The 230,686-nt window shown below is 37.3% G+C and carries 206 protein-coding genes and 7 pseudogenes (2 of these 213 only partly in view); 118 read left to right on the forward strand and 95 right to left on the reverse strand.

Annotation, left to right across the window (positions count from 1 at the left end; all coding sequences use genetic code 11):
- From ABLB96_RS10690 to ABLB96_RS10745, 12 genes are all read left to right on the forward strand, one after another.
- Nucleotides 1-150, forward strand: the 3' portion of a protein-coding gene (locus ABLB96_RS10690) for a hypothetical protein (RefSeq protein ID WP_000387554.1). It extends 210 nt beyond the left edge of the window; the window shows 150 of its 360 coding nt (coding positions 211-360); its start codon lies off the left edge, out of view; its stop codon occupies nt 148-150.
- 10 nt (nt 151-160) lie between these two features.
- On the forward strand, nt 161-688 hold the full coding sequence (locus ABLB96_RS10695; protein WP_348896606.1) for a nuclear transport factor 2 family protein: 528 nt from the start codon (nt 161-163) through the stop codon (nt 686-688).
- Nucleotides 689-717: 29 nt separating this feature from the next.
- On the forward strand, nt 718-1,995 hold the full coding sequence (locus ABLB96_RS10700) for an aromatic ring-hydroxylating dioxygenase subunit alpha (RefSeq protein WP_348896607.1): 1,278 nt from the start codon (nt 718-720) through the stop codon (nt 1,993-1,995).
- 10 nt (nt 1,996-2,005) lie between these two features.
- Nucleotides 2,006-2,491 carry an aromatic-ring-hydroxylating dioxygenase subunit beta gene (locus ABLB96_RS10705; RefSeq protein ID WP_348896608.1) on the forward strand — a complete coding sequence of 162 codons (486 nt, stop codon included), beginning with the start codon at nt 2,006-2,008 and terminating at the stop codon, nt 2,489-2,491.
- Between the two features lie 10 nt (nt 2,492-2,501).
- Entirely contained in the window at nt 2,502-3,239 is a 738-nt protein-coding gene (locus ABLB96_RS10710; protein ID WP_348896609.1) for an SDR family oxidoreductase, read from the forward strand.
- 34 nt (nt 3,240-3,273) lie between these two features.
- Nucleotides 3,274-4,227, forward strand: a complete 954-nt coding sequence (locus ABLB96_RS10715; protein WP_348896610.1) for a PDR/VanB family oxidoreductase — start codon at nt 3,274-3,276, stop codon at nt 4,225-4,227.
- 45 nt (nt 4,228-4,272) lie between these two features.
- A complete protein-coding gene (locus tag ABLB96_RS10720; RefSeq protein WP_348896611.1) occupies nt 4,273-5,229 on the forward strand; it encodes a p-hydroxyphenylacetate 3-hydroxylase reductase component in 957 nt (318 codons plus the stop codon).
- A gap of 198 nt (nt 5,230-5,427) precedes the next feature.
- Nucleotides 5,428-6,342, forward strand: a complete 915-nt coding sequence (gene feaR / locus ABLB96_RS10725) for a transcriptional regulator FeaR (RefSeq protein ID WP_348896612.1) — start codon at nt 5,428-5,430, stop codon at nt 6,340-6,342.
- Nucleotides 6,343-6,551: 209 nt separating this feature from the next.
- Complete coding sequence (tynA, locus tag ABLB96_RS10730; protein ID WP_348896613.1) at nt 6,552-8,867, forward strand: primary-amine oxidase; 2,316 nt, start codon at nt 6,552-6,554, stop codon at nt 8,865-8,867.
- Nucleotides 8,868-8,974: 107 nt separating this feature from the next.
- The gene (locus tag ABLB96_RS10735) at nt 8,975-10,228 is read left to right on the forward strand and encodes a hypothetical protein (protein ID WP_348896668.1); all 1,254 of its coding nucleotides are present in this window, start codon (nt 8,975-8,977) and stop codon (nt 10,226-10,228) included.
- A 66-nt stretch (nt 10,229-10,294) separates the two neighbouring features.
- On the forward strand, nt 10,295-11,902 hold the full coding sequence (locus ABLB96_RS10740; protein WP_348896614.1) for a GMC family oxidoreductase N-terminal domain-containing protein: 1,608 nt from the start codon (nt 10,295-10,297) through the stop codon (nt 11,900-11,902).
- A gap of 43 nt (nt 11,903-11,945) precedes the next feature.
- Entirely contained in the window at nt 11,946-13,433 is a 1,488-nt protein-coding gene (locus ABLB96_RS10745; RefSeq protein WP_348896615.1) for an NAD-dependent phenylacetaldehyde dehydrogenase, read from the forward strand.
- A gap of 58 nt (nt 13,434-13,491) precedes the next feature.
- Here the strand turns inward: ABLB96_RS10745 and pcaD are convergent, their stop codons facing one another.
- The 7 genes from pcaD to ABLB96_RS10780 form a co-directional block, all read right to left on the reverse strand.
- Nucleotides 13,492-14,271, reverse strand: a complete 780-nt coding sequence (gene pcaD / locus ABLB96_RS10750) for a 3-oxoadipate enol-lactonase (protein WP_348896616.1) — start codon at nt 14,269-14,271, stop codon at nt 13,492-13,494.
- A 10-nt stretch (nt 14,272-14,281) separates the two neighbouring features.
- Nucleotides 14,282-15,496, reverse strand: coding sequence for a 3-oxoadipyl-CoA thiolase (pcaF, locus tag ABLB96_RS10755; RefSeq protein ID WP_348896617.1), 1,215 nt, complete (start codon nt 15,494-15,496; stop codon nt 14,282-14,284).
- Between the two features lie 502 nt (nt 15,497-15,998).
- Nucleotides 15,999-16,652 (reverse strand): 3-oxoacid CoA-transferase subunit B, encoded by a 654-nt coding sequence (locus ABLB96_RS10760; protein ID WP_348896618.1) that lies wholly within the window; start codon nt 16,650-16,652, stop codon nt 15,999-16,001.
- Nucleotides 16,653-16,670: 18 nt separating this feature from the next.
- The gene (locus tag ABLB96_RS10765) at nt 16,671-17,342 is read right to left on the reverse strand and encodes a 3-oxoacid CoA-transferase subunit A (protein ID WP_017386040.1); all 672 of its coding nucleotides are present in this window, start codon (nt 17,340-17,342) and stop codon (nt 16,671-16,673) included.
- Between the two features lie 134 nt (nt 17,343-17,476).
- Complete coding sequence (catA, locus tag ABLB96_RS10770) at nt 17,477-18,397, reverse strand: catechol 1,2-dioxygenase (RefSeq protein ID WP_348896619.1); 921 nt, start codon at nt 18,395-18,397, stop codon at nt 17,477-17,479.
- Between the two features lie 160 nt (nt 18,398-18,557).
- Nucleotides 18,558-18,848 carry a muconolactone Delta-isomerase gene (gene catC, locus ABLB96_RS10775; RefSeq protein ID WP_000897236.1) on the reverse strand — a complete coding sequence of 97 codons (291 nt, stop codon included), beginning with the start codon at nt 18,846-18,848 and terminating at the stop codon, nt 18,558-18,560.
- 23 nt (nt 18,849-18,871) lie between these two features.
- Entirely contained in the window at nt 18,872-19,978 is a 1,107-nt protein-coding gene (locus tag ABLB96_RS10780) for a muconate/chloromuconate family cycloisomerase (RefSeq protein ID WP_348896620.1), read from the reverse strand.
- Nucleotides 19,979-20,078: 100 nt separating this feature from the next.
- Between ABLB96_RS10780 and ABLB96_RS10785 the strand changes: the two genes are divergently transcribed.
- Nucleotides 20,079-20,993: a LysR family transcriptional regulator gene (locus ABLB96_RS10785; protein WP_348896621.1), complete on the forward strand. Its 915-nt coding sequence runs from the start codon at nt 20,079-20,081 to the stop codon at nt 20,991-20,993.
- Nucleotides 20,994-21,074: 81 nt separating this feature from the next.
- Entirely contained in the window at nt 21,075-21,869 is a 795-nt protein-coding gene (locus ABLB96_RS10790; protein ID WP_348896622.1) for a TorF family putative porin, read from the forward strand.
- Between the two features lie 62 nt (nt 21,870-21,931).
- Here the strand turns inward: ABLB96_RS10790 and ABLB96_RS10795 are convergent, their stop codons facing one another.
- The 3 genes from ABLB96_RS10795 to ABLB96_RS10805 form a co-directional block, all read right to left on the reverse strand.
- Nucleotides 21,932-22,918 carry an NAD(P)H-quinone oxidoreductase gene (locus ABLB96_RS10795; protein WP_348896623.1) on the reverse strand — a complete coding sequence of 329 codons (987 nt, stop codon included), beginning with the start codon at nt 22,916-22,918 and terminating at the stop codon, nt 21,932-21,934.
- A gap of 83 nt (nt 22,919-23,001) precedes the next feature.
- Complete coding sequence (locus ABLB96_RS10800; protein WP_348896624.1) at nt 23,002-24,447, reverse strand: coniferyl aldehyde dehydrogenase; 1,446 nt, start codon at nt 24,445-24,447, stop codon at nt 23,002-23,004.
- Nucleotides 24,448-24,496: 49 nt separating this feature from the next.
- Nucleotides 24,497-25,390 (reverse strand): acetoacetate decarboxylase family protein, encoded by an 894-nt coding sequence (locus ABLB96_RS10805; RefSeq protein ID WP_348896626.1) that lies wholly within the window; start codon nt 25,388-25,390, stop codon nt 24,497-24,499.
- Nucleotides 25,391-25,810: 420 nt separating this feature from the next.
- Here ABLB96_RS10805 and ABLB96_RS10810 point away from each other — a divergent pair, with 420 nt between their 5' ends.
- The 3 genes and pseudogenes from ABLB96_RS10810 to ABLB96_RS10820 all read left to right on the forward strand — a co-directional run bounded on the left by ABLB96_RS10810 (nt 25,811) and on the right by ABLB96_RS10820 (nt 27,347).
- Nucleotides 25,811-26,641: an alpha/beta hydrolase gene (locus tag ABLB96_RS10810; RefSeq protein ID WP_272377295.1), complete on the forward strand. Its 831-nt coding sequence runs from the start codon at nt 25,811-25,813 to the stop codon at nt 26,639-26,641.
- Between the two features lie 35 nt (nt 26,642-26,676).
- Nucleotides 26,677-26,763: pseudogene (locus ABLB96_RS10815) on the forward strand (catalase); the annotation flags it as partial.
- Between the two features lie 86 nt (nt 26,764-26,849).
- On the forward strand, nt 26,850-27,347 hold the full coding sequence (locus ABLB96_RS10820; protein WP_348896628.1) for a hypothetical protein: 498 nt from the start codon (nt 26,850-26,852) through the stop codon (nt 27,345-27,347).
- A gap of 158 nt (nt 27,348-27,505) precedes the next feature.
- Here the strand turns inward: ABLB96_RS10820 and ABLB96_RS10825 are convergent, their stop codons facing one another.
- Nucleotides 27,506-28,549, reverse strand: coding sequence for an acetoacetate decarboxylase (locus tag ABLB96_RS10825; protein ID WP_348896629.1), 1,044 nt, complete (start codon nt 28,547-28,549; stop codon nt 27,506-27,508).
- Nucleotides 28,550-28,748: 199 nt separating this feature from the next.
- On the reverse strand, nt 28,749-29,555 hold the full coding sequence (locus ABLB96_RS10830; RefSeq protein ID WP_348896630.1) for a type 1 glutamine amidotransferase domain-containing protein: 807 nt from the start codon (nt 29,553-29,555) through the stop codon (nt 28,749-28,751).
- A 235-nt stretch (nt 29,556-29,790) separates the two neighbouring features.
- Between ABLB96_RS10830 and ABLB96_RS10835 the strand changes: the two genes are divergently transcribed.
- From ABLB96_RS10835 to actP, 9 genes are all read left to right on the forward strand, one after another.
- Nucleotides 29,791-30,780 (forward strand): phosphotransferase family protein, encoded by a 990-nt coding sequence (locus tag ABLB96_RS10835; RefSeq protein WP_348896631.1) that lies wholly within the window; start codon nt 29,791-29,793, stop codon nt 30,778-30,780.
- Nucleotides 30,777-31,121: a hypothetical protein gene (locus ABLB96_RS10840; protein WP_348896632.1), complete on the forward strand. Its 345-nt coding sequence runs from the start codon at nt 30,777-30,779 to the stop codon at nt 31,119-31,121. Before ABLB96_RS10835 ends, ABLB96_RS10840 begins: the two co-directional genes overlap by 4 nt.
- Nucleotides 31,114-31,842 carry a histidine phosphatase family protein gene (locus ABLB96_RS10845; RefSeq protein ID WP_348896633.1) on the forward strand — a complete coding sequence of 243 codons (729 nt, stop codon included), beginning with the start codon at nt 31,114-31,116 and terminating at the stop codon, nt 31,840-31,842. Before ABLB96_RS10840 ends, ABLB96_RS10845 begins: the two co-directional genes overlap by 8 nt.
- Entirely contained in the window at nt 31,839-32,999 is a 1,161-nt protein-coding gene (locus ABLB96_RS10850) for an acyl-CoA dehydrogenase (RefSeq protein WP_348896634.1), read from the forward strand. Before ABLB96_RS10845 ends, ABLB96_RS10850 begins: the two co-directional genes overlap by 4 nt.
- 18 nt (nt 33,000-33,017) lie before the next feature.
- Nucleotides 33,018-33,785: an SDR family oxidoreductase gene (locus tag ABLB96_RS10855; RefSeq protein WP_348896635.1), complete on the forward strand. Its 768-nt coding sequence runs from the start codon at nt 33,018-33,020 to the stop codon at nt 33,783-33,785.
- A 23-nt stretch (nt 33,786-33,808) separates the two neighbouring features.
- On the forward strand, nt 33,809-35,692 hold the full coding sequence (locus ABLB96_RS10860) for a sigma 54-interacting transcriptional regulator (protein ID WP_348896636.1): 1,884 nt from the start codon (nt 33,809-33,811) through the stop codon (nt 35,690-35,692).
- A gap of 144 nt (nt 35,693-35,836) precedes the next feature.
- Nucleotides 35,837-37,471: a long-chain-fatty-acid--CoA ligase gene (locus ABLB96_RS10865; protein WP_348896637.1), complete on the forward strand. Its 1,635-nt coding sequence runs from the start codon at nt 35,837-35,839 to the stop codon at nt 37,469-37,471.
- A 27-nt stretch (nt 37,472-37,498) separates the two neighbouring features.
- Nucleotides 37,499-37,810: a DUF485 domain-containing protein gene (locus ABLB96_RS10870; RefSeq protein WP_348896638.1), complete on the forward strand. Its 312-nt coding sequence runs from the start codon at nt 37,499-37,501 to the stop codon at nt 37,808-37,810.
- On the forward strand, nt 37,803-39,455 hold the full coding sequence (actP, locus tag ABLB96_RS10875; RefSeq protein ID WP_348896639.1) for a cation/acetate symporter ActP: 1,653 nt from the start codon (nt 37,803-37,805) through the stop codon (nt 39,453-39,455). The genes ABLB96_RS10870 and actP overlap by 8 nt, the downstream gene beginning before the upstream one ends.
- 89 nt (nt 39,456-39,544) lie before the next feature.
- Here the strand turns inward: actP and ABLB96_RS10880 are convergent, their stop codons facing one another.
- The gene (locus ABLB96_RS10880; RefSeq protein WP_049836771.1) at nt 39,545-40,555 is read right to left on the reverse strand and encodes an alpha/beta hydrolase; all 1,011 of its coding nucleotides are present in this window, start codon (nt 40,553-40,555) and stop codon (nt 39,545-39,547) included.
- 191 nt (nt 40,556-40,746) lie between these two features.
- Here ABLB96_RS10880 and ABLB96_RS10885 point away from each other — a divergent pair, with 191 nt between their 5' ends.
- The 4 genes from ABLB96_RS10885 (at nt 40,747) to ABLB96_RS10900 (ending at nt 44,447) form a co-directional block, all read left to right on the forward strand.
- On the forward strand, nt 40,747-41,169 hold the full coding sequence (locus tag ABLB96_RS10885; RefSeq protein WP_348896640.1) for a MarR family transcriptional regulator: 423 nt from the start codon (nt 40,747-40,749) through the stop codon (nt 41,167-41,169).
- Nucleotides 41,170-41,366: 197 nt separating this feature from the next.
- The gene (locus ABLB96_RS10890; protein WP_348896641.1) at nt 41,367-42,605 is read left to right on the forward strand and encodes an NADH:flavin oxidoreductase/NADH oxidase family protein; all 1,239 of its coding nucleotides are present in this window, start codon (nt 41,367-41,369) and stop codon (nt 42,603-42,605) included.
- 15 nt (nt 42,606-42,620) lie between these two features.
- Nucleotides 42,621-43,688: a saccharopine dehydrogenase NADP-binding domain-containing protein gene (locus tag ABLB96_RS10895; RefSeq protein WP_348896642.1), complete on the forward strand. Its 1,068-nt coding sequence runs from the start codon at nt 42,621-42,623 to the stop codon at nt 43,686-43,688.
- Nucleotides 43,689-43,871: 183 nt separating this feature from the next.
- Nucleotides 43,872-44,447 (forward strand): dihydrofolate reductase family protein, encoded by a 576-nt coding sequence (locus ABLB96_RS10900; protein WP_348896643.1) that lies wholly within the window; start codon nt 43,872-43,874, stop codon nt 44,445-44,447.
- 156 nt (nt 44,448-44,603) lie between these two features.
- On the opposite strand, the gene ABLB96_RS10905 is transcribed toward ABLB96_RS10900, so the two are convergent.
- Entirely contained in the window at nt 44,604-45,020 is a 417-nt protein-coding gene (locus tag ABLB96_RS10905; RefSeq protein WP_348896644.1) for a MerR family transcriptional regulator, read from the reverse strand.
- A gap of 156 nt (nt 45,021-45,176) precedes the next feature.
- On the opposite strand from ABLB96_RS10905, the gene ABLB96_RS10910 reads away from it, so the two are divergent.
- A complete protein-coding gene (locus ABLB96_RS10910; RefSeq protein WP_348896645.1) occupies nt 45,177-45,869 on the forward strand; it encodes a type 1 glutamine amidotransferase domain-containing protein in 693 nt (230 codons plus the stop codon).
- A gap of 91 nt (nt 45,870-45,960) precedes the next feature.
- Here the strand turns inward: ABLB96_RS10910 and ABLB96_RS10915 are convergent, their stop codons facing one another.
- The 13 genes and pseudogenes from ABLB96_RS10915 to ABLB96_RS10975 all read right to left on the reverse strand — a co-directional run bounded on the left by ABLB96_RS10915 (nt 45,961) and on the right by ABLB96_RS10975 (nt 57,838).
- Entirely contained in the window at nt 45,961-47,166 is a 1,206-nt protein-coding gene (locus ABLB96_RS10915) for an FAD-dependent oxidoreductase (protein ID WP_348896646.1), read from the reverse strand.
- Nucleotides 47,167-47,322: 156 nt separating this feature from the next.
- Complete coding sequence (locus ABLB96_RS10920; RefSeq protein WP_348896647.1) at nt 47,323-47,871, reverse strand: Rrf2 family transcriptional regulator; 549 nt, start codon at nt 47,869-47,871, stop codon at nt 47,323-47,325.
- A gap of 199 nt (nt 47,872-48,070) precedes the next feature.
- Entirely contained in the window at nt 48,071-49,090 is a 1,020-nt protein-coding gene (locus ABLB96_RS10925) for an MBL fold metallo-hydrolase (RefSeq protein WP_348896648.1), read from the reverse strand.
- 142 nt (nt 49,091-49,232) lie between these two features.
- Nucleotides 49,233-49,802 (reverse strand): TetR/AcrR family transcriptional regulator, encoded by a 570-nt coding sequence (locus tag ABLB96_RS10930; RefSeq protein ID WP_348896649.1) that lies wholly within the window; start codon nt 49,800-49,802, stop codon nt 49,233-49,235.
- A gap of 163 nt (nt 49,803-49,965) precedes the next feature.
- Nucleotides 49,966-50,223: an Arc family DNA-binding protein gene (locus ABLB96_RS10935; RefSeq protein ID WP_348896650.1), complete on the reverse strand. Its 258-nt coding sequence runs from the start codon at nt 50,221-50,223 to the stop codon at nt 49,966-49,968.
- 348 nt (nt 50,224-50,571) lie between these two features.
- Nucleotides 50,572-51,879: a sorbosone dehydrogenase family protein gene (locus tag ABLB96_RS10940; RefSeq protein WP_348896651.1), complete on the reverse strand. Its 1,308-nt coding sequence runs from the start codon at nt 51,877-51,879 to the stop codon at nt 50,572-50,574.
- 12 nt (nt 51,880-51,891) lie between these two features.
- A complete protein-coding gene (locus tag ABLB96_RS10945) occupies nt 51,892-52,317 on the reverse strand; it encodes a DUF2231 domain-containing protein (RefSeq protein ID WP_348896652.1) in 426 nt (141 codons plus the stop codon).
- A 568-nt stretch (nt 52,318-52,885) separates the two neighbouring features.
- Nucleotides 52,886-53,098 (reverse strand): annotated as a pseudogene (locus tag ABLB96_RS10950) (TetR/AcrR family transcriptional regulator); the annotation flags it as partial.
- Nucleotides 53,099-53,250: 152 nt separating this feature from the next.
- Nucleotides 53,251-53,679, reverse strand: a complete 429-nt coding sequence (locus tag ABLB96_RS10955) for a hypothetical protein (RefSeq protein WP_348896653.1) — start codon at nt 53,677-53,679, stop codon at nt 53,251-53,253.
- Between the two features lie 24 nt (nt 53,680-53,703).
- A complete protein-coding gene (locus ABLB96_RS10960; RefSeq protein WP_348896654.1) occupies nt 53,704-54,135 on the reverse strand; it encodes a hypothetical protein in 432 nt (143 codons plus the stop codon).
- A 1,094-nt stretch (nt 54,136-55,229) separates the two neighbouring features.
- Nucleotides 55,230-55,568: pseudogene (locus ABLB96_RS10965) on the reverse strand (PAAR domain-containing protein); the annotation flags it as partial.
- Nucleotides 55,569-55,979: 411 nt separating this feature from the next.
- Nucleotides 55,980-56,981: an NADP-dependent oxidoreductase gene (locus tag ABLB96_RS10970; protein WP_348896655.1), complete on the reverse strand. Its 1,002-nt coding sequence runs from the start codon at nt 56,979-56,981 to the stop codon at nt 55,980-55,982.
- Between the two features lie 53 nt (nt 56,982-57,034).
- Nucleotides 57,035-57,838, reverse strand: a complete 804-nt coding sequence (locus ABLB96_RS10975; protein WP_348896656.1) for an oxidoreductase — start codon at nt 57,836-57,838, stop codon at nt 57,035-57,037.
- 237 nt (nt 57,839-58,075) lie between these two features.
- Here ABLB96_RS10975 and ABLB96_RS10980 point away from each other — a divergent pair, with 237 nt between their 5' ends.
- The 3 genes from ABLB96_RS10980 to ABLB96_RS10990 are packed head-to-tail and all read left to right on the forward strand — an operon-like array spanning nt 58,076 to nt 61,251.
- A complete protein-coding gene (locus ABLB96_RS10980) occupies nt 58,076-59,089 on the forward strand; it encodes an alpha/beta hydrolase (protein WP_348896657.1) in 1,014 nt (337 codons plus the stop codon).
- Nucleotides 59,090-59,113: 24 nt separating this feature from the next.
- On the forward strand, nt 59,114-59,977 hold the full coding sequence (locus ABLB96_RS10985) for an alpha/beta hydrolase (RefSeq protein WP_348896658.1): 864 nt from the start codon (nt 59,114-59,116) through the stop codon (nt 59,975-59,977).
- Nucleotides 59,978-60,000: 23 nt separating this feature from the next.
- Entirely contained in the window at nt 60,001-61,251 is a 1,251-nt protein-coding gene (locus ABLB96_RS10990) for an NADH:flavin oxidoreductase/NADH oxidase family protein (protein WP_348896660.1), read from the forward strand.
- A 69-nt stretch (nt 61,252-61,320) separates the two neighbouring features.
- Here ABLB96_RS10990 and ABLB96_RS10995 read toward each other — a convergent pair whose 3' ends face one another.
- Both ABLB96_RS10995 and ABLB96_RS11000 read right to left on the reverse strand, forming a co-directional pair.
- On the reverse strand, nt 61,321-61,755 hold the full coding sequence (locus tag ABLB96_RS10995) for a helix-turn-helix domain-containing protein (RefSeq protein ID WP_348896661.1): 435 nt from the start codon (nt 61,753-61,755) through the stop codon (nt 61,321-61,323).
- Between the two features lie 106 nt (nt 61,756-61,861).
- Nucleotides 61,862-62,221 (reverse strand): helix-turn-helix domain-containing protein, encoded by a 360-nt coding sequence (locus tag ABLB96_RS11000; protein WP_039247668.1) that lies wholly within the window; start codon nt 62,219-62,221, stop codon nt 61,862-61,864.
- A gap of 127 nt (nt 62,222-62,348) precedes the next feature.
- Here ABLB96_RS11000 and ABLB96_RS11005 point away from each other — a divergent pair, with 127 nt between their 5' ends.
- Entirely contained in the window at nt 62,349-63,206 is an 858-nt protein-coding gene (locus ABLB96_RS11005) for an SDR family oxidoreductase (protein ID WP_348896662.1), read from the forward strand.
- Between the two features lie 188 nt (nt 63,207-63,394).
- On the opposite strand, the gene ABLB96_RS11010 is transcribed toward ABLB96_RS11005, so the two are convergent.
- The gene (locus ABLB96_RS11010; RefSeq protein WP_348896663.1) at nt 63,395-64,327 is read right to left on the reverse strand and encodes a LysR substrate-binding domain-containing protein; all 933 of its coding nucleotides are present in this window, start codon (nt 64,325-64,327) and stop codon (nt 63,395-63,397) included.
- Nucleotides 64,328-64,426: 99 nt separating this feature from the next.
- On the opposite strand from ABLB96_RS11010, the gene ABLB96_RS11015 reads away from it, so the two are divergent.
- Together ABLB96_RS11015 and ABLB96_RS11020 are read left to right on the forward strand one after the other, a co-directional pair.
- The gene (locus ABLB96_RS11015; protein WP_151962919.1) at nt 64,427-64,861 is read left to right on the forward strand and encodes a DMT family transporter; all 435 of its coding nucleotides are present in this window, start codon (nt 64,427-64,429) and stop codon (nt 64,859-64,861) included.
- A 9-nt stretch (nt 64,862-64,870) separates the two neighbouring features.
- Complete coding sequence (locus tag ABLB96_RS11020) at nt 64,871-65,329, forward strand: DMT family transporter (RefSeq protein ID WP_348896664.1); 459 nt, start codon at nt 64,871-64,873, stop codon at nt 65,327-65,329.
- 61 nt (nt 65,330-65,390) lie between these two features.
- Here the strand turns inward: ABLB96_RS11020 and ABLB96_RS11025 are convergent, their stop codons facing one another.
- Nucleotides 65,391-66,773 carry an amidohydrolase gene (locus tag ABLB96_RS11025; protein ID WP_348896665.1) on the reverse strand — a complete coding sequence of 461 codons (1,383 nt, stop codon included), beginning with the start codon at nt 66,771-66,773 and terminating at the stop codon, nt 65,391-65,393.
- A gap of 439 nt (nt 66,774-67,212) precedes the next feature.
- On the opposite strand from ABLB96_RS11025, the gene ABLB96_RS11030 reads away from it, so the two are divergent.
- The 6 genes from ABLB96_RS11030 to ABLB96_RS11055 all read left to right on the forward strand — a co-directional run bounded on the left by ABLB96_RS11030 (nt 67,213) and on the right by ABLB96_RS11055 (nt 72,202).
- Complete coding sequence (locus ABLB96_RS11030; RefSeq protein ID WP_348896666.1) at nt 67,213-67,551, forward strand: hypothetical protein; 339 nt, start codon at nt 67,213-67,215, stop codon at nt 67,549-67,551.
- A 49-nt stretch (nt 67,552-67,600) separates the two neighbouring features.
- Nucleotides 67,601-68,733, forward strand: a protein-coding gene (locus ABLB96_RS11035) for an IS3 family transposase (protein ID WP_225367773.1) whose coding sequence is annotated in 2 segments (ribosomal slippage) — nt 67,601-67,853 and nt 67,853-68,733 — 1,134 coding nt in all. Because the reading frame shifts where the segments join, the coding sequence is not laid out codon by codon here.
- A gap of 100 nt (nt 68,734-68,833) precedes the next feature.
- Nucleotides 68,834-69,025: a hypothetical protein gene (locus ABLB96_RS11040; protein WP_348911727.1), complete on the forward strand. Its 192-nt coding sequence runs from the start codon at nt 68,834-68,836 to the stop codon at nt 69,023-69,025.
- A gap of 681 nt (nt 69,026-69,706) precedes the next feature.
- A complete protein-coding gene (locus ABLB96_RS11045; protein ID WP_348897914.1) occupies nt 69,707-70,249 on the forward strand; it encodes a TetR/AcrR family transcriptional regulator in 543 nt (180 codons plus the stop codon).
- Nucleotides 70,250-70,409: 160 nt separating this feature from the next.
- Nucleotides 70,410-71,759 carry an AAA family ATPase gene (locus ABLB96_RS11050; protein WP_348897915.1) on the forward strand — a complete coding sequence of 450 codons (1,350 nt, stop codon included), beginning with the start codon at nt 70,410-70,412 and terminating at the stop codon, nt 71,757-71,759.
- Entirely contained in the window at nt 71,756-72,202 is a 447-nt protein-coding gene (locus ABLB96_RS11055; RefSeq protein ID WP_348897916.1) for a hypothetical protein, read from the forward strand. The genes ABLB96_RS11050 and ABLB96_RS11055 overlap by 4 nt, the downstream gene beginning before the upstream one ends.
- Nucleotides 72,203-72,363: 161 nt before the next feature.
- Here ABLB96_RS11055 and ABLB96_RS11060 read toward each other — a convergent pair whose 3' ends face one another.
- From ABLB96_RS11060 to ABLB96_RS11075, 4 genes are read right to left on the reverse strand one after another with little or no spacing between them, the layout of a single operon-like run.
- Complete coding sequence (locus tag ABLB96_RS11060) at nt 72,364-72,816, reverse strand: hypothetical protein (protein WP_348897917.1); 453 nt, start codon at nt 72,814-72,816, stop codon at nt 72,364-72,366.
- A gap of 1 nt (nt 72,817) precedes the next feature.
- A complete protein-coding gene (locus ABLB96_RS11065) occupies nt 72,818-73,429 on the reverse strand; it encodes a hypothetical protein (protein ID WP_348897918.1) in 612 nt (203 codons plus the stop codon).
- 5 nt (nt 73,430-73,434) lie between these two features.
- Nucleotides 73,435-73,968, reverse strand: coding sequence for a PAAR domain-containing protein (locus ABLB96_RS11070; protein WP_348897919.1), 534 nt, complete (start codon nt 73,966-73,968; stop codon nt 73,435-73,437).
- 42 nt (nt 73,969-74,010) lie between these two features.
- The gene (locus ABLB96_RS11075; protein ID WP_348897920.1) at nt 74,011-74,715 is read right to left on the reverse strand and encodes a hypothetical protein; all 705 of its coding nucleotides are present in this window, start codon (nt 74,713-74,715) and stop codon (nt 74,011-74,013) included.
- Nucleotides 74,716-75,057: 342 nt separating this feature from the next.
- On the opposite strand from ABLB96_RS11075, the gene ABLB96_RS11080 reads away from it, so the two are divergent.
- Together ABLB96_RS11080 and ABLB96_RS11085 are read left to right on the forward strand one after the other, a co-directional pair.
- Complete coding sequence (locus ABLB96_RS11080; protein WP_348897921.1) at nt 75,058-75,198, forward strand: hypothetical protein; 141 nt, start codon at nt 75,058-75,060, stop codon at nt 75,196-75,198.
- A 98-nt stretch (nt 75,199-75,296) separates the two neighbouring features.
- Nucleotides 75,297-75,527, forward strand: coding sequence for a hypothetical protein (locus ABLB96_RS11085; protein ID WP_348897922.1), 231 nt, complete (start codon nt 75,297-75,299; stop codon nt 75,525-75,527).
- Nucleotides 75,528-75,804: 277 nt separating this feature from the next.
- Here the strand turns inward: ABLB96_RS11085 and ABLB96_RS11090 are convergent, their stop codons facing one another.
- On the reverse strand, nt 75,805-75,981 hold the full coding sequence (locus tag ABLB96_RS11090) for a hypothetical protein (protein WP_348897923.1): 177 nt from the start codon (nt 75,979-75,981) through the stop codon (nt 75,805-75,807).
- Nucleotides 75,982-76,333: 352 nt separating this feature from the next.
- On the opposite strand from ABLB96_RS11090, the gene ABLB96_RS11095 reads away from it, so the two are divergent.
- Nucleotides 76,334-76,549: a hypothetical protein gene (locus ABLB96_RS11095; RefSeq protein WP_348897924.1), complete on the forward strand. Its 216-nt coding sequence runs from the start codon at nt 76,334-76,336 to the stop codon at nt 76,547-76,549.
- Between the two features lie 106 nt (nt 76,550-76,655).
- Here the strand turns inward: ABLB96_RS11095 and ABLB96_RS11100 are convergent, their stop codons facing one another.
- From ABLB96_RS11100 to ABLB96_RS11110, 3 genes are read right to left on the reverse strand one after another with little or no spacing between them, the layout of a single operon-like run.
- A complete protein-coding gene (locus ABLB96_RS11100; RefSeq protein ID WP_348897925.1) occupies nt 76,656-77,996 on the reverse strand; it encodes an MFS transporter in 1,341 nt (446 codons plus the stop codon).
- Nucleotides 77,997-78,005: 9 nt separating this feature from the next.
- Nucleotides 78,006-78,818 (reverse strand): amidohydrolase family protein, encoded by an 813-nt coding sequence (locus ABLB96_RS11105; RefSeq protein ID WP_348897926.1) that lies wholly within the window; start codon nt 78,816-78,818, stop codon nt 78,006-78,008.
- 7 nt (nt 78,819-78,825) lie between these two features.
- Nucleotides 78,826-80,115, reverse strand: a complete 1,290-nt coding sequence (locus tag ABLB96_RS11110; RefSeq protein WP_348897927.1) for an SLC13 family permease — start codon at nt 80,113-80,115, stop codon at nt 78,826-78,828.
- A gap of 111 nt (nt 80,116-80,226) precedes the next feature.
- Between ABLB96_RS11110 and ABLB96_RS11115 the strand changes: the two genes are divergently transcribed.
- Together ABLB96_RS11115 and ABLB96_RS11120 are read left to right on the forward strand one after the other, a co-directional pair.
- On the forward strand, nt 80,227-80,958 hold the full coding sequence (locus tag ABLB96_RS11115; RefSeq protein ID WP_348897928.1) for a GntR family transcriptional regulator: 732 nt from the start codon (nt 80,227-80,229) through the stop codon (nt 80,956-80,958).
- Nucleotides 80,959-81,270: 312 nt separating this feature from the next.
- Complete coding sequence (locus ABLB96_RS11120) at nt 81,271-81,507, forward strand: hypothetical protein (RefSeq protein ID WP_045431740.1); 237 nt, start codon at nt 81,271-81,273, stop codon at nt 81,505-81,507.
- 233 nt (nt 81,508-81,740) lie between these two features.
- Here ABLB96_RS11120 and ABLB96_RS11125 read toward each other — a convergent pair whose 3' ends face one another.
- Nucleotides 81,741-82,865 carry an NADH-dependent flavin oxidoreductase gene (locus ABLB96_RS11125; RefSeq protein ID WP_348897929.1) on the reverse strand — a complete coding sequence of 375 codons (1,125 nt, stop codon included), beginning with the start codon at nt 82,863-82,865 and terminating at the stop codon, nt 81,741-81,743.
- 261 nt (nt 82,866-83,126) lie between these two features.
- Here ABLB96_RS11125 and ABLB96_RS11130 point away from each other — a divergent pair, with 261 nt between their 5' ends.
- Nucleotides 83,127-83,507, forward strand: coding sequence for a helix-turn-helix domain-containing protein (locus tag ABLB96_RS11130; RefSeq protein ID WP_348897930.1), 381 nt, complete (start codon nt 83,127-83,129; stop codon nt 83,505-83,507).
- A gap of 110 nt (nt 83,508-83,617) precedes the next feature.
- On the opposite strand, the gene ABLB96_RS11135 is transcribed toward ABLB96_RS11130, so the two are convergent.
- Complete coding sequence (locus tag ABLB96_RS11135; protein WP_348897931.1) at nt 83,618-84,706, reverse strand: HlyD family secretion protein; 1,089 nt, start codon at nt 84,704-84,706, stop codon at nt 83,618-83,620.
- Nucleotides 84,703-86,280 carry an MFS transporter gene (locus tag ABLB96_RS11140; RefSeq protein WP_348897932.1) on the reverse strand — a complete coding sequence of 526 codons (1,578 nt, stop codon included), beginning with the start codon at nt 86,278-86,280 and terminating at the stop codon, nt 84,703-84,705. The genes ABLB96_RS11135 and ABLB96_RS11140 overlap by 4 nt, the downstream gene beginning before the upstream one ends.
- A 166-nt stretch (nt 86,281-86,446) precedes the next feature.
- Between ABLB96_RS11140 and ABLB96_RS11145 the strand changes: the two genes are divergently transcribed.
- Entirely contained in the window at nt 86,447-87,067 is a 621-nt protein-coding gene (locus tag ABLB96_RS11145) for a TetR/AcrR family transcriptional regulator (RefSeq protein WP_348897933.1), read from the forward strand.
- Between the two features lie 76 nt (nt 87,068-87,143).
- Here ABLB96_RS11145 and ABLB96_RS11150 read toward each other — a convergent pair whose 3' ends face one another.
- The 3 genes from ABLB96_RS11150 to ABLB96_RS11160 all read right to left on the reverse strand — a co-directional run bounded on the left by ABLB96_RS11150 (nt 87,144) and on the right by ABLB96_RS11160 (nt 91,791).
- Nucleotides 87,144-88,718, reverse strand: coding sequence for an aldehyde dehydrogenase (NADP(+)) (locus ABLB96_RS11150; protein ID WP_348897934.1), 1,575 nt, complete (start codon nt 88,716-88,718; stop codon nt 87,144-87,146).
- A 22-nt stretch (nt 88,719-88,740) separates the two neighbouring features.
- Complete coding sequence (locus ABLB96_RS11155; protein WP_348897935.1) at nt 88,741-90,528, reverse strand: IlvD/Edd family dehydratase; 1,788 nt, start codon at nt 90,526-90,528, stop codon at nt 88,741-88,743.
- A gap of 87 nt (nt 90,529-90,615) precedes the next feature.
- A complete protein-coding gene (locus tag ABLB96_RS11160) occupies nt 90,616-91,791 on the reverse strand; it encodes a fumarylacetoacetate hydrolase family protein (RefSeq protein WP_348897936.1) in 1,176 nt (391 codons plus the stop codon).
- A 110-nt stretch (nt 91,792-91,901) separates the two neighbouring features.
- On the opposite strand from ABLB96_RS11160, the gene ABLB96_RS11165 reads away from it, so the two are divergent.
- The 8 genes from ABLB96_RS11165 (at nt 91,902) to ABLB96_RS11200 (ending at nt 99,863) form a co-directional block, all read left to right on the forward strand.
- The gene (locus tag ABLB96_RS11165; RefSeq protein ID WP_348897937.1) at nt 91,902-92,837 is read left to right on the forward strand and encodes a LysR family transcriptional regulator; all 936 of its coding nucleotides are present in this window, start codon (nt 91,902-91,904) and stop codon (nt 92,835-92,837) included.
- Nucleotides 92,838-93,065: 228 nt separating this feature from the next.
- The gene (gene denD / locus ABLB96_RS11170; RefSeq protein WP_348897938.1) at nt 93,066-94,037 is read left to right on the forward strand and encodes a D-erythronate dehydrogenase; all 972 of its coding nucleotides are present in this window, start codon (nt 93,066-93,068) and stop codon (nt 94,035-94,037) included.
- A gap of 33 nt (nt 94,038-94,070) precedes the next feature.
- The gene (locus ABLB96_RS11175) at nt 94,071-95,447 is read left to right on the forward strand and encodes an MFS transporter (RefSeq protein WP_348897939.1); all 1,377 of its coding nucleotides are present in this window, start codon (nt 94,071-94,073) and stop codon (nt 95,445-95,447) included.
- Nucleotides 95,447-96,319, forward strand: coding sequence for an NAD(P)-dependent oxidoreductase (locus ABLB96_RS11180; protein WP_348897940.1), 873 nt, complete (start codon nt 95,447-95,449; stop codon nt 96,317-96,319). Before ABLB96_RS11175 ends, ABLB96_RS11180 begins: the two co-directional genes overlap by 1 nt.
- Before the next feature lie 262 nt (nt 96,320-96,581).
- Entirely contained in the window at nt 96,582-97,601 is a 1,020-nt protein-coding gene (locus ABLB96_RS11185; RefSeq protein ID WP_348897941.1) for an ABC transporter substrate-binding protein, read from the forward strand.
- A 2-nt stretch (nt 97,602-97,603) separates the two neighbouring features.
- Complete coding sequence (locus ABLB96_RS11190; RefSeq protein ID WP_348897943.1) at nt 97,604-98,614, forward strand: iron ABC transporter permease; 1,011 nt, start codon at nt 97,604-97,606, stop codon at nt 98,612-98,614.
- Nucleotides 98,611-99,375 (forward strand): ABC transporter ATP-binding protein, encoded by a 765-nt coding sequence (locus ABLB96_RS11195; protein ID WP_348897944.1) that lies wholly within the window; start codon nt 98,611-98,613, stop codon nt 99,373-99,375. Before ABLB96_RS11190 ends, ABLB96_RS11195 begins: the two co-directional genes overlap by 4 nt.
- The gene (locus tag ABLB96_RS11200; RefSeq protein WP_348897945.1) at nt 99,372-99,863 is read left to right on the forward strand and encodes a GNAT family N-acetyltransferase; all 492 of its coding nucleotides are present in this window, start codon (nt 99,372-99,374) and stop codon (nt 99,861-99,863) included. Before ABLB96_RS11195 ends, ABLB96_RS11200 begins: the two co-directional genes overlap by 4 nt.
- Here the strand turns inward: ABLB96_RS11200 and ABLB96_RS11205 are convergent.
- The gene (locus ABLB96_RS11205) at nt 99,858-100,646 is read right to left on the reverse strand and encodes a helix-turn-helix transcriptional regulator (protein WP_348897946.1); all 789 of its coding nucleotides are present in this window, start codon (nt 100,644-100,646) and stop codon (nt 99,858-99,860) included. The genes ABLB96_RS11200 and ABLB96_RS11205 overlap by 6 nt on opposite strands.
- 98 nt (nt 100,647-100,744) lie before the next feature.
- Between ABLB96_RS11205 and ABLB96_RS11210 the strand changes: the two genes are divergently transcribed.
- Nucleotides 100,745-101,554 carry a sulfite exporter TauE/SafE family protein gene (locus ABLB96_RS11210; RefSeq protein WP_348897947.1) on the forward strand — a complete coding sequence of 270 codons (810 nt, stop codon included), beginning with the start codon at nt 100,745-100,747 and terminating at the stop codon, nt 101,552-101,554.
- A gap of 78 nt (nt 101,555-101,632) precedes the next feature.
- On the opposite strand, the gene ABLB96_RS11215 is transcribed toward ABLB96_RS11210, so the two are convergent.
- From ABLB96_RS11215 to ABLB96_RS11225, 3 genes are read right to left on the reverse strand one after another with little or no spacing between them, the layout of a single operon-like run.
- Nucleotides 101,633-102,544 carry an alpha/beta hydrolase gene (locus ABLB96_RS11215; protein WP_348897948.1) on the reverse strand — a complete coding sequence of 304 codons (912 nt, stop codon included), beginning with the start codon at nt 102,542-102,544 and terminating at the stop codon, nt 101,633-101,635.
- Nucleotides 102,528-103,427: an alpha/beta hydrolase gene (locus ABLB96_RS11220; RefSeq protein WP_348897949.1), complete on the reverse strand. Its 900-nt coding sequence runs from the start codon at nt 103,425-103,427 to the stop codon at nt 102,528-102,530. The genes ABLB96_RS11215 and ABLB96_RS11220 overlap by 17 nt, the downstream gene beginning before the upstream one ends.
- A gap of 19 nt (nt 103,428-103,446) precedes the next feature.
- A complete protein-coding gene (locus ABLB96_RS11225; protein ID WP_348897950.1) occupies nt 103,447-104,499 on the reverse strand; it encodes a sugar phosphate isomerase/epimerase in 1,053 nt (350 codons plus the stop codon).
- 180 nt (nt 104,500-104,679) lie between these two features.
- Between ABLB96_RS11225 and ABLB96_RS11230 the strand changes: the two genes are divergently transcribed.
- The 21 genes and pseudogenes from ABLB96_RS11230 (at nt 104,680) to ABLB96_RS11330 (ending at nt 126,591) form a co-directional block, all read left to right on the forward strand.
- Entirely contained in the window at nt 104,680-105,276 is a 597-nt protein-coding gene (locus ABLB96_RS11230; protein WP_348897951.1) for a TetR/AcrR family transcriptional regulator, read from the forward strand.
- 77 nt (nt 105,277-105,353) lie between these two features.
- Nucleotides 105,354-105,458 (forward strand): annotated as a pseudogene (locus tag ABLB96_RS11235) (sulfite exporter TauE/SafE family protein); the annotation flags it as partial.
- 183 nt (nt 105,459-105,641) lie between these two features.
- Nucleotides 105,642-106,526, forward strand: a complete 885-nt coding sequence (locus tag ABLB96_RS11240) for a phosphoribosyltransferase family protein (RefSeq protein WP_348897952.1) — start codon at nt 105,642-105,644, stop codon at nt 106,524-106,526.
- 11 nt (nt 106,527-106,537) lie between these two features.
- Nucleotides 106,538-108,031: a nicotinate phosphoribosyltransferase gene (locus tag ABLB96_RS11245; RefSeq protein ID WP_348897953.1), complete on the forward strand. Its 1,494-nt coding sequence runs from the start codon at nt 106,538-106,540 to the stop codon at nt 108,029-108,031.
- 58 nt (nt 108,032-108,089) lie between these two features.
- Entirely contained in the window at nt 108,090-108,857 is a 768-nt protein-coding gene (locus ABLB96_RS11250; RefSeq protein ID WP_348897954.1) for an NUDIX domain-containing protein, read from the forward strand.
- A gap of 73 nt (nt 108,858-108,930) precedes the next feature.
- Complete coding sequence (locus ABLB96_RS11255; RefSeq protein ID WP_348897955.1) at nt 108,931-110,325, forward strand: methylenetetrahydrofolate reductase C-terminal domain-containing protein; 1,395 nt, start codon at nt 108,931-108,933, stop codon at nt 110,323-110,325.
- A 42-nt stretch (nt 110,326-110,367) separates the two neighbouring features.
- Complete coding sequence (locus ABLB96_RS11260) at nt 110,368-110,601, forward strand: hypothetical protein (protein WP_348897956.1); 234 nt, start codon at nt 110,368-110,370, stop codon at nt 110,599-110,601.
- Nucleotides 110,602-110,719: 118 nt separating this feature from the next.
- Complete coding sequence (acpA, locus tag ABLB96_RS11265) at nt 110,720-112,306, forward strand: acid phosphatase (RefSeq protein WP_348897957.1); 1,587 nt, start codon at nt 110,720-110,722, stop codon at nt 112,304-112,306.
- A 360-nt stretch (nt 112,307-112,666) separates the two neighbouring features.
- Nucleotides 112,667-112,798: a hypothetical protein gene (locus ABLB96_RS11270; RefSeq protein WP_348897958.1), complete on the forward strand. Its 132-nt coding sequence runs from the start codon at nt 112,667-112,669 to the stop codon at nt 112,796-112,798.
- Nucleotides 112,799-112,904: 106 nt separating this feature from the next.
- Entirely contained in the window at nt 112,905-113,273 is a 369-nt protein-coding gene (locus ABLB96_RS11275) for a hypothetical protein (protein ID WP_348897959.1), read from the forward strand.
- A gap of 198 nt (nt 113,274-113,471) precedes the next feature.
- Nucleotides 113,472-113,900 carry a hypothetical protein gene (locus tag ABLB96_RS11280; RefSeq protein WP_348897960.1) on the forward strand — a complete coding sequence of 143 codons (429 nt, stop codon included), beginning with the start codon at nt 113,472-113,474 and terminating at the stop codon, nt 113,898-113,900.
- A gap of 200 nt (nt 113,901-114,100) precedes the next feature.
- Nucleotides 114,101-114,820, forward strand: a complete 720-nt coding sequence (locus ABLB96_RS11285) for a helix-turn-helix transcriptional regulator (RefSeq protein WP_348897961.1) — start codon at nt 114,101-114,103, stop codon at nt 114,818-114,820.
- A gap of 92 nt (nt 114,821-114,912) precedes the next feature.
- Nucleotides 114,913-116,373: an indoleacetamide hydrolase gene (gene iaaH, locus ABLB96_RS11290; RefSeq protein ID WP_348897962.1), complete on the forward strand. Its 1,461-nt coding sequence runs from the start codon at nt 114,913-114,915 to the stop codon at nt 116,371-116,373.
- A gap of 683 nt (nt 116,374-117,056) precedes the next feature.
- Nucleotides 117,057-118,118 carry an HlyD family secretion protein gene (locus tag ABLB96_RS11295; RefSeq protein ID WP_348898485.1) on the forward strand — a complete coding sequence of 354 codons (1,062 nt, stop codon included), beginning with the start codon at nt 117,057-117,059 and terminating at the stop codon, nt 118,116-118,118.
- A 25-nt stretch (nt 118,119-118,143) separates the two neighbouring features.
- On the forward strand, nt 118,144-119,691 hold the full coding sequence (locus ABLB96_RS11300; RefSeq protein WP_348898486.1) for a DHA2 family efflux MFS transporter permease subunit: 1,548 nt from the start codon (nt 118,144-118,146) through the stop codon (nt 119,689-119,691).
- Nucleotides 119,692-119,878: 187 nt separating this feature from the next.
- Nucleotides 119,879-120,667: a hypothetical protein gene (locus ABLB96_RS11305; RefSeq protein WP_348898498.1), complete on the forward strand. Its 789-nt coding sequence runs from the start codon at nt 119,879-119,881 to the stop codon at nt 120,665-120,667.
- Nucleotides 120,664-122,250 (forward strand): GH3 auxin-responsive promoter family protein, encoded by a 1,587-nt coding sequence (locus ABLB96_RS11310; RefSeq protein WP_348898487.1) that lies wholly within the window; start codon nt 120,664-120,666, stop codon nt 122,248-122,250. Before ABLB96_RS11305 ends, ABLB96_RS11310 begins: the two co-directional genes overlap by 4 nt.
- On the forward strand, nt 122,247-123,575 hold the full coding sequence (locus ABLB96_RS11315; RefSeq protein WP_348898488.1) for a TolC family protein: 1,329 nt from the start codon (nt 122,247-122,249) through the stop codon (nt 123,573-123,575). The genes ABLB96_RS11310 and ABLB96_RS11315 overlap by 4 nt, the downstream gene beginning before the upstream one ends.
- On the forward strand, nt 123,568-124,731 hold the full coding sequence (locus tag ABLB96_RS11320; protein ID WP_348898489.1) for a hypothetical protein: 1,164 nt from the start codon (nt 123,568-123,570) through the stop codon (nt 124,729-124,731). The genes ABLB96_RS11315 and ABLB96_RS11320 overlap by 8 nt, the downstream gene beginning before the upstream one ends.
- 232 nt (nt 124,732-124,963) lie before the next feature.
- Nucleotides 124,964-125,935 (forward strand): 5'/3'-nucleotidase SurE, encoded by a 972-nt coding sequence (gene surE, locus ABLB96_RS11325; RefSeq protein ID WP_348898490.1) that lies wholly within the window; start codon nt 124,964-124,966, stop codon nt 125,933-125,935.
- Between the two features lie 11 nt (nt 125,936-125,946).
- Nucleotides 125,947-126,591, forward strand: coding sequence for a hypothetical protein (locus ABLB96_RS11330; protein ID WP_348898491.1), 645 nt, complete (start codon nt 125,947-125,949; stop codon nt 126,589-126,591).
- A 35-nt stretch (nt 126,592-126,626) separates the two neighbouring features.
- Here the strand turns inward: ABLB96_RS11330 and ABLB96_RS11335 are convergent, their stop codons facing one another.
- Complete coding sequence (locus tag ABLB96_RS11335) at nt 126,627-127,067, reverse strand: HD domain-containing protein (protein ID WP_348898492.1); 441 nt, start codon at nt 127,065-127,067, stop codon at nt 126,627-126,629.
- Between the two features lie 810 nt (nt 127,068-127,877).
- Here ABLB96_RS11335 and ABLB96_RS11340 point away from each other — a divergent pair.
- Both ABLB96_RS11340 and ABLB96_RS11345 read left to right on the forward strand, forming a co-directional pair.
- Nucleotides 127,878-128,448, forward strand: a pseudogene (locus ABLB96_RS11340) (TetR/AcrR family transcriptional regulator).
- Nucleotides 128,449-128,532: 84 nt separating this feature from the next.
- Nucleotides 128,533-128,742 carry a hypothetical protein gene (locus tag ABLB96_RS11345; RefSeq protein WP_348898493.1) on the forward strand — a complete coding sequence of 70 codons (210 nt, stop codon included), beginning with the start codon at nt 128,533-128,535 and terminating at the stop codon, nt 128,740-128,742.
- Nucleotides 128,743-128,961: 219 nt separating this feature from the next.
- Here ABLB96_RS11345 and ABLB96_RS11350 read toward each other — a convergent pair whose 3' ends face one another.
- Complete coding sequence (locus ABLB96_RS11350; RefSeq protein WP_348898494.1) at nt 128,962-129,225, reverse strand: hypothetical protein; 264 nt, start codon at nt 129,223-129,225, stop codon at nt 128,962-128,964.
- A 26-nt stretch (nt 129,226-129,251) separates the two neighbouring features.
- A complete protein-coding gene (locus tag ABLB96_RS11355; protein ID WP_348898495.1) occupies nt 129,252-129,749 on the reverse strand; it encodes a hypothetical protein in 498 nt (165 codons plus the stop codon).
- A gap of 278 nt (nt 129,750-130,027) precedes the next feature.
- On the opposite strand from ABLB96_RS11355, the gene ABLB96_RS11360 reads away from it, so the two are divergent.
- Entirely contained in the window at nt 130,028-130,546 is a 519-nt protein-coding gene (locus ABLB96_RS11360; protein WP_348898496.1) for a GNAT family N-acetyltransferase, read from the forward strand.
- Nucleotides 130,547-130,777: 231 nt separating this feature from the next.
- Nucleotides 130,778-132,016, forward strand: coding sequence for a hypothetical protein (locus tag ABLB96_RS11365; RefSeq protein WP_348911734.1), 1,239 nt, complete (start codon nt 130,778-130,780; stop codon nt 132,014-132,016).
- A 6-nt stretch (nt 132,017-132,022) separates the two neighbouring features.
- Here ABLB96_RS11365 and ABLB96_RS11370 read toward each other — a convergent pair whose 3' ends face one another.
- The 6 genes from ABLB96_RS11370 to ABLB96_RS11395 form a co-directional block, all read right to left on the reverse strand.
- Nucleotides 132,023-132,889, reverse strand: coding sequence for a hypothetical protein (locus ABLB96_RS11370; protein ID WP_348898558.1), 867 nt, complete (start codon nt 132,887-132,889; stop codon nt 132,023-132,025).
- A gap of 78 nt (nt 132,890-132,967) precedes the next feature.
- Nucleotides 132,968-134,089: an acyl-CoA dehydrogenase family protein gene (locus tag ABLB96_RS11375; protein WP_348911736.1), complete on the reverse strand. Its 1,122-nt coding sequence runs from the start codon at nt 134,087-134,089 to the stop codon at nt 132,968-132,970.
- A gap of 3 nt (nt 134,090-134,092) precedes the next feature.
- Complete coding sequence (locus ABLB96_RS11380; RefSeq protein ID WP_348897539.1) at nt 134,093-134,869, reverse strand: glycosyltransferase family A protein; 777 nt, start codon at nt 134,867-134,869, stop codon at nt 134,093-134,095.
- A 268-nt stretch (nt 134,870-135,137) separates the two neighbouring features.
- Nucleotides 135,138-135,803, reverse strand: a complete 666-nt coding sequence (locus ABLB96_RS11385; RefSeq protein WP_348897537.1) for a hypothetical protein — start codon at nt 135,801-135,803, stop codon at nt 135,138-135,140.
- A gap of 173 nt (nt 135,804-135,976) precedes the next feature.
- A complete protein-coding gene (locus tag ABLB96_RS11390; RefSeq protein WP_348897536.1) occupies nt 135,977-136,705 on the reverse strand; it encodes a hypothetical protein in 729 nt (242 codons plus the stop codon).
- Between the two features lies 1 nt (nt 136,706).
- Nucleotides 136,707-137,663 (reverse strand): D-alanine--D-alanine ligase, encoded by a 957-nt coding sequence (locus ABLB96_RS11395; RefSeq protein ID WP_348897534.1) that lies wholly within the window; start codon nt 137,661-137,663, stop codon nt 136,707-136,709.
- A 698-nt stretch (nt 137,664-138,361) separates the two neighbouring features.
- On the opposite strand from ABLB96_RS11395, the gene ABLB96_RS11400 reads away from it, so the two are divergent.
- From ABLB96_RS11400 to ABLB96_RS11445, 10 genes are all read left to right on the forward strand, one after another.
- On the forward strand, nt 138,362-139,384 hold the full coding sequence (locus tag ABLB96_RS11400; RefSeq protein WP_348897532.1) for a D-alanine--D-alanine ligase: 1,023 nt from the start codon (nt 138,362-138,364) through the stop codon (nt 139,382-139,384).
- A 162-nt stretch (nt 139,385-139,546) separates the two neighbouring features.
- Nucleotides 139,547-140,866, forward strand: a complete 1,320-nt coding sequence (locus tag ABLB96_RS11405; protein WP_348897531.1) for a nucleoside-diphosphate kinase — start codon at nt 139,547-139,549, stop codon at nt 140,864-140,866.
- Nucleotides 140,851-142,101, forward strand: a complete 1,251-nt coding sequence (locus ABLB96_RS11410) for a DegT/DnrJ/EryC1/StrS family aminotransferase (RefSeq protein WP_348897529.1) — start codon at nt 140,851-140,853, stop codon at nt 142,099-142,101. The genes ABLB96_RS11405 and ABLB96_RS11410 overlap by 16 nt, the downstream gene beginning before the upstream one ends.
- Nucleotides 142,091-143,785, forward strand: a complete 1,695-nt coding sequence (locus tag ABLB96_RS11415) for a 1-deoxy-D-xylulose-5-phosphate synthase N-terminal domain-containing protein (protein WP_348897527.1) — start codon at nt 142,091-142,093, stop codon at nt 143,783-143,785. Before ABLB96_RS11410 ends, ABLB96_RS11415 begins: the two co-directional genes overlap by 11 nt.
- A gap of 55 nt (nt 143,786-143,840) precedes the next feature.
- Nucleotides 143,841-145,118 (forward strand): condensation domain-containing protein, encoded by a 1,278-nt coding sequence (locus ABLB96_RS11420; RefSeq protein ID WP_348897525.1) that lies wholly within the window; start codon nt 143,841-143,843, stop codon nt 145,116-145,118.
- Nucleotides 145,111-146,535 carry an AMP-binding protein gene (locus tag ABLB96_RS11425; RefSeq protein ID WP_348897523.1) on the forward strand — a complete coding sequence of 475 codons (1,425 nt, stop codon included), beginning with the start codon at nt 145,111-145,113 and terminating at the stop codon, nt 146,533-146,535. The genes ABLB96_RS11420 and ABLB96_RS11425 overlap by 8 nt, the downstream gene beginning before the upstream one ends.
- Before the next feature lie 14 nt (nt 146,536-146,549).
- Complete coding sequence (locus ABLB96_RS11430; protein WP_348897520.1) at nt 146,550-147,425, forward strand: hypothetical protein; 876 nt, start codon at nt 146,550-146,552, stop codon at nt 147,423-147,425.
- Nucleotides 147,415-147,642, forward strand: coding sequence for an acyl carrier protein (locus ABLB96_RS11435; RefSeq protein WP_348897518.1), 228 nt, complete (start codon nt 147,415-147,417; stop codon nt 147,640-147,642). Before ABLB96_RS11430 ends, ABLB96_RS11435 begins: the two co-directional genes overlap by 11 nt.
- 180 nt (nt 147,643-147,822) lie before the next feature.
- A complete protein-coding gene (locus ABLB96_RS11440; protein ID WP_348897516.1) occupies nt 147,823-148,611 on the forward strand; it encodes a PIG-L family deacetylase in 789 nt (262 codons plus the stop codon).
- 26 nt (nt 148,612-148,637) lie between these two features.
- The gene (locus tag ABLB96_RS11445; protein WP_369029382.1) at nt 148,638-149,474 is read left to right on the forward strand and encodes a formyltransferase family protein; all 837 of its coding nucleotides are present in this window, start codon (nt 148,638-148,640) and stop codon (nt 149,472-149,474) included.
- 231 nt (nt 149,475-149,705) lie between these two features.
- On the opposite strand, the gene ABLB96_RS11450 is transcribed toward ABLB96_RS11445, so the two are convergent.
- From ABLB96_RS11450 to ABLB96_RS11460, 3 genes are all read right to left on the reverse strand, one after another.
- Nucleotides 149,706-150,746 carry an NAD(P)-dependent alcohol dehydrogenase gene (locus ABLB96_RS11450; RefSeq protein WP_348897512.1) on the reverse strand — a complete coding sequence of 347 codons (1,041 nt, stop codon included), beginning with the start codon at nt 150,744-150,746 and terminating at the stop codon, nt 149,706-149,708.
- Nucleotides 150,747-150,768: 22 nt separating this feature from the next.
- Nucleotides 150,769-151,527: an SDR family NAD(P)-dependent oxidoreductase gene (locus ABLB96_RS11455; protein WP_348897510.1), complete on the reverse strand. Its 759-nt coding sequence runs from the start codon at nt 151,525-151,527 to the stop codon at nt 150,769-150,771.
- Nucleotides 151,528-151,615: 88 nt separating this feature from the next.
- Nucleotides 151,616-152,539: an alpha/beta hydrolase gene (locus ABLB96_RS11460; protein WP_348897546.1), complete on the reverse strand. Its 924-nt coding sequence runs from the start codon at nt 152,537-152,539 to the stop codon at nt 151,616-151,618.
- A gap of 110 nt (nt 152,540-152,649) precedes the next feature.
- Here ABLB96_RS11460 and ABLB96_RS11465 point away from each other — a divergent pair, with 110 nt between their 5' ends.
- Nucleotides 152,650-153,549: a LysR family transcriptional regulator gene (locus ABLB96_RS11465; protein ID WP_348897509.1), complete on the forward strand. Its 900-nt coding sequence runs from the start codon at nt 152,650-152,652 to the stop codon at nt 153,547-153,549.
- A gap of 78 nt (nt 153,550-153,627) precedes the next feature.
- Here ABLB96_RS11465 and ABLB96_RS11470 read toward each other — a convergent pair whose 3' ends face one another.
- Both ABLB96_RS11470 and ABLB96_RS11475 read right to left on the reverse strand, forming a co-directional pair.
- Nucleotides 153,628-155,001 carry an FAD-binding oxidoreductase gene (locus tag ABLB96_RS11470; protein WP_348897508.1) on the reverse strand — a complete coding sequence of 458 codons (1,374 nt, stop codon included), beginning with the start codon at nt 154,999-155,001 and terminating at the stop codon, nt 153,628-153,630.
- 78 nt (nt 155,002-155,079) lie between these two features.
- Nucleotides 155,080-155,835 (reverse strand): hypothetical protein, encoded by a 756-nt coding sequence (locus tag ABLB96_RS11475; RefSeq protein WP_348897506.1) that lies wholly within the window; start codon nt 155,833-155,835, stop codon nt 155,080-155,082.
- Between the two features lie 81 nt (nt 155,836-155,916).
- Between ABLB96_RS11475 and ABLB96_RS11480 the strand changes: the two genes are divergently transcribed.
- Nucleotides 155,917-156,513: a TetR/AcrR family transcriptional regulator gene (locus ABLB96_RS11480; protein WP_348897504.1), complete on the forward strand. Its 597-nt coding sequence runs from the start codon at nt 155,917-155,919 to the stop codon at nt 156,511-156,513.
- 189 nt (nt 156,514-156,702) lie between these two features.
- Nucleotides 156,703-157,110 (forward strand): hypothetical protein, encoded by a 408-nt coding sequence (locus tag ABLB96_RS11485; protein WP_348897503.1) that lies wholly within the window; start codon nt 156,703-156,705, stop codon nt 157,108-157,110.
- A gap of 44 nt (nt 157,111-157,154) precedes the next feature.
- Here ABLB96_RS11485 and ABLB96_RS11490 read toward each other — a convergent pair whose 3' ends face one another.
- The 4 genes from ABLB96_RS11490 to ABLB96_RS11505 form a co-directional block, all read right to left on the reverse strand.
- A complete protein-coding gene (locus ABLB96_RS11490) occupies nt 157,155-159,128 on the reverse strand; it encodes an alpha/beta hydrolase (RefSeq protein WP_348897502.1) in 1,974 nt (657 codons plus the stop codon).
- A 147-nt stretch (nt 159,129-159,275) separates the two neighbouring features.
- A complete protein-coding gene (adeC, locus tag ABLB96_RS11495) occupies nt 159,276-160,670 on the reverse strand; it encodes an AdeC/AdeK/OprM family multidrug efflux complex outer membrane factor (protein WP_348897501.1) in 1,395 nt (464 codons plus the stop codon).
- 74 nt (nt 160,671-160,744) lie between these two features.
- A complete protein-coding gene (locus ABLB96_RS11500) occupies nt 160,745-163,855 on the reverse strand; it encodes an efflux RND transporter permease subunit (RefSeq protein ID WP_348897500.1) in 3,111 nt (1,036 codons plus the stop codon).
- Nucleotides 163,855-165,000: an AdeA/AdeI family multidrug efflux RND transporter periplasmic adaptor subunit gene (locus tag ABLB96_RS11505; protein WP_348897498.1), complete on the reverse strand. Its 1,146-nt coding sequence runs from the start codon at nt 164,998-165,000 to the stop codon at nt 163,855-163,857. Before ABLB96_RS11505 ends, ABLB96_RS11500 begins: the two co-directional genes overlap by 1 nt.
- A gap of 146 nt (nt 165,001-165,146) precedes the next feature.
- On the opposite strand from ABLB96_RS11505, the gene adeR reads away from it, so the two are divergent.
- Nucleotides 165,147-165,875 (forward strand): efflux system response regulator transcription factor AdeR, encoded by a 729-nt coding sequence (gene adeR / locus ABLB96_RS11510; RefSeq protein WP_100193430.1) that lies wholly within the window; start codon nt 165,147-165,149, stop codon nt 165,873-165,875.
- Nucleotides 165,876-165,923: 48 nt separating this feature from the next.
- Entirely contained in the window at nt 165,924-166,994 is a 1,071-nt protein-coding gene (gene adeS, locus ABLB96_RS11515) for a two-component sensor histidine kinase AdeS (protein WP_348897496.1), read from the forward strand.
- A gap of 84 nt (nt 166,995-167,078) precedes the next feature.
- Here adeS and ABLB96_RS11520 read toward each other — a convergent pair whose 3' ends face one another.
- From ABLB96_RS11520 to ABLB96_RS11530, 3 genes are all read right to left on the reverse strand, one after another.
- A complete protein-coding gene (locus ABLB96_RS11520; protein WP_348897495.1) occupies nt 167,079-167,954 on the reverse strand; it encodes a phytanoyl-CoA dioxygenase family protein in 876 nt (291 codons plus the stop codon).
- Between the two features lie 194 nt (nt 167,955-168,148).
- Nucleotides 168,149-169,075 carry an alpha/beta hydrolase gene (locus ABLB96_RS11525; RefSeq protein WP_348897494.1) on the reverse strand — a complete coding sequence of 309 codons (927 nt, stop codon included), beginning with the start codon at nt 169,073-169,075 and terminating at the stop codon, nt 168,149-168,151.
- Between the two features lie 72 nt (nt 169,076-169,147).
- On the reverse strand, nt 169,148-170,683 hold the full coding sequence (locus ABLB96_RS11530; RefSeq protein ID WP_348897493.1) for an NAD(P)/FAD-dependent oxidoreductase: 1,536 nt from the start codon (nt 170,681-170,683) through the stop codon (nt 169,148-169,150).
- Between the two features lie 418 nt (nt 170,684-171,101).
- On the opposite strand from ABLB96_RS11530, the gene ABLB96_RS11535 reads away from it, so the two are divergent.
- From ABLB96_RS11535 to ABLB96_RS11550, 4 genes are all read left to right on the forward strand, one after another.
- Nucleotides 171,102-171,707 (forward strand): TetR/AcrR family transcriptional regulator, encoded by a 606-nt coding sequence (locus tag ABLB96_RS11535; RefSeq protein ID WP_348897492.1) that lies wholly within the window; start codon nt 171,102-171,104, stop codon nt 171,705-171,707.
- Nucleotides 171,708-171,947: 240 nt separating this feature from the next.
- Complete coding sequence (locus ABLB96_RS11540) at nt 171,948-173,297, forward strand: outer membrane protein transport protein (protein ID WP_348897490.1); 1,350 nt, start codon at nt 171,948-171,950, stop codon at nt 173,295-173,297.
- Nucleotides 173,298-173,936: 639 nt separating this feature from the next.
- The gene (locus tag ABLB96_RS11545; protein WP_348897488.1) at nt 173,937-174,491 is read left to right on the forward strand and encodes a TetR/AcrR family transcriptional regulator; all 555 of its coding nucleotides are present in this window, start codon (nt 173,937-173,939) and stop codon (nt 174,489-174,491) included.
- A gap of 186 nt (nt 174,492-174,677) precedes the next feature.
- Nucleotides 174,678-175,982, forward strand: coding sequence for an MFS transporter (locus ABLB96_RS11550; protein ID WP_348897544.1), 1,305 nt, complete (start codon nt 174,678-174,680; stop codon nt 175,980-175,982).
- A gap of 126 nt (nt 175,983-176,108) precedes the next feature.
- Here the strand turns inward: ABLB96_RS11550 and ABLB96_RS11555 are convergent.
- Both ABLB96_RS11555 and ABLB96_RS11560 read right to left on the reverse strand, forming a co-directional pair.
- Nucleotides 176,109-178,357 (reverse strand): annotated as a pseudogene (locus ABLB96_RS11555) (ATP-binding cassette domain-containing protein).
- A gap of 215 nt (nt 178,358-178,572) precedes the next feature.
- Entirely contained in the window at nt 178,573-178,809 is a 237-nt protein-coding gene (locus ABLB96_RS11560; protein WP_086176896.1) for a VF530 family DNA-binding protein, read from the reverse strand.
- A gap of 1,665 nt (nt 178,810-180,474) precedes the next feature.
- Here ABLB96_RS11560 and ABLB96_RS11565 point away from each other — a divergent pair.
- The 6 genes from ABLB96_RS11565 to ABLB96_RS11590 all read left to right on the forward strand — a co-directional run bounded on the left by ABLB96_RS11565 (nt 180,475) and on the right by ABLB96_RS11590 (nt 187,271).
- Nucleotides 180,475-180,765 carry a hypothetical protein gene (locus tag ABLB96_RS11565; RefSeq protein ID WP_348897486.1) on the forward strand — a complete coding sequence of 97 codons (291 nt, stop codon included), beginning with the start codon at nt 180,475-180,477 and terminating at the stop codon, nt 180,763-180,765.
- A 464-nt stretch (nt 180,766-181,229) separates the two neighbouring features.
- Nucleotides 181,230-181,763 (forward strand): fimbrial protein, encoded by a 534-nt coding sequence (locus ABLB96_RS11570; RefSeq protein ID WP_348897484.1) that lies wholly within the window; start codon nt 181,230-181,232, stop codon nt 181,761-181,763.
- An 87-nt stretch (nt 181,764-181,850) separates the two neighbouring features.
- On the forward strand, nt 181,851-182,585 hold the full coding sequence (locus ABLB96_RS11575) for a fimbria/pilus periplasmic chaperone (protein WP_348897482.1): 735 nt from the start codon (nt 181,851-181,853) through the stop codon (nt 182,583-182,585).
- 58 nt (nt 182,586-182,643) lie between these two features.
- Entirely contained in the window at nt 182,644-185,202 is a 2,559-nt protein-coding gene (locus ABLB96_RS11580) for a fimbria/pilus outer membrane usher protein (protein ID WP_348897480.1), read from the forward strand.
- The gene (locus ABLB96_RS11585; protein WP_348897477.1) at nt 185,199-186,209 is read left to right on the forward strand and encodes a fimbrial protein; all 1,011 of its coding nucleotides are present in this window, start codon (nt 185,199-185,201) and stop codon (nt 186,207-186,209) included. The genes ABLB96_RS11580 and ABLB96_RS11585 overlap by 4 nt, the downstream gene beginning before the upstream one ends.
- Before the next feature lie 108 nt (nt 186,210-186,317).
- Nucleotides 186,318-187,271, forward strand: a complete 954-nt coding sequence (locus ABLB96_RS11590) for a DUF4882 domain-containing protein (protein ID WP_348897475.1) — start codon at nt 186,318-186,320, stop codon at nt 187,269-187,271.
- Between the two features lie 56 nt (nt 187,272-187,327).
- Here the strand turns inward: ABLB96_RS11590 and ABLB96_RS11595 are convergent, their stop codons facing one another.
- Together ABLB96_RS11595 and ABLB96_RS11600 are read right to left on the reverse strand one after the other, a co-directional pair.
- Nucleotides 187,328-188,437: an S-(hydroxymethyl)glutathione dehydrogenase/class III alcohol dehydrogenase gene (locus ABLB96_RS11595; RefSeq protein ID WP_348897473.1), complete on the reverse strand. Its 1,110-nt coding sequence runs from the start codon at nt 188,435-188,437 to the stop codon at nt 187,328-187,330.
- 228 nt (nt 188,438-188,665) lie between these two features.
- A complete protein-coding gene (locus ABLB96_RS11600) occupies nt 188,666-190,537 on the reverse strand; it encodes a phage capsid protein (protein WP_348897471.1) in 1,872 nt (623 codons plus the stop codon).
- Nucleotides 190,538-190,720: 183 nt separating this feature from the next.
- Between ABLB96_RS11600 and ABLB96_RS11605 the strand changes: the two genes are divergently transcribed.
- On the forward strand, nt 190,721-191,881 hold the full coding sequence (locus tag ABLB96_RS11605; protein ID WP_348897470.1) for a catalase family protein: 1,161 nt from the start codon (nt 190,721-190,723) through the stop codon (nt 191,879-191,881).
- Nucleotides 191,882-191,978: 97 nt separating this feature from the next.
- Here the strand turns inward: ABLB96_RS11605 and ABLB96_RS11610 are convergent, their stop codons facing one another.
- The 3 genes from ABLB96_RS11610 to ABLB96_RS11620 all read right to left on the reverse strand — a co-directional run bounded on the left by ABLB96_RS11610 (nt 191,979) and on the right by ABLB96_RS11620 (nt 195,967).
- Nucleotides 191,979-192,338, reverse strand: coding sequence for a hypothetical protein (locus ABLB96_RS11610; RefSeq protein WP_348897468.1), 360 nt, complete (start codon nt 192,336-192,338; stop codon nt 191,979-191,981).
- 507 nt (nt 192,339-192,845) lie between these two features.
- Complete coding sequence (locus tag ABLB96_RS11615) at nt 192,846-193,313, reverse strand: hypothetical protein (protein ID WP_348897466.1); 468 nt, start codon at nt 193,311-193,313, stop codon at nt 192,846-192,848.
- Between the two features lie 335 nt (nt 193,314-193,648).
- Nucleotides 193,649-195,967, reverse strand: coding sequence for a TonB-dependent receptor (locus tag ABLB96_RS11620; RefSeq protein ID WP_348897464.1), 2,319 nt, complete (start codon nt 195,965-195,967; stop codon nt 193,649-193,651).
- Between the two features lie 358 nt (nt 195,968-196,325).
- Between ABLB96_RS11620 and ABLB96_RS11625 the strand changes: the two genes are divergently transcribed.
- Nucleotides 196,326-197,852, forward strand: a complete 1,527-nt coding sequence (locus tag ABLB96_RS11625) for a phospholipase D family protein (RefSeq protein WP_348897542.1) — start codon at nt 196,326-196,328, stop codon at nt 197,850-197,852.
- 9 nt (nt 197,853-197,861) lie between these two features.
- Here ABLB96_RS11625 and ABLB96_RS11630 read toward each other — a convergent pair whose 3' ends face one another.
- From ABLB96_RS11630 to ppk1, 10 genes are all read right to left on the reverse strand, one after another.
- Entirely contained in the window at nt 197,862-198,449 is a 588-nt protein-coding gene (locus tag ABLB96_RS11630; protein ID WP_348897462.1) for a uracil-DNA glycosylase family protein, read from the reverse strand.
- 143 nt (nt 198,450-198,592) lie between these two features.
- Entirely contained in the window at nt 198,593-198,829 is a 237-nt protein-coding gene (locus ABLB96_RS11635) for a hypothetical protein (protein ID WP_348897460.1), read from the reverse strand.
- 253 nt (nt 198,830-199,082) lie between these two features.
- Nucleotides 199,083-199,259, reverse strand: coding sequence for a hypothetical protein (locus ABLB96_RS11640; protein WP_348897684.1), 177 nt, complete (start codon nt 199,257-199,259; stop codon nt 199,083-199,085).
- 577 nt (nt 199,260-199,836) lie between these two features.
- Nucleotides 199,837-200,889: a dipeptidase gene (locus ABLB96_RS11645; protein ID WP_348897686.1), complete on the reverse strand. Its 1,053-nt coding sequence runs from the start codon at nt 200,887-200,889 to the stop codon at nt 199,837-199,839.
- A 16-nt stretch (nt 200,890-200,905) separates the two neighbouring features.
- Nucleotides 200,906-202,060 (reverse strand): pyrroloquinoline quinone biosynthesis protein PqqE, encoded by a 1,155-nt coding sequence (gene pqqE / locus ABLB96_RS11650; RefSeq protein WP_348897683.1) that lies wholly within the window; start codon nt 202,058-202,060, stop codon nt 200,906-200,908.
- Nucleotides 202,057-202,341 (reverse strand): pyrroloquinoline quinone biosynthesis peptide chaperone PqqD, encoded by a 285-nt coding sequence (pqqD, locus tag ABLB96_RS11655; protein WP_348897682.1) that lies wholly within the window; start codon nt 202,339-202,341, stop codon nt 202,057-202,059. The genes pqqE and pqqD overlap by 4 nt, the downstream gene beginning before the upstream one ends.
- Nucleotides 202,338-203,096 (reverse strand): pyrroloquinoline-quinone synthase PqqC, encoded by a 759-nt coding sequence (pqqC, locus tag ABLB96_RS11660; RefSeq protein WP_348897681.1) that lies wholly within the window; start codon nt 203,094-203,096, stop codon nt 202,338-202,340. The genes pqqD and pqqC overlap by 4 nt, the downstream gene beginning before the upstream one ends.
- 8 nt (nt 203,097-203,104) lie before the next feature.
- Entirely contained in the window at nt 203,105-204,016 is a 912-nt protein-coding gene (pqqB, locus tag ABLB96_RS11665; RefSeq protein ID WP_348897680.1) for a pyrroloquinoline quinone biosynthesis protein PqqB, read from the reverse strand.
- A gap of 75 nt (nt 204,017-204,091) precedes the next feature.
- Nucleotides 204,092-204,166: a pyrroloquinoline quinone precursor peptide PqqA gene (gene pqqA / locus ABLB96_RS11670; protein ID WP_001982218.1), complete on the reverse strand. Its 75-nt coding sequence runs from the start codon at nt 204,164-204,166 to the stop codon at nt 204,092-204,094.
- A 224-nt stretch (nt 204,167-204,390) separates the two neighbouring features.
- Nucleotides 204,391-206,466 (reverse strand): polyphosphate kinase 1, encoded by a 2,076-nt coding sequence (gene ppk1 / locus ABLB96_RS11675; protein ID WP_348897679.1) that lies wholly within the window; start codon nt 206,464-206,466, stop codon nt 204,391-204,393.
- Nucleotides 206,467-206,771: 305 nt separating this feature from the next.
- On the opposite strand from ppk1, the gene ABLB96_RS11680 reads away from it, so the two are divergent.
- Nucleotides 206,772-208,553 carry a bifunctional metallophosphatase/5'-nucleotidase gene (locus tag ABLB96_RS11680; protein ID WP_348897677.1) on the forward strand — a complete coding sequence of 594 codons (1,782 nt, stop codon included), beginning with the start codon at nt 206,772-206,774 and terminating at the stop codon, nt 208,551-208,553.
- Nucleotides 208,554-208,623: 70 nt separating this feature from the next.
- Here ABLB96_RS11680 and ABLB96_RS11685 read toward each other — a convergent pair whose 3' ends face one another.
- Together ABLB96_RS11685 and ABLB96_RS11690 are read right to left on the reverse strand one after the other, a co-directional pair.
- Nucleotides 208,624-209,019, reverse strand: a complete 396-nt coding sequence (locus ABLB96_RS11685) for a transcriptional repressor (RefSeq protein WP_348897676.1) — start codon at nt 209,017-209,019, stop codon at nt 208,624-208,626.
- A gap of 140 nt (nt 209,020-209,159) precedes the next feature.
- Nucleotides 209,160-211,121, reverse strand: coding sequence for a TonB-dependent receptor (locus ABLB96_RS11690; RefSeq protein WP_348897675.1), 1,962 nt, complete (start codon nt 211,119-211,121; stop codon nt 209,160-209,162).
- Nucleotides 211,122-211,338: 217 nt separating this feature from the next.
- Here ABLB96_RS11690 and ABLB96_RS11695 point away from each other — a divergent pair, with 217 nt between their 5' ends.
- Nucleotides 211,339-214,488 carry a multidrug efflux RND transporter permease subunit gene (locus tag ABLB96_RS11695; protein WP_348897674.1) on the forward strand — a complete coding sequence of 1,050 codons (3,150 nt, stop codon included), beginning with the start codon at nt 211,339-211,341 and terminating at the stop codon, nt 214,486-214,488.
- 44 nt (nt 214,489-214,532) lie between these two features.
- On the opposite strand, the gene ABLB96_RS11700 is transcribed toward ABLB96_RS11695, so the two are convergent.
- From ABLB96_RS11700 to ABLB96_RS11720, 5 genes and pseudogenes are all read right to left on the reverse strand, one after another.
- Nucleotides 214,533-214,802, reverse strand: coding sequence for a phosphopantetheine-binding protein (locus ABLB96_RS11700; RefSeq protein ID WP_348897685.1), 270 nt, complete (start codon nt 214,800-214,802; stop codon nt 214,533-214,535).
- A pseudogene (locus tag ABLB96_RS11705) lies at nt 214,785-215,402 on the reverse strand (isochorismatase family protein); the annotation flags it as partial. The pseudogene ABLB96_RS11705 and the gene ABLB96_RS11700, both read right to left, overlap by 18 nt.
- A gap of 21 nt (nt 215,403-215,423) precedes the next feature.
- The gene (locus ABLB96_RS11710; RefSeq protein WP_348897673.1) at nt 215,424-217,088 is read right to left on the reverse strand and encodes an AMP-binding protein; all 1,665 of its coding nucleotides are present in this window, start codon (nt 217,086-217,088) and stop codon (nt 215,424-215,426) included.
- An 11-nt stretch (nt 217,089-217,099) separates the two neighbouring features.
- Entirely contained in the window at nt 217,100-218,323 is a 1,224-nt protein-coding gene (locus ABLB96_RS11715) for an isochorismate synthase (protein ID WP_348897672.1), read from the reverse strand.
- Nucleotides 218,324-218,367: 44 nt separating this feature from the next.
- On the reverse strand, nt 218,368-219,138 hold the full coding sequence (locus tag ABLB96_RS11720) for an SDR family oxidoreductase (RefSeq protein ID WP_348897671.1): 771 nt from the start codon (nt 219,136-219,138) through the stop codon (nt 218,368-218,370).
- A gap of 266 nt (nt 219,139-219,404) precedes the next feature.
- Between ABLB96_RS11720 and fes the strand changes: the two genes are divergently transcribed.
- Genes fes through entS form a run of 4 tightly spaced genes read left to right on the forward strand, consistent with a single transcriptional unit; the run spans nt 219,405 to nt 229,260 of the window.
- Entirely contained in the window at nt 219,405-220,604 is a 1,200-nt protein-coding gene (fes, locus tag ABLB96_RS11725) for an enterochelin esterase (RefSeq protein ID WP_348897670.1), read from the forward strand.
- Nucleotides 220,605-220,633: 29 nt separating this feature from the next.
- On the forward strand, nt 220,634-220,849 hold the full coding sequence (locus ABLB96_RS11730; RefSeq protein WP_348897669.1) for an MbtH family protein: 216 nt from the start codon (nt 220,634-220,636) through the stop codon (nt 220,847-220,849).
- Nucleotides 220,850-220,861: 12 nt separating this feature from the next.
- Nucleotides 220,862-228,013, forward strand: coding sequence for an amino acid adenylation domain-containing protein (locus ABLB96_RS11735; RefSeq protein WP_348897668.1), 7,152 nt, complete (start codon nt 220,862-220,864; stop codon nt 228,011-228,013).
- Nucleotides 228,010-229,260, forward strand: coding sequence for an enterobactin transporter EntS (gene entS, locus ABLB96_RS11740; protein WP_348897667.1), 1,251 nt, complete (start codon nt 228,010-228,012; stop codon nt 229,258-229,260). Before ABLB96_RS11735 ends, entS begins: the two co-directional genes overlap by 4 nt.
- A gap of 37 nt (nt 229,261-229,297) precedes the next feature.
- Here the strand turns inward: entS and ABLB96_RS11745 are convergent, their stop codons facing one another.
- Entirely contained in the window at nt 229,298-230,032 is a 735-nt protein-coding gene (locus tag ABLB96_RS11745) for a 4'-phosphopantetheinyl transferase superfamily protein (RefSeq protein ID WP_348897666.1), read from the reverse strand.
- Between the two features lie 412 nt (nt 230,033-230,444).
- On the opposite strand from ABLB96_RS11745, the gene ABLB96_RS11750 reads away from it, so the two are divergent.
- Nucleotides 230,445-230,686, forward strand: the 5' portion of a protein-coding gene (locus ABLB96_RS11750; RefSeq protein ID WP_348897665.1) for a hypothetical protein. 55 nt of this gene lie beyond the right edge of the window; 242 of the gene's 297 nt are visible here — the first part of the coding sequence; its start codon is at nt 230,445-230,447; its stop codon lies off the right edge, out of view.

Consider the following 230,686-nt stretch of genomic DNA (forward strand, 5'->3'; position numbering starts at 1 on the left):
TATTTGCTTGCAGATGTTCCGGATATTGAAACCGTACATGCCGCTTGTAACTTGTTTAGAACAACGGTGGTGGGTGAAGGTCCATACAAACTTTGGAAATATTGCAAAGTTGAAGCTCGTGTTGGGCGCGAATTGATTATCCAACGTTAAGGCGACCGTAATGACTGACAAAGTGAATATGGCAGAAATTATAGAGCGGCTAGAGCAGTTAGAAGCGCATAACGCCATTCGCAACTGCCTGAACCGTTATATGGAAATCTGCGACGAGCTTAATGCAAATACAGACCTTGATGAGCTGATGAATCTTTTTGATCGAGACTGTATTTGGGAAGGTGTTGGTGAGAAATATGCCAAATCCTTTGGTCGTTATGATTCTTGGCAGTCGATTTACGACATGTTTAAAAGCTATACCCAAAAAGAATCTCACTTTGTCATGAATGCACACTTTGTAAATTCAGAACAAATTTATGTAAACCAAGGCTATGCAAATGCTTCATGGCTGATGTTGCAGACTTCAACCTTTAAAGATGGTCGTAGTCATTTAAATACAGCAAAACTCAATGTGAAGTTTCAAAAGCAAGCAGATGGAACATGGAAAATTAAACATTTCCAAACACAGAATATTTTCAGTCGTCCCGTATCGCATTGGCACAGTGAAGCCGAATTGCCGGTACCTTCCCAGGAATGACCCAGGACATATTTAAAAGGACTATTGATATGAACAGTATTATCCCAACGCATAACATTGGCATTGATTACGATGCTTTGGTTCAAAGTGACCGTGCTCATACTTCTCTTTATAAAGATGAACGCATTTTTGATGAAGAAATGGAAAAAATCTTTTATAGCACTTGGGTGTGGGTTGCACATGCGAGCGAAATTCCGGAAGGCGGAAGCTATAAAACGATTAATATTGGTAAACAGCCTGTGGTTGTGGTGCGTGACCGTAAAAAGAAAGTCCATGTACTTTTAAACCGTTGCCGTCATCGTGCAGCAACTGTATGTGAACATAAAAAAGGAAAAACCAACAGTTTTGTATGTCCGTATCATGGTTGGAGTTATGCACTTGATGGTAGTTTACGTGGTGTACCATCTCCGGAAAGTTATGGTGATTGTTTAGATAAGTCTGAATTACCGTTGGTGAGCCTACGCGTAGAAGAATATAACGGCATGATCTTCGCTTCATTTAAAGAAGACATTCAACCGCTTGAAGAGTTCCTTGGGCCAGCAAAAAAATGGATTGACCTGTTTATGAAACAAGGTGCGGGTTATCCAATTAAGGTATTGGGTGAACACCGTTTCCGTTTTCCGGGTAACTGGAAAATCCAGCTTGAAAATACCACCGATGCATATCACTTCCCGTTGGTACACAAGTCATTCTTAAGTTCTGTCGATGAAAAGACAGAAGAACTCTTTAACTTCGAAAACCAACCGGGTTTTGTTGAAGATTTAGGAAATGGTCACAGTGTGATGGTGATGATTCCTGATCTAGTCGATTTAGAAGAAGACTTAATGGAGCGACCAATTCAAGAGCGTTTTGAAGACTTGGCTCAAGCACTGCGTGATGAAGGTCATGAAGAATTAGAAGTACGCCGTATTGTTCGTGCAGTCGGTGGTTCTGGCTTTAACTTAAATTTATTCCCGAATATTGCATGTTCGATGGCGTTCTTTCGTGTGTTACAGCCAATTTCAGTTGCTGAAACAGAAATTCATCACTCGGTAATTACGATGGATGGTGGTCCGCAAATTGCCAACCAATATCGCTTACGTTTGCATGAACATTTCCAAGGCCCATTTGGCTTTGGTACGCCAGATGACTCAGAAGCTTGGGAGCGCGTACAACACGGCGCCAATGCTGGTAATAATTTATGGATCATGTTGAACCGTGGTTTACCAGGTGAAGTCAAAACCGAAGATGGTTTAAAAAGTGATGTCAGTGCTGAAACAGGTATGCGTGCTGCCTATCAGCAGTGGAAAAAGATGATGACGGCTTAAGGAGAGAGCAATGAATATGAATCTGCAATTATTAAATGAAGTCACTGCTTTCATCTGGGCTGAAGCTGACATGTTAGACCACAGCGAATACCGTGAATGGCTCAATTTATGGAATGAAAAGGGTGTTTATATTATTCCTATTGACCCAAATCTTACGGACTACGAAAACAACTTAAATTATGCCTATGACGATAATCATATGCGTACTTTACGTGTAGAACGTCTAGAAAATGGTGAAGCGATTTCTACAGCACCGAAAGCAAATACTGTGCGTAGTGTCTCTCGTGTACGCATTGTTCAAGACCAAGATGATGAAATCATTTTACGTTGTGCTCAAAACTTACGTGAATTCCGTAAAGAAAACCTCAAGCATTACACCGCAGATATTACTTACCATTTGACTCGTGATGCGACTACAGGTTTTAAGATTAACCGTAAAATCATTAATTTGGTTAATTCGACCGATACCTTAGCCGGTATTAGCTACATTCTTTAGGAGCAGTAACATGATACAGGTTGTTTTAGTGACAGGGGCTGCTTCTGGACTCGGTAATGTCATTGCAGAATATTTTGCGAGCCAAGGCCATCAAGTGATTTTGTCAGCCAGTACGCTGGAAAAAGCCGAAAATGCCAAGGCACAAAGTCAGTATGCCCAAAATATGTTTCCCTTGAAATTAGATATTTCTGTCGAAGCAGATTTTCATGCGGCGGTGCAGTGGATTGAAGAGAAGTTTTCTAAACTTGATGTGTTGATTAACAATGCCACCGTCACCAAAGCAACGCCAGTATTAGAAATTACCGCAGCGGACTTTGATTGGGTGACCCAAGTCAACCAACGCGGTACCTTTCAAGCTTGTCAAATTATTGGCCAATATATGGCTAAAAAGGGCTATGGACGCATCATTAATATGGCGTCTTTAGCGGGACAAAATGGTGGTACTGCAACGGGTGCGCACTATGCAGCAACCAAAGGTGCCATTGTGACGTTAACCAAAATCTTTGCCAAAGAGTTTGCGGCAAAAGGGGTAACGGTCAATGCGGTTGCACCGGGACCGATGGAGTCACCGATTGTTCATAGTGTAGTGCCAGACGAAAAAATGGAACAGTTCATCCAAAATATTCCGGTTAAAGCCTTAGGAAGTATGCATTTTATTGCCGAAACGTGTGGCTTACTTGCGAGTCCAAATGCGGGGTTTGTGACTGGTGCAACATGGGATATTAACGGTGGTTTATTCATGCGTTAAGCCATGAGCTTACGCATGAAAAGGGAGTTAAATCATGACTACACTTTATGATGTTGTCGTTAAAAATCGCCATGTGGAAGGTGGAAATATTGCAGTCATGGAATTTGAATCTGCAACTTCTGCTGCATTGCCAAAGGTTGAAGCGGGTGCGCATATTGATGTGCACCTACCAAATGGTATGGTGCGCCAATACTCACTTTGCCAAAATCCAAATGACGAAGGTAAGTTTCGGCTGGGAATTTTGCGTGACCCTGAATCACGTGGTGGCTCAGTCTCGGCTTTTGATGAAATTAAAGATGGCATGCAAATTCAGGTCAGTGAACCAAAAAACTTATTTCCACTTTTAAAAGCCAAGCACAGTGTGTTGATTGGCGGTGGAATCGGGATTACGCCATTAATCACGATGGCCTATCAACTTGCACATGAAGGGTCATCATTTGAGCTTCATTACTGCGGCGCTAGCCCTGAACACTGTGCTTTTGTTGATGAAATTAAAAATGGTGAGTTAGCAAAATATACAACTTTCCATTTTAAATCTGAAGGTGCAAGCCACAGAGCGTTTTTTGAATCTGCCATTAAAAATATTGATCTTGAAAGCCATATTTACACGTGTGGACCTATCGGTTTTATGGACTGGGTGATTAATCTTGCCACGACTCACAATTTTCCTGAGCAGCAAATCCACAAAGAATATTTCCAAGTTGAAACTGATACTTCTGGAGATTCATTTGAGGTGGTGGCTGAGCGTAGCGGAAAAATTATTCTGGTTGAAGCAGGCGAAACCATTTTGCAGGCTTTGGCTAAAGAAGGCATCGACATTGAAATGTCTTGTGAGCAAGGCGTATGCGGAACTTGCATGTGCGATGTGATTGAAGGTGAACCTGATCATCGAGATGTTTATTTTACTGATGAAGAAAAAGCCAGCAATGAACAAATATTGGTGTGCTGTTCGCGTTCTAAAACACCGAGATTAGTTTTAGATATCTAATGTTCTCGCGATTTATATGGATGTAAGAGAAGGTTTAGGAGAAAGATGATGAATGTATTACAACAAATAGATGAGTTTACGGTCGATCCACTACAGTTCCGACGAGCATTAGGAAATTTTGCAACAGGCGTTACCATTGTTACTGCACAAAATGCACAAGGTGAGAAAGTCGGTGTAACCGCAAATAGTTTTAACTCGGTGTCGCTCGACCCACCGCTTATTTTGTGGAGTATTGATAAAAAATCTTCAAGTTTTTCAGTATTTGAGCAAGCAACACATTTTGCAGTCAATATTTTATCAGGCACGCAAATTGAGCTATCTAATAAGTTCTCTAGACGCAATATTGATAAATTTGCAGACACCAATTTTCAACTTGGTGCAGGAAGCACGCCCATTTTAGAAAATTGTTCTGCGGTGTTTGAGTGCGAACGTTATCAAGTGATTGAAGGTGGTGACCACTGGATTATTATTGGTAAAGTGGTTCGTTTCCATGACCAAGGTCGAAGCCCGTTGGTTTATCATCAAGGTGCATATTCTTGTGTCATGCCGCATCCAAGTCTTCAAGTTAAACAAACTGAAGAAAACGGCGTAGACCAAACACATTATGGGCATTTATATAACAATGTCTGCTACTTGATGAGCCGTGCTTTTAAAGCTTATCAAACCGACTATATTCCTAAACAAATGGCTTCTGGGTTCCGTACCAGTGAATCACGTCTCTTGCTCGTTTTGGCCAGTGGTACCGCTTCAAGTAAAGAAGATTTACCTCGAGATATTGCGATGCCAATGCAGGAAGTTGAAAGATCGGCTGAAATTTTAAAATTTGAAGGCTTATTGGTCGATCACGATAATTTGTATGCACTGACCGAAAAAGGTAAACAAACGGCGCAGTATTTATTTGATATTGCCGACAGCCACCAAAATGAAGTCTTTAAAAAATATTCTGATGAGCAAAAGGATATTTTTATTACCATGCTGCGAGACTTTGCTGGTGTAGCATAAGCCCCATTAAGCTGATAAATTAAATTGATTTATCAGCTTTTTTACATCTAGCTGACTATCATCAAAAGAATTCCATGGACAAGGGATTTTTGGCACACAATTTGTTTATCAATAAAACATGATTGCAAATAAGCCAAGACAGTGAACCACAGCAAAAGAGAAGTCTTGAGCAGTGGGACGCGTATAGAGAGGTAAGGGATGAACCAATATGTAAGTGATGCATTACTCACATGGACGCACCATATTAAAAGTGTGTGTGGCAATTTTGAAACCGATTTTGACGGAACCCGTAATTTATTCATTGGTGAAGTTCAGTGCTTTTTATTGGGTGATACCGAAATTGCTTTTATCAAAAACAATGCCAATAAAATTGTCCGAAAAGCCGATGAAATCGACCGAGTGAATAATCGTTTTTGTTTTTTGATTTTGCAGTATTCGGGGAAAATGCTGCTTGAGTATAAAAATGAAACTCTAAGCTTGAATGAAGGTGATATTGTTTTGGTCGATCCGGTCGAAACCATTTCGATGTATCCGCAAGGCTTAGTCAGCCAGATTTCAGTACATCTATCGCGTGAAAAATTACTGAAAGAAAATATCAGTACCGAATACTTTGGAAAACTTATTACGCAAAATATGAGTGGTTTTTTACTTAAAAATATTTTGAAAAATATGTCTCCTGAAAACATCAAACTTTGGTATGCCACCGAAGATGGTAATGCTTTTGAAGATGCACTAATTGCCTTAATCAAACCGACTATTAATTATAAAAATATTAATAGCTCAAATAACCTAATGGAAAAGGCTGAGCGATATATTATTGAAAACTTAGCAAAACCAGATTTAACCCCTAAATTAATTGCAGAGCATATTGGTGTATCACTACGACATCTCTACCGGTTATTTCTGCAAGAAAACTTATCAATTAACAAATATATCCAGCTCAAACGTTTAGAAAAAGTCAAAGCAGATTTACTCGATAAAAGAAACAAACAAAGCTCAATTACCCAGATTGCCTTGAAGTGGGGTTTTTGGGACGGCGCTCATTTTTCAAAAATCTTCAAAAAGACTTACGGTATTTCTCCTAAAGAATTTAGAGAGGGTATATCGGTGTAAATCTTTATTCTTTTGATGTCATTTTTAGACAAGTTCTAGGTCATTCTTGAACAAGCTAGCCCCATGCAAGTGTGTTGAAATTAAATTAATTAGAACAGGTTAGATAAGCTTAATAATCACAAAATAATTAAGTTGATCTAAGAAATTTCACACATCGGAAAGTGCATTTTAACTGTCTGATTCAGATAGTTCAGGGATAGATGAAAAGGATGAAAACCATGCGTAAACAACGATTATTGAATGATATACAAAAAATATTGGCGCTTAATTTATCAATCGCTGCGAGCTTTTGGGGGCTCAATACTCAAGCTTATGCGCATGGTGGACATGCCGAAATGGTATCGCTTTATCAAAACATGAATGAGCAGGGTGCCAAAGTTGTCAAAGATGATTTTACCAACACTTATATGATTACCAAGGGTTCTATGGTGGTACGAGCCAAACCTAATTCAGGTCAGGTTTTAGTGAATGGCAAACCTTTCAAGCTCAGCGTGCCTTTATTAATGAAAGACGGTAAACCTGTTATTGGAAAAGATTTTTTTAATGAAGTATTCCAGTCCGGTTTAGATCAAACTTTTAAAGTTGAAAATACGTTTCATCCACTCAACAGTTTAAATTCTGACGAAATCAAAAAGACATTTGATGTGATTAATCGCTCAAAATACGCTTATAAAAATATGCGTTTTGCCGAGTTAAAACTTAAAGAACCAGAAAAAGCCAAGGTTTGGGATTTCTTTATTAACCATAAAGAATTTAAAGAAGACCGCATCGCCTCTTTTATTTTGTTAAAAGGCAATCAGGCGATTGAAGGTGAAGTGAATCTTAACACTCAACAAGTCACAAAATGGAATGTACTTAAAGATACCCATGGAATGGTACTGCTAGATAACTTCGAAACCGTACAACGTGTAGTTGAGACGAGTAAAGAATATCAAGATGCATTACGCAAACGTGGCATTACTGACGTGAAAAAAGTGATTGCGACACCACTAACTGTTGGATATTTTGGCGGTAAAGATGGTTTAGATAAACAACTCAATATACTAAAAGTTGTAGCGTATCTCGATGTTGGGGATGGTAACTACTGGGCACATCCTATTGAAAACTTGGTGGCTGTAGTCGATTTAGATAAAGAAAAAATTATTAAGATTGAAGAAGGCGCGCTCATTCCTGTACCAATGGCAAATCGACCTTATATGTCGGATAAGCCAGTAGCAAACAAGACAAAACCACTCAATATTACTGAACCCGAAGGTAAGAACTTTACCATTACAGGTCAAACCGTACACTGGGGTAATTGGTGTTTCCATGTCGCGTTAGACTCTCGTGTTGGTCTACAGCTTTCAACCGTGACTTATAAAGACAAAGGTGTGAAACGCAAAGTCATGTATGAGGGTAACCTAGGTGGAATGGTGGTGCCATATGGCGACCCTGACATTGGTTGGTACTTTAAGTCTTATTTAGATTCTGGCGAATATGGTATGGGTACGCTGACCTCATCCATTCAATCAGGCACCGATGCACCTGAAAATGCAGTTTTACTTGATGCCGTGATCGCAGATTATAAAGGCCAACCACAAGTCATTCCAAATGCGATTGCCATTTTTGAGCGGTATGCTGGACCTGAATATAAACATCACGAAATTTTTGGCAATCAAGATGCCAGTGAAGCCCGCCGTGAACTTGTGGTGCGCTGGATTAGTACAGTCGGTAACTATGATTATATGTTTGACTGGGTATTTGCCCAAAATGGTGTAATTGGAATTAATGCCGGTGCAACGGGTATTGAAGCTGTTAAAGGCGTTAAATCACGCACCATGCATGACAGTACCGCCAAAGAAGACACCAAATATGGAACTTTAATTGACCATAATATTGTTGGGACAACCCATCAACACATTTATAACTTCCGCCTAGATATGGATATAGATGGGGAAAACAACAGCTTTATGCATATGGACCCTGTGGTGAAAACCAGTGATAAAGGCGGTGTGCGTACAAGCTCGATGCAGATTGACAATAAAGTCATTACCAATGAGCAAAATGCAGCTGAAAAATTCGATCCTTCCACCATTCGGTTACTCACTAACTTTAACAAGGAAAATAAACTAGGTAATCCGGTTTCTTATCAAATTATTCCGTTTGCTGGTGGAACACACCCAGTGGCGAAGGGTGCCAATTTTGCAAAAGATGAATGGTTATTTAAACGTTTGAACTTTATGGATAAGCAAATTTGGGTGACGCAGTACAATCCAGATGAGCGCTATCCTGAAGGGAAGTATTCAAACCGTTCGACTCATGATACAGGCTTGGGTCAGTTCATTAGCAATAATGAAAATATTGAAAATAAAGACCTTGTGGTCTGGATGACAACAGGCACAACGCATGTGGCACGTGCTGAAGAATGGCCAATCATGCCAACAGAATGGGTCTACACCTTAATCAAACCGTGGAACTTCTTTGACAACACTCCGACTTTAAACTTGGGTGAAGAAGAGCAAAAACCGCAGCATGACCATCACTAAAGACGCACATTAACTAGAATGGGTAACGAGCAAGTTCCCCATTCTTGAGCGCCTGGTAGACCATTCACAAAAAAGGATTTTGTATGAAAACTCTACTTTCTCAAGTTATGAGAGGGACTCTCTTTGTCTCATTTTTTTCAACTGGACATGCAGGCGAGTTTGAAATTAACCCAACTCTTGAAGCAACTTTTGGAGCTTTTAGTAGCGGTAAAAGCTATAACGGTGAAAACCTAGCTAATGAAAGAGTCAATTGGCAAGAAGGTCATCTTAAATATGGTGCTAAAGGGCAATACACCTTTCAAAACAGTCAACTATATGCAAGCTTGAGCGGTATTAGCTCGGCAACATTTGGCGATGGTGATGCTGGCCAAAATACTAATGGCAAAGAACATAAAACCGATGTGAATGAATGGATCATTGGCTTTAAAGACGGTACCCATAAAGATGAGTTAACGACTTATGATTTAAGTATTGGTCGACAAAATATCATGATTGGCGATGGTTTTTTTATTGCAGGTGATGCACTAAATCTTGGTAAAGCTCCTGTGGATGGCACACTCGATCGCGGCGGGGCATATTATCTGGCAGCGCGTCGAAGCTTTGATTTTACTAGTCTGCTTCAATACAAACTTCAAAAAAATACAACGCTAAAACTGGCTTATTTAAAGTCAGACAATAAAGCACAATTTTCACCTGAGCTTTTTGTGACTGATCTGATGTATCAGCTTAAAGATAAGGGCGTTGGGTTTACCTATTTAAATGTATTAGACCTTGAAGATTCTGAACATATTTCAGGACGACAAGATCTTAAAAATTATGCTTTACGTTTGAACTATCAACCCTTACCGGAACTACAAATAAAGTCTGAGTTTGTTGTTCAAGACAAAAAAGATAGTCAAGAAAATGCGGGCTATTTAGGGCTGAACTATAACTTTTTATCTTCAAAATATACGCCTTCATTAGGCTACCGCTTTAGTCACTTTTCAGACCAATATGACCCGATGTTTTATGGAAATACGGTCGGGTTTGGCACATGGTTTCAAGGAGAAGTCGCCGGAAACTATGCTGGTCCATTCAATAAAAATGCAGATATTCATCAAGTCTCTTACAGTATGAACTTGAAGGAAAATTTTATGTTGGGCGCTTTGGCCTATAAGTTTAAAACAGTCAATAAGTCTTTAGCTAATCTAGATGGACATGAGCTGGACGTTTTTTCGGTTTGGTCGCTCAATAAAAAGCTCAACATTATTCCCTTAGTCGGACTCTATAAACCGAAACACGATATCCATAGTGACGGTACTCAAAACTACGATGACAAAACCAATGTGTATGGGCAGTTGATTCTGCAATACATCTATTAAATTGGCGCGAAGGAGACCGTATTTATTGGCGGTGCATTCACAAAAATAAAGTGAGGATAAAATCAGATGGATAAACAATATGACTATATCGTGATTGGCGCAGGCTCTGCGGGTTGTGTAGTTGCAACTCGGCTGTTACAGGCCAAGGCAGGACGAGTTCTTGTATTAGAAGCAGGAAGCCGAGATAGCAGTATGTTTCATACCATACCTGCAACGGTGGTTAAAGTATTCCAGCAAAAATCATGGCAATACATGACCGTTCCGCAAAAATATTGTAATCATCGTGAAATGATCCTTGCACAAGGAAAAGTGTTGGGTGGTGGCAGCTCGGTTAACGGGATGATCTATTGCCGAGGTCAACGTCAGGATTATGATTTATGGGCTTCAGAATGGGGATGCAATCAGTGGTCTTATCAACATGTACTGCCATTTTTTAAAAAGTCAGAAAAAAATGAAAGCCTTGCTGGTGAGTATCACGGACAAGATGGCATTTTACCTGTCAGTGAAAATCGCTATCGCCATCCTTTAACCCTAGCTTGTATTCAGGCGGGTCAGCAAATGGGGATGAACTATGTTAACGATATTAATGGTTGGGATCAGGCAGGCGTAGGGTTTTATCAAACTACCACTCAAAATGGTTCACGTGCCAGTACATCAAAAACCTATTTAAAGTCAGTCGAAAACCATCCAGATCTCACAGTGATTACTGATGCATTGGTTCATAAAATTGAAACCCAAGGTGATCAAGTCACTGGGGTGACTTATAGCGTTGGCGAAAAATCACCGATTACTGTACAGGTTCAAAAAGAAGTCATTCTCAGTGCTGGTGCAATTGGTAGCCCTAAGGTTTTATTACTTTCGGGAATTGGGCCAAAACAGCATTTAGATGAACTCGGCATTGAATGTATTCGTGATTTACCTGTAGGGGAAAACTTTCATGATCATTTGCACATGTCAGTCAATGCAACAGTAACAACCAATAATAGCTTGCTCGGTGAAGACCAAGGTTTAAAAGCAGTAAGGCACTTTTTACAATGGCGTTTTACTCGTTCAGGGTTGCTAACCACCAATATTTTAGAGGGTGGTGGTTTTATTGACACCAACAACAATGGTCGCCCCGATGTTCAGTTTCATTTTTTACCTGTACTGGATAATTTTGATAATACGCCAGGTGAAAAAGCAGTGGCTCAGGCACATGGACTTACCATTAAAGTTGGACATGTACAGCCAAAAGCACGCGGAACTTTACGTTTAAGTAGTAAAGATCCAAAAGCTTTACCTATCATTGACCCTAATTATTTAGGTCATCAAGAAGATATTGACGCCAATATCCGTGCAGTACAAGCCGGACTTCGCCTATTACAACAACCGGCATTGAAAGCAATTGTTAAAGAAGTGATTGAACCTGCAAATACTGCCCCCGATGACATTGAAGCGATTGATAAATGGATGCGTCAGAACATTAAAACGGTCTATCACCCCGCAGGTAGCTGCAAAATGGGCAATGCTCCGCAAGATTCGGTCACAGATCAGACCCTAAAAGTCCATGGTTTTAAAAACTTGCGTGTGGTGGATTGTTCTATTTGCCCACAAGTTCCAAGCGGGAACACCAACGCAATTGCCATCATGATTGGTGAACGTGGTGCAGACTTTATTTTGAATCAGGTTGCCTAGTTGCTGTCATATCAATATTTAGAAATGAAAAGAGGAAAAGAAAATGAGTGAAGTTCAGATTTTAGAAAGCGTACAGCAATTTATGGCGCGTCAACATGGACATTTTATTGATGGAAAGTTAGTTGCTGCCGAGCATTTAGATAAAGTCGATATTGTAAATCCATCCACTGAACAAGTTGTTGCTCAAATTAGTATGGGCAATCAACAAGATGTCGAAAATGCGGTGAAAAGTGCTGAATATGCTTTTCAAAATGCTTGGGCTGAAACGACGCCGTATGAACGTGGCGTTAAACTGAACAAGCTAGCAGACCTAATTGAGCAATATGGTGAAGAACTTGCACAGCTTGAGTCGTTGTCTACCGGAAAACTCATTAATATTTCTCGTCATCTTGAAGTCGCACAATCTGTTATTTTCTTAAGATATTTTGCTGGTTGGGCAACCAAAATTAATGGTCAAACCATGCAACCCTCTATTCCTTCTATGCAAGGTGAAAAATATACGGCCTTTACTTTAAGACAACCGATTGGTGTGGTTGCAGGGATTGTGCCTTGGAATTTTTCACTCATGATTGGAGTTTGGAAAATCGGCTCAGCTTTAACAACTGGCTGTACCATTGTGCTTAAACCAAGTGAGTTTGCCAGCTTATCTTTATTACGTTTAGCTGAACTTGCCATTGAGGCAGGTATCCCAGCCGGTGTAATTAATGTCGTTACGGGTAAGGGCGATACAGGACAATATTTAATTGAGTCGCCACACGTTAAGAAAGTCTCGTTTACAGGTTCCGTACCAACAGGTATTGCGATTGGTAAACTCGCGATGAACAGCAATTTAACCCGTGTAAGTCTGGAGCTCGGTGGTAAAAATGCCATAGCTGTTTTGGCTGATGCAAATATTGATGAGATATTACCGACTTTACTACAAGCAACTTTTGTGCATCAAGGTCAAGTTTGCGCATCGCCAGAACGGTTTTTTGTACACCACACAAAATACGATGAATTAGTCGAGAAACTTTCTAAAGCACTTTCGCAGTTCAAAATTGGATCGGCTATGGATGAGGGAAGTATGTTCGGACCACTTTCTAATCAACCACATTTTCATAAAGTAAAACATTATTTAGATATGGCAAAAGCCAATAACCAGATTATTGCTGGTGGTGAGGCTTTAGATCAGACTGGGTATTTTGTACAGCCGACTTTAATTTCCTTTAAAAATACGGATGATCCTTTATTTTCAGAAGAAACCTTTGGTCCAGTGGTGGGGGTAATGTCATTTGAAACTGATGAAGAGTTTATTCAGCTTATGAACCAGTCACGCTTTGGTTTAACCGCAAGTATTTGGACAAATGACTTGTCTAAAGCCTTGCGGTTAATTCCTAAAATTGAAGCAGGAACCTTGTGGGTCAATATGCATACATTCTTGGACCCATCTGTTCCTTTTGGTGGTGTGAAAGCTTCGGGAATTGGCAGAGAATTTTCAGATGCATTTATTGAAGATTACACCGAATTAAAATCAGTCATGATTCGGTATTAACTTTAAAATCCAGATATAAAAAATGGCCTTTATAGGCCATTTCTTTTGAATTATTAAATTAACCTAATAAAAAATCTTTTAAAATTTTATTAAAAGCTTCTGGTTGCTCTACATTTGAAATATGAGATGCATCTATTTCTGCAAGTTTTGATTGCGGAATACGTTGCTGCATAAACTCACCATCTGCAATCGTGGTTACAGGGTCTTGGGTTCCAGCAATCACTAATACAGAAATTTTGATGTCTTTTAACTGCTCACGAACATCCGCTTTAGCCAAAGCCTCACAACAATTGGCATAACCCATTGCGCTGCCAGCACTTAAGTCGTTACACAGGTTGTTGACAATTGAAGCATGACTTTGGATAAAGGGATCTGTAAACCATCGCGAAGCTGCTGTAGCTGCGATCGGTTGTAAACCTTGCTCACGTACTAATTTTGCACGGTCAAGCCATGCTTGTTCTTGTCCGATTTTAGCGGCAGTATTTGCCACAACCACATGACTAAAACGGTCTGGGTAGTGAATCGCCAGCCATTGGCCTGTTAAACCTCCCATGGAAATTCCACAAAAAGCAGCTTTGCTAATATGCAGGTGGTCGAGTAAACGGACAACATCTTCACCTAGTTGCTCTACCGTATATGGGCCGTCAGGCGTAGAGGATGAACCGTGACCACGGGTGTCATAGCAGATCACAAAAAATTGATCTTTTAACTCATTAAACTGTTTTTGCCACATGCCATAATTGGTGCCCAAAGAATTGGAAAACACCAGAGCAGGGGAAGATGGCTCGCCAAAGGTTTGATAGTTAATTTGTGCATCGGCAGATTGAAAAGATGGCATTTGTTTTTCCTTAAAGTGCTTCAACACGTTCAATAATCAGTGCAATTCCTTGACCTACACCAATACACATCGAACATAAGGCATAACGACCACCTATTTGTTCAAGCTGGTTTAAGGCTGTGGTGACTAGGCGTGCACCTGATGCACCAAGTGGATGACCCAAAGCAATCGCACCACCATTTGGATTTACCTTGTTGCTATCGTCTGGCAACCCTAAATCACGAGTCACGGCCAAAGCCTGTGCAGCAAATGCTTCATTGAGCTCAATTACATCCATCTGATCTAAAGTCAGATTGGCTTGTTTAAATAATTTTTTAATGGCTGGTGCCGGAGCAAAGCCCATAATGCGCGGTTCTACACCCACAGCTGTTGAAGCAATGATCTTGGCACGTGGTTTTAAGTTGTAGCTTTGCACGGCTTCATCAGAAGCAATAAGCAATGCTGCTGCACCATCGTTAATACCTGAAGCATTACCCGCAGTGACTGTTCCCTCTGCTTTTACAACTGGTTTCAGTTTGCTTAAACCTTCGAGGGTCGTTGATGCACGTGGATGCTCATCAGTATCAATTACAACAGCGTCACCCTTACGCTGAGGGATTTCAACTGCCACAATTTCTTTAGAAAAAAAGCCTTTGGCTTGCGCGCTTGCGGTGCGTTGTTGGCTCACCAAGGCAAACTGGTCCTGATCTGCACGATTAACGTTAAACTGTTCAGCCACGTTTTCGGCAGTCTGGGGCATGGTGTCTACACCATACAATTCTTTAAGTTTAGGGTTAATGAAACGCCATCCCATGGTGGTGTCTTCAATCTTCTGGCTACGACCAAAAGCGGTGTCTGACTTACCCATTACATAAGGTGCACGGCTCATACTTTCCACACCGCCTGCAATTACCAAATTGGCTTCACCGGCTTTAATAGCACGGGCAGCAATGGCAATGGCATCGAGTGAAGAACCACACAAACGGTTAATGGTGGTTGCCGGCACCTGATACGGTAAACCTGCAAGCAGTGCCGACATACGACCGACATTGCGGTTGTCTTCACCGGCTTGGTTGGCACAGCCATAGATCACATCATCGACCTGTTCCCAATCTACACTCGGATTACGCTGCATAAGTGCTTTAATCGGCACAGCACCAAGGTCATCGGCACGGACAGGAGCAAGGCCACCGGCATAACGGCCGAATGGGGTACGGATGGCATCGATGATATAAGCGTTTTTCATTCTTACATTTCCATTTTGAGATCTGTTGCTGTCATTGCTACATCGTTAGACTTTTCAGCATTTGCTAGTGCTGATCATGGTTACTAAATTCAAAGTAGTCATGACGGAGTCTTATCGTGTTGAGTCAAATGCCAGTAGCTAATTCTTGTCACTTTTTTAAAAAAGTAACCAAAAACCTTTGTTGAACAGAGGAGGCTTCCATGCCTCCCTGTCCAACGGGCGACATCCATGTCGCCTGTCACGATAGTAAATTACGGTAAAATCTAAATTAATAAGCAAGAACCGTATTCAAAGAGTTCCATTCAGTGTTTCGCGTTGGCGACATGGATGTCGCCTCATTGCTCAGCACAACAGGGAAGTTGTGTCTGAGTAACAAAGGTTTTTGTTACTTTTGACCTTTCAAAAGTAAGGTATTGCCTATACAAAGGGCTTTCGAAGATCACTATCATTTACAGGCAATGATGGTAGTAGCACTGGCTATTAGGGCTTTGCTATTCAAACCTTACCCTTGAGTCGCATCAATCAAAGTTGCACCCGTTAAAGCCTGTAACTCATCAAAACTAAGACCTTCAACTTTCTCAATCACCTTTAAACCATCTTTAGTCACGTCAATCACACAAAGGTCGGTGTAAATACGATCAACACAGTGTTTACCTGTAACCGGATAAGTGAGCTCAGCCACAATCTTCGGTTCACCTTGTTTGGTCACATGATCGGTAGTGATAAATACTTTTTTAGCACCTACAGCTAAATCCATTGCACCACCAACAGCAGGAATCGCATCCGGTGCACCTGTGTGCCAGTTCGCCAAGTCACCATTTGAAGCAACCTGAAATGCGCCAAGCACGGCAATGTCGAGGTGACCACCACGCATCATCGCAAATGAATCACCATGGTGGAAAAAGCTGCCGCCTTTGAGCATGGTCACAAACTCTTTACCTGCATTAATCAGTTCAGGGTCTTCTTCACCTGCCGCTGGCGGTGGGCCGAAAGCCAACAGGCCATTTTCAGAATGAAGAAAAATATCTTTGTCATTCGGTAAATAGCTTGCAATCTTGGTCGGTAAACCGATGCCCAAATTCACATAGGCACCATCTGGAATATCTTGTGCCACACGTTTTGCAATCTGGTCACGGCTGAGTTTCTGGTAGCTCATGTTATTTCTCCTTATTGCTTACTGTGCAGGCGCTACTTGTACAACGTGCTGTACAAAGATACCTGGGGTGATGATGTGCTCTGGGTCTAATCCACCTAGCTCCACAACTTCTGAAACCTGAGCAATCGTGACATCAGCAGCCATCGCCATAATCGGACCAAAGTTACGTGCAGATTTACGGTAAACCAGATTGCCCCAGCGGTCGCCCTTGTAGGCTTTAATCAAGGCAAAGTCAGCCTTGATTGGATATTCAAGTACGTAGTCTTTACCATCAATCTCGCGGGTTTCCTTACCTTCAGCTAGAAGTGTTCCAAAGCCTGTTGGGGTAAATACAGCACCTAATCCCATACCAGCAGCTTGGATACGGCAAGCCAGATTGCCTTGTGGCACGACTTCAAGCTCAACCTTTCCGGCACGGTACAATTCATCAAACACGTAAGAGTCGGACTGACGTGGGAAAGAACAAATCACTTTTTTAACCGAACCGGCTTTAAGCAGTTTCGCCAGACCGTAATCGCCATTACCGGCATTGTTGCTGACAATAGTTAAATCTTTAACACCGAGTTCAATTAGTCCATCAATGAGTTCAGCGGGTTGTCCTGCGGTACCAAAACCACCAATCAGAATGGTTGCACCATCTTTAATCTGCGATAGAACCTCGCTTAGTGAGGACTTACTTTTGTCAATCATGTGAGAAACCTTAGAGCATGAGGTAACGTGATGTATTACTACCGCTAAAAATTTATTTAAATTCTTAAGGGTAGTAATAAATAGAATAAATTTTGTGAGTCAAAAGCGAACTTTTAACTCACATACACTTTCAATTAAGCGCTAGCGCGACGGCGTTCAACTTCAGTTGACGGTGCAGCAGCAGCATCTTTAACAAGTTCGATGTTAAATGTGATGTGTTTGAAAGCGTGATCTAAACCACGGCGTTGAATTTCAGCTGGGTCAGTCACATCAACTGCTGTTGCAACTAAACCATCACGAGTAGCGAAGGCAAAGTCATCCCATAGGTACTCATCACCCTCAATGTTGAATTGAGTAGTCAGCTTGCGATAACCCGGTGCTGATACAAAGTAGTGAACGTGAGATGGACGGTTACCATGACGGCCTAATTTGTTAAGAAGAGCCTGAGTTGTGCCTTCTGGTGGGCAACCATAGCCTACTGGCATAGTCGTTAATGCAACATATTTACCATCTGCATCAGTCAAAATACTACGGCGTAAGTTAAAGTCAGATTGAGACTTATCAAAGAAAGAGTAGTTCCCCAAACTGTTAGCATGCCATACTTCAACTTTAGCGTTTTCAATGATATTGCCATCAGTATCAGTTACTTTACCTTCAATAATTAAGGTATCGATTTTGCCAGATTCAGTGCCATCATCCATACGGGCAAAACCAACAGATTCAGGCGCACCAGCGACATAAAGTGGACCTTCAATGGTACGAGGTGTGCCACCAGTAACACCAGCTTTGGCATCAGCTTCATCTGCACGTAAATCAAGATAGTGCTCTAAACCTAAACCAGCAGCCAAAAGTCCAAGTTCGTTTGCTTGACCTGCATCTGTGAAATATTCGAGACCCTTCCATACTTCTGACGGTTGGATATCTAAATCTTCGATCGCTTGAAATAAATCCCCGAGAAGGCGCACCACAATTTGTTGAACACGTGCATCGACTTGACCTTTTGCAGTGTCGACATTCATTTGTTTTACAAGCGCATCAATTTGTTGACGGTTCATACTAAAACTCCTTAAGTATGCAATACGGTTTTGGGTGGCAGCGCTGCGGGCATTTTGTTTTGCTAGCGAATAGTTGCTACCACGTTCCTTGTTACCTTCTGAATAAATATGCTTAGTTTTAAATGGACTTCAGAAATCACATTTAAAAAATTATTTTGGTTTACGAATCATCATCACGAACAGAAGAAGGGTGGCGATTGAGTGCCATCACTTCGATGTTCATGTAAGGATAAAGTGGTAAACCCTGTAAAATGTTGTGCAATTCTTCATTGCTCTCGACATCAAAAATACTGATGTTTGAGTACTGGCCTGTAATACGCCAGATGTGGCGCCATTTACCTTGACGCTGTAAGTCTTGCGAATAGGCTTTTTCAACAGCCTTAATTTCATTTGCTTTGTCTGCTGGCATATCAAGTGGAATATGCACATCCATACGTACATGAAATAACATGGGAAACTCCTTATCCTGTTGCCTTAACGACGTAACTTTTCAACTTTATCTTCATCAATTTCAATGCCTAAGCCCGGAGCCGTTGGCAAGTGCAATTCAAAGTTTTCATAACGCAGCGGTTCTTTTAAAATTTCTTCGGTAAGTAATAACGGACCAAATAATTCTGTGCCAAACGCTAATGTTTCAAAGGTCGCAAACGCATGAGCAGAAGCGATACTACCTACAGGGCCTTCAAGCATGGTGCCACCATAAAGATCGATACCCGCTAAACCTGCAATCTTGGCAACTTCACATGCTTCGATCAGACCACCTGATTGTTCAATTTTCACCGCAAATACATCTGCACCATGATTTTTTGCAATACGGTATGCGCTGTCAGGGCCTGTTAAAGCTTCATCTGCCATAATTGCAACATCAAAACGGCGTGTTAAACGAGCAAGTGCTTCGGTATTTTGAATAGCACAAGGCTGTTCAATTAAATCAATTCCACCATCTTGGAGTTGCTGAATACCTTGAATACATTCAAGCTCTGACCATGCACGATTTACATCAACACGTACACTAATATCTGCACCGAGTGCTTTTTTAATTGCAATCACATGGTCAACATCGTGTTGCAATGGGCGTGAGCCGATTTTGAGTTTGAACGTGTTATGACGTTTTAACTCAATCATTTTTCGAGCTTCAGCAATATCTTTTTCTGTGTCGCCAGACGCGAGTGTCCAAAGTACAGGTAAACTATTACGCAGACGTCCACCTAAAACTTCGCTTAATGGCACGCCGAGTCGTTTTGCCTGAATATCAAGTAGGGCAGTCTGAATGGCACATTTCGCAAAACGGTTACCATTAATATTCTTACGGATCAATTTGAGTGTTTGTGCAACGTTTAAATCTTTAACTGATGTGAGTAATGGTGCAAAGTAAGTATCAATATTAGTTTTGACACTTTCAGGACTTTCTTCACCATAGTTCAGTCCACCAATGGTGGTGGCTTCACCCCAACCGACAATACCATCCATGGTCGTAATTTTAACGAGCACCAAAGTCTGAGTACGCATGGTCGTTACAGACAACTGGTGAGGACGGATAGTTGGAATATCCACAAGTATGGTTTCTATGGTTCTATACATGAAGTTTCAACTATTTCAAACTTGTTTACATACCATAGAAGAATGTAATAGCCTAAAATAGATATAGAACGGTATTTTAAGATACTAAAAAGGTATATTAATGGAATTAAGACATCTACGTTATTTTGTTACCGTTGTTGAAGAACAAAGCCTGACGAAAGCTGCGGAAAAGCTTTTTATTGCTCAGCCACCTTTAACACGTCAAATCAAAAAACTAGAAGAAGAGCTAGGCATTGATTTGTTTGTGAAAGGCTCACGTCCATTAAAAGTGACCGAAGCAGGTTTGTTTTTTTACCAACATGCCGTTCAAATTTTAACGCATACCGCTCAAGCTGCTTCGATGGCTAAAAAAATGAAGCTAGTCGAGAACGTGGTTAAAGTGGGTTATGTAAGTTCACTTCTTTATGGGCGATTACCGCAGGTCATTTATCTATTTAGACAAAAAAATCCTGACATTCATGTCGAGCTTATTGAATGTGGCACACGAGATCAGGTCGAAGCTTTAAAGTTAGGAAAAATCGATTTAGGTTTTGGCCGATTGCCAATTAGTGACCCAGCAATCAAACGACTTTTACTCAGAAAAGAAAAGTTAAAACTCGCGATTCATAAGAAGCACCCATTAAGTGAATTCCAAGAGTCAGGAATCTATTTATCCCAAATTATTAATGAGACTATTTTTTCTTATCCAACCACACCTAAACCAAATTTTTCGACCACTATTCAAGCTTTATTTACCAAGTTAGGGCTTGTTCCCGCTAAGTTTACTGAAGTGCGAGAAATTCATATGGCACTGGGGTTAGTGGCATCCGGCGAAGGTATTTGTATTATTCCAGAAAGCGCCTGTGATATCGGCATGAAAAATTTAACTTACTTAAATATCTTAGATTTAGAAGCCTATAGTCCAATCTCTCTATCCATGCGCAACATGGATCAAAGTTCTTATATTCCCAAAATTTTAGATTGTATTGAAGAGATCTATAGCGAAGAAGATGTGTCTAGAAATTTGAATTTATAACTTTTTAATACGACTTAAATTGACATATCATGTTATTTTTAAACTTTAAACCTATAGGTAATATTTAAAAGGAATTATTGGATGAGAAAAATTTTAGGTTTAGCTTCACTTATTATTTCTACTAGCGTTGTACATGCAGAACAATTAAAAGAACAAGAAAAAACCTCTCCTTATAGCGCGAATGTTACTTTTGCTAGTCAATATATTTCACGTGGTTTCCAACAAACTTGGGGCAAACCTGCCTTGCAAGGTGGCCTAGATTATATTAATCCGAATGGCTTTTTTGTTGGGACTTGGGCATCGAGTGTGAGTTCTAACTATCTTCGGGATGCTTCTGTTGAGTGGGATGTTTATACAGGCTATTTAAAAACAATCGATAAATTTTCATTAGGAATGTCGGTTTTTTACTATTACTATCCAGGCGCAAAAAGTATGCCTGAAACGGGCAGTACATCTTATAACTATGGTGAAATCGTACCTCAAATTGGTTATGGTCCTTTAAGTCTTAAATATTTTATTACCTATACGCCAGATTATGCCGGTTATAACTCTAAAACCATGGGTGGACCCGCTGGTAAGCGTTCTAGAGGTTCAAGTTATTTAGATCTTAACTTCACCCAACCTATTAATGACACTTGGACTTTTGGGGCTCATTATGGCTATGAGCGAATCAAAAATTTTTCAGAGTCTAATTTTCAGGATGTTAAAGCCGAACTCATTAAAGATTTAGGCGATGGTTGGAGTACAGGACTGGCTTATACAAAAGCATGGGATAAAAATAGCTACTATAAAAAGTATAGTAATGGTGAGGCAGGTGCACCTGTTTCAAATCCGATTGATTCGACTTTTACAGTGTCTGTAAAAAAGGTCTTTTAATTTAAATTGATTAAGCAAAAATAAGACCAGTTAATACTAGTCTTATTTTTTATTTTCAGTTGTTATTTCTTGATGATTAAAGCTAACTTACCTACATGTTGCCCTTGATCTAGGAACTCATGAGCTTGGCGAGCTTCTTCAAGATCGAATGTTTTGTATAATAAGGGTTTTATCTGTCCTTTTGAAATTAAAGGCCATACCTTTTCTTGAAGTGCTGCCATCACTTCAGCTTTAGCTTCTGCAGATTGAGAGCGTAGGGTAGCGCCTGTATGAGTTAGGCGTTTAGCTAACATTGGAAAAATATTGACTTTATCCGCTAACCCTTTAAGCACACCTATTTGCAATATTGTCCCGTTCATTGCAGCGACTTCATAATTTCGCTGGATGTAATCTCCGGCAATAATATCCAAGACAAAATCCACACCTTTACCATCAGTATGTTTTTTTACAACTTCAACAAAGTCATCTTCATTATAATTTATGGCTACATCAGCACCAATTTTTAAACTCGCCTCTTGATGTTCTTTACTTGATACGGTTGTAAAAATTTGGGTTGCTCCAAAAGCTCGAGTTAACATCGTTGCGGTAGTACCAATTCCTGAAGTACCACCATGTATTAAAATTGAACTGTTTGGGCGGAATTTGGCATGTTGGAAAAGGTGTGACCAAACTGTCATGAAGGTTTCTAGTAAAATTCCACCTTCAATTAATGTTAGACCTTCAGGAATAAAGAGTACGTTGTCTTGATGGGCAACAACATATTCAGCATAGCCACCACCCGGAACTAATGCACAGACTTCATCTCCAGCTTTAAACTTAGTGACTTGCTTGCCCACTTGTTTAACAATTCCGGAAACTTCTAGACCAGGAATGTCAGTCACACCCGGCGGTGGTGCATACAAACCTTTGCGTTGCATTACATCTGGACCGTTAATACCTGCTGCAATAACTTCAATTAATATCCCATCATCTGTTAATTCAGGCATAGGTCTTTCACTAACTGTAATAACTTCAGGGCCGCCAGCACCGTTAAAAGTGATACATTTCATAAAGTTGTTTCCTTATTAGATATTGTTTGTTAAATAAGCGGAATTTAGACTTAATGCTCAATGCCGCTTAGGATGAAAAATAATTAAGATTGAGCTTTTTTCTTACCCAAGGTGATGGCAAGTGCTAACTCCATGAATTTTCCAAAAGGAGCATGTAAGAAGCTTGGTAAATTCCAGCGGCCCTGATCAAAGATACCTTTTGCATGGCTCATAGAAAGAAAACCTTCAATTCCATGATAAGCCCCCATACCACTTGGGCCGATGCCTCCAAACGGTAGATCGTCTTGTGCCACATGAATTATGGTGTTGTTAATACCAACGTTACCTGAAGTCGTACGTCGTAGCAGTTTTTTGCAATCCGCATCTTTTTCGCCAAAATAATAAAGAGCAAGCGGTCGGTCTCGTTCATTGATGTAGTTAATCACTTCATCAATATCACGGTAGGTACGCACGGGTAGAATTGGGCCAAAGATTTCTTCTCTCATAATTGCATCATCATCTTTTGCTCCCACAACAAGTGTTGGAACAAGCGTACGAGCGCGATTCTTTGCCGATTCAGGTTTGATTCCTAGTTCAATGATTCGTGCGCCATTTTGTTTTGCACTATCAAGTAAGCCTTGTAAACGAGCATAATGATGTTCATTAACAATTGAAGTGTAATCATCACAGTCTGGCCCGTTTGGATAGAACCGAGAGACTGTCGCGTTGTATTCTTCAATAAATGCTTCTAAATCATCTTCATGAACAAGAGCATAATCTGGAGCAACACATGTTTGTCCACCATTAGATAATTTTCCATAGGCAATACTGGTCATGGTTCTCGAGTTTACGTGGCCTCGACCTACAATAGCTGGACTTTTACCACCTAATTCAAGAGTGAGCGGAACGAGGTTATCACTTGCTGCTTTCATGACTTTACGGCCTACAGGTGTGCTTCCTGTAAACAATAGATGATCGAAAGGTAGTGCACTAAATTCAGCACCAACTTCAGGTCCACCTAAAACAACCGCAACTTCTTCTATAGAAAAGTTCGCCGCAAGCATGCGTGAGATCACTTCACTTGTTCGAGGGGTGAGTTCCGATGGTTTAAGCATTGCTCTGTTACCGGCAGCAATCGCTGTAGCAAGAGGAATAAGCGTAAGAGAAATAGGGTAGTTCCAAGGAGCCATGACCCCAATAACCCCTTTAGGCTGATATTCTATATGAGCACTAGCCGAGCGATAAAATAAGCTGACATGACGCTTTTCTGGCTTCATGAAACGGCGTAAATTACGCGTTAAATAATCGATGGACTGAACAATACCCACAAGTTCCATGACATCTGTTTCATGATATGAACGGTGTCCAAAATCTTCACTTGCAGCAACTTGTAATTCACTACGATATTCAATGACAGCAGCACGAAGCTTTGCAAGATTTGCTTTACGCTGTTGAAGTGTTGGTGGTTCAGCTTTCAAAAAAGCTTTGCGTTGTCGAGAGAGTATCTCTGATGCATTTAAAGTGCTGCTTACTTCATTGAGAGTATTCATCTTAAACCTCAAAACATAGCTTAACGATCCTAAGCTAACTGACTGATGATTAAAGTTTAGTCGGTAGATTTAATACGACCTGAGCATCTTCAATAACATCGAGACGAAGAATAGTAGATGCGCCCAACTGATCTAGAAGCTGGCTCACATGGCCGCCATGGCGTGTCACTTTTACCTTGCGCGGGAAAAGTTTTTCACCAAACGAGAGAACATTGGTTTGCACTAGAGTTTGATGCCATTCACCATCGACTGAATGCAACATCGTGGCTTTACCCATGCGGGATTCAGACTTAACTCTTTTTAATGACGGAGTTGCGGTTGTTAGGCTGATATCTAATTTGTTGTAAGTTGAAAGTGTTGCTTCAACTTTTTTCTTATCAATCTTTACATCAATTTCAGCTAGCCATTTTGGAAGTTGATAACCATATACGCCACGTACACGTGCTATTTCAGTGTCGACAGGTAAAGCTAATACGTGCGCATAAAAATGACGTTTACGAATCGAGTTAATCAGCTCTAAAGCATGCGGACCATGAGCTTTAGGTTTACGCACGACAATAGCGACAGACGCTTCATTGTATGGATCATTATCACAAACTGAATAAGTGAAGAAGGTGAGCGCAACTAGTCCATAACCTGGAAAAGCTTCCAAGGGTACTAGAGGCGAAGGTAATTTTTTCTTTAACAGCTTAATTGGAGCAAGCATCAAAACTTGCACATTGCCGCTACGATAATAAAAGTTGGGAGCCCACACAGGTCCCACTCTTGATTCAACTAATTTTTTAGGAATGCTACGGAAAAAATCTATATTTCCAGCTGCAGGATCTTTTGCAACTTCATCTAAATCAGGATTCATTCTAAAGCGGTCATAGTAACCACCTTTTGGAACTTTAACTTTCTGTTGACCAAATTCAACTTCAGTGAACGCTTTATTTGTATTCATAATTGGTTAACCTTTAAATTGATCGGCTGAGTAGCTGATAATCTTTAAAAGCAGATATCAACTTTCTACCTGTAGGTTTACTATAAGTTTAAAGCTCACTTGAATGTCAATATGCTATTTTCTAAGAATTAAAAACTGGTTGTAACGAATTTAAAATAACTTTTGATAAGAATAGATAGAGCTGATTATTTTCAAGATTGTCTAAAGAAAATCCTTAGTTTTTAGTATTGTAGAAATTATTTTTTTACACTTTTTAAACGTTGTTTTTACTAAAATCTATTGACCTTAAAGTGAACTTTAACCTTACTATGTTATGACTATCCATGAGGGTAGGATTGAAAATTTACATGTACTTATTACGAATTAATTAGAGCATACATAGTAAATCGATAGTGTAACTTTTACACAGGAGAAACAAAAATGGGATATGTCACAACAAAAGACGGCGTAGATATTTTTTATAAAGATTGGGGCCCGCGCGATGCTCCTGTAATTTTCTTCCACCATGGTTGGCCGCTCAGTTCAGATGACTGGGATGCGCAAATGCTTTTTTTCCTTAAAGAAGGTTTTCGTGTAGTTGCTCATGACCGCCGTGGTCATGGTCGTTCAACTCAAGTCTGGGATGGTCATGATATGGACCATTATGCAGATGACGTTGCTGCTGTTGTTGAGCATTTAGGTGTGCAAGGCGCGGTGCATGTAGGGCATTCAACAGGTGGTGGTGAAGTAGCGCATTATGTTGCTCGTTATCCTAATGACCCTGTAGCTAAAGCCGTTTTAATTAGTGCTGTTCCTCCACTCATGGTAAAAACTGAAAGTAATCCAGATGGTTTACCAAAAGAAGTTTTTGATGACCTTCAAAATCAACTTTTTAAAAATCGTTCACAATTTTATCATGACGTACCAGCTGGTCCATTCTATGGATATAACCGACCAGGAGCGAAAGTATCAGAGCCTGTGGTGTTAAATTGGTGGCGTCAGGGCATGATGGGCGGAGCAAAAGCTCATTACGATGGAATTGTTGCCTTCTCTCAAACAGATTTTACTGAAGATCTCAAAAAGATCGAAGTTCCAGTTCTTATCTTACATGGTGAAGATGATCAGGTGGTTCCTTTTGAAATTTCTGGTAAAAAATCTGCAGAACTCGTTAAAAACGGTAAATTAATTAGTTACCCAGGATTCCCTCATGGAATGCCAACTACAGAAGCAGAAACAATTAACAAAGATCTTTTAGCATTTATTAGAAGTTAAGTTTAAAAAAAAGGGCAGCCAAAATTGACTGTCCTTTTTTTGCACCAAGTAATCTGGTTCCAGGCATTAGCGCTTCACCAGACCGTATGCTACAGGCCCGTTTATTTAACTATGCGGATGCTGATTTCTGGAACTATCGTGAAGATGATAACGATTATTTCAATTAACCTCTCCAGAAGCGTTAAGACGAGATTTTTGAGAGCGATTGATGATTAAAGCTGAGGCCAAAGGTACCGCTACACCAATTGATGAGCCGAATATTGGTGGAAACCCAACTAAATTTAACTATCCTGTGAGCAGTATTGTGATTGGCTCCAAGATGAAAATTTTACTGGGACGAGCAAAAGGTACAGTGATGGTATATTCACGTATTGCAGAAGATGGAAGTTTGAAGAGTTTAACGCTTTCTAATTTTTCAATTGATTATGTTCATCAATATGTTTTAGCAGATGCAACATATGGTAAAGATAAAAGTAACTTACAATTACCAATTTTTACTTTTAATATTGAAAAACCTTTGAAATTTCATTATCAATTTCCAATTGGTTTTAAAAGCGATGAAAAGCTTAATCATTTATATTTAACACCTCAAGCAAGGACCGCTTATAAAGAGGCTTTAGCTTTACCTGAAGCAGTCATACCTTTATTAGATTTAGATTTTGGTACATTAACTCAAAATTCATCTTCAAAGATTCGGTTTAACTAATATTATTTAAAAGAGAATAGAACTTTATTGTTTTCAGATAATATATTTAAAGTAACCAGAATTTTTATAAATAAATTAAAATATAAAAATATTATTGTATATAAAAGAAATAATCGTAGCCCTTTCTTCTCATAATAAGTAGAAAGGGCTCTTTAAAATTATTTTTTAGCTGTCGATTTATCGAGTGATGGATATGGAACAGGCATATTTAATGCCAATTGTGCATCTTTCACTACATCAAAACGTAGAACTTTATTGGCTCCTAATTCATCAAGTAATTTACTCAGTGGTCCACCGCTTTTTACAATTTGAACATTCTTTGGAAAAAGCTTTTGTCCAAATGCCAAAGTATTAGACTCTACAGAAGTGCTGTGCCATTTCCCATCTACCAATTGATACATAGTTTTTGTTTCAATACGAGATTGTGGTTTCACGGTTTTAATTTCTGGCAACGGTGCAGCTATACTTAAATCAGGTTTACCATCAGTATTATAAATATGAGCTTGAACTGATTTATCATCAATTTTCATATCAATAGGTGTTAACCATTTTGGTAATTGGTAACCATACACACCACGAACACGAGCAATTTCTGTATTTACTGGTAATGCGAGTACATGGCCATAATATTTATGATTACGCATTGAACTTAATAATTCTGTGGTATTGAAGTGATGAGCACCAGGTTGGCGCACGACCACAGCAACAGAAACTTCATCATATGGGTCGACATCACCCACTGCATAAGAGAAGAATGTTAATGAAACCAAACCATAGCCTGGAATAGGTTGTAATGGTTCAAGTGGAGCAGGGAGTTTTGCCTTTACTTTAGAAATCGGAGCAAGTATCAAGAGTTGGATATTACTCGTACGGTAATAAAAATTCGGAGACCATACTTTACCAACTCTGGTATCTACAAGTTTTTTGGGAATAGTACGGAAATAGTCAATATTTCCAGCGGCAGGATCTTTTGCAACTTCGTCTAGATTTGGGTTCATACGAAAACGATCGTAATAGCCACCTTTTGGAACATTAACTTTATAGGGCCCAAACTCTACAACTGTTGTTTCCTGTGAAGTGCTTGAGTTTGAGGGTTGTTGTACAGAACTTGAATTAGTCTCAACCGCTTGAGCTGAGAAACTCAATAATAAACTTACGGATAATGCAGTAACTGTTTGAGGTAGATTAAGCTTGTTGAACATTGATATGTTCCTCCTATAGACCATATATTAATGCTAAGATTAAAGTAAGGTTGAAGGTCAAGCATTTTTATCGATATTTTAAACTTTATTTAAAAAGAAAATTAGAATATTAAAAAATAAAAGATATGATTTTTTATGAATTAAAAAAGAGAACCAGAATATAAAATTCTGGTTCTCTTTTTTTAACTATTTTAATAAATTACTTAAGGGTACTTAAGCGTTTAACAACGGCTTCGGCAATTTCTTTACTAGATTGAGGGTTTTGTCCAGTAATGATTCTGTCATCCGATACTACATATGACGTAAATGGAAGAAAGCCTTGTTTATATTTAGCACCATGGTTAATTAAGCTATTTTGTAAGGAAAATGGAACTTGAGATTTAATTCCAGATAAAGTTTCTTCTTTATTAGCAAAACCAGTAACAGTTCTACCTGAAATGAGTGGTTTCCCATCTTCACCTACCAGAGGTAATAAGCCTCCCACACCATGACAAACCGCTGAAACGATACCGCCTTGGCGATAAATGCTTTCACTAATATTTTTTAGTTCTTTATTATCTGGGAAGTCCCACATTGTTCCATGTCCACCCGTATAATAAATTGCTTTATAGCGTGTTGGATTGATATTGCTTGGTGCCAAAGTGTGGTTTAAGCGATACATAAACTGGCGGTCAGCTAAAAGTTTTCGAGCTGATTTATCAACGTAAATAGGTTTCATACTACGTTCATCAAGTGGTACGACTCCACCTTGAGGGCTGACAAAATCCATGTCATAGCCAGCAGCTTTAGCGACATCATAAAAATGAGTTAATTCAGTAAGCCATAAGCCAGTTTTATCTGAACGAGTCGGATAGGCTGAATGATTTGTCATGACGACTAAAATTTTACCTTTGCTTTTAGCCGTTTCTTGATTTTGTACTTGATCAGATGCATTTGCATAGCTTACTGATAGAAAAGCCATAAAAATGGCAATGAACCAACGCTGAAAACTCCAAACTTTAGGCATTGTAGGCTCCTCATGTTTACCTATTGAGCATCCTATGCTTAAAGTAAGGTTTAAGGTCAAGGTTTTTTCAAAAACCGCCGATGAATGGCAAGATAATGAGTTCTAGAATAAGAAATTTCAAATATGAAATAGATTTCATATTTGAAACAATGGTTGGTTTTCAAGTTATTGAATTTAAATGTAAAAATAGTGGCATGTAATTTGCTCCAGTAGGATTAGCTACAAGGAGTAAATAATGAATGCAAATCATATCCTGCAATTGAGTGCAATATTGCAGCAGAATCTAGGGCTAATCCCTCATGAAATTCAGTTAAAAAAAATGAGTGGTGGAGCTATCCAAGAAAATTGGCTAGTTCAATTTGAAGATTTTGCATTAGTACTGCGTAAAAACGCTGAATCTAGTGTAGAGGCTAGTTCAGATCGGGAGCAGGAATTTTTACTTTTAGATCGGTTATATCACTTTGGCATTAAAGTACCAGAGCCACTTTATTTTGAGAAGTCACCTAACTTTTTAAATAGTGATTTCTTCATTATGAAAAAAATCGACGGCGTAACAGAAGGCCATAAATTAGTTCGAATTACAGAAGAAGAAAAACGTAAAAAGATTACTCAAGACATTGGCAAGCAACTTGCCTTAATTCATACCATTCAATCAGATGAAGTATTAGAGAAACTACTTCCTAAGCCAGATAAAGATCAGTATTTAGAAAAAAAGCTTACAGGTTTTCTAGAGCAACTGGATCACTTAAAAAGACAGCGTCCTATCCTTGAGTACGCTATTCAATGGATGTTTAACAATCTTCCAAAAGTCGATGATTTGGTCTTAGTCCATGGTGATTACCGCATTGGTAACATCATGGTTAATGACGATCAGATTTCAGGAATCCTAGATTGGGAATTTACTCAATGGGGCGATCGGAGAGAAGACCTAGGGTGGTTTACTTCTAAATGTTGGCGTTTTGGTCAAGATGAAAATATAGCTGGGGGAATAGGTTCATATAAAGACTTTGCGAAAGCTTACGCTGAAATTTCCGATATTTATATCCCTGAATTTGAAATGAAGTTTTGGCATGTACTGTCTCATGTTCGATGGGCAATTATTGCGATGCAGCAGTCTGACCGAAACAACGAGATGGATACTCCATCACTGGAACTCGCCTTAACAGAATTTTTAGTTCCCCGCCTTGAAAAAAATATTCTGGAAATATTGGGAGAAAAAGAATGAACGAGCAAAAAATAATTGACCTGATTAAAGCCAGTCAGGCTGTCATTAAGAATGAGCTTTTACCGCAATCGGACAGTCAGAAATATAACTTGTTAATGCTCATGAGAAGTTTAGAAATTTTGCAGGCTTATATTTTGCAAAAGGATATTTCTACATTGCATCGTTCAGGCATTGTGCAAGATTATTTTTCTTTTCCAATCAAAGATGTTGATGAGGCAATTCAATTGTTTATTAGCGATATCCGTGAAGGTAAACAATTGGATCAAACATTTGAGATATTAAAAGCACTTAATTCGGAAGAGTTAAAAATTACTGAACCAAAGGCAGCTCAACATGGATAAATATCGGCTACGAATTTATTTGGTTCGACATGGGCACGTTTCATATTTTGATGCAGATAAGAACCCGATTAATCCTAAGTTTGCGCAGTTATCCGAACGAGGAATAGAGCAAATACAACAGCTTGCTCATCAACTACAAGATGTTAGTTTTGAAAAAATTTACTCATCTACCATGCCTCGTTCCATACAGACCGCAGAGATTTTGAATAGCTATCAAAACGAGCCTAAAGACATTCAGTCATTTGATGACATTCGGGAAATTAAAGCGGGGCGTTTAAGAGAAATTTCGTTGGATCGCGCTGAGCTTGAAATCAAAAAGGCCTATCAGTTCCATAAAAATAACCTTGAATTATTTGTACAAGGCGAAAGTTGGTCGCTCTTTATTACTCGTGTACTGACATGGTTTGAAAACATGATTTTAACAGCAGAAAAAGACCAAAATATCCTGATTTCTTCACACGATATTGTAAATCGAATACTCATTAATTGGGTATATGGACATGACTTCAAAGATGTTTATTCGCAGGAACAAGATTATGGCTGCTTAAATATTCTTGATCTAACGATTGAAAATCAAAAGGTAATAAGCAAACGAATCAAGCTTCAAAATTTCACGCCGTACAATCTGATTAAAAATGAGCTATTTAATAGCGCTATGGATGATGTGTATGAAACTTATATCGCGACGCAAGGTTTTAAATTAAAGGAGCTCAGCTCATGATCACATTATCTAGTGAATTATTAGAACTACAGCAGAAAGTTAGAGAATTTATTCAACAAGAGGTGATTCCATTAGAAAGTGATCCTCGTCAAGATAGCCATGGCCCTAGTGAAGCTTTACGCCAAGAATTGGTGAGTCGCGCGCGTCGTCGGGGACTGCTCACTCCCCATGCAACTCAAGAAATGGGAGGGCTTGGATGGTCGCATCTGCAAAAGGCTGTAGCTTTCGAAGAAGCAGGATATTCTGCTTTAGGTCCAATCGCTTTAAATATTCATGCGCCAGATGAAGGAAATATTCATCTATTAGATGCTGTCGCAAACGATGCACAAAAAGAAAGATGGTTAAGAAAACTGGTAGCTGGAGAAATTAGATCTTGCTTTGCCATGACGGAACCGGCGCCGGGAGCTGGCTCGGATCCATCCATGCTTCAAACAACAGCAATTGAAGATGGCGATGATTATATTATTAATGGTCGTAAATGGTTAATTACAGGAGCTGATGGAGCGAGCGTTGCAATTATTATGGCAAAAATGGAAGATGGCTCCGCTTCAATGTTTTTAACCGACACTAATGTTGAAGGTTTTATATTAGAAAAAAATATGAATGCTATGGACTCATGCTTTTCAGGGGGACACGGCATTTTACGCTTTGAGAACTTACGTATACCTAAAGAAAATGTTTTGGGTGAAATTGGTAAAGGCTTTAAATATGCTCAAGTTCGCCTTGCACCAGCACGTTTAACACATTGCATGAGATGGCTGGGACAAGCTAGGAGAGCACATGATATTGCTACTCAATATGCGCGAGAACGGCAATCTTTTGGTAAGAGATTAGGCGACCATCAAGGTGTGGGTTTTATGCTTGCCGACAATGAAATGGATATCTTAACGACTCGATTAGCCGTTCATTATTGTGCGCAGGTTTTAGATTTGGGTGAGAAAGGAAATTATGAGTCAAGCTTGGTTAAAGTGATTAGCTCTGAAGGTATCTGGCGTGTGGTGGATCGGTCAGTTCAGATTTTAGGTGGTCAGGCCATGACGGATGAATCAATAGTCTGCAAGATTTTTAAAGATGCACGTGGTTTTAGAATTTATGATGGTGCAAATGAAGTTCACCGCATGAGCATTGCTAAAAAACTATTAGGGAAGCAGGCATAATAAAACAGGGATAAGAGAATGAATATTTTTGATGTAAAAGATAAATATATTTTAATTACGGGTGCTTCAAGTGGTCTAGGGCATCACATAGCTGAATTATTTGCAAAAGAAGGTGCCAATATCGTTATTTGTGCTAGACGGTTAGAGCGATTGAAAGAATTAGAATCGCATATAAAAAATGAATTTGGCGTACAAGTTTATACCTTTGCATTAGACGTAAATGATCGTTCCGCTGTGAAAGATATGCTTAGTTCTTTAGAAACTGAAGGAGTCACAGTAGATGTGTTAATTAATAATGCTGGGGTGAGTGATACAAAGCGTTTCTTAGACTATAACGATGAAGATTGGGATAAGATTGTAGATACTAACCTTAAAGCCCCTTGGCAATGTGCACAAGAAGTTGTGCAGCATATGATTAAGGCTGATCGTAAAGGATCGATCATCAACATTACGTCAATTCTGTCTCAGTCTACCAACCTTGGTGTTAGCCCATACTGTGCATCGAAGGCTGGATTACGCCATTTAACAGAAGTTATGGCAGTAGAACTGGCTAGATTTGGTATAAATGTAAATGCTATCGCGCCAGGCTATATGATTACTGAAATTAATGAAGAATATTTAACTGGCGAATCTGGACAACAGCTTTTAAAGAAAATTCCAACAAGGAAGTTTGTAGAATTTGATGACTTAAATGGACCTTTACTGTTACTTGCTTCGCAAGCAGGTCAGGGCATAACAGGTATCGAAATTAAAGTCGATGGCGGTCATAGCGCTGCGCCTATATAAAACGTTTTTTAATGGAGTAAAAAATGCTTAATCGAAAACCAATTAATATTTTGGTCACCTATATTAAAAAACCTAATATTAATGGTTTTCGATCTTTGGTTGAGCAGGCGATTAGTGAAGTAGAGTCGAACGAAATCGATTTGGTGGAATGCCATATTTCCGATGTCCAAGATGTTGCTCAAAGCTTAGTGGAAAATGGCTGTCAGGTTCTTCTATGTACTGGAGCAACCGCAAGTTTTCTACAAAAGAAATTAAACATTGATATACAGGTTATTCGAACTGGTACTTTTGATGTCATTCAGGCCATATCAAACTTAAAACAATATAAGCGCATTGCTTTGGTGGGTAATACATCTACAGTTGACCTTGAGAACTACTCAGATATTTTTGCTTTAGATATACAACAGTTTAACTATGACTCATATTTAGATGCTAAAAAAACAATTCATTTAATTAAAAATCAAGGTCTTGATGCGATTATTGGTTCACCTGTTGCAGTAGAGTTAGCTCTGAATGAAAACCTAGTCGGGCATTTGGCGATTAGTGTGCCGTCTTTAAAAGACCTGCTGCAAAATGCCTTACGTACGCTTGAAAAAATTCGCAGAGAACAATATTCAACCTTACGTTTAACCGAGATCTTTAATCACTTAAATGAAGGCATTTGTTTTATTACAAAGCAAAAAAAGATTTCTTTAATTAATAATTCAATGAGTTCGTTACTTGAAAAAGACTCTTCAGATGTTTTAAACAAATCAGCATTAGAAATTTTTGAAGGTTTAAACTTTGATATAGACAAAGAAAACAGTCATCAACTCGTTCAATTTAAAAATTTAAAACTTGCTGTATATATTTCCAAACTAAAAAATGACTACATAGATGGTTATATCTTAAGAGTGCAGGAACTAAACGCATTAGAGCAGTCTAATAGTCAGTTTAGAAAGGTTTCATCAAAGAACTTCAATACAAGATATACCTTTGATCAGATTTTGACGCAAAACGCAAACTTCCAACAAATCATCAAGTTATCCAAAGCATATGCAAAAACCGATAGTACCATTCTCATTACGGGTGAAAGTGGTACGGGTAAAGAAGTTTTAGCACAAAGTATTCATAATCATAGCAGTCGTTATAAAGCACCATTTGTTGCAATCAACTGTGCATCTTTTCCGGAAAGCTTGTTAGAAAGCGAATTATTTGGTTATGAAGAAGGTGCTTTTACTGGAGCGAAAAAAAATGGGCGTATTGGTCTCATTGAAGCGGCTCATACAGGTACGCTTTTTTTAGATGAAATTGGTGATATGCCATTACATCTACAAACTAGATTTTTACGAGTCTTACAAGAAAGACAAATTAACCGCTTAGGCTCAGTGGTGAGTCATCATTTAGATATACGTGTGATTGCTGCAACTCATGCGAACTTAGAAGAGTTAGTACGAAATGGAACCTTTCGGGCAGATCTCTACTATCGTTTAAATATTTTAAGAGTGTATACGCCGTCTTTAAAAGAGCGAAAAGAAGATATCTTGTATTTAGCAAATTCCTTTCTAGAGAAATATAGAAAAACACTGGATGATTTGCCGAATATTTTACAGAAGGCTTTTTTACACTATTCTTGGCCTGGCAATATCCGCGAACTTGAAAATATTATTGAAAGAATCAATGTTCTGTTACAGCTTGATCATGAAATTTTAACTCCAGAATTTTTAAAGCAACAATTACCCGAGCTATTTCAATCTCAAAGTCACCATACGGCGCAACCTTTATTAAAAGAGGTAAAGGTTAATCAAGAATTGAATCTAATTGAGCAAACGCTTGCAGAAGTAGATGGCGATTTAGACCTTGCTGCACAAAAGCTTGGGATTAGTCGAACGACCTTATGGCGTAGAATGAAACTCATAAATCATTAATTTCAAAATTGAAATTTTTTCAAAAAAGAAAAATAGAAAAATTGAGTAAGTTGTTGAAAATAATAATAAAATAATTTGGCATCATAGTTGCATTGACTCATATAAGCATCTGAATCAGTTGCTAAATTGTGTGAGGAAATAAGAATGACGAATGGATTAATGATGCATTGTAATTTAAACATTACTTCAATAATGCAGCATGCTTTGACAGTTTACGCAGATCAAGAAATTGTGACTTTGAAAGCAGATGGGATAAGTAAACACCGATATACATATAAAGATGCTTTCGAACGTGTAGCTCAGTTTGCTAATGCGCTAGACCGATTAAATATAAGTTCTGATGCTAAAGTCGGAACCATGGCATGGAACTCATATCAGCATTTTGAATTGCATTATGCCATTCCATGTACAGGAAGAATTTACCATACAATTAACCCTAAATTGGCACCTGAACAACTCATTCAAATTATCAATTCTGCTCAAGATGAAGTGCTCATTATTGAACCTGATTGTTTAGCATTAGTTGATTCTATGTATGACAATATAAAGCAAGTCATTAAACATTTTATTGTGCTTGGTGATCCGAATAAAAATCTAAAAGCACAATTTGATTTTATTTTTTATGAAGAACTCATTGCTCCAGAGCAGTCTTATTATGATTGGCCAGATATTCCTGAAGAACGTGCAAGTGGTCTTTGCTATACCTCGGGGACAACGGGTGATCCTAAAGGTGTTCTTTACTCCCATCGTAGTACCGTATTGCATGCATTAATGCTCGCTATGCCCAATGCGATTGGCTTGACACATGCTAGCTGTATTATGCCTTTGGTTCCTCTTTATCATATTAGTGCATGGGGAATGCCATTTAACGCCGTTTTATCGGGGGCAAAAATTGTTTGGCCTCATTCATTTGCGGGTCAAACCGAGAAAATTTTTAATTTGATCCAATCAGAGCACGTCGATATTTCTATGGCTGTTCCGACCATCTGGAATTCTTTTAAAAATTATCTTGAAGAACACCATATTTCGTCAGTCAGTTTAAAACGGGCGATATCTGGTGGTTCAGCGGCGCCATATTCGCTTATTGAGTCTTTGAGCCATTATGGAATTTCTGTTGAAAATGCTTGGGGAATGACTGAAACAAGTTCAATGGCAGTCTGTAATCGAGTAGATCAAATCAAAAATAATATCGAAACCCAATCAATTAAATGCGGCAAACCTATCTTTGGTATTCAAATGAGATTGCGTGATGAGAATCATCAATTGCTTCCTCACGATGGGATGCATGAAGGCATTTTAGAAGTACGTGGTCATACAATTGCCAAACAATATATCAATCAAACCAAAGCAGTAGAAGAAGAGGACAAATGGTTCGATACAGGAGATATCGCGTGCATAGATGAATATGGATATATGCATATTACAGACCGTGCTAAAGATATGATTAAGTCAGGAGGAGAATGGGTCAGTAGTGTTGAAGTTGAAAATGCCGCGATGGGATATGAAAAAGTTGCAGAAGCCGCTGTTATTGCTGCCAATCATCCCAAATGGGGAGAACGCCCACTTTTAATATTGGTGCCGAAGTCTCCACAAGAAAAAATTGAACATTCAGAAATTGTCGTTTTTCTATCATCCAAATTACATAAATGGGCCATTCCGTCAGCAACCATATTGGTTGAAGAAATACCGCATACGCCTACTGGAAAAATCAGTAAAAAAATATTGAGAGAACGTTATCACGACTATTTTATCAATAGTGCTTTTGCTGAATGTAAATAATGATCTACATAAAAAAGGATTTTTTATATGAACTACTCTCAGGAAGCAAACATTGTCTTAGATACTAAATTTAAAAAAATGGTGAAGCGAAGAAACCGATTCGCTGTTTTTTTAAGTTTAATAGTACTTAGCATTTATTTTATTTTTATAGGAACAGCCACATTTCGACCTGAGTTGCTGGCAATGCCATTAGAAGCAAGCAAGATCACAATTGGTTTGCCTATCGCTGCAATTGTTATTGTATCAAGCTGGGTCATAACGGGCTTATATATATTTATTACAAATCAATATTTTGACAAACAAAAAGAAAAATTAAGAAAGGAATACCATTATGAATAAATATATTACTTTTACTCTTCTGACTTTACTCAGTCCTGCTGTTTGGGCTGCCCAAAGTGAGCCAAGAAATTGGACCGCAATTATCATGTTTGCGTGTGTAGTCGGCCTTTCATTATTTATTACTTTTAAAGCTGCAAAGAAAACAGTATCGAAAGAAGACTTTTATACAGCAGGCAATGCCATTTCAGCAAAGCAAAATGGTTTGGCGATTGCTGGGGACTATATGTCGGCATCAACCTTACTTGGTATTTCAAGTATGGTTTTCTTCAAAGGTTATGATGGTTTTATCTATGTAACGGGCTTTTTTGTTTGCTGGCCGATTTTAACTTTCTTAATGGCTGAAAGACTAAGAAACCTTGGTAAATATACTTTTGCGGATATTGTTTCGTATCGCTTAGATCCGCAGCGAACCCGTATTTTGGCAACGTGTGGTTCACTTATTGTTGTGTGTTGCTATTTAATTTTGCAAATGGTGGGCGCAGGTCAGCTCATTAAATTATTGTTTGGTCTAGATTATAAAATTGCCGTCATGCTAGTCGGTTGTTTAATGTTGGTGTATGTCATTTTTGGAGGAATGCTTGCAACCACATGGATACAAATAGTTAAAGCTATTCTTTTGCTCTTTGGTGGAACAGTTCTAGTCTTTCTCGCATTTAAAGCATTTGGTTTTAGTTTAAATAATATGGCTGAGGCCGCCGTAAATGCACATAAATTAGGACAAAAGGTCCTAGAACCGGGTCCAATGTTATCCAATCCGATTAATACACTCTCTATGTCTATTGGATTGATCTTTGGTTTAGCAGGTTTACCACATATCCTTATGCGTTTTTTTACGGTTCCAAATGCTGCTGAAGCACGCCGTTCAGTCTTTTATGCTTCTGGTTATATTGGTTACTTCTTTATTGTGGTTTGTATTTTAGGTTTAGCTTCAATCGCCATAGTTGGCACTAATCCTCAATATTTTGTAGATGGACAACTCGGTGGAGATTTAATTGGCGGCAGTAACATGGTTGCCATGCACCTAGCAAAAGCTCTTGGTGGAAATTTGTTGCTCGGTTTCTTATCTGCTGTAGCGTTTGCAACAATTTTAGCTGTAGTGGCTGGCTTAGCTCTGGCGGGAGCTTCTGCGATTTCCCATGATTTATTTCAAAAAGTGATTAAAAAAGGCAAGGCAACTGAAAAGCAGGAAATGGTTGTATCTCGACTTTCAGTGGTGATTCTAGGTGTGATTGCCATTGCATGTGGAATCTTATTTGAAAAAATGAACATCGCTTTCTTAATGGGGCTTACTTTCGGTATTGCTGCTTCCGCTAACTTTCCTGTGCTTATTCTTTCTATGTATTGGAAAGATTTAACCACCCGCGGCGCCATATTTGGTGGGTTTGTCGGAATCATTTCGGCAATTACTTTTGTGGTTTTATCACCGACAGTTTGGGTTGGTGTACTAGGCCATGAAAAAGCAATCTTCCCATTTGATAACCCAGCTTTATTTTCTATGCCACTCGCATTTTTGGTGAGTATCGTTGTTTCTTTGACTGATAAAAGTAAAAGAGCCGAATTAGACAGACAGGGCTTTGAGTTACAGGTGGTACGTTCAGAGCTTGGTGCTCAACAAGGTTCATTTGAAAAAATGCCTTTGCATTAAGTTTGTTCAAGAACCCAAAAAGTAAGAAAGCATGATTTTTAATCATGTTTTCTTTATTAGACTTACGTTACTAGTACTTTCTTAAAGCATTATTTCAAATGCTTTTGAAGTTCAGATCCAGCTTGTGATAATGCAGTTTTTACAGATGGTTCGTTGCTTAACGGATTTAACAGGCCATAGTCATGAATCAAACCGTTATAACGAGTTACAGTCACGGGAACACCAGCTTTATCTAAGTTACGGCCAAAAGCTTCACCTTCATCACGTAATACATCTAATTCAGCTGTTTGAATTAATGTAGGTGGGAAGTCTTTTAGCTGTTCGCTTGTAGCACGAAGTGGTGATGCCAAAATATTGTTGCGATCATTGGCATTGGTTGTGTAGTTGTCCCAGAACCATTTCATCATGTTCTTAGTCAGGAAGTATCCTTTTTCGTACTGGTTGTAAGAAGCATCGTCGAAACCAGCATTGGTAACCGGCCATAACATTACGTTGTAACGCACTTTTGGACCACCAGATTGTTTAATCTGAAGGGCAACAGCAGCAACCATGTTGCCACCAACGCTATTACCTACTAAAGCTAAACGGCTACCATCAACACCAATTTCTTTACCATGTTTAGCGACCCATTTGGTTGCTTCATATGACTGATTAATTGCTACAGGGAAGTGAGCTTCTGGAGAAGGCGTATAGTTAACGTATACAGCCGCCGCACCAGACTCACGAACTAAATCACGAATTAAGCGTTCATGAGTAGCAAAGTCGCCCAACACCCAACCGCCACCATGGAAGAACATAAATACAGGAAGAACGCCTTTAGCATTTTCTGGTTTAACAATTTTTAGTTGAATGCTTTGACCATTTATTTGAATAGTTTTCTCTGAAACTTGCGCTGGTGGAAGTTTCGCTCCCTTTTGTGCGCCGATTAAAACTTGACGAGCTTCATTTGGAGTCATCAACTCCATTGGTTTGCCGTTACCCGAATTGAGTACGTTTAAGAATGCTTGTACACCCGCAGTCGGAGCAGGAGTATTGATAGCTTCAGCTGAAACAGCTGTAGTGAAAAGAGCAGATGTTAATAAAGCTGTTGCGATTTTCATGATGAAAACTCACTTTAAGTTAGAAATTTTAAATACAACTTTGAGCCAAGGCTTTGTGTCCAATATGGAGTTGGTTCTATCGAAAGCTCAGTTCGGCATTTATCTTGTACATATAATACTTGCACGCAAGATACTTATGGTCAAGAATTATTTATAATTATTTTTAGATAATTTTGAATTTTGGTTTAAAGATGAAAGAAAACAATATATTAGAGGGTCAACTCTGTTTTTCACTCTATTCCGTTGCTAATGCACTTACGCGCCAGTATCGTCCATTACTTAAAGATTTCGATTTAACTTATCCTCAGTTCATTGTTCTTTTAGCTTTGTACGAAGAGGATGACATTTCTCTCAAAGAACTCGGTGAAAAGACGTTATTTGACTCAGGCACTTTAACGCCATTGGTTCAAAAACTTGAAGCAAAAGAGTTTCTGAAGAGGGTATCAATCAAAGAAGATGAGCGGGTGAAAAAAGTAATATTGACGGATAAAGCTTTAGAGATAAAAGAAAAAGTGATTGATCTACCCAATCAGTTGCGATGCTCAATGCATATGAATGACGAGGAGTTGACTATGCTTAGAAGGCTGTCTTTAAAGTTATTGGAAGATTTATAAAGTTTTCTTTAACTAAAAATAATTTTTATCTGCGAATAATTTGAAGCTTTAAACTTTAAAAAAGAGGCATTTGAAAGCCTCTTTTTTATATAAAAAATTAATGAATACAACTGATTAAATATAGAAGTAATAAAAGGTGTTGACATTAAAGTTGGCTTTAACCTTAAAGTAAAGCCATACTGAATGAGGTCATTCCAATGAAAGTGTTCGAAAAATTAGTATTCCCAAATGGCTCATATGTTCCTAACCGTATTGCTAAAGCAGCAATGGAAGAAAACATGGCCGATTTAAACCATGCACCATCAGAAGAATTAATGCGTTTATATCAAGCTTGGGCAAATGGTGGCGTCGGTCTAATCATTACCGGAAATGTGATGGTAGACCGCCGAGCAATGACTGGACCGGGTGGTGTCGTGCTAGAAGATGAAAAACATCTAGATACTTTTAAAAAATGGGCAAAAATTAGCCGTTCAAAAGGCGCTCAGGTTTGGCTGCAAATTAATCATCCCGGTCGTCAAATGCAGTCAAATTTAGGGCAACAAACATGGGCACCTTCTGCTGTTGCTTTAGATTTAGGAAAAATGTCAGACCGCTTTAATACACCAATTGAAATGACTGAATCTATGATTGCAGAAGTGATTCAGCGTTTTGCAAACACAGCGCGTCTAGGTGAAAAAGCTGGGTTTACTGGTGTAGAAATTCATGCAGCACATGGTTACTTACTAAGCCAGTTTCTTTCTCCACTCAGCAATAAACGCCAAGATCAATGGGGTGGTTCTTTAGAAAATCGCGCTCGTATTTTAATTGAGATTGTGGAAGCAGTTCGTAAAGTCGTTTCGCCTACGTTTACTGTAGCGGTAAAACTCAATTCAGCCGATTTCCAACGTGGCGGATTTAGTGCTGAAGACGCTCAACAAGTGGTTAAAATGTTAAATGAGCATGCAGTCGATTTGGTTGAACTTTCAGGTGGTAGTTATGAAGCACCAGCCATGCAAGGGCAATCGCGTGATGGCCGTACACTTGCTCGCGAAGCTTACTTTTTAGAATTTGCACAAGAAATTCGTAAAGTTGCCAAAATGCCTGTTATGGTGACAGGTGGTATACGCCGTAAACAAGTGGCAGAAAAAGTAGTTGAAAGTGGTGTAGATATGGTCGGTATTGCCACAGCTTTAGCAATTGAACCTAATTTGCCAAATGCTTGGAAACAAGGGCACAATGTTACACCAGAGTTAAAACCAATTACTTGGAAAAACAAGACACTTGCTTCACTTGCCAATATGGCTGTAGTGAAATTCCAGTTACGTAATTTAAGCGCTGGTAAAAAAACAAAACCAAATGTTTCACCAGCTTGGGCTTTAATTTTGCAACAATCAGCGATGTCATGCCGTACCCGCCAATACAAAAAGGGCATGCGTGACTATACATTTGCTTCTTAATAAGTGAGTTGTGTTATGACAAATCCGAATGATTCAAACTGGATAATTTATGGAGCAAATGGCTACACGGGCGAGTTAATCGCTCGTGAAGCTGTACGCCAAGGTCTAAAACCAACTTTGGCTGGTCGTAACAAAGCTAAGGTTGAATCACTTGCTCAAGAGTTGGGACTCGACTATAAAGCTTTTGGGCTTGATAACGTAAATGCGGTCAGTGAGCAACTGCAAGGCTTTAAATTGGTCATGCACTGTGCAGGGCCATTTTCAGCAACATCAAAACCCATGATGGAAGCGTGTATAAATGCAGGTGCTCACTATCTAGATATTACGGGTGAAATCGCTGTATTTGAGTTGGCACAGTCACTTAACAGCCAAGCTGAAAAAGCCGATATTGTGCTTTGTCCGGGTGTTGGCTTCGATGTGATTCCGACAGATTGTGTTGCCGCTGCTCTCAAAGAAGCATTGCCAGATGCAACCCATTTAGCACTTGGTTTTGACTCTCGAACAGGGTTTTCGCCGGGTACAGCCAAAACAAGTACAGAAGGCATGGCTGAAGGCGGAAAAATTCGTAAAAACGGAAAAATTACTACTGTTCCATTAGCACATTATGTTCGGACCATTGATTTTGGTGACGGTAAAAAAAGTGCCATGAGTGTTCCTTGGGGAGACGTATCTACAGCGTTCAATACAACTGGTATTCCAAACATTGAAGTATTTGTACCCGCATTTCCTAAAATGATTTTTGGTGCGAAAATGCTGAACTATGTACGCCCAATATTAAAACTAAAAGCAGTACAGAAGTTTATTAAGTCACGTATTGAAAAAACGGTTGTGGGTCCAAATGAAGAGCTTCGTGCGAAAGTACCTACCTATGTTTGGGGTGAAGCAAGAAATGCACGTGGGGAAATCAAAACTGCCCGTATCCAAACAGAAAATGCATATAGCCTTACCGTAAATGGCTCACTGACTGTGGTGAATTATTTACTCAAAAATACCGTGAAAGGCGGTACATATACGCCAGCAAAACTGATGGGTTATAAGCTAGTGACCGAGCTGCCAGGTTCTGGTCCATTGGTCATTACATAACAAGCCTTGTTCAAATCCCGAATAAGGAGTTATTCTTGTTCGGGTAATTTATAAATATTTCAAGTAAATACAGCTTTATATAGATAAAAAGAAAAACAGAAAACAAAACACTCCATAAGAAATAACTCAAATTGAATATACTAAAAAGCGATAAATTTTTTTCATAACAAAGGAATCAGAATAATGAGAAAACTCATATTATTTCTACATGCATCGCTTGATAGTTTTGTGGAAGGTCCAAATGGAGCAATGGACATCGGATGGATTGCTTACGACGCCGATTTGGCTAACCATGCCAAAGAAATTTTGAGTACTGCTGACACGGTCATTTGGGGACGTGCGACTTATCAGATGATGCATAATTACTGGCCAACTATGCTTTCAAACCCAGAAGCTTCGGAGCATGAGCGAAACCACGCGAAATGGATTGAAAAGACAGAAAAAATTGTTTTTTCAACCACTCTAGATAAAGTTGAATGGAATAATTCTAGACTTGTAAAAGACCATGTTGAAGAAGAAATTAATAAGCTCAAACAGCAACCGGGCAAGGATATGGTGATTTTGGGGAGTCCACGGTTTGCACACTATCTAATGCAACTTGATTTAATTGATGAATATAAAATTACGGTATCACCCGTGCTGATTGGTAGTGGCTTACCACTATTCCAAGGTATTCAAGAAAAGACTAATCTTAAACTTATTGAAAATAAAACTTTTGCTTCGGGTGCAATTGGTCTTCACTATCAAAAGATTGGCTGATTTTTTTCTATAGTATCTGTAGGAAAAAGACGAATTACAAAATGGGGCTGTAATTCGTCTTTTTAAATTCATGAGGTGCTACTTACACGCTTAGTAGATACCAATACATATTTTATATACAACATGAGAGCAGTTAACTCTATTTGAACTTAAAAACTATGGTGTTTTTACTTTGTCAAAATAAAGATTCATGAGGCGTTCTGCATTTTGTTCACACGTAATTTCATCGGGTTTATTATTGATCGCATTAATCATGGTATGTAAGTTTTGCTTACTTACTTTAAGTTTCTGTTCTAAAAGTTCTATTTCCTGAATTTTGGTTTCAATCGTTTGAATGAGTGCATCATGATCCCAAACGGCAACTTTCGATGGCAAAAAAGATTTAATTTCTGCTAAAGAAAAGCCGACTTGCTGGGCTTGCTGGATTAAAGAAAGCTGTTTTAAATCGTTATCGGTATATTCTCGATAGCCATTCGATTTTCTTTTTGCTTTAGGCAAGAGTTTGATTTGCTCATAGTAACGAATTGTAGGGGTACTTAAACCACTTAGTTTAGATAACTCGCTAATATTCATAGCCACATACTCTCTTGACATTCAAGCTAACTTTAGACTTATAGTAACATAAAAGCAAGGTTCATAACTTTACCAAGCACACACTTTCAGTAACAATTTTCTATGCTTTGATAGACGAAAGAATAGAATTATAAATATGAAAAATGAGGTGAGAAAATGTCTAAACGCATATTACACGTCGTGACCAATGTTTCACGCTATAAGGATGTAGATCAACAAACCGGGCTGTGGTTAGGTGAGCTCACTCATGCCTATGATGAATTTGAAAAGCAAGGTTACGTGCAAGACATTGTCAGTCCAAATGGTGGCAAAACCCCGATTGAACCTAAATCGCTTGTGCCTTTAGTGGCTGATAAATCTGTTAAAGACCGAGAAAAAGATCAAGCATTTATTACGCTGTTAGCAAATACTTTTAAGCCTTCAGATATTAATTGGCAAGATTATGATGTGATCTATTACACAGGCGGTCATGGTGTTATGTGGGACTTTTTAGATAATCCTGAACTGCAAGAAATCACCAAAAATATTTATGAAAAGGGTGGCATTGTTTCAAGCGTTTGCCACGGTTATTGCGGCTTGCTCAATGTCAGGCTTTCAAATGGTAAACGACTTATAGACGGGAAAAAGTTAACTGGCTTTGCATGGAGTGAAGAGGTTTTGGCTGGGGTTGCAAAAAAAGTCCCATACAATGCCGAAGAGCTCGCTAAAGAAAATGGCGCTCGTTATGAAAAAGCTTTCATTCCATTTGCACCGTATGTGGTTCAGGACGGCAACTTAATTACGGGACAAAACCCGTTTTCTGCTAAAAAAACGGCTCTAGCGATTATAGAAGAGTTAGAAAAGTCATAACTTAATGACTCAAAAAACCTAAAAGCAAAACCAGCGACGGCTTTGCTTTTAGGGTGTTTAAATAAAATGATCTGGTTTCGCAAAACCAATTTTAAGGAACAATTACGAAATCAGGATTTGCTATAGCAAAAACAGCTTCACGGTCTGCAACTGGTGGATAAATCCAAACCGTATTAATTTCTTGTTTAATTTTTTTCGCCTCATGACGTACAAATTGAACTTTTCTATCCCATCCTTCAGTATAAAGTGCGCCCCATGGGCCTAAGTCGACACAAGTCACATACTTTGGTTGGCTATAGGCATGAAGTGGTAAATCAACCAATTCCGCCGCAGCATTGTAACCCGCTACACGGCCTAAGCTCATCGCGTGCTGACATGACATCACGTTAAAATTACCTACATCGTCGGTTGGAACTTTTACCGTATCACCCGTCACAAAAATATTTTTTGCTTCAGGTGCATGTAAATAAGCATCCCCTAAAATACGGCCTAAATTATCTTTTTCACCTGCAATTTGAGAGGTAAGTGAGTTTGCTCGCATGCCCGCAGTCCAAATAACCGTTTCTGCTTCAATTTTTTCGCCGTTAGAAAGGGTTACACCAGAAGCATCAAGTGCAGTAACGCGTAGCCCAGCTTTACCTTCAACACCAAGTTCCTCGAGAGCTTCACGAATGACAGCCGCAGCTTCGTCACCCAATGCTGCACCAATTTCTTCAGATGAATCGACTAAAACCACACGAATATCAGTTTCACCTAAAATGCTACGCAGACGCTCAGGCATTTCGGTCACTGTTTCAATCCCAGTCAGGCCGCCACCAGCGACAACTACAGTATTACGAGCTGCATTTGCAGGTTTATTGGCTAGGTTTTTAAGATGCTGGTCTAATTTTTCCGCATCCTCTAATGTACTTACGCTAAAACCATATTCGGTAAGTCCCGGTATAGGTGGCATAAATGTCGTACTTCCAGTTGCCAGAATAAAACGGTCATAGCTTAAAGTCTGTTTATCGCCCTGAGTTGTGGTAATCACAAGATTTTGGGCAGTAGCATCAATTTCATTTACCCAGCCAGCCACATATTTAACGTCAACTACACTTAATAACTCTGAAATATCAGGGTACATATTTTCAAGTACAGCTTCATAAAGACGAGGACGAATATCTACATTTGGACTAGGGGAAACCATCACTACTTCAATGTTTTGATCTTGCGATGCTAAGTGAATTGCCCGTTGTGCAGCAAGGGCAGCCCATAAACCAGCAAAGCCAGAACCTGCAATAATAATACGCTTACTCATTTGATTATCCTTTTGATAAGTTTTCGGACAACATATTCCAGCTCATCACAAAATTTTGGGTGAGCGAATCCATTCTCTGATTGTCCGAAAAAATCTGAGAAGGCGTTTAAAAAGGATGAGGGGAGTTTACTTTAGGGGTGAGGCCCTATCAGTTTATTAGTCGGGCGTATCCCGTGATATTTTACTTTTTCGCATTTTTGCTGTTCTTCCTTCAATGCGTTCACTGATCCAACCATTTACATCACTAAAAAACACATCGGGAGCATAACGGCCAAAACGGTCTGCAATATCGCCAAGTGTATGAGTACCTAAAGCATCTCGCATGGCTTTTTCAGCCTGTAGCATGACCGCATGTACTGCGCACACACCACTGGTTGCCCAATCGGGAGGGGCATTGTTAAAGACTGCACATTTACCACGAACTTCTTGGCACTCAAAAAGCGGTTTTTCACCCTCAATTGCATTCACAATATCCAAAAAACTGATTTCGTGAGCAGATTGAGCCAGTAAATAGCCGCCTCGAACACCTTCTTGTGCTACAACAAGTCCAGCCTTTTCAAGTTTAGGAAAAATCTTGGCCATAAAACTCGGAGATACTCCTTGTAATTCGGCAAGATCTTTACTACTCAAAGGTTTATCTTCATTGTTCACAAGAAAAAGAAGACAGTGAATCGCATACTCGACGCTACTAGTGATATAAGCCATTTAATTTCATAATTGATCAATTACAAACACAGACTAATGCAGTCTGTGTTTTAAGTCAACAATAAAACTAAGACAAATTTAGTCTTAGTTTTATTTGAAAGTATTATAAAGAGGAGGAGTAGGTGGTATGTATCTGATTTTAAATACCTTTAAAGTAAAATTGAACGATATAAATAATTTAAAAAAATTATCGAAAAACTTACGAACGCCACCAATAATTTTTGACATTTGGGTTATTTAGATCTAAAACTTCACCCATCTGGGGCGTGCTAATCGCTAACTTATGTTCATGTGCCAAACCGACAATACGTTCAAATGGGTCATCCCAAGCATGGAGCGCCAAGTCAAAAGTACCATTGTGCACAGGCAACAAATGACGTCCTTTTAAATCGATATGTGCTTGTAAAGTTTGCTCTGGTTGCATGTGAACATCGGGCCATTCAGGGTCATAAGCGCCAGTTTCTAACATGGTCAAATCAAAGGGGCCATAGCGGTGTCCAATCTCTTTAAACCCGTCAAAATAGCCAGTGTCACCGCTAAAAAATACACGTAAGTCATTATCAATAATTACCCACGAAGCCCAAAGGGTTGCATTGCTATCGCTCATACCGCGGCCTGAAAAGTGATGGGCAGGGGTAGCAACCAGTTCAAGCCCCTCTACATGGGTGGTATCCCACCAGTCGAGTTGTTGAATTTTTTCTGCTGGAATTCCCCATTTAATAAGGGTGTCACCCACACCAAGCGGCGTTAAGAAATGCTCAACTTTATCGTTAAGTTGCATGACTGCATGGTAGTCGAGGTGGTCGTAGTGATTATGCGACAAAATCACACCTTTAATCGGTGGTAAGTCAGCAATACTAATTGGTGGTTGGTGAAAACGTTTTGGGCCAATCCACTGAAAAGGTGAAGCACGCTCTGAAAAAACGGGGTCGGTTAACCAAAATTCATTACGCAGTTTTAACAAAATGGTTGAATGCCCTAAACGAAATAAAGAGCGATCAGGTGCACTTAAAAGTTGTTCTTTTGACAAACTTAAAACTGGAATCTCTTTATTAGGTACGGTGTCTTTTGGCTTGTTAAATAGAAACTTCCACATAAGTTGAAGCGTTTTGCCAAAAGAAGGCTTGTGTTGATTCGGACGCGTATTTCTAAATTTGCCATTATGCTGTTGTGATGGCATTAAGGGAGAAGGAAACTCTGTAGTGTTTGAAATAGTCATCTTGTTTTTCCTTTATTGGAACAAACCTATATGTGCAAATAAGAACTTGGGCTAAGTACTTATTTTAATTTAGTTAAATGAGTATTTACTCACTCATTAATTGATTTAAAAATAAAGACGCCATGCATCCTTATTCTTTTATCTATATTGAAACAGCATGCCAAAACGCTTCAAAGCCAGATTCGCGATAACGCTCGGCTTGAGAAGGGGCTTGGGCAATAAAATTAAGTGTAACTTCGGCAATCGCACCTAAAATTGAAGCAATAAATAACGGCGGGTAATCACGTAGTTTTCCATCGTTAATACGTTCTTGAATGTTTTGGGTGAGATCACAAAAGGTTTGCATGCCAATTTGTTTGCTTTGCTCAGTAATTTGTTCCGAGGTTGAAAGCTGCGCCATCACTTTACGCTTAAGGGGAGCTTCTAAACTCCAGTCCAAATAGCTTTGCCAGATATGTGACATTTGCGTTTGTAAGTCAGAATCAGCAGGGTAACTAAGCATCATGACCTGACGCAGTTCGGCCTTGAGTGAAAGATATAACTGGTTGAGTAGTTCTTCTTTATTACTAAAATAGGTAAATAAAGTACCTTCTGCCACGCCAGCAACTTTAGCAATTTTTGAGGTAGACGCACGTTCGCCAAGCTCAGCTAATGTTTCAATAGCAGCACTTAAAATTGCATTACGTTTATCTTCACTGCGAGGACGAGCCATATACAAATAGTTTAATTGAGTGATTACTCAATCATACATAAAAATTTGAGAAGTGCAAGTAAAGAAAAATTAGGAGGGTACAATGTTAGAAACTTTTCTTTCAATATAGCTGGAAGTGTAAAAACAGCTCCTTTTTTGCTGAATAACCAAGGAGATGCGATATTCACTTAATTTTATTCAACTCCTCAAATAATTTATATTGTTCTTCAAATATATTTTTATGACCCTCAACTGTTTGTAAATACTTAACACATTCAGGGCACTGGTCTAAAATTAGTGACTGTTCAAGCCTTGCTATAATCTCTTTATTGAGGGAACGGTCATTCTTTTTAGCATTACTTTTAAGCTTATCCCGCAGTTCATTAGATAAACGTAAACTATATTGCGTAAATATAGGTTCACTATCATTGATGCTTTTCATAATTAATCTATTTCCGTAATATTTTATTAGTTTTTAAAATAAGATAACTGAATGGTAGGACAATTTTAGTTAAAAAGCAGTATATAATTGTTTTTACTAAATAAGAAATTAATCACATAGTATATTTTTAACTTAAATATTTGAAATTGGAATTTGTGGCTATAAACCAGCTTATCACGAATAAAAAAGATTGAAGTGGAGAAAGGATGTAATCATGATCGCATGAGGGTGAGATTATTCTTGCATATCTCATCTTAAAATATTGCCCAAACTTAAGCTGCCAATTCAATAAAAATAAATGACAGCATAAATTTGAGCCTACAACTTTTACTCAACTTAATGAGCGTATTATTGATGGCTTACTCGCCAGATTATATTTCCGACATCATCTGCAACCAATAAAGCCCCTGAGCGATCTTCTGTAAGGCCTACAGGCGCACCGTATAAACTCTTTTGATCTTGAGAGTAAAAACCACTCACTACAGTTTTAGGAATTCCTGTTGGTTTACCATTTATAAATGGGATAAACACGACGTTGTAACCATTTAAAGGAGTTCGATTCCAACTACCATGATTACTAACAAAAGCACCTTTTTTAAATTGATCACCAAGATTTGTTTTGTCTGATGCAAACCATAAACCTAACGGCGCAACATGAGAGCCTAATGAATAGTCTGGCTTAATTGCTTTTTTAACCAAATCTGGACGTTGTTGTTTTACACGCGTATCAAGGTGCTGACCAAAATAGCTATATGGCCAACCATAGAAACCTTTATCTTGTACAGCAGTTAAGTAGTCAGGAACTAAGCTTCCACCAATTTCATCTCGCTCATTTACGATGGCGAAAAGTTGATTGGTTTCAGGTTCTATTTGTAAACCTGTTGGATTTCGTATTCCACTTGCATAGATCCGACTAGCGCCGCTAAGTACATCCACTTCAAGTACAGTTGCTCGGCGATACTCAACAGCTAAACCTTTTTCACCAATATTACTATTTGAACCTACACCCACATAGAGTTTAGTTCCGTCTTTACTGGCGACTAGAGATTTTGTCCAATGGTGATTAATCGTGTCTGGTAAATCTGCTAGAACCGTTCCCGTTTCATTAATGGAAGTTGAGCCGTCTACATAATGATATTTAGTAATGTTGTTTGTATTAGCAACGTATAAAGAGTCACCAATGAGCTGTACACCAAAAGGAGAGTAGAGGTTTTTGAGGAAAACATATCGTTTCCACTCACCAGTTTCAGTCGGGCGTAGTAGGGTTATTTGGTTGCCCCCTTTTCCACCTTTGCCCGAAAGGCCTTTAACTTTATTTGCGATAAGCTGTTTTGGTGTTGTAGTCGGTGCTTCACCTGGGCTATTCGCTTCAACCACTAAAACATCGCCATTTGGAAGTGTGTAAAGTTGTCTTGGGTGTAGTAAGTTATCGGCAATTTTTTCAATTTTTAATCCTTGAGCCACAACTGGTTTTTGATTTTCTGCCCAACCCACTCCTCGTGGAACTTTCATAGGAGGAACTAAATAATTTTGGGCTTCTGGTAACTCAGGATTTGCGCCATACTGTTTATCCAGATCAACAACGTTTTCTTTACTACATCCAAATAGTGCTAAGTTCATTAAAAAAAATAATGTGGTTTTATAGATAGTTTTCATATTCCCTTCCTATTAATCTTTTACATCATTTCTAGCAGTCGACTCATATATGTAATAAATACAAATTAATAAAACAGTGATGAAAGAAAGAATTACGTTAGCAGGAACAATCCCATACGCATCTCGACTATGTATAAAAGCATTAAAGATTCCGCTCACTATGGCAAAACCATAAAGAAAAAAACCAGCTATTTCAGCTTTCCTAATATTTTGTATTGGTCTAAACCACACATAAAATAAATTAATTAAACGAGGAATAATGGCAAAAATTAGCCCCAGCACAACGAGCCAACTCGCTGCATTGGCCCATAATATTTCACCTGTATTTTTATAAGTAATATCAAAAATTAAAGCTCCAACAAAAAAACCAAATGGAATAGGATTTAATAATGAATAAAGGGTGAAAAGCACTCCAGTTCTTGATCTTACTATTTTCATAATCCATCCTTTTTTATAAAAAGAGTATTATTTTTATATATTCATATAAATATTTTGGATGTTTGTTTTTTGTAATGTTAATTGGGTGAGTTACTTTAGTTTATTATTTTGTTTGGATGTCGGTTTATATAGGAAATAAAGTTTTATATAATATTTTATGGTTATAATTTAATGAATTTTTGACTTAAATTTATATTATTGATATATGGATTTAAAAATTTTTCTTTATTTATTATTGATTTAAATATTTTTATTGATATGTTTTATAGAGGGTTAACCCTTTGTAAAAGAAATTTTGATAATTTATGTTTTATACTTTTAGACATATTATACAATAATATTTTAAATGCTTATTAAATTACTTCATTTGAAACAAAAAATAATTGTTTTAAAAATATTGTTTCAGGTTTTGTTGTTTTTTATTTCCTTAAATAATTTAAAAATAAAACCCTGTTTTAACAGTTTTGTTATATTTGATTCATATCAAGAAGAATTGGAAAATATTTTAGTCAGGATGTGTATATAGCTAATTTAAAAGCAGATATGTCAAAAGAAGAAGCCTTTATGTTTTTGTGTGTAGATCAGAATCAGCAGGGTAACCCAGCATCATGACTTGACGCAGTTCGGGCTTGAGTGAAAGATATAACTGATTAAGCAATTTTTCTTTATTACTAAAATAGGTAAATAAAGTACCTTTTGCCACGCCAGTAACTTTAGCAATTTTTGAGGTAGACGCACGTTCACCAAGCTCAGCTAATGTTTCAATAGCTGAGCTTAAAATTGCATTCTATTTATCTTCACTACGAGGACGAGCCATATACAAATATTTTAAATGAGTGATTACTCAGTCATACATAAAAATATAAGAAGTACAAGTGAAAAAAAGCCCTCAAAGAAGGGCTTTAGGATTGAGTAATACGACTGAGTAAGAGCTTACTCAGGATCTAAGTAAACTTTACCTAGATCAATTTTTTTATAATTTTCAAAATTAGCTTTTTCTTCTGGAACTTGTTCATTAAACTTTTCTGAGTAATCTAATGTTTTATTTTGATAATTTTTAAAGCTAATATAAATTAATGGTGGAAGATTTTTATAATCCTCCAAACTAGGTTCAATGAAAAAGTATTCTTTTGTTAGTGGTTTAATAGTAAAACTACCATCGTTACTTACTTTTATTGTTGCTGATTTCTCATCTGGTAAATAGAAACCAATATATCCATTTACATTGTGTAGAGGCTTTTTAGTTTTACTGTCATAAAGATATCCAGTTGCTTCAGGAGTTAAATATAATATTTTTTTTGTACAGCCCGAAGCAATTGAACACGAGAGTATAAGGAAAAAGAATATTAAATATTTTTTCATTTTTTAGAAATCCCTAAAATATGCTTACTCAGGATCTAAGTAAACTTTACCTAGGTCAATTTTTTTATAATGACTAAAACTAGATATATCTTCTGGAACTTGTTGGTTATATGTCTCTGAATAATCAATAATTTTAGGCTGATAATTCTTAAAACTTATAAAAATTTCTGAAGGAAAGTTTGTGTATTGCTTGACATCAGGTTTTATAAAGTAATACGTTGCTGTAACAGCAGGAATGGTAAAGCTACCATCTGACTTCAAATTAATTTTGGCATTATCACTATCAGTTCGACCATTAAAACCCATATCTCCATTTTGATTACTTAATGGTTTATGAGTTTTACTGTCATAAATATAACCAGTTACTTCTGGAGTAAAATATAAAGTATTTTTAGTACAAGCTGGTAAAGCTAGTAAAGATAAAAGGATATAGATAAACAAAATATATTTTTTCATTGTTTAGAAATTCCTGAAATAAATAACAATCCCATAGTGTCTTTTTCGTTCGCAACCATTCGAGTATTCCAATTTGGTATCAAACTTAGCTCTTCTTCTGCATATTTCATTAAATCTATTTCGCCTGTTCGAGGGTATGTCGTACCTGATTTTGGATTTTGATCGTATCTTGATGATCCATGATGTGTAACTGAGTCATTGAAACCTGCATATGTTTCAACAATTGCATGACCTGTTTCATGAGCTATCGTTTCTTTAAATTTTTTATCAGAATAATCATATGAATAGAAACCCCAGCCACGATCAAATTTTAAATATCCTGTTATATAAGCTGTTTTTCGGGAAAGTGCCCAATTGGAACTACGGAACATTAGATCATTTGGGTTTACATTAGTTATAAAAGTTAGCTTCATCTCAGGCATTGCTTGTGTTTTCGATAGCTTTGCTTTGACGAAAACCTCATACTTATCTCCATTAATATTTATATTTTTTCCTGTCGGATGCGTATGATTTCTACTCCAATAATAATTGATACCATTGAATGCTAGTTGCAAAAGTTGATCAAATGATTTTGTTTGTGTTGTATAAGGAGTCGTTCTATATAATGAAATTTGTGTTATTGGGACCGACTGACTATTAAATAGTCCAGCAGCTCCTCCATCGACAAAATTTACACGTAAATCTATTAAGACATGTTTTGTCTTTCGATTAATAACAATATCCATCCAATCTTTATTAAAGTATTTAAAGTTAAAGATTTTCTCATCCGAGCATTGGATTGAGCCACTTGAATGACCTTTAACTTTAAATTTAACTCCTGATGGTTTTGTCATAAATTTACTATTATAGAAATCATTAATAAAGCCATCCCAAGTGAGTGAAACTTGCTGACCAGGAGAAAAAGCTTTTTGTATTTTCTTTACTTCTACAAAAGTTCCATCTTGCTCAACTTCTAGGCTTATAGCATCACATATTCCTTTTTTTATTTTTATAAAAAATGAATGTTCTTTATTTGATGGTTTACCGTCAGAGGTAGGGACGCCAAGGGGAATGAAAGGTGTAACTTTTAAATCAACTAGTTCAATCTCAAAGTCTTTCTTTTCAACAAAATTTTCTTGTGTAGATTGTTGAGTATTTTTAAAGGAACTACTACTACCAGCACCGCCACTATTATTTTGAACAACTAAATTTTGTTGTGGAAGTAATTTGCAACCACATGAAAGTGAGTCGTTCACTCGGGCTGCAGATTTCCCCAAAATTTGCATGTATGGGTCGCCAGATACTATGGTTGCAAGAACTTTATGTGTGGGACATGTAGCTTTATCACCAACACAAGCAACGGGAACACCATCAATTAGAAACTTACTGTTCCCAGAAATGACTTTGCCACCCCCAGATGTTGGGCAGCCTATAGTTATATATGGGGTCGCCATATTACTCCTTGTTATTGTCATGAATTGGGCCGAATGATAACAAAGAGGGGTATACAGAACTGTATAGTTTTTATTGTGAAAATTCTTATGGTAATAATTGAGTTAGAAAATTAACTATTTGAACTGTTTTCTTATTTTAATTAGTTTTTTATTTTAATTCAGTATAAATCTATCTATTGGTACGGTTTACACTTAAGGTTTTACTTAAATATTTAATCGAATGAAAACAGTAAATAATGAAATATTTCCTAGCTAATTTCACATTGATAATTTTTAAATATTAATCATTTAAATAGTTTGAATTAATAGTAGATTAGACAAATAAAAAGCCTCATTTCGAGGCTTTTTATATCAGCTTTAAACAATTGAGGCTGTGCCTGATTACGTTGTTGAGCTTGGCCTGCCAAATGCTTAATAGTCAGCTATATTTAATACCACTTTTCCTTTTGATCGGCCAGTATTCACATATTGAAGCGCTTCTTTGATTTGAACAAAGCCATAGGTCTGGTCAACCACAAGTTTAATTTTTCCAGCTTCTACCAGTTCAGTAATTTTTGAGAGCTGTTGACCATTCGGCTGCATAAATAAAAATGTATAAGTAATGCCACGTTTCTTTGCTTTATGTCGAATTGACCAGCTTAACATCGGGATAACACATTTTAGGAACCAGTTCGGATTAATTGCCTCTGCAAAAGCATGGTCAGGTGGTCCTGAAATACTAATAAGACGTCCACCGCGTTTAAGAACGTTTAGTGATTTTTCTAAGGTTTTCCCGCCTTGTGTATCTAAAACTACGTCGTAGTCTTTAAGCTCCTGCTCAAAGTCCATTGTTTTATAGTCAATAATAATGTCGGCGCCTAGCTCTTTCACCCAACCACTATTTTTGTCACTGGTTGTGGTTGCAACCGTAGCGCCAAGTGATTTGGCAAGTTGAATTGCAATTGAACCCACACCACCTGAACCTGCATGAATAAGTACTTTTTGACCAGCTTTAACTTTTGCGATTTCAACCAGTGCTTGCCATGAAGTCAAAGCAACTAACGGTAGGGCTGCTGCTTGTTCCATCGAAATATTTTGTGGTTTAAGTGCAAGTGAAGATTGTTGAACGACCGTATATTCGGCAAAAGCGCCGTTTAAATCGGTCTTGGCATAGACCTCATCACCGACTTTAAACTGGGTAACGTTTGGGCCTACTTCTACAACTGTACCTGCAAAATCATTACCCAAAATAAAAGGAAATGATACGGGCAGAATTGCCTTAAATTCACCCTCTAAAACTCTTAAGTCCAAAGGGTTAATACTGGCTGCATGTACTTTAACCAGTACTGCATTTTCGGTTAGAGAGGGTTTGGGTTGTTCATTGATTTGTACATCATCAATCTTGCCGTAGCGGGTTATATAAGCTGCTTTCATTTGGAACCTCTATTCTTTTTGAAATTTTTTAATGTTTTAGTTTTGATTCTGCACTACACCTTCATGCTTCGCTGAATTAACTTGTCAAAGACTTTTACAGGAGCAAATCGTCGTAACGCTTTTAAGCTCTTTGCAGTTTTACCTGCTGTGTAGCGAGGCACAATGTTTTGACGCTCGATGACATTTAAAATGGTATGCGCAACTACGCTCGGGTCATCTGACTTATTAATTGAATGAATCATTTGTTTGTGTAGCTTTTCACGTGTTTGATCGTAAAAAGAAACTTTATTATCTGCTTCGAGTAAGTTTATTCCTAAAGAAGTATTGGTATAAGCAGGTTCAATCAAAGACACTCGAATACTTTGTGATCTAAGCTCGTGGTCTAAAGATTCAGAATAACCTTCAAGTGCATGTTTGGACGCAGAATAAAGAGCGCCAAAAGGCATAGGCACAAGTCCAAGAATTGAACTGATATTTAAAATAAGCCCTGATTTTTTCTGACGCATGTGCGGAATAACTGCGCGAGTCATTCGAACGGCACCAAAGAAGTTAGTATCAAAAATAGCCTGTGCTTGTTGCATTGAGCTTTCTTCAGCACCAGCGGGCGATATTGCAAACCCAGCATTGTTAATTAAGACATCAATTCGGCCTTCATTTGTTATTACTTTTTCAATGGCTTGAGTGACCGAGTCATCTTGATTTACATCTAACTCAATCAGATGAAATTTATAGTTTGATGAGTTTTTTGCTTGTCGGCTTGTGCCATAAACAACAAACCCTGCCTCATGTAAAAGGTCTGCGGTTGCTAACCCAATACCCGAAGATGCACCTGTAATGAGAACTACTTTGCTGGTCATATCATGTTCCTTACTTAAACTTTGTCGCCTGAACCAAATCAATTTCGGCTTGATTTTTTCATCATAATCTAAAAATAAAATAGTTACTACTAAAAAGATAGTGACAATATATTTTTGCCTGTGTATAGTGAGTATTAAATCGATACTTACTCTGTTTTTTATCTTTTCTCCCTTTGAAAGATCACTCATAAAAAACAGATAAATCAGATCAATGAATTAAATTTGAGGATCAGAGAAATGAATTTTTTATTAAATACAGTGGCGATGAGTTTGACGGCGTTATCTGTTTTTAGCGCTCCCTTAACTCAGGCAGAGGTTGTGCCATCGGTTTCTTTTAATGAACCATCAATTCAGGCATATAAAGTGTCATCAAGTGCTGTTAGCAATCTGCAAGCAGGGCAACAAGCCGAGCAAGATACAAATTGGAAGAATGTACCAACTCAATTTATTAATGCAGGTGGCGTTAACTTCGCTTACCGAGAATATGGTCAACAAAACGGTGGAACGCCAGTCATTTTCTTAAATCACTTGGCGGCTGTTCTAGATAATTGGGACCCACGAATTATTGATGGAATTGCAGCTAAACATCATGTGGTGGTGTTTGATAATCGTGGTGTTGGTGCTTCTACAGGTAAACCAGCCCAGTCGATTGAGCAAATGGCAGACGATGCGATTGCTTTCATACAAGCAAAAGGCTTTAAGCAAGTTGATTTATTTGGCTTCTCGATGGGTGGCATGATTTCACAAGAGATTGTTTTGAAGCAGCCAAATTTAGTTCGAAAAATGATTTTGTCGGGAACTGGCCCTGCGGGTGGTACAGGCATTAGTACCGTAGGGCGAATTTCGAATTCGGATTTAGTCCGTGGAATGGTGACTGGTCAAGATCCTAAAGTTTATCTTTTCTTCACACGTACAGAAAATGGTAAAGCTGCCGCTAAACAGTTTATTCAACGTATTAACGAACGTACCGAAAACCGCGATAAAGAAATCACCATTTCTGCCTACCGTGCCCAGCTTAAAGCACTCAAAAAATGGGGAAGTAAGAAACCTTCCGACCTTTCTGTGATTCAACAACCTGTGTTAGTTGCTAATGGCGATCATGACCGAATGGTTCCAACCGTGAACACCTATGATTTGGCAAAACGTTTGCCCAATAGTTCTCTCGTAATCTACCCAGATGCTGGCCATGGTGGAATTTTCCAGTTCCATGAAGATTTTGTAAAACAATCACTTACATTCTTAGCGAAATAAGAATTTAAATTTAGGACAATGACGATGACAACAATTACACACCAAACAGCCGAGACCCAATTCATTGAAGTAGATGGAGCAAAATTTGCCTATCGTCGATGGGGTAACTCAAACACAGGACAACCACCGCTATTTTTTCTTCAACACTTTCGAGGTGGTTTAGACAACTGGGACCCAATCATTACCAATGGTTTGGCACAAGGGCGTGAAGTCATTTTATTTAATGGTCGAGGCATTGCTTCATCTACAGGGCAGCCTCGTACCCGTATTGAAGATATGGCAGATGATGCAGCCGCAGCCATCCGTGCATTGGGCCTAAAACAAGTTGATTTATTAGGCTTTTCACTCGGCGGATTTCAGGCACAAGATTTAGTACGCCGTCATCCTGAACTTGTAAGAAAGCTGATGCTTTTAGGTACAGGCCCAAGAGGGGGTAAACCAAGTGTTGATGACCCACAAGTGGCTGCATTGGTATTGAAACATGCAACAACTGCTGTGCCATCTGAAGAAGACTTTCTCTTTTTATTTTTTGGCCGATCTGACACTGCTATTCAAGCAGGCCGTGACTTTTGGCAACGTCGACATGAGCGCAAAGATCAAGATACACCAAGCTCAGTTGAAGTCATGCAGGCACAGATCGAAGCCAATATGCATTTCTTACCACCACTTGATGAACAAGATCCATTTGCGCATTTACGTGAGATTAAACAGCCTACTTTCATTTTAAATGGTGTGGATGATGTGATGATTCCAACCATCAATGCCTATCACATGGCACTTAACATTCCAAACGCGCAGCTATTTATCTATCCAGACGCAGGACATGGTGCTCAATTTCAATACCCTGAGCGCTTTGTAAAGCATGCAATCCAGTTTTTAGATGAATAAATGCAACTGTGTGAGATAAAATCATGACTCAACCGCAATTAAAAACCAATCTTTTGAATCAGCCATTAACGTTGCCAAATGGCTTTAGTATTCCAAACCGACTAGCGAAGGCTTCAACCAGTGAAACCTTAGCCACCTATTCAAATAATCCAACCGAAAAACATGTGCGGTTATATCAGCGTTGGGCTGGATCAGGCATTGGGATGATCATTAGTGGCAACATTATGATTGACCGACGTGCCTTGGGTGAGGCAGGTAATGTCGTTGTTGAAGATGAACGTGATTTTGCGATTTTACAAAAATGGGCAAAATCGGTGACCGAGCACGGTTCTCAGTTGTGGGCACAGTTAAATCATCCGGGCAAGCAGTCAACCAAAGGGTTAAATGTCCGTACTATTTCTGCATCGGCCGTGCCGTTTGGGCCAGAAATGCAATCTTTATTTGCAACGCCTGATGAAGCCACACATGCAGAGATTATTGACATTATTCAGCGTTTTGGCCGTAGTGCAGCAATCTGTAAAAAGGCAGGATTTAGTGGCGTTGAGATTCATGCTGCACATGGTTATCTGATTAATCAGTTCTTGTCGCCTTTACACAATTTAAGAAATGATGAGTGGGGCGGTACACCTGAAAAACGCCGTCGGTTTTTAATGGAAGTGTATGCAGAAATCCGCAAACAAGTCGGTAAAGAGTTTCCGATTGCGATTAAGCTTAACTCGGCAGACTTTCAAAAAGGCGGCTTTACTGAACAGGACTCCTTAGAAACCATTCAGGCTTTAGCAGATGCAGGCATTGACCTTATAGAAATATCAGGCGGTACTTATGAATCTGGTGTAGCCAAAGCGCCTCAAAAAGCATCGACTATTGCCCGTGAAGCTTTCTTTATTGATTTTGCCGAAAAAGTAAGAAAACTCGTAAAAACACCACTTATGGTTACAGGTGGTTTTCGGACTGTAGAAGGCATGAATCAAGCTTTGCAGTCTCAAGCATGTGATGTTATTGGGATTGCGAGAATTATGGCGATTGAACCTGATGTACCTAAATATCTGCTGGCAGGCAAAAACGGTCTTCAGTCGGTGCATCCAATTAAAACAGGCATTAAGAAGGTCGATAGTCTGGGTGTTATGGAAGTACTTTGGTACACCCAACAACTAAAACGTATAGGGAAAGGTCGGGAGCCAAAACCTCATGAAAGTGGTTTATGGGCATTTATTAAATCAATTTTACGCAGTGGTTGGGGAATGTATGCCACCCAACGGGCACGGGCAAAATAACCGATTTACTTTACATGAAGCCAATAAAAAGCACTCCAATTGAGTGCTTTTTATTTAACATCGTATTCGTTATTTTTGGCGAATAGGGCGAGTACCAATTTTAGCGCCAGTCATTTGATCAATCACAACAGGCTTAATTTCAGTACCTTGTTCTGCATCAATGAAAGTCACCATTTTCTCAGGTTGTTCATAGGGTTTATATTTTCTGCCCCATGCGCCAATCACAAATAAAACAGGTAGAAAATCTATACCAGCTTGAGTTAGCACATATTCTTCACGCGGTGGATGTTCAGAATATTGTCTTTTTTCGAGTAAGCCTTCCTCTACCAAAACAGACAAGCGTTTAGTCAGCATGGTTGGCGCAATACCTAAACTTTTACGGAACTGATCAAAACGAGTGAAACCCGCATGAGCATCACGTAATATCAGCATGCTCCACGCATCGCCTAGTACTGAGAGGCTTCGGGCAATGGGGCAAACTTCAAGATTGATATTTTTACTCATAGGAAATGAATTAACTTAATAGTTACTACTAAAAAAATACTAACATAAAATGGCGAGTTAAGCCAGTTTGAATATTTAATATAAGATAATACTTTTATTTCTCGCGTTAATTTTGAACTGTTTCTGGACTAGGCTGATTTTCTAATAAATTGGATATATTATTTTCAAGCCAAGTTGTTAAATCAAAAAGTCTTTCGGAAGCTTCTCGTCCGAAGTCTGTGAGTTGATAATCTACACGAGGTGGTATTTCTGCATAATCTTGGCGAATAATAAAACCTTCATTTTCAAGTGTTTTTAAGGTTTGTGCTAACATCTTCTCGCTAATGCCATCAATTATTTTCTTTAACTCATTAAAGCGCAGACGTTGATCTCGAAGTGCAACTAAAATCAAGATACTCCAACGACTCGTCAGCGTTAACAAAATTTTTCGAGAGGGACAATCTGCTGCAAAAACGTATCCTTTCATCGCTCACTACCTTAACTACAAAACTTTACATTTGTTCCTAAGCTTACTTTTAGGTAAGTACTTACTTTTAGTAAGTTAAGGTACTACGATCATTGGAATACATCAATGACATCAAGTGGAGATTATTATGCGTATTGCAGTTACTGGGGCATCGGGTCAACTCGGCCAATTTGTTATTTCTCAATTACTCGAACGTACTGAGGCAAAAAATATTGTCGCATTAGTCCGCAATCCAGAAAAGGTATCAGGTTTAAGCTCAAAAGGAATCGAAGTTCGTGCTTTTGATTATAGTCATGACGGAGATAAACTTTCGGCTCAATTGTCAGGTATTGATAAGCTTTTATTAATCTCATCGAGTGAGGTTGGTCAACGTACAGTACAACACCAAAATGTGATTAATGCAGCAAAACTTGCAAACGTAAAATTTATTGTTTACACAAGCTTATTAAAAGCAGATACATCACCGCTTCTATTGGCACAAGAACATGTTGAGACCGAGCAATATTTAAAAACATCAAATATTGCCTATACATTATTACGTAATAGCTGGTACAACGAAAACTATGCAATGGGACTTGCACAAGCAGTAGAGCAAGGCAAAATTTTCGGGGCAACACATCATGGCAAAATTGCTTCTGCTTCACGCTTAGATTATGCAACTGCTGCCGCTGTGGTATTAACTCAAGAAGGGCATGAAAAGAAAGTTTATGAACTTGCTGGTGATACAAGTTATACCCTTGATGACGTAGCAAAATGGGCAAGTGAAATCAGTAAAAAAGAAGTAATTTACCAAGATTTATCAAAAGAGGAATATCAAGCACTCTTGATACAAGTGGGTTTACCAGAAGGCTTTGCAAGTGTCTTGGCAGATTCAGATGAAGGCGTATCTAAAAACGCTTTATATAGTGATAGTAAAGACTTGCACCAGTTAATTGGTCGTGCCACTACAAGTATGCAAGAAACGATTAAAGAATTTTTATCTTAAGTCGATGCTGTGATGTAAGAACTATAAAGTTCATTTAATAACTTTTATGTATGAAAAAGGCTTAAATTTTTAGAGTTTAAGCCTTTTTATAAAAGATATTTTTAGTGAAATATATAAATTTAATCAGTAATACCATTAACTTTACGCAGTGTATTATCCATAAGATTTTCTTGCATATAGAAACAGACTTAATCCTGCCAATAAGGTGTTTCACCGTAGACTTCAGCAAAATAATCAATAATTACCCGAATATTTAAAGGCGGATGACGCACATTTGGATAAATTGCGGCGATGTGCTGAGGCTGCGATTTTATAGAGGCTTCATATTGCGGCAAAAGTTTGATTAATTTGCCATCCTTTAAAGCCTCACCAATTAACCAGTCTGGAAATAAAACAATGCCCATCCCATTGAGTGCAGCCATCATTAAGCTTTCCGCATTATTTGAAGCAAGTAAGGGCACAATTGGATAATGTATCCATTCCTCATTGGGTTTTCTCACTAACCAACGGTTAGGGCCTTCAAAGCCTTTATAGACTAAACATTTATGGTCATTGAGTTGTTTGGGATGATCAAGCGCGCCGTATTTAGCAATGTAGCTAGGCGAGGCCGCCAAATGATATTTTTGTGTACCGAAAATACGTGCATGAAATGACGAGTCTGTCAGGGTTCCAATACGAAAAATTAAATCTGTACTATCCCGAAGAGGGTCTATAAATTCGTCTGTCTGAATGAGTTCTATTAAAAGCCGTGGATAACGTTCTGATAAACCCGCTAACCAAGGCGCAATATGCCGTTGACCAAAAAATACAGGTGCATTAATTCTGACCAGTCCAGAGGGTTCTATGGTTTTATCTTGCAATGCCTTTTGGGCTTCATCAAATTGCTCGGTAATTCTTTTGGCATATTCAAAAAATAATTTACCCGATTCGGTCGGTGTGATTGCTCGCGTATTTCGATAGAAAAGTTGCTGCCCCAACGCATCTTCTAACTGTTGAATGGTTCGAGAAATCATCGATGCCGACACATCTTCTTTTCTCGCCACCACAGAGAAATTTTGAGCATTATATACACTGATAAAAAAGCGAAGGGTACGAATATCAATCGAATTGGTTAAATTCATCTGTGCAATTTCTGCAAAAGTGATTCATGAATTATGCTGTTTTTATAATGAATTGACTACTCTAAGATTCGTTGTCTAAATAAAATGAGGCAATGTTTTATGCAAATTCTATTACTGTTCCTGACCATTTTGGGTGGAATGGGGCTCTCAGTAGAGGCAGGGCTTTTAGGGCCATTAGGTACAGAAGTTGGGGAGTTGTGGGCCACTTTTAGTATTTTTGGTGTCGGGGCAGCTCTTACTTTTTTATTAATGCTGTTTTTTAGCCCACGGAACAGCCCTTCATTTTTTACCCTTCCAGCTTGGCAGTTATTGGGAGGTGTTATTGGCCCAATCTACGTCATTATTCTCACCATTACCGCACCGATTATTGGCATTGCCATGACCATGATTGGGATTTTGGCGGGTCAAGTTTTTAAGAGCCTTATTATTGATCACTATGGACTACTCGGAACTCCGCATAGAAAAGTAGATCGTAAACGTGTGCTTGCGCTTGTTTTTATTGTGGTTGCACTTTCATTAGTTGCAAAAGCATAAGAGGGTAATATGACAATATTCATGATTTTATTGGCTGTCATCGGCGGCGCTCTTTTAAGTGTTCAAGCCGCAATTAATGGTCAGCTTGGCAGTAAAGTAGGCGTATTTCGTAGTGCATTTTTGACGTTTTCGGTCGGTGCTTTAATTACGGCATTGCTTATTTTTTATTTTGAACCCAAACAAACATTAACACTGCTAGATGTCCCTAAATGGCAACTGCTTGGCGCAATGTGTGGTGTTCCCTATATTGTGATTATGGTCTTAGCGGTACAAAGAATAGGAGCGGCAGTTGCTACGGTTGCGGTGATTTTTGGGCAACTTTTAATGAGTATGTTAATTGATAATTTTGGATGGTTTGGCAATGAAATTTTACCCTTTTCAACGTATCGATTAGGCGCACTCATCTGTTTAGCAATTGCCCTTTATTTTATCTATTCGAGTAGTAAAACGACTCAAATTGAAACCTAAAAAACCAATGCCAACATGGTTTTAAACCTAAATGATGGCTTGATTTTGCAGATTTTAATTATTATCTATCGCCATTTTTCCAAGCGGACTGCACCTGATTGGCAATCGCGGGATAGTCCATAACGAAACGTACATGAGTCTCAACACCTGTTTTTAAGGTCGTATCATCTACAATAAATTCTGGACTATGGTTTGGAGCAGCTTTACTCATGTCTTGGTCTTTAGGGGTTGCACCGAGTGAGATATAAAGAGCGGGCATAAGCTTGCCATAATGTGCAAAGTCATCACTTGCACTGGCATTGGTGTCCATTCGATGCAAATGACTTTTACCTACTGTATTTTCTAAAGTAGGTAAAATTAATTGAGTGAGCATCTTATTGTTATAAGTGACAGGCGCATAGGGCGAAAGTTCAATGTCTGCTTTAACATTATTTGCCAGCGCAGTATGAGTGATCATGTCAGGTAATTGCTTAAGAATATTTTGACGGATGTCTTCGCTATTGGTACGAATCGTTCCTTCCATATCAACTTCTTTGGGAATAATGTTGGCAGCAGTTCCACCAGAAATATGACCTACTGTCACCACGGCCATGCCTTTAGTCAGATCAGAGCGGCGACTCACCATGGTTTGAATATTGTTTATGATAGCAGCAGAAGCAACAATCGGATCTCGACCAGCCCATGGCATAGAAGCATGTACTTGTTGGCCAGTCAGTTTAATCCGAAATTCATCGGCACTATTGAGCATAGCTGCATCTTTATAGAAAATACTGCCACTTGGAATACCTGAAACGACATGAATACCAAACATAACTTCAGGCTTTGGATTTTTGAAACCACCATCTGCAATCATCTTTCTTGAACCAATTTGGTCACCCTGACTAAACCCTGCCAAATCAGCGGCTCCTTCTTCAGAAGGTTGGAAAACAAAAACGACCGTACCTGCAAGTTTATTTTTATTTTCTGCCAATATTTTTGCTGCACCTAGTAGCATGGCTGTATGTGCATCATGACCACATGCATGCATGACAGGTTGTAGCTCTCCTTGATATTGTGCTTTTACTTTACTTGCATAAGTTAAATTTGTTTTTTCTTCTATAGGTAGAGCATCCATATCCGCTCTTAAAGCCATGACGGGGCCAGGGAGATTACCTTTTAAAATGCCAATCACGCCTGTTTTGGCAAATCCTTTTCGGACTTCAATGCCATAAGACTTCAATTCACTTTGCACTAATTTTGAAGTATTAAACTCCATGTTGCCAAGCTCAGGATTTTCATGAATATGATGGCGAATTTGAATAATTTTTGATTCATTTTTAGAAGCCGAATCTTTAATCCAATCGGCAAAACTTGCTTGAGTAGCAATAATTAAGGGCGTAGCAAACACCAGTTTATAAAATCCTTTCACCGTTCCTTCAAAATATTTATTTAATAAACAATCCATGTTTTGCCTCAGTCATTATTAATTGGGGTTCCTGTTTTTCAACAGTAAATTTGCGATAAAGCGTAGTTACGACATAGCTTGTCATGATCTGAATACAACATTTAATACATACATTAAATGTATAATCATAAGCTTACATGTATATACAACTTTGTGATTGTAAAATAGCTTATTTGCTAAAAAGAAAGCAATATTTATCTCATCCTTGTTCGTATTTTATTAAGTTAAACTTATAAAAATATATAGGAGCTAATGCCTAAAACATGTAAATGGGGTAAATATTTTCTTATATTCCATAAGCTCTATTTATTTGAATAAAAAATTAAACGGCCTTCGTTATTACTTATTTTATTGGCTCTAATGACGCTTCACAAAAATGCCAAATTAAAACGATAGCTAACCGTTATGATCTTTTAGTGCTTGGCTTTTGGAAAATGAAATGAAAATTTTTGCGGTTGACCCAAATGGTGCTTTAACGCACTGCGTAGGACAAAGTCTGGTTATTCAATTTAATGATGGGAAAATACTAGAGATCAATGAAAGTTCAGAACCTTTTCCTGCTTCTATTCCGGAAGGACTGATGGTCTGGGGTGGCCGAGCTTTAGCCCAAGAAACTATAGACGACTTGCCATATTCACAACTGAACATTACACCAGTCGCTAGCAATGGAATTATTATTGCGCCATGTCGAGAAGAAACAGCCACACCTCTTCGTGTGACTATGTTTATGACCAATGAAAGAGGTGGATCAGGAAATTTGAACAACACTTATAAGTGATATTTTGCTCCCCAAATGATGTTATAAACATCAATATATGGAGTATTTTATGGCACGTAGACCAAGAAGAAATCATTCAAATGATTTTAAAGCTAAGGTAGCACTTGCTGCGATTAAAGCAGAAAAAACACTTGCTGAATTGAGTGCTGAATTTGATGTTCATCAAAACCAAATTATCGACTGGAAAAATCAACTGATTTCAGCTTCCTCGCAAGCTTTCGATCAATCAAAAGCTCCAACAGAACCACCCATCGATCTAAAAAAACTACATGCAAAAATCGGTGAGCAGGCATTAGAAATTGATTTTTTAGAAGGTGTGTTGAAGAAACTGGGCCGCTTCAACCACAAAAGTTAATCGATGACTCACTTCAGATTTCAGTATCTAAGCAAGCTCAGCTGCTGAAAGTCTCCCGTGGTTGTTATTACTATCGCCCAAAACCTGTGAGTGCATCAGATCTGAAGCTGATGCGGTGTATGGATGAGTTACATATGCAATACCCTTTTGCAGGTAGCCGTATGATGCGTGATTTGTTGAATCGTCAAGGACATCATATAGGACGACGTCATACACGTACTTTAATGAAGAAAATGGGCATTAATGCGTTATATTGCAAACCAAATTTAAGCCAGGCTAATCAAGCTCACCGCAAATATCCATATCTGCTCAAAGGATTGGCTATTCAGCGCAGTAATCAAGTGTGGTCTACGGATATAACGTATATCCCTATGGCAAAAGGCTTTGTTTATTTATGTGCTGTGATTGATTGGCATAGCCGCAAGGTACTTGCGCATAGAGTATCGATTAGTATGGAGGTTACATTTTGCATAGAAACATTAAATGAAGCTATTGAAAAATATGGTCGACCTGAAATATTTAATACAGACCAAGGCAGTCAGTTTACCAGTGATGCATTTATTGATGTATTGAAATCAAATGACATCCAAATCAGCATGGATGGTAAAGGTCGATGGGTTGATAATGTGATGGTTGAACGATTATGGCGGAGCGTTAAATATGAAGAGGTGTATCTCAAAGCCTACAGCAATGTTTTGGATGCGAAGAAGCAATTAAACGCATATTTTGAATTTTATAATTTGAAACGACCTCATTCGAGTCTGGACAAAATGACTCCAGATGAGTTTTACTATGACCAGCTACCACAACAAAATAAGGTAGCTTAACTAGAGCAGAGTATCACTTATAAATAAGCTTTTAGTTGTTCAAACATGTGGGACCACCTCTGAAAATGCCGAGTTACAGCCAATTAAAGCAAAAAATGTGGTGCTTGAGCTGAACAACGGCAAAACCATAGAAGTACTTAAAGACTATGCTCAAAAAGGCTTGTTAGTTTGGGGCGGACGTGAACCCATTTCAGGGCTTTCTATAGAACAATTAAAAGAAAGAACCGAAAACGTAGGGATTTACCCTATGAGTAGCAATGTCATTTATGTGTTCCCATTTAAGTTGCCATAAAAGGTTTAAGAAGGGCTAAAGAATTGCTCATTTGGGCAGATCTTTGAGTAGGGGCATGAGTAGCGCGTTTCGTTTTATGCACTTTTATAAATAAAAATTTAACAATAAATTTTAACTATTTATCCTTACTTTTTAATGATCTATTTTAAAGCAAATGTCATTTTGTATGCTTGACTGAAAGCGACTTGGATACTATCCTTTGCGGGCTGGCCTACATTGCCAGTCGGTTTTGACGGACCGAGTTTGTAAGACCACATCAGAGTTATTCCTTCTGAGGAATACTTATATGTGCACACCCCGTTCCCTCCCGTAGCGGTAGGACGGGAGTGGGACACCTTCGGGTGTGCTGGAGTCTTACCCAGTCCGTCAACCTGCTTCCGTTCTGCCACCATAATTTATAATGCTTTGGCAGAACTCCCAAAAGAAGGAGTTGGCTATGCACATTCATAAATTACTGGCAGTCACTGTCAAAATCTATATCGACACCACTTAAATCACTTTAAAGCAGCTTGATCGCCGTAAGTTTTTCTGGCTTTAAATTATTACGTCTAAAACTTAGCAACAATAAAACTTGAGATGTGCCAAGCACCGTCTTGCGGCTTTGCTGTGCCTTTTTTTCTCCCAAAAAGGGCACAGGCTTTTTATCTCATTTAGATACAACAAGAATTTAACGGTAAAACGATGTCAAATTTAGAAAACTCTTCCAAAAAACTACATGTAGTTCAAACTGCCATACGCCTGTTTACCACTTATGGATTTCACACAGCAGGGGTCGACCTCATTGCCAAAGAAGCCAAAATCACCAAAGGCACGCTTTACAAGTATTATCACTCCAAAGAACACCTGATCGAAATGTGCATTGTTTTTCAAAAAAGCCTGCTGAGAGAAGAAGTGCTTGCCATTATTTACTCAAGCCGTTACCGCACTTCAAAAGACAAAATTAAAGAGATTATTGTTTTACATACCAATTTAAACAGCTTGTACAACCTTTTACTTAAAGCCATTTTTGAAATAAAACTAATTCATCCGAAAGCTTACAGCATGGCGGTTGAATACAGAAAGTGGCTGCGCCATGAAATTTTTGACCTGATTTTTAGCGGAGAAATCCGCGAGCCAAAATTTGATGCCAATATGATGGTCAACCTTATAGACGGTTTGCTGCTACAGGCTTTAAGCTCAAACAGTTTGGATGAACGGGATGTGGTGGTGGAGAGGTTGATGTAGTTAAGTCTATTGTTCATGAGCTTTATGCTGATATAAATTCATTAACTGAAGGAAGGTATACTACAAGTATTTGTTTTTACCGTTATGAAATAAAATACAAATGGTTGATTTATTTTTGAAAAAATATTTTAATAGACGGGTATTAAAGGGGCCTAATGAGATGAAAACTCTAGAAATTAAAAAATTCTTAATACTAAACTCTATTGCTGTTGAATATACAGATTTGTTAGTAATTATTGGTCCTCAAGCACAGGGGAAAAGCTTAATTTCTAAACTTTTATATTTTTTTGAAGGATTAGAAAAAGAATTATTTTCAAATATTATATCAAATTCAACTAAACTTGACTTACAAAAGAAACTTCGAGATAAATTCTTGCAAATTTTTAATATGGAAAATTTGCAAAATCATGAAATAGATATTACTTTTAAATGTGATAATTATTCTTGTAATATACAAAAATTACAATCTAGTTCAAAAATTATTATAGATTTTGATGATGCATTTTATAATAAATTAAAACTATTAAAAACATCTTTTAAGAAATGCAAAGTGATTAAAGATAATTTTGACTTTCCAAGTTTTTATGAAATTTTAGGTGAAGAATTTCATGATCGAATTAATTTTCCAGATTTAATAGAAAATTTTGCTAAGTACTTTGTTACAAAGAAAAAGAAAGATAAAAAGATTTATGATATCGATACTATAAAAACAAAATTAACAAAAGCTATTGAGTTCGATAAACTATATATGGGGCAAGCTAAATCAATCTATGTACCAGCTGGTCGTTCTTTTTTTGCGAATTTGCAAAAATCTATTTTTAATTTTTTAACAAATAATTTACCTATTGATTATTTTCTTAAAGAATTTGGTGCTCGTTATGAAAGAATGAAGTTTGGTTGCTCTGAATCAGAACATGAATTTTTTTATTCAGAACTTGGAAAAGAAAATTTTGAAGCAGCTAGTTTATCTATTTTGGGTGGAAGTTATGTGCGATTAAAGGAAAGAGATTATATAAAATCTAAGAGTGGTGCTTTAGTAAATTTAGAATATGCCTCTTCAGGGCAGCAGGAAGCTTTACCCCTACTATTATCAATTGTTTGTACCTCGAAAAATACTACTTTGGTAATTGAGGAACCGGAAGCACATTTATTTCCGTCTGCTCAAGCTGATGTTGTTAAGCTAATTGGCAAAACATACAATTTAACTGAGGAGGCATCAAACTTTATTATTACAACGCATAGCCCCTATATTCTTATGAGTATAAATAACGCGGTCCAAGCATATATTGCAAAGACTAGTAATTTTAATATTCAAAGTAATTCTGCTAAAGAATGGATAAATGCAGCTATTAATCCAAAAAATATATCTGCTTATATTTTAACGAATGGTAAAATTAAATCTATTGTAGATGAAGAAACGGGGTTAATAAATGCTTATGAAATTGATCAAATTTCATCAAAACTAAGTAATGATTTTGAAGAGCTTTTAGGGCTTGGGGATTCAATGTGAGCTGTAGAACATTTTTTGACGCATGTACACAAAAAACAGAAGTCACTTTATCTAATTGTAAAGTAACTGAAAATAGAGCAAGTTTTATGATCTCATCTCGTAATCAGGTCCAATTCGAGAAAATTAAGTTTGATGAGTGCCAGTGCCCAATATCTAAACCATTAGAAAAAAGATGTGATTGGATCATACATTCAATTTCAAATAATACTCTTTATTTCATAGAGCTAAAAGGAGCCGATATAGTTAAAGCATTAGAACAGCTAGAAAATTCAGTTAAGATTGTTAGACCTAAAAAAAAGTTTGAATGCCATATTGTAAAGAGTAGTGGTGCAGGTGGGATTCCTAGTTTTAGTACTAAATTTCAAGTTGTTAAAAAGAAAATAGTGGGACTAGGAGGGGATATTTTCAAGCCTCACTCTAGTACTCATACAATAAATATTTAAGAATGAAGATGTTGTAGAAATATCTTCATTATATATGAGTCAAACATTAAAAGAAAAATAGAAAGATTATTCGAATAATCTTTCTTAATACTATAATAAAAATCATAAGAACCATACCAGACAAGAGATATTTTATTCTTTAAAAAAGTTTCTATATTTTTTTATAAACAAGGATAATCAAAGATTTCCTTATTTTCTTTTTTCAAAGCTTCTTGCCACTCTGGTTGTTGCTCCTTGAGCCATTTATTTAAATCAGGTTCTTGTTCAATACTATGCTTTACAGCTTTTATATAAGTTGGGTTATTAACAAACTTACTCATTAAACATAAAGTATTTAAAGCAACAGGTCTTACAGACTTTTCAAGTTTGAATTCGGCACTAGCTTGGTCATCATATCTTTTTAATAAACCGAGCTTAAATAGAGCATCATCATACAATTGTTTGGTTAAAGCAGTAGGGGCTTCTTTCGGAGCTAAAGCATAAGTACCTGCATCCAGATTGAATACAGTAGGTAAAAATCTAGCTTGAATATCTAGTTCTTCTTGTGGGGTTGGTTTAGCACTACAGGCAGTAGTAAAAATAGGTAAAAGGCAAATTAATAAATATTTCTTCATTCTAGAAGATTCCTTCGATTTCGTCTGGATATAATCCTTGTGCAGCTAAGGTTTTTAACATAGTTGGATTGTAGTCTTGGTTAAAGTTTTGTCGATACATCTTTCTATTAATTTGTGTAGCATGACCATTTTTTCGTGAAATCATATGTGCCCCAGTCATGATATCGTCAATCCTCAAATCATCGATAGCACCTTTCAGGCCTACTAAATCTTCAATCGCAAAAGTTGTTCCAAACCTGGTGGTAAAAGCATTACTTTGAAAAACACCCATTAATACAACAGCATCTTTTTGATAGTGTTTTCTTAAATAGTTTTGAAACTTAACATACATGCCCGTATGGAAACCTGTTGAGATCAAAATGTCCTCATTTAGTTTAGCAATATCGTATTCCATACCAAATCTAACAGCTAATAAAAACTCTAACTTATTTCTTTTTTCTACATATTCCCACTGTTGTGCAGACATCATAAAGGTGTAAGGCATTGCAAGCGGACGATCAAATTGTAAATAGCAAAATGGTTTAGGGACATTACAGCTTTCAACTTTAGAAGGATAACCATCCCAAGCTTTGCTATTAGGGGGAATATTTTTAGTAATTGGCTGATTACCCATAATTCTTACTCCAGAGGTGGCATTGGTTCTGAAAGATCTAAGGTTTCAATTTTGACTTGTTCAGGTTTAACGCCAGTAACTGCAAGTTCAGTCTTTCCAGTTTTATTCGTTTTACCTTGAATTTTTTCACCAGTTGGAAGGGTCAATTCGTATGGAAAATCGGGTAATGGTTTACCAGTTTTAGGGTCATTAAACTGAAAAATTACACTGTTTTCTTTTTCTGTATTTTGAACAAAACTATCGTTTGTTTTAGAGTTTCCAGAGCCACTGGAACTGCCCTGATCACGTACCCATAAACTTTGACTTGGTAAGAAAGTTGCGCCACAGCTGGCTTTATCACCTGCAACAATTATTGCCCGACCATTAATAACTACAAGCGGACTGCTTGAGAGAGCAGTAACCGTAACTTTGCACTTGGGACAGAAGTGAGTCATTCCTTCCAGATGAGCTGCTTTACCATCAATAAGATAAGAATTATCACCAACACTAACGACTCCACCGTGGTCGGTAACATTTCCAATAACAATAGCTGGTTTCAATTATTGTCTCCGTATGTGGTTATTTAAAAATAATTATTAATTTCAAATACTTTGCGGAGGGTTGTATTTCTTTAGCTCAGCAAAAATTTTTGCTTGTAGTGGCCAAATTAAAGGGCTTGTAAGCCAACCAACACCCAAAGATAGTGCGACTATCAAGAAGTAATAGAACACTCCAATCAATTGAGAGTTTTGAAAAGCTGGCGAATATAAAAAACTGAGTAAAAGTGAAATTGCAACATACAGATAAAAAATTAACCAAACTGCTGCAACTGGATAAACCCACCATTTACTTACCCACCAACGTAAGACGTAAACTTCACCAAATTGTTTTAAAAATATTGAAGTTTTAGTATCAGAATATAATCTGAAAGCTCTTTTATTATCTGCACGTGTGAACATATATCTTAATGCAAGTCTGTCTTTCACTTTGCTCTTATAATAATTATTTAAAAGTGCAATCTCTTTATTATGGTATGCAGCCTCTGCATAAGGTTGGTTTGTAAACGAACTAGAATTAAATTTTTCAAACTTTGTGATCTCATCTAAGGCTTTAAGTTCATGTTCAGTAGTATCAGGTTTAATAAAGAATTTAGAGAAAAATTTCAATATTCCAAGTTTTTCTAAGGCTGTAGTAGTCATTGTTAAAAGAGTGAGGACTACAAAAAGATTAATTAAAAAACTTGTTACTTCAGGGGGCAAATTAATTTGATTTAACAATTCTGTATATACAGTAACTTGATTTGTCATGTCTAAAAATTATTAATATTTGAAAACCTTTATTTTGATAAATGATATAAGAGGCAGCAATGGCAAAATGAGACTTATTTCAAGTTTTATGTGTATTTTGTGATGTTTTTAAATAAAAAATAAATAATATTTGAAAAAAAATAATGTTGTACATTTTATTAACGCTTTACATGAATTTATTGAGTATTAATTATTATTGTCATTAAAAACTCCCTAAAAATGTGGGCCTTTTTATTACACATTGCTTAAAATACATACAGAAACCTCTCTTAAACAAGTTGGAAAGCTACAAATCTGAGTGATAATTTAAAATCAACTCTTCCTAAGTAAGTGAGGTGAGCAATGAAATTGTTAGCTTTGATTAGCATGGGAGTTGCAGCAAGTTATTGGTATAAAACTATAAAAAATAGCAAGCTAACTCTTCGAAATTCAAATTTTGATGAAATCGTAAAAAAAATTATATTAGCAGAATTTAAAGTCTAATGCATATTATTAAATTTAGTTAAATAAAAAGCGCATCGGAAGGTGGGCTTTTTACTTTATATGTTAAGCTGATCTTCATAAAATTATGGATTATTACAATGTTCATTTGTATTGGTGGCGATTTAGACGGCGAAGTTGTAAATAACCGTGAAGGAACGTTCTTTAAGGCTAGTGAAATAGATACAAGTAAGGAATCTACTTACAATCGTCAAAGTTACATTATTGGTGAAAACATTTATCGCTTTTGGCTTTGTGCGGAGTTGACCTATGCTGAGACAACAAAAATAGCAAATGATTACTTGGCACAAAAACATCCATATCTTTCATAATTTAGATATTAAAAATAAGCCCGCCAATTTTGGTGGGCTTAATCTATCTTGGATGAATTGGCTAAGTAGTGGTTAAGTAAAAAAAACAATTAAAAAAGCCCCTCATATCTGAGAGACTAGTCATATCAATTTTCTGGAATGAATGGCTGTAATTTCTTAAATAACTAAACAAATAAAATTGATAAAAGTAGTTAATATTATAATAAATCAGTGAACTAATTTATTCTTTGTAATAGCAGAGCCTCAAAACAACTTCCAAGGCACTGTTAATAAGAAATTATTTGTTATTAGGATCAGGTTGTTCACTATTCTCAGGCAGATCTTTTACGGTGCCAGGAACTTCTGATGGTTGAGTTTCAGTAGGGGGTGTTGTTGCATAGTGCTTGTTCATTTGAGCTTTAATGATATTAGCCTGGTTAGTTGTATTTTGAGAAAAACTTTTAAAACCTGACATTTTTATCTTCTTATCTTTACTAGGGAAAGTTCATAGTACGCTTTAAATGTCTTTACATTGCGGTAGTTTTAAGACTTATATGTGTTGATATGTCATAGAAAGGATCTTTATTTCGATGACTTATTTCATAAATAAAATCAATTATATATAAGCTGTTGAGTCTTATCCTTTAAATTTTGAAATTATGCTATTCATATTTCAAGTAGGAGTACATAAAGCATACATATATAAATTTTCTCAAGATATTGGATGAATAAATTTTAAAAATTAATTCAATCTAATTGCCTACAAAATATTGATAGTATAAAAATTTCGTTAAGCATAATATGTCTGATTAAATGGGAGCATATTAATGCTAAAAGACATTACAATTATTGATTATCAAGGAAAAGAAATAAGAGCGCAGGCAAACTTTACTGAGGTAAATCCTAATAAAATCAATCATTCATCTAGATTTCAGAGAACCAAAGTTGAATATATTTTGTTAAAAGGTGAATTTATTTACCCTACTTTAAATATGGTTTTCAATAGTTCCGATGGCAACAGCTATTATATAGAATATAAATGACCCACTTCGGTGGGTTTTTTAATGAGTGATTTTACATAGGGATGTTATAAATAAAAAATGAGACCATTAATTGGTCTCTTTTGATTAAATTTTTTATTTCTAAAAGCTAAACCACTTTTTGAACCTTTTGTGCTTTCGGTAAAGTCGGTTTTCTTCCCAAATACAATGCAATCACGGCGCCAATAAAGGTAAGAATACATAACGGTAGAAGTGAAACAGGGAAACTATCTGAGTAATCTTTCACTATGCCCATAATAGAGTTCATAAGCCCCGTACCAATATGCGCAATGGTATTTACCGCTGCAATACCTACAGCCACTAAAGTAGGCGGTAAGCGCTCAGGAACCAATGCCCAGAAAGGACCTTTAATAGCGTAGTTACCCATTAAAACTAAAGAGAATAAAAGCAAGCTCAAGGTTAAAGATGAGGTAAAAAGAGTAAGAAATAAACCAAAACTCGTTACAAATAGCGGAATAGCTGTGTTTAGGCTCTTATTACCACTTTTATCGGCATGCACACCCCAAACAATCATAAACGCAGCGGCCAAACCGAACGGAATCATATTTAAAAGACCAGTTTGCATGGCAGTTAAATGGAAAGCCTTTAAAATCTGAGGCATCCATAATGATAAAATATTGCTAGTTGCTGAACTTCCTGCATAAATAATCGCAAAGAACCATAAATATTTATTGGTAATCAGAAGCTTAAACTTACTCTTTTTCTGCTCAGCGCTGTCTTGTTTTTCAGTATTTAACTGTTGGTTTTTTTCAAAAGTTAACGTGTTCGACAGCCATTCACTTTCTTCAGAACTTAACCATTTAACTTGATTAGGGTTATTTGGAAGCCAAACTAGACACAATATACCAAGAAGAATTGCAGGTAATGCTTCAAAAATTAAAAGTACTTGCCATCCGCTTAAGCCAACCAAGCCGTGTAGGCTCAATAGTAAGGCAGATAAAGGTGAACCAATAAAGTTAGATAAAGGGATAGCCACCATAAATACGGCAACAATTCGTGCCATATATCGCTTAGGGAACCAGAGCGTTAAATACAGTAATACACCCGGAAAAAATCCGGCTTCGGCGGCACCGAGTAAAAACCGTGAAATTGCATATGAAATAGGACCGGTAATGAAGGCTGTAAAGCAGCCGACAATACCCCACGTAATCATGATTCTGGCAATCCAGATCCGTGCACCTAGCTTTTCCATGGCCATATTACTTGGAATTTCAAATATGACGTATGCAATAAAAAATAAGGTAGCACCAAAACCAAAGGCAGTCGCTGTTAACCCAATTTCTTGGTTCATGGTTAACGCAGCAAAGCCAATATTTACCCGATCAATATATGAGATGAAATAACAAAGAATGAGGAAGGGAAGAATACGAAAAGAAAGTTTACGGATTGTTGACTTTTCTACTTCCGATATAGCGATATCATTTTTCATACATACTCCTTATGTACGTGAGAAACCAAACAGCTCGGTTGGGTTCTGATTTAAAATTAAACATTGCTCGTGTTTATCAAATACAATCTGTTTAAAGGCATGAATCGCATCTTCATAAGTCATATATGACTCATGTTGGGTATGTGGCCAGTCACTTCCCCAAACGAGCTTGTGTAAAAAACCTTTGTCTTTAAAAATGTGATAGGCCTGTTGGGCTGTATTGATATGATTTGGGGCAGTACCCAAACGATAAAAACCAGATACTTTAATCCAGTGCTGTTTTACATTAAGTAAGCTTAAAAACTTCTGATAATCCGGATCATTAATCCCTTTAACACGGTCAACTCGACCAAAATGGTCAATCACCACATTAAAGTTGTATTCACTTAATTGAGGTAAAAGCTGCACCAGATATTTCGGCGGTGCGTGTAATTCAACTTGCCAGTTGAGGTTTTCCACATTGCGTAAAAATTTTTGCCATTCAGGCGTATTGAGCGCAGGAGGGTTAAGACCGAATAGATTTAAGCGAACACCAACGATGCCTTGTGCCTTAAGATTCACTAGCTCATCAAAAGTCGTCGTATGTTGAACAACGGCGATCCCTTTTAAACGCTTAGGGTATTGCTGAATTGCGTTTAACATCGCTTGGTTATTAGTACCCAAAAAGCTGGGTTGAACCAAAACACCATGCGTGAAATTGTGTTCATCAAGATGAGAGATAAAACTTTGTACAGTTGCATCATAATCAGGTGCATAACGTGCTGTTTCGATACTGTGGTCCTGTGTCGAAAAAACATGTGCATGTGTATCTATACAGTTCATTTTCATCTCACATTACAAATTTTAAAGCGAAAATAGCGATTAAAGCGGCAATGACTCCTACAGGAATTGCTTTAAATAACAGTTGATTAAAGAATTTGGTTTTGTCGATGTCTGCTGGTGCTGAAGCCATAATGAGGCTACCGCCAGACGAGAAAGGAGAAATCGCCGTAGACTGAGCACCAACCACAATGCAAATGAAAAGCATTAGTGGATTTAAGCCAGAGCTCAGTGCGAGTGCCGGAACAATGGGGAATAAGGTAGGAGCAACCACGCCTAGAGTGCTTGAAAATACAGACATAATGGCACTGATCAGACATAACAGTACTGGAATAACCCACACAGGAACATTGTTTGCTAACCATTCAGATAGGGTTGTAATAATGCCAAGTTTCACACCTAATGCGATGAGCATACCGACACCGCAAATCATGATGAGTGTTCCCCATGGTACGAGTGCAATCACCTTTTTTTCATCGGCAAGTTTCATAAGTAAACTGATGAGTGAAAAGGTAATGGCAAGGAAGGCAATATCAATTTTGGAGTTTAAAAAGCTGATGGTTTTTGCATCTGGGAAAACAAGGTGCAATATTGGAAAAACTAAAACAATCGACATCATTAAAACTATAAGTAAGATTGACTGTTTCTGTTTTTTGTCGAATGGCTCAGGCTTTTGATCTTCAATAACGATAGAGCTGCTTTTTCTATTCCACAGTGTATAAATTCCCAACACCATAATTGGAATAATCAAAGTGATAATAAAAATTCCGCTGCTATATGAAAAAGCGGTTTGAGAGCTAATGCCAGTATTTTCCATTAAGCTTCGGAAAATAATACCGCTTTGTGATGTCATAAAATTTGCGCCAGCTAAAGCGCCGTAATTTGCAGCCATTCCACCAATAATCATATTCATATTGGTCTTTCTACAAAGCAGCAGCGTAATGGGTGCTATAAAGGCAAGTACGGTATAAAAACCAGCGCCTAGGCCAGCAATAATGGTTGCTGCGAGAAAAATCGCTAAAGGTAGAAATTGAGGAAACTTACGGCATTTATATAAAAGATGGCTAGCAAGCTTCTCTAGGGCGCCATTTGCTAAAGCAAAGTTATAAAACAAAGTGACCGATAAAATAATGAAGAAAATTTTGACAGGCCATAACTCAATAACCTCAGAAGGTTTCAGCCCCATGCCAAAGCAACCAATAAGGTAGGCAAACGCTATCGTAAAAAATCCAATATTGATTTTTGTTTTATAACCTAAACCTATAGATACGGCTAAAGCTATAAGCATCAATGCGGTCATATTATCTTCCTTGATAAATATATAAACATCTAAACATATATATGTTTGGTTTTTTGTATTACATATAACTATGCTAATATTGTCAAATCGATTTCATAATGTTTAACGCAAATGCTTGATGAAACTGCATTTAAAAATTTTAAATTACCACGATATGAAAAGGTCCGTTGGGAGCTTCAGAAACTACTGATTCAGTCAAAATGGACTGTTGAAGAGCCTATTCCCAGTGAACAAGAGCTCGCTCAAATGTATAGCGTATCGGTAGGAACCGTAAGAAAAGCTGTAGAAGGACTGGTCGAAGACGGTTTATTAGTTAAACAGCAGGGCAAAGGAACTTTCCTAAAACAACCTAATTTTGAAAATTCACTTATTCGTTTTTTTAGACTACGTAATAAAAAAGGCGACTTCATTCAGCCACAAGGTCAAATTAAAAAAGTAGAAGTCTGTGATGCCATACCTGAAGTCAATGCAGAGTTAGGGCTTGGTACTAACGAAAAGTTGCTTTATATCGAGCGTGTGCGTAAGCATGAAGACGTGGTTGTGTTAAGCGAACGAATCTGGTTGCCTGAACGCTTATTTAAAAATCTGGAAGAAGTTCCAATCGCTGAGTTTGGGAATCTACTTTATCCTTTTTATTATCAGCACTGCGGCCAGTTTATTTCTTCTGCAACAGAACGGTTAACTTTTGAGAAAAATATTAAAGATAGCCATTTAAATAATAGCCTTGAAGATCCTTTGGTTAAGGTGTGCCGTATTGCAAAAAATCTTGAAGGTATGGCAGTCGAATACCGTGAGTCGTTTGGTCTAGCTCATAATTTTCATTATGAAATATCAATTAACTAATCATTTTTCGTAATCCCTGATTTCAGTTTGTAATTGATTGCTGTAATCAGGATGGTTTCTTCAATGCCTCATTAAATACTGTTTTCGTGGTGTTTTTTCTTAGATTAGAGCTATAGGTGCTCTCAGCTTTGGATGAGCCTAAAGAAAAATGTATTAAATCTAAAGCCCATTAAATTTAGCCGCCAAGATGAACTAAAAAACGTAACTATCTTCTAAACACGGAGCTTTATCTTTTGATGGGATAAAAAATTAAACTGACTTAAAGGTCATCGTGATATGGTATAAAAGCACCTCCAATAATAAGGATTATATATGTCAGACAATTCAACAAAATGGCTTTGTGTGGGCGGTGTTCTAAGTGGTGAATGGCGAGAGCAGCAATTAGAAGCTTTTGATGTTGATCCCAATGATTTAAATACTCATAGTTATGAACCGATGAAACTCATTAATCCTGTTACCAAGGCAGAACAGGATTTCTATGTATATACTGAGCTACAAGAACACGCATATGATAGGGCAATAAATTTTGCCTTATCTAAAAATCAATGAAAACGAGAGAGCACTTAGGTGCTCTTTTTTATTATTGCTGATTTTTGCTTTCTCAAATCCAATTGTTTTTGCTAACGATAAAAATGATTTAAAACCTGAACAGAAATATGCCTATGCTGAAATTTTGACTGAGCTTTATACAGCTCGATAGGAATTTTTCTATTGAGCTGCCATAAAAGATTTTCGATTCGGAATAGTAGTCAAGTTGGTGAAGAGTCTAAGTGTTCAGGTCCTTATTGCTTCAAAGGAAACCAACCAGGCATGCCTTGAATAATGGCCCAAAGCTTCTGTGGGATCTTGAGAGCATCTATCTTGGTCGGATCAAGTTCGATGTTCACTTCCTGTTCTTTTTTAAGATGATCGACCCAGTCTGGATTTATGATAAGCCCTCGTCCAATCGAAACCATAGATAGCCCTGTATCCAGTGCTTGCTGGGCTTGATCGGGTGTCATGATGCCACCAGCGGCCAAAACAGGCACACGGTTGTCGACCCGATTAATGATGTGACTGATAATGGATGGTCCAGTTGGATCGTCGATAGGGCAGTCAGTCAACAGATTCGCCAAAGAGATATGAATATAATCGACTCCGAGGTCCAACAATTGATCAATAAAAGTAAGAGTTTGATCAATACGGTAACCTTCATCGACTGTCTCTTCTGGTGAAAGACGGACACCGATAGCAAATGGGCGGTCAGCATAATTGGCTATGACGCGCTTGATCTCTGCAACGACGGCTAATGGAAACCTCATACGATTTTCTAACGAGCCCCCCCATTCATCGGTGCGTGTATTGGTAGCTGGCGACAGGAAATTTTGTAAAAGAAAACCGTGGGCACCATGCACTTCGATGCCGTCAAAACCAGCCTCAATGCCGCGTTGTGCTGCTTCACCGAATGCCTTGATCATCTGCAAGATTTCATCATTTGTCAGTGCACGAGGTGTCAGCGGTGCCATGAAAGGAGTAGCTTTCGTCAAGATAGCGCTTGAGCTCACCACATCTGCATCGGGAATGAGATGAGGCAATGCCTTGTTGCCTGCATGAAATAGCTGAAGAATGGCTGGTGCACCACCACTCTTGGCAGCGTCAGCAAGTCGCTTAAGGCTTGGAATATAGTTGTCGTCAGCAGCAGAAAACTCATGTGTAAACCCAATACCATTAGCGGTGACTTGGGCACAGCCGCTAATGACCAAGCCCACACCTTTAACGCGAAGACGGTAATAGGCATCCTCTTCATCCGAGATTTGAAAATCATCAGTGCTTGACCAAGTTGTCATTGGCGACATCACAATACGATTGCGAAGAGTGATGCCTGAAGTAAGTTTAAGAGGATGAAAGAAATGATTGAGAGCAGACATCAAATAGACTCTAAAAATGTGTAAGTCTTAATGGTATATATTATAAACCTAGTGTCAATTAGGCACTTTAAGTAGACTAGGTGTACTCGTGTAAACCACTTCACACTTCATTTTCATGGTAACGACCTGCCGTGCTGTTATGATGTGACTCTCAATTAAGATGCCTAAACGAGTGGATTGAGAGCGTGTTGTTCCAACATTTAGATTGGTATAAAATTTACACCTAGTACCACTTTGGTGTGTGGTCATTCGGGGAGAGTCATGGAACATTCGATGTTAGTTGTTGAACCGCAGTGTTTTTCATCAGATTGCCCAAGCAGAGCCTTATTTGATCAAATCGCAGATAAATGGTCAATGATGGTATTGGCCGTTTTAGATGATGGTCCACATCGTTTTAATGCGATAAAGCGTCGGTTGGACGGTGTTACACAAAAGGCTCTAACCCAGTGTCTGCGCCGTTTGGAGCGTAATGGACTTATTTCCCGCCACGTAATTTCGTCTCCACTCGCTGTTCAATATGAAATCACGCCTCTGGGCAATACCTTGCAGCAACCCTTACGACAACTGCATGCATGGACAATTGATAAGCTTCCAATGGTTGAACACGCTCGAAATGCATTTGATCTGCAAAATTCAGTATGAATATATTTTCCAACCGAGCTCATATCTTAAGAAATAAGCTAATTTTTACTGAGAAGGTAGGGGTAATTACTTCTAGATTGTGAATTATCAATGCATTTGTAAAGTACTGACTATTTTTTAGTGATATCTACAGAAACTACAACAGATAAACCAGGACGTAACGATTTAATATCGGGTTGGTTTTCATTAAGTTTAATACGTAACGGTAAACGCTGAACAATTTTAGTAAAGTTACCCGTTGCGTTCGTTGCTGAAATTGGCGAGAAAAATGCACCAGTAGAAGGAGAGAAACTATCTACTACACCTTTTAACTCAACATTATAAGCATCGACATACACAGTGACAGGCTGACCAATTTTAATTTGTTTTAGCTCAATTTCACGGAAGTTGGCTTCGACATAAACTTGATCTAAAGGCACAACCACCATGAGTGGATTACCTGCGCCAACAAAGTTCCCCACATTTGCAGACTTTTGCCCGACTATGCCATCAATTGGCGCTCGAACTTCTGTATAGCTTAAATTTAACTTTGCTTTATCCAATGCGGCTTGGGCTTGTTTCAAAACGGCTTGTTTGGCTTGAACCTGAATTTTGTACTGGTTAAGCTGATATTGCGCGTCAGTGACTTTTTCTTTACTGCTATCTAAGTCAGCATATTGCTCAGTCAAAGTAGTTTTTGACTGCTGCGTAATCAATCTAGACTCTGCACCGAGGGCCTGTAACTGTTCATAGCGGGCGGTATTATCTTTTGTGAGTTTAATTCCTGCTTCTACTTTCCTAAGCTGAGCTTCAGTTTCTCGAATAACCGTTGGTTGTCTTTCTACCGCGAGCATTGCTTCATTTAGGTCGGCTTGGGCTTTGGCATAATTAGATTCAGCCTCAGCCAAAGCTGCTTGATAGTCGCGTGGGTCAATACGCGCCAAAAGCTGGCCTTTTTTTACGGTTTGGTGGTCTTTAATATAAATTTCTTCGATATTGCCAGACACTTTAGGGGCGATGGTGGAGTACTCGACATCCACACGTGCATCGTCGGTTTTAATAATTGAAGAAGGTAAAAATATAAGCTTTAAAATCCATAAAATAGAGGCTAAAACAATAATAAATGCAATAACCATAACCCAGTGTTTTTTAAGATATTGCACCTTTGTCAACTTGGGTGGTTCAGTAATGGTGTTATTTTGGGCTTCGTGAGTACTCATAAAGATTTTCCTGAGTTATGACTATTCATTAACTTAATGAGAGCAATGCGTGGCGGATAAGTTCTAACTGGTAAAATCAGCATAACAATGAATAAAATTGCGGTAAGACCCGCTAAAATCAGATATTGATCGCTAATGACCAACACAGACTGCTGTGCTTGAATGGCAGAATTTAAGGCAGATAAACCACCTGAAACACGCTCAGTACCATTTGCGGTGAGCACAGGCGGAGAAAGAGGGTTAATCACAGGACCTTGAATATTTTGAAAAACATGTTGGGCCGTATTTTCAATCAATCGTGTTGAATGGTATTCACCACGTACACGATTGATCCAGTCCAAAATGCACACACCCAATACGCCGCTAATAGCTCGCGGAGTGTTAATCATCGGTGAGGCGTAAATTGCCATAGTCGGATGTACACTGTTTGTACCCATCATGAGTAATGAAAGCACAACACAGGTTTGGCCTAAGCATGAAATTGCATGCCAAAAGTAAAACTGGTCTTGATTCCACGTGGTATCGAGTTGGCTTGCACCTAAACAACCAGCCATGACCATAAGTAAGCCAAAGCCATGTACATAACGGCTGTCGACCCAAGCTTGATTTAAGACTTTAATAACAATGGGAATATAAATAAATTGTAAGGCCGCAATTTGTAAGCCAATCCACATGGTTTGTGTAGGTTTATAGCCATGTACAGCACTAAGGTAGTTCAGTGGCAATGTACTAGTCGACATACCAATAATCACAAAGCAAAACAGCGCAATAACCGCATAGGCAAAATTTCGTATTTCGAGCATTTGCGGTTTAATTAATGGTGTTGGGTAGCGCCATTCATGTATTAAAAATAAAGGTAAGGTAATGGAACTGATTAAAGCTAACATACTAATCAATTTAGAATGGAACCAGTCTAAATGGTTGCCGTGCAATAACATGGTACTCAAACTTGCCACGCCAATAATGGCTAAAATCGCACCTGTCCAATCGTAAGTTTTGATTCTTGAATAATTTAATGGATCTTGTGGAATACCAAAATAAACCAGCGCAGCACTTAAAGCACAAAAAGGAATGGTTTGAAAAAATATCATTTTCCAGCCAATCACATCTAAATAAAAGGCAGCGAGTGCAGCGCTTAAGTTAGGAAAGAAAGTTGCAGTTAATGCATAACAGGCTAAACCCCAAAGTCGAATATCTGGCCCTAAAAATCGTAGAGCACATGCCATGAGCAAAGGAATAGTTAAACCATTGGCAAGCCCTTGTAAGCCACGTAATAAGTAAAATATTTCAATATTTGGACTAAAAGGAATTAAAACGCTAGAGATGAGGCAAAGTCCTATGGCAAAAAGAAGAACTCTGCGCATAGAAAAAATAACTGCCCAACTCGTGGACAGGATCATTCCAATAATCATAGTACTGGCATAAATACTGCTAACCCAATAACCGGAGTCAACACTAATACCCATCGCACCGCGAATGTCGACCAAAGTAATGCTGGTGATTCGGTTATTAAATTCGACAGTCATTGCTGCAAATATTGCACCTGCTAAACCGATGAGTGGTCGTATATTCATCTTTTACCTTAAATTTTAAAATGAACTCATTGCAAAAAAGCAGATATTGAGCCAAGCTGTACCGATCGGTACTCTACTATCTTATTAAATTTACGTCAATTCTCGATTTTGAACTTTTCATTGGGGTACACTAACTATGAAATTGCTCAAATATTTGTAGGTCCGTATGTCAGATTGCATTAAAACCAATGAAAAAGATCAAAAAATTCTGGATGCAGCAACAAAGTTTTTTCTGATCCACGGTTTTAGTGGCACAACCACAGATATGATTCAAAAAGAGGCAGGGGTTTCAAAAGCAACCATGTATGGTTGTTTTAAAAATAAAGAAGCGATGTTCGCTGCGGTCATTGAACGCCAATGTACCAATATGCAAGAGCAAATTATATTGGTTGAGACAAAAGCCAAAAACTTACGTTCAGCGTTAACCGACATTGGGAAAACTTATCTGTGTTTTATATTATCGCATTCAGGGTTGGCATTTTTTAGGATCTGTATTGCAGAAGCCGTCAGGTTTCCCGAGTTATCTAAAAAATTCTTTGAAGTTGGTCCAAACCGACTTGCCCATATTATTGCCGGTTATCTTGAGAAGTCCGTTCAACAAGGGGAAATTGAACTAAGTTCTTCTGCTGAAGCAACAGCGAATATCTTTCTATCACTTTTGCGAAGTGATGCACATTTGAAATGTCTGACCCATCCTGATTATTTAATATCAGACAGTGAAATTAGTGTTTGGGTGGAATATGTGGTTGATTTATTTTTAAAAAATCTAAACTACCATCTAAGTTAATTTAGTATTTATTCCATACATAAATTCTAAATACAGAAATTAAAAAAGAGACCAATGAATGGTCTCTTTTTTGTTTTTATAGTGTGTCTCTGGTCATCTCACCATTGACTAGTCTTAAAATCTGCAACGGGTTGCTGTCTTTTAAAGCTTCCGGCAGTAAACTTTGCGGGTAGTTTTGATAGCACACTGGACGTAAGTAACGGTCAATAGCCAAAGTACCAACTGAGGTGCCTCGTGCATCTGAGGTTGCTGGGTATGGACCGCCATGTACCATCGCATCACACACTTCAACACCTGTTGGATAACCATTTAGAAGTAAACGGCCTGCTTTTTCTTCTAAAACTGGAACAACTTCTGCAAATTCGTTTAAGTCTGTCTCATCGGCAATTAAAGTCGCAGTCAGTTGACCATTCATACTTTGTAAGGCCTGAATAAGTTGCGCTTTATTTTCAACTTCAATCACAACTGTTGCTGGCCCAAAGATTTCTTCTTGTAGAAGTTGGTCACCCGCCAGTAATAACTCAACATCAGCTTTAAACAGTTGTGGCTGTGCCTGATTGCCTTGCTGGGCTTGACCCGCCAAGTGTTCAATGCCTTGATGCTGGGTTAAATGTTCAAGACCTGCTGTATAGCTTTTTAAGGTTCCCGCATTGAGCATGGTCTGCGCAGGTTTGCCTCCCATGATTTCGGTCAGGTTGTGAATGAGTTGAGTAAATTCAGGTGACTTGATTCCCAAGATTAACCCCGGATTGGTACAAAACTGACCACAGCCGAGCACCACTGAATCTGCTAAGTCCTGTGCAATTTTGTCACCACGGTTTTTTAAGGCTTCCGGTAACATGAGCATGGGGTTAATACTGCTCATTTCAGCAAAAACGGGAATCGGTTGTGGACGAGCTGCTGCCATATCACATAAAGCACGGCCGCCTCGGAGTGAACCTGTAAAACCAACTGCCTGTATTAAAGGATGTTTCACCAGTGGTTCACCAACACCATTACCATAAATCATGTTAAATACGCCTTTGGGCATATTTGATTTTTCGACAGCACGTTCGATTGCTTGAGCCACAAAGTCTGCGGTGGCCATATGTCCGCTATGGGCTTTTACCACCACAGAACAGCCCGCGGCTAAAGCTGAAGCTGTATCGCCACCTGCGGTTGAGAAAGCTAATGGGAAATTACTTGCCCCAAATACCGCAACAGGTCCAACACCAATTTTAATCTGACGTAGGTCTGGACGCGGTAAAGGTTGACGTTCTGGTAAAGCTGTATCAATACGGGCACCTAAAAAGTCACCACGGCGTAGTACTTTAGCAAACAGGCGCATTTGCCCACTGGTACGACCACGTTCACCTTGCAAACGCGCAAGTGGTAAAGCAGTTTCTTGTGAGACGATTTCTAGAAAATCTGTACCCAAGGCATCAAGTTCATCGGCAATGTTTTCTAAAAAACTAGCACGCTGTTCAGGTGATGTGTGGCGGTAAGTCTTAAATGCTTGGCTTGCTGCTTCACAGGCCTGATTTACTTCCTGTTCGGTTGCATGATGAAACTCATAAGGCAGAGCTTCGCCCGTTGTTGCATTTACACTTTTTAATAAAGTTGTACTTTGTGCACTGCGTGAACCGCCAATAAAGTTATGTCCAATAACCATAGTAAATATCCTGAAATTAATATTAATGAGAATGCCGTGGAAGATTATTTGGGTTGACCACACGCATATATAAAGTTGCTGGCTCTAAGCAACCACCAGTTGATAGCTGACCGACCATGTTGCGATACATTTCTTGCCAAGGCGTTTGAGATTTAGAGACCGTCGGTTGCCACTCATGACGACGTTTTTCTAACTCTTCGTCTGAAATGAGAACATTGACCGAGCGATTGTTCAGATCAATACGCAAGCGATCGTTGGTTTTTAATAAGGCAATGCCGCCGCCCACCGCTGCTTCGGGTGACATATTTAAAATAGAAGGACTGGCAGATGTACCACTTTGACGGCCATCGCCTAGACAAGGCAGAGAGTCAATGCCTTTTTTAATTAACTCTGCTGGTGGGGCCATGTTGACGACTTCGGCACTGCCTGGATAACCCACCGTGCCTGCACCCCGAATCACTAAAATACAATGCTCATCAATATCTAAAGCAGGGTCGTTAATTCGGGCGTGGTAGTCTTCAGGACCTTCAAACACAATCGCTCTTGCTTCAAAGCTATTTTCACTATTTGGGTCAGATAAATAGGTTTTCTTAAACGCTTCGCCAACTACAGACATTTTCATAATGGCGCTGTCAAAGAAATTACCACTCAGTACAATAAAGCCCGCACCATGTTTAAGTGGCTGTTCATAGGGAAAAATGACATCTGCATTTGACGTTTTTGCATTTTTAGCAATTTCACCCATCGTTTTACCGCTGACCGATGCACAGTCTTCATGTAAAACACCTGCTTTTTGTAATTCATGCATAACCGCAGGAACGCCACCAGCGCGGTGAAAGCCTTCGCCTAAATATTTACCCGCCGGCATACAGTTCACAATGAGTGGAATATTTTCTCCAACGCGTTGCCAGTCTTCTAAACTCAGCTCAATGCTCATATGGCGAGCAATAGCAATGAGGTGAGGAGGACAGTTACTAGAGGCGCCTAGCGCCGAGGCGACTGCAATGGCATTTTCAAAAGATTGTTTAGTCATGATTTTAGAGGGGCGTAAATCTTCTAAAACCATTTCGCAAATTCTTTTTCCTGTCATATAGGCCATTTGGCCGCGCTCACGATACGGCGCGGGAATGCTTGCACATGTGGGTAAAGACATGCCCAAAGCTTCTGCCAAAGCATTCATAGAAAGTGCTGTACCCATGGTGTTGCAATGCCCAACCGAAGGTGATGCCGAAGTGGTCATTTCCATGAACCCTTCATAATCAATTTCACCCGTGGCCAGTAAATTTCGAGCATGCCAAAGCACTGTGCCAGAGCCAATTAATTCACCTTTAAAGTGACCGTCCAGCATTGGGCCGCCAGATAAAACAATGGCTGGTAAATCGGTTGTCGCGGCTGCCATTAAACAAGCAGGTGTGGTTTTATCACAGCCTGTAGTGAGTACCACGCCATCAAGGGGATAGCCATGTAATATTTCAACTAAACCCAAGTAAGCTAAGTTTCTGTCTAATGCAGCAGTAGGGCGACGAGACTGTTCTGCAATCGGGTGAACAGGAAATTCCATGGGAATACCGCCCGCATCACGAATACCCGCTTTAACCCGTTCAGCTAGTTCTTTGTGATGACGATTACAGGGGGTTAAATCACTACCAGTTTGGGCAATGCCAATAATTGGGCGACCCGACTGTAACTCGGCACGGGTCAACCCATAATTCATATAACGTTCAACATAAAGCGCTGTCATATCAGCATGTGTAGGATCATCAAACCATTCTTGGCTACGTAAAAAAATCCGTTTATCTTGATCATTCATTTTTAGATCCTTCACTCATACTTTTTGAAATTTAATTTTTTTCACGAGATGAATCTTCCGATTCAGCCGCCCCATAATACGTGAAAATTACAATAATTCGCGTTGCTTCAAATTACGAATTAATGCATTTATTCCAAAATTCCACGGGGTTGCTTTGTCGCTAGTCATGACCGTGTTGTATAACGTGCCGAGTTTGGGTGAATGAATACGGACCACATCTCCGACTTTATGGGTAAAGCCTGCGCCAGCTTGTTCTCGATCTTGGGTAGGGGCAAATAAAGTGCCTAAGAACAACACAAAGCCATCTGGATATTGGTGATTTTCATTCAGCGTTTGCTGAATTAAATCTTCAGGGTCGCGGCTAATTTGTGACATAGAGCTAATGCCATTGAGCACAAAGTTATCTGTACCTTCAATTTGCAATTCAACATCGCAAGTGCGGATATCATTTAAACTAAATGTTGAGTCAAAAAGACGAATAAATGGGCCAATTGCACATGAAGCGTTGTTATCTTTTGCTTTACTTAATAGCAAAGCACTACGACCTTCAAAGTCCCTTAAATTCACGTCATTGCCTAAAGTCGCCCCTAAAATTTTACCTTGGCTGTTGGCAACCAATACTACTTCTGGTTCTGGGTTATTCCACTCAGACTTAGGGTGAATACCAATGTTTTGACCCGTTCCTACGGCTGCTAAAACCGGTGCTTTAGTAAAAATTTCAGCGTCGGTGCCAATACCTACTTCAAGGTATTGAGACCACATCTTTTGTTCAATTAAATATTCTTTGAGTTGCAGGGCTTTTTCAGAACCGGGTTCAATAGTTTTTAAATTATCGCCAATAACCCCTTGTACTATTTCACGAATAGATTGAGCTTTTTGAGCATCGCCACCGGCTTGTTCTTCAATCACGCGCTCTAACATGCTTGCTGCAAAAGTAACACCAGCCGCTTTAATCACTTGCAGATCAATGGGTGCTAAAAAATAAGCTTTGTTTTTGTCCGGTTCAGCGACTGTATTTGCAAATAACTCATCAATTGAACCGATTAATTTTCCTTCAATTTCAGATAAGGCTTTTAAAGGATCTGAACTTTCAAGCAACTGAGAAATAGTATGAAACTTCTCTGAAATATCAAAAACCTGATTGCCTTTTAAAAGAATCGGTGATGGCCCTGAAATTTGATTTGGAATCCATGCACGACCAATTAAACATCCTTGTGTCGCGTCGTCTGGTAATGAGTTCTGGGAATTTAACGTAAAGTTCATTTAAAGCATCCTTCTTTTATTTGAAATCATGATATGGTTCTTATTTAATAAACACCAATCGTAATAATTTAATTATTAATAACGAATAGTTATCAAAAAGGATTTTTATAATGGCAGATTTAACTTACGCGAGTTTAAATAATTGGTTGAAATTCAAGCATTTGGTTTTGTTGGAAACATTGGCAAGAACCAATAACATGCATTTGGCTGCCGAGCAGATGAATTTAAGTCAACCTGCGTTGAGTAAAATGCTAAAAGAAATAGAAGGATTACTCGGCTTTGCTGTTTTTGAGCGTTTACCTCGAAATATGCCGGTAACAGCTTTGGGAGAACATGTGATTCGCTATGCACAGCGTGTTTTAAATGATGCAAAGCATTTTGTTGAAGATATTGAAATTTTACGTTTGGGTGGACACGGTTTTTTAAAGGTAGGTGGTATTTTTGCTGCAACTGCTGTTTTGATTCCGAACTCAATTATCGAAATTAAGAAACAGTGGCCATTACTTTCTATCGATGTGGTGGAACAAACCAGTGATCACTTAATGGAAATGCTCAATGAGCATACTTTAGATTTAGCCATAGGTCGCTTCACTGATGTTACGCAAAGCCAGTTTTTTGATTTTCAACCTTTAGGCCCAGAGCCGTTTTGTATTGTTGTAAATAATGCTCATCCATGTGCCAAGAAAAAGTTTTGTACTTTAGAAGAATTATTAAATTGGCCGTGGGTACTTTATCCTAAAGGCACTCCAATTCGAGAACGTATGGAAGGTGCATTTGCCCGTGCAAAAGTAAAAGTACCTTTAAATACGGTAAATACCATGTCCATGCAGACCTTTTTACAAATATTAAAAGGCGCACCAATGGTCGGTATGTTGCCAGAAGCGATGGTGACAGATCAGGTGAAAGAAGGGCATTTACAGATTTTAGAAACGGATCTGATTTTAGATGCACAAGATTATGGAATTTTGACCCGTAAAGATGAGCCAGTTTCTGACATTGCCTCGACCTTTATCGACATTTTATTAAAGAGTGCAAAACCTAAGTAAACTAAGCAGTTAGCCCTAAGTTATATACCTATTTAGGGCTTTTAAACATTAAAAATAACAAAGAAAGTCTAGGCGTGGGGAAGCAAGTTCGCCCATATAAAAATGATATTAAAAAGTTATCAATATTTAGAAATTATTCATTGGAAATTATTGAAAGTACTCCTTATCGTTTAATTCACGATGATTAAAAAAGTTTTAAGTCAATAAAAATTAGGAAAGGATCCCTGTATGAATGTACTAATCACTGGTGGTACCGGTTTTATTGGAAAACAAATTGCTAAAGAGATTTTAAAGACGGGTAGCCTGACTTTAGATGACCATCAACCCAAACCTATCAATAAAATTATTCTGTTTGATGCATTTGCTGGCGATGATTTACCGCAAGACCCACGAATTGAAGTGGTGGTAGGTGATATTACCGATAAAACCACTGTGGCAAATATTACAGAAAATATTGATGTTGTTTGGCATTTGGCTGCCGTTGTTAGCTCGGCAGCAGAGGCAGATTTTGATTTAGGTATGGACGTTAACCTGTATGGACTCTTAAATTTATTAGAAGAATTAAGAAAAAAACAAACAACGCCTCGAGTCATATTTGCTAGTGGCTGTGCTGTATTTGGTGGCAGCTTACCAGAAGTTGTGACAGATGAGACGGTGGTTACCCCCAAATCTTCTTACGGTATGCAAAAAGCTGTAGGGGAATTACTGGTTTCAGATTATTCACGTAAAGGTTTTATTGATGGCCGTATTTTAAGATTACCGACTATTGTGGTTCGTCCCGGTAAACCCAATAAAGCAGCATCTACCTTTTTTAGCTCGATTATACGTGAACCGTTAAAAGGCGAAACAGCAGTTTGCCCAGTACCCTCAGATACCCCAGTTTTTGTTACTTCACCACGGCGCTGTGTCGAGTCAATGATTAAGGCTGCGTCCATTTCTTCAGATGTACTTCAAGATAACCGAATTATTCCTCTACCGGGATTAACCGTCACCGTTAAACAAATGCTCGATGCGCTGGAAAATGTTGCAGGTAAACAAGCAACCGATTTAGTGCAATGGCAAGAAGATCAAACTATTCAACGTATTGTTAAAAGTTGGCCTGTTCAGGTGAAAGCTGAATATGCCGAATCTTTAGGTTTCCGAGCGGATGAAAATTTTGAAAGCGTAATTCAGGCACATATAGAAGATACCCAAAATTAATGGCAGTGATCGCCAGTTGATGTGAGAGTTATTATGGAAGATATCAAGAATATAACTGCTCTTGAAGAGCAGACAATTAAGCGTATTTCGAGTCGAATTATCCCGTTTCTTATTATTTTATTCATTATGGCATTTCTAGATAGAACCAATATTGGTTTTGCTGCGCTACATATGAATGATGCACTTGGCATTACTCAAACCATTTTTGGGTTAGGTGCTGGTGTATTTTTCTTGGGTTATTTTATTGCTGAAGTACCGAGTAATATCTTACTTCATCGTTTTGGAGCACGGATCTGGATTGCCCGAATCATGATTACTTGGGGAATCATTGCAGGACTTATGGGGTTTATCCATAGCGGTACGCAGTTTATTGTTTTGCGGTTTTTACTGGGTATTGCCGAAGCGGGTTTCTTTCCGGGTGTAATCTTTTATTTAACCCTGTGGTTTCCTGCAAAATATCGTGCTCGTGTTTTTGCCACGTTCTATCTTGGACTGCCAATTGCTCAAATTATTGGAGCCCCAATTTCGGTTGGTCTTATGCAATGGGGCAATACCATTGGCTATGAAGGCTGGCGTTTGATGTATATTTTAGAAGGTATTCCTTCAATTATTTTAGGATTGATTTGTCTAAAATATTTAACCAATAACCCAAAAGAAGCCGAGTGGTTAACGGCTGAGCAGCGTCAATGGTTAATGACCACCTTAGAACGCGAAGAAAAAGAAAAACAGCAATCTACACAAGCTGCGTTAACCAAAGGTGAAATGATTAAACAAGTGTTTAAAAATCCATTGGTCTGGATTATGTCCATTGCCTATTTTGGAATTACCTCTGGTTCAAACGCGATGTTTTTCTTCTTACCAAGTGTTTTAGAGTCATTCCGTAACACCTTTGGTATGCAAATTAGCCTGATTCAAAACGGTTTACTGACCGCTATTCCATATGCTTTTGCAGCCATAGGCATGGTTTTATGGAGCCGCCGTTCTGACCGTAAACAAGAGCGTTATAAACACGGTGCTTGTGCTGCACTCATGGCTGCTTCAGCAATTGCAATTGCTTTAATTGTGAATCAACCTTGGGCAATTATTGTCGGTTTTATTCTTCTTGCGATTGGTGTATTTAGCGCAATTAATATTTTCTGGACCATTCCGGGTCAAACTTTAACGGGTGTGGGCGCTGCTGCCGGAATTGGTTTAATTAACTCAGTTGGTAACTTAAGTGGTTTTACGGGTCCCTATTTAACAGGCTATTTATATACAACTACAGGCACTTATACAGTCGCATTCCTTGCTATTGCTGGGTTTGTTGCTATGGGGGGCTTAGCACTACTGTTATTGGCAAAGTTAAAATCGAATAGCTCCAAAGTACAACAGCAGCAGCTTAAAGTGCGTACTGCTACGGAGATGAAATAATGGCATCTATTGGATTTGTTGGTACAGGCATTATGGGCATGCCAATGGCCATGAACTTATTAAAAGCTGGCCATCAGGTACAGGTCTGGAATAGAACTTCAGCTAAAGCAAATACTTTAAAACAAGCGGGTGCCTATATTTGCAGTGAACTTGAACAAGTCGGAAAAGATGTAGATTTTCTAATTTGTATGCTCAGCGATGGAAAAACATGTGATGAAGTTCTGTTTAAAGAACATGGCGCAGTCTCACAGTTAAAACCCGAAAGCACGGTAATTGTTATGAGCTCAATACCTGTTGAAGTTGCAAAAGCGCAAAGTGAAAAATGTAAAGAACTCGGACTTAAGTATTTGGATGCACCGGTTTCTGGCGGAGAAAAAGGTGCCCAAAACGCAAGTTTAGCGATTATGGTTGGTGGTGAGCATTCAACCTTTGAACAGGCTAAAATTGTTTTAGAAGCAATGGGTCGACCCGTTTTAGTGGGTGGCGCTGGCTGTGGTGAGCTTGCTAAATTGGTCAATCAAATGATTGTGGCAACTACCATTGCAACAGTAAGTGAGGGTTTATTGCTTGCTCGTCAAGCAGGAGCTGACCTGGTAAAACTTAAACAAGCACTAACAGGCGGTTTTGCAGATTCGCCAATTTTACAACAGCATGGCGAACGTATATTAACTCGAAACTTCAAACCGGGAGGCACCGCTCGAACCCAGCATAAAGATATAAATACCGCTGTTTGCTATGCCAAATCATTAGAGTTGAATTTACCAGTTGCCGAGTTGGTCAATCAGCTCTTTGAAAATATGGTAGTCGCTGGTGATGGTGAACTTGATCATTCTGGTTTAATTCGTGAATTAGAGCGAATGAACGATGTCTAATATTGCTTTACTTAAAATCGGTATATCTTAATTTATTCATAAAAAGGCAGCAGATTCTTTCTACTGCCTATTCAAACTCATCTGTAGTTACTGGCATCCTTATTGCTTAATCATACTTATATTCTTCATTGCATTTGATTTAATACTATATAAATGATGATTCAATCCGTCTTGCGCCATTATGGTGTTTTTTTCACATGAAAAATGCACTAAATAGACACATCTTTTTATTTTGCACCACCTTTGTGCATCGGTTGCCGAAATGAGATTATGGCTATTAATACTCGCTGTATTCATCCTATATGGATGTTCTTCACCTGAACAAAGTGAAAAAACTAAAGAAAAGTCAGTAGCCCATTCGATATGCGTTTTTGATAGTACAAATACAAAAGTCTGTGTAGCTAAACCTGCTCAAAGAATCGTTTCTCTATTTGAGTCGGGTTTAGATGGTCTATATATGCTGGGGCAAGGTCATAAAGTGGTTGGTATACCAGCCGAAGTATACATCCAACCATTGTTATTTAATGCCTATTCAAAAATAGATCAACGCATTGCCAATAAACAGCTTGCCACACCTTCGCAAGGTGCCAATGCAACCAATATTGAAAGTCTTGTGTTGTTAAAACCGGATCTGGTGATTTTGGGAAGCGGGCAGACTCAAACGATTAAACTGTTACGGCAGTTTGGTATTGCTGTATATGTCATGGAGTCAGGTACTTACCAGCAAGTGAAAGAGGAACTTTCTGAAATCGCTATTCTGAGTGGTGCCCAAAAACGTGCTCAAGACATTTTAAATTTCTCTGATGAAATTGTGGCAGAAGTTGCAGCCAAAACAGCACGTCAGCCAAACAAACAATCGATTTACTATGCGTGGTCAGGAGGACGTATTTTTTCTACCTCTGGACGTCAGTCGATTACCAATGATTTTATTGAGCTGGCAGGAGCTTACAACATTGTTAAAACGGATGCTAACCAGCCTAATGTAAACCCCGAGACCCTCATTGAATGGAACCCTGACAATATTGTGCTTTGGAATACCAACCCGAAACTGATTTATGAACGAAAAGAACTACAGGGCTTAAGCGCTGTACAAAACCGTAAGGTATTCAATTTGAGTCCTGCATTTATATATAACCCGCACACCATCAAAATTATTATTACGGCGATTTATTTGAATCACAGTATTTATCCTGAGCAGTCCGATTTACCTGTAAGTGCTTTACAACAGCGTATTTTAACCAAGTTGTATGGTGAGCAGCTTGCCAAAGCGTTGGTGCAATGAATATGGAAAAACTGAAATATTACTGGTTTTACCCGTTACCCGTCATCATGATTTTTATCTCGCTGTTGATAGGGCCGACACAAACGTTGAATGCATGGGACTATGTGCTGTGGGGCGTGCAAGCGGTCTCTGGTATGCCGTATTTTGATGCTGAACAGTTTAGGCTCATGCAAAACATTCTGGTCAATGTCAGGCTGCCTAGAATTTTACTGACTTTTATGGTGGGAGCGGCATTAGCAACCGCGGGTAACGGCTTGCAGGCGTTGTTTCGTAATCCTTTAGTTGATTCGTATGTACTCGGTATTTCATCTGGCGCGGCGTTCGGTGCAGCTTTGGCACTTTCTTTAAATTGGCTTTCACCCAATCTACCTGCCTTTATTTTTGGCGTTTGTGCGGTTGCCTTAACGTATTTATTTGCATATCAAAAACATGAAAGTCAGACGTCTTTAGTCATGGTAATTTTATCAGGCATGATTGTTTCGGGGTTGTTTTTGGCGGGACTTACGGTTATTCAATACTTAAGCGATCCATTTAAACTACAAGCCATTGTGCAATGGACTATGGGCAACTTACATCAGGCTTCTTGGCAAAAGGTTCAATACGCCGTGCTACCAATTTGTATTGGGCTTGCCGGATTATTTGCGATGCGTTGGCGCTTAAATTTAATGGCACTCGGGGCCGAAGAAGCGCAGGCGGTGGGTGTCAACCCACGTTGGGAACAGCTTATTTTAATTGCGCTGGTGACTGTATGTACTTCAACTTCTGTGGCTGCGGCAGGCATTATTAGTTTATATGGACTGTTTATGCCGCATATTGTGAGAATGTTAGTTGGGCCAGATCACCGCTACAGTATTCCTGCCAATATGGTTTTGGGCGGTAGTTTTCTGCTCATGATTGATAACTTTTCTCGGGTTTTACTGACGTTTGAAATACCAATTGGTATTTTTACCATGCTACTTGGCGCGCCATTTTTCTTATTATTAATGAAAACACAGAGGACTCATTGGGCATGATTCAAATTGATCAGTTAAATTATGCCTATGGGCACAAACAGGTTCTCAAAAATATTCATCTGGAGTTTCCTGAAAATCAGTTTTCCGTCATTTTAGGGCGCAATGGCTGCGGAAAATCGACACTTTTTAAATTGATGGCGGGCCTAGAACCCGTAAAAGATGGCTTGATTCGTTACTCTGGAAAACCACTATCGGACTTTAAAGGAAAAGATCGGGCAGCCTTACTCGGCTTTTTACCGCAGTTTCATAAAACCGTGTTTCCATTTTTGGTTAAAGATGTAGTGATTACTGGGCGTGCTGCTTTTAGCCGCTATCGTCCTTCAAAATCAGACTGGGAACGTGTAGACCAAGCTTTGCTTGATTTAGACATCGAGCATTTACGTGACCGTCCTTATACTGAGTTATCGGGTGGTGAAAGGCAATTGGTCATGATTGCCCGTATTTTAGTGCAAGCTCCGAAAGTCATTTTGCTTGATGAGCCAACCAATCATCTAGATGTTTATTATCAGTCTTATTTAATGAAAAAATTACGTCAGTTATCGCGGCAAAATTTTACGGTGATTGCGATTATGCATGATCCTAACTTGGCTTTTTTATTTGCAGATCATCTGTTTTTTATGCGCCAACATGAGGTGGTTAAGCCTGAGTCTAAAACACGAACCACCGATCCGAAGTTTTTAAAAAGTGTCTATGATGTCGAGTTCCATGAAGCCATGATTCAAGACAAAACCATTGTGATACCCGATCATTCTTGGCTATGAATATGTTGAATTATCAGCTAGTGGGCAAAACTGATTATGAGTCAGCGGTAGAGTTTGCACTTTATACAAGACAGTTGTTATTCCCAGAAATCTATCATGGGCAAGTTCCCAAAGATTTACAAAATTTTGAGCAGCATTATGTCCATGATCCACTGGGTTGCTTTATTACGGTAAAAGACCAAAACCGTATTATTGGCACCATTGCTTATCGGGCGTATGACCATCGTTTTGATTTAAATCTGCCGCTTAATACGGTTGAGGTGGTTAAGTTATTTGTATTACCTGAATACCGCCGTAATGGCATCGCAACCATGCTATGTAAAATGTTGTTTAGCCATGCAAAAAACAACGGAATTACTAGTTTGTATTTGCATACCCATCCATTTTTGCCTGCGGCTGAAGAGTTTTGGTGTTTACAAGGCTTTGAGGTTATTAAACGTGAGTGGATTGAGACCTATGACACCATTCACATGATTAAATCTTTATAGCGCTTCATTCTGAGTATGAAATTTTTTTAAAAAATGGGTAGGCGGATAGCCCATAATTTTACTGAACATAGCGGTAAAAGCTGCTGAGTGCTCATAGCCTAAACTAAAGGCAATTTCGGTAATGGAGATATTCGCTTTTAAGGCGTTTAAAGCATAAATGATGCAGACCCGATTACGCCATGCTTGAAAGGACATACCCGTTTCAGACTTAAACCAACGGTGAAATGTTCGCTCACTTTTATTATGGTTATGTGCCCAATCTTTAGGGCTACTATGAATATTAGGCTCTTTCATAAACTCAGCACACTGTTTAGAGAGTAATGTGTGATGAGGCAGCGGAATAAACAGAGGCAGGGCTGGTGCATCTTCTAATTCATATAACAATAAATCGATAAGAGCGCCGTCACGACTTGCTCGTTGGTAGTCAACAGGTAGCTGATTTGCCTGAATGAGCAGTTGATGCAGTAACGGTGAAACTTGTACGACTTCACAATATGTTGCCTGTCTTGGCGCATTATCCGCCTCTATATACAAACTATAAGTACTGACTTTAGATAACCATACCTGATGTGGTTTGCCAGCGGGTATCCACACACCACTATAGGGCAAGACAAGCCATTGACCATCTTCGGTTTCAACTTTCATTACGCCTTCGGGTGCATATAGAAACTGTGCACGGCGATGGCTATGTGTATTTAACAAAGTATCAGCAGGATAGTCTGACCCTAAAGCCAGAACCACTTGCGGTAGATGATCTACCTCGTTAATTGGAATATTACGCATATATTTTTGGCTGAAATAAATAAAAGAATGGCTTTTCTACTTTAGTTTGCCATGGGGCTATTTTATATCATGCCTCTATAAAGATGAGGAAGATGATCATGTTATATGAGCTATTTTTATTTGGACTACTTTCGGGCTTCACCACGTGGTTATTTGGTTTTGGCGGTGGTTTTGTTGCTGTACCTTTGCTTTATACAGTCATTATTCAAAAGTGGAGCAATGAAAGTATGGTGGGGGTACATGCTATGCAAATTGCAGTTGCCACATCCGCCTTTGTTATGCTGTGCTCGGCAAGTTTTGCAACCTTTCGGCACTATCGGTCTGGACACATAGATTGGCAAAAGATCCGTTTTTTATGGGGTGGTATCGCATTTGGTGGAATTGTTGGTGCGGTAATGGCCTCATTGTTTAATGGAAACTGGCTTCGCTGGATATTTATGGGTTATGTGTTTATAACCATTCTAGATTGTTATTACCGACCAGGCTTTATGGTGGCATCAAGACAAAAGCAAAACTATGGTCAGAATAGCGAACTTATTAAAGGCGGAATAATTGGTTGGGTTGCAGCGCTTTTAGGAGTTGGCGGAAGTGTCATGACGGTTCCGTTATTACGGCGGCGTGGTAGCTCTATGGCAGAGGCTGCGGCTATCGCCAACATTCTCACGTTGCCTTTGTCTTTAACTGCAACGTTGACCTACTGTGTGTTGTCGGTATGGCAATCTGGATGGGCACCTAGTGGATTTATCGGTCTAATCTGGTTTGAAGCTGCTTTATTCTTAGTTGCTGGAACATGGATCGGGCTATATTTTTCAGAAAAATTTATCTCAAAACTACCTGATTTATGGCGGGCAAGATTGTATCCGCTACTTTTAATGCTGGTTTTGTTCGTGATGCTTGTTAGCAGTTAATTATTGATTTAACTACCGTAGCTAGCACATATAAATCAACATACTACGTATTTATAAATGCTAGCTATGAATAGATGGTTATAGTGCAATTTTACTATAGATCGCTTTTGCTTCTGAGGTAATTGCTGTCATGTGAATCGCGCCGTGAATCATTCCGTCTAACAAATGAAAGTTCACCTGAATACCTGCATCCCACAGTTTTTGAGCATATCTTTCACCATCATCTCGAACCGGGTCATATTCACACACAAAAATGGTCGCATCTGGCAGTCCATCTAAAGACTGAGCGAGTAACGGACTTACAAGTTCATTCTGTTTTTCACTTTCATCTTGCACATATTGATCCCAGCAATAAACCATTGTGGATGACTCTAAACCATAACCTTCGGCATATTGGTCATAAGATTTGCTACTCATTGTGGCATCTAAGGCAGGGTAGAAAAGAAGTTGATGGCTCACCTTAATTTCTGGGTGTTGTTTTGCCATTAGACATGCAGCGGTCGCTATATTTGCGCCCGCACTATCTCCACCTACAGCTATACGGTTTGAGTCAATTCCAAATAGTGAAGTATTCTCATGAATATAGCGTAATGCCGTAAAAAAATCATTTAAGGGTGTTGGGAACTTAAACTCTGGCGCCAAGCGATAGTCCACAGAAAATACAACGTGTTGAATAGATTCTGCTAACAACCGACAAGTGCGGTTCCATGCATCTAGACTTCCCAGACACCAACCGCCACCATGTGCAAAAACTAAAGCAGGCCGTTGCTCAACATTTTCGAGCGAATAGGGAACATAAACACGTACTTCAATTTCGGCATCATCTGACACAGCAACATACAAACTTTGTTGATAGCTTGCATCATGCTGAATACCTTGCTGATTAATAATGTCTTTGTTTACTTGCTCCCTTAGTTCTTGTAACGAGTTTACAGCCTGTGTGGTTGGTCTGGACTTAAGCCAGCTTTCAATTTCAGCAAGTAGAGGCATCGCTTTTTTCCTGCTGTAAAAAATCTAAAATGAGTGAACTAAATGTTTCTGACTGTTCTTCCATAATGAAATGACCGCAGTCTTTTACAATCGCACTGGTTAAATGCGGTGAAACCTTTTTCATCGTTTCATAAGGCGCATTGTCTGTGGCATGTTCAGCGCCTATGGCTAAAACTGGCATGTCTAAACTTTTCGTTTCTCTGATTTTATTTTGACGTATGGTCTCTGGAATAGAGCGGTAATAATTAAAACCCGCCGTTAAACGACCCGGAATTTTATAGGCTTCAATATAAGTTTCAGTTGCCACTTTATCTTTGTGCCACGACCATTTATCAAACATATAATTTAAATAAGTATCTTCGCGGCCCGCGATTAAGGCTTCGGGTAAGTCAAGGGTTTGGTTAAACATGAAGTGCCAAAGAAAAATATTTTCACTCGGCTCAACAAAAATAGGAGGTGCGGGCGCTAAACCAGGAATCACTGCTTCTGTTACAGCAAGACGAGTCACTGACTCAGGAAAGTCAGATGCAAGTGCATAGGCAACCCACATCCCAATATCATGCCCCACAACCGAATAAGTTGGATATTCAAGTTCAGTCATGAGCATCGATAAAATTTTAGCGATACGCCCCGTATCGTAACTTCCATCCAGTGGAGCTGAATTTCCAGTTCCGGGTAAATCAACTGCGATGGCTTGATAACCCTGTTTCGCTAGTTCAATCATGACCTTATGCCACGCGTACCATGTTTGTGGCCAACCCGGAATAAGCAATACAACTGGACCTTCCCCTAAGGTCACGTAGTGTAATTTTTTACTCTCGATGTGAATGTAATGATGTTGGAATTCGTTATGTGAGTTTTCATTGAATAATTGAGTTTTCATGTTGATCTCTTACGATTCCTTAAATACCTAATAACTGATTAATTTGAGTCTGATTCACAGGGGCAGCAGCAAAGTCATCAAACACTTTATCGGTGACATGAATAATATTTTGCTTAATAAACTCGGCACCTTCGCGTGCGCCATCATCCTTATTTTTCAGGCAGCATTCCCACTCCAACGTTGCCCAGCCTTCGTAGTCGTAATGCGCTAACTTGGAAAAAATCGCTTTAAAGTCAACTTGACCATCACCCGTAGAACGGAATCGAGCCGCTCGATTTCCCCAGTTTTGATAGCCGCTATACATTCCTTGGCGACCTGTTGGATTAAATTCGGCATCTTTAACATGAAACATGCGAATGAAATCTTTATAGATATCGATATATTCCACATAGTTCAGTTGCTGCAAAACAAAATGGCTTGGGTCAAAAAGAATATGGCAACGTGGGTGGTTGCGAGTCCGCTCTAAAAACATTTCAAATGTAATGCCGTCATGCAAATCTTCACCGGGATGAATTTCGTAGCAAAGGTTTACGTCTTGTTCATCACAAGCATTCAAAATAGGAAGCCAGCGACGTGCTAATTCATCAAACGCCGTTTCTATAAGCCCTGACGGTCTTTGAGGAAATGGAAATACATAAGGCCACGCCAAAGAGCCTGAAAATGTCCCCATGTCTTTAAGACCTAAACGGGCAGATGCTTGAATTGAAACGAGCATTTGCTGTTTTGCCCACTCGGTTCTGGCTGCTGAATTGCCATGCAAATGAGATGGGGCAAAGTTATCGCACATTGAGTCATAAGCAGGGTGCACAGCCAGTAATTGCCCAAAAATATGAGTCGTTAACTCACTAATTTTTAAGCCATGATTGCTTAAAGTACCTAATATTTCATCGCAATAATCTTGGCTTTCTGCTGCCAAATTGACATCAAATAAACGCTTATCCCAAGCAGGAAGTTGTACCGCTTCAAAGCCTTGGTTTGCTACCCAAGCAGCAATATCATCTAGACGGTTAAAAGGGAAAACATCATCACTAAATTGAGCAAGATGAATACTTGGGCCTTTGATAGTTTTCATAACAAAATCTAATTAGTTGTCGATCGACAAACAATAGGCTTAATTTTTTAGAAAAACAACTTTTTATTTGAAAATCAAAACAAAACAGGACTATTTTGAATAAATCTCTTTGATTTATTTGTGAAAATATTTTTTTCGAATAATAATGAAAACACGTACTAAGTTTGATGAAGGGTCATTATGGCTGGCAGACCAAGAGAGTTTGATCGAGAAGAAGCCCTCGTAAAAGCGAGAGATTTTTTCTGGCTTCATGGCTATGAAGGCACATCAATGTCAGATTTAGTTGAAGTTTTGGGGATTGCCTCAGCTCGAATTTATAAAGCGTTTGGCTCAAAAGAGGCCTTGTTTAGAGAAGCCGTAAATCACTACGAAAAAAATGAAGGTAATTTCGCGCTAAATGCTTTAAAGCAAAAAAATATTAAGGATGCAATAAACCAATTATTTCAAGATGCGCTAGCACTTTACACGCAAACCAACCATTCCTATGGGTGCATGGTGGTGTCAGCAGCGAGCGTGCTAGGCGAAGAAAACCAAGCTGTTTTAGAATGGATGAAAGAACAGCGTATTGCACGGGGCCAAAGTCTGGTCGATCGATTTGTTCAAGCAAAATCAGACGGTCAATTGATGGCAGAGGCTGACCCTAAAACCTTAGGGCAATATTACGCACTTATTCTGCATGGATTATCTGTTCAAGCAAGAGATGGATGTTCGCGAGAAGAGTTAGCGACAGTAATCAGCTTTGCTTTACAGAACCTTGATCGATATTTGGCAACCTAATTCAGAGGCATATCAACAAGACTCTGATTCGGGTTAACCAATGTGTGTAGAGTATAAGGAGACCTAAATGGTTTCCTTTTTTTATTGAAAAATTTATATCAAAACTACCGGATTTATGGCGTGCAAAGTTGTATCCATTACTTTTGATAGGGGTTTTGTTTGTCATGTTAATCATAAATTAATTTTTTAATTTAAAAATCTTAAATAATAATTTTTATTAAAAAACGAATATTTAATTGCTCTAAAACTACAAATTTTTATGTCTTAAATGGCTTTGAAAAAAGTTTAAAAAATAGACTTGCAATATATAGTGGCTTTATGCCACTATATATTCATCGAAGGTCATCAGACAAAAAGAGGATGATATGGCTATCCAGCTTTTAGATACGGCAAGAAACGAAGTTCCAGTGAAATTCACGCAGTTTTCTGGTGGCGAGCGTCATGTTCAACTTGATGAGAAAGTGTTGAATTCACTATCTGGCACGGTTTTGGTACGCGCTCAAATGACCTCAACTCACGATGTGATGGATTATTTACTACTTGAAAATATATTGCTGACTCAAGGCTTAACCGTTGACCTAGAAATTCCATATTTTCCATATGCACGTCAGGACCGTATTTGTGCAGTCGGCCAAGCATTTTCACTCGATGTGATGACGAAGCTACTCAATATCAATGCCGACAAAAAAGTGGGCAAACAAGGCAAGGTGACTGTTTGGGACTGCCATAGTGAAGTAACAACAGCTTTGCTCACTGCCAATACTTCTTTTAGCGAAGTGGTAAATGTGAGTTCAGTCGACATCATCAAAAAGAGTGAAGCGCTGAGCACATTGTTAAAAGATGAAAAAACCGTGCTGATTTGCCCAGACAAAGGCGCAAAAGCACGTACACAAATGGTTGCAGATGCTTTTAATCGCGACCGCAAACAACCCATCACTATTGTTCAGTGTGATAAAAAACGCGACCCAGTGACTGGCAAAATTTTAGGTACGCATGTACATGCGACTGATTTATCAGGATTAACTGCGGTCATTACCGATGACATTTGTGACGGCGGTGCAACCTTTATTGGTATTGCCAGAGAACTCCGTCGCCTCAATTGCCATAAGGTCGTTCTATACGTGACCCACGGTATTTTCAGTAAAGGAATAGAGGTTTTTGATGGGCTGTTAGATCAACTATTTACCTCAGACAGCTTTCCACAACAACCAACAGACAAAATTTCAGTAATTGCTTTTGCAGCAGAATAAAGAGAACAAAGATGACTATTAAACTTAATCCATTAAACGCTATCGATTTTTATAAAGCTGATCACAGACGTCAGTATCCCGAAGGCACAGAGTACGTGTATGCCAACTTTACGCCGCGTTCATCTCGCCTCGCAAAAATGCTACCTGACTTCGACGATAAAGTTGTGTTTTTTGGGCTTCAGGGTTTTATCAAACACTTTTTAAGTGATACATGGAATGAAGGCTTTTTCAAACAACCTAAAGACAAGGTAGTGGCTGCATATAAACGCCGTATGGATAGTTCATTAGGTGAAGGTGCTGTACCGGTTGATCACATTGAAGCATTACACGACTTGGGCTATTTACCATTACGCATTAAAGCCTTGCCGGAAGGCAGTCGCGTCAATATGCGTGTACCTGTACTCACCGTAATTAATACCGACCCGCGTTTCTTTTGGTTAACGAACTATATTGAAACTGTATTAAGTGCTGAGCTTTGGAAAAGTTGCACTACGGCGACAATTGCCTACGAATACAAACGCTTATTAACGCAATATGCCGTAAAAACTGGCGCACCACTTGATTTTGTACCTGTGCAAGGACACGATTTTAGTAGCCGTGGTATGAGCGGAATTTATGATGCTGCACAATCAGGTGTGGGTCACTTAACCAGTTTTATTGGAACAGACTCGGTTGCTTCAATTGACTACGCAGAAGAATATTACAATGCCACAGGTGTCATTGGGGTGTCTGTACCTGCAACCGAACACAGTGTGATGTGTATGGGTACAGAAGACAGTGAGCTAGAAACCTTTAAGCGTTTAATCTGTGAACTTTATCCGTCTGGTGTGGTTAGTGTGGTGTCTGATACTTGGGATTTTTGGCGAGTGATTACTGAGTTTACAGTAGCGTTAAAACCTGAAATTTTGGCGAGACAACCGAATGCTTTGGGCTTGGCTAAATTGGTTTTCCGTCCAGACTCTGGTGACCCTGTTAAAATCATTTGTGGTGACCCAGGGGCAGAAGTTGGAAGTCCAGCCTACAAAGGTGCAGTTGAATGTTTATGGGAAGTGTTTGGTGGTACAACAACCGACTATGGCTATAAAGTACTGAATGAGCGTGTCGGTTTAATTTATGGCGACTCAATTACTCTAGACCGTGCGCAGCGTATTTTAGAAGGACTTGAAGCCAAAGGCTTTGCTTCAAACAACTTGGTGTTTGGTATAGGCAGCTTTACTTATAACTACTTAACTCGCGATACTTTTGGGTTTGCTGTTAAAGCGACTTGGGGACAAGTGAATGGTATAGGCCGTGAGTTGTTTAAAGACCCAATAACTGACTCAGGCGTAAAAAAATCTGCGAAAGGTCTATTACGTATAGAGCAAAGTGAAAATGGTTTTACCTTGTTTGATGAGCAAACAGCCGAACAAGAACAAGGCGGAGCACTAAAAACAGTCTTTGAAAATGGTAAACTTCAATATGAGTGTACTTTGGATCAAATTCGTGAACGTTTATCCATCGTATAACTGAGTTTAGATGAGTCGTTATCTGTATCGGCTCATCATTTTTATCAAGAGGCTGAACGTGACTATTCAAACTGAACAAGAATTCCTTGCCAGTTATGATCGCCGAGATTATGACGCACCTTTACTCACTGTAGATATGGCTATTTTCTCGGTATTTAATGGTCAGTTGCAGGTATTACTTATTAAGCGCCCAAACTTTCCAGCCAAAGATCAATGGGCTTTACCAGGCGGTTTTGCCGATTTAACCCATGATCAAGACTTGATGGCTACGGCTTATCGTAAGCTAGTCGAAAAAACAGGAATTGCTTCGCCTTACTTGGAACAAGTTGCCTCTGTCGGCAATGCTAAACGTGACCCGCGTGGTTGGGCCGTGACCATTTTGTATTTTGCTTTAATTGATTTTAATGCCTACCAACATCAAGCATTAGCTGAATACAGTGAATGGGTGCCCGTAGCAAAAGCACAAGACTTAGCATTAGCGTTTGATCACAATGAATTGCTCAGCTTAGCTTTAGAGCGTCTCACCAATAAAACTCGCTATACCGCATTGCCAGCCAGTCTTATGCCTGAATTGTTTACACTGACTGAGTTGCAAACTATTTATGAAATTATTCTTGGGCAATCCTTAGATAAAAAAGCGTTTAGACGCCGAATGATAGAAGCTGGCGCTGTTGAAGAAACCAACCACAGTAAAATTGTGGGCAAACGCCCAGCTCAGCTTTACCGCTACGCACTCGATTCTTTTGATTTTATATTTCCACGCTCACTTGAATTACCCAGAAATAAAGAGGGTGAAGATAAGCAAAACATTGAGCTTTCTGACTAGCGCATATTGATGCACTTTTGATTTATAATGCCGCGCTTATGATTGATGTCATGTTTTGATCAGCACTTTGCCTATGTCACACGCTTCTTCCTGCTTCCAGCAAAACCAGTTTTTTGTGTTAGTGGAATATCTCACTTCACTGCATGAAATTTATCCTGTGAAACATGAGTTTGCAGGATATCCGGCTGCAATGACATTGGCAGATCGCGTACATTCAGATCATGATATTGCGCCACTTGATGCCAGCAAAAGTTACCCTGACTCAATCGATAAAGTCTTACACTTTTCAGGTAAGGCGCGAGACATACAAGACTTTGAGTACTTTTTAGAACAAGCTCAAGCAGCCAATATTCAAAACTTGTTATTGCTTACAGGTGATAAACTTAAAGAACATCATAATGGTCGAGATGGACAGCTTCGTAGTCGTTACCTAGAGTCGGTAAACGCCGTGATGGCAGCTAAGCAACATGGTGGGTTTCGTATTGGCGTTGCTTTTAATCCATTTAAATATGTTGAAGCTGAGCGTGATGCGCAGTATTTAAAACTGCATAAGAAGATTAAAGCAGGTGCTGACTTTATCATTACCCAATTGGGCTATGACATTGAAGCTTTAAAACAAGCCAAATTATTTTTAACCAAGCATCATTATTCACAGCAAATACTCGCTTGTGTCATGCCACTGACTTTGGCACGCGCCAATTTTATGGTGAAACATAAAGTGGCCGGTATTGTGATTACTCCGCACATGCTAAAAGTTCTAGCAGATGAAAAACAAGCAGGGCATACCGACCGTGTTTATTTACGCTGTGCTTTGCAAATTTTGATATGTAAATATTTGGGATTTGCTGGAATTCATTTATCTGCTTGCCATAAGCCCGAAGAGCAAATGTTGCTTGAAAGCTATGTCGAGCAATATCGCCATTTGGAGCTTAAAGCCTTAGAAGAGCTTTGGAACTCACTTTGGCAAGTCACCACAGGCAAAGAATTTGCGCCTGAAATTTCTAGCTTTTCACATTCGCCTACGTCTAAACAATTAATTAAATATCGCCAGTTACATGTGATGCATGAGGCGTTGTTTGGTTCAAAAATTGCCAAAGGTATGGGGCGCTTTATTTTTAAAGCATCTTTTTGGGAAAATGCCTTGGTTGCCAAAGCATTACTTAAAACCGAAGTGCTGAGTAAACATAGCCTCGTGGGCTGTGAGAGCTGTGGTCAGTGCCGTTTAGGTGACACTTTATATATTTGCCCTGAAACGTGTCCAAAAGGTTTAGCCAATGGACCTTGTGGCGGGACAACTTTAGACCGCTGCGAATTTGGTGACCGTGAATGTATTCATTCAGTTAAAGCGAGACTTGCAAAAGCTCTTGAACAAACCGAAGTATTAAAAGAAAAACTCATTCCAACTGTGCCGATTGAAAAGAGAGGAACCAGTTCTTGGAAAAATTGGTATTTAGCAACTGAGGCTTGAATTTACCTGCCTTGGATGGTCCTAAAACCCAAACTAACGTTGATGCAATCACAAAACAGCAAGGTATTGCTGCCAATTACTGTGTCCGAAAATCAACAAATGCCGCAAACAGAAAAAGAGATTCGTCCTGTTACAGGTGATGTCTATTTAAAACTACATGATACAGGCATGGTACCATTTACCTTGATAATCAAAGACAAAGCTTATTTTAAACTTGCAGAAAAAGTTTCTATAGTCGATTTTCAGGGCGTGTTGAAAATGGCAAAACTCTATTAGTAATTCTGCTGTCGGATATTTGTTGGTTTGGTCATTATCTTTACTTATTTAGCTATTAATTTTTGTAGTCAGGAGACTGACATACTCTTAAATTTAGTCTGATTAAGGAAAGCTTATAATGAAAACATACACTATAAAGATGCGAGGACTATTGGTGGCTGCTTTGGCCATCGGACCTATGTTTCTGGTTGGCTGTCATGTAGGAAAATCATCAAGTGACACTAGTGTTTCGGTAGCACCTAATGATATTAGTAAAGTACAAAACGTGGTGGTGATTTATTTGGAAAACCGTTCATTTGATAATTTGTTCGGTAACTTTCCAGGTGCTAACGGTATAAATAACTACACAAGTGCCAATGCACAGGTTGATTTTGATGGCAAAACAACGCTGACAACATTGCCTCCAGTATGGGGAAGTGAAACCGATCCAAATTTGGGTTTAGTCAGTAAATTAACGAACGCACCTTTCCGCCTTGATGCTGCCCCAGTTAGTCTTCCTCAATCTGCTACTGGTCCTGACCTTGTTCACCGTTTTTACCAAAATCAGATGCAGATCAATGGTGGAGCAAATAATATGTTTGCTGCTTACTCCAACCGTGGTGGTCTGGTTATGGGCACCTACGATGGCTCAGCTCTAAACCTATTTAAACTAGCTCAGCAATATACACTGGCTGACAATTTCTTCATGGGAGCATTTGGTGGTTCGTTCCTAAACCACCAATATTTTATATGTGCTTGCGCACCCTATAACCCGGCAGCACCTGCTAACATGCGTGCCATAGTGACTACACCAGGTGGTTCTAGTCTAGTAATTAATTCTGCTAAACCACCAAGTAGTGTACAAAATGGTCAAGTTAAGTTTGTCCAAGATGGCCAATATACTGATGATGGCTATGCTGTGAATACCATTTTGCCTCCTTATCAACCTTCAGCTTCTGCAGCTGCACCGGGTGCTAACCCAATGCTATCCAACCCAGCCGACCCGAACAATCCAGTATTGCCTCCAATTGATTCTAGCAAGACCATTACTATTGGTGATACGTTGAGTAATGGCGGTATTAGCTGGAAATGGTATGCTGGTGCTTGGAATGATGCTTTGAAAGAAGGTACTTCACCGAATATCGGTACTACTGCTAATCCGTACAAAATCATCTGGGCTGAACAACCGGGTCAAGAGGACTTCGAGCCACATCATCAACCATTCAACTACTATACTCGTTTTGATCCAACAACAACGTCTGGTCAAAATGAGCGTTCTGCTCACTTAAAAGATGCAATTGATCTCTATGCTGATGCGGCAGCTGGTACTTTACCAGCAGTTTCTTTCTATAAGCCGGCTGGTAACATCAATGCTCACCCTGGTTATTCAGATATTCAGAGTTCTGATGCAGAAGTTGCAAAAATTGTTGGAGCACTGCAAAAAAGCCCACAATGGGGTCATATGGCTGTGATTATTACTACAGATGAAAACGGTGGTTTCTTTGATCACGTAGCACCGCCTAAAGGTGATCGTTTTGGTCCCGGTACTCGTATCCCTGCAGTTGTGATTTCTCCGTACGCTAAAAAAGGATTTGTGGATCACACCTATTATGACACTGCGTCTATTCTGAAATTCATTACCAAACGTTTTAACTTGAAACCATTAGCTGGTTTCCGTCAAGCGACTGGTGACCTGACTAATGCGTTTGATTTTACTAAAAATTAATACTGTGAATACTTGCATTGACATTAAAAATTTAATGTCAGTTTTCTTTTAACTTATCTGAAGTTTTAAGATTCATGGCTGCATGGGGGCTGGCATAGTTATAAAAGCTTCCCATTCGGTTAGGTTTATATTTTAAGGTCAATAGTACCGATTGAGACTAAAACCAGCTTTTAGAAAAATTTGAGACTTAAGTTTTTTATTACTCCTTGATTTGATTTTGTTAAAAAATCAGAAGATATGCTAAAGCAGAGCGATAATTTTAAAAATAACAATTGTTTGCCTTAATTATGTCCAATAAAAACGATCGCGTAGGAGTATACTTAAAGCAAATCTTTTGCGTTAAAAGAAAAGGCTGTCTCAATGAAAAAGTTGGTTGCTGCACTTGCTGCACTTGCTGTAATTGTTGTTTTAACTGGATGCGTTTATGACCCTGTTAATTATGACAAAATACACGACCAAGAGTTCCAAGACCACCTCAGGCAAAATGGTTAGTAATAAAAAACCCACTCAATGAGTGGGTTTCGTTTTATGAGTTTTTTTATTTATAAATATCTGATGTTTTTGATAATATACCTTAAATTAAATTGTTAGATTAAAAATGAAAAGATATTTATTATTAGCTTGTATCATCTTTTCAAATGGTTGTATGGCATATTCGGATATTCCTAACCTTCAAACATCGTGTGAACGTATAAGCATACAAGCAGAAAAAGTTATGGAAAGGAGACAAGCAGGTGTAACTTTAAGTGATGAAAAAGAAGTACTCAGAAAATTCAGGGAAATACATAAGTTTAATTCTGAAAGTTCAAAATCAGCATTTGAAATAGTTTTAGATAAAATTTTAATTGAAGTTAATAATGAAAATATCAAAGAAAGTGACTTTGAAAAAGAAATGATGATCAGTGGCTACAGACAAAGAATTTTCTATAAATTTTTATCTGGTGAGCTTCTTGATAAGCCAATATAAATTCTAAAACTCAAAAATAAAAAGACTCTGTTTAGAAAAGCTCGCATATTCGGGCTTTATTATAGCTTCTAAAAGCTAAACAAGTTTATTTAGTAGTAGACGATGCACCAAAAAAATAAGATATGGAGCAATAGATTTTTTATTAAAGTTATATAAAATTTACGTATTCCAATATTTTGTAATGAGCATATTAATTTTATGGGTAGAGTATTATTATCTTTTATAAGTTTATTGATTATTAGCCCAGTATGCAGTGCTGATGATTTTTTTGAAAAAAAACCTTCAATCTTAATTGCTAAAGATGAAGAAGCTCAAAATAATAAGAGTAGTAATAATTTTGATTTTTTCGAGTCATCAAACCAACAAAAAATAGATCGTATAAATCAAGTTTTTAGACAGGCTGAGCGAAATAAAGATGTTCTATTCCAGACGTCCAATATGACTGATTATGATAAAGCACAATATTACAGAGAAAATAAGTTTGATAATTATAGAGGGTATTCACCGCACATTGAATCTACACCTAATAGACAAGTAATTTCAGAAGAAGAATATGAAAAGCTAATGGAGCAAAAAAGAAAATCGAGAAAAGTTGATCGAAGCCTTCTGTATTTATTCGACAAGTAAATTCAGAGGAAGACTTTCAATAGCTAAAAAGTATAATTTGTTTCAGGGAAAAGTGTTATTAGGAATTATGCTTTAAAATTATTTTAATATTTGCGCATAAATGTTATAGAAAAGGATGAGATCGGTCATAAGAATAAGCTCAAAAGAAGCACTTAACCGATCTTCTTAAAAATCGATGGATTTCGTTAAATAGGCAGACTATGACTGCACTTTTAGAACAAGATTTAAGCCCCTCTGAGTTCACCTTGTTTTCTGAAATATTATGGAAACTTGGCTCAGGGAAAGGGCAATACAATTTACGTGAAAATATCATTGCAGATATTGCCATTTTATTAAGGGCCGATTTCGCTGCATCTTATATTTGGGATTCAGCGCATAACTTATCGAAAAAAGGCGTGATATGGAAAATCGACCCAAAAGCCATGAAGGACTATGAGAGTGTTTGGCAATTTGCAGATCCGATTACTGCACAGCTTCGTAAACTCCAGAAACCGACATTTGTAAATGAAGTCATGCCTCTAGCTGACCTTAAAAAAACACCGTATTACAATGAGTTTTTAAGAGCCTATGGTTTGTATCACGGTATAAATATTTACTTTGTCCGAAATGGCATGGATATTGGTGATTTACGCATTTGGCGTGCGAAAGACGCCGATACGTTTGGTGACCGTGAAAAAAGAATATTAAACCTACTTGAGCCTTATTTTACTCAAGCCTTACCAGCAGATTTATCAACCCAATACGGTTTAACTTCACGTGAACAAGAAGTGGTTCGCTTGGTATCTAAAGGCTTAAGTGATAAACACGTGGCAAATTTACTAGGTATTGGTTTTACCACATTAAGAACTCATTTGAACAATTCTATGAGAAAAATCGGCTGCAATAATCGCACTGAAATGGCGTTGCTTATTCAACATTAAAGTTTAAGCAATCCTCAATTTTGAGGATGCGAATGAATGAGCAATTTATACTAAGTTCCTAAAATTACAACTTAAATGGATTCAAAATTACTATGTTAAATACACATGAAAAAAATAACTGGATCGAATCACTTGATCTATCAAATGCCTCAGTAGATTTCATTACTCAATTGATTCAAGAGAGAAAAGTATCTTGTGAAGAGCTTGTGCATCATTACTTCAATACGATTGAAAAACAGCAATCCTTAAACGCATTTATTAGCACAGATAAGGCTTCGGCAATTCAACAAGCTCAATATTGGGATAAATACCTACTCAGTGGAAAACCATGTCCAGCTTTGATGGGTATTTTAATTGCGGTTAAAGATAATATTCATGTTGCAGGTTTCCCAAATAGTGCAGGTACACCAGCTTTAGCTCAATTTAGACCTCAAACTTCTGCGCCCGTTATTCAAAAACTGATTGATCACGGCGCGATTATTGTTGGTAAAGCCAATATGCACGAATTGGCCTTTGGGGTCACAGGTTATAATACTGCCATGCATATAGAGGGCGTGGTGGGTATACGAAATGCCGTAAACCCATTACATATTGCGGGCGGATCTTCTTCGGGTAGTGCGGTAGCTGTTGCCGCGGGTATGGTTCCGATTGCTATGGGCACAGACACAGGCGCTTCGATTAGATTACCGAGTGCATTAAATGGTTGTGTGGGTTTTCGTCCAACGGTAGGACGGTATTCACAAGACGGTATTACCCCAATTTCACATACTCGGGATACCGCTGGCCCCATAGCGCATACCGTATCGGATATTATTTTAATTGATGAGCTTATTACTCAAGAACCAAGAAAAAAACCATTACCACCTCATCAAATTCGGCTCGGTATCAATTCATATTTTTGGAATAATTTAGATGAAGACGTTCATGAGCAGGCGCATATTGCGCTTGAGCTTTTAAAAGATGCTGGAGTCGAAATTATTCCTGTCGATATGCCGAATTTAGAACAGCTCAATCAAGCGGTTTCATTTCCTGTGGCCATCTATGAAGGCAAATATGATCTGATTCAATATTTGAAAGATCATCAGGTAAATTTGACCATAGAGGCTGTAGTCGATCAGATTTCAAGCCCAGATGTACAAGCAATTTTTAAACTGAATATTCTTCCTGAGTTAACTCTAGATCCGACGGGGCAAATTGTTCCTGTTTTACCTTTGTATGAAAAAGCCATTAATGAAGCTCGGCCACAGTTGATTGAACTCTACCAAAACACCTTTAAAGCGCATAACTTACATGCTTTATTATTTCCGACGTCACCAATTGTTGCACCACTAGCAAACGAACAAGTCTATTTAATAGAAACTTTCCAGACACTAATGCGAAACACAGACCCCGGCAGTAATATTGGAATACCGGGACTGAGCTTACCCATAGGAAAGGGTGCGAAATCAAAACTGCCAGTTGGATTTGAAATAGATGGCCTAGCTCACCAAGATAGTGAGCTGCTTGCGATAGGAGTAACTTTAGAAGAAATTTTTAAGGGTTTAAATAAATAAAAACCATTACTTAAACTGCTATTTTTAAAGGTTTGTTTGTCTTTTAATAATAGGTTTAAATTTGTTTGTAAGTCTGTACGTATCTGAAAAATTATAAGCCATTTTACTTGTTATAATGGCTTATTTATTAAACAAATTATCACTTGCTGGATTTACAAATTTTGTCAGTTTTACTGTTGTTAATTTGAGAAAATATAATATTTATAACTTATATATATCTTATTTTTATAGCTATAATAATTTTGATTGTTAACTAATTTTTAAATTACATATTATTTTAATTAATAATATTTAAATATTACAAAATAAAATTTATTCTTAATATTATTGCAATAATTTTCTGTGCTGGAAGATTGTTTAATTAGAATCAATTAAAAATTAATTTGTTTATTAACAATTAATTAGGTTTAATTTTTAAGTGGATTTATTACGAGAAATCTACACCAATTCGAATTACATAATTTTTAAACATAGTTTATATAATATGCTTTATTGACATAAATAGAAAAAATATATGGCAAAGAGGTCAATGTTATTTAATTAACTTCACAACCATAATTTGCACCAAATTTTACGCTGTCACGATTCATTGATAAAACCAAGTGAAAAGTTACGTAAAAAAGAAACCAATAATTTTATTGGCTTAAATAAAAAATCGAATATTACAAATAAGCGGAATGAATATGGATAACGTAGCTCAGCTAGAAACTGATACTAATTTCCAAAGTCGAAAGAAAATAACTTGGGGTGTTTTTAGTGTCCTGCTGTTATTTTTAGTTGCCGGTATTGTATATTATTTTTTTGTATATCGATTCTATCAATCTACTGATAATGCTTATGTGCAAGCTGATGTGACTTGGGTTATGCCAAAGATTTCAGGCGAAGTGATGGAGTTATTAATTAACGATAATCAGGTGGTAAAAAAAGGGGAAACTTTAGCGGTATTAGACCATCGTGACTATCAAGCTCGTTATGACCAAGCTCGTTCTGTAGTCAGCTTAAAAGAAGCTGCACTGGGCGTACAACAACAAAATGAAAAGTCTGCTAAGTCGTCAATTACCGAAGCAAATAGTGGTGTAGTGGCAGCACAAGCCGACCTATCTCGTTTGAAAAAAGAATATGAGCGCTATCAAGATTTATTAAAAGATGGCGTGATTACCCGACAAAATTTTGAAGGGATCCAGTCTCAATATTTAACAGCTCAAGCACAGCTCAGCAAAGCGCAAGCCGCCGTAAATGCAGCAGAAGCTCAGTTGGGGAGCTTACAAGCCAGTCGAGCGCAGCTTTTAGCAGATATTCAAAGTGCCAATGCAAATTTAAACCTGTATCAGGTTGATTTAGCTTCTTCAAAAGTGGTCAGTCCTGTTTCGGGTAAGATCGGTAGCCTTGCAATTCAAAAAGGTTCACGCGTTTCTCCACAAACTCGCTTAATGGCAATCATTCCTGAAAATAGTTTGTATGTACAAGCAAACTTCAAAGAAACCCAAATTGAAAAAATGCATATTGGTCAAAAAGTGAAGTTAAAACTTGATGCCTATCCGAGTCTCACCTATACCGGAAAAATTGAGAGTTTTTCACCAGCTTCAGGCGCAACTTTTTCACTCATGCCACCAGACAATGCAACGGGTAACTTTAACAAGGTTGTACAGCGTATTCCTGTACGTATTGCCATAGATTCAAGCCCGCATATTGATTTGATTAAACCTGGAATGTCGGTGAGTGCCACCGTGGACCTAAGAACTTAATAAAAAAATTTTAGGTAATAAGAAAATGAATAAGCATCTTGAAGCCGAGTGGAGGTTTCCCGCAAAAACTGCATGGGCAATTTTTGCTGCCATGATTTTTGGCAACTTCATGGCGATTCTTGATATTCAGATTGTGGCGAGTTCTCTAAACGAAGTTCAAGCTGGTATGAGTGCAAGTCGTTATGAAGTCACTTGGGTACAAACGGTTTATTTAATTGCCGAAATTATTGCAATTCCAATGTCGAGTATTGTCTCGCGAGTGCTTTCAACACGGGTGTATTACACCATGTGTGCAATTGGCTTTACGGTGAGTTCTTTACTTTGTGCTTTGTCATGGAACTTGGAAAGTTTACTGGTGTTCCGTGGCATTCAAGGTTTTATGGGCGGCGGCATGATTCCGACTTCCATGACGGCGTTGTATTTACTGTTTCCAGAACCAAAACGTTCATTGCCTTTGGTTATGTTTGGCATGATCAGTACTTTAGGTCCAGCGATTGGTCCAACCATTGGCGGTTGGCTTACCAATAATTTTTCATGGCACTGGATGTTCCTGATTAATATTATTCCGGGCATTATCATTGCCACAGTCATTTACTCAGGTCCAAATATCGACCGCGCGAATTATTCACTCATCAAAAGCATGGACTGGCTCAGTCTGGTGGGTATGGCGATGTTTTTGGGTGGGCTTGAATATTTCCTCGATGAAGGCGCACGGCATGACTGGCTTGCAGACACAGGCGTTCGGGTTGCATTTATGGTCTGCGTTGTTGGCGGCATGATTTTCTTCTCTAGAAGTTTTACCCAGCCTAAGCCTTTGCTCGATTTATCGGTATTTAAAAATAAAAACTTTACTTTAAGTGCCATCACAACATTTGTGATTGGTATGGCGCTGTACGGCTTGGGTTACATGATTCCCGTGTTTCTTGGGCAAGTCCGTGAAATGAATAGTAGCCAAATTGGTCACGTCATGATGGTGACAGGCATTGTCATGTTTTGCTTTGCGCCGTTCCTTGCTTGGCTTATTCCTAACTTTGATACCCGAAAAACTGTATTTGTTGGAATGATTCTGGCGGGCTTTGGGGTTTGGCTTAATTCGCACCTCAGCATTCATAGCGATTATGACTTTATGTTTTGGCCTCAAATTTACCGTGGTATTGGTCTCATGATTTGCCTGATTGTGGTTTCGCATTTGGCTATGAGTACGTTGCCACTCAGTAAAGTGGCCGACGCCAGCGGTATTTATAACCTGATGCGTAATATTGGCGGTGCGGTTGGACTGGCACTTATTAACTCATCGCTAGACTGGTTGACCGCAATGCATGTCACCCAGATTAATCAGGCGATGACACCACAAAACTGGATATTTACAGAACGGCTCGATCAGCTCACGGCGCAATATCAAGAAGTCGGTGCAAATGCTCAGCAAATCGCGCTAAGTGTGATTTACCGCGACATTCATTTTCAGGCACTGACATCTAGCTTTAATGATTTATTACGCATGCTTGCAATCATTATGTTTGTGACCGCCTTTTTAACCATCTTTATGGACAGGGGGAAGAAAATGAATATGTAAAGTTTTAGCAGTAGAGGGCAGCTTTTAAAGAATGAAAACAATAGGGCATATCAAAACATATCCCTTTATAGAAAAAGAACATTTATACGAGTTTCAAACATCGCCGTACGAGCGAGCGGAACTCACAGATCTGGATGTGGGAGATTAAAGTATTATGATTAATACAACATATAAACTGATTTCAAAATTGAACCTGAAAAGCACAACTTATGGGCAATATTTTGAAAAAGAGCAAATTGATACTGATCGACTAAAAGAGATGTATTCCATTTACGAACAGTATTATGAAAATACCAGATTTTCTATTTTTGTAGATGATTTTGAAAATAAAAGCGGTGCGATCTTAATTTTTGACTCAGAGACAGATGAGATTGTCGGTTTCTCGACGGTTGTGGTGCAGCACTTCTACTTAAACGGTAAAGACTACACCGTGTTGTTTAGCGGTGATACGGTCATTTTGAAGAAATTCTGGGGCACTCGTACATTACAAAGTACCATGCTCAAGCTCATGATTAAGCTTCGTATTAAATATCCTTTTAACGAACTCTATTGGTTACTCATTTCTAAGGGCTATAAGACCTATCTATTACTTGCCAATAACTACTACGTGTATTACCCAAACATTAAAGATGAAAACCAACACCTTTCGGAAGTGGTTGAGCACTACTGTGAGAAATTCTTTGGTGAATACTATGACCGTGAAGCAGGCTTACTCAACTTCGGTGATGACTATCAGCCCCTAAAAGGCGAGGTCGCACCCATTACCGCTGAAATGAGAGAAAAGAACCCAAATATTCATTTCTTTGAACAAAAAAATCCAACGTGGAAAGCCGGTACTGAACTGCCATGTATTGGTCGTCTGGGCTGGAAAGATATTGCCCGTTTCCCAGTCAAGCTTATGACAAAACCGACCAGTAAAGGTAAATGTGAAGCGCGTATAACTCATAAAACAAAACCTAGAGAGGCCATCCAATGAAATCTAATGAATGGCTAACGCTTGGCTCGCATCTTATTTTAAAAAAATGGTGTGATTCATCTGACCGTAATTTCCAAAAACAGTTTAATGCCTTAGAGACCACACAACATCAAATTTTGCATTCGATATTACAGACCTCGACTTTTGCCAAAGATAAAAAAGTTCAAAACTATGAGCAGTTTGTAAAATCATTTCCTGCGACACGTTACGGCGCATGGCGAGAAGACATTCAGCGTTACCGTGAACAAAAGCTTTCACTTTCTAGCAGTAAACTGGTTCGTTTCCAGCCGACCAGTGGTTCGAGTGAACAAATTAAGTTTATTCCATACACCAAGTTGTTTTTAGATGAACTTGACCATGCCATTGCGCCGTGGATGGCAAGTTTATACCGTAAATGCCCACAGCTTAGCTCGGGTACACATTACTGGTCGGTGTCATGGTTGCCTGAAAGTCAACGTGAAGTTTTAAAAGACAAAAACTTAAATGATGATAGTGCGCTACTTGGTATAGGTAAACGCATACTGTCTAAGTTTACTCAAGCGGTTCCAAGTAACGTTGCCTTTGCAGCCAATGCCGATGACGCACTGTTTGCCACTATTTGTTATTTGGTCGCAAACCGTAACTTAGCCATGATTTCGGTATGGAGTCCGACTTTTGCGCTGCAATTACTTGAGCGTTTGGAGTCATTGCAAAAAGACGTCATTGAAGTGCTTAACAGTGGCAAATGGGGTAATCGTGAGGCTTCATTAAAAGAAGTCACTGCACCGCATAGCCCTGAAAGTGCTCAAGCCTTAATTGCAAGTTCAAACGGCGCACAGATCGACTTTAAAAAGCTCTGGCCAAAGTTAAGTTTAGTGTCGAGTTGGGATACCGCAGGTTCAAAAGCTTGGGCCGAAAAATTAAAAGAGAAATTGCCCAGTGTTCAGTTTGAAGGCAAAGGATTATGGGCGACCGAAGGTGTTGTGACCATTCCTTATAATGACCAATACCCATTGGCCTACCAAAGCCACTTCTATGAATTTGAATACTTAGAGGGTGAGCAACAAGGTCAAATCATTCCTTCATGGCAGCTTAAACAAGGTGACGTGGTCAGCCCACTCATTACTTCGGGTAATGGCTTACTGCGTTACTGTCTAGATGACTGCTTAAAAGTGACTGGTTTTTTAGAGCAAATTCCGTGTTTTGAGTTTCAAGGCCGCCGTTTTGGTGTAGATCTGGTCGGTGAAAAACTTGCACCTGAAACCGCTCAACAGTTGTTGTCTCAGTTAAATGAAACGGAATCAAAAGCAATTTCTTTACTGGCGATTGATACCCAACAACAGGTTAAACCATTTTATTGCGTGCTTTTTGAGGGCGAAATTCATCACAGCATTAACAATGAATATATCGACAGTATTTTGCGTCAAAACTTCCACTACGAACTTGCTCGCAACTTAGGGCAGCTTGACCAGCCTCAAATTCGCCAAGCCAATAATGGCTGGAATGCCTATAAGCAACTGGTCATGTTTGATGGCATTATCGAAGGAAATATCAAACCTGAGCCACTTAAGAAAGTCACCCTCAATAGTTTGGAACAACTATGAAAGGGATGAAGCAACTTAACACTCGTTTTTTAACACTTCGACACGCCTTGTATTTAGGCGTGTTGATTGTGTCGAATACACATGCCATGACTTTAGACGAGGCTTTATCTGCCAGTTTAAGACATGAAAGCCAGCTTGAAGTCAGCCGTTTAAGCGTAAACCAGTCTACCGCGATGCTTGAACAAGCTAAACAGCGCGACGGACTCAAAGTCAATTTGGTGGGGCAACTTGACTATGAAAGAATAGATACGCCGCCAAAAGTCATGTTTCCAACCGAAGGAAACCGTAAAGGACGAAGTTTGCAATTGCAGGCGGATTATCCAATTTACACCTCTGGACGGCATCGTTTGGGTGTAGATATTGCTGAAAGTCAGCTTTCTGCCCAACACCAAGGTTTGTCAGATCAAAGATCGGAAACCATTTTAAATACCGTGATGGTCTATACCGACGTATTAAAAAAGAAAGCCATTTTAGAACTTAGACAAAAGACCATGGCGAACCTACAACGGTCTTTATATGAGTCAAAGCGCCGTTTTGATGTAGGGATGATTACCCGTGCAGACTTGGCTCAGGTGTTGGCGCAAGTCGCCCAAGGTCAAGCAGATATTACACAGGCTCAATCTAACTTGACCGTAAGCGAAGCACAGTTTTATCAAGTGACAGGTACAACACCTGACAACCTGACTGCCATTAAACAACTACCTGCTATACCAAGTGGGTTAGATGAAATTTTGGCGCAAACCAAGAATCATCCAGCTTTAATGCGTGCCAAATACGAAATGCAAGCAGCCGAGAAACAATACGCTTTAACTAAACGGGAACTGTGGCCAACGGTCATGCTCACCAGCCGTGCCGGAAAGCAAGATGAAGCGAGTTATATTGGTTCTGAAAGTAATAACTATATGGTTGGGGTGCAGCTCAATGTACCGCTCTATGACGATGGCTTAAATCGCGCCAATGTTAAAAAAGCGCAGGTCGATATCGATTTGGCTCACCAGAAAATACGAAGTCTTGAACTAGATTTAAATAAACGTACTCGTACTACTTACGCGCAGCTTCAAACCATCCGTCAAAATAAAGACGCACTGGCAAATGCCATAGAGGCAGCGTCTATTGCCTTTGTTTATACACGTAAAGAGTTTGACGTGGGCACCAAAACCACCTTTGACTTGCTCAATACCGAGCAGAAGCTACTTGATGCCCAAACTCAGAAAACCGTAAATGAACAAGACGAAGTAGTGTTTGTTTATCAGCTCCTCGACCAAATGGGGCGCTTAAATAGTTTGGTTCCTATGCAGACCGCACAACAGGTGAATAATGAATAAAACAAATACACCACTGACAGAAAATACCCTCATTACCCGTGAAGCGACTTTGGCAGATGACAAGGCTTTACGAGAGTTAATAGCCGTGCCCATGACCACCAAAGGCATACAAATTAGCTTTCAGCGTGAACCGAGTTATTTTAGAGCGTCTGATATTGTGTATCGGCATAAACTGCATGTTGTGATTGAAGACCTAGAGAGTCAAAAGAAGCTCGCTTGTTATAGCAATGGTTACCGACCATGTTATGTCAACCGAAACATACAGAACTTACGCTATGCTGGCGACTTACGGGTAGACCATAGCTATCGGGGTAAATCACTGGTGAAGGTATTAGCCAAGCATGTAAAACAGACCATGCACGCACCGAACTTTAGCCAAATGATTATTTTTGATGATAACCATGCCGCACGCGCCGCTATACAAACGGGCAAAACGGGAATGCCCGATTATTATGATGAAGGGCTTATAGAGACACTCAGTCTGACGAGTACAGGCGCAAAACGAAAAATTACGGCTTTTTTAAAGCAGACTTCTAAACAGAATCATCTTCAAGAGATTCGTAGATGTGTTGCTGAAGCCCAGCATGTACCAGCCATGAATCAGTTTATTCGCGACATGGCAGAGTTTTATAACTTTATTCCAGCCTATAACTTTGAAGAGCTCGCCCAAGGTCATCAGTATTTTTCAGGGATGAAACTCTCAGACTTTTCACTTTACTTTAAGGGCGAAAAACTGGTGGGTATGTTTGGCTTGTGGGATCAGCATAGTATTAAGCAAACCAAGATTCTAAATTATAGTTCGGCTATAGGTGTGCTTAGACCCGTTTATAACTTGCTAACCCCAATTACTAAAGGCATGCGTTTGCCTAAGCTGGGCGACTCTATTCAGTACCATGTATTGCATACGCTTATGTGCCATCCCGAAGATTTGGCTTTGCATCATAAAATGCTCGAAGATGCCTATAATAAGTCAAAACAGCAGGGTGTTGGCGTGGTGAGTTTTACGCTTTCCCATAAAGACCCGCGTTATCAGTTAAACCAGTTTTATAAAGGTGAGCGTTTAACGGGTATGCATGGCTTTATTAGTTTTGAAGGCGACCCACGACCAAATTTTGATAAAAACCTGATTCCATATTTAGAGGTTGGGCGTATTTAATTTAAAGCCTAAGGTGATACTTTTAATGAAGCCCACGAAAGTGGGTTTTGTCATTTTTAACATGAACAATGAGGCTGATAAACAGTTGATAAAAAGAAATATAGCAATAACTTATAATATAATTATTTAATTTTTAATGGAAAAATATTTGGATTTTTACGAGTGTTTAGTCACTAAACCTACATATAGCCCAACTACTATACAAATCAAAATTTAAGAACATGGTAGTTAAGTGATGAAAAAAAGTTTATTGGGCGGCCTTATTCTGTCTTTGTGTACGACTCAAGCTTTTGCATTAAATATTTTATTGGTTAATGATGACGGTCTAACAAGCAATATCAAAGCACTCTATGATGAATTAAAAGCAAATGGTCATAACGTGCTTGTGTCTGTACCGTGTTCACCACAAAGTGGTCGTGGTGGTGCAATTGTCATGTACAGCTCAACGACGATTAACGCGGATAATGATAAGCAAATTACGGCTGAAAACGGTTGTCACAATGGTGCAGCACCGATTGGCGCACCTGCGGCTGGAACCTTTACCAAAGCGGGCTATACCAATGGCGACTGGAATTACACGCATGGTACGCCAGTCATGGCAACCGTTTATGGACTAGACGTGGTTGCACAAAAGCATTGGGGTAAAGCGCCAGACTTAGTTTTATCTGGCCCAAATGAAGGCCAAAATGTCGGAAAAGTCGTTGTACACTCTGGCACCATTGGCAATGTACAGTTTTCGGCAGGACGCGGGATTCCGTCTATTGCCTTAAGCGCCGATACCAACACGGTAGATGACAAAACTTTAAACAACCCTAACTCTGCAATTGTGGCAAAGCAAACTGTAGTGTTATTAAAAGAATTACAAGCTAAGGCAGGTAAGGGCCAGTTGTTGCCAAAAGGCATTACGCTAAATGTGAATTTCCCTAAAAATTTAACAACCAGCACGCCGTTTGCATTTTCAAAAATTGGGACTTACGACTTATATAAATTGAAGTTCCAAGTGACCAAAGATAGTAAAGGCAACAATCAATTTGGCCTTGGAATAGACGCGGCACCATCAGCACCAACTGCCGCTCAAATGTCAGATGAAAGTGCCGTAATGCAAAGTAAAATTGCTGTGACTGCAATGCAAGTGGCTTATGACCAACGACCAGCAGGTCAAGAATGGCTTAAAATCCGTTTAAAAAGCTTATTTAACAAGTAAGGAGAAAGACCATGAAACGTTGTTTATTGGTTTTACTCCTTGGGCTTGGATTGGCCGCTTGTAATGACAATGATCATGATGACCAAGTCTCGACTGAAAAACCTGCCTTAGCGCCGAGTTTAGACGTCGGCACTTATATTATTAGTACCGAAACTGATGAAGAATTACCTATGGCGGGTAAATACTATTCTGGGGCAGATGGGACTAAATTATTGGTTTTAGATGATGACGAAAACCGTGCCAAAATTGTGATGAGCTATGACGCAAAAGCCAAAGCTTGGCGAAGCAACCAATCTAATCAAGCGATGGCAGTTGAATTAGCACATTATGAAAAAATTGCTGATCAAAAACTTTTGCTTAATCAATTGGTCGGCACCTACGATTTATCGTTTCCAGATGGAACGACGGTAAATGCCGAGGTGAATGCACAAGGCAAAATTGTCTCGAAAGACCCGAATTGTGTGTTTACAGGTGTGATTACTGAAAGTGCATTAGCCAATACCGCAAATTATCAACTTACCGATAATAAGTGTGATGCGCTAAAAAATAACTCAAAAGGTTATGTTGTGGTAGATGAAGACTTAGAGCCTATGAGTTTTAGACTGGTATCTGACGCGGTTGCATCAAAAGACATTTGGGCATTTGCACAATCTTAAAAATAAAAAAGACAACGGATTCATTTCATTGTCTTTTATTCCAACCTATCTTGTGCCGTTGAAACAGTTAACATGGTTTGAAGATAATAATCGACACGTGGGTGATTATTGTCTTTATGTGAGTTATGCGCATTAAAGGCTGCATCATGAAGTTTCACCACTCGAGCAATTGGATTTAAACCACAACGGAATAAATATTCTTCGCGTGTTTCATCTTCTCGTTTAGTTAATGCATCTACAGCATCGCGGACTTCTTTTCCAAATAAACTTTCGATTTTGTCTAGCGTAAGAGGCGTGTCTTCAACACTATCGTGGAGAAGGGCGGTAATAATGTAGATTTCTGAAAATTGATGCTCGATTAATGAATTGACCACACCTTTAATATGGTACTCAAAGTAATCATGAGGGCCATACTTTTGACCTTGATGCGATTCTTTTGATAATTTCTCTGCTAATTCAACTTTATTTTGAGTCATTTTTTGCTCTTATTAGTTTAAAGCTATAACGCAGCCTAATGGGTGAGATGGGGCGCTTAAGTCATAATTTTATACTGAATACTTAAGTTAGGCATAAGAGTTACTGCTCATTTTTATTTATTCATTCTTGTTTAATAAGAACAAAACCAGCCCTTAAGTTTTTGAAATTTTAAACTTTAACTTAATGATATAAAAGCAGATTGTAAATATTACTTAAGAATCTCCTTAATTATGTAATTAAATGAAAAATAATAACTATTTAAATAATTTCTAGCCAATTTTACATTGACACCTCAAATATTGGAGATTACCATTTGCGGGCTGGCCTACATCGCCAGTCGGTTTTAGCAGACCGTTTTTAAGACCGCATCAGAGCTATTTCATCTGAGGAATAGTTTTGTGCGCACACTCCCAGTTCCCTCCCGTAGCGGTAGGACGGGAGAGGGACACCCTCGGGTGTGCTGGATGTCTTAACCAGTCTGCTAACCCTCTTCCGTTCTGCCACCATAAATCTTATGCTCTGGCAGAACTCCATATATAAGGAGTTGGCTTTGCGCATCCATTATTTCTTGGCAACCATTGCCAAAAGCTATAACAACACAGCTTAAAACATTTAACGCAGCTTGATCGCCGTAAGGCTTTTTCAGGCTTTAGCTCGTTATTACTTAAAACTTCGCAACAATTAAAATTTGAGATGTGCTAGGCACAGTCTTTATGGCTTTGCTACGCCTTTTTTTCACCTTTAGAAAAGTGTAAGGCTTTTATATCTCATTTATATACAACAAAAATTTAATTTATAACGGTAAAAATATGCCAAATTTAGTTCTCCCAACACGTGCATTAAAAGTCGTAAATAAATCAATTGAGCTGTTCCATTACAACGGGTTTCATATTGTTGGTGTCGACAGACTTGTGAAAGAGTCTGAAATACCAAAAATGACGTTTTATAACTACTTTCAATCTAAAGAACGCTTTATTGAAATCTGTCTCATCGTACAAAAAGAACGACTCCAAGAAAAAGTAGTTACCATGCTCGAATACGACCACGACACAAGCGCAGCCGATAAACTCAAAAAGCTCTATAACTTACACGCAGATATACACGGGCTGTATTACCTATTATTTAAAGCCATTTTTGAAACGAAAAATAACTACCCAAACGCCTATACAACCGCCGTGAGATATAGAACATGGCTCACCAATGAAATATATAGCCAGCTTAGAGTACTTAAACCCGATGCTTCTTTTACTGATGCCAAACTATTTTTATATATGGTCGAAGGCGCCGTCATTCAGTGTTTAGCAGTGTTTAGGTTCAGATAAAGTTGATGAAAGGGTGTTGGAGATGTTTTTGAGGGGGATGTTGACAATTAAGATTTAAGTTGTAGAGCAGCTTTTAGATATTTTTTCATATAAAATAAAGCCATATAACTTTTAGTACACTTAAAATTTTGGATTAACTTTTATGTCTTTGCTGAATACCCTTGATGCGGTTGATACTATTACGCAGAATTTAGTATCTTTTGAGGTTTATGAGTCTGATAGCGGTTACCATATATTGCCATTATCTCCAGATTGTAAAAAAGGTGAGCATTTATGCCATCCATCGGTGAGAAGTTTCAATGATATAAAAAGAGAAATATTAATAGTATTTCAAGCAAGGATTATAGAATAAAATTGAAAGTCAAAATATTAATTAAGCTTACACGGATAATTCAATAATATTCGTGTAAGAAAATTGGTTTGGCTTAACTTTTTTTCCTATATCGATAAGAAAAAAACGAACTAGTATTTATTATTAAAGTTTTATTTGAAAATAATTTGACATAAACTTAAAATGATAGAAAAATAAAAAATATCACTCTTTATTTAAAAAATTGTAGATAAAATCAAGCTAAATTCTAAAAATATTAATAAATTGGTTTTGAAATTCATTGTATAATAATTCATATTCTTTATAAAGAGATTCTGTTTTTTCTTCGTGTTGTTCAATAAAATTATCATTTTTTAAAAATAGGGCTATTTTTTTTATTTCTTTACTTTTGCTTAAATCATTATTTTTTATACTATAATCTATTAAATTGTTAATTTTATATATTAAGTGGTTTCTTAATTCTAATCTTACTTGTAATATTAAAAAAACACTTTCATACTTCATTCTTAATTTTTGAAGAGGATGAGTGTTTATGTTTTTTGACCATTTACTACTATTAATTGACTAACAGTTGAGTTTAGCCTTATTAAGTTTTCATAGCTTGAAGATAAATGATTGTTATATTTGATACAGTCTTTAATTGTTTTTGGAATGTCAGAGTATATTATTTGTCCTAATGGGTTTTCATAAATAACTTGATCAATTCTAATAGATAAAAAGTAGACACTTTCTATTGATGAATTTAACTCAAAGAGATTTTCTAGTACTTTTTCAGCATATTGTTTTCCTACTTCAAATTTTTTTTGTTCTTTCCAATCAGTAAAAAGAAAAATAGCGATTAATGGTGCATATAAAGTAGCAGACCAACCAAGCAATCCTATAAAAAAAGCTGAAGAATCTGTCATTTTCCCAATAATTTGAATCCCTATTAAACTTCCATATAAAAAATAAATAAGAAAACAAAAAACTAGAAGTAAAAAATAGCCAATTATAAAAGTTGCTATTACTTCGGCTTTATTTTTATTCATATATAATTCCTTAAAAGCTTTTTATAAAAAATAACAATTATAATACCTTAATAGCTACTGAATGTTTTGTTTTAGATAAAAAATAGTTCTTTACTACCCACTAGTATAAAACTTAGGGATAGTGAAGCGAAATTGGCAGCACAGATCTGGCTATGAATGTCGTTTTTTCTATCAGAACATTTTATTAAGAAAATTCTATATTGAACTCCTCATTTAACTGATAATGATTTTATAAATCTGTCTAATGAAATTTTATTCACATAACTTTGAGAAAAAATATGCAAAACATTGAAATCTTAGAAATAAAAGAAATTGGCGATTATGAAGAAGGCTTATCGCTATTGTTAGAAGATTCCATAAATAACGGAGCTTCTATCGGTTTCTTAGCTCCTATAGAAAAGAACGAAGTCTTAAATTATTGGCGTGAGGTCAACCATAAATTAGCACAAGGTAATAGTTGTCTATGGATTGCCATACAACAAGGCAGAGTTGTAGGTAGTGTTCAATTGTCTTTGGTAAGTAAAAAGAACGGCGTTCATAGAGCCGAGGTTGAAAAACTCATGGTGCTCACATCTACAAGAAAACAAGGGATAGCAACATTTCTAATGAATGAACTCGAAAATTTTGCTCGAGAAAAAGGTCTACGCTTACTTGTTTTAGATACACGTGAAGGTGATGTATCCGAACTTTTATATAACAAAATTGGATTTGTACGTGTGGGTGTAATTCCAAGTTTCGCATTAAGTTCAAACGGGAACTATGACGGCACCGCGATTTATTTTAAGCAGCTTGTTTGAAATTAGATTTTAGGAAAGTTAAGCATTTCATTGGCGTATGTGTCTAGATTATTAGTTAATTCTCTGCAATCATTTTATTTTAAATTTAACTAAAGAAGTGTTGTTTATTATTTTATAAATTACATAGAATAATAAAATTATATACATATGAAAACAAAAAATGCCATTAAAAATATCTATATTGTTAATAAGTTAAAGGAATTTTTAATTATTGATTAATATTTAAATAATATGAATAAATTTAAAATTGTTGCTTATGGTTTTTTATCTGGATATATATATTGTTTTTTAACAATCACTCTTCAAGCAGTTTTTGCTACGTTAGGGTATGATATTTCATTTATTTCATCTTTAGTTTTTGCTTTACTTCCATATTCTTTTAAATTTTTATGGAGTGGTTTTGCTGATTCGGTTAAAAAGGAAAATATAGACTATTTAATATCATTTTTTGCTCTTTTGATATGTTTGTCATTTATTGTTTTAATATTTTTTTCAAAGATTACAATGTTAATTTTTATGTTAATGTTGTTTAATATTGCATTTCTTGGAGCATGCTTCGATATTTTAACAGATTTAAATCTAATTAAAAATTTTTCAGATGAAAAAAGACCATTCTTTCTTTCATATTATATTGGTGGGTGGAGGTTGTCTTCAATATTCGCAGGTGGTGCGGTTTTATTTATTTTTAATAATTTATTTGATAAAAATATTGATTTTTTATTTTTGTTTTCATCATTTATTTTTTTTATATTCTTAAATATATTTAATTTTACAACAATAAAAAAATTTTTAGCATTTATTTTGAAAAATAAATTATATTTTTTTCTTATAATTCCTTGCACTTCTTTTTTATTTATATTGAAAACTAGTTTTACTAATTTTAAAGAGTCATTAATTATTTTTTTGAATTTGAAAGAATTTTATGTATATTCTTTATTTTATAAGTTATTTGATTTAACATTATCATCATTTGTCGTTGTGTTTTTTATTAAGGAACTTAAACTATCTATTGAATTTTTTGGAATAATCAATACAATAGTTCCTCTTTTATCAATTTTAATTCTAAGTCATTTATGGAAATTTACAAGTAAAATTTTTTCACTTAAAGAAATAATGCTTTATTCTTTGTTGATTAAATCAATAACTATAATAATTTTTATGCTTCTTAATTTTTTAAGTTTAAATATTAATTTATTCTTATTAATAGCTTTTATATTAAATGTTTTTTCATCAAGTTTTATTACTTATACTTATTCCAATTATATTATGCAATCTGTTCAAGGAGATAACTCTTCATTTAAATACTCTATATTATCGTCTTTACCTATGCTATTCTTAGTTGTTTCAGTTCCATTTTCTTCTATTTTAATTTCTAAATATAATTGGAATATATTTTTCTTCTTTATATTGTTTCTTCAAATTTTTAGCTATTTATCAATTAATAATATAGAACTAAAAAAAAATAAATGAAATATTTTATGTGAAAATATCATATACATCATAATTTGAAAACTTATGAATATATTTCACAATAGATACAGAAAACTCATCAAAATTTATTTTATTTTTACTATAAAGATCATAAAAACCGTATGGTCCACATAAATGCATGGCCGCTAAAATTCCAGATAAAATACCATCATCATAGAGTTTAAAAAGTTCATAAAAATTTGATTCAGGATACTTATTTTCTTTAAAGATCATTAATAGATCTATTCCCTTGGAAATATTAAAAAGTTTCTTTAAAACTTTTAAGTTATAGTAAAATGCTTTAATTATAATTTTTTCCTGAATTAAAGGAGATTTTAAATCCTCAAAGTTATTTAAACCTACTAAACCTTTAAATTCACCTTCCCATAAATTTACATGTGTCGCTATAATCCCCTTATTTAAAAACTCATTGTAAGTATAATATTCAGTAACTCCATCACTCCAAAACTTGTCGTCAATACCACCTATATAATACGAATCTATTAATAAATTTTGTCTTAGCTTTTTACTAGGAGTGTAAATTTCTAAGTCATAAAGTAATGCTTCACCAAATTGGTATCCAATAAAACCTAAAGCATTTATAGAATGATATTGCATATTTTTTATGCAATCAGGATTAGTAGCATCAAATAAATGAGCTATACCTAAAGTACAAAAGTATTCATATACAGTTAATTTCTTAGAAAGTGGTCTTCCAGTCATATAATCTCGTTTAACAACACCTGGATACTCAACATCATAATAGTCAATAACTTTATTATTATAGTTGTTAATGTACCAGTTAAATTTATTTGGTGATATACCAGATTCTTGCTCTAATAGATCATTTAAAAAAAGAGAAAAAGATTTCATTAATAGTTCTCACATTTTATGCAAAAAAAAGATATTAAATTGTTAAGATTAAATAATTTACTCATAAAAAATTTTATTTTATAATTTAACTATTTTCAATAGTTCAGATATATTACTATTAATCCTATTATTGTTGATCATAACTAGAGAAGATAATGAATCTGAGATATTTTTTGTAATACTATATTCTGAATTATTATTATATCCTATAATCCCTAAAACTTTAAGACAATTTAGACATATATCAATACATAATTCTGATATTTGTGGTTTCATAGAAGTGAGTTCTATTTTTTTTGTAAATTCTTCACAATAGCCATTACTGAATGAAATTAAATTACTAAGTATAGAGTTTTCCATCAAAAGTAAGTTATTATAAATTTCAGCAACTTTGATGCCATTTTCATCATTAATTTTATAATACTTTAATGTCTTATCAAAGGCATTTGAAGCTATTCCTAACCAACATCCACTCCATAATAAATGACTATAGGGTAATATAACTTCATTAATTATTTTACTTGAAGAACATAATAATATATCTGACTCATTAAATTCAGAATTTAAATCATATCCATTGCTACATGTTCCTCTTAAACCCATTGAATTCCATACACTTAATAGTTCTAAAGTATACTTTTCTTTTGTTAAATAGATAAATACTTGCTTATTGTTATAGTCATTGGCTGTTAATAAAATAGCATCTGCATAGTCAGCATAAGAGATAACTGGGCATTTTTTATTTAAAAATAATAAATTATTTTTATTTTTTACAATTTTTGTAATGCTTTTAGAGATATCTCCACCTTTTCCTATTTCAGAAGTGGCAGACGCAATTAAAGTCTGTTCTTTAAAAATATTATATAGTAAAGTTTCATTACATTTATTGTTGATAATTGCATATAACTGGGTAATATGCATAGCATATATCATACCAGTTGAAGCACATTCTTTTGATAAAATATAGATAAAATAAAAATGGTCATATAAATTAAATTGATAAGGGTTATCTTTTAAATTAATTATTGTAGTTAAAAGTTTTTTTTCTTTCAACTTGGAGAAAGTCTTATGTGGAAATATTGATTTTTCATGGACAACTTTACTTTCTGATTTTAATACAGGAATTATTTCTTTATTAATAATTTCTAGTGCTTTCTTAAATGAAACTGAAAGATTTTTCTCTATTTTGCTTATATTCATTAATTAGTTTCCTTCTAAATAGGCTATGTGGTTTTCTAATTGTTGCTTCAATGCAGGGAATTCGGTAAAAAATCCTTCATATTTTTTTAATAAAATTTTTGATTCTTTTACTCTTAAATTATTAAATTCTGGAGAAGTCATTCTTATTTTATCATGATTATGTACTTTAACTTTAGCCTTACCAGATATAAAGTAGGGAGTGAAACCTTTGGATAAAAGTCTAATAAAAAAATCTGTATCTTCTACTACTTTAATTTTTTCATCAAAAAAATTTTGTTGTTTATTAATATGTGAAGATCTTATAGTAACACCATGACCTATACCTATACTAAGTAGTTTTTTAAATATATCAATTTTCTTTTTGAAAACTTCAGTTTTTTCTGGGGGATCAACATAGCAACTATTATTAATGTATTGGACTGAGCACCAAGTTATTGAAATATTAGGATTTTCACTTAATACATTTAATGAGTCTTCTAGAAAAGTTTCACAATACTCATCATCATCCTCTAAAAAACTTATATACTTGCCTAAAGCTGCTTTAATACCTATATTTCTGGCTGTAGCAGCTCCAAGGTTTTCATGATTCTGAATATAATTGATCTTAAAATTGAATCCCTTTAATTGTTCGTGATCAATTTTTTCTGTAGAACCATCGTCTACTACTATTACTTCATAATCTTTGAAAGTTTGTTTTTCAACACTATTAAGGCTTCTAATTAATTCGTAAGGTCTATTAAATGTTGGAATAACTATTGAAAAAGTTGGACTACTTTTCATTATATCGAATCCTGATTCTAAAATAACTTATACTCTAAAATTGATATTTATTAATAAAAAATTATCTATTTATAAGGTTAATTAGCTTCTTTTAAAGAAAATTGAGTGGTTTTTTACTATCTTTTTTAGAAGCTAGTTTTAATATTTTGATGTATATAATCAATGTGAACTCCTCCAAACTATATTTTTCATTTTAAATATATAATATTCTCATTTGAAAATATTTCTATAGTATAAATTATAAAATTCAAACAAATAGTAAATTAAATCAATTGTTTAAATTTCCTACTAGCTCAATAAATTTAAGTTTAATTCTATTAAATACATCATGCTTTGTGCCTGAACCATCAATTCGAATACAGTTGTCATCTGCCAATTGACATAATGCATTATGAAAATTTTGTAGTTCTTCAAGTGGTTCGTAATCTGTTCCTCTATCATTAACTCTCTTATATGCAATTTCAGGAGGTGTATCTATCCAAAATACGAAGTCATATTTTTTTGCAGACTCATAAACATCAATAATCTTATTGATATCATTGCAATTATTCGCAACTGCTAGGCCGAGTCGACAAAAGTTTGTACGTGGTTCAATAACATCTATACCAGTATTGATACAAGGTAAAATAGCACTGTAATGATGTCGTACAGCACTAAAGGCTTTAGCTAATTCAAAAGGATATGTTCCAAAATAGCTTCTTGGAAGCATTGAATTTTGTCTGCTTATTGCTGTAGCAAGTTGAGGAACTAAATCATCCTTAGGTTCACAAACATAACACTGCCGTTTTAATGACCTTAAATATTGACCTAACATACCTGCTTGCGTTGATTTCCCGGCACCATCAAGTCCTGTAAACCCTATATAGAGTGAGCGATTTGAAAAATCGGTACTTTTTATTTTCTGTATTTCTTGAACAATACCACTTGTAAGCATTTCAAAACTCCTTATATATTATTTATTGGACAAAGATAGATATTTATTTTTATCTATATCTAAATTGTTCCAAAAATATAATTTCTATTTCATATTTTGTTAAATTCTTATAGAAACTTAATATTTATATTAATAAAGTTGCTACAAGAGTTTTAGTAAAACATGAATAAATGTTAATTATTACTATAGTAAACTCGTGTGGATAATGTATTTTTATTAAGTAAAGTATCTTGTAAACGCTCAGAATACTTGCCATTTATAATGAGACATTCATTAATAAAGCCATGCGCTATCCATTTTGCAAGACAAACATCAATTGAAGTATGTCCTATTTTTACAATATCAGCTGCTGAAGCAGATTCTATTGGTTTTTGTTTTAATAGGTTTCCACAAATATCCAGATCATAAATACCATCTACATCCGTGAGTACAATCAATTTTGGTGCTCCTACTTGCCAAGCAATCCAACCCGCGATTGCATCAGATGTAATATCCCAACTATATTCAACTGGATCTAAAGACATTATAAGTTGTGAGGGTAGAAGAATAGGTGTCTTTAAGTTGTCTAACGCTATTCGGATATCTTTAAAATTTCGACAAGTCAATGATGCCTTTGAGTAATAAGGATCTGAAAGAATTAATCCTATTTGATCTTGAGCTAAGGCACATGCCTCATGAGCTGTTGGCATAGTAAATTTTCTTTTGGCATAAATCTCTTCAATAGATTTATCTGGCGGCCCCCCACCAGGCACAACTAATAATCTAGCTCCATTCTGTGAAGCTTCATTAATTATTTCAAGCAAAGCACCGGCTTCTTCTGGGTCTTTTAAAAGACTTCCACCAAATTTAATGACTAAATCTATATTTAGGTCTAGGTAACCAGAAATATTCTTTTTATTCATATTATCTACTACCACGTATGAACGCTGTGTCAACTAATTGTTTTACTAGTTCATCAAAAGATATACCAGCAGCTCGGGCTGCATCAGGATAAAGACTAGTTGGGGTCATACCCGGTAAAGTATTAGTTTCAAGTAAATAAATTTCTGAAGAATCTGTAATGATAAAATCTGATCTTGATAGATCTTTACAACCTAGTACTTGATGGGCTTGGATGGCTATCTCTGAGGCGCGTTCATATACATCTTGCGGTAGTTGAGCTGGTACTACATGCTGACTGGCACCCTCAGTATAACGGTGCTCAAAATCATACCATTGACCGAGTGGAGTGATTACTTCAACTATAGGTAAAGCTTTAATTTGTGTATGATCTTCTAAAACTCCTATCGTGATTTCACGACCAATAATTCTCTTTTCCACAACAGCTTCTGCGCTATTATCAAAAACTCTCTTGATTGAAGAGGCAATATTTTGACTTCCTTGAGCAAACTCAATCCCTAGAGCAGATCCTTGATCACAAGGTTTGATTACAACATCATTTCCAACATTTTTTAAAATATTATTAACAACTTCTTCTATTTCTTCATCTCTATTAATGGTAATACCTAATGCACAAGGAAGTTTCGCAGCCGCAAAAATCAACTTTGCTGTAGGTTTGTGAAGTGCACATGCACTAGCTTTAACGCCACTGCCAACGTAAGGTAGGCCTAGTATTTCAAGAAAACCTTGAATAGTCCCATCTTCTCCTATAGCTCCATGTAAAACTGGGAATACAACATCAAAGTTGTCATTAATCAACTTTTTTGGAAGCTCACTATCGAGTTCAAGTACATGAATATCCGCATATGAATTTCTTAAAGCTTTAGCTACAGCGTTAGCTGAACTTCTTGATACTTCAGATTCGGTGGAGAAGCCACCACAAATAATAGCAACTTTTAATTTTTTCGTTGCATTTTCCATAGTTAAATCCTTCTTTAGTTTTAGTTCATAATTTTGGTTCACAAATAAATTACTTTACTTCAATCTTTATAATCAAAGATGTGATTTAGTATTATTCAGTGAAGAAAAACAATAATTTACCATCTGATTTGTTTTCTGAATTGCATAGTATTCATATATATTCATCAGATAAAAGCAGCTATTTGTTTTTTGCTTACTTTAGTATATTAATAATTGATGTTTGCAAAAAATTAAATTTAGTTTTGTTAGTCTTTTGTATATGTCATTGGGCTTGTAGCTAATTATAATTCACATTATTCATATATATATTGCTATAATTTTTTGTTTTTTGTGTATTGATTGAATTTCACTATTTTTAATATAAAACATATACTTATATATAATATTTGGTATAAAAAATTATATGATTTTTTTTTTGATTTATTAATTTTTGTGAAATGGATATTATTAATTTTATTTCTCAATATTTGACTTGCAATTTTTTTTTATTATCTTTATAAGATGTAAAAAACATAGAGGAGAGTGATTTTTAAATTTTATAACTAAAACTTAAAGTGTAATAATTAGTTGTTTGCTTAGTAGATTGTTGAAAATATGAGTTTTAATAAGTATTTAATGTCTATATGCGCTTATTAATTTTTTTAGCATTTATAAGTGTTTAATTAATAAAATAATACTTGTAATTTAGAGGTTATAATATGAGTGTTGATAAACTAAAAATAGCAGTACTTTTTGGTGGAAATAGCTCAGAGCGAGATATTTCTATTGAAAGTGGCATTGAAGTGGTCAAAGCTCTGCAACGCGCAGGTCATGAAGTTCTAGCTGTTGATACAGCACAAGGTGTTTTAGACGAATCAACTCAAAAAATGCTAATTGAAACAGGCTCAACTTCATTGCTTTCGCCAGAAACTGAGGGAGAAGAAAACTCAATTCATCAAGTTGTTCTAACTAAAACAGGTGATTTATTTGATGTGGATATAGTTTTTCTAGTTTTACATGGCGGGAATGGTGAGGATGGAACTACACAAGGAATGCTTGATTTAGCTAAATTGCCATATACCGGTAGTGGGCATTTGGGAAGTGCTATAGCTATGGATAAAGATATTGCAAAGCGACTTCTTGTAAAAGCAGGTGTCCCAACTCCAGATTGGGTTATGGCACCCGTAGATTCAAGGATTGTTAGTGAAAAAATCGGATTTCCTGTAATCGTAAAGCCTAACAAACAGGGATCAACAATAGGCCTCACTTTGGTTAGGAATCCGTATCAATTGCAAGATGCTGTAAATTTTGCATTACAACATGATGATGAAGTAATGATTGAAAAATTTATAGAAGGTCGTGAGTTAACGGTTGGCATTCTTGCAGATAAGGCTTTAACAGTAGGGGAGATCATTTTACCGAGATCAGGAATATATGATTATGAGAGTAAAAATCAAACCAAAGCTGCAAAAGTAGTATTTCCAGCCGAGATTACTCCAGAGCAAGCGAATCAAGCTTGTCATTTTGCAATTTCTGCTCATAAGGCATTAAAACTTAAAGACTATAGTCGTGCTGATTTTCGAATGGATGGGAATGGTAAATTATGGTGCCTGGAAGTTGAAACTTTACCTGGAATGAGAACATCTAGCCTATTACCTAAATCAGCTGAAGCTAGTGGTATTAGTTTCCCTCAGTTATGTGAGGAAATAGCTTCTCTTGCTGTCAAACGTACAAAAAAATGAGCTATTTCAAGTATTTATTAATAAAAGAATATTCGAAGAATTTTTATTAATAATTGAATTTTGAGCTTTATAAAATTTATTAACGTGACATTTGTATAAAAACAATGTCTAGAATGATTTTAGATTACAGCTTTATTTCAAAATATTTATTAAAGGATTTATATGTTAAGAAAAAAAGAAAGTGGAGGTCTAGCAGTTATTTCACCTGAAGCAATACAAGCAGGTTTGGATAAATTGATAGTGAAATTTTGTAAAGATAGGTTATTTTTGTCGCCCACAAATATTTTTCACAGTCAGTTAGGTACTGCTCAAGTTTCCCAATTATATCCGCATTTAAGCCAAAATAAATTAGATAAAGTTAAAAAACTGCATTCAATTGGCCCTTCATTAGTGTTGTATTGGGATATAATTCCATATAAATATTTCCTTAATTTTTTAAAAGGAGCTGCTCATCCAGCTTTTTCCTTGAAGCATACTATTAGACATGAATTCCCATGTGATAATCAGATATTAAACTTAATACATTGTAGTGATGATTCCCAAACTGCTGCAATAGAGTTTGATATATTAAATAGTTGTAAGATTAAGGAAAATCAGAAAAAAAATGTAATAACTTCACCACATGCTCATTTAGGAATACTTAATTATATTGATTTAATATCAGAAGTTTTCCATTATAAAATAGACGATAGAATAATATCAAAAATTAAAGAGCAACCACAGAAGAATATAAGACATGTGTTTACTTTATTAAATAATTACGCAAATAATTGCGCAGAATTTAGAAGTGTACACGAGAACTTTTTCTTAGGAAATTTCTCACCTTTACTTAATTTTATTGATTCAAATACTTTAAGCAAAAAGATAGTATTTAAAAATAATTTATCAAGGTTGGCAATTGAAAGTTTTGCTGATTCAGCTCCTATGTGGTTAAAAGAGCCTATTGAAAATGTCGTTGATTTTATTAGTAATATTTTAAATAGTTTAGGTATAAGCACATGGGAGATCTGTGGAAGTACTGCATTATGGCATTATGGGATTCCTATTGTTCCAAGAGATCTTGATATTAGATGTAAAGAAAAAGATCTTTATAAGATTGCCAACTATTTTTCGAAAAATATAAAGTTTATTGATGCTGGTACTCATAGTAGTAATGTAGTGAGTCTTAATATTCAAGGATGGGATATCGAATTTACGGGTGATACTCATTGTCGCAATAATATTCATATAATTTTGAATGATGAAGAAAGTAAGAAAGAAAATAGTTATTTTCAATCAGCGGTCGAATGCGCCATTGAATATTTAAGTATGGGAAGAAGTGATAGAGCAGTCAGTGATCAGAAAGTTGCCCAGATGTTAATAGAAAAACAAAATATACAAATTTCTGATCTTTTGGATAAAGCATTTAAAGCTGGATATAAGTCAGACAATAACCTATCTAAAATTTACTCGGATTGTGAATTAAAATGCAAAAGAAATTAAAGAATCTCGCTTATTATGGCGGCAAACCAAGTGTTGAGAAAAGCTCTTTTATTCCTTGGCCTGCTCCAAACACTAATCATCTACATGCACTTCAGAGAGTATTAGATAGTGGAAAATTTCATCGTGTTAATCACCCACTTATTGAGGAACTCGAAGCTCGAAGTAGAGAATATTGTGGAACTCAGTACTCTAGAGCAGTTTCTTCTGGAAGTGCTGCTTTACATGTGGCAACTAACTATTTTGCGGAAAAAGGTAATTCAGCAATAGTTTGTGCACTTAATTGGCCAGGCGCTATAGCTGCTATAGCACACTGTGGTCTAGATCCTATTTTTGTTGATACAGCTGAGGATGGTTGTATTGACGAAGCTTCTGCAATATCTCATATGGATAAAGAAAATGTTTCTTTAGTGCAGATTACACATCTTTTCGGTAATTGTGCTTCTAGAAATAAACTTCGTTCATATGCTCGAGCAGAAAATATAGCGATAATAGATGATTGTGCACAAGCAGCAAATGTCCCCCGGTATTTGCAACATACTCTGCATTTGGAAAGTGATGCATATATCCTTTCAGGAAATGGGGCAAAACATCTAGCTTCTGGTGAATTAGGTTTACTTAGCACTAACTCAATAGGATTAATCGAACATGTTGATAATGTGTCCTTAAGTAGCTCCTCACGCAACGGCGAAAGAATATTTTCTCCATCCTCTCTCGGTTATAACTATCGCCCTAATGTTTTCTCTGCATCTATTGCAATTGATAGATTTAGTGAAATTGATGAACAAATTAAGATAAGACGTGAAAATGCACAATATCTAGTTACTCATCTTGAAAAGTTACCAGGAATTAATCGCCTCTTTGGAATGGATTACGAGAGTAGCGGTTTTTGTTCAGTTCCCATGAGAATTAACTTTAAAGCATTAGGATTACCTGAGACGGCCGAGGTACGTAATAGAATAGTTGAATTATTAGCTGCCGAGAACGTGCCCGTAACCGTCTGGTTAACACGTCCAGTGTGGGAATATATTCCTATATGGAAAAATAAATATGATTTGGATAATTATCCAAATACAAAAGCTATTTTGAACTCCATGTTCTGTATTTCTGAAATTGCCCCGCCCAATGGAATTTCTCAACTACATGCAGTGGTTCAAGCTTTTGAAAAGGTATGGGAAGCAATAAATATCTTTGGTATTGAATTGTTTGATACGGAGAGGGGCAATTGTGAAATTTGATCTTACTACACTTAAAAAAAGTACTTATCTTGATCTAGATAGTTTCGCAAAAAATTTAAGAGAATATTTAAAAATATCCATCGAAATGTCTGGTGGACATTATGCAAGTCCACTGGGTGTTGTAGGGATTACCGTAGCTGTACACTATGTCTTTAATTCTCCACAAGATAAACTTATTTTTGATACAGGACATCAATGCTATGCACATAAAATAATTACAGGCAGACACGAAGATTTTAAATTTATTCGTCAGGCCCATGGTATCAGTGGTTTTCCTGAACCTACAGAGTCTAATCATGATCATTTTCGTGTTGGACACGCTGGTACTGCATTAGCAATAGCTATGGGGCTTTCAGTGATTCCTTCTGATGACTGGGTAATAGTTATTGTTGGAGATGCTGCTTTTGCAAATGGTGTTTCGCTAGAGTCACTTTTACTAATACATAAAGCTAAACGTCCAGTTCTAATTATAGTAAATGATAATGGGCACAGTATTTCAGATGCAGTGTCTTCATTACGAACTCTGAATTCTTCTCGTTATGAAGCCTTGGCACTAGCTGCAGATATAGATTTTGCTGGCACTATAAATGGTAATGAACCTCTTGATTTAGCAGTTAAACTAAAAAAACTCAAAAATTTGGGAAAGAGCTCATTAATCCATGTGTCTACCGTTAAAGGCTATAGTGATGAGTATGCTTCTTCTAATCCATTTAAATATCATGCAATTCAGTCAGTAAAAAGAAAAAATCTTTTTCCGGCTTCAAAAGAAAGTTCACAAGAAGTCTTGAGCCAATTTTTGATTAATGCCGCGCATAAATCAAAATTATTTTTTATTTCGATAGGAATGGCTGAGACAGCAGGTTTTGGTCGTATTGTAAAAGATAGTAAAATTCACTATTTAGATGTAGGTATTGCAGAGCATACTGGCTTTACAATTGCCGCAGCAGCTACTAAAAGTTTTGATTTGACTTTCATACATATATATTCAACTTTTTTACAACGTTCCGCAGATGCACTTTTACATGATATTGGTGTTAATCAATCTCCAGTAGTTTTATTAGTTGATAGATGTGGTCTTGGAGCTGAAGATGGTCCTACACATCATGGAATTTATGACTTAGCAATTTTAAGGTCATGTCCAATGATGGAAGTGTACTCTTGTTCAAATAATAATTTATTTAATATAGTTCAAGAATTATTCTGGAAAAAAAGAAGTGCTCCTTTAGCAATTCGTATTTTTAAAGGAGGACTAATTAATAACTCAGAAAAAACAATTTTAGACAGGACAATGGGTATCTGTACTCATCGATATGGCGATAATATAACAATTATTAGTCATGGTAGAATTCTTGAAGAATGCATAAAAGCTGCTGATATCTTAGAAGAAAATAATATTACTTGTAATGTAATAGAATTAATTAAACTACATCCTATTAGTGAAAATACCGTATCTTATTTTCAAAATAAAGGGCCAGTAATTATTGTTGAAGAACACGCTGAAACTGGTTCAGTAGGAAATATCATTGGTGCAATGTGGAAAACACTAGTACCCCTTAAGCAAGTATATATTACTAACAAATTAACTCCACATGGCGATATTTTTTGGCAATGGGAAATCAATAAAATTGACTCCAGTAGTATTGCTAAGACTTGTCTAGAGTTTCTTGATGAAATTAAACTTTAAATTTTATTAAGGATTTAAATTTAATATTTATTAATTTATAGATGAGGTTATAATTATGGAATATATAGAAAGCCTTCCTAATAGATATTCATACCTTCTCAAAAAAAAATCAAATTTTTATGATTGGTTTATAAGTTCGAAAGTTTATATTAGTAGTAAAAAAATAAATATAAAACAAATACTCTACTCATTAGAAATTTTATTAGAGGAATGTGAAAGTTTAAGAATTAAATTTAAAATATTTAATGAAGAAATTTTTGAGTTTATAGAGGAAGTATATAATGTAGAAAATTATATTGATATTGGTTGTGTTGATGCAATAAAAAAAGATGATATTGAAAATAATATTATTTATAGGATAAATAAATATAAAGGCACACTAGGTGGAGATAAAGAATTATTTAAATTATTTATTACTATAGATGCCAATGAAAAATTTTATATATATTTTTTAGTTCATCATATTACTTGTGATCTAATTTCATATGTAATGATAAAGAATAGATTTTTTAATTTACTTGAGGACCCTAAGATTGGTGAAAAAATATCATACAAAGAATATGTCGAAGAGGTAAGGAAATATTGGAAAAATGAAAAAAATTTAAAAGATAATATTATATTTTATTGGAAAAATTTTTATTTAAGGAAATTTGATAGTCTAGGTGAATTTGATGGTCAACTTTTACTAGAGAAGAATTCAGAAAAAATAGAAATAAAACTAACTGGTAATATAAAAGAAATTATTAATAGAATTAGTAAAAGGGATTTGGCTATTGCTTTATTAATTTCATATTCAAGAGCACTTTACTTTTGGTCAAATGGTAAGATGAAAAATAACTTAATATATCTTGTATATCATGGAAGAGAATATTTTGGTAATAAAATAAATAGTGCTAATCTAGTTGGTTGGTTAAATCAAGTTTTTCCGTTTTCTATAGAAAATAGTTTGCCAGCAGAAAAACTTATAGAAATTTTAAGAACACAAATGTATTATATGTATGCTAATAGTTCTAGTTATGGAATTTTAAAATATATTGTCAAACTTCCGTTGTTAGTAAATATTCCTGAGGCACAAATATCTATAAATATTGCTTTAGAAAATAGAGAAATAAATTTAGATGATGTTGAAGTAGCAAATATCAATATAGAAAATAAAATGAATGAAAACTCAGAACGTGCTTTTATTTTAAGTAGTGGGTTTTATATTAGGGATGGTAGTTATTGTTTTTCCATAGATTTTTCAAATAAAATTTATTCTAGTATTTCTATTAATAATCTTTTAACTAAATTTAAAAGTGAATTTAATAATTTTTTGGTAGATAGTTATGCGTAATTTTATTGAAATATTATTTTCTAAAACTAAAGGAAAAAATAATGCTGTAATCTACAAAGGAGTATCATATTCTTATGATAAACTTTATAAAGATGTAATTCAGTACTCTTTGTCAATAGGAGGTAGAGTTGAGTCAAATAATGGCCAAAAAATTGGTTTTATGTTTGATAAAAGTTATAACTCTTTATGTATATTACTGGCTATAATGCATAGTGGAAATACGTATGTACCTTTGAATAAAAAAACACCAAAAAATAGATTGATAAATATATTAAAAAATTATGGTATAGAAAATATTATTTCTGATGAAAATTTTATTATTGAAGGAGTTGATATTATAAATCTAAATGATTTAAAAAATAGTAACAATATTATTTGTAATTACAATAATTCAGAAAGAGACTATGCGTATATAATTTTTACTTCAGGAAGTACAGGATTGCCTAAAGCAGTAGGAATTTCTTATTTTAATCTTCAATGTTTCCTCGATTCAATGAAAGAAGTTGTTGATATAACTGAAGATGATAGAGTAAGTTTTTATGCGGATTATTTTTTCGACTTCTCGATTGCTGAAATATTTTTAACTATAGGTAATAGTGCTTGCTTAGTAATACCAGATGATTTTGAAAAAAGAAATCCATTAAAATTTGTTGAGGAAAATGAAATTACTATTTGGATGTCTGTTCCAAGTTATGTAAATTATTGCATGGAATTAAATAAGATTAAAAAATATATTTTAAATAATATCCGTATCACTATATTTTGTGGTGAAGGATTGCCCGTTCAATTAGCAAGATCATGGTTAAATATTGTCCCAAACTCTAAAGTTTACAATGCATATGGTCCAACAGAAGCAACTGTTTTTTCGACAATATATCTTTTTGATTTAGATATAGATTATGAGACTTATCTATTGCCAATTGGTACTGATCTAAAAAATATTAAATCAAAAATTACGTTAACAGATGAAAAAGGAATAGGAGAATTATTTCTTTCTGGGGGACAAGTTTTTTCTGGATATTTATTAGATGAATGTATAAATGAATGGTATGGAACAGGTGATATAGTTTATAAAGATAAAAATGGAAATTATAATTTTGTCTGTAGAAATGATTTCCAGATAAAACGTAATGGATATAGAATTGATATCAATGAAATAAAAAGTATTATAAAAAATAGTTTAAATAATATTGAATTGGAAGTTATTGATTTAGATTTAGATGATGTAAAAAAAATAATATTTATAATAAATAATAAAATAGATGTTTTAATTGTTAAGAATATTATTGATGATAAATTGGAGTCATACATGAAGCCTGATAATATTTTGGTTTTAGATAGGTTTCCTCTAAATCAAAATGGCAAGTTGGATTATAGTAGTCTTAAAACTATTGCTAAAGAAATTTTATCAACTTAGGAGTAATATATTTTATGTTTTACCTTTCTAATAATATTTTTGAATTTAATAATTACTTTGAAAAATTATTAGGTCAAAGTATTAATGATTTACTATGCACTTATGTTCATGATAATAATCAGGCTTTATTTTTATTAGTTGGTTCTATTCCGGAAGGAAATGCTAGTGAAGTTTCTGATATAGATATAATTTGTATAACTAATTATGAAAATATAAATTTTAATACTAAAGATAATGCTGTTTTTAATGGTTTTTATTCTTTTGATAATGATCCTTTAGCTTTTTTTAATAAAGTTGTATTTTACAATAATATTGAATTTGATATTTTATTTGTTTCGCAAGATAAAATCACTCGAATATTAAATAGATTGGATCATACAAAATGTAACTTCACTGTGCAAGAACTTCATGTTTTTTCTAGAATATTTAATAGCTGGTCTATCTATGAAACTGAATATTGTCAATTTTTATCTAAAGTAAAAGAAGATGGTAAATTAAGGTTATTTTGTGTTTTGAGAAACTTAGTTGGTGCTTTAAAACATATGGAAGATGCTATTATTCACAAGACTAGAAACCCAAGACTTTATAAATATCTTATCAAATATGCACTGGTTGAATTCATTCAATGTATATATGCAAGTTTTGATATTTATGATAATGGACATAAATGGTTGAGAAGTTTTGATAAGTTAAATATAGACTCTAAGATAAAGTCTTTATTTTATACTTTATATTTTGATGAGTTAACTATTTCAGGAGAAATGTATGAGGAGAATGTAAAGGAATTTATAAATTTAGTTATGAGTTATCTGAAAAAGGATCCTATTCTAAAAATTGCAATTAATAGTAATTCACAAGTCAAAAAATATGGGTATATATATGAATATTAAACAAAACGTTATAAAAATCTGGAAAAATCGAACTAAAGATTCTCAAGAGAAACTTAGTGAGGATTTCTTTGATGTTGGTGGAGATTCATTAGGATCTATTCATTTATTAGTTGATCTAAATAATTTTTTTGAAATAGAGTTAGATCCTAATGATTTCTTTTGCTCTCCGACGTTAGGAAACTTAATTAAGATAACTGAACAAAAAATATATGAATAAAATTAAAATATATTTAAAATTTTTAAATAATAAATATATTTTAAAAAATTCTGTTCCCTGGTGCATGGGTTTTGATTGAGGTGGTTTACCATGTGCCTCGTTTTTTAAATATAAATTATTTCATATCACTTGAGAAAGGATATTTTGATGTATCTTAATAAACTAAAACTAGGAGAAAAAATGTCATTAAAACCTTTAATTATTTGTATATCACCGCATCAAGATGATATTGCGTTATCTATTTCTTCATTATTACATGAATTATATACAAAAAATATAGAAGTTCAATGTAAGTTGATAAGTTGCTTTACCAGAACTAATTACGCTCCCTATTTGAAAAATAAAAGTGTTGAATATATTAGTAGGGAAAGAGAGTTAGAAGATAGAAAATATGTAAAAAAAATAGCTTTAGATATGATCGAAGTAATCAGTATTGGTATGAATGATTCTCCTCTTAGAGAAGAGTGGGATACAAAGTGTGATATTTATCGACCTGATAATTATTATAAGCATGATAAAAGTGAAATTATGCGATATATCCATGAATTGTTCGATAAATTATCTAGATATCCAGAAAAACCAGAACTTGCAATTTTACCACTTGGACTCCAACATAAAGATCATGTAATAGTATCGAAAACGAGTTCAATGAGGTTTAAAGAAGCTCCAATCCTAGTATATGAGGATATACCGTATAGATTTGATATGAGTAATGATGATATTAAAGATAGAGTAAGAGATATTGAGTTATCAATTGGTAAAAAATTATTTACAATAAAAAGCAAGTATAAATTTAATCTGAATTTATGGGTTAATCTATTAAATAGTTATGCCTCACAATTTTCTAGAGAAGAAGTTTTAAATATGGCAAATAAGTTAAATAATATAGGAGGTGAAAATTATTGGGCATGCAATGACGCAATAAATTTATTGGAAAGTATGGGTTTTGAGCTTAGTATTAGTATGTAATTTTTTAATTGATAAGAGGTAGTTAGATGAACAAAAATATAGTAATTATTACTGGAAATAAACCACATATGAATTATTTTGTATCAGAAATGGCAAAAAAATTAAATGTAGTTTCAGTTTTTTATTTTAAAGTTTGGAAACGACCAACTTCAAGAACCCTAGAATATTTTAAAAGCAAAGAATTTAGAAGTAGAAATAAACTATCATCATCTATAGCATATGATATTTTGGGAGAGAATAATATTGGTTATAATTATGCGGACGATATATTTAAAAATAATTTGAAAATAAAGTCAATTCCAGCATATCATTGTGAAGATATAAACTCAGATAAAGTTATAGAGAAAATAAAGAAGCTTAGACCTGATATCGTTTTTTGTCATGGAGGGCCGATATACGGAGAAGGTATAATAAACTGTGCTCCTCTAGTTATTAATTTTCATTCAGGAATCTCACCAAATTATAGAGGTGCACATTCTCATCTCTTTGCATATATAGATGGATCTAAAAATGATATAGGGGGCACTTTGATGAAATTAAACAGTAAAATTGATGGTGGAGATATAATAAGACAATGCAGACCAATAATTAAACAAAGTGATACACCTAAGGAAATTTTTGTAAAAATCATGGAATCAGGTTGTTCTCTAGTAATAGATTTTATCGAAAATTATCAAAATAATAATGAAATAAAACTTGAAAAACAGATTGACAAAGGGAAATATACAAAAAACTCTGATTTTAATTTTAATAAATTATTAAAATATTATTATAGAAAGCTTGTAGGGTTTAAATTTAAAGCATATAAGCTTGAGCAGACTAAACTCAATCGTGAGCTTTTTTACATTCCTTATTTAGAATAATTAATGTTAATTTGTTGTATATGCACAAGTGTATTAGATATTTTGCTCTAGACATAGACACGTATTATAAAGGGAGGTTCGTTATGTATTTTGATAGATAAGCTTTTTCTTGATTGGCGCATACTACGTGTCTAATAACTAGCTGAGAGGGCCATTATCTTTAATCTTTTGCGCTGATTTTAGAAAGGAAACAACTCTCAACTAGAAAATTTAGTCAGAACGTATTTGAGTTTATAAGGTGCTCATATCAATCACAAAACGATACCGCACGTCAGAACGCTCTAGGCGCTCAAATGCCTCATTAATTTGAACCATACGAATCATTTCACAGTCAGGTAAAATATTTTGACGGGCGCAGAAATTCAACATTTCCTGAGTTTCAGCGATACCCCCAATCATAGAACCTGCAATTCGACGGCGGCCCATAATCATTGGAACGGTAAACGGCTCTTCAAGTAACCCTAATTGTCCAACCACCACAAAAGTTCCATCAATGTCTAATAATGGAATATAAGGGTTAATATCGTGTTTTACTGGCACTGTGTCCAAAATCACATCAAAGCCATTCAATGCTTGCTGCATAGCAGCCTCATCTGAAGTATCTAACAAGTGATGTGCACCCAATTGCAAAGCATCTGCTTCTTTATTTTTTGAACGGCTAAGTACCGTGACATCTGCACCTAAGCCTATAGCAAGTTTTACGGCCATATGACCCAAACCACCAAGTCCGATAATACCTGCACGAGTACCGGGGCCAACGTTCCAAGTACGTAGAGGAGAATAGGTAGTAATACCTGCACATAGTAAAGGTGCTGCACGCGAAATATCTAAACGGTCCGGAATGCTTAGAACAAAATGTTCCTTCACGACAATATGCTTGGCGTATCCACCATAGGTATTTTCACCTGTGACCCGATCCTGACCATTGTAGGTTTCTGTCAAAATTTCACGGCACATGTGCTCTTCACCTTTTTGACATTGATCGCAAGCCATACAACTATCAATAAAAGTTCCCACGGCGACATGGTCACCAATTTTAAACTTGGTCACATCTCGACCAATGGCAATTACTTTGCCAACAATTTCATGACCGGGAACCAGTGGGTAGACCGTGCGTCCCCAGTCGTTTTTTGCCATGTGCAAATCTGAGTGGCAGACGCCTGAATATAAAATCTCGACTGTCACGTCATCGCCATTTGATTCGCGACGTTCAAATGTGAATGGCACAAGGGACGTACCTTGCTCTACAGCAGCATAGCCATAAGTTTTCATCTTTAAATCTCAACTTTTGAATTTATGAGCCAAGAACTACTCGAGGGTAAATAAGATCTTTGAGATCGAAGTCATTTTGCTCATTGACAATGCCAACCACTTTGTCGCTTTGATACAGTTGGTAGGCATAATCCGCTAATTGTTCGGCGCTAATAAATGCTTCTGGACTAAACAGGTGATCGCCATCTATGCTACCATTAACAGAAGCTTGGCCTACAAATTCGGTTGCCGTTGCACCCGGTGCCAAGACTTTAACTCGCATTTTTTTGCCTTGAGACTGCATAGCTAAAGCTAGACCTTCGGTAAACGAGGCAACATAAAACTTAGTGGCGCAATAGGTGACTGCAATATCAAATTGGGCGTATCCACCAATTGAAGCGGTATTGATTAAGGTTGAATCTTTGTCTGCATAATCTTTTACATACAGCAAAGATAAATCCGTCAAAGCCTTAATATTCAGGTTAATCATATCGTTGGCTTTCTCGAGATTAACATCCCATGGAAAACCATAATCGCCAAAGCCTGCATTATTAATAAGAACATCAATGTGGAACGAATTTAGCTTTTCATAAAGTTGTTTTGCGCTACCGTCTTTACTTAAGTCGGCAGTTTCAACATAAACTTTAATGGTAGGATATTTTGATTCAATGTCTTGTTTGATTTGCTCAAGTGCCTCAATGCGGCGGGCAACAATAATTAAATTAAAACCTTCAGCCGCAAATTTATAGCTCAGCGCTTTACCGATACCCGAGCTGGCACCAGTGATAAGAACAGTTTTCATAGATATATTCAGCTTATAAAGAGAGGGTGAAACACGAGGTGAAGGCAGTGGAAAGTTTCCCCGATTGAGAAACTTTCCAATTTATGACTTAAAGATGTTTTTGAAAAAATGGAATAATTTTTTCTAGGGCTTGAGCAACAGGTTCAGGTTGATCATATAAGTCATAATGACTTGCATCTTTAACTACAAAAAGATTCTTATCTTTAGAAGCAGCTTTGCTAAATAGCTCATAACCATCACGATAAGAACCGAACCCGCCCGGAATTTCACCAATCACTATTTGTAAGGGTTGAGTGAGTAGGTGCTCTGCCAAATGAAATGCATCAAACCCAACAGCAGCGGCTAAACTTGAAAAACGAAGTTTATTTGGTGAACCTTCTGCCTGACCACGTGGGGTTTTGTAGTAATCAATCGCTTCTTTAATATCAATATCATGAATGCCAACTTGCTCACGCTCTTGTTGTGAGTTTGGAATGTACTGAGTAATAAATGGTTCGGCACCACGAGCTTCCGCAGTACGCTGTGCTGCAATGGCTTCTAAAGTTTTAATGGCAGCTTCAGGTGTTTGGTCGCCTTCACGCATTAAACGACCATAATTTGCCGCAACCACAGTCGCCACCGCTTTAAAACGGCGTTCAGTCATAGCCGCATTAACTGCATAACCACCGCCACCACATACACCTAATACACCAATACGGTTTTCATCAACATAAGTAAGCGTTGTTAAATAGTCGGCTGCACAGCGGAAATCTTCTACACGTGTTGCAGGGTCTTCAAGAAAACGAGGTTCACCACCGCTAGCACCTTGATAAGATGCATCAAATGCTAACGTTATAAAACCAGCTTCAGTCAGTTTCTCACCATAGATTGCGCCGGCAGTTTGTTCTTTACAGCTACTAATAGGATGGGCACATACAATGGCTGCATATTTTTTGTTTTCATCAAAATCTTTTGGAAAACGAATAGTTGCAAAAACATCAATATCTTTATTTTTAAAAGTTACAGTTTTCATCATCTTATCTCCGAAAGAAAAACTTGGTCGATGAAATAAATATAACCGTGGTGATTTATTATGATAATCCACTATAATCAGATAGCACTTATATTGAATACTTATAAATAATGAAAGAAAATCTGAATGATTTGCATACATTTATTGTGGTTGCACAGGAGCGAAGCTTCACTCGTGCGGCTGCAAAACTCAGAACTTCACAATCAGCCATTAGCCAAACACTCCGTAATTTAGAGGACCGAATTGGTATAAAGCTATTATCACGAACCACCAGAAGTGTCGCACCGACAGAAGCAGGTGAATATCTGCTTAGCTTGATTCAACCTGCCATTGAAGAAATAGAAAATGGCATGAATCAGCTTAGTGCTTTAAAAAACGATCCGGCAGGAACATTACGTATTAGTGCCGATGAATATGGCATCCAGACTGTTTTATGGCCCGCCGTTGAAAAAGTCATACAACAATTTCCTAAAATTTCAGTAGAGATCATATCTGATTATGGTCTGGTCGATATTGTAGATGGTCGTTTTGATGCAGGGCTTCGAAGAGGCGGTTTGGTTTCTAAAGATATGATCGCTTTACAAGTAAGTGAGCCAATACAAATGCTAACGGTTGCCACTAAGGAATATTTGGATTGTTATGGTCACCCTAAGCAACCAAAAGATTTAGTTGAACATCAGTGTATTAATTTAAGATTACCCACGCATGGTGAGCTCTATCGTTGGCAATTTACTAAACAAGGTAAAACTCAGACAGTTACCGTTAACGCTAAAGTTATTTTTACAACCTTATCTCCAGTGCTTCAAGCAGCAAGAAGTGGTGTAGGAATCGCTTATCTACCTATTGATATGGTTCAACCTTATATTGAAAGTGGTGAGTTAGAAGAAACACTAAAGGACTGGCGACATAGCTATGAACCTTATCACTTGTATTATCCTCATAGACGTGAGCAAGCGCCTTTATTAAATATCTTAATCGATGCGTTAAAAGAAAATTTTGATAAAGGATAGTGACAACTTGGTCTTTAGATAAAACTAAAAATGGACTACAAAAAATAGTCCATTTATGATTTACCGTACTAAAAATGCTTAGGTTTCTGAATCCTTTTTAGCTGCAAGCGCTTTGCGGTCAGTTAGACGGTCATAAAATGCAGCCGCCTTGAAGCCAGTTTTAAATACACACCACTGAAATGGTTCAGGTAGCGTAGATGGAGTCTTATGATATAAGTTTTTCAGAATAGGGCTTTCTATTCCTTTAATTTTCTCGGCAAGAAGTTGTCCCATGAGCGACTGAGTCGCAAGCCCATGACCTGTACAGCCCGCTGCATAGATAATATTTTGATGCGGCCCGGTCGATCCAACCACAGGTAAAAAGTCATAAGCCACGCTAACGTAACCACTCCAGCAGTGCTTAATACTAAGACCTTTTAATGTTGGATGGCGTTCATATAAGGTCTGTGCGAGTGCCGCATAGGCATCTTGATCTGGTACGTTCGGCGTTTTTGAACCATAAACATAATTCAACTTCTTAACTGTCAACACCATTGTGTTGTGAGCAGTCAGACGATGGCTTTCCATCATAAGGTGCGGTGTAATAATACCTTCTCGGCCGGGCCAACCCAGCGATTCCAATTGCTTTGGAGATAGTTGTTGGGTTTCAATCGCCGAGACTCGTATTGGAGCAACCTTATCACGTAGCAGTCCCAACTGAGGTGTGAAAGCATTTGTGGTTAACACCATGATGGGTGCGCTGGCACTACCGCGAGCAGTCTTGCAAGTAATGATTGGGCCTTCGCTATAAGAGAGCAATGGTGTTTTTTCATAAATTTTAACTCCTGCCTGAAGAGCTGCACGGCGTAAACCACTCACGTATTTACCGGGGTTTAACGTGCCGCCGCGCTGTTCGCTACCAAACAGAAAAGCTGGGGGAATCCCGCGAGCACGCATTTCGGCTTGATCTACAAAGCGAGTACGAGACCCTAGTTCCTCGCCAACTCTCATACTGCGGCGTAGCCATTTTTCCTGCGAAGGGTCTATAACGGCGCGTATAATGCCGGAAGGGTTGTAATCACAATCAATACCTAACTCGACCAGACGTTTTTCAACATAGGTCACGCCCTCGTCGTAGAAATTGACAAACTGCCTTGCACGCTCAACGCCGAGGCGCTTGGCGAACACTTCGAATTCAATTCCCATACTACCGAGCAGATAGCCAGCATTACGACCGCTGGCACCGAAACCACCGAACTCTTGCTCAAGCACGACCACTTTTGCACCACGAGCAGTAAGTTCAAGAGCTGTAGATAGTCCGGCAAAACCAGCACCAACCACAATGACATCTGCGCTGACAGAGCCGATCAGCTCAGGTTGAAGGTCACTAGGCTGTTCTATCCAGCCACCCAGAAGACGAAATGGCATAGCTTCAGGGTTGCCACTCATCACTTGTTCATTTGAATAATTCATTCGCTATCCTTCTATATGATTTTACAGTGCTAGAGCGCTGTCCTTAATCTTTTTTAAAAACAATGCACGTAGCGCGTTTTACTGGCGAGCTGGAATAAAAGATTGAATGGAAATATTCTGCGAGCGCTCTAGAGCCGCATAGGCGTAATACAACTGAATGATGGCATAGCCCCACGTTACGAAAGCCCAAGTCATAAAAATCATATGGGTAGTGTCACCAGGAATAGGGAAGAAGTCATATACGACGGCTACGGCCAAACTCACCACAGCCGTTATGGTGGTGGCTAACGCATGGAAAACTTCACCAGCGCGTGCTAGGCAAATGATGAAATAGCAGAGATAAATCGTAAGAAAGCCCCACATGATGACGTAAAAATAGGGACGTATTTCTTGAAAAAAATCTGCCAGAAAGACTACAAAAGTTCCGGCAAATGAAAATGCGAATAGCAGGATTTCTTTAAGGGTAGAGGGTTTATAGTTATGGGTCAGTGCCATCAAACCAAGCACACCAATGATCGGCATGCCGAAACTACGTGAGAATGAGTCGAGAAACATGGTAATTGAAAAATTAACATTCCAACCTGTAACCATGTAGGAAACAAAGTTTGTCGCAGAGAATGCAACCACCCACCACTCTAAACCAAGCAGGTAGTTTTTCTTCTTAAGGAATTTCGCGCCGTAGATCCAGCCTGAAAGCGCAAGAGCAATACAAGCAATAAGCCCAAAGATATTTACAATTTCCAATAGGGCAGTATGTGTCATTCCACTATTCGTTAAGATTTTTGACACGGTAGCTTCCGTTTCGCTACCTGCATCAAGACCAAGAATTTTCATAATATGACTTCCTTTTAATTAATTGACTGTCATGACAGTAAAATAATATGCTATGATTAATTAGTAAACATTTTTTTATTTATGACGATGATGGAAAACAAAATAGGACGACCAAGTAAAGCTCAGGAAAGGTCGTATGAAATTCTTCAAGCAGCTGTTTCGGTGGTTGCAAAAGAAGGGCTGGAAGGAATTACCTTTGCTAAAGTCGCGGAAGCTTCAGGCATGCAACGTACTCTCGTACATCATTATTTTTCTTCACGTGCAGAGCTAGTGAATGCTTTCATTGAGCACTATATTGGAAAAATGGGCACTGAAATTCTTCATCGTTTTAATGGAAAACCATTGAATGAACGCATCATAATGATGTTCACACCTGAAGTGTATCGAACGCATGATGATTTGATTGTTTGGTTCGAGTTGGTTGTTCAAAGTGCTAGAAATCCATTTATTCAGCAAATGTTGCATACACTTTGGACAACACACTGGCTTCCGGATTTTGAAAATCAATTGGCACAAGAATATCCAAAGGCAACTCCAGAGGCGATTAGTTCAGCTGCATATGTAATGGTTTGTTTATTTGAAGCCTATTGGGCATTCAGTATTCAAGGTGTGAATGATGGACAAAGAAAAAAGCAAATGGAGCAAACGGTATTAATGATTTTAAATGGCTTAAAATAAATTTAGGATAACTTTTTAAAATCAATAGAATATTTTCATATAAACTATGAATTAATCCCGTGCTTGCTAAAAAGCTTTAGTAGGCAGGTAAAGCTATACATAAATGGTTAGATCTTTTTATGCAATGGTTGCGTACTCAACAACAATAGGTAAGATAAAAGATTAGAAAACCTATAAAGCACGGTATCTATGAAGAAAAATTCAAAACTTGATCAAGATACACTTTTTATTAAATTATTATTTAAGTCATCTGCCAAAGTGACAGCGGATGAAATCGAGTACTACCGAAAGTATCCTGACCAAATTGACCAAGTCACAGCACCTATCAATATTCATAAAATATTCTTATGGACGGGTGCATTATTAGGTGCCGTGATTGTCGCAATTGCAAAATTCCTTAAATTTTCAGGAATATTCGATTTTTTGTCGGCAGGTGTTTTGGAGTTCGTTATCGATATTATTTATGAAAGTGGAATTGCTTTAATTGGTGCAGCTATCACAGCTTATATGCTCGGTGTCTTACTCAATAAACAGCAAGAAAACGCGGTAAAATGGCGAGAAGAAATTCGTAAACACATAGATGAAACTGAACAGTAGATAGATAAAAAAGCTAAAGTACTACCACTTTAGCTTTTTTATTTTTAGTTCTTTAATTTGTATAAGCCATGATCTATTAAATGTTGACTCAAGATCCGACGAAGTTCTAAGACTGATTCGGGCTTGAGTTGAATTGAATGTCCACCTTTAATGACTTTTTCTGAAATGGGGCCATCCAAATGAGCACTTTTATACGGAACAATACCGTCTGTAATGGTGTTCGGATCATCGCTTTTTGTGATATTGCCCATAATAGAGTGGAAAACTAATCCTTCTTTCGGCGTTATGCCTGAGGTGAGTTCCATAAACTCAGATTTATTACTTAAGTCACTAGGACCATTTTGAAGTTTATTATTAATTGTTCTTACAAAGTCTTTAAGGTCGTCATCATAGCTCGTCAATGTATCGGTTAATGTTTTTAAAAAAGTAGAAGGTAATCGAATAATTTTTCGTGCTGTTACAGTAAACCAGCGATCGGCATAGCTTGTTCCACGATGAGGCGCTGCAAGAAAAATGACACGATCAAAGTTTGGAATAGCCTGCATTTTTAAACGTTCACCAATGACTGGATGTTTTCTCATACGTGCTTGTGCATGTTGACTCATCATAGGCAAAGCTTCTTTTGAAATGTCGGCATTACTCACTAATAGTCGGCTAATAATTCCTCCCATGCTGTGACCAATTAAAACGGCATTGGTGGCAGCGGGGTCTTCTGGATTAAGAGATCCAAATGCTTGCTTGAGTAATGCGTAAATTTGAAAACGACTTTCCAAAATAGGCATATTGGTTGAGTAAAATATTTGCCAAACTTGATAATGTTCACGCAAGACTTTATCCCCCATAATTTCATTAGTGACTGCAATCCATGCTTCGGGACTACTGGCAAGTCCATGAATTAATACAATGACTTTTTTATTGGGGTTGTAAGGTTCAAGCATATATAAATGCGGCATGTTTAAACGTTGATTACCATCAATCAGAGTTAAATATGCGGCTGCACCAAGATTATTTTCGGCTAACCATAGACCATAAGGCGCAGAGAAGTTTGCTGCTAAAGAGTATTCTTTGCCTGCAACATTAATTTTTTCAACATTGTACGGGTCATAAATTTTTATTTTGAAATCTGGACTGTTTAATATGTCGCTCTGAGAAGCGCCCTCATTTTGCGGCTCGGCCACAAGCGTAGAGGCAAGGTAATGGGCTTTATGGATATTCGGATTGATGCCATTTGGATAATTGTAAGTTAAGGGATCCAGAATATATGGATTTTCTTTTTCAGACGTCTCTTCATTAGCGTGTAAAACTGCCACAAAATCTGAGCCAAAACCATCACGACGGTTAATGCTTCTCAAACCAGAAAAATTCATGTTGTAACTTGAGGTGAATTTTTCTAGCTGTTTGCCTTGTAGTTTTTGATAAGAGTCAATATCAATCGTATAGGTACTTTTACCAATTTTTATCTCGGAGGGAATTGTTGCAGAGGTATTTTTTTCACCATAAGCATTTACTAATTGGTTGAGTGCCTGATTATAAAAATCTCGGATTTGAACCTGTCGGTTATCAAAAATACGATCTTGCGGCTGGCGAGACGATTTAAATAAATAAGCATAGCTATAGCGAATACTTTTATCTAAAGCTTGAAGTTCTTGTTCCAAACAATCGTCATTGTTTGCTTGGCAATTATAAGATTCTGAAAGAGCCAAAGCTTTTGAAAGATAGAGTTCGCTGGCAGTAGATAATAATTGCTCTTCCTGAATTTGTGGAATCTTCTCTAAATCAGCAATACATGCTTCTGGAGTTTGCATGCAATTTTTTGAATCCATACCAGCCATATATAAAACATTTAGGCTGGCTTCACTTAATTTGTTTTGGGTGAGAATACTATTACGTTCGTTAGAAATAGTGGTGTGAAGTGTTTGTTTCTTCAAACTCACTAACTGACAGCCACTTGTTATGAAGATGCTAAATAGGCTGAGAATACATAAATGTTGGCGTAACGGGAGTACAAGCATGTTCATAAATAGACCTCGTGAACTGAATAAGGCAAGGCACAATTCGACTAAACTAAATAAAGATGGGAAATAAATAACGTCTTCTATAAAAAACAGAAATTTAAAGGCTAAGGACGATGCTGGTTAGCCTTTAAACTATTTATGAGTGGTGGGTTATTTATTTAACCCTCCACCTAAGGCCTTATAGAGTTCAATTTGATTATTTAATTTGGTTTGTTCGAGAACCAACAAACCTTGTTGTGCAGTATATGCAGAACGCTGAGCATCCAAAACAGTCAAATAACTATCGATTCCAGCTCTAAAGCGGGCTGTAGATAGCTTATAAGTGGTATCGGTTGCAGATACCAAACGGCGCTGGGCACTTAAGCGCTCTTCAATATGAGCATGGGCAGCTAAGGCATCGTTAACTTCACGGAAAGAAGCCTGAATCGCTTTTTCATATTCAGAAAGCGCAATTTTTTGATCGATCTCTGAAACCTTAATATTGGCTTTGCGGGTTCCCCAATCAAAAATAGGCAGGTCTATGCTAGGGCCAACTGACCATGCAAAGCCACCGGATTTAAATAAATCTTTAAGTTCAGTCGATGCATATCCTGCTGAGCCTGTAAGTGTGATGGTTGGGAACATACGGGCTTTTGCTGCGCCAATGTTGGCACCAGCTGCACGAAGTTGATATTCAGCTACTTTTAGGTCTGGGCGGTTTTGTAGTAAATCGCTACTTAAACCAGTTGAGAAAGTCTTTTCTTGAGTAATTGTTTTAACCGACTGAGTTGGAAGCAGGTTTGATGGAACCGCTTGTCCAGCCAAAAGATTTAACAAGTTTTGCGCTTGTGCAACTTGAGTTCTGTAGTTTGCGACATCATTACGTGCGGTTTCGACCGAAATCTGGGCTTGGCGTAAAGGGATTTCGCTATCAATCCCGACATTAAAACGCTTTTGATTTAGATTGTACGAATCCAGTTGAGCTTGTAAGGTTTGTTCTGCAAGTTTTAGGTTGGCTGTTGCAAAAGAATAATTTAACCATGCTTGTGCAACTTGGCTCACTAAACTAATTTGCGTGGAGTCTTTTGCACTTTGCGTGGCAAGGTAATTATTTAATGCTGCATCTTTAAGACTTTGAACACGTCCCCAAAAATCCAGTTCATATGCCGTTACACCCAAACCAACCTGAAACGTAGAGTAAGGGTTGTTAGGGTTTACCGAAGGATTAACTTGCCTAATGGCATTGGCTGTAGCACCAATGGTAGGAAGTTGGTCATATTTACTAATTTGGTATTGCTGCTGAGCACGCTCGATATTTAACGCTGCTGTACGTAAATCGCGATTATTATTCAAGCTTATTTCAATAACTTCTAATAAACGAGGATCGGAAAAAAAGGTTTTATATCCCTTTTCAGCAATTGAAGGACCAGCATAGGTTTCAGCGAAATCTTGAGGAATATTAGATTTAACAGTAGGTTGTGGCGGCTGCATGCTTATACATGCAGTTAAAGTAAATGAGAGTGTGGAAATCATAAATCCACGAGATAAGACAGCCGACTTAGACATGCTTTTCTCCAAATAATAAATTTAGACATAAGAGGAACAAGGGAAATTGATTAATTTCCCTTGCTTTATTTCATTTAAGATTTAATTTTCTGTTTGGAAGAAAACAGTTTTTCGGCTGCACCTAGTACAAAGATGAAGAATACCGGTACAAAGAAAATAGCTAGAATGGTTGCTGAAATCATACCGCCAAACACACCAGTTCCGAGCGCATGTTGTGTTTCAGAACTTGCGCCTGAAGCAATCACTAAAGGCACCACGCCGCAAGTAAAGGCAAGAGAAGTCATCAGAATAGGGCGTAAGCGGAGTTTGGCTGCGGCAACAGTGGCTTCAACTAAACTCATTCCTTCTTCTTTGAGCATCTTGGCGAATTCAACAATCAAAATCGCATTCTTGGCGGAAAGACCGATAATCGTAATCAGGCCAATTTTGAAAAAGACATCATTCATCAGCCCTTTGGTCATAATGGCAATGATCGCTCCAAAAATACCTAATGGCACAACCAGCATAACCGATAGCGGAATTGACCAACTTTCATAAAGGGCTGCGAGTACGAGGAACACCACTAACATCGATAAACCCAGTAAGAATGCCATTTGTGATTCTGATTGTTTCTCTTGTAAAGAAATACCAGTCCATTCATAGCCAATCCCTTTTGGTAATTTTGCGATGAGTTGTTCCATTTCACGCATTGCATCACCCGATGAAGTATCGAAGTTAGGAATACCCGCGATACTCAAAGATGGACGTCCGTTATAGCGGTTGTATTGTTGTGGAGCTTTGTTCCACTGAGGTGTTACAACTTCAGATAAAGAGACCAACTGACCACTTGCACCCATCACTTTAAGATTCAAAATATCTTGCAATTTCATACGTGATTTTGCTTCGACTTGCACAATCACTTGCTGCATACGACCTTGGTTTGGAAAGTCATTGATATACATTGAACCCATTGACGTTGAGATAATGTCTGACACATCGGCAAATTTAACGCCGAGTGCATTTAATTTATCTCGGTCAATTTTTAAAGAAATATTGTCTCCTTGAGGTAAGCCCTCATTCCAAACCATATAAAACTTCTTGTTTTTGGCCGCCATTGCCATTAATTGATCTTGGGCAGCAAGTAATGCAGGCATACCTAAGTTGGCCCGATCTTGTAGTCGAAGGCTAAAACCAGAGAATGTTCCTAACTCGTCAATCGCTGGAGGTAAAACAGCCATTGATGAACCTTCTTTACTATGTGCCAATGTGCCATTAATTGAGTTGGTCATCTCAGATGCTGAAGATTTTCTTTCTTTAAAATCTTTTAGTGTTGTAAAGGCAACGGCAACGTTCTGACCTGAACCACCGAAACCCCAGCCTAAAATTGACGTATTACTTTTAACATCAGGGTTATTTTGAATGCTTGTTTCAAACTCTTTTACAACATTTTTAGTGCGTTCAGTAGAAGCATCCGATGGAAGCTGGAAGGTGGTTAAAAACCAACCTTGATCTTCTTCGGGCATAAATGCGGTTGGCCAAAACTTCATTCCGGCAAAAGTCGCAGCTGTAATAATGATAAACAGCACCATCATTGGAATGGTATGTTTGATGACTTTAAAGAGAATAATTTCATACTTTTTAGTGAGGTTATCAAAGGTACGATCAAACCATGCAAAGAAGCCTTTTTTCTGATGGTGTTCATCAATTGGCTTAAGAATAGTTGCACAGAGTGCTGGAGTTAAGATCAATGCCAATAGCGCAGAGAACAAGATTGACACCGACATGGTCAGCGTAAATTGCTTGTAAATAATCCCGACCGAGCCACTTGCAAACGCCATTGGTAAAAATACGGCGGCAAGTACCAAGGTAATACCGATAATTGGACTCGTGATTTCCTTCATTGCTTTAGAGGTCGCTTCTTTAGGCGGTAAGCCTTCAGTCGCCATAATCCGTTCGACATTTTCTACAACTACAATGGCGTCATCGACGATGATACCGATTGCGAGCACCATACCAAACATGGTGAGCACGTTAATAGAGAACCCTGCAAGCAACATCACAGAGAATGTTCCTAGCAATGCAATAGGAGCAACGATTGCTGGAATAAGCGTATAACGAACATTATGAAGAAAGAGGTACATCACAATGAAAACCAAAACCATGGCTTCAATTAAAGTGTGAATTACCTTTTCAATAGAAATTTTAACAAATGGAGCAGTATCGTAAGGGATACTAAATTGCATACCTTCTGGTAAATTGACTTTTAACTCTTCAATTTTGGCTCTAACACCTTCAGCCGTTTTTACAGCATTTGCACCAGGGCTAAGCTGAATTGCCGCCGCCGTTGCCGGTTTACCATTTTCTAAAATAGCGAAGTTATATGCTTGGGAACCAATTTCAACATTAGCTACATCAGAAAGTCTAATAACACTGCCATTAGTTTTACTTTTTAAACTAATGTTTTTGAATTGTTCAACGCTGTTCAGCTGCCCTTGTGCAGACAGTGGAACTGTAATGAGCTGTCCTTTTTCCGCAGGTAAGTCCCCTAAACGACCGGGAGCGATTTCAACATTATTTTCACGAATTGCCGCATTTACGTCACTAATTGAAAGACCATATGAAACTAACTTGTTTGGATCTACCCAAATACGCATCGCTTTTTCAGCGCCAAATGATTGGACTTTACCAACGCCTTCAACACGTTTTAATTCTTCAACGACGTTACGGACTAAATAGTCGCTTAAATCAACTTCAGAATATTGATTAGTAGGTGAATTAATACCAACCAACATTAGAAACCCTGAAGAAGTAGCCTCAACTTGTAAACCTTGTTGACGAACAATTTGAGGAAGGCGGGCTTCAACGGCTTTAATTTTATTCTGCACATCAACCTGAGCCATATCGACATCTGTACCCGGTTTAAAGGTTGCCGATATTTGAGCCATACCAGAGGTGTCTGTTGTTGCGCTGTAATAAAGTAAATTTTTAACACCCGATAGTTCTCTTTCAATCAGTGTTACCACACTGTCGTTGATTGTTTTCGGTGTCGCACCCGGATAGACAGCGCTAATGGTGACTTGTGGTGGTGCAACGCTAGGAAAGCGCGCGATAGGGAGCTTAGGAATACTTAGCAACCCAAACAAAATAATAAAAATCGCGATCACCCATGCAAACACAGGGCGACGAATGAAAAATTGTGACAACATCATTGAGCTCCTTGAGTACTAGGGGCTTTCCAATTCGTTATTTCAAGCTTTTGATTAGGTTTAATACGGTCAACTCCCTCAACGATGACTTTGTCACCTACTTTGAGGCCCTTATTGACTAAGTAGAACTGTTCATATTGCTGTCCAAGTTCAATCGGGCGGATATCTGCTAAACCCTTAGCATTGATGACATACACTTGTGGATCACCATTGTTATTACGTTGGATTGCTTGAGACGGCACAAGGAGGGCTTGAGGTACCGATGCACGGTCAATATTGACACGCACGTACATTCCAGGAAGCAGCTTCCGTTCAGGGTTGTTCACTTCGATACGAATCGTGACGTCGCCTGTTTCCGGATCTACATTAATATCTTCAAACAACATTTTTGCGCTGACGTTGTAGAGCTGACCATGGCTATTAGAAATACGAACGGTTTTATCGCTATTGGCAGATAATTCGCCGTTTTGTAATGCGGTTTGTAAGCGCTCGTACTCACTGATCGATTGCTTGACATCCACATAAACTTTATCAATCTGTTGTATGGTTGCCAGAGTATTGGTATCGCCTTGGCTCACTAAGGCACCTTCAGTTACAAAGGATTGACCAATACGACCAGAAATAGGCGCACGTACGGTTGCATATTGCAAATTAAGGTTTTGACGTGCCAATAAAGCTTTCATTTGTGCGACATCAGCTAAAGCTTGGCGATATTCAGCCTGTGCATTACTCACTTCTTGTTTACTAATGGCATTACTTGGTAAAAGTTGTTGATAGCGTTCTAATTGAACTTTTAGGCGAGCTACCTCTGCTTCAGCTTTATTTAAAGATGCCTGATTACTTCTAACGTCTGCTTGAAAGGTTTCAGAGTTAATTTTGTATAAGGCTTGTCCGGCTTTAACTTCACTACCTTGAGTAAATAATACTTTTTCGATAATGCCCCCAACTTGTGGGCGTATTTCAGCAGTACGGAAGGCATGAACACGAGCTGGGAGATTCTCGCTAAAATTAACCGATTGCGGCTTAAGACTTAAGACACTTACCTTAGCAGGAGGTGCCTCAACTGGTTTCTTCTCTTCAGAGCTACAACCTTGGATCACCAGTCCAATAGATAAAAATAATGGAAGTAAAAGATGCTTTTGCATACTGTCCAAACCTATGGAGTTTTTGATGTTGTTATTATTTTGAGTAAGTGTGTAATCCGGATCTTTGAAATGTGGAAAAAGTGTGGAGATCTGCACATAAATAAGCGTATTATGATGTTTGTCTGAAATTTTTCGATGATTTACCTATGTTCGAAGCTTCATTTTCTTTTGATTGCCGTGATAAACAGATTCTTGTTGTAGAAGATGAATACGATATTGGGGACATTATTGAGCAGTATTTAAAACGTGAAGGTATGCGAGTCATTCGAGCAATGAATGGTAAGCAGGCAATCGAAATTCACGCTGCACAACCTATTGATTTGATCTTACTTGATATTAAATTGCCTGAGCTTAATGGTTGGGAAGTACTCAGTAAAATTCGTCAAAAAGCCCAAACACCTGTCATTATGCTGACTGCATTAGATCAAGATATTGATAAGGTTATGGCATTACGAATTGGTGCAGATGATTTTGTGGTTAAGCCATTCAATCCAAATGAAGTGGTTGCACGTGTTCAGGCTGTTTTAAGAAGAACCCATCAAAACAAACAAGCTGCTGTCAAAAATCTGTTTTATAAAAATATTGAAATTAATACCGAGATTCATAGCGTGTATATCAATCAGGTAGATAAGAAAACCTTACTCAACCTGACATTAACCGAATATAAAATATTACTCCTCATGATTAATCAGCCACATAGGGTATTTACACGTGGTGAATTAATGAATCAGTGCTTACCCGACAGTGATGCTCTAGAAAGAACGGTAGATAGTCACGTCAGTAAACTAAGAAAAAAACTAGAAGAGCAAGGACTTGAACAAATGTTAATTAATGTCCGCGGTGTTGGGTATAGATTAGATCATCCACAAGAATGATTGGATTGCATATAAATAGACTGACATGCTGCAAGTTGAGACAAGATCATGAAAAATAAATTAGGGATTAATAAGCAGTTTTTTATTGCTTTTAGCATGGTGAATTTAAGCATCACTTTATTGTCTGTATTTATAGGCTATGTCGTTTATAACTATGCAATTGATCATGGCTGGATTTCATTAAGTTCCCTGCAAGGAGACTTTACAGATTTCCATCTGATTGACTGGATTTGGCTAGGTACAGTTATTTTATGTGGTTCAATTATTTCTTTAATCATTGGAATGCAGTTAGCAAAAAGATTTATTGTACCGATTAATTCATTGGCAGACGCTGTTAACAAAATTAGTGATGGTGATTTGTCTGCTCGGGCAGATGATAAAAAAATCCATTCTACCGAGATTTCTACTCTAATTTTAAATTTTAATGATATGGCTCAAAAGCTTGAGAGTTCTGTACAAAATGCGCAAGTATGGAATGCTGCTATTGCCCACGAATTAAGAACACCCATCACAATTTTGCAAGGCAGATTACAAGGGATTGTAGATGGAATCTTTAAAGCTGAGCCAGAACTCATTCGAAGTTTGTTGAACCAAGTAGAAGGGTTATCGCATTTAGTAGAAGACTTGAGAACGTTGAGTTTATTTGAAAATAAACAGCTTAAGTTAAATATTGAGTCAGTTGATTTTTTAAGATGTGTTGAAAAAGTCATACTGATGTTTGATGAAAAACTTAAACAGGCAAATCTTACTGTAAATTATGATATTTCTAATGACCTTGTAACTTGCGATGCAAGACGTATGGAGCAAGTTCTAATTGCTTTGATTGATAATGCAATTAGATACTCTAATCCCGGAGTTTTGAAAATTAAGTCTTCAGTTCAGCAAGAATACTGGACATTAGAAATCGTAGATGAAGGTCCAGGAATTCCCGCTGAATATCAAAAAGAATTATTCAATCCTTTTTATAGAGTAGAGCAGTCTAGGAATAAAGCTTTGGGAGGGACGGGGTTAGGTCTGGCAGTCGTGCAAGCTATTGTGTTAGCTCATGCAGGCACAATTCGATATGAAAATCGGGCTCCTAATAGCGCTTTTATCATTCAATTAAAAACAACGATCTAACTTAAACTATGTATTAAGTTTAAATAAAAAAGAGAAACCTGTATGAATTGAGGTTTCTCTTTCTGAGATATCGAGTATTAAGAATTAAATGATTCCAGACGTTTTAAAATTTTGAACATTTAACATATCTATTGGGTTCATCATTTTCCCGTCGTGTTCTACAAATCCAACAAATGTCGTACTCATATTCCAGCCCAACAAACCTTTTAACTCATCTGGAAAGTTTTTAACTGTTTCAGACGATAGAGATAAATAATGGTTTTCTTCTTGACGAAGGAACCCGAGATCGTAAGACATCGTTAAACCAATACGAGGCTCATGACTTACATTTGCTCCACCGCCGTGGTAGGTAGAACCAATCCATATTAAAGCATCACCAGCTTTCATTTCGGCTGGTATTGTTTCCTCTTCTTTAGGTACTCTTTGATCATCCCATAAATGACTTGCAGGAATAACGCGAGTAGCACCGTTTTCTTCGGTAAAATCAGTCACAGCAAACATAATTTGTACTCTAGCTTCACGTCCATACACAGGGTGTCGCCACATCCATACGGTATCATCACGATGTAAGGGCTGAGCCTTTTGACCTGGCCAAATTTGAATGGCTTGTGTCACACCCACCTGAATGTCGGGGCATAATTCAATTTTATTTTCACCACTCCATGCGTGTAGCGGCGTTTGAAGAATTGCTTTTGCAGTGTCCAAAAATAGCGGATTCATTGCAACTAAAGGCATTTGTGGTAAGCGGGCAAATAAACGACTCATTCGACGAGTTTTTGTACCAGCAAAATAATCATCTTCGCCGTCTGGAATCAACTCTAATTGCTTAGATAAGGTTTGATAAATATCTTGGGTGATTTCATCATTTAAAAAATTTTCAATAATGACACCACCATCTCTTTTAATAATCGAAACGATTTCATCGATTTGTGTATCTTTGCTTAATTTAACGAGTGACATAAGATTTCCTTATCAATCCTGATTGAGAATACTCCAAAGCATTTAAGTAAACTGCTTTGTTGTGAGATTGGTTTTCATACATATCTCTTCACTTTTCGTATTCATCGTTACAGTTCACTAAATTGTTAGATTGCTGAAAAATGCTATGAGCTTATGTATGTATTTGAATTAAGTGTTTTTCTGCAATGAAAAATTTATAAACTCTCATTGCTATTTGTTTGTGGAGCAAGAGTCTTCCTCAAGAAACTAATCTGATCATTGAGTACCGCGCTATGCCAAGATTCCGTATAGAAATCAAAATGATCAATTGGATATTCGAGTAGTTTAGAAGGCCCTTGAATCAGACTTGCTGTTTTTCGAGCTGGGTCAGGTGGTGCAATTTGGTCATTAGAACCGACTTGAATTAAAGTAGGGCACTTAACTTTTTTTGCAAAAGTAACTGGTCGGTTGTATGAGACTTCCAGAGCTGCACGAGCACAGACTTCATTACGCCAAGTGGGACCTGCCATTGCGGTATAACTTTCTTCAGCACCTGGGGTACTAATCATGGCAGCGGTACCAGGTTGCCCAACAATTGGAATAAGATGCGGAGGGCGTTGTGCTATGGCATGAATTAAATCCTTTATGCCATGACCGATAGCCGTTGTTATTTGCTTTATCCCTCCATATTGGAAAACTTGTTTTAAAGCTGCTAAACCATCTGTAGCAGGATTCATGGATATAACTGCTGATACTTTAGGATCTTGTGCAGCAACTACAACGACATGACCACCCGAATACGAAGTACCCCATAGTACAATTCGATCTTGATCAACGAATGGTAAACTTCGTGCAGCTGCGATCGCTGCATGATAATCCTCACGTTGGTTAATATAGGATACATGTTGTCTAGGTAAGCCTGCTGACTCGCCAAATCCACGATAATCAAATACGAATGTATCAAAACCTGCTTGGCTGAACGGCTCGGCAAAATCTAACAATCCTGTATCTTTTGTACCACCAAAGCCTGTTGCCATAACAATGCAAGGTCGGCCTTCAGAGGTCATAAACTCTTCTGAAGTTGAAGGGATATACCATGCAGAACAGGTAACTCCTTTGCTTATAAATTTAATATTTTCCATCATATTTTCCCTAATTGATTTTTGTCTCTTACTCGTACTCTAGATAAGAGATGAAAATGTAAATCGCCGTTGTTAAGCTTGGATTTTTATTTGTGCTGTCAGAGGTTCTTCTGTGATGACGTGGAGTTTTTTCTTGATTTGAGGATTTGAAAACAGCAACTCTTTATCAAACACAGAACCTTTATGGAGTCGTTCAAGATCGAATTTATAATCTTGTTTTACAATCCATGGGCCTTGTGTACCTGCCATTGGAAATTGTGCAATGCTTCGTTGGATGTAGCCTGAGTTCAAATCTACAAATGGAATACGTTTCATGTTTTTATTACTAATTACAGGCGTGAATGTTCCATATTTATTTTCATCCATGTAATCCAGTAATCTACAAAAGTGTTTCCAGACCAAATCAACTTTTAAAGTCCATGCAAGATTGGTATAGCCAAATGCAAAGGCGAAGTTAGGAACATCAGAGAGCATCATTGACTTGAAAATAGTGGTATCTGGGTAATTAATTTTTTTCCCGTCCACAATTAATTGAGTCTTACTAAATGCGACTGCGTTTAGACCTGTTGCGGTCACAATAATATCGGCTTCTAATGTTTTACCCGATTTAAGTAAAATGCCATCTTTGGTAAAACGCTCGATATGATCGGTTACTACAGAAGCTTTTCCAGTAGAAATTGCTTTAAACATATCTCCGTCTGGTACAACACATAAGCGTTCATCCCATGGATTGTATTTGGGTGAAAAATGAGTGGCGACATCAAAGTCTTTTGGTAGGTTTCGTTGTACATCTGAGATTAAAAAGCGACGCATGAGCTTCGGAAAGCGACGACTCAAATTGTAGACGCCTCGAGTCAAGGCAATATTTTTACGGCGAATAAGATCGAAAGCACGTTGTGGTGAGAAAACACGATTGAGCGCGTTCGCGATTGAATCTGTACTTGGGGCAGCCATGACATAACTTGGCGATCTTTGAAGCATCGTGATGTGCTCAACATCCTGAGCCATCGCTGGAATTAAGGTAACAGCTGTAGCACCACTACCAATGACCACGACTTTTTTGCCAGAATAATCTAGGTTCTCTGGCCATTGTTGAGGATGGATGATTTGTCCTTGAAATTCCTCGGTTCCCTTAAACTCAGGTGTATAACCGTTATCATAGTCATAATAACCTGTACTCATCAGTAAGAAACGTGAACGGAAAGTAGTTAAACTTTTTTGATCTTTACGTTTTACTTTAACTATCCAAACGCCTTCTTGTGATGAGAATTCGGCACTTGTCATATAGTGACCAAATCGAATATGAGATTCAATGTCGTTCTCAGTAATGGTTTCTTGTAAATAATCACAGATCATTTGAGCACTGCCAAAAACCCTTTTATTGGTCCAAGGCTTAAAGCCAAATGCAAAAGATTGCATGTCTGAATCTGAGCGAATACCTGGATAACGGAACAGGCTCCATGTGCCTCCAATTTCATCACGGCCTTCTAGCATAGTGAATGTTGTATTCGGTCTATATTTTTTTAAATGGTAGGCTGCACTAATACCTGAGATCCCTGCACCGATAATTAAAACATCAATAATAGTATTTTGATTTGATGTACTCATATCCTTTTCCTCTTTACACAATTTTAATAAATTGAGCATCAGTTATATTCTCTAAGATGATGATTTTTATAATCTTCATCTTCCCTGATGAACAAAGTCCTTGATCCAATCCATTTTCACTTCGATTTAAATCTAAGTGAGGTTTAGGTATGTGTGAATATTATTAAGCTAATAATTACACACTGTCAATGACTGCATGTAATTATTGCTTGCAACATAGATAGACTAATTAATACAGTCTTGTGGAGGATAAATTTTTTAATTTAAGATTTTGATTTTTATAAATTATATTTTATTTTTAATTAAGTGATTTCTTCTTGTATTACGTCATTAGCATATATGATAAGAGGGGATAAAGACTTGTCGAAAGATTTTTTAATACCTACAATGACGCCATGCCAAAAGGAAATAGGACAGTATGACAACCTCTCGCCGTAGACCTAAACATGATCCAAAAGAATCTGAGCGAGAAATATTAGAAGCTGCTGAACAGTTTTTAAATGAACATCATTTTCGTGACCTCAATATTGATGAAGTCATGCGACGTACAGGCTTAAAACGTCCAGCTTTTTATGTCCATTTTCGTGATAAACACGATCTTACGCTCCGTCTTGTTGAGAATATTGCTAAAGAATTGTTCAGTATCACAGAACGGTGGTTGGCAGGAAATAATCTTCAAGACGATCTAGAGCGTGCCTTAGTCGACTCTATAAATGTCTATATGCAACATGGTCGTTTATTAAGAGCTTTTGTCGAAGCAGCAAGTGGAGACGAACGTGTTGATACTGTTTATCGAGCTATAATTCAAGACTTTATCAAGGCTGCTGCTCAACATATAAGAGCGGAACAACAAACAGGGAACATTAAACAAAATTTAGATGTCGACGAAACAGCAAAAGCACTAATCTGGTTGGAAGAGCGTTATCTTTCAGAAGCATTCGGCCGTTCATCTCCTGTAGAACCAGAAGTCGTTATCCGTGTACTTCGAAATATTTGGACTTCAACACTTTATGTGAACAAATAAAAATCCACCTATAATTTGTCGATCTTATATTTAAAAATATTTTATTTATTAGTTGGTTATAATAAAAACTATAACTATGAACAACTGATTTTTCTATAAATTACACATAGTCATTGACACTGTGTCATTAATTTTATAGCTTGTATTTTATTCACTTTGATTAATACACGTAATCTTAGTGAACAAATAAATTGCTAGGTAATGAGTGATTTAACAAAAATTATAATTTAAGGATAAATAATGGAAAAATCTCTAAGCATGGATTGTGCTGAGTTAAGAGCGCACTTGGAAATCGTAAAAAATACTTTCGGAAACGACCCAAATAAATATTTCTTTAGCCGAAAATTTCAGGTGAAATCTGGGTTAATGATATTTAGCGTAATTGGTATTTGTTTTAGTAGTTATAGTCACGCTTCAGCACTTGACCAGTCTGGGCAGTCAATACTGCCATTTTTAGAGGCTGGTAATTATGCAGAAGCAAATGCTTTCGCTGTTGATCCTTCTGTTTCTGGTGTAGTTCATGATCGTCCAGATCTTGTTCGACCTAACCAGAGTCGCGATACTGGAAATATTGGGCAAGATAATCAATTTTATACTGCTGCATTAAAGCTACAACTTACAGACCAATTCAGTTTTGGTTTACTTTACGATCAGCCTTTTGCTGCAAAAACAGCTTATCCACTTCTTCCTAATAATAGTTATTCAGATGATGCCAGCCGTGAAGGTACTTCTGTAAATGTAAAAAGCCAAAATTTAAGTTTTATTTTGGGTTATTCACCTATTAAAAACTTTCAAGTTTATGGCGGACCTGTCTATCAAACTGTAGAAGGAGATGTCTCTTTCAGAGGAATGGCATATACCGAAGCTTTTAATGGATACAATGCTAAATTTAAAGAAAAGGGAGAATTGGGTTGGCTCGTAGGAGGAAGTTATCAAATTCCTGAGATTGCGCTTAAAGCGGCTGTAACTTACCGTTCAAAAATTAAATATGATTTTCAAGTAGATGAAAACATCTTTGGTGAGCCATTACAATACACTGCGCCAGCAAAGACAAAAGTCGAAACGCCTCAATCAGTAAATATCGATTTTCAAACTGGTATTGCTGAAAAGACGCTTGCTTATATGAGTCTGAGATGGGTGAATTGGAAAAAATTTAATATTCGTCCAGTGCAATACAATGCTCTTACTGCAAACTATATGGATACATTAACTGGAGGAGCATACAAACAAGGCATTGATTTGGATTCTTACCAGAAAGATCAATATACAGTGACTCTGGGACTGGGACGTCAGTTAACTGACCGTTGGAGCATTGCATCTGATATGGGGTGGGACTCAGGTACGGGTAATCCTGCTTCAACGCTTGGACCAATGAAAGGCTATTGGTCTTTTGGTCTTGGTGCTCAATTTAACCCAACGCCTAACTATTTTATTGCTGCTGGCGTAAAATATTTCTGGTTAGGAAATACTAAAGCTGAAGGTGGTGGCTATTATTTACCAATCGAAGGTATAAAAGAGTTTTCAGAGCAGGCTGAGTTTAAAAATAATCACGCAATTGCATATGCATTAAAATTTGGATATCGGTTTTAAATTAAGAAGAGTAGTTAAATTCAACTACTCTTATTCTAAAGCTTTAATTAATTTTTACTTAAGAATATCCTTAATTATGTAATTAAATGAAAAACAATAATTAATTAAATAATTTCTAGCCAATTTCACATTGACACCTTAATTATTGAAGATTACCATTTGCCTGCTGGCCACATTGCCAGTCGGTTTTAGCAGACCGGATATTATCTCCCACATCAGAGTCATTCCTTCTGAGGAATAGTCTTATGTGGTGAACTACTCGTTCCCTCCCGTAGCGGTAGGACGGGAGAGGGACACCTTCGGGTGTGCTAGTTTGAGATAATACTAGTCTGCTAACCCTCTTCCGTTCTGCCACCATAATTTTAATGGTCTGGCAGAACTCCCTATAGAAGGAGTTGGCTTTGCACATTCATTATTTCTTGGCATTCATTGCCAAAAGCTGTAACGACACAACTTAAAAATTTAAAGCAGCTTGATCACCAAAAGGTTTTCAGGCTTTAAGTCATTACGGCTCAAAAAACTTGCACCAACAATAAAACTTGAGATGTGCCAAGCACAGTCTTACGGCTTTGCTATGCCTTTTTTTCTCCTAAAAAAGTATCTCATTTAGAAACAACAAGAATTTATAACGGAAAAACTATGCCACATTTAGAAATCTCTTCCAAAAAACTAAAGGTCGTCCAAACGGCGATACACTTATTTACCACTCATGGTTTTCACACAGCGGGAATAGACCTGATTGTGAAAGAGTCAGAAATACCCAAAGCCACGCTTTATAATTTTTTTGGCTCAAAAGAAGGTCTGATTGAAATGTGCATTGTCTTTCAAAAAAGCCTGCTTAAAGAAGAAGTACTAGCGATCATTTATTCAAACCGCTACTACACTTCAAGTGACAAACTCAAAGAAATTGTACGTTTACATGTCTGTTTTAATAGCCCTTATCATTTGCTGTTAAAAGCCATATTTGAAATTAAACTCGTTTATTCGCAGAGTTACCGCATGGTAGTTGAATATCGAAAATGGCTACTTCATGAGATTTTTGATCTGATTTTTAGTCTAGAAACTTGTGCAATAAAACCAGATGCCAGCATGGTGTTAAACCTAATCGATGGTTTGATGTTCCAGTTTTTAAGTTCCAATAGTTTGGAAGAAAGGGATCTGGTGCTAGAGCAGTTTTTTAAATCAAGTATTTGAATATAAAAATTAATTTAAAAATGTGATGCGATGAGTAGAGCATAAGCGCCATGCGATGAACCGAAAAGTTAATATTTTGACTTTTGGGGGCTAATATTGTTATTTTTTACGATAATCGTAAATTGATTATGAATAACGTAATTAAAATGAAAGTAATTGAAAGCGCAACATGGAGAAAGGATGACCATGAAAGAAGTTGCATTAAGTGATTTGATCAATCAGCAGAAGGTTGGATGCTATCAGAAATTTATTTTGTTTACCTGTTTATTGCTGATGATTATGGATGGGTATGACATTCAGTCTATGGCTTACGCAGCCCCAATGATTATAGAAGAATGGGGCGTTCATAAAACCATGTTAGGCGTTGTGTTTAGCGCCAGCTTATTTGGTTTGTTTGTTGGATCATTTTTATTGAGTTCACTTTCTGACCGTTTTGGCCGCCGTCCAATATTACTGATCTCAACCTTTATGTTCTCCATATTGATGCTAGTGACACCACATGTCGGCAATATTGAGCAATTGACTGCAATCCGTTTTGTTACAGGAATTTTTTTAGGAGGTATTATGCCAAATGTCATGGCTTATAGCTCCGAAATTGTTCCATATAAATCTCGTATTTTCACCATGATGGTTATTTCTTGTGGTTATACGGTCGGAGCAATGTTGGGAGGAGGCATATCAGCCTTATTAGTTCCTTGGGGAGGATGGCAGGCGATTTTCTATTTTGGCGGTATTGTTCCTTTAATTATTTTCTTTATCACGTTCTTTAAGTTACCAGAGTCTTTATATTTTTTAAGTGAAAATAGCAAAAACACACCCAAGATTTTGTTTTGTTTAAAGAAATTTTATCCTGCATTAACTTTCAATTCAGAGATGAAAATCATCAATACTGCTGAAGTTCAGGTTAAGAAGTCACCGCTTGAGTTATTTAAAAATAAGCGTGCGTTTTTTACCTATTCTATCTGGATCATCAGTATTTTAAACATGATCAGTCTCTATTTTCTGGCGAACTGGCTACCGACTTTGTCCAAAGAGTCAGGGCTTTCATTAAATCAGGCATTAATGATCGGCTCTACCTTACAATTGGGCGGTACGATTGGTAGTATTGTGATGGGCCTTAAAATCGATAAGACTGGATTTTATAAAGTATTAATTCCTGTTTTTTGGGTTGCAGTGATTAGTGTTGCTTTAATTGGCTATGCTGTTAGCCATATTGTTTTATTATTCATCATCATTTTCATTGCGGGCTTTGCAATTGTTGGTGGGCAACCTGCCATTAATGCGCTGTCTGCAAGTTATTACCCAGTTTCACTTCGTACCACTGGGGTGGGCTGGAGTATTGGGATTGCCCGTTTGGGTTCGGTCATTGGGCCGTTATTTGGGGGCTATCTTTCTCAATTTCTGGTCATTACCCATTTATTTGTGATTGCTGCGATCCCTTCGTTGTTCGTTATTATCATGCTGATGATTCAGGTGAAGTATCGGTCATAACGCTATTTATAAGTGAATGAGCGGGAGAGGTTGCTTGAGTATTTTTCCTATAATTAGAGATGTGAGAGTCGAGAAGAGGGCTCTCAGATTTAAAACTTGATTGTGCCAAGCTAGTCGATCAGACTGTTACAGCTCTAGATATTTTTTCAAATAGTGGCCTGTGAATGATTTTTCTGCTGAGAGCAAACTGGTCACAGTTCCAGAGAACACTAATTCACCACCTTTATCACCAGCTAATGGACCAATATCAATAATCCAATCTGCTTGGCTAATAATGTCTAAATTATGTTCGATAACGATGATCGTATTGCCTTTTTCAACTAAGCTATTTAATAAACTAATCAATTTTTCAGTATCAGAAGGATGTAAGCCTGTACTCGGCTCATCTAATACAAAAATATTATCCGTTTCATTGAACTCTTTTGAAAGTTTTAATCTTTGCCGCTCGCCACCTGAGAAAGTATTTAAGCGTTGGCCAATTGCAATATAGTCTAATCCCAAGCTTACCAATGAATTAAATTACAATCTTCAAAAAATTGACTCGCTTCTGTAACAGTCATTTTCAAGATTTCAGCAATGTTTTTATCTTTATAGTGATATTCCAGCACTTCTGGGGTGTATCCTGAGCCGTGACAAAGGTCACATGTCATTTCAACATCATCTAAAAATGCGAGTTCAATTTTTTCGATACCTGATCCTTTACATTGAGGACAAGCACCTTCGCTGTTAAAACTAAAGAGCTTAGCACTCACTTTATTTGCTTTTGCAAATAGCTGACGAATCGGATCAAGAAGGTCTAGATAGGTCAGTAAATTTGACCGAATGCTTGCAGTAATTGCAGATTGATCAATCACTTTTGTTTCAGGATATTGTTGCGGTAAGACTTTACTGATTAACGTACTTTTTCCAGAACCCGCAACACCTGTAATAACGCTTAGACAATTTTTGGGAATATCGACATCAATATTTTTTAGATTAAATAAATGGGCATTTTTAATCGAAATCCATTCATTACTCATACGTGGCATTTTCTTATAGGTATTTGGTCTTTTAAAAAACTGACCTGTTAAACCTGATGAGTTCTTTAATTCTTCGAAAGTTCCTTGGTAAATGATTTGACCACCATTGACACCAGAAAGAGGACCCATATCAATGACATGGTCAGCTGTTCGAATAAGATCAGGATCATGTTCAACCAGTAAAACACTATTTCCTTTATCTCTAATCTTTTGAATGATTTTAATAATATTATCTAAATCTTTTGGATGCAGCCCAATACTTGGCTCATCAAAAATGTAGAGCAGATCAACTAGACTATTACCCAAATGTTTAACCATCTTAATTCGTTGTGATTCACCGCCCGATAATGTATTACTCACACGATTAAGATTTAAATAACTGAGACCAACTAAGTTTAAGTTACTCAGTTTATTAATTAGCTCATGTAAAACGGTTTCAAATTTCTCACTTTTTATGGACTCTATAAACTCTAAAAGCATTGATACAGATAGAGCTGTACATTCAGCAATATTTTTTCCATTGATCTTACAAGATAAAGATTTTTGATTAAGCCGTTGGCCTTTGCATAAAGAACATTCTTTGGTTGTAATAATTTGCTCAAGCTTATTCCCATAACGATTTCTTTCCCGTGTTTCTCCTTTTAGAAAGTTACGTTCAAATCTGGTCACCAATCCTTCGTAAAGTGCAGTTTTTCTCCATTTACTTGTTGGATTCAAAGGCTTGTGCTGAGGAGCATACAAAAACAAGTTCCATTCTTTTTCACTATAATCTTTTAACTTTTTATCTAAATCGAAATAACCTGAATCTGCATATCGAGTCCAACGCCATGCTGTGGGTTGATAGGTAGGAAAATTGATAGCGCCTTCTTCATTTAAGGATTTATCTAAATCTAATATTTTATAAATATCAATTGTTTGTTCTAAGCCAATACCTTCACATTGTGGACACATGCCATTGGGATGATTAAAAGAAAAAACATTCGAATATCCAACAAACGGTTCACCCATACGTGAAAATAATAAGCGAAGATTGGCATAAATATCTGTAATTGTAGCAACGGTTGAGCGGATGTTACCTGTTAAACGTTTTTGATTAATAATGACAGGTACATTTAAATTCTCAATTTTATCAACGTCAGCCACGCCAAAATGCTGTAAACGGTTGCGTACAAAACTATCTTGAGTTTCATTAATTTGTCTTTGAGCTTCTGCGCCAATGGTTTCAAAAACTAAAGAAGATTTACCTGAGCCAGAGACTCCAGTAAAGACAACGATTTCATGTTTAGGGATTTTTAATGAAATATTTTTAAGGTTATTTTGTCTGGCTCCATAAATATTTATTGTTCTTTTAGTCATGTGTAATCACTTGAACTTAGGGATTTATAGTAAAAGTAAAATAAAATTGATGAAAAGGATGTACATGTTTCTTAAATGAATTGTTTAAATATTCAACTTATAGGGCTTAATTGTTAGGAAGCAGCCTAGAGAATCATTCTGGCTAAAGGTCTTAAGAATAGACTAAATTTGTCTAGGAAAGTGGTGGCAATCCACCACTAATAAAAATGCTGGGGCTACGATTTCTGTTTTGCTTTTTGGCGTAAGACATACAAATATAAGCTTTCTACTTTTTCACGTGCCCATGGTGTGGTACGTAAGAATCGTAATGATGATTTAACACTTGGATCTATGCAAAAACATCTAATTTCAATTTTACGGCTTAAGCCTTCGAATCCACCGTAGTAATCCAATAATTCATCCAAAATGTCAGCAAGTTTTTTGCCGTGTAAAGGGTCATTGGAGGCGCTCATAATAGATCAACAATATTTTGGGAGTCCATTATTATAACCTGAGCTAGTTGGAAAATGAGAGGGATTGCGAAAACACATCCCGAAGCGTATTCGGTTGTAATTGATTATCGAAACTGGCTGATTTCAGTTTTTAGACCTAAACAAGCCAGAGAGATTGTTTGAATATTTTTTAATGCATTGGTGTGAGTATTTGAAATACTGTATGTATTGCGGTGATAGAAATCTAAAGAATAGCTGTACACATGTACTATATCAGTTTTTATGAGCATGTAAAGTGATGTTTTAAAATATTTATTTAAATTTCAATTAGATATACTGTAGTTGAAATATTAACCAAGAGTTTAGGCAGGCTAAGAGTTTTTTTGATTTTAGCCCAAAATGCCATTTTCTAGACATAAATGTTCAAAAGGCGATTTAGGGAAAGAAATCTGTATAGCAGCAGCCAAGTAGCCAAAAATACAGCCCGTAAAGGTGGTAAGGAGCTTATGCGTTCTAGCTAGGGCAAAATAAAAGTGTAATTACATTTTAAGAAAGCTACCTAGAGAATTATTGTAGCCAAGATTAGAAATAGGGTTATACCACGTTAAGTAACTAAAAGTGCCAAGGCTTAGCTAGGTGCTTGAGCAACAGGTACAACTGAACAAGCTAATAATTTATTGCTGTAAAGAATAAACGGCGTAGCAGCACCATAGAGTAGCAAAGCATTATATATGGTAAGGTTTCCAAATATCTTATTTAACATAATATATATTATACGAAATGTTTTATAAGTAAGCCTTTGATAGCATTAAGCTTTTAGCTCTGGCGCTTTATCCTTACTACGCCTGCGCTCAGTTTTTGTTGCTAGCCTCTGATAGAAATATTGCATCTCATCTTTCTATTTAAATTTATGCTGCGACTTTACGTATCAGAAATTACTGCCATGTTTTTCTCAGTTCTCTTTTTTGGGTTTTTACTATCCTTAAACGCCTTAGATCATTATTTGGCTAAAAATTTAAAATTTGAATTAAATTACAGATGTGAAATTTATCTAACAGCTGAATAGCCAAATTTCGATAACCATATCTTCTCTACAACTATAAAGTAATTTCCTTACACTCATCTCATCTTGATTTTATTTAAGGACATAATTTAAGAATTAAATTCGATAAATTTAAGTCGTATTGTAGCTTAGCTTTATACTGAGATGCTTTATTAATTAAAGCTAAATATTCTTAATAATTGTTTAAAATACACTCAATATTGTTTTGATTGATTTAAGTTATTTATAGTTTAATTTAGATATAAATAATATGTGGAGCTAAAATCATAATTATATGATTAATTTTTTCCTACATATTATTTCATTAAATAATATTTATTTTTAAAGTATTGTGATTTTAAAAATACATTATAAAAAAATAAGATTATTTTCATTAAAGTATTTATTATCAATAATTTAATTTTACACAAACCAAGATTCAGTATTTTGTAAAAGTGTGATTTGATTAGCATTTTTAAAAGTACACCTATAAATTAATAACCATTTATATAAATAAAATAATTAATGAGACATAAGTCACATGTTATTTATTATTTTTTTAGAGAAATGAATTTACATATTGTTTTAAAATAAAAATTATTGTATCACTTGTATTAACTATTTAATAAATAGGTATATATAAAATGAAAAACAATATATTTAAAATTGTATTTTTGGCGGTGCTTTCCACTTCCCCACTATTTTGTTATGCAAATAACACAATAATGATTAAAGGAAATATTGTTGAAGATACATGTTCTACAGTAAATATTGAAAAAGAGTGTGCTCAAATCAATACTCTGAATACGACTATTAGTACTCAATATTTAAATAAAGATAATGTATTCAACTTGGCACGACATACAGAGAAAATGGATACAAGCATAGAAACGATAAGTGCTAATAAAAAAGTAGTTCTTGTTAACTACCATTGAATACTAGGGCAATCTTAAATTTACTTCTTACTTGTTTTATTGCCTTTCTCAAGAGCGAATCCTTCAACTTGAGTTCCATAGTTAGCTAAGTTAAGAATTCGCTCTTTTTGCTTAAAAAATGATAAATTGTTCACGTTTTTGTAAGCACAAGCAAAAATTATCCTATATAATCGCCTCATTAAAATTTTCTTAAAATAATTTTCCTTTATTGTATTGTTTCTTTTTCAGCTATTGTTGTAGTTATATAATATTAAATTTAATTTTTAAAAACAATCACTTATCATAAAAAGATGTATATAATTACATCTTAATGAATTGTGTATTTTTTCTTATTATCTATAAATAGTGTGATGTAGTTTGCATTTTGTTTAAAAAATGTTAGTATCGCCGCATTACTTTTCAAGATGTCAACCTCTGGAAAAGTAAGAGATTAAACTTTTATCCAGACTTTTTGAGAAAACACTATGAAAAAACTTGCTTTGATCGCTGCTCTTTCAGTTGTAGGGATTGCGAACGCTCAAGCGGCTGATGGTACAATTACAATTAATGGTTTAGTAACAGACAAAACTTGTGACATCGTTACACCTGCTGGTAAAGATTTCACAGTTACTCTTCCAACTGTTTCTAAACAAACTTTAGCTGCTGCTGGAAACGTTGCTGGTCGTACTCCATTCCAAATCAAATTAGCTAACTGTTCAGAAGGTAAAGTTGCGACTTACTTTGAACCAGGTGCAACGGTTGACTTCAATACTGGTCGTTTACTTAACCAAGACGCTGCTGGTGCTAAAAACGTTAACGTTCAACTTTTAGGTAGCAACAACCAAGTAATTCCAGTTCTTGCTGCTGGTGCAAATGGCGCTCAAGCAAACTCTCAATGGGTTGACGTTGCAGCTGCTGGTAGTGCAGACCTTAACTACTATGCTGAATACTATGCAACTGGCGCTTCTACTGCTGGTAAAGTGAACACTTCTGTTCAATACACAATTATCTATCAATAATTGATGGATGGTAGGGTTTCTATATTTTTATAGAAGCCCTATTTTTGTGTAACGCTTTTCCGAACTTCCTTGGCTGAGAATCCTGAAATGAAATTGAACAGTTATAATTTTTTGTTAGGTTTGGCATTTGCTTCAGCGGTAGTCGCACCTGCCTCTCATGCAGAAATTGTAATTCATGGCACTCGTGTAATTTATCCATCAGATGCTCGTGAAGTTACGCTACAAGTTAGCAATAACGGTTCAAAACCAGCACTTGTCCAAGCTTGGATTGATGAAGGCGACCCAAAAAGTACTCCGGATCAATCAAAAGTTCCTTTTATGATTGCTCCTCCAATTTCTCGTGTTGAAGCAACAAAAAGTCAGACTTTTCGTATTACTGCTCTACCCACTGCTTCGCAGCTAAATCAAAAGCAAGAAACAGTTTTGTGGTTAAACGTTTTGGATATTCCTCCAAGACCAACTTCAAAGAGTTCAGATGCGACACCTGATAATTTTCTGCAATTAGCAATTCGTTCACGTATTAAATTCTTCTATCGTCCAGCTTCGATTAAAGATGACGCGAACTTAGCTGCAGATAAGCTTCAATGGGTTAAATCTGGTCAAAACTTAATGGTAAAAAATCCAACTCCTTTTCATATCACAATGACCTCTGTTTATCAGAAAGTGGGTGATAAAAAAGTTGATTTGTTACCTGAAGGGCTTATGGTTAAGCCTTTTTCTGATGCATCTGTTCAGCTTAAGAATGGCAATGTTCAGGATATGAGTTTTATTAATGTGAATGACTACGGTGGTCGAGTCGAACACGCAATAAAGCTTCAATAATCAGATTTATCTTTTAATAAATTTTAAGCACCTATTATGTGAGTAGGCGGACTTAGCTATGCCAAAAAAAGGGCAAGAATCTTATAAATTATTAAAACGCCATATTTGTTATTACTTGGCTTCCGGTGTTGTTACAATGACAATGCCTGTATTCGTGCATGCCGAAGAAACGGCTGCGAGTGCGCCTGTCGAAGCTGAGTTTGATTCTGCTTTTTTAATTGGCGATGCAAAAAAAGTTGATATTTCTCGTTTTAAATATGGCAACCCTGTTTTACCTGGCGAATATAACGTTGACGTATATGTAAACGGTCAATGGTTTGGTAAACGTCGTATGGTGTTTAAAGCAGTAGATCCGCAACAAAATGCAGTGACTTGCTTTACAGGAATGAATCTTCTTGAGTACGGCGTTAAACAAGAGGTCTTGTCTAAACATGCTCCTCTTCAAAAAGAAAATAATACTTGCTACAAAATAGAAGAATGGGTAGAAAACGCATTTTATGAGTTTGATAACTCTCGTTTACGCGTAGATATTTCAATCCCTCAAGTCGCATTGCAAAAAAATGCCCAAGGTTATGTCGACCCAAGTGTTTGGGATCGTGGTATTAATGCAGGCTTTTTATCTTATAACGGTAGTGCCTATAAAACGTTTACTCATTCTAATGATAGAAATGAAACGTCTAATGCATTTATGGGTATTACGGCTGGACTAAATTTAGGTGGCTGGCAATTACGTCACAATGGTCAATGGCAATGGCAAGATACCCCTGCTGAAAATCAGTCTAAATCGAGTTATGAAGAAACCAGTACTTATTTACAGCGTGCATTCCCGAAATATCGTGGTGTTTTAACACTTGGTGATAGCTTTACAAACGGCGAAGTATTTGACTCTTATGGTTACCGTGGTATCGATTTCTCAAGTGATGATCGAATGTTGCCAAATAGTATGCTGGGTTATGCTCCGCGTATTCGTGGTAATGCTAAAACCAATGCAAAAATTGAAGTTCGTCAGCAAGGCCAACTTATTTATCAAACAACCGTTGCACCGGGTAACTTTGAAATTAACGACTTGTACCCTACTGGTTTCGGTGGCGAGATTGAAGTTACTGTTATCGAAGCGAATGGGGAAATACAAAAATTCTCTGTACCGTATGCATCTGTTGTACAGATGTTACGTCCTGGTGTAAACCGTTATTCACTTACCGTGGGTCAATTCCGTGATCGTGACATTGATCTTAATCCATGGGTAGTTCAAGGTAAATATCAACAAGGTATTAATAACTATTTAACGGGCTATACTGGAATTCAAGCTTCTGAAAATTATACAGCTTTATTGCTGGGTGCTGCTTTTGCAACACCTATTGGCGCTGTTGCATTTGACGTTACGCATTCTGAAGCTGACTTTGAAAAGCAAGCTTCACAGTCTGGGCAAAGTTTCCGTTTAAGCTATAGTAAATTAATTTCACCAACAAATACGAACTTAACACTCGCAGCTTATCGTTATTCGACAGAGAACTTCTATAAATTACGCGATGCCCTACTTATTCGTGATTTAGAAGAGAAAGGTATTAATACTTATGCTGCGGGTCGCCAACGTAGTGAATTCCAAATTACCTTAAACCAAGGACTTCCTGAAGGTTGGGGTAACTTCTATATGGTTGGTTCATGGGTTGATTATTGGAACCGTAGTGAAACCACTAAACAATATCAAATTGGTTATAGCAACAATTACCACGGTTTAACATACGGCTTATCTGCAATTAACCGTAAAGTTGAATACGGCGCAAGTAATCAGTCACGTGATACTGAATACCTAATGACATTATCTTTCCCACTGAACTTTAAAAAGAATTCAGTCAATGTCAACATTAGTGCATCTGAAGATAGCCGTACAGTGGGTGCAAGTGGCATGGTGGGCGATCGCTTTAGTTATGGTGCTTCTATGTCGCATCAAGACTATACAAATCCATCATTTAACGTAAATGGTCGTTATCGTACTAACTACACAACTGTTGGTGGCTCTTATAGCGTAGCAGATTCTTACCAACAAGCGATGGTGAGCTTAAGTGGTAGCATTGTTGCTCACTCACAAGGTATTTTGTTTGGGCCAGAACAAGGTCAAACGATGGTACTGGTGCATGCACCTGATGCAGCTGGAGCAAAAGTGAGCAATACGGTTGGTCTAAGCATCAATAAAGCAGGTTATGCGGTAGTTCCATATGTTACTCCATACCGTCTTAATGACATCACGCTTGACCCACAAGAAATGTCTAGCAAAGTAGAACTTGAAGAAACGAGTCAACGTATTGCCCCATTTGCTGGTGCAATTGCTAAAGTAGACTTTGCAACTAAAACTGGCTATGCAGTTTATATTAATAGTAAAACTGTAGATGGCAACAGCTTACCGTTTGCAGCACAAGTCTTTAACCAAAAAGACGAAGCTGTAGGTATTGTTGCACAAGGTAGTATGATTTACTTACGTACCCCACTACCTCAAGATCGACTCTATGTAAAATGGGGCGACGAAAGCAATGAGCGTTGTTCGGTTGAGTACAATGTAAGTAACCAGTTGCAAAACAAGCAACAAAGTGTGGTAATGACGGAGGCTGTCTGCAAATGAAAAGAATATTATTAACGGGTGCTCTATTTACCGCTGGTTTTGGTGTGTATGGTGAAGCAAATGCTTCATGCGTTATCGTTAATTACCAACCAAATGATGTTCGTATGGCCGTAGGGCGTGTTGTTGTACGCCCTAGCGACCCAGTGGGTGCAGTTTTAAGAAAAGCGACTTTTCCTATTACCAGTAGCGGTACGCAAGCGGTGTATTGTGATAGTAGGGATAGTGTAGTTGCTCAATTAACACAAGCTTACCCCTTAAGTTCCTTAGGCAATAGCATTTATACCACCAATATTCCTGGTATTGGTATTCGTCTATACCGTGAAGCAGACAATAGTACCAATTTTTCTGGTTATTACCCTTATGAACGTGGTGGTATTTCTGGTACTCGTTATTTGGCATCAGGTTATTTTGTAGTAGAAATTATTAAGATTGCTACGCAAACCGGCTCTGGGACCTTAGTACCAGGCAGATATAGTAGCTATTATGTTCGTGGCTACCCAAATCAACCTTTCTTAACAAGTACTGTTGATGCTAATGCAATTACCATTGCTTCGTCTTCATGTGAAATCCAAGGTAATATTAATAAAGTTGTACAGCTACCGACCGTTACAAAAGCCGGATTTAAAGGCATTGGTTCAACTCAAGGTGAACAAACTTTTGATATGAACATTCTCTGTAATGGTGGTATCAACCCTACTGGCTATGAAGAGAAAAACCTTATTAGTTTGACTTACGACTTTACACAAGACGGAACAAACAATCAGGTTTTAGCAAATACAGCTGCTGCTTCTGAAAAAGCAAATGGTGTGGGCGTTCAACTTTTATGGAATTATCAAAATAAAAATCAGGTCATTAAAAAAGGTGACAAATTAGCCTTAGGTACATTGTCATCTAATCAGACACTTCAATATAACGTACCGATGACTGCGCGCTATTATCAAACAGCAACTAATGTGACACCTGGTAAAGTTCGTGCCATGGCAACTGTAACTATTGAATATGATTAATCATATTCAATAGTTTGCAAACTTAACAATATCAATTACTTAAAAATAATAACTATTTCTTTATCAATACTTTCTAAGAACTTAATACTTAACTTGATAGGAATATCTATGAAAAAAATAGGTATAGTTGCTGTTAGTGCAATTACATTATGCTGGGCCATGTATGAAGTATCTTCTGATAATACCAATCCAGTACAACGTAATGAGTTAGGCCAAAAAGCAGTAACTAAGAACTTTTCAGCTAGTGCAAAAAACGAAAAATTTGCAACTCAAATGCTGTTAGCTCAAACCAAAACTATTAACTCTTCCCCAGTCTGCCAATATCACTTTGATGCGACTCAAGAAGATTATGATCTATGGAATAGTGAGCATCCTGATTATTTTCCTATGAAAATCTTTTCAGTAATCAATGGACAAAAATTTAGCTCTCCAGTGAATTCTAGGCTAGAAAATGAGTATGGCTATGTAGATTATATGGCTAGAAGTAAAGCTAGTCTTAACTTGGCTAATGATATTGGAGATTTCTCTATACCTAATACGGGTATTATTGCCTTTGAAATGGAGCTTAAAGTCCCAACAGTAAAAGTTGGTAACTCTTCCTATATCTCTAATATTGATTTTACTGGCGTAACAAATAATGGTTATACCGTTAGATCAAATTACGGATTTCATACCGGAACTTATGATCCAGATTTTGGTGAGAACCCTCCTACTTTAAATTATTCTGTAGCTTATCGACTGAGTGATAATAGTGGACCTGATCATCCATACTTCAAAAGCCAAAACATGATAAATAATACCAATGAATACCAACGTTTAGGCATCTACATCAACCAGAACACTAAACAGGTCGGCTTTATTTTAAATGGTGTTGATCAAGGCTATCAGTCTAATTTACCTGCTCCACTTGCGAATATACGTTTTTATGTCATGAGTGGTATAGCAATATATTCTGATCAACTCTTTGGACAAGAGTTATCTAATGAACTCATTACTGACCGAAATGCGCTACAGTTTAACTACCCTCAAGGCACAACTGACATGTGCGGTAATGCAATTTAAGATATAAAACTATAAGTCGTAAAAAAGGGCTGAATCACAGCCCTTTTTTATTTCATTTAGAAATGAATGACAGTACGAATCGATTTACCTTCATGCATTAAATCAAAAGCTGTATTAATGTCTTGTAGAGGCATAGTATGCGTTACAAACGGCTCAAGTTGAATCTCACCTTTCATGGCATCTTCAACCATTTTGGGAAGCTGTGAACGGCCTTTTACCCCACCAAACGCCGTACCTAACCATTTACGGCCTGTAACTAACTGGAATGGACGAGTTGAAATTTCTTGACCTGCCCCAGCAACACCAATAATAACGGATTGTCCCCAACCACGATGTGCGCATTCTAAAGCTGAACGCATAACGTTGACGTTACCAATACATTCAAATGAATGATCTACACCCCAACTTGTCATTTCTACAATAACTTGCTGAATAGGTTTATCGTAATCTTTCGGATTTAAGAAATCTGTGGCGCCAAATTGTTTAGCAAGTTCAAATTTATCAGGGTTAGTATCTACGACAATAATGCGTCCTGCTTTTGCCTGACGTGAACCTTGTACAACAGCTAAACCAATACCCCCTAAACCAAATACAGCAACCGAGTCACCTTCTTGTACTTTTGCAGTGTTATGCACGGCGCCAATACCAGTCGTTACGCCACAGCCCAACAAACAAACTTGCTCGTGATTCGCTTCAGGGTTGATTTTTGCTAAAGATACTTCCGCTACTACGGTATATTCACTAAAGGTTGAACAGCCCATGTAGTGGTAAATCGGTTCACCATTATAAGAAAAACGTGTAGTACCATCTGGCATAACACCTTTACCTTGGGTCGCGCGTACTGCAACACACAAGTTAGTTTTACCAGATTTGCAAAATAAGCATTCTTTACATTCAGCTGTATAAAGTGGAATAACATGATCACCCGGTTGAACGCTCGTTACCCCTTCACCGACTTCAATAACAACCCCTGCACCTTCATGCCCTAAAATTGCGGGAAATACACCCTCAGGGTCATCACCAGATAATGTAAAAGCATCGGTATGACATACTCCGGTATGAGTAATTTTAATTAAAACTTCTCCCGCTTGAGGTGGTGCAACATCCACTTCCACAATTTCTAAAGGTTTTCCTGGGGCAAAGGCGACAGCTGCACGAGATTTCATCTTTGGGTTTCCTTTAAATCATTCGGTATTTATAGTCGAGCAAATTAGATAATGTAACCGTAATACAAGAGCTTAATTTTGCTTAAATTAAAATTAGCTTTCATAGCAATCCATCACAGCATAGCCAGTCAATTACGTCTAAGCAAGCCTGTATTTCAAAAAGAAGAAGCCTCTTATGTTAAGAGGCTTCTTATCAAATCATTTATATATCAAACAATATATATTTACTTAAAGGTAAATATCCGGTGGATATGGTGTGTTATCACTAATAGGTGTATAGAGGGTATTCTCAACAAAGAATCCATCTGGTGCTTGAGTCATATCAATTGTTATTGAATCAAACATCACCTGTGGATAGGCCCATATAAACTGCTTCATCAACCCAAGAGAATTGTTGTTTTTCATATCTCCAAAAATTCGTTGCCAAATTGGTGTTCGATAAGGCTTGTTTTTATCAAAGCCATAGATATAAGCAATAGATGCATCTGGTACGAAACCAGATAAATAAGCGACTTTATTTGCAGGATAATTTAAATCTTGGGTTGGTATTTGAGAAACAGCCTGATGAGCTAAATCTAACTTAGCTTCTAAAAGCCAGTCGTAGGCTTCTGTCATGATGTAATCAAAATTTGGATATGAATAGTGTTCACTTGGATAGTTGATATAAGTTGCAAGAGTTTGTATTGGAGAGCGAATAGATGGGAAAAAGACTAATGGACATACTTGGGCATTTGCATATTTTGCTTTAATAACTGTTCGGATGTCTTGGCAGGTCTGGCCTAATTTATTTCGCAGCCAAGTTTTAAACTCATCATATGGCGTACCAGTTTTATTCAGTGCATCATAGATGGTTCCTAAGTCTGGAGCATACAAACCTGTATCTGCATTAAAAGCTAACTTCGTTGGATAGTCGTAAACGCATGGTAAATTCGTATCGGTGTTATACCACCACCACGGCTCACCAATTTGCATATTGACGTCACATCCACCGCTAACCATAGTATCTGCAAATTCAATAAACACTTTATGCAAATATGCCAAAGCATTTTGATCACTTAAACTAAAAAAATAGCTAGGCGGTTGATAGCCTGTTTTACCTAAATTACTGTTCCAGTCACGTTGTGCCCAAAACTCATTTGCTCCGAGCGAATACATTTCAAAACTCACCCCAAAAACAGGTTGCATATTTGCATTATGCAAAGCTTGAGCATATTTCTCGTGCCATATACGAGTACATGGATTAATTACATCTTGACCTGTGACTAATGTGTCAGGAATCTGGAATTTATTAATATCACTTCTCCAGATCATTTCAGGATAATGTGACATCCCACAATAGTGATTAATAAAACCGTGATATCCCAAAGCAGCCATGTTATCTACTAAGCGCTGAGGGTTCAGATCATAATGATCATCATAACTTGTACATAGGCCATAGTTATGTTGGGGTACAACGACCCTACTTAGATTTAACTTGGCATTTGCACCTGTAACCACCGAATTTGTAATACGGATATAGCCATCTTCTGCTTGGTTTAAAGGCAGTGAAGAGTGTCCGTTATAGCTACTGGTGAAACCTGAAAATGCAATTCGCTGAATATTTGTGATTGGAAAGCTATCTGTAGCCGAGAAACCAGCCTTTACCGTATCCCAATTGATGTGAATATGAGCAGATCTTGAAGATGGAACATCGGCGTAGTTGAATAGGACAATATAAGCAATTTTATCGACCCCATTCTCATTATAATAAACCGTGAGATTTGGAGTTAAGGACTCATTATTCAAAACGGGCATAGATGGTGACAATTCAATATCAAAATCCCACACTACACCTGAGTAGCTATATTGAGTTTCATACGCTAAAAATTTGTGGTCTTTAGAATCATAAGAATCCCAGCTAATTCCAACTAGATCTGTGGTCATGCGTGAGCGAAAAGATGCTTCAAAACCATTACCATAATTCGTAATTGCAAAAGACATGGTTTGTGGACCATCTACTCTCCAATAGCTTGGGCTGAACCGGTCAATAAGTATATTTTGAGTAATGGGTTGAGGTGAAACAATCGAATTATTTTGTGCATTTTCTGAATTATTAATCATGTCATCATGCTCTTAATGGTTTTAAGAAGTTTTATATTAAATAATAATTTTTTTTATATTGTTCAGATAAGTAACAATAGAGTCTAATCTATTAACAGTAGATCATTATAATTGTCTTTAAAATAATATGATGCTAACACATTATTTTAATTATAAAATGAAGTTTGCAATAAGGAGTAATTAATGCCAAATCTTACACAATTAAGCCAATTTAGAATATTGCTTATTTTTACTCCATTTATAACTGTATTAACTGCTTGTAGTGATACGGCATATTATAAAAATACTAAATTAGCAGTTATTTCTGCCTCTAACACAACACCTTACCCAGAAGCAGATACATATTTAGGCGAAAAACTTCAGCCAAATGAAAAAATGATGGCTCAAGAAATATCTAGTGTTATTGAAGAAGCAATTCGAAAAGACTACCCAGCTGGTAAGGCCTTACGAGATGCGCACCCTAAAGCACATGGATGTGTTCGTGCCGACTTTCATGTTCTTGAAAATATCCCAACTCAATATGCAAAAGGTATATTCATTCCGAATAAAAACTATCAGGCATGGATTCGCTTTTCAAATGCTTCTAATGATGCTTCTAGAGCTGACATTGAAAAAGATGCTCGCGGGATGGCTATAAAAGTTTTAGGTGTGCCTGGTCAGAAAATTTTGGAAAGTGAGAAAGATGCGAAAACTCAAGATTTTATTATGATTAACCATCCTGTCTTTTTTGTAAATGATGGGCAAAGATATCTTTCTTTTATGCATGACGTTAATAGTGAGAGTGTGATTAAAAAATTTCATATACCTTTCGCTTTAGGACTTAAAGGAACGGTGAATGCTTTAGGGGCAAGAAATTCTAAAATATCTAATCCGTTATATGCACGTTACTGGTCTATGGTGCCCTATCAATTAGGACTGGGTAATGAGCGCCAAGCTGTAAAATATTCCGTGAGAAATTGTTCTACAGTTACTAGTGCACTCCCTAAAAGCCCAAGCCATAATTTTTTAAGAGAGGCTTTAAAAGATACACTGCAAAAGCAAGATGTTTGCATGGAATTTCTTGTACAACCAAGAACCTCTACAAAAATGCTTGTAGAAGATGCAATGACTGAATGGAAAGAAAATGAAGCTCCTTTTTATCGGGTGGCGACTATTCATATTCCAAAGCAAAACTTTGATACGCCTGAGCAGAACGAGTTCTGTGAAAACCTTTCTTTCACGCCGTGGCATGCTTTACCAGAACACAAACCATTAGGGGCAATAAATAGACTACGTAAAATTATTTATGAAAACATAAGCAAAGTTAGACATGATATGAACTCAGCGATCAGACAAGAACCTTAGTCAATACTTTACAATGAATTACTACAAACGAACCGCTTATAAAAAGCAGTTCGTTTATTCGTAAATGCTTGTTGAATACATACGATATATCTACTTTCTACAAATTAGTATTTTCAACAATACAGCTTGGGCTGGCTAACAGCTTTTTTATTGAATAATCTCCCTTGCCTGTGTCTATCGTGATTCGATCAATAAAATCTGCTAACCATAAAATGAAATCTTCCTCACTTTTATAGTATGGAATTAAGCTGGTGCCTAGCCTAAAAGGTAACCCATCTTGAAAGCTAAGTACCGATCCACCAAAATCCAAAAAATTATATAAAAACTTTAATTCTGTTCCTGTAATTGCTTTTTTTATTTCTACAATTAAATTATTCAAATCTTTCAAATGATCATTTGAGTGAGCTTTATTAAAGTTTTTAGAAATTTTTTCTGCTAATAGTAAGTATTTTGGCATTTCTATCTCCTTATCAATTTTTTTATAAAATATGAGTATAAGTTTAATTTTTTATAAGAAAGTTTTTAGTTTTTATTAAAGTGTTATTTATTTTTAAAATTAATATAATTTTTATGTCATTTTAAGCTTTTATTATTTTAAAAGTGTGAACTGCTTTGAAATATATTCTGATTAAATTAATAGGTTTTATTGTTGTTATCAAGTTGAACACTTTAATAATTATAATAAATAAGCTCAACCCCTTTAGAAATTGAGCTTATTTTTAATTGACTTAAGATGCGTAAAGTATTTTGCTTTAATCCTAATTCATTTTTCGGGAAATACTTAATTTAAGCATTTCTCCAAATTTTCTTAATTCTCTAATCTGATTATGCGAAATATCAAAATCATATTCCCACATGTGTATAGAGAAAAATTATCGAAAAAAACCGCCCCAGAAGGCGGTTGCTGAATTTTGACAGCGATACATAGAAGTGTGGTGGAGACACTTCTATATTTCTTATAATGTTATTTTTCTTCGTTTTTAATTTTCATAAAATCTTCTGATTTAAAGTAGTTAATGATGAGTTCACCGCCATCTGCTGGCTGTGTTGGTATCGATGGGCTCTTAACACCATCACCTTCAGCATTAAACTTAAAATCGGGGGGAATAAATTTTGAAATAGGTGGAAGCTTGGTCTCTCCTCCTGTGGTCATTCTTTCTATAAATCCTGCCAACCATAAAATATATTCATCTTTATTTTTATAATTAGGCATTAAGCTAATATCAATTTTAACGGCGCATTCCTCTAATGGCTTTGTTAAGCATTCTTCAAAGTCAATAAAGTTATATTTTAGCTTAAATTGTGTTCCTTTGATTTCTTTACGGATTACGCCTATTAAGTTATTCAAGTGTTCGGTTGGAGTATCAGCGAAAAGGGCCTTTTCTTCAATTTTTTTATAAACCTTTTCAGCAATCATTAAATATTGTGGCATTTCCTATCTCCTTCCTATTTTTGGTAGGCTGCTCACTCAGCTTTTCAAGGAATTATGATAGAAATCATGTGTTGTAATGTAGTTATTATTAAACCAATTGTAAGTAGTGTGTACTTATGAAAATAAAACTTCTGGTAAACGACATCTTATAAAAACAAAGAGAAATAGGTTGCTGTTTTATCAGTAAAACTTATAAATTGTCGAAATATTTGTTTGCAGTAAAGTACATGCCCTATCATCAAGTTAATCGGTCAATATATAGATAAAACTGGCTTTAGTTCTCAATAACTTAAAAGCCAGCCTAGCTTATTTCAATAAGGAACTCAGCCAACCCTCTAAATATGCATAGTGACTCCAAGTTGAAAAGCTCGACCTGGTAGTGGTGCAATATATTTTAGAGGAGAATTTTGTGGTCGTGCTTCTTCATTCAGTAAGTTAGTGCCATTTAAGAAAATATCGAATGATGCATTTTTTAGATTCAATTTTTTATTTATCTTAAAATCAAGCAAATTGTAGGCAGGTAACGCAACTTCTCGAAAGACATTTTTACCTAAATATTCTGGCTCATCATAGTAAATACTTGAGACTCGTCCCGACCAAGAGTCCTGTTTCCATTCGAGATATGAACCATAACGATTTGTAGGCATATTCGGTAAGTAAATCCCATCATTAGATAACCTTATGCTTGAGGGATGAGTCGCCTTATTTTTAACTAAATCAGCTAACCCACCCACTTTGATCGTTCCAATTTTATTAAGATTAAATTCATAGCTTAAATCTACTTCAAATCCTTTAACTTCTGTATCTGTCTGTCTCCAGTACTTCAAAGGTAAACGATTTTGCATTTCTACCCCAGAATGAGTTAAATACATGTAATTCTTAAAATCTATTTGATAGCCAACAATTGCTAACTCAGCATTTTTCCAATTTAATAACATGCTTAATTCTAAATTTTTAGCTTTTTCAGGTCTGAGAGATTGGTTTCCTTCTTCTTGGGTCATGACAGAATAGTGAGCATTACTTGCATAGAGTTCATTAACCTCAGGGGCTCGTTCTGATATGGTGTAATTGGCTTTTAGATTTAAATAATTGTTAACCTTGAGGCCAGCTCCAACATAATAATGATTTAAATCATAATGTTGATCTTTTTGTTTTTTAGTGCTTGCATTTCTGGACAATTTAAAATCTTGATCTTGAATTTCGTGTTCAACTTTCTCAAATCGATACCCTGTATTTACATAGAATTTTTTAAAATTTAATTCTTCTTGTAAAAAAATAGCTTTATTAAAAGTGTTAACATTTGGCAAATAGCGTTCTTTACCGCTTCCTTCGATATCTCTATTTCTGATACTAAAACCAAGTGACCCCTTTAATTTTTTAAACGGTGCCTGTGACATTATTACTTCAAGTAGCTGATCACTAATCTTGTATTCATTTGCTTGTGTCGTACCTAGATACTCACCTGATTTATTGGAAAGCTGTTGAAGTCTTATGCTTATATCATTAAGCAAAGGAACTGGTTGTAACCATAAAGAATCTAAGGCAAAACGATTTTGTTCAATTTTGACACCAACAGGTATGGTTTCATATTTGTCTTGAAAAGATTGATTCTGCATTGAAAACCCAGGTACGCCGTACTCACTTTTTTTTCTGTCTGCGCTTAAACCAATGTACCCTTTGTCAAAAAAATAGGTTGTCCCTATTCCAGCACTCTCATTTTGGGCATAACTATTTCCTAATTTTTTATAATAATTTGGTGTAACGTCATTATTAACCTTCTTTATGGTATTTTGTGGGGTGTTAGGAATATATGCGGGGTTCTTGGGGTTGATATATGTTTTCCCTCCCCATTTCGATGTTGGCTTATCGGTATAAAATGAAAATTCGCCGTCTGCCCAATCCGGATTTTCAGTCATGAACTGATCTATATACTGTTGCGATGCTTTGTTATAAATCTTTTGAATTCTACTATCTTTTTGACAAGATTCTGCTAATGCACTATTGGTCCCGCCCATATTAAAAAAAACCTGATTTTCGCAGACGCTCGCTTTGCTATACCCCGGTATCTTATAAGATGAGATTTCCTGTTCTGAATATCTTAAGTTGGTTGACCAATGATTTTGATCATTGATATTCAAATTGAAACCTTTTGCATCTAAATCATTAAATCCTTTTCTATAAACGATATCCATATTGTGGGGTTTATCTTCAATTGTTTTAGATATCAAACCTGATTCTATTTGTACACTCCCTCCTATTGCACTTCCACCATAACGAACACTATTGGAGTTTTTGTTTACTATAATTTCATCAGTAAACAAAGGATCAAATGGGATATTAATATTTCCACTGATTGCATTCATTCCATTAATAGGTTGATCATTTTCCAAGACGAGAACTCTATTGCCACTCAGACTGCGTATCATGGGTGCACCGGAATTTGGTCCAAATGAAGTACTTTGTATTCCTGAGATATGTTTAAGTGCATCTCCTAAGGTATTGGTCGTATTAATATTTTCTTTGGTCACAACATTTGATTTTTCCTCTGATAAATTCGCCTTAAAAATAAGTGGTTTTAGACGAGTTATATTTTCTTCGGCCTGTACTTGTTGAGTTGCTAACAAAATTAAAGGTATAGCTGTAAACGATTTCATAAATTCCCCCTAAGCATCAAATGTTATGTTATAACATAACATTTGATGCTTAGAAAATTATTTAGATTTTCAGTTTTAATGGGGACTTCTACTAGACGAGGCAGTTATCAGTTCTTCCTTTGAGTAATATTTATGGTTATCGTTTTGAATGCTTTATTTTTCTAGTGGAGATTTCTTTTTACTTTAACAATCTTGTGTCAAAAATAGTTAAAAATAACCTTTCGGTGTAACTATAGATGGGAAAATTAAGGTTAAACATAACTATTTATCTTCATATCTGTTTGTATTTTATAAATAATAAAAAAGATTAAAATCATATATGCTTAGTTTACATCAATTATATCGCCAATATAGTACTATGGCCCTAAGCGCTTGGGGCTTTACGGATTTACCTTCTTATACAGATACATATGATCCTAATGAGAAAGATATAGTGATAAAGACAAATAATTGGTTGAATGACATTACCGCAGAAGAAAAAACGCGTCAGGGCCTTACAGCTTTTGTAGCTCTTGATGATGCATTTATGAGTATCGCTTCACGTATATATTTGATTAGAAACGCCAAGGAAACGATAGATCTACAATATTATATTTGGACCAATGATTTTGTGGGTAACCTCATCTTGCATGAACTGCTTAAGGCCGCAGATCGGGGTATTAAAGTCCGCTTATTAATTGATGATCAAAATGGCATAAAGCTAGACGGTATATTAAGAAGTCTTTTACAGCATTCCAACTTTGAAATTAAATTATTTAATCCCTATAAATTTAGATACTTACGTGTTTTTGACTATCTTTTTCGCTTCAAAAAAGTGAATCACCGCATGCACAACAAGCTCATTATTGCGGATGCCTCGATAGCAGTAACAGGCGGTAGAAATATTAGTAGTGAATACTTTGAAGCAAGTAGTAAGTTTCAGTTTACAGACTTGGATATCTTGTTTTACGGAGATGCGGTACGGCATGCTCAAGCTGTATTTAATGATTTTTGGGAAAGTACCTTAAGTGTAAATGCGACTGACATTATTGGAACTTGTGCTGAGCATCATTTAAAGGCTTTGAGAGAACATTATGAGCAATTGCACCATGAAAACCATAGCTTAACTGAAGATAAGCTATACGATGCTCAAAGTTACTTAAAAGAGCTTTTAGAGCACAATCCTATTCAATGGTCTAAAGCGCATTTTGTTGCGGACTCTCCAAAGAAAATTTTAGGTACAGCCACTGAAAATGAAATGCTTTATGGGCAAGTTATGTCTATTATGGGTAAACCTAAAGAGCATTTAGAATTAGTTTCTGCTTATTTTGTACCTACCCAACAAGGTACTTATTATCTAAAGCAACTAAGAGTTGAAGGGATTAAAATTCGTGCTTTAACAAACTCATTTGCTGCGAACGATGTTGCAATTGTTCATGCCTTTTATAGTCAATATCGCGTAGAAATGCTTAAAAATGGCATTGAGCTTTATGAGTTTAAACCTGTTTTGGAACGGCGCCGTAGAACATGGTATGAAGTCGTAACGGGTAGTGTAATTCCTGCGAAAGGCAAAAATAAGTCAAGTTTGCATGCTAAATTTTTTGATGTAGATGGCAAAGTATTTATCGGATCATTTAACTTTGACCCCCGCTCTACTTATTTAAACACTGAAGTCGGCTTAGTGATCGAATCTAACCAATTACAAGACCAGATTTCAATTATGTTAGACCAACATTTACCGCAAGTGGCCTATCAACTTAAACTCAATAGCCAAGGGCAAATTATTTGGCTGGATTATCAGTCAAATGGACAAATCGTTGAACATGATAAAGACCCTGGTACGAGTCGTTTCCAAAGAACAATGATCAAAGCTGTTTCTTATTTGCCGATCGAGTGGATGATGTAATTATGAATATTACAGGAAACCTATTTCCTTAAAGAATCTTTGGTAGGCATCTGCTTTCTTCTCGAGTGCTAATGGATATGCTCTTGATGAAGATGGTAAACGATATAAGTCGATATTACGCTCAGCAAAATAAGTCGATGTAGAGGCTCCAATAGACGGTTTTTCCGTATTTTCAGGTAAAACAGAGATTAAGGTATCTGTGGCTTTATCACCGGTAGTCATAATGGTCTGACATAACGGAATTTGCTGAAGTAGAACGGCCAAATCTGTTGGAGTGACAATTTCAAGAAATTTGTCAGAAGCATTACCTTTTAGGCGTTTAATTTGATAAGCCGTATCAAAAATAGCAATTCCCGTTTCAATTAAAAAGTTTCGGATAAGTTCTTCATTAAAATTTTTCTGATTTTCAGTTAAAAAATGGGTCTTATCTTGAAAGAAGATTAAGCCAAAAATTCTCCACATATCGTTTTGGAAATTTGGATAGTAAAAGTCCATTTTCCATTTATTACGTGGTGGTGGGAAACTCCCTAGCATTAATAGACGAGCATTTTCAGGTAAAAATGGTTGTAGTGGATGGGTTTCTATCTCAATTATCATAAAAAATCGGTATTTACTTCAAAATTTATAAATAACTTAACGCATTTTTAAATTAATCACGAGTCAAGAAATGCAAATTCTTTTAATTAAACGTGTGAAGGCGAAACGTTTTTATCGTTTCGCCTCAATGATTTCTAGGAGTACTAAGAGTTGAGTACTTTAAAGACTTTCCCCGTTCTAGGATGAGCGAAAGTATTATCTTGATCTAAATTAATGACTTTATCTGAAATGACAATCTTGGAAAGTGGTAGCCAATTTTGCTCTGTTTCAGAAGAAGCCAGACTTTTCTCAAAGGCATTTTCAAAAATTTGCTCAACGACAATTTGCATACCACACATACTCTTTGCATTAACTTCTTTTAAAATATGGCGCTTGGACATTTTAATCTCCATTTTTTTATTCTTAACGTAAAAAATGATAAAGAGTGTTTTGCTACAGTATGTAAAATTTAGCATTTGAAGTGTTTTTTTTGTTTTAAAAATATTTGTAGCTTAATTAAATGAATAGTGAAATAAATATTTAAATTAAACATTTTTAAATTTACTTATCAAACTAATAATTATTTTAGAAAAAGTTAATTTATTTAAAATGAAATTTTAAAGGGGCCAGTTATGAACCCCTCTTTATTTAGCTTTAGACCTGAACAGCATTATCCAGCGAACTATCATCTTTAATTTTATTATTATCCTTACTAATCAATGAGTCAGAATCACTGTCGGTACTAAAGCTTTTACTGTTTTTTTGCTTTTTCTTGTACACACACATACCAATCGCAATACCTGTTCCTAATACTAAAATTGACTTTAACATATTGCACCTCTTCGATTGACGGAGAAACTTTTGAGAAATCAACTTAAATTAATAGCACATTCTTTGTTATTTATGGGCTATCATTTGCTCCGCTTTTGTAATGTATTTAATTTTTATGTTAATTAAAGCGTATAACTATCTAAAATATAAATTTTGATACAAAGCAAAAAGCCTATTCTATAAAAGAATAGGCTTTTTACTGTATTTCAGGATTAAGCAGTATTATTAATTGCTTTAAGCAATTTTATTTATCTTTAAATACAATTCCAATGTATTTAATGCTGAACTTTTAGTCAAGATGGGAAAGCGATGATTTGCAATTAATTAGTCATTCCTGTGATGAATTTCTCATTTTTTATTTGAGCAAAAGAAAACGCCCATTTCTACTTCTCATAAAGAAATGGGCGTAAGTGAAAACCACTAAAGACCTGAAATACCAAATGTTCTTACATTTAGTATTTTAATTTTAGTTAAAAAAGTGAATGAATAACAATTAAACCAACTGTACTTTTTTTAGTCATTTCGGCCAATAAAAAACCTAAAATAATTCGTTATTTTCAATATGTTTGTTTATAAATTACTGACCAAGAATACGATTTAGCACAGTTAACCAGTTAGAAAAGCAAATTTTCTCTATAAGGACGTTTGGATAATGCCGCTTTTGCATTCTTTCAATAAGAGTTTGTAACCCACCTACATCTTCAATTTCATGACTAATCAGCGCTCCATCAAAGTCAGAGCCCAAACCAACATGATCTTCCCCCATTTGATCTATTAAATATTCTAGATGTTCTAAAATGACATCAATAGGTGTGTTTGCATCACGCTGCCCATCTTTACGTAAGAATGCGACATCAAAGTTCACTCCAACTATGCCTTTAGAGTCTCTAATTGCCATGAGTTGAATATCTGTCAAATTTCTAGCTTGTGGGCATAAGGTATGAACATTCGAGTGAGTGGCGACAATTGGCTGTTGAAGAATGTTAGCAGTATCCCAAAAAGCGCGTTCATTCATATGGGAAACGTCAACTACCATTTTTTTATCAGCACAGCGCTTTATAAATGCTTTGCCCTCGTGTGTAAGACCTGCACCCGTATCAGGTGAATGAGGGAACTTTGCGTTTAAACCATGACCAAATTGACTTGGCCTGTTCCATAGCGGCCCAATACTACGAAGTCCTGCCTCATAAAATACATCGAGTAAATCTGGATTGCGTTGTAATGCTTCGGCACCTTCCATATGCAGTACCATAGCTAACTTATGTTTTGCTATGCTGTTCTGAATATCCTGAACAGTTGTGCAAATTTGAATATCGTTAGAATACTCGACAAGTTGTTTTGCGATTTCGAGTTGTTCTAAACAGATTTGTTCAATTTGCTGTTGTGTGAAGTCAGATGAAGTTTGATCAAAAAGCTTATAAGGATGCTGCTGCTGAACATAGGCAAAAGGTGGCAAGAAAATAGCAAACATTCCACCAACAAAACCTGCTTCTTGACAGCGTTTTAAATCGAGATGCCCCGCTAAGCGCTCTTGAATAAAAGCTTGAGCAGGATTGCTATGATCGCTTAACCATAAACGTGTTAGTGCGTCATTATGGCCATCAAAAACAGGGATTGTGCTGTCGTTCATGTCTACTAACTCAGAATTATTCATCTGTAATATTTCGTACAGCAATGTTTTGTTGAGCCGTAAATTGTTTTGAGTTTCGGCTATTACGGAACACCAGTTTTTCTAGAACCGAATCGAATTCACTCTCGGTACGTGCCTGTTCAATCAGTTGATGATAAGGTGATTTACCGCAGACAGGGTCTGCATTACTTGCGTCACCTGTTAACATATAGGCTTGGCAACGGCAGCCGCCAAAGTCACGGTCTTTATCTGGGCAACTCCGGCAGCCTTCTGGCATCCATGCATCGCCGCGGAAGTGGTTAAAACCTGTAGATTCATACCAAATTGTTGAAAGCCTTTGCTCACGAACATTCGGAAAAGCAATTGGTAGTTGTCTAGCGGCATGACAAGGCAATGCCATACCATCTGGCGCTACTGTAAAGAAAATTTTACCCCAGCCATTCATACAGGCTTTTGGTCTTTCTTCATAATAATCGGGTACCACAAAAATCAATTTACACGGATGATTTTGCGCTTTTAACTTTTCACGATATTCGTTGGTAATACGTTCAGCACGTATGAGTTGTTCTTGCGTGGGTAATAAACCTTGACGGTTTAAAAAGGCCCAACCATAGAACTGACAAATTGCTAACTCAACTGTATCAGCATTAAGTTCAAGGCAAAGTTCTATAATTTTATCAATCTGGTCAATATTGTGCCGATGGATCACAAAATTAAGAACCATCGGATAATCGTATTTCTTAACAAGTCGGCACATTTCATATTTTTGTTCAAAAGCATGTTTCGACCCTGCCAAAGCGTCATTAACGACCGGGTCACTTGCCTGAAAGCTAATTTGAATATGGTCTAGGCCTGCTTGCTTTAAATGGGAAATACGCTGCTCGGTAAGCCCCATACCAGAGGTAATCAGGTTGGTATAAAACCCTTGTTGGTGTGCATGGGCCACAAGCTGTTCTAAATCTTGACGTACTAAAGGTTCACCACCAGAGAAACCAAGTTGTACAGCACCCATTTGACGCGCTTGATCGAAAACGTCAAACCACTCTTGGGTGGTTAACTCATTTTTGTGCTGAGCATAATCTAAAGGGTTTGAACAATAGGGGCATTGTAGCGGACAACGATACGTTAACTCCGCTAATAGCCATAGTGGTAAACCAACACCATGGGTCATATAAAATCAATCCAGTGCTGCTGCTGGGCAACTAACATATAATCAATAACATCATTGTCAATTTCAGCTACATCGCCAAACTTTTGCTTGAGCTGAGCAATAATTGCGGAAACATTATTTTTCCCATCAATATACTGCCCAATCGCCCCTGCACTTTCATTTAACTTGATCATGCCTTCAGGGTATAAAATCACAAAGCCATTTTGAGCAGGTTCAAATTGAAAACGGTAACCTTGTCGCCATGTCGGCACGAGATTGATATCAAATTGTTCTTTATTCATTTAAATAATCCTTTGTGCCATACCCGTTCTTTAGTTACGTTGTGATACGGTGCTTCGTTGTGTACATATGCCAGTGTTAAGGCATCTAAAATGCTCCATAAAATATCCAGTTTAAACTGTAATATTTCTAGCATTCTTTGTTGTTGTTCATGCGTGGTAAATGAATCTAGTGTAATTGTTAAACCATGTTCAACGTCACGGCGCGCCTGACTTAGACGTGAACGGAAATATTCATAGCCCTTATCATCAATCCAAGGATAATGTTGTGGCCATGATTCAAGACGGGATTGGTGAATTTGGGGTGCAAATAGTTCTGTTAAAGAGCTGCTTGCTGCTTCGCGCCATGGTGCGCGGCGTGCAAAATTTACGTAGGCATCTACAGCAAAGCGTACACTTGGTAAAACTAACTCTTCTGAAATCACTTGTTCACGACTCAAGCCAACAGCTTCTGCTAAGCGTAGCCATGCCTCTCGACCACCACCATCAGGATATTCACCGTCCTGATCAATCATGCGTTGAATCCATTCTTGACGAACCCGCTGATCTGGGCAATTTGCCATAATCGCAGCGTCTTTTAGCGGAATATTGATCTGATAATAATAGCGGTTTGCAACCCAAGCCTGAATTTGTTGCTGGGTGGCTTTACCTTCATACATCATTACATGAAATGGATGATAGATATGGTAATACTGCCCTTTATCAATAATGGCTTGTTTGAATTGTTCGGTTGTTAAAGCTTCAGGTGTTTGTGTCATAGCGCACCTTAGAGTTCAATCTGCATGCCATCATAGGCAACCTCTACACCATTTGCTTTCAGTTCGGCAAATTGGGCAGAATCTTCATTTAAAATTGGATTTGTATTGTTAATATGAATCAGCACTTTTTTCGGTGTGTTGAGTTGGTTCAAATAAGATAGAGAGCCACCTTCACCACTAATATATAAATGCCCCATTTCACGGCCAGTTTTTTTACCTACACCCGTTTGTTGCATTTCATCATCTGTCCAGAGTGTGCCATCAATCATGACACAATCAGAACTTTGCATAATCTGCATGATTTGATCATCGATCTTTCCAAGCCCCGGTGCATAAAACAACTGTTTTTGTGTTTTATGATCTTTAATAATTAAGGCAATGTTGTCGCCTTCATGCGGATCATGGCGATGTGGAGAATATGGTGGTGCAGCACTTTGAATAATTAAAGGTAAAAATTCTAAATTTTCAAAATTATCGATTTTAAAAGCTTTTTTAGGGTTAATCTCGTGATATTGAAGACCACCATTCCAATGCTTCAACATATTAAAAACAGGAAAACCTGTGGTCAGGTCTTGATAGACCATTTCTGTACACCACACATTCATTGGACAGCCTTCGCGCAAAGTCAAAAGTCCAGTGGTATGGTCAAGCTGGCTATCCATTAAAATAACATTGGTAATGCCCGTGTCACGTAAATTACGCGCAGGTTGAGCTGCTTTAAAGTCAAATAATTGCTGACGGATATCTGGTGATGCGTTTAATAAGATCCAGTCTATGCCGTTTTCTGAAATCGCAATTGAAGATTGAGTGCGTACTTTGGCATTGATTGTACCTGTACGAACACCATGACAATTTGGGCAATTACAATTCCACTGAGGGAAGCCGCCTCCAGCTGCTGAACCTAAAATATAAATATACATAAAATTAATATCTTATTAGAAAGACATAAGCCCTAGAACAAAACTAGGGCTTATGAGAGATTTGAATAGAAATAATTAACGTGCTTCAAAGTACATTGTTACTTCAAAACCAATACGTAAATCAGTGAAAGCTGGTTTTGTCCATTGCATAAATTTTTCTCCAGTCAGGATTAATCTTGCGAAATGAATCACTTGATTAAATCTTATAAAGCAATTAAAAATTTATTCTAAATAAAAAAGTCACGTTTGTAGATAAGCTTGGCACAAGATATTGTTCGATAATTGTGTTTTTTGTCCAAATTTTAATAAGTTCTTATCAATCAAAGACTATTAAAAGGTCATAACAGATAAAAATTCTGCTATGACCGATATTTTTATACGGCTAAATTCATTAAGTGTTGCTGCGCAATATAAAGCTCTTGTCCCTCTTGAGGCTGATATTGCACCCAAGTTCCATCGGCGTGTAGTTCCCACGCTTGACGATTATCTTTTAGGTAATTGTTTAGCCCATCTTCAATAACTTGTTTCTTTAATTTTTTACTTTCGATCGGGAAACAGGTTTCGATACGTGAGAACAAATTACGTTCCATCCAGTCTGCACTGGCACAAAACACTTTGGTATCGCCATCGTTATAAAAATAATAAACCCGTGTATGTTCTAAATAGCGCCCAACGATTGAACGTACCCGAATATTATCTGATAACCCTGCAACCTGTGGTCTTAAACAGCAAATTGAACGAATGATTAGATCAATTTGTACACCAGCTTGTGAAGCTTTATAAAGCGCGCTAATAAGCTGTGGTTCAGTGAGCGCATTTACTTTAATAATGATATGAGCTTTCTTACCGGCAAGACTGTTTTTAATTTCCTGTTCAATAAGCTCAAGCAACTGTGAATGCAAGGTAAAAGGTGCATGAAAAAGTTTTTTAAGCTTTGCCATTTTGCCCATACCGGTGAGTTCTTGGAAAATCTTATGTACGTCTTCACAAATTTCAGCATCACTGGTCAGTAGGCCAAAATCGGTATAAATTTTGGCATTTACTGCGTGATAGTTACCTGTACCTAAGTGTACATATCTTTTGATTTTATCTTGTTCACGGCGAACCACTAAAATCATTTTTGCATGGGTTTTATAGCCAACAATGCCATAAACCACCACTGCACCTGCTTCTTGCAGCACGTTGGCTACTTCAATATTTGATTCTTCGTCAAAACGTGCCCGTAACTCAATGACCGCAGTAACTTCTTTTCCATTTCGTGCAGCTTCTGCCAAAAGTTGAACAATTTCCGAGTTAGCACCACTACGATATAACGTCTGTTTAATCGCCAAGACATTTGGATCTTGTGCAGCTTCACGTAGGAACTTGATAACAGGTGCAAACGAGTCAAATGGATGATGAAGTAAAACATCGCCTGCTTTTAGCACATCAAAAATTGGCTTTTTACTGTATAAAAGCTTGGGTAAGACTTGCTGATAAGGTTTATAACGCAAGTCCGGTAAATCAAAATTCGAAATAAACCGCGCTAAATTGACAGGCCCATCAACGTAATAAAGATGTTCCGCATCTAAATCAAATTGTTCCAATAAATAGTTCGCAATTTCTTCAGGACATTTTTTTGCAACTTCCAAACGAACCGCTTGACCAAAACGGCGTGAAGATAATTCACCTTTTAAAGCGACTGCTAAGTCTTCAACATCTTCAGAAACAGTTAAATCAGCATTTCGAGTCACGCGAAATTGATGACAACCTGTGGCTTTCATACCCGGAAATAAATCTGAAATGTGCTGATGAATAATGGCCGAGAGCAAAATGTAATGTTCTGCGCCACCAGAAATATATTCCGGTATTTTAACAAGTCTTGGTAAAGAACGTGGTGCCGGCACAATCGCTAAATCAATTTGGCGTCCAAAAGCGTCTTTACCTTCTAGGGTCACTATAAAATTAAGGCTTTTATTGACGAGTCTTGGAAATGGATGTGCTGGGTCTAAACTAATAGGCGTCACGACTGGTTGAACTTCTTTAAAAAAGTATTCTTTAATCCAGTCTTTATGCTTTTCTAATATATCGCCGTGCTGAATAAAATGAACGCCATAGCCTTGTAGTTGTGGCAACAACGTATAGTTTAATATTTTATATTGTTCTTCAACGGCTTCATGAGCATTTTTCGAAATTTGCTTAAGTACTTCAGTTAAAGGTAAACCTTCTGGGCCAGTGGCTTGACTCATAAGGCTGATTTTTTGGATTAAACTCGCCACGCGAATTTCAAAAAACTCATCAAGATTACGCGAAAAAATAATTAAAAAATTTAAACGTTCAAGTAATGGATGTTCAATATCTTTGGCCTGAGCAAGCACTCGCTTATGAAACTCTAATAAAGAGAGTTCTCTATTAATATATGTTTCTAAATTATGCTGGTTTGAGCTAGATAAAGTAGGCAATGATGTCATTCTTGACTCTTATACGTAGTAAAAAGTTAAAATGAATAAAAAAGATTAATTTAATAATTTAAAAGCGATTTTATTCACCGTATATTTTGTAACTGTTTTATTGCAAATTCATGAATTTTTTATGAAAAATTTAAAAATATCCTTTATGCCAATGCTTTATGTACTCCTTTACGTTCATATTTATATACCATCATCTTAGCATTTATTTTTTAAAGATTATCTGTTTTAGTTAAGATTTAGTTTTCATCAAATATTCACACAGTATGCGTATTTTTTATGCATCTTAATTCACCAATTGATAAAAAATGACGACTTTAAATATATTATTTAAGACAACATCTTTATGTCTGGCGATGGCTTTATTAGCCGGTTGTAATGATAACAATGACAGTGATTCAAATACATCTGTGCCAAGAAGTAACCAGACTGTCGATATTTTAGCTTTTAATGACTTTCATGGAAATTTAGAACCCCCTAAGCGCTATGTCGATGCAGCGAACCCAAATGACCCATCTAAAACTGTACGAATTCCAGTAGGTGGTGTCAGTTACTTTGCTGATGCAATTAAGAAACTTAAAGCTCAAAATCCAAATAATGCTGTGGTTTCTGCGGGTGACTTAATTAGTGCATCACCACTAACCTCTTCACTATTTTTAGATGAACCCACCATTGATGTCATGAATGATATTCAAATTGACTTTAATGCGGTTGGTAACCATGAGTTTGACCGTGGTACAGATGAATTACGCCGTTTACAAAATGGTGGCTGTCAGCAATATACCAGCACTCCTCCATGTCAAATTAATAAAAATTTTGGTGGCGCAAAATTTAATTTCCTTGCAGCAAACGTCGCAATGAAAAACGATGCAAGCAAAACGATTTTTCCAGCTTATAAAGTCAAAACTTACGGCGGGATTCCAGTTGCATTTATTGGTTTAACGCTTAAAGCAACCCCGAGTATTGTTTCTGCAGCTGGTATTAAAGACGTTGAGTTTCGTGATGAGGCAGATACAGTAAACGCCCTCATTCCTGAATTGCAGAAGCAAGGAATTCAGGCATTTGTGGTGGTCATACACGAAGGTGCAGCACCAAGTACTAAGCTCAATGAAAAAACATGTGACGGTTTAAGCGGACCTATTTTAGGTATTTTAGACCGCTTAAATCCAGCAGTTGATATTGTTGTTTCAGGGCATACTCATCAATCATATATTTGTGACTATGCAACCAAAAACCCGGCTAAACCATTCTTGCTTACTTCAGCTGGCCAATATGGCACGCTGATTACTGATATTAAGATTGAGCTAGATGGTAAGACTGGCGACATCATTAAAAAAGATGCTAAACAAATTCCGATTCAAAGTGAGGCCTATACTTCAGGTACAACCACTGTAAGCCTTACAGATCTTTATCAAAAATTTAGTAAGACACCAAGTATTGAAGCAATTTTAGATAAATATCGCCAAGCGGTAACCACTATTTCTGGACGTATTGTGGGTACTTCTACTGCCGTTGTGAGCCGTACTCAAGTCGAAAGTGGTGAAAGCCCTCTCGGTGATATGATTGCCGATGCACAGCAAGCCTCTGCTCTCAAAGCAAGCGACCAAGGTTCGGACTTTACACTTATGAACCCAGGTGGTGTACGTGCTGATTTACTGATTAATAGCAGCAATCAGATTACCTTTGGTGATATTTTTGCAGTCCAGCCTTTTGGTAATTCGATTGTGACGGTCAGCTTAACCGGTAAACAAATTCGAGATGTGCTTGAACAACAATGGTCTGGTGCAAATGCAAACTCGCCTAAAATTTTACAGCCTTCTAAAGAATTGAGTTATCAATATTCAGCAAATACAGCTGTTTCACCACGAGCAAGCAATATTATGGTTGCAGGTTCAGCATTGGTTGACACGAAGGTATACCGTGTAACAGTTAATAGCTTCTTGGCAGATGGTGGTGACAACTTTACTGTATTGAAAGATGGTCAGAACCGTGTCGGTGGCGGTCAAGATATTGATGCCTTTGAGAGTTATGTTGCTAAGAACTCTCCGTTAATTATTCCAGCTACGACTCGAATTAAAGTCATCAAATAATTCATTTAATGATGCATAAAGGACAGTATGAAGCTGTCCTTTATTTTTATATGAAAAGCTAAAAGAGCCTTTATTCAGTATAGAGATTGAGCTCAACACTGCTGATATTGACTCCAGTATTTGCAAAAATAATATCCATAGCTTCATGGAGTAATTCTTTGACTTTTGCATTTTCAAAGCTTGAGGTTTCTGCTGTTTTAAGACAAATCAGATTACAGCTCATTTTATCTTTTCTAATTTTATAAATACTTTTACTTTTTCCTAAGAATACTCTTTTGATAAGTTTACGATTTTCAAACTCAGATAAAATTCGGTAAATAGTTCCGAGCGTTATTTTATGTTCATTTTTAATTTGTGCATAAATACTGACTGCACTTAAACCTTGTGGGTTCTGATTTAAAATTTCAAAAACTTGTATTCTCGATTTTTTTATCGGTAGTCCATTTAGTAATGATTTTGATGTCATATTGAATTAACCTTAATGTTTAGAAATATAGAAATTTTTAAAATTATTTTGTCTATATTTACTTGAAAATTATGGGTATTTATACATTGAAAAGCTCAAAACCTATTCCCCTATGAATAAGCTTTGAGCTGTGTTTTCGCTTAGAAACTATAAGTCGCTTTTACAAAATAGTTACGTCCATAGAGTTTGGTATTAAAGGTTTTGTTCTTATCTTCCAAATCAACATCGGTCAGGTTTTTTACACCATAGTCCAGTGTTAAACGTGGCGAAATTGGCGAGGTAAACGTAAGGTCATAGGTGGTATACGCTGGCAACTCTTTGGTTGCAGAGTACATTTGTTTGCCCACATAACTTACGCCCGCATTTACACGAAAGTCTTGAACGGGTACCCAAGAAATAGAACCATTGGCAAGCCATTCTGGTCGTTCTGTTAAGTCTTTACCTGTGGTTTTGTTTTTTGCATCTAAGTATGTTGCATTTGCTTTAACACCTAAATTGTCAGTGAAATCATAGCCACCTGTAAGCTCAACCCCTTTAAGTTCTGCACGGCTTACATTGGTCCAGATTTTTCTAAAATCACCCACTAAACGTGGATCGCCATCACTTAAGGTAATGGCTTCAATTAAGTTCTTCACGTCATTTTGGAAAACCGTAACACCTGCATTCCAGTTTGGACGTGTCACAATTAATGATGCTTCATAATTTGTGCTTTCTTCGGGTGCTAAATCTGGATTACCTCGAATATGGCAGCTACCACCACATGAGATCATTGAATAATTAATGTCTAGCTGAGCAGGCGCTGGAACTTTATAAGCTTGTCCTACACCACCTTTAAGGATGACTCCTTGAGCAAGTTCATAGGCCAAGTAGGCTTTGCCAGTCGTTTTACCATCAAAATCATCAAAATCGTCATAACGCCCCCCTAATGTTAGGGTGAGTGCATCATTAATATGGGTATCGTTTTGAACAAAAATACCGTAGCTCTTTTGCTGGTTTTTTCCAGTACCGATATAACTGACAACGTCTGTAATTTTCTGGTCTTTATAATCAAAACCAGCAGTTGTGTTATTCATGAGCCAGTCAAAGTTGGCAAAAGCACGACCAATTAAATTTTCTTGTTTATAGTGACGGCTTTGAGGGGCATCGTATTCACTGTCATAGTCATAAATTTTGGCGGTTTCTTTACCAATATAAGCTTCTGTTTTACCCCAAGCCCATTTACCACGGTGAGCAATACCTACATTGGTACGTTTCATTTCTGATTCTTGAATAGATGTTGGTGCGTCTTGCGTAAGCGGGCGTTTATCGTTGTTATAACCCAAATCTAAGTCTAAAGTTTGCTGATCATTAATATTCCAGCTTAAAGTACCGTTTATATTTTTAGTATCTTTTTCTACAAAATATGCGCCGTCCGCATCTGGTTTACCTTTTCTATACCATGCATCGCGGTTATAGGCGTCACCTGCTAGAGTAAAACTTAAACTATCAGTTAAACCACCATACAGGTTAAAGCCATAACGGTATTGGTCTTTACCATTGCCACGGTCTGCCCGATTATATTGCCCAAAAATAGAACCGTGTAGCTGTCCGTCTTCTGCTTTTTTTGTAATGATGTTAATGACACCACCCATCGCATCTGCGCCATAGAGTGATGACATTGGGCCACGAATCACTTCAACACGCTCAATGCTATTTAAAGGAATTGCACTCCAGTCAAAGTCATTGCCTCGCCACATGGCCCCATTAGACGACATGCGCTTACCATTTAGCAGAATTAAGGTGTAGTTCCCCGAAGTATTCAGCATTCCCCTTATAACGATTTTATCTTGCCCGCTGTTATAGTTATAAACCCCTGCTTGTTTTTGTAAAACGTCAGCGAGGCTCAGCGCTGCACTACGTTCAATATCTTCACTCGTGATCACACTAATAGATGCAGGTGCTTTATCTACATCTTGTTCTTTTAAAGCAGCAGAAACCACAATAGTTTTAAGTTTTTGAACAGGTTCATTTTTGCTGTGTTGGTCAATATCTGTATTTGCTTGGACTGCGAATGGAAGCAGTGTTGAGAGGGCGACCACCAACGCCTTTTTCGTTAACGTCATTTCTCGATCCTTATATTTTATAACGATTACCATATGATAATTGTTATCATTTATGATGTGCCGAGCATGATAGCCTCATGACTTTTATTGTTCAAGATAAAAGTAATTATTATTTATATAATGATAATCATTATTGTTTGTTTGAATTAAAAAAGATAGTATTGCAGATTGGTGTGCCTAAAAACCTATTGAAAACAAGCTTAAAGTAGACATAACAATGCTCTCTCGATTTTTTATTTATCACCCTATTTTTGTATCTGTCATTGCCATTACTATTCTTATTTTTGGTTTTTTCTCTATTCGGGCAATGCTAGTTGAGCGTTATCCAAACCTTGCTCCTCCAAGTGTTAGAGTGGTTGCTAACTACCGTGGCGCTTCGGCCGAAACAGTTGAAGAAAGCGTAACTCAGATTTTAGAACAGCAAATTAAAGGATTAGATAACTTACTTTATTTCACTTCAAACAGTGAATCTTCGGGAACAGGTAGTATTGATATTCATTTTAAAATTGGCACAGATATCGATAAAGCACAATTGCAAGTACAAAATCGCATTAACAGCGCATTAAATCGCTTACCCGAGCAAGTGCAACGTCAAGGGGTAAATATTTGGAAAACCACGGGTGATTTGCTGTTGATCGTGGGGTTATACGATGAGACTGGTAAAGCCAGTAATATCGACTTATCGGACTATATGGTCAATCACTTTGAACAGCCTCTCTCTCAACTACAAGGGATTGGTGAAGTTGATGTATTTGGTTCAAGTTATGCTATGCGTATTTGGTTAAATCCAAATCAGCTTAGAAATTATCAACTTATGCCGAGCGATATTGAACAGGCACTTGAAGATTACAATACTCAAATTGCTGCGGGTTCCCTTGGTGCAATGCCTTCCGCTTCTGATCAGAATATTTATGCCAAAGTCACAGCGGGCTCACGCTTAAAAACAGTCGATGATTTTAAATCGGTTGTGGTTAAAGCCAATGTAGACGGTAGTTTAGTATATTTAAAAGATGTTGCGAGAGTCGAGTTAGGTGCCGAAAACTATGAAAGTATTAATACGCTCAATGGCTACCCTTCCGCTGGTTTAGGTATTTCACTGAGTCCCGATGCGAACGCAATTGAAACCTCGGCTTTAATTAAAGCAAAAATTGAACAGCTCAAGCAGCATCTACCTGCTGGATATAAAATTGTTTATCCACGAGACAATACGCCGTTTATTGAAGAGTCTATTAAACAAGTCATTATCACTTTACTTGAAGCGGTAGTATTGGTCGTCATTGTCATGTATCTCTTTTTACAAAATTGGCGCGCCACGCTCATTCCTACCATGACTGTACCTATTGTGATTTGCGGTACCTTTGTTGTGTTGTATTTGACTGGTATGAGCATTAACACCCTCACCCTGTTTGCACTGGTTCTAGCAATTGGACTGTTGGTCGATGACACAATTGTTGTGGTTGAAAATGTTGAACGGCTTATGCATGAACAACAATTAAATGTTCGGGAAGCATGTTCGGCATCCATGCAGGAAATTAGTGGTGCATTAATCGGAATTACCTTGGTATTAACCGCCGTATTTATTCCGATGGCTTTTTTTACTGGCTCAACGGGTATGATTTACCGTCAGTTTTCAATCACTTTAGCGGCCGCAATGTTGCTATCTTTATTAGTAGCCATGTTTATTACGCCTGCTTTGTGCGCTGTTTTATTAAAAAAACAAACTCAAAAACCTAAATGGGGACAGAAGCTTGAAGCTTTACTTGAAAAAGTTAAAGTCGGTTTTAGTTACTTAGCGACAAGCTTAATCAAATTTAAAACACTTTCATGTCTTATTGTTTTGGCTTTGGTTACTGTTTTAATCGTTATTTATCGTGGTTTACCCACTAGCTTTATTCCAAATGAAGATCAAGGTTTACTTGCTGTTCCTTATAGTTTGCATAACAGTGCGTCTATGAGCCAAACACAAGAAGTAGGTAAACTGGTTAATAATTATTTCTTCGAGCATGAAGCCAAAAATATCAATACTGTACTTGTTGTCAATGGGCAAAACTTTTCTGGTAGTGGTCCAAACTTAGGCATGGCATTTGTTTCATTAAAACATTGGAATGAACGTAAAGGTGAATCCAATACCGCAAGTGCCATACGGGAGCGTGCCCAAAGTTACTTGCAAAAAAACTTACCCGCTAAAGTCATGGTGGGTATGCCAGCAAGTGTTTCAGGTTTAGGTCAATCTGATGCCTTAGAACTTTGGCTCAGAGATGTAAATGGTCAAGGACGCGATGAACTCATTAAACAATATAAAGACTTAGAAAAAGAATCTCACAATTACCCTGCATTTGAAAATCTAAGTCCGCTTGTAGATGAAAATAAGGCTGAAGTTTTTATTCAACTCGACCAGAATAAAGCCAAGATATTAGGGATTGATCAACAAGCGATTCGTTCAACTTTATCGACTGCTTGGGGCGGAAACTATGTGGGAGATTTTGTCGAAAGAGGCAAAATTAAACGAATTATTATGCAAGGTGATGCTGAATTTCGCTCTAAACCTGAAGATTTGGCTTATTGGCATGTGCGAAACAATACAGGTGGAATGCTTTCACTTGCTCACTTTGGTCAAAGTCAGTGGACAGGTGGCCCAGAAACACTCACCCGATTTATGGGACTTGCGGCCATACAGCTTGAAGCCAATGTAAGCTCTGGCTTTAGCTCAGGTCAAGCAATGCAACAGTTAAGTGATATGGTGAGTAAACAATCTGGTGTAGATGTCGCATGGAGTGGCCTCTCATTACAAGAGCAGCAATCGAGCCAGCAAGCCTTATTTTTATATATTATTTCTATTTTATTTATTTTCTTATGTTTAGCTGCTTTATATGAAAGCTGGAAAGTGCCTCTTATTATTTTGCTCGGACTTCCGCTAGGAATTACGGGAACTATTATATTTGCTCAACTTTTTAAGTTGCCAAACGATGTGTATTTTCAAATCGCGTTACTGACAGGTATAGGTTTGTCTTGTAAAAATGCAATTTTAATTGTGGAGTTCGCAACTAAAGCTATAAAACAAGATAAAGATTATATAACAGCTGCATGTGAGGCTTTAGCTCTACGTTTACGTCCCATTTTAATGACATCGCTGGCTTTTGGAGCTGGTGTGATTCCCCTTGTCGTTGCTACAGGTGCTGGTGCAGTGAGTCGACATGAAATTGGGATGAGTATATTTGGTAGTGTGATTATAGGAACTGTACTGGTCCCTGTATTTACGGTGTTTTTCTTTGTGTTGGTGCATAGTTTACCGACTATGCAATGGTCGGTTGGCAAAGTTTGGTTTAGTCGTATGGGAAAATATAAAAAGGATCATCCATCTTTATAAAACAAAAAAAGCAGATCATTGATCTGCTTTTTTATGATTTAGCTTTAAGCGACTAGTTTCTCAATCCATACTTCTAAAGTAGGTTGTTCTGCTAAATCTTCAAAGCTTACCTGAGCACCATAAGCTTGCCATTTACCTACCAAGGTCATTAAGCGAACTGAATCAAGCCCAAGCATAAGTAAATCATCATTTAACTGAATGTCTGAAGCAGGAATTTGTAGTTGTTCACTTACCGCTTGAACTATCCCTTCTTGGGTTAATGGCGAGGCTGCTTGTTCAAGTTCCCAAGCACGAGTCACTTGCTGGGTGGTCATGACTTGTGCACAACGTGTACTTGCATATTTTAAAGCCATATCATGTTCTTCACGACTAAAGTCAGCGAGTGCATCTCCACATAAAAATGGTTGTATGTTCAACATAAATGCTTCTGCTGCACTCATGAGGCAGCCAATATGGGCATAAACACCACAAATAATGAGCTGATCGCGGCCAGATTCACGCATGAGTTGTTCAAGCGGAGAAAACTTAAATGCGCTATAACGCCATTTTGTTAAAACGGTATCATTTTTCTGAGGCGTAATTTCCGGCAAAATTTGAGTAATATACGGATCATCTTTTAGACCAGTTCCCCAAAAATCAGTTAAGAGTTGGCGATGTTCAGGTGTTTGATTACCAGGCTGTGCCGTATAAACCACCGGAATATTAAACTTACGTGCAGTTTCAATCAGTTCTTTGGTGTTTTTAATAAGCTCTGGAATAGGCGCTTGAGTTTGATCATAAAAATCTAAAAAATACTGCTGCATATCGTGCACTAATAAAACGGCGCGATTGGTATGCAACTGCCAATGAGTTTTATTGGGTGTAAACTCATGGGCTTGAGGCATGCTGTAACTTGTAATTTTGGGAATACTCATCAAATTTTTCCTTTTTTATCTTTAAGCAAGAATATTGGTGTTAGTTTCAAGTTGTTGACGTAATCTTTTTTTGTCTATTTTTCCAAAGGCCGTATAGGGAAACTGCTCGATAAATTCCACTCGATCGGGAACTTTGTAGGTAGCAAGGCCATAGTCTTTAAGATGTTGACGAACTGACATAGCAAGGCGAACAGGGCTTGGATCATCAGTTTGTGATTGCCATGCAACAAAGGCACAGCTTTTTTCACCCATCATTTCATCAGGCATGGCAACCAGCGCTGCCAAGCGGATTTGTGGATGAGTTAATAAAGCTTGCTCTACTTCTTCAGTCGCAATTTTTTCACCAGCGCGATTGATTTGTTCTTTCGAGCGTCCTTCGACAACAATGCAGCCATCGTCACAAATACGAACTAAATCGCCAGTACGATAAAAACCATCCGGTGTAAAAGAACGTGCATTATGCTCAGGTGCTTGATAATAACCACGTATGGTATATGGGCCGCGAGTGAGTAAATGACCTATCTGCCCCGCTTCTACGGGTTGATCGTTATCATCTAAAACTAGAATTTCATCATCTGGCGAGATTTTTAAACCTTGGGTATGAATAATTTGTTCTTTCGTCATGTCAAAACGGGTGTAGTTCACAAGCCCTTCAGCCATTCCAAAGACTTGTTGTAAATTGACCTTAAACTCATCAATTAAACGTATGGCAACCGCATCGGGTAAGCGTGCTCCACCTACTTGCAAACAACGTAAAGTCGATAATATAGGGTCTTGATCTTTGGCCGCTTTATCCATCCAAGGCCGGACTAATGCAGGAACCAAACAAGCATCTGTTACACCGTGTTTTTTAATCAGTGGAAATACAGTTTCAGGGCTTGGGTCAGTTCCTAAAACGACCGCACCACCAGCATAAAAAATGCCTAAAGAACCAGCCGAGCTCATTGAAAAGTTATGTGCCGCAGGTAAAACCATCAGTAAGCGTGACGATTGACTGAGTTGGCAGATTTTCGCGCTCTCCCGCACACTGTAGAGGTAATCATCATGAGTACGTGGAATGAGTTTCGGAACACCGGTACTACCTCCTGAAAGCTGTAAAAAAGCCACTTGATCCGCCGTAGACGGAGAGATTGCATCCGCCAAAATATTTGTTTCTTTTAATAAATTTTCGATAGCAATAAAATTACCTGCATCTCCAAGTACAAATACATGTTCTAAGCAAGATGCAGTTTGCTGAAGCTTTTCGGCAAGCTCTCGGTAATCAAATTTTTGGGCACCAAAATCAGCACAGAAATAAGCTTTTGCTTGCGTCTGCTTAAAAAAGCTACTGAGTTCTGCATATCGATGGGCAGGCAAAGACATGATTGGTAAAGCACCTAATCGTATCAGTGCGAAAAATAAAATATAAAACTGATAGCGGTTTGGCATTTGGACGACGGCTTTATCACCCGCACGTAAGCCATATTGATATAAATGGCTTGCACAGCAGTCAACCAAGTGGTCAAATTCTTTATAGCTAACAGCTTTGTCACCATCGTATACCGCAATATTTTGTGCGTAGTTTTGAGCACTTTCCCGTAAAAAATCACTTAGGTTTTGCCCAATCCAATACCCCTTTTTACGGTAAGCCTCAGCAAATTCTGCTGGATATGGCACAGCGCCCACTAAATAATTCATTGTTGTCATCTATTTATTCCTTATCGTGGTAATTGTTCTGGTGAAATCTGTAGACCATCCAGTACGGTACGAAACTTTGCAGCGGTTTCAGCATGTTCAGCCTGTGGACGAGAAGCTTCCACAATGCCTGCACCGGCAAATAAACGGGCAATATTCTGATAAATCCGGGCACAGCGAACAGTTACCGACCATTCACCATTACCTTGTTCATCTGCCCAGCCCATAGTTCCAGCAAATAATTCACGGTTAAATGGTTCAAGTTGTTGAATTAAATCTTTCGCGACAGAACTTGGTTCACCACAAATTGCAGGTGTTGGGTGTAAGCGTTCAATTAAGTCGAAAACATGCGTATCGGCTTGCTTAAGTTCGCCAGTAATGTGTGATGCTAAGTGCCAAAGGCGTTTGGTACGAATGAGGGATGGTTGCTTGGGTACTTGTAATTGCTTGCAAAAAGGTGTGAGCTCATCGGCAATCATTTCGATGACGAGTGCATGCTCATGTTGATCTTTTTGTGAAGCAAGTAATGCTCTAGCGTTATTTTGATCTAAGGTTGGATCGTCATCACGAGCCAATGTGCCAGCAACAGGTTTACTCCAGATATGTGAGTTTTGCTTGGCAATTAAAAGCTCGGGGCTTGCACCCACAAACCACCCTTCGCTTTGAGGATGCCTTGCGACTGCATAGTTATATCCTTCAGGATTATGCTTGGCCAAGTTATAAAACACGTCTGAGACAGGAATCTTTTGATCAAACTCAATTTGTAAAATACGAGCAAGTACGGCTTTATCGAGTTTTTTGGCTTGCATTTGTTGTACTAAATATTCAACCTGCTGTTGATAGTGTTCACCTGAAGGTAAATAATCAGCCTTTCTGAAAGTTAAGGTATCAAAATCAATATCAGATTGTGCATAGAGTACTTTTTGATAGATTTTTGCATTTTGCATCAGCATTAAATTGACATCTGCTGCCGAGCAAAATGGTAAACCGCCCATAATTTTGACGTCTTTATAGCCCTCTACTACAGCTTTCTCTAGTTGAGCTCGGGCTTCTTGTAGCCAGTCTTTTAGAAGACTTTGGTGTGGAACAGAAATATCCCGTAGTTTCTGATGACTATTGATGGTGTATTCAGGAGTAGTAAAAATAAAGCCAGCTTCTTGATTACACTCTAAAACCTCTTGTGCTAATGCGATGTGACTTTCAGTAAAATTTTCTCGTTGGATAAAATACGGATGCTGTACCGACATCTCGCAACTCCTTATAAAATTATTTTGTTGTGATGAATGAATGTTTAAACGCCTAGTGTGGCTCCCCCATCAACCACAATTTCTTGCATCGTAATTTGTGAAGCTTGGTCTGAAAGTAAGAAACTTACTGTGTTTGCAATATCTTCAGGTTGGGCAAGTTTTCTAAGTGGAATGCCCGTGCGGTATTGGTTTAAATCTCCATCAATTACCGCAGGCGGAGGTGAATTATCTGTCCAAAGCTGTTGCTGCATTTGAGTTAGGGTAGAGCCTGGTGAAACAATATTAAGCCTGACTTGATGAGGTGCGATTTCAAGCGCAAGATTACGGCAGTAATGGCTCAACGCTGCTTTTGTAGTGGCATACATGCCAAGTTGTATACGTGGCATACGGGAACTATTTGAACTAATCGTGACAATACTTCCCTGCTTTTTTTCACAAAAATGTTTGGCAAGTTGTTGGCTAATCGCAATGGGTGCCATGACATTGACCGCAAAAAGAGTTTCCCAGTCCTCTGTTTTTGCCTCGAGCATTGAACGCATAATTAATACGCCTGCTACATTCACCAGCCCCGTAACATCGTATTGCCTTAAAATCTGATTAAGCAAAAGTTCGGTTGATTCTTTTTCAGTGATATCTTGCTGAAAACCTTGCCAACGTAAGATTTCACTGCCTTCTAGCTTTTGTTTGATTTCCCATTGTTCAGGATTTTCCTGTCGGTCGATACCGACAACTTGATACCCCTGTTGCAATAATTGTTTTGCAATAGCAGCTCCGATACCTCTTGCAGCACCAGTGACTACGATGGTAGAGCTCATGTTTTACTCCAGTTTGACTCAAATAGTAAATTTCGCCACATAATTGCAAATAATTATCATTATTATCAAGTGCGATAAATATCAAACATAAGATTACAATCTAAATCAAGTTATTTATTAACCAAGAATTCGACTTATTTAATTGATTTTTAATAACTTTAATAAAATCAGTCTTTTTTTATTGATTATAATGATAATTGTTTTCATTTACTAATGAGAATCATTTTGGTAATTTTAGCCCGCTTTCTTGTCGAGATGGACTCAAAATGAAGCCATTTTCTCAACCCTTACATCCCCTATTTCAACAACTCAATATTGGGAGTGAAGTCTGGTGGAATACTGTTAAAAAAATAGGCAGTCCACTGGTGAGCCTACAAAAAAATAAAGCGCTATGTACCTTTGTTTGGCGTAGTCCTGAGCCTAAAGAAAGCATCTGTGTTTATATCGATATCTATTCACAGAGCCCTTCTATTTATCAAAAGTGGAATCGTTTTAGTCATATAGCTGGAACGGATGTGTACTTCTTTGAAATAGCACTTCCTTTAGAGTGGTATGGTAGTTATGTTTTAGTTATCACGAAAGATGAAGCTCCAAACACGACCTGTAGTACCACTCGACGCCAGTGGTGGCAAACTCAGCTTAAAAAAAATGCTCAAATTGACCCATTAAGTCAGTATCAGTTTTACACGGGCCATCTAGCTCGATATATCAACCAAATTCAAATCCAAAAAAGCAAATCGTTAATAAACGATTGCCCTATTACTAAGACATTTCAATGGACAAGTCACTTATGTCAACAAGATTACTTGGTTGATATTTTTATTAGTGGTGAATCAGCAGAAGAAAATCTGCCATTAGTTATTTTGCTTGATGGACAAATCTGGAGTAGAGAACTTTCGATTCTTTCAGAAATTCAAAATTTGACTATTTCAAACGAGATTCGTCCAGCAGTTTACGTTTTTATTCACAGTTTAAATAGTCAACAACGACAACAAGATTACGGCTGTCATGATGTGTTCAGTCAGGCGTTAGTTGATGAACTCATTGAAATACTATTAAAAGAATATCCTTTTATTTCTAAAACCGACATTACGTTATGTGGCCAAAGTTTAGGTGGATTATGCGCTTTACATAGCGCCTTGTTGTTCCCAAACATTTTTACTTCTCTGATTTTACAGTCCGGATCTTATTGGTGGTCAGATTTTTCAAACAGTAGTTTAGGGCAAAAACACAAAGGTAATATTTTAGAACTTCTTCAAAACGTATCTCATCAATTATCAAAAACAACTCAAATTTATATCAGTGCCGGCACGTATGAAACCGATATGCGGGACGATGCCCTTCAGCTTTATCAACAATTGCAATCATTCAATCAAGTGAGTTTCCACATTTTTCAAGGCGGACATGATGCCGTGAACTGGCGTACTGACTTGCTTAAGGCATTGCAACAAACACTTTCACTATAACCATTTGTTTCATCAAGGATAACAATATCATGAGTAACTTACAGGAAAATTATATCAATCCCTTTGATAATGAAAATTTGTCGTTTCAAGTTCTAAAAAATTCGCAGGGTGAGTTTAGTTTATGGCCTGCACAACATCCTGTTCCTTCTGGATGGGATGTGCAGTATGGTCCAGATACACGTTCTTCATGCATTGCTTATGTCGAAAAGCATTGGTTAACCATTAATCCTTTTCAACAAGCGTAAAGGAGAATAGCCATGAATCAAGCATTACATAATGAGTTTACCCAAGATCTTTCTGGACCAACACGCTTTGAGCTGACTTCTACACAATTGGGGATATTTCTAGCCGATCATTTAAGTTCTATTAATGATCTATATACCATTGCACACTGTCTTGAACTGCCTAAGTCAGTTGATCTTTTATTATTTAAACAAGCTATTCAAATCGGTTTAAATGAGGCTGATACAGTAATTGGCTCTTATTCATCTGACCCATCAGATCCCTTTATAGAGCTTAATCATCAAGTTCAGATTCAAATTGAAGAATTTGATTTTTGCCATTTAACTCCTAAAAAAGCTCAGCAACGTTTATGGGACTGGATGCCAACCGATCGGTTATGCGCTAAATCACTCAAAGAAGCCGATAATCACCTATACCGTCAGGTGTTATTTATTACCCATGACAAAGTCTATTGGTATCAACGTTATCACCACATCATGCTTGATGGTTTTAGCATGATCAACCTGACTAAACGTATTGTTGATTTATACCAACAATTACAAGTAGGAAAAGATCTTAGCCCTTCACCTTTTATTAATGTTCAGCACGTTATCCAAGAGCGTCAAGCGTATGAAAGCAGTCATCAATTTAAACAAGATCAAAATTTCTGGAAAGACTACTGCCAAGATTTACCAAGTCCTATTACTTTAAGTACTCATCACTTGGCAGCAAAAACAACGGCGCAATTTGTTAAGCATCATCTTCGGTTTTCTTCAGGAATTTTAGCGAAAATACAAAAGATTGCTGCAAATCTAAAACTAGGTTTGAATGACATGATGATGTCATTGTCATTACAATATATTTACAAAATGACAGAAAAAGCTGAATTAGTGGTGGGTATTCCATTTATGCGTCGCTTAGGTTCAAAAGCGATTCGCTCGACTTTACCCGCAGTCAATGTCTTACCAGTAAAGTTCACTGTAAGTGAAAAAGACAGCTGGGCAAGTTTAGCACTGCATGTACAAGCTCAACTACAACTCATTCGTCCACATCAAAAATATGATGCTGAACAGATTTTAAGAGATTTAAATAGTATCGATATTCATGAGCGAATGTATGGTCCTATTTTGAACTATAAAGCTTTTGATCAAGACCTAGTGTTAGATGGTGAAAAGGTCAAAACACATCATATTTCCACAGGACCAATCGATGACTTTGAGTTTTCTTTTATTGTTCAAGACCAAGAATTTATTATAGAACTTCGTGCAGATGCAGAGCGCTATACGCAAGATGAGCTCTTTATGCATGGCCAGCGTTTAACATTATTGCTTGAACAGGCACTGATTGAACCTGAGCAGCAATGGAATAGTTTTAATATTACACCGCAGCAAGAGCTTGCTGTTCTCACTCAAAGTGGAATTGGGCCACGTGTTAGCCACCCTGAACAATATAATAATGTTCTAGATATTTTTTATGAACAAGTGAGAAAGTTTCCTGAACGTACCGCCATTGTGAGTGGTGAACGTACAAACCTTCAGCATCTTAGTTTTGCTGGGCTTGCAGTACGCGTGAATCAGCTGACTCGTTTTCTACAAAAAAATGGAGCCAAAAAGCAAACTGTGATTGCAGGCGCTATTCCTCGTTCAATTGACTCAGTTGTGGTGATGCTATCTGTACTAAACTCTGGTGCGAGCTTCTTACCACTTGATTTAGATTATCCAATCGATCGTATGCAAATGATGTGTGAAGATGCCAACCCATTATTTGTATTAACCACACAAGCACTTGCACAGCAATTACCACCAAATATTCAGCAGTTATATCTTGATGATGAGGATGTTCAAACACAAATTCGAAAGCAAGATGTGAGTGATATTCCTGCCGAAAATCGTAAATTTGATTTCCAAGATGTCGCTTATGTAATTTTTACCTCGGGAAGTACGGGTCGTCCTAAAGGGGTAATGAACACACATGGTTCTTTACTCAACCTCATTTTGTCTCATAAACCAACAATTTACTGGCCCGTATTGGAAGCTGTAAATGAGCGTTTCCCTGACCGTCCGTTACGTGCAGCGCATACCCACTCTTTCTCTTTTGACTCATCTTGGTTACAAGTTTTCTGGATGCTCTGGGGCCAAGAGCTACATATTTTTGATGAAAACATGCGTCGTGATGCATTTGGTTTAGTGCAAGAAATTCAGCAACGACAAATCGATACACTTGATTTACCACCATCTTTTTGTGCGCAAATGATGACGAATGGCCTATTTGCTGAAAATCAGCATCACCCAAGTCTTATTTTGATTGGTGGTGAAGCTGCACCTTTAGCTTTATGGCAACAGCTCAATGCTCAGCCAGCGCTTTTTGCTCATAATTTATATGGCCCAACAGAATATACCGTTGATACTTTCCGAGCAGAATTAAAGCAGACAGCTCGCCCTGTGATTGGTAACCCTATTGGCAATACACAAGCCTATGTACTAGATCGCCACTTGCAACGATGTTCAACTGGTGTCATTGGTGAGCTTTATATTTCTGGCTTTGGTCTTGCCAATGGTTATTTAGGTCGCGCTGACTTAAGTGCTGCCCGCTTTGTAGCGAATCCATTTGAACATAGACAACGCATGTATCGTACAGGTGATTTAGTCCGCTGGAATAGTGCGGGTAAACTTGAATTTATGGGGCGCTGTGATGACCAGATTAAAATTCGTGGTTATCGTGTTGAGATTGGTGAAGTTGAAAATGCACTTTCGATTTTAGCCAATGTTGAAAGTGCAGTCGTGATTGCAGAACCGATTAATAACAGTCATCGTTTGCTCGGTTATTGTGTAGTAAAAGACATTGAGCTTGATGAAAAAACCAGTGGGCAATTAAGTCAGCAATATTTAAGTCAGTTACGTCAAAACTTACCTGAATATATGGTGCCATCTGCTCTAACTGTTATGTCTGAATTTCCACGAAATGTAAGTGGCAAAGTCGATAAAAAAGCACTACCAAAGTCTCAAATTCGCACCCATAGCCGAATGGCCGAAACGCCTAAGCAACAGTTGTTATGTCAAGTTACTGCATCTGTTCTTAAGCTTGACGCTATTGGGATTGATGACGACTTCTTTATGACAGGTGGCGATAGTATTTCGGCCATTATGCTTTGTACTCAATTACGCCAACATGGTTATAGCTTAAGACCAAGCGATGTATTCCAATTTAAAACTGTCGCTGCTATGGCAACGCAACTCACCCGTTTAGATGAACAACAAGCGGCTATTTCAAAACCGTTATTTTCAACTGACCTAGAACAAAAAGTCCAAGAAAAATATGGAAAAAACAGCACAATTTTACCTTTGCTTCCTTTGCAAAAAGGCATGCTGTTTTTGTCTCAAGTAGAAAATCAATCAAATTATAATGCCTTTACTCGGCTTAGTTTAAATGGAGACATTGATCCAGTACGTTTACAGCAAGCGTTGATTACCGTGTTAAAACGTCATCCTCAATTAGGTGGACATTTTGATAGTGAATTAGCTGAAGAACCTGTTTTTATCTATTCTTTACATCCTACTCAAGCTTGGCCAGTTCAGTTTTGTTCGGTCACTCCCGATTTGCTTGAGCAGACTATTCAAGAGGCATTGCAACAACCGATTCACCTCGACCAACCCTATGGCTTAATTCGGGCAACCTTAATTCAACATGCTCCAGAACAGTCAGAATTATTGATTATGGTGCATCATCTGTTAACAGATGGTTGGTCAACTCCGCTATTTTTACAAGACTTTATTAAAGCCTATCAGCAAACTAATCAACCACTGCCAGTGCTTGAACATAGTTATGAAACGGTGATTAAAGCTTTATCTGGACGTGACCATGAAACATCAAAAGTAATTTGGCAACGTGATTTAGCTGATTTACAGCCACTGATTCTATTTAATCAACCCCAGCAAGCTGTACAAGAAACCTCATATCGTTTAAGTGCTGAGTTGGGCGCGAAACTTCAACACAAATTACGTCAGCAAGGCATCACGCTTAATGTTTTCATGCAAATGATTTGGGCAATGACTTTAAATATTTATGCTCATCGTGAAGATATTGTATTTGGTACGCCTGTTTCTGGGCGTTCAGCGCCTATCAATGGCTTAGAGCAGCAGATTGGATTGTTTTTAAATACGATTCCAGTGCGTGTAAAGCTCAACATGCAGCAAACACTTTGGGAACAACTACCTCAGTTACAACAATTACATGTTGAACATTTAGAGCATGATGGTTTAGGTCTTGGTGCAATTCAGCAATTGATGGCTCAAGGCAATCTTTTCGATAGTTTGTTAGTCGTAGAAAACTACCCTGATAACCAGTATTTACAGCAAAAACTTGGTGATGCTGCGATTTCAAAACTCACAAATCGTGGTTATAGCCATTACCCGCTTGCTTTGTTAGTTATCCCTGATCATCAAATTGAGCTATTACTCGAACAGCGTGGTGTAATTGATCAACCAGAGCATTTCTTAGAGCGAATGGTTCAATTGATTGAAATTGCATTAAATGAACCAGAGACGTCTCTTAGTCACTATCTCTTACAACTGGCCGAAGAACGCGATTTAATCCAGAAAGTTAATCAAACCCAACATGAAGTTCCCCTAACAACTTTACAGCAATTACTCAGAGAACAAGCTCGAATTACGCCTGAACAAACGGCGTTAAGTGATGAAACTCATCAGCTCAGTTTCATTGAGGTGCGTTTGCAAGTGTGTGCTTTAGCACAGCAATTGCAAAGAGCGGGCGTACAGGCTGGAGATATTGTTGCGGTTGCCCTACCAAGATCAGTCAAACTGAGTATTGCTATTTTAGCGGTGATTGAAGCAGGTGCAGCTTATTTACCTATTGATTTACAACATCCGTCTGAACGCATCAAATTTATGTTGCAGGATGCCAAATCTAAACTTGTAATTGGTGAACAAAAAGATCTAGCTGCTATTGCTCATCCATCAATAACCACTTTTGCTTTTAATGAATTGTTTGATGAAACAGAGGTTGATTTAAGTAGCTATAAAACGACAGTTATTACGCCACAGCATCCCGCATATTTAATCTATACATCGGGTACAACAGGCCAACCAAAAGGCGTCATGGTTTCTCACCAAGCCATTGTGAACCGCATTTTATGGATGCAATCAGAGTATCCGCTGTCAACCAACGATACGATTTTGCAAAAAACGCCATGCACTTTTGATGTCTCTGTATGGGAATTTTTCTGGTCATACTTAGTAGGTGCACGATTGGTTATGGCACCTGTAGATGCACACCGTGATCCATTGGAATTATTAAGCTTTATTCAAAAATATCAGATAACGACATTACATTTTGTACCTTCAATGCTGGCTGTTTTTGAAAATGCTGCCACCGAAATTTTGTCATCTGCTCAGCTCCAAAGTTTGCCAATCCGCAGAATATTCTGTAGTGGTGAGGCATTACCAACGGCTTTAGCAAAATCATTTACCGAGCACTTTAGCTGTGAGTTGCATAACTTATATGGCCCAACAGAAGCTGCGGTAGATGTGAGTTATATGGACGCAACACTGGGATTACACCCAGAAGAAAGTAGCGTTGCAATTGGCTATCCAGTCTGGAATACCCAGCTTTATATTTTAGATCAATACTTACGCCCTGTTCCTGTTGGAGTGGAGGGTGAGCTTTATTTAGCAGGTCATCAATTGGCTATGGGTTATTTACATCGAGCAGACTTAACGGCAACACGTTTTGTGGCGAACCCATTTACAGCAGGTCAACGCATGTACCGCACTGGTGATATTGCTCGCTGGCATGCAGACGGCAGTATTCAATATGTGGGCCGTGCTGATGATCAGCTAAAGATACGGGGTCAACGTATTGAACTGGGTGAAATTGAACAACAATTACGCTTAATCAGCGGTTTTGATGTGGTTGTACACCCTATTTCTTCTGAACAAAATAAAACTAATGTTCAGTTGGTTGCTTACTTGCAAACAACAGCACCTGTGGACATCGACAAGTTAAAGAAACAATTGGCGAAACAGCTTCCTGCATATATGGTGCCAACACACTATATGTTGGTCGAGCAATTCCCATTAAGTCATAATGGTAAGCTGGACCGTAAAGCGCTGCCACAACCGCAGCTTGATTCTTCAAATACAAAAAAACAGTACGCCACGACTGCTTTTGAACATGAACTGACACGTATTTTCCAGCAAGTTTTAAATACAGATCAAAATATTGGTGTTAACGAAGATTTCTTTGCGATTGGTGGACATTCCATTTTGGTGATGAAGCTTGCAATTGAAATCCGAAAAGTATTTAAGCGGACCATTCCAATTGGCCAGTTGATGAGTCATGTCACGATTCAACGTTTAGCGGCTTTACTTCTTACACAAGAACGTTTGGCAGAAGTTGAACAAACTGGCATGCAGCCTATTTTACCCATCCGTTCTGGCTCTGGGCATCCATTGTTCTGTTTCTACCCGGGTTCTGGTTCGGCATGGCAATATACGGTACTGAATCGTTATCTACATTCTGATTTACCTATTATCGGTTTGCAGTCACCTCGACCTGAGGGCCTATTGGCAAATAGTACTGATATGGATGAGCTGGTTGAAAAACAACTTGAGATTATTCGTAAGCAACAACCGACAGGACCTTATACTTTATTAGGTTATTCACTTGGCGGTACTGTGGCTTATGCAGTTGCAGCGAAGTTAATTGAACAAGGTGAAAAAGTTGATTATCTCGGCTTATTAGACACTTACCCTGCTGAAATTCATCAGTGGTTAGATATGTCGGTAGAAGAAATGAATGCTGAAGCTGAACAAGAACAGCTTCAATTCTTCAATGATATTTTAGCCGATGCAGATACGGCATTAAATGAAGAAACCCGTCGTTTACAAGAGGATATTTTTGCAAACTATCGAGATGCCGTCCGTTTATTAAAACCGTATAAGATGCCAAACTTTGATGGTGAACTACACTTAGTTGTCGCTGAAAAAGACTTGCTGCCGTATATCCAACCAGAACAACAATGGTCACCTTTAGTTAAAAAACTCAATATTGTTCGACTGAGTGAAGCAGACCATACCGATATATTGTCTCCACAGCAACTTGAAAAACTCGGTCCAATTTTAAACCGCATGATTTGTCAGGCACGCGGTTTAGAGGAGCACACGCCATGAGCTTCAAATCTATATTGACCGATTTTAGTCTTTTAAAACGTAATGCTCATTTCCGACATGTATTTATTGCCCGCACATTGTCATTGTTAACCATTGGCATGTTGGTCGTGGCTATTCCAAAACAGGTCTATGACATTACGGGTAGTTCGTTAAATGTTGCCGTCGCAATGGCCTTTGAAGGCATAGCCATGTTTATTGGTTTATTGCTTGGTGGTTTGCTCTCAGATCGCAAAGACCGAAAATGGCTGATTTTATTGGCACGTGGTGTATGTGGCTTAGGCTTTGCTGGCCTCGCGATTAATGCCATGTTTGAGCATCCTTCGCTTTATGCCATTTACTTTCTTTCAGCATGGGATGGTTTCTTTGGTGCACTAGGCGTAACCGCAATGATGGCGATTATGCCTGTGATTGTAGGGCGCGAGAATATTGTACAAGCCCGTGCGATCAGTATGGTATCCGTACGGCTTGCAACCGTTATTTCACCAGCAATTGGCGGTATTTTAATTGCGGTTAGTGGGGTAGCAACTGTGTATTGGGTATCAACGGTGGGTACTTTACTCACTGTGTTTTTATTAATGGGCCTACCTGCACTTAAACCGCAACATTCATCAAATGGCGAAAGTCCTCTTCGCCAATTGGCTCAAGGGTTTAAATTTGTTTTTAAAAATAAAGTAGTCGGTAGCACCATTTTAATTGGAACATTGCTCAGTTTTAGCAGTGCTATTCGCATTATTTTTCCGCAAATGGCAGATGAAATTTTTCACGGCGGCGCATTTGAACTCGGACTTATGTATTCGGCCGTTCCGTTAGGCTCGACTTTAGGCGCCTTATTGAGTGGATGGACAACACGGTTACTTCGACCCGGCTTAATCATGCTCTATACATGCTTAGGTGTTTTTAGCTGCATGATTATGATTGGACTTTCACCTTGGCTCATCGTGACTTTACCCATTTTATGTGTTTTCGGATATTTGATGTCGATTGCCAACTTGCTTCAATACAGCATTGTACAAGGACATACACCTGATGAATATCTAGGGCGTATTAATGCAATCTGGCTCGCACAAGATGCATTAGGCGATTCGATTGCCACCACAACTTTGGGGCTCTTAACTCGGTTTTTACCAATATCAGGAAGTATCCTCTTCTTTGGCATACTAAGCTTTGCAGTAGGATTTATGTTCCTATTCAACTCTCAAGATATGCGTGAAACAGGCTTCCAAGATCCTAAGTTACAAGAAAATTAAACCCTAAATAAAAAGAAGGCAATTCGTTGCCTTCTTTTTATTTAAGCAAAATTTGGTGCTTGAAAACCCAAGTCATAATATGGTCTTGCTCTACAGTCCAACCACCTTGATATTGTTCTAAGAGTTGATAGCGCTGTTGAATTTCTGGCAAAAAACTTAGCGTTAATGTCTGATTTTTTAAATTAATATCAACGATAGAGGCTTCTAAGAAATCAATATATTGCGTTGCAGTGGGATAAACCGCTTTATATAGACTTTCTTTTACAGAGAAAATTAAGCTCATATAACGGGAAAAATCAAAAAATTCACAGGCTCTATTTTTCCATAAATTAAACTCAGATGGCGTTAAAATGAGATGTGCACTCTCTTGAGCAAATTCTGAGGTCACCCAGTGCTCAATATCAATTCCCAAATAAACCGCATTATTAGATAGCGCAACAATTAACTTATTTTGTGAATGACTGATACTACCCAAAACATGAGATGGCCAAATAGGCAAAGGTTCATGCATAGAAGTTATTGGCTGATCTAAACCGAAATGATGATTTAAAACTGCCTGAGCTAATACTCTGCCACATAAGTACTCATTTTTACGTTCGACACGCGCTTGAGCAATTTTTAGGGGATGCTCTAATTGTTGGTCTATATGCAAATGCGTTGTTTGCGATAAATCTAGCCCATAACAAAATAGCTCTGATGTAAAAAAAATAGGATTCGATATTTCATAAATTGATGTACTGAGTTGTTCAGGAATGTATAGATAATGACTCACTGTATTCGACTTCAAAATAAATATTTTTAATGAGTTATCTCCTATCTTAACTTACTTACCACAAACCATAAATAATTATATTTATCATTTGATAATAATTATTATTTACTTATACTGTTGGGTAAATTTTGACTTTAATTTACTTATAAACATCGATTATGAAACTTATAGGACTTCTTTTGACCCTGTTGGGAGCGGTCAGTATCTATTGTAGTCATAGCAACCAAAATCTGTTGTCTCAACATCTTCCTACTTTCTTTAAGTATTTGGGTCTAGTGCTATTAGGCATTGGATTGATTGCGCTTTTTGCTTGCTTACCAAAAGTGGTTGCCGCTTTTTGTTGGTTCATGCTCATCATTTTTGCGTGGTCTTTCCTCCCTTTTATGGCGCTTTTTAAACGGAAACTGGTTTCATGAAAGCTAAAATTCAGTCTCCAATCCAGCCAGACTGGTGGAGTAAAACGTTTGCAGGTGGTGTTTTAGGTCTAAGTCTTTCTATCGCGATTGGTAATTTGATTGTTTTATTAGGCCAACCTTATGTCGCCATGGATTTATTGGTGCAAGTGGGTATGTGGAGTGTTCCTTGGGTTTGGATGCCTATTATGTTTGGCAGTTATTTTTTTACGACTGGACGAAAAGCGCTTATCTATTTATT

It is taken from the genome of Acinetobacter sp. XH1741, from assembly GCF_041021895.1.
In the GTDB taxonomy this organism is placed as follows: domain Bacteria; phylum Pseudomonadota; class Gammaproteobacteria; order Pseudomonadales; family Moraxellaceae; genus Acinetobacter.

Coding starts and splice junctions, on each gene's coding strand:
- ABLB96_RS11295 (WP_348898485.1), top strand. CDS start 117,057: ATGGATAACGTAGCTCAGCTAGAAACTGATACTAATTTCCAAAGTCGA.
- pcaD (WP_348896616.1), bottom strand. CDS start 14,271: ATGCCATCTTTTCAATCTGCCGATGCACAAATTAACTATCAAACCTTT.
- ABLB96_RS11710 (WP_348897673.1), bottom strand. CDS start 217,088: ATGACAACAATGAATTATTTAGTGGGCGCTGTGCCATATCCAGCAGAA.
- ABLB96_RS10885 (WP_348896640.1), top strand. CDS start 40,747: ATGAAAGAAAACAATATATTAGAGGGTCAACTCTGTTTTTCACTCTAT.
- ABLB96_RS10930 (WP_348896649.1), bottom strand. CDS start 49,802: ATGGCTCGTCCTCGCAGTGAAGATAAACGTAATGCAATTTTAAGTGCT.
- ABLB96_RS11065 (WP_348897918.1), bottom strand. CDS start 73,429: ATGGGTAATCAGCCAATTACTAAAAATATTCCCCCTAATAGCAAAGCT.
- ABLB96_RS11570 (WP_348897484.1), top strand. CDS start 181,230: ATGAAAAAACTTGCTTTGATCGCTGCTCTTTCAGTTGTAGGGATTGCG.
- adeS (WP_348897496.1), top strand. CDS start 165,924: ATGAAAAATAAATTAGGGATTAATAAGCAGTTTTTTATTGCTTTTAGC.
- ABLB96_RS11165 (WP_348897937.1), top strand. CDS start 91,902: ATGGCAGATTTAACTTACGCGAGTTTAAATAATTGGTTGAAATTCAAG.
- ABLB96_RS11310 (WP_348898487.1), top strand. CDS start 120,664: ATGAAATCTAATGAATGGCTAACGCTTGGCTCGCATCTTATTTTAAAA.
- ABLB96_RS11730 (WP_348897669.1), top strand. CDS start 220,634: ATGAGTAACTTACAGGAAAATTATATCAATCCCTTTGATAATGAAAAT.
- ABLB96_RS11115 (WP_348897928.1), top strand. CDS start 80,227: ATGCTTGATGAAACTGCATTTAAAAATTTTAAATTACCACGATATGAA.
- ABLB96_RS11255 (WP_348897955.1), top strand. CDS start 108,931: ATGTCACACGCTTCTTCCTGCTTCCAGCAAAACCAGTTTTTTGTGTTA.
- ABLB96_RS11345 (WP_348898493.1), top strand. CDS start 128,533: ATGTCTTTGCTGAATACCCTTGATGCGGTTGATACTATTACGCAGAAT.
- ABLB96_RS11180 (WP_348897940.1), top strand. CDS start 95,447: ATGGCATCTATTGGATTTGTTGGTACAGGCATTATGGGCATGCCAATG.
- ABLB96_RS11460 (WP_348897546.1), bottom strand. CDS start 152,539: ATGAAAACTGTAACTTTTAAAAATAAAGATATTGATGTTTTTGCAACT.
- ABLB96_RS11365 (WP_348911734.1), top strand. CDS start 130,778: ATGAATAAATTTAAAATTGTTGCTTATGGTTTTTTATCTGGATATATA.
- ABLB96_RS11100 (WP_348897925.1), bottom strand. CDS start 77,996: ATGAAAAATGATATCGCTATATCGGAAGTAGAAAAGTCAACAATCCGT.
- acpA (WP_348897957.1), top strand. CDS start 110,720: ATGAAAACATACACTATAAAGATGCGAGGACTATTGGTGGCTGCTTTG.
- ABLB96_RS11490 (WP_348897502.1), bottom strand. CDS start 159,128: ATGAACATGCTTGTACTCCCGTTACGCCAACATTTATGTATTCTCAGC.
- ABLB96_RS10995 (WP_348896661.1), bottom strand. CDS start 61,755: ATGAGTAAAAATATCAATCTTGAAGTTTGCCCCATTGCCCGAAGCCTC.
- ABLB96_RS10715 (WP_348896610.1), top strand. CDS start 3,274: ATGACTACACTTTATGATGTTGTCGTTAAAAATCGCCATGTGGAAGGT.
- ABLB96_RS11355 (WP_348898495.1), bottom strand. CDS start 129,749: ATGAATAAAAATAAAGCCGAAGTAATAGCAACTTTTATAATTGGCTAT.
- ABLB96_RS11205 (WP_348897946.1), bottom strand. CDS start 100,646: ATGCGTAATATTCCAATTAACGAGGTAGATCATCTACCGCAAGTGGTT.
- ABLB96_RS10700 (WP_348896607.1), top strand. CDS start 718: ATGAACAGTATTATCCCAACGCATAACATTGGCATTGATTACGATGCT.
- ABLB96_RS11580 (WP_348897480.1), top strand. CDS start 182,644: ATGCCAAAAAAAGGGCAAGAATCTTATAAATTATTAAAACGCCATATT.
- ABLB96_RS10800 (WP_348896624.1), bottom strand. CDS start 24,447: ATGAATACTCTCAATGAAGTAAGCAGCACTTTAAATGCATCAGAGATA.
- ABLB96_RS10880 (WP_049836771.1), bottom strand. CDS start 40,555: ATGAAAATCGCAACAGCTTTATTAACATCTGCTCTTTTCACTACAGCT.
- ABLB96_RS11025 (WP_348896665.1), bottom strand. CDS start 66,773: ATGGATTGTTTATTAAATAAATATTTTGAAGGAACGGTGAAAGGATTT.
- catA (WP_348896619.1), bottom strand. CDS start 18,397: ATGAACCGTCAACAAATTGATGCGCTTGTAAAACAAATGAATGTCGAC.
- ABLB96_RS10910 (WP_348896645.1), top strand. CDS start 45,177: ATGTCTAAACGCATATTACACGTCGTGACCAATGTTTCACGCTATAAG.
- ABLB96_RS11595 (WP_348897473.1), bottom strand. CDS start 188,437: ATGAAATCTCGTGCAGCTGTCGCCTTTGCCCCAGGAAAACCTTTAGAA.
- ABLB96_RS11245 (WP_348897953.1), top strand. CDS start 106,538: ATGACTATTAAACTTAATCCATTAAACGCTATCGATTTTTATAAAGCT.
- ABLB96_RS11230 (WP_348897951.1), top strand. CDS start 104,680: ATGGCTGGCAGACCAAGAGAGTTTGATCGAGAAGAAGCCCTCGTAAAA.
- ABLB96_RS10865 (WP_348896637.1), top strand. CDS start 35,837: ATGACGAATGGATTAATGATGCATTGTAATTTAAACATTACTTCAATA.
- ABLB96_RS11285 (WP_348897961.1), top strand. CDS start 114,101: ATGACTGCACTTTTAGAACAAGATTTAAGCCCCTCTGAGTTCACCTTG.
- ABLB96_RS11680 (WP_348897677.1), top strand. CDS start 206,772: ATGACGACTTTAAATATATTATTTAAGACAACATCTTTATGTCTGGCG.
- ABLB96_RS11410 (WP_348897529.1), top strand. CDS start 140,851: ATGCAAAAGAAATTAAAGAATCTCGCTTATTATGGCGGCAAACCAAGT.
- ABLB96_RS10990 (WP_348896660.1), top strand. CDS start 60,001: ATGACTCAACCGCAATTAAAAACCAATCTTTTGAATCAGCCATTAACG.
- ABLB96_RS10825 (WP_348896629.1), bottom strand. CDS start 28,549: ATGTTCAACAAGCTTAATCTACCTCAAACAGTTACTGCATTATCCGTA.
- ABLB96_RS11185 (WP_348897941.1), top strand. CDS start 96,582: ATGAGATTATGGCTATTAATACTCGCTGTATTCATCCTATATGGATGT.
- ABLB96_RS11545 (WP_348897488.1), top strand. CDS start 173,937: ATGCCACATTTAGAAATCTCTTCCAAAAAACTAAAGGTCGTCCAAACG.
- ABLB96_RS10955 (WP_348896653.1), bottom strand. CDS start 53,679: ATGAAAAAATATTTAATATTCTTTTTCCTTATACTCTCGTGTTCAATT.
- ABLB96_RS11735 (WP_348897668.1), top strand. CDS start 220,862: ATGAATCAAGCATTACATAATGAGTTTACCCAAGATCTTTCTGGACCA.
- ABLB96_RS11525 (WP_348897494.1), bottom strand. CDS start 169,075: ATGGAAAATATTAAATTTATAAGCAAAGGAGTTACCTGTTCTGCATGG.
- ABLB96_RS11080 (WP_348897921.1), top strand. CDS start 75,058: ATGAAATTGTTAGCTTTGATTAGCATGGGAGTTGCAGCAAGTTATTGG.
- ABLB96_RS11550 (WP_348897544.1), top strand. CDS start 174,678: ATGAAAGAAGTTGCATTAAGTGATTTGATCAATCAGCAGAAGGTTGGA.
- ABLB96_RS11360 (WP_348898496.1), top strand. CDS start 130,028: ATGCAAAACATTGAAATCTTAGAAATAAAAGAAATTGGCGATTATGAA.
- ABLB96_RS11390 (WP_348897536.1), bottom strand. CDS start 136,705: ATGAATAAAAAGAATATTTCTGGTTACCTAGACCTAAATATAGATTTA.
- ABLB96_RS11435 (WP_348897518.1), top strand. CDS start 147,415: ATGAATATTAAACAAAACGTTATAAAAATCTGGAAAAATCGAACTAAA.
- ABLB96_RS10960 (WP_348896654.1), bottom strand. CDS start 54,135: ATGAAAAAATATATTTTGTTTATCTATATCCTTTTATCTTTACTAGCT.
- entS (WP_348897667.1), top strand. CDS start 228,010: ATGAGCTTCAAATCTATATTGACCGATTTTAGTCTTTTAAAACGTAAT.
- ABLB96_RS11350 (WP_348898494.1), bottom strand. CDS start 129,225: ATGAAGTATGAAAGTGTTTTTTTAATATTACAAGTAAGATTAGAATTA.
- ABLB96_RS11215 (WP_348897948.1), bottom strand. CDS start 102,544: ATGCCTCTACTTGCTGAAATTGAAAGCTGGCTTAAGTCCAGACCAACC.
- ABLB96_RS11320 (WP_348898489.1), top strand. CDS start 123,568: ATGAATAAAACAAATACACCACTGACAGAAAATACCCTCATTACCCGT.
- ABLB96_RS11380 (WP_348897539.1), bottom strand. CDS start 134,869: ATGAAAAGTAGTCCAACTTTTTCAATAGTTATTCCAACATTTAATAGA.
- ABLB96_RS10710 (WP_348896609.1), top strand. CDS start 2,502: ATGATACAGGTTGTTTTAGTGACAGGGGCTGCTTCTGGACTCGGTAAT.
- ABLB96_RS10925 (WP_348896648.1), bottom strand. CDS start 49,090: ATGACTATTTCAAACACTACAGAGTTTCCTTCTCCCTTAATGCCATCA.
- ABLB96_RS11440 (WP_348897516.1), top strand. CDS start 147,823: ATGTCATTAAAACCTTTAATTATTTGTATATCACCGCATCAAGATGAT.
- ABLB96_RS10935 (WP_348896650.1), bottom strand. CDS start 50,223: ATGAAAAGCATCAATGATAGTGAACCTATATTTACGCAATATAGTTTA.
- pqqB (WP_348897680.1), bottom strand. CDS start 204,016: ATGTATATTTATATTTTAGGTTCAGCAGCTGGAGGCGGCTTCCCTCAG.
- ABLB96_RS10695 (WP_348896606.1), top strand. CDS start 161: ATGACTGACAAAGTGAATATGGCAGAAATTATAGAGCGGCTAGAGCAG.
- ABLB96_RS11045 (WP_348897914.1), top strand. CDS start 69,707: ATGTCAAATTTAGAAAACTCTTCCAAAAAACTACATGTAGTTCAAACT.
- ABLB96_RS11630 (WP_348897462.1), bottom strand. CDS start 198,449: ATGATAATTGAGATAGAAACCCATCCACTACAACCATTTTTACCTGAA.
- ABLB96_RS11155 (WP_348897935.1), bottom strand. CDS start 90,528: ATGAATGATCAAGATAAACGGATTTTTTTACGTAGCCAAGAATGGTTT.
- ABLB96_RS11110 (WP_348897927.1), bottom strand. CDS start 80,115: ATGACCGCATTGATGCTTATAGCTTTAGCCGTATCTATAGGTTTAGGT.
- pqqD (WP_348897682.1), bottom strand. CDS start 202,341: ATGAATAAAGAACAATTTGATATCAATCTCGTGCCGACATGGCGACAA.
- ABLB96_RS11685 (WP_348897676.1), bottom strand. CDS start 209,019: ATGACATCAAAATCATTACTAAATGGACTACCGATAAAAAAATCGAGA.
- adeR (WP_100193430.1), top strand. CDS start 165,147: ATGTTCGAAGCTTCATTTTCTTTTGATTGCCGTGATAAACAGATTCTT.
- ABLB96_RS11500 (WP_348897500.1), bottom strand. CDS start 163,855: ATGTTGTCACAATTTTTCATTCGTCGCCCTGTGTTTGCATGGGTGATC.
- ABLB96_RS11060 (WP_348897917.1), bottom strand. CDS start 72,816: ATGAAGAAATATTTATTAATTTGCCTTTTACCTATTTTTACTACTGCC.
- ABLB96_RS10980 (WP_348896657.1), top strand. CDS start 58,076: ATGAATTTTTTATTAAATACAGTGGCGATGAGTTTGACGGCGTTATCT.
- ABLB96_RS11405 (WP_348897531.1), top strand. CDS start 139,547: ATGTTAAGAAAAAAAGAAAGTGGAGGTCTAGCAGTTATTTCACCTGAA.
- ABLB96_RS11610 (WP_348897468.1), bottom strand. CDS start 192,338: ATGCCAAAATACTTACTATTAGCAGAAAAAATTTCTAAAAACTTTAAT.
- ABLB96_RS11695 (WP_348897674.1), top strand. CDS start 211,339: ATGCTCTCTCGATTTTTTATTTATCACCCTATTTTTGTATCTGTCATT.
- ABLB96_RS11175 (WP_348897939.1), top strand. CDS start 94,071: ATGGAAGATATCAAGAATATAACTGCTCTTGAAGAGCAGACAATTAAG.
- ABLB96_RS11585 (WP_348897477.1), top strand. CDS start 185,199: ATGAAAAGAATATTATTAACGGGTGCTCTATTTACCGCTGGTTTTGGT.
- ABLB96_RS11575 (WP_348897482.1), top strand. CDS start 181,851: ATGAAATTGAACAGTTATAATTTTTTGTTAGGTTTGGCATTTGCTTCA.
- ABLB96_RS11600 (WP_348897471.1), bottom strand. CDS start 190,537: ATGATTAATAATTCAGAAAATGCACAAAATAATTCGATTGTTTCACCT.
- ABLB96_RS11140 (WP_348897932.1), bottom strand. CDS start 86,280: ATGAATATACGACCACTCATCGGTTTAGCAGGTGCAATATTTGCAGCA.
- ABLB96_RS11095 (WP_348897924.1), top strand. CDS start 76,334: ATGCTAAAAGACATTACAATTATTGATTATCAAGGAAAAGAAATAAGA.
- ABLB96_RS10760 (WP_348896618.1), bottom strand. CDS start 16,652: ATGAGCTACCAGAAACTCAGCCGTGACCAGATTGCAAAACGTGTGGCA.
- ABLB96_RS11300 (WP_348898486.1), top strand. CDS start 118,144: ATGAATAAGCATCTTGAAGCCGAGTGGAGGTTTCCCGCAAAAACTGCA.
- ABLB96_RS11385 (WP_348897537.1), bottom strand. CDS start 135,803: ATGCTTACAAGTGGTATTGTTCAAGAAATACAGAAAATAAAAAGTACC.
- ABLB96_RS11275 (WP_348897959.1), top strand. CDS start 112,905: ATGAAAAGATATTTATTATTAGCTTGTATCATCTTTTCAAATGGTTGT.
- ABLB96_RS11560 (WP_086176896.1), bottom strand. CDS start 178,809: ATGAGCGCCTCCAATGACCCTTTACACGGCAAAAAACTTGCTGACATT.
- ABLB96_RS11520 (WP_348897495.1), bottom strand. CDS start 167,954: ATGTCACTCGTTAAATTAAGCAAAGATACACAAATCGATGAAATCGTT.
- ABLB96_RS10920 (WP_348896647.1), bottom strand. CDS start 47,871: ATGGCTTATATCACTAGTAGCGTCGAGTATGCGATTCACTGTCTTCTT.
- ABLB96_RS10785 (WP_348896621.1), top strand. CDS start 20,079: ATGGAATTAAGACATCTACGTTATTTTGTTACCGTTGTTGAAGAACAA.
- ABLB96_RS10795 (WP_348896623.1), bottom strand. CDS start 22,918: ATGAAATGTATCACTTTTAACGGTGCTGGCGGCCCTGAAGTTATTACA.
- ABLB96_RS11135 (WP_348897931.1), bottom strand. CDS start 84,706: ATGAGTACTCACGAAGCCCAAAATAACACCATTACTGAACCACCCAAG.
- denD (WP_348897938.1), top strand. CDS start 93,066: ATGAATGTACTAATCACTGGTGGTACCGGTTTTATTGGAAAACAAATT.
- ABLB96_RS10855 (WP_348896635.1), top strand. CDS start 33,018: ATGAATATTTTTGATGTAAAAGATAAATATATTTTAATTACGGGTGCT.
- ppk1 (WP_348897679.1), bottom strand. CDS start 206,466: ATGACATCATTGCCTACTTTATCTAGCTCAAACCAGCATAATTTAGAA.
- ABLB96_RS11000 (WP_039247668.1), bottom strand. CDS start 62,221: ATGAAAGGATACGTTTTTGCAGCAGATTGTCCCTCTCGAAAAATTTTG.
- ABLB96_RS11530 (WP_348897493.1), bottom strand. CDS start 170,683: ATGAGTACATCAAATCAAAATACTATTATTGATGTTTTAATTATCGGT.
- pqqC (WP_348897681.1), bottom strand. CDS start 203,096: ATGACACAAACACCTGAAGCTTTAACAACCGAACAATTCAAACAAGCC.
- ABLB96_RS11090 (WP_348897923.1), bottom strand. CDS start 75,981: ATGTCAGGTTTTAAAAGTTTTTCTCAAAATACAACTAACCAGGCTAAT.
- ABLB96_RS10845 (WP_348896633.1), top strand. CDS start 31,114: ATGGATAAATATCGGCTACGAATTTATTTGGTTCGACATGGGCACGTT.
- ABLB96_RS11270 (WP_348897958.1), top strand. CDS start 112,667: ATGAAAAAGTTGGTTGCTGCACTTGCTGCACTTGCTGTAATTGTTGTT.
- ABLB96_RS11640 (WP_348897684.1), bottom strand. CDS start 199,259: ATGTTAAAGTCAATTTTAGTATTAGGAACAGGTATTGCGATTGGTATG.
- ABLB96_RS11400 (WP_348897532.1), top strand. CDS start 138,362: ATGAGTGTTGATAAACTAAAAATAGCAGTACTTTTTGGTGGAAATAGC.
- ABLB96_RS11105 (WP_348897926.1), bottom strand. CDS start 78,818: ATGAACTGTATAGATACACATGCACATGTTTTTTCGACACAGGACCAC.
- tynA (WP_348896613.1), top strand. CDS start 6,552: ATGAAAACCATGCGTAAACAACGATTATTGAATGATATACAAAAAATA.
- ABLB96_RS11540 (WP_348897490.1), top strand. CDS start 171,948: ATGGAAAAATCTCTAAGCATGGATTGTGCTGAGTTAAGAGCGCACTTG.
- ABLB96_RS11150 (WP_348897934.1), bottom strand. CDS start 88,718: ATGGTTATTGGACATAACTTTATTGGCGGTTCACGCAGTGCACAAAGT.
- ABLB96_RS10975 (WP_348896656.1), bottom strand. CDS start 57,838: ATGACCAGCAAAGTAGTTCTCATTACAGGTGCATCTTCGGGTATTGGG.
- ABLB96_RS11240 (WP_348897952.1), top strand. CDS start 105,642: ATGGCTATCCAGCTTTTAGATACGGCAAGAAACGAAGTTCCAGTGAAA.
- ABLB96_RS11645 (WP_348897686.1), bottom strand. CDS start 200,889: ATGAACGACAGCACAATCCCTGTTTTTGATGGCCATAATGACGCACTA.
- ABLB96_RS11455 (WP_348897510.1), bottom strand. CDS start 151,527: ATGAAAACTGTTCTTATCACTGGTGCCAGCTCGGGTATCGGTAAAGCG.
- actP (WP_348896639.1), top strand. CDS start 37,803: ATGAATAAATATATTACTTTTACTCTTCTGACTTTACTCAGTCCTGCT.
- ABLB96_RS11015 (WP_151962919.1), top strand. CDS start 64,427: ATGCAAATTCTATTACTGTTCCTGACCATTTTGGGTGGAATGGGGCTC.
- ABLB96_RS11430 (WP_348897520.1), top strand. CDS start 146,550: ATGTTTTACCTTTCTAATAATATTTTTGAATTTAATAATTACTTTGAA.
- ABLB96_RS10970 (WP_348896655.1), bottom strand. CDS start 56,981: ATGAAAGCAGCTTATATAACCCGCTACGGCAAGATTGATGATGTACAA.
- ABLB96_RS11220 (WP_348897949.1), bottom strand. CDS start 103,427: ATGAAAACTCAATTATTCAATGAAAACTCACATAACGAATTCCAACAT.
- ABLB96_RS11505 (WP_348897498.1), bottom strand. CDS start 165,000: ATGCAAAAGCATCTTTTACTTCCATTATTTTTATCTATTGGACTGGTG.
- ABLB96_RS10765 (WP_017386040.1), bottom strand. CDS start 17,342: ATGATTGACAAAAGTAAGTCCTCACTAAGCGAGGTTCTATCGCAGATT.
- ABLB96_RS11125 (WP_348897929.1), bottom strand. CDS start 82,865: ATGTCTGCTCTCAATCATTTCTTTCATCCTCTTAAACTTACTTCAGGC.
- ABLB96_RS10705 (WP_348896608.1), top strand. CDS start 2,006: ATGAATATGAATCTGCAATTATTAAATGAAGTCACTGCTTTCATCTGG.
- ABLB96_RS11395 (WP_348897534.1), bottom strand. CDS start 137,663: ATGGAAAATGCAACGAAAAAATTAAAAGTTGCTATTATTTGTGGTGGC.
- iaaH (WP_348897962.1), top strand. CDS start 114,913: ATGTTAAATACACATGAAAAAAATAACTGGATCGAATCACTTGATCTA.
- ABLB96_RS11315 (WP_348898488.1), top strand. CDS start 122,247: ATGAAAGGGATGAAGCAACTTAACACTCGTTTTTTAACACTTCGACAC.
- ABLB96_RS11605 (WP_348897470.1), top strand. CDS start 190,721: ATGCCAAATCTTACACAATTAAGCCAATTTAGAATATTGCTTATTTTT.
- ABLB96_RS11120 (WP_045431740.1), top strand. CDS start 81,271: ATGTCAGACAATTCAACAAAATGGCTTTGTGTGGGCGGTGTTCTAAGT.
- ABLB96_RS10840 (WP_348896632.1), top strand. CDS start 30,777: ATGAACGAGCAAAAAATAATTGACCTGATTAAAGCCAGTCAGGCTGTC.
- ABLB96_RS11020 (WP_348896664.1), top strand. CDS start 64,871: ATGACAATATTCATGATTTTATTGGCTGTCATCGGCGGCGCTCTTTTA.
- ABLB96_RS11620 (WP_348897464.1), bottom strand. CDS start 195,967: ATGAAATCGTTTACAGCTATACCTTTAATTTTGTTAGCAACTCAACAA.
- ABLB96_RS11565 (WP_348897486.1), top strand. CDS start 180,475: ATGAAAAACAATATATTTAAAATTGTATTTTTGGCGGTGCTTTCCACT.
- ABLB96_RS10740 (WP_348896614.1), top strand. CDS start 10,295: ATGGATAAACAATATGACTATATCGTGATTGGCGCAGGCTCTGCGGGT.
- ABLB96_RS11635 (WP_348897460.1), bottom strand. CDS start 198,829: ATGTCCAAGCGCCATATTTTAAAAGAAGTTAATGCAAAGAGTATGTGT.
- ABLB96_RS11195 (WP_348897944.1), top strand. CDS start 98,611: ATGATTCAAATTGATCAGTTAAATTATGCCTATGGGCACAAACAGGTT.
- ABLB96_RS11690 (WP_348897675.1), bottom strand. CDS start 211,121: ATGACGTTAACGAAAAAGGCGTTGGTGGTCGCCCTCTCAACACTGCTT.
- ABLB96_RS10890 (WP_348896641.1), top strand. CDS start 41,367: ATGAAAGTGTTCGAAAAATTAGTATTCCCAAATGGCTCATATGTTCCT.
- ABLB96_RS11615 (WP_348897466.1), bottom strand. CDS start 193,313: ATGCCACAATATTTAATGATTGCTGAAAAGGTTTATAAAAAAATTGAA.
- ABLB96_RS11590 (WP_348897475.1), top strand. CDS start 186,318: ATGAAAAAAATAGGTATAGTTGCTGTTAGTGCAATTACATTATGCTGG.
- ABLB96_RS11010 (WP_348896663.1), bottom strand. CDS start 64,327: ATGAATTTAACCAATTCGATTGATATTCGTACCCTTCGCTTTTTTATC.
- ABLB96_RS11330 (WP_348898491.1), top strand. CDS start 125,947: ATGAAACGTTGTTTATTGGTTTTACTCCTTGGGCTTGGATTGGCCGCT.
- ABLB96_RS11210 (WP_348897947.1), top strand. CDS start 100,745: ATGTTATATGAGCTATTTTTATTTGGACTACTTTCGGGCTTCACCACG.
- ABLB96_RS11005 (WP_348896662.1), top strand. CDS start 62,349: ATGCGTATTGCAGTTACTGGGGCATCGGGTCAACTCGGCCAATTTGTT.
- ABLB96_RS10835 (WP_348896631.1), top strand. CDS start 29,791: ATGAATGCAAATCATATCCTGCAATTGAGTGCAATATTGCAGCAGAAT.
- ABLB96_RS11445 (WP_369029382.1), top strand. CDS start 148,638: ATGAACAAAAATATAGTAATTATTACTGGAAATAAACCACATATGAAT.
- ABLB96_RS10860 (WP_348896636.1), top strand. CDS start 33,809: ATGCTTAATCGAAAACCAATTAATATTTTGGTCACCTATATTAAAAAA.
- ABLB96_RS10870 (WP_348896638.1), top strand. CDS start 37,499: ATGAACTACTCTCAGGAAGCAAACATTGTCTTAGATACTAAATTTAAA.
- ABLB96_RS11335 (WP_348898492.1), bottom strand. CDS start 127,067: ATGACTCAAAATAAAGTTGAATTAGCAGAGAAATTATCAAAAGAATCG.
- ABLB96_RS11200 (WP_348897945.1), top strand. CDS start 99,372: ATGAATATGTTGAATTATCAGCTAGTGGGCAAAACTGATTATGAGTCA.
- feaR (WP_348896612.1), top strand. CDS start 5,428: ATGAACCAATATGTAAGTGATGCATTACTCACATGGACGCACCATATT.
- ABLB96_RS11280 (WP_348897960.1), top strand. CDS start 113,472: ATGGGTAGAGTATTATTATCTTTTATAAGTTTATTGATTATTAGCCCA.
- ABLB96_RS11420 (WP_348897525.1), top strand. CDS start 143,841: ATGGAATATATAGAAAGCCTTCCTAATAGATATTCATACCTTCTCAAA.
- adeC (WP_348897501.1), bottom strand. CDS start 160,670: ATGTCTAAGTCGGCTGTCTTATCTCGTGGATTTATGATTTCCACACTC.
- ABLB96_RS11075 (WP_348897920.1), bottom strand. CDS start 74,715: ATGACAAATCAAGTTACTGTATATACAGAATTGTTAAATCAAATTAAT.
- ABLB96_RS10905 (WP_348896644.1), bottom strand. CDS start 45,020: ATGAATATTAGCGAGTTATCTAAACTAAGTGGTTTAAGTACCCCTACA.
- ABLB96_RS10745 (WP_348896615.1), top strand. CDS start 11,946: ATGAGTGAAGTTCAGATTTTAGAAAGCGTACAGCAATTTATGGCGCGT.
- ABLB96_RS11450 (WP_348897512.1), bottom strand. CDS start 150,746: ATGAAAACTTATGGCTATGCTGCTGTAGAGCAAGGTACGTCCCTTGTG.
- ABLB96_RS11425 (WP_348897523.1), top strand. CDS start 145,111: ATGCGTAATTTTATTGAAATATTATTTTCTAAAACTAAAGGAAAAAAT.
- ABLB96_RS10895 (WP_348896642.1), top strand. CDS start 42,621: ATGACAAATCCGAATGATTCAAACTGGATAATTTATGGAGCAAATGGC.
- pcaF (WP_348896617.1), bottom strand. CDS start 15,496: ATGAAAAACGCTTATATCATCGATGCCATCCGTACCCCATTCGGCCGT.
- ABLB96_RS11370 (WP_348898558.1), bottom strand. CDS start 132,889: ATGAAATCTTTTTCTCTTTTTTTAAATGATCTATTAGAGCAAGAATCT.
- ABLB96_RS10810 (WP_272377295.1), top strand. CDS start 25,811: ATGGGATATGTCACAACAAAAGACGGCGTAGATATTTTTTATAAAGAT.
- ABLB96_RS11160 (WP_348897936.1), bottom strand. CDS start 91,791: ATGAACTTTACGTTAAATTCCCAGAACTCATTACCAGACGACGCGACA.
- ABLB96_RS11030 (WP_348896666.1), top strand. CDS start 67,213: ATGAAAATTTTTGCGGTTGACCCAAATGGTGCTTTAACGCACTGCGTA.
- ABLB96_RS11375 (WP_348911736.1), bottom strand. CDS start 134,089: ATGAATATAAGCAAAATAGAGAAAAATCTTTCAGTTTCATTTAAGAAA.
- ABLB96_RS10790 (WP_348896622.1), top strand. CDS start 21,075: ATGAGAAAAATTTTAGGTTTAGCTTCACTTATTATTTCTACTAGCGTT.
- pqqE (WP_348897683.1), bottom strand. CDS start 202,060: ATGACCCATGGTGTTGGTTTACCACTATGGCTATTAGCGGAGTTAACG.
- catC (WP_000897236.1), bottom strand. CDS start 18,848: ATGTTATTTCATGTACGTATGGATGTGCATATTCCACTTGATATGCCA.
- ABLB96_RS11145 (WP_348897933.1), top strand. CDS start 86,447: ATGTCAGATTGCATTAAAACCAATGAAAAAGATCAAAAAATTCTGGAT.
- ABLB96_RS11130 (WP_348897930.1), top strand. CDS start 83,127: ATGGAACATTCGATGTTAGTTGTTGAACCGCAGTGTTTTTCATCAGAT.
- ABLB96_RS11050 (WP_348897915.1), top strand. CDS start 70,410: ATGAAAACTCTAGAAATTAAAAAATTCTTAATACTAAACTCTATTGCT.
- ABLB96_RS10850 (WP_348896634.1), top strand. CDS start 31,839: ATGATCACATTATCTAGTGAATTATTAGAACTACAGCAGAAAGTTAGA.
- ABLB96_RS11475 (WP_348897506.1), bottom strand. CDS start 155,835: ATGAAAATTCTTGGTCTTGATGCAGGTAGCGAAACGGAAGCTACCGTG.
- ABLB96_RS10820 (WP_348896628.1), top strand. CDS start 26,850: ATGATTAAAGCTGAGGCCAAAGGTACCGCTACACCAATTGATGAGCCG.
- ABLB96_RS10805 (WP_348896626.1), bottom strand. CDS start 25,390: ATGAATACAAATAAAGCGTTCACTGAAGTTGAATTTGGTCAACAGAAA.
- ABLB96_RS11485 (WP_348897503.1), top strand. CDS start 156,703: ATGAAGAAAAATTCAAAACTTGATCAAGATACACTTTTTATTAAATTA.
- ABLB96_RS10940 (WP_348896651.1), bottom strand. CDS start 51,879: ATGAAAACTATCTATAAAACCACATTATTTTTTTTAATGAACTTAGCA.
- ABLB96_RS11700 (WP_348897685.1), bottom strand. CDS start 214,802: ATGACCACCCAGCAAGTGACTCGTGCTTGGGAACTTGAACAAGCAGCC.
- ABLB96_RS11625 (WP_348897542.1), top strand. CDS start 196,326: ATGGCCCTAAGCGCTTGGGGCTTTACGGATTTACCTTCTTATACAGAT.
- ABLB96_RS10900 (WP_348896643.1), top strand. CDS start 43,872: ATGAGAAAACTCATATTATTTCTACATGCATCGCTTGATAGTTTTGTG.
- ABLB96_RS10915 (WP_348896646.1), bottom strand. CDS start 47,166: ATGAGTAAGCGTATTATTATTGCAGGTTCTGGCTTTGCTGGTTTATGG.
- ABLB96_RS11085 (WP_348897922.1), top strand. CDS start 75,297: ATGTTCATTTGTATTGGTGGCGATTTAGACGGCGAAGTTGTAAATAAC.
- ABLB96_RS10720 (WP_348896611.1), top strand. CDS start 4,273: ATGATGAATGTATTACAACAAATAGATGAGTTTACGGTCGATCCACTA.
- ABLB96_RS10945 (WP_348896652.1), bottom strand. CDS start 52,317: ATGAAAATAGTAAGATCAAGAACTGGAGTGCTTTTCACCCTTTATTCA.
- ABLB96_RS10735 (WP_348896668.1), top strand. CDS start 8,975: ATGAGAGGGACTCTCTTTGTCTCATTTTTTTCAACTGGACATGCAGGC.
- ABLB96_RS11715 (WP_348897672.1), bottom strand. CDS start 218,323: ATGTCGGTACAGCATCCGTATTTTATCCAACGAGAAAATTTTACTGAA.
- ABLB96_RS10830 (WP_348896630.1), bottom strand. CDS start 29,555: ATGCCTAAAGTTTGGAGTTTTCAGCGTTGGTTCATTGCCATTTTTATG.
- ABLB96_RS10780 (WP_348896620.1), bottom strand. CDS start 19,978: ATGTATAGAACCATAGAAACCATACTTGTGGATATTCCAACTATCCGT.
- ABLB96_RS11470 (WP_348897508.1), bottom strand. CDS start 155,001: ATGAATTATTCAAATGAACAAGTGATGAGTGGCAACCCTGAAGCTATG.
- ABLB96_RS10985 (WP_348896658.1), top strand. CDS start 59,114: ATGACAACAATTACACACCAAACAGCCGAGACCCAATTCATTGAAGTA.
- ABLB96_RS11225 (WP_348897950.1), bottom strand. CDS start 104,499: ATGAAAACTATCAAAGGCCCAAGTATTCATCTTGCTCAATTTAGTGAT.
- fes (WP_348897670.1), top strand. CDS start 219,405: ATGAAGCCATTTTCTCAACCCTTACATCCCCTATTTCAACAACTCAAT.
- ABLB96_RS11190 (WP_348897943.1), top strand. CDS start 97,604: ATGGAAAAACTGAAATATTACTGGTTTTACCCGTTACCCGTCATCATG.
- ABLB96_RS11480 (WP_348897504.1), top strand. CDS start 155,917: ATGACGATGATGGAAAACAAAATAGGACGACCAAGTAAAGCTCAGGAA.
- ABLB96_RS11535 (WP_348897492.1), top strand. CDS start 171,102: ATGACAACCTCTCGCCGTAGACCTAAACATGATCCAAAAGAATCTGAG.
- ABLB96_RS11465 (WP_348897509.1), top strand. CDS start 152,650: ATGAAAGAAAATCTGAATGATTTGCATACATTTATTGTGGTTGCACAG.
- ABLB96_RS11720 (WP_348897671.1), bottom strand. CDS start 219,138: ATGAGCTCTACCATCGTAGTCACTGGTGCTGCAAGAGGTATCGGAGCT.
- ABLB96_RS11260 (WP_348897956.1), top strand. CDS start 110,368: ATGCAATCACAAAACAGCAAGGTATTGCTGCCAATTACTGTGTCCGAA.